Source organism: Pseudomonas alcaligenes, assembly GCF_041729615.1.
Classification (GTDB): Bacteria; Pseudomonadota; Gammaproteobacteria; order Pseudomonadales; family Pseudomonadaceae; genus Aquipseudomonas; species Aquipseudomonas alcaligenes_B.
Genome location: NZ_CP154874.1, coordinates 1893570 through 2118921, shown reverse-complemented (window position 1 = coordinate 2118921; position 225352 = coordinate 1893570). Strand labels below are relative to the sequence as shown.

At 66.4% G+C, this 225352-nt stretch carries 202 protein-coding genes, 2 tRNA genes and 4 pseudogenes (2 of these 208 only partly in view); 113 read left to right on the top strand and 95 right to left on the bottom strand.

Annotated features, from left to right (window positions below):
• A protein-coding gene (gene aspA, locus AAG092_RS10310; RefSeq protein WP_110680445.1) for an aspartate ammonia-lyase crosses the window boundary here: on the bottom strand, positions 1 to 961 show its 5' portion. It extends 464 nt beyond the left edge of the window; the window shows 961 of its 1425 coding nt (coding positions 1-961); its start codon is at positions 959 to 961; its stop codon lies beyond the left edge, outside the window.
• Positions 962 to 1143: 182 nt separating this feature from the next.
• Here aspA and AAG092_RS10305 point away from each other — a divergent pair, with 182 nt between their 5' ends.
• On the top strand, positions 1144 to 2052 hold the full coding sequence (locus tag AAG092_RS10305) for a LysR substrate-binding domain-containing protein (protein ID WP_110680444.1): 909 nt from the start codon (positions 1144 to 1146) through the stop codon (positions 2050 to 2052).
• On the opposite strand, the gene AAG092_RS10300 is transcribed toward AAG092_RS10305, so the two are convergent.
• From AAG092_RS10300 to AAG092_RS10290, 3 genes are all read right to left on the bottom strand, one after another.
• Positions 2046 to 2843, bottom strand: a complete 798-nt coding sequence (locus tag AAG092_RS10300; RefSeq protein ID WP_373386554.1) for a substrate-binding periplasmic protein — start codon at positions 2841 to 2843, stop codon at positions 2046 to 2048. The genes AAG092_RS10305 and AAG092_RS10300 overlap by 7 nt on opposite strands.
• A 63-nt stretch (positions 2844 to 2906) precedes the next feature.
• A complete protein-coding gene (locus tag AAG092_RS10295; protein ID WP_373386553.1) occupies positions 2907 to 3965 on the bottom strand; it encodes a polyamine ABC transporter substrate-binding protein in 1059 nt (352 codons plus the stop codon).
• A 123-nt stretch (positions 3966 to 4088) separates the two neighbouring features.
• Complete coding sequence (locus AAG092_RS10290) at positions 4089 to 5468, bottom strand: glutamine synthetase family protein (RefSeq protein WP_110680441.1); 1380 nt, start codon at positions 5466 to 5468, stop codon at positions 4089 to 4091.
• A 276-nt stretch (positions 5469 to 5744) separates the two neighbouring features.
• On the opposite strand from AAG092_RS10290, the gene AAG092_RS10285 reads away from it, so the two are divergent.
• The 8 genes from AAG092_RS10285 (at position 5745) to AAG092_RS10250 (ending at position 15002) form a co-directional block, all read left to right on the top strand.
• Complete coding sequence (locus AAG092_RS10285; protein ID WP_110680440.1) at positions 5745 to 6497, top strand: gamma-glutamyl-gamma-aminobutyrate hydrolase family protein; 753 nt, start codon at positions 5745 to 5747, stop codon at positions 6495 to 6497.
• Between the two features lie 87 nt (positions 6498 to 6584).
• The gene (locus AAG092_RS10280; protein ID WP_110680439.1) at positions 6585 to 7943 is read left to right on the top strand and encodes a glutamine synthetase family protein; all 1359 of its coding nucleotides are present in this window, start codon (positions 6585 to 6587) and stop codon (positions 7941 to 7943) included.
• 85 nt (positions 7944 to 8028) lie between these two features.
• The gene (locus tag AAG092_RS10275; RefSeq protein WP_373386552.1) at positions 8029 to 9399 is read left to right on the top strand and encodes an aspartate aminotransferase family protein; all 1371 of its coding nucleotides are present in this window, start codon (positions 8029 to 8031) and stop codon (positions 9397 to 9399) included.
• 119 nt (positions 9400 to 9518) lie between these two features.
• Positions 9519 to 10619 (top strand): polyamine ABC transporter substrate-binding protein, encoded by a 1101-nt coding sequence (locus AAG092_RS10270; RefSeq protein WP_373386551.1) that lies wholly within the window; start codon positions 9519 to 9521, stop codon positions 10617 to 10619.
• 266 nt (positions 10620 to 10885) lie between these two features.
• The gene (locus AAG092_RS10265; RefSeq protein WP_373389581.1) at positions 10886 to 11929 is read left to right on the top strand and encodes a polyamine ABC transporter substrate-binding protein; all 1044 of its coding nucleotides are present in this window, start codon (positions 10886 to 10888) and stop codon (positions 11927 to 11929) included.
• 52 nt (positions 11930 to 11981) lie between these two features.
• Complete coding sequence (gene potA, locus AAG092_RS10260) at positions 11982 to 13136, top strand: polyamine ABC transporter ATP-binding protein (RefSeq protein WP_110680436.1); 1155 nt, start codon at positions 11982 to 11984, stop codon at positions 13134 to 13136.
• A gap of 23 nt (positions 13137 to 13159) precedes the next feature.
• Positions 13160 to 14041, top strand: a complete 882-nt coding sequence (locus AAG092_RS10255; protein ID WP_181418719.1) for an ABC transporter permease subunit — start codon at positions 13160 to 13162, stop codon at positions 14039 to 14041.
• Positions 14042 to 14123: 82 nt separating this feature from the next.
• Positions 14124 to 15002: an ABC transporter permease subunit gene (locus AAG092_RS10250; RefSeq protein WP_110680434.1), complete on the top strand. Its 879-nt coding sequence runs from the start codon at positions 14124 to 14126 to the stop codon at positions 15000 to 15002.
• A 79-nt stretch (positions 15003 to 15081) separates the two neighbouring features.
• On the opposite strand, the gene AAG092_RS10245 is transcribed toward AAG092_RS10250, so the two are convergent.
• From AAG092_RS10245 to AAG092_RS10230, 4 genes are all read right to left on the bottom strand, one after another.
• Complete coding sequence (locus tag AAG092_RS10245) at positions 15082 to 16413, bottom strand: spinster family MFS transporter (RefSeq protein WP_373386550.1); 1332 nt, start codon at positions 16411 to 16413, stop codon at positions 15082 to 15084.
• A 145-nt stretch (positions 16414 to 16558) separates the two neighbouring features.
• The gene (locus tag AAG092_RS10240; protein WP_373386549.1) at positions 16559 to 17617 is read right to left on the bottom strand and encodes a 3-deoxy-7-phosphoheptulonate synthase; all 1059 of its coding nucleotides are present in this window, start codon (positions 17615 to 17617) and stop codon (positions 16559 to 16561) included.
• A 434-nt stretch (positions 17618 to 18051) separates the two neighbouring features.
• Positions 18052 to 19275 (bottom strand): CaiB/BaiF CoA transferase family protein, encoded by a 1224-nt coding sequence (locus AAG092_RS10235; RefSeq protein ID WP_373386548.1) that lies wholly within the window; start codon positions 19273 to 19275, stop codon positions 18052 to 18054.
• Positions 19276 to 19337: 62 nt separating this feature from the next.
• Positions 19338 to 20519 (bottom strand): acyl-CoA dehydrogenase, encoded by a 1182-nt coding sequence (locus AAG092_RS10230; RefSeq protein WP_373386547.1) that lies wholly within the window; start codon positions 20517 to 20519, stop codon positions 19338 to 19340.
• A gap of 177 nt (positions 20520 to 20696) precedes the next feature.
• On the opposite strand from AAG092_RS10230, the gene AAG092_RS10225 reads away from it, so the two are divergent.
• Complete coding sequence (locus AAG092_RS10225) at positions 20697 to 21602, top strand: LysR family transcriptional regulator (protein WP_373386546.1); 906 nt, start codon at positions 20697 to 20699, stop codon at positions 21600 to 21602.
• Between the two features lie 55 nt (positions 21603 to 21657).
• Here AAG092_RS10225 and AAG092_RS10220 read toward each other — a convergent pair whose 3' ends face one another.
• The 6 genes from AAG092_RS10220 to oscA all read right to left on the bottom strand — a co-directional run bounded on the left by AAG092_RS10220 (position 21658) and on the right by oscA (position 26657).
• A complete protein-coding gene (locus AAG092_RS10220) occupies positions 21658 to 22422 on the bottom strand; it encodes a hypothetical protein (protein ID WP_373386545.1) in 765 nt (254 codons plus the stop codon).
• A gap of 163 nt (positions 22423 to 22585) precedes the next feature.
• Positions 22586 to 23575 carry a sulfate/molybdate ABC transporter ATP-binding protein gene (locus tag AAG092_RS10215; RefSeq protein WP_373386544.1) on the bottom strand — a complete coding sequence of 330 codons (990 nt, stop codon included), beginning with the start codon at positions 23573 to 23575 and terminating at the stop codon, positions 22586 to 22588.
• A gap of 3 nt (positions 23576 to 23578) precedes the next feature.
• Positions 23579 to 24451, bottom strand: coding sequence for a sulfate ABC transporter permease subunit CysW (gene cysW, locus AAG092_RS10210; protein ID WP_110680420.1), 873 nt, complete (start codon positions 24449 to 24451; stop codon positions 23579 to 23581).
• A gap of 10 nt (positions 24452 to 24461) precedes the next feature.
• A complete protein-coding gene (gene cysT, locus AAG092_RS10205; protein WP_373386543.1) occupies positions 24462 to 25280 on the bottom strand; it encodes a sulfate ABC transporter permease subunit CysT in 819 nt (272 codons plus the stop codon).
• 72 nt (positions 25281 to 25352) lie between these two features.
• Complete coding sequence (locus AAG092_RS10200; RefSeq protein WP_373386542.1) at positions 25353 to 26351, bottom strand: sulfate ABC transporter substrate-binding protein; 999 nt, start codon at positions 26349 to 26351, stop codon at positions 25353 to 25355.
• 123 nt (positions 26352 to 26474) lie between these two features.
• Positions 26475 to 26657 (bottom strand): sulfur starvation response protein OscA, encoded by a 183-nt coding sequence (gene oscA / locus AAG092_RS10195; RefSeq protein WP_373386541.1) that lies wholly within the window; start codon positions 26655 to 26657, stop codon positions 26475 to 26477.
• Positions 26658 to 26955: 298 nt separating this feature from the next.
• On the opposite strand from oscA, the gene AAG092_RS10190 reads away from it, so the two are divergent.
• The 3 genes from AAG092_RS10190 to AAG092_RS10180 all read left to right on the top strand — a co-directional run bounded on the left by AAG092_RS10190 (position 26956) and on the right by AAG092_RS10180 (position 29591).
• Positions 26956 to 27921: a GGDEF domain-containing protein gene (locus tag AAG092_RS10190; protein ID WP_373386540.1), complete on the top strand. Its 966-nt coding sequence runs from the start codon at positions 26956 to 26958 to the stop codon at positions 27919 to 27921.
• 91 nt (positions 27922 to 28012) lie between these two features.
• Complete coding sequence (locus tag AAG092_RS10185) at positions 28013 to 28594, top strand: RBBP9/YdeN family alpha/beta hydrolase (RefSeq protein ID WP_373386539.1); 582 nt, start codon at positions 28013 to 28015, stop codon at positions 28592 to 28594.
• Positions 28595 to 28685: 91 nt separating this feature from the next.
• A complete protein-coding gene (locus tag AAG092_RS10180) occupies positions 28686 to 29591 on the top strand; it encodes a sigma-54 dependent transcriptional regulator (RefSeq protein ID WP_110680414.1) in 906 nt (301 codons plus the stop codon).
• A gap of 67 nt (positions 29592 to 29658) precedes the next feature.
• Here the strand turns inward: AAG092_RS10180 and AAG092_RS10175 are convergent, their stop codons facing one another.
• Together AAG092_RS10175 and AAG092_RS10170 are read right to left on the bottom strand one after the other, a co-directional pair.
• A complete protein-coding gene (locus tag AAG092_RS10175; RefSeq protein ID WP_373386538.1) occupies positions 29659 to 30885 on the bottom strand; it encodes an acyl-CoA dehydrogenase family protein in 1227 nt (408 codons plus the stop codon).
• The gene (locus tag AAG092_RS10170) at positions 30875 to 31849 is read right to left on the bottom strand and encodes an aliphatic sulfonate ABC transporter substrate-binding protein (protein ID WP_373386537.1); all 975 of its coding nucleotides are present in this window, start codon (positions 31847 to 31849) and stop codon (positions 30875 to 30877) included. Before AAG092_RS10170 ends, AAG092_RS10175 begins: the two co-directional genes overlap by 11 nt.
• 343 nt (positions 31850 to 32192) lie before the next feature.
• Here AAG092_RS10170 and AAG092_RS10165 point away from each other — a divergent pair, with 343 nt between their 5' ends.
• The 4 genes from AAG092_RS10165 (at position 32193) to AAG092_RS10150 (ending at position 36144) form a co-directional block, all read left to right on the top strand.
• On the top strand, positions 32193 to 33518 hold the full coding sequence (locus AAG092_RS10165; RefSeq protein WP_373386535.1) for an OprD family porin: 1326 nt from the start codon (positions 32193 to 32195) through the stop codon (positions 33516 to 33518).
• A 78-nt stretch (positions 33519 to 33596) separates the two neighbouring features.
• Positions 33597 to 34586: an aliphatic sulfonate ABC transporter substrate-binding protein gene (locus AAG092_RS10160; RefSeq protein WP_373386534.1), complete on the top strand. Its 990-nt coding sequence runs from the start codon at positions 33597 to 33599 to the stop codon at positions 34584 to 34586.
• Positions 34587 to 34592: 6 nt separating this feature from the next.
• A complete protein-coding gene (locus tag AAG092_RS10155; RefSeq protein WP_373386533.1) occupies positions 34593 to 35423 on the top strand; it encodes an ABC transporter permease in 831 nt (276 codons plus the stop codon).
• Position 35424: 1 nt separating this feature from the next.
• Positions 35425 to 36144 (top strand): ABC transporter ATP-binding protein, encoded by a 720-nt coding sequence (locus tag AAG092_RS10150; RefSeq protein WP_373386532.1) that lies wholly within the window; start codon positions 35425 to 35427, stop codon positions 36142 to 36144.
• 47 nt (positions 36145 to 36191) lie between these two features.
• On the opposite strand, the gene AAG092_RS10145 is transcribed toward AAG092_RS10150, so the two are convergent.
• Together AAG092_RS10145 and AAG092_RS10140 are read right to left on the bottom strand one after the other, a co-directional pair.
• A complete protein-coding gene (locus tag AAG092_RS10145) occupies positions 36192 to 36812 on the bottom strand; it encodes a LysE family transporter (protein ID WP_373386531.1) in 621 nt (206 codons plus the stop codon).
• A 67-nt stretch (positions 36813 to 36879) separates the two neighbouring features.
• Positions 36880 to 37674: a helix-turn-helix domain-containing protein gene (locus tag AAG092_RS10140; protein WP_373386530.1), complete on the bottom strand. Its 795-nt coding sequence runs from the start codon at positions 37672 to 37674 to the stop codon at positions 36880 to 36882.
• 125 nt (positions 37675 to 37799) lie between these two features.
• Between AAG092_RS10140 and AAG092_RS10135 the strand changes: the two genes are divergently transcribed.
• Positions 37800 to 38201 carry a hypothetical protein gene (locus AAG092_RS10135; RefSeq protein ID WP_373386529.1) on the top strand — a complete coding sequence of 134 codons (402 nt, stop codon included), beginning with the start codon at positions 37800 to 37802 and terminating at the stop codon, positions 38199 to 38201.
• A gap of 43 nt (positions 38202 to 38244) precedes the next feature.
• Here the strand turns inward: AAG092_RS10135 and AAG092_RS10130 are convergent, their stop codons facing one another.
• On the bottom strand, positions 38245 to 39240 hold the full coding sequence (locus AAG092_RS10130; RefSeq protein WP_373386528.1) for a sulfate ABC transporter substrate-binding protein: 996 nt from the start codon (positions 39238 to 39240) through the stop codon (positions 38245 to 38247).
• A 206-nt stretch (positions 39241 to 39446) separates the two neighbouring features.
• Between AAG092_RS10130 and AAG092_RS10125 the strand changes: the two genes are divergently transcribed.
• The 7 genes from AAG092_RS10125 (at position 39447) to AAG092_RS10095 (ending at position 45235) form a co-directional block, all read left to right on the top strand.
• Positions 39447 to 40085, top strand: coding sequence for a peroxiredoxin (locus AAG092_RS10125; RefSeq protein ID WP_110680403.1), 639 nt, complete (start codon positions 39447 to 39449; stop codon positions 40083 to 40085).
• A gap of 9 nt (positions 40086 to 40094) precedes the next feature.
• The gene (gene ssuE / locus AAG092_RS10120) at positions 40095 to 40688 is read left to right on the top strand and encodes an NADPH-dependent FMN reductase (RefSeq protein ID WP_373386527.1); all 594 of its coding nucleotides are present in this window, start codon (positions 40095 to 40097) and stop codon (positions 40686 to 40688) included.
• A 102-nt stretch (positions 40689 to 40790) separates the two neighbouring features.
• Positions 40791 to 41759 (top strand): sulfonate ABC transporter substrate-binding protein, encoded by a 969-nt coding sequence (locus tag AAG092_RS10115; protein ID WP_373386526.1) that lies wholly within the window; start codon positions 40791 to 40793, stop codon positions 41757 to 41759.
• Between the two features lie 161 nt (positions 41760 to 41920).
• Entirely contained in the window at positions 41921 to 43069 is a 1149-nt protein-coding gene (ssuD, locus tag AAG092_RS10110) for an FMNH2-dependent alkanesulfonate monooxygenase (RefSeq protein WP_373386525.1), read from the top strand.
• A 253-nt stretch (positions 43070 to 43322) separates the two neighbouring features.
• A complete protein-coding gene (gene ssuC / locus AAG092_RS10105; protein ID WP_373386524.1) occupies positions 43323 to 44117 on the top strand; it encodes an aliphatic sulfonate ABC transporter permease SsuC in 795 nt (264 codons plus the stop codon).
• On the top strand, positions 44114 to 44914 hold the full coding sequence (gene ssuB / locus AAG092_RS10100; RefSeq protein WP_373386523.1) for an aliphatic sulfonates ABC transporter ATP-binding protein: 801 nt from the start codon (positions 44114 to 44116) through the stop codon (positions 44912 to 44914). Before ssuC ends, ssuB begins: the two co-directional genes overlap by 4 nt.
• 105 nt (positions 44915 to 45019) lie before the next feature.
• Entirely contained in the window at positions 45020 to 45235 is a 216-nt protein-coding gene (locus AAG092_RS10095; RefSeq protein WP_021699106.1) for a molybdopterin-binding protein, read from the top strand.
• Between the two features lie 12 nt (positions 45236 to 45247).
• On the opposite strand, the gene dibA is transcribed toward AAG092_RS10095, so the two are convergent.
• Positions 45248 to 47518, bottom strand: a complete 2271-nt coding sequence (dibA, locus tag AAG092_RS10090; RefSeq protein ID WP_373386522.1) for a phosphodiesterase DibA — start codon at positions 47516 to 47518, stop codon at positions 45248 to 45250.
• A gap of 170 nt (positions 47519 to 47688) precedes the next feature.
• Between dibA and desA the strand changes: the two genes are divergently transcribed.
• From desA to AAG092_RS10050, 8 genes are all read left to right on the top strand, one after another.
• On the top strand, positions 47689 to 48873 hold the full coding sequence (desA, locus tag AAG092_RS10085; RefSeq protein WP_373386521.1) for a delta-9 fatty acid desaturase DesA: 1185 nt from the start codon (positions 47689 to 47691) through the stop codon (positions 48871 to 48873).
• Between the two features lie 146 nt (positions 48874 to 49019).
• Positions 49020 to 50591 (top strand): CARDB domain-containing protein, encoded by a 1572-nt coding sequence (locus tag AAG092_RS10080; protein WP_373386520.1) that lies wholly within the window; start codon positions 49020 to 49022, stop codon positions 50589 to 50591.
• A gap of 59 nt (positions 50592 to 50650) precedes the next feature.
• Positions 50651 to 52804 (top strand): hypothetical protein, encoded by a 2154-nt coding sequence (locus AAG092_RS10075; RefSeq protein WP_373386519.1) that lies wholly within the window; start codon positions 50651 to 50653, stop codon positions 52802 to 52804.
• 37 nt (positions 52805 to 52841) lie between these two features.
• Complete coding sequence (locus AAG092_RS10070) at positions 52842 to 54383, top strand: hypothetical protein (protein WP_373386518.1); 1542 nt, start codon at positions 52842 to 52844, stop codon at positions 54381 to 54383.
• A complete protein-coding gene (locus tag AAG092_RS10065; protein ID WP_373386517.1) occupies positions 54380 to 54937 on the top strand; it encodes a sigma-70 family RNA polymerase sigma factor in 558 nt (185 codons plus the stop codon). The genes AAG092_RS10070 and AAG092_RS10065 overlap by 4 nt, the downstream gene beginning before the upstream one ends.
• A gap of 66 nt (positions 54938 to 55003) precedes the next feature.
• On the top strand, positions 55004 to 55627 hold the full coding sequence (locus tag AAG092_RS10060; RefSeq protein WP_286947945.1) for an anti-sigma factor: 624 nt from the start codon (positions 55004 to 55006) through the stop codon (positions 55625 to 55627).
• Positions 55624 to 57009, top strand: a complete 1386-nt coding sequence (locus AAG092_RS10055) for a S8 family serine peptidase (protein WP_373386515.1) — start codon at positions 55624 to 55626, stop codon at positions 57007 to 57009. Before AAG092_RS10060 ends, AAG092_RS10055 begins: the two co-directional genes overlap by 4 nt.
• A gap of 126 nt (positions 57010 to 57135) precedes the next feature.
• Positions 57136 to 58455 carry a hypothetical protein gene (locus tag AAG092_RS10050; RefSeq protein WP_373386514.1) on the top strand — a complete coding sequence of 440 codons (1320 nt, stop codon included), beginning with the start codon at positions 57136 to 57138 and terminating at the stop codon, positions 58453 to 58455.
• 50 nt (positions 58456 to 58505) lie between these two features.
• Here the strand turns inward: AAG092_RS10050 and AAG092_RS10045 are convergent.
• From AAG092_RS10045 to AAG092_RS10030, 4 genes are all read right to left on the bottom strand, one after another.
• Positions 58506 to 58582: transfer RNA gene (locus AAG092_RS10045), tRNA-Arg, on the bottom strand.
• Between the two features lie 55 nt (positions 58583 to 58637).
• Positions 58638 to 58802: a rubredoxin gene (locus AAG092_RS10040; protein ID WP_110680395.1), complete on the bottom strand. Its 165-nt coding sequence runs from the start codon at positions 58800 to 58802 to the stop codon at positions 58638 to 58640.
• On the bottom strand, positions 58799 to 59518 hold the full coding sequence (locus AAG092_RS10035) for an NAD(P)H-dependent oxidoreductase (protein WP_373386513.1): 720 nt from the start codon (positions 59516 to 59518) through the stop codon (positions 58799 to 58801). Before AAG092_RS10035 ends, AAG092_RS10040 begins: the two co-directional genes overlap by 4 nt.
• 83 nt (positions 59519 to 59601) lie before the next feature.
• Positions 59602 to 60657: a fatty acid desaturase gene (locus AAG092_RS10030; RefSeq protein ID WP_373386512.1), complete on the bottom strand. Its 1056-nt coding sequence runs from the start codon at positions 60655 to 60657 to the stop codon at positions 59602 to 59604.
• Between the two features lie 134 nt (positions 60658 to 60791).
• Between AAG092_RS10030 and AAG092_RS10025 the strand changes: the two genes are divergently transcribed.
• From AAG092_RS10025 to gabT, 3 genes are all read left to right on the top strand, one after another.
• The gene (locus AAG092_RS10025) at positions 60792 to 61799 is read left to right on the top strand and encodes an AraC family transcriptional regulator (RefSeq protein ID WP_373386511.1); all 1008 of its coding nucleotides are present in this window, start codon (positions 60792 to 60794) and stop codon (positions 61797 to 61799) included.
• 330 nt (positions 61800 to 62129) lie between these two features.
• On the top strand, positions 62130 to 63581 hold the full coding sequence (gene gabD, locus AAG092_RS10020) for an NADP-dependent succinate-semialdehyde dehydrogenase (protein WP_373386510.1): 1452 nt from the start codon (positions 62130 to 62132) through the stop codon (positions 63579 to 63581).
• Between the two features lie 202 nt (positions 63582 to 63783).
• On the top strand, positions 63784 to 65061 hold the full coding sequence (gene gabT / locus AAG092_RS10015; RefSeq protein ID WP_021700965.1) for a 4-aminobutyrate--2-oxoglutarate transaminase: 1278 nt from the start codon (positions 63784 to 63786) through the stop codon (positions 65059 to 65061).
• A 258-nt stretch (positions 65062 to 65319) separates the two neighbouring features.
• On the opposite strand, the gene AAG092_RS10010 is transcribed toward gabT, so the two are convergent.
• Both AAG092_RS10010 and AAG092_RS10005 read right to left on the bottom strand, forming a co-directional pair.
• Positions 65320 to 65916, bottom strand: a complete 597-nt coding sequence (locus AAG092_RS10010) for a 2-hydroxychromene-2-carboxylate isomerase (RefSeq protein ID WP_373386508.1) — start codon at positions 65914 to 65916, stop codon at positions 65320 to 65322.
• Positions 65917 to 65976: 60 nt separating this feature from the next.
• Positions 65977 to 66705, bottom strand: coding sequence for an SDR family oxidoreductase (locus AAG092_RS10005; RefSeq protein WP_373386506.1), 729 nt, complete (start codon positions 66703 to 66705; stop codon positions 65977 to 65979).
• Between the two features lie 84 nt (positions 66706 to 66789).
• Between AAG092_RS10005 and AAG092_RS10000 the strand changes: the two genes are divergently transcribed.
• Positions 66790 to 67350: a TetR/AcrR family transcriptional regulator gene (locus tag AAG092_RS10000; protein WP_373386505.1), complete on the top strand. Its 561-nt coding sequence runs from the start codon at positions 66790 to 66792 to the stop codon at positions 67348 to 67350.
• Positions 67351 to 67495: 145 nt separating this feature from the next.
• On the top strand, positions 67496 to 68713 hold the full coding sequence (locus tag AAG092_RS09995; protein WP_373386504.1) for an HDOD domain-containing protein: 1218 nt from the start codon (positions 67496 to 67498) through the stop codon (positions 68711 to 68713).
• 7 nt (positions 68714 to 68720) lie between these two features.
• Here AAG092_RS09995 and AAG092_RS09990 read toward each other — a convergent pair whose 3' ends face one another.
• Positions 68721 to 69413, bottom strand: coding sequence for a Crp/Fnr family transcriptional regulator (locus tag AAG092_RS09990; protein ID WP_373386503.1), 693 nt, complete (start codon positions 69411 to 69413; stop codon positions 68721 to 68723).
• A gap of 84 nt (positions 69414 to 69497) precedes the next feature.
• Here AAG092_RS09990 and AAG092_RS09985 point away from each other — a divergent pair, with 84 nt between their 5' ends.
• From AAG092_RS09985 to AAG092_RS09970, 4 genes are all read left to right on the top strand, one after another.
• Complete coding sequence (locus tag AAG092_RS09985) at positions 69498 to 70025, top strand: DUF962 domain-containing protein (protein WP_373386502.1); 528 nt, start codon at positions 69498 to 69500, stop codon at positions 70023 to 70025.
• A 421-nt stretch (positions 70026 to 70446) separates the two neighbouring features.
• Positions 70447 to 71568 carry a Re/Si-specific NAD(P)(+) transhydrogenase subunit alpha gene (locus AAG092_RS09980; RefSeq protein WP_110680383.1) on the top strand — a complete coding sequence of 374 codons (1122 nt, stop codon included), beginning with the start codon at positions 70447 to 70449 and terminating at the stop codon, positions 71566 to 71568.
• An 11-nt stretch (positions 71569 to 71579) separates the two neighbouring features.
• Positions 71580 to 71894, top strand: coding sequence for an NAD(P) transhydrogenase subunit alpha (locus AAG092_RS09975; RefSeq protein WP_021700956.1), 315 nt, complete (start codon positions 71580 to 71582; stop codon positions 71892 to 71894).
• Position 71895: 1 nt separating this feature from the next.
• Positions 71896 to 73344 (top strand): NAD(P)(+) transhydrogenase (Re/Si-specific) subunit beta, encoded by a 1449-nt coding sequence (locus AAG092_RS09970; protein WP_373389538.1) that lies wholly within the window; start codon positions 71896 to 71898, stop codon positions 73342 to 73344.
• Between the two features lie 50 nt (positions 73345 to 73394).
• On the opposite strand, the gene ggt is transcribed toward AAG092_RS09970, so the two are convergent.
• From ggt to AAG092_RS09935, 7 genes are all read right to left on the bottom strand, one after another.
• A complete protein-coding gene (ggt, locus tag AAG092_RS09965; protein ID WP_373389537.1) occupies positions 73395 to 75065 on the bottom strand; it encodes a gamma-glutamyltransferase in 1671 nt (556 codons plus the stop codon).
• Positions 75066 to 75393: 328 nt separating this feature from the next.
• A complete protein-coding gene (locus AAG092_RS09960; protein ID WP_110680380.1) occupies positions 75394 to 75645 on the bottom strand; it encodes a YfhL family 4Fe-4S dicluster ferredoxin in 252 nt (83 codons plus the stop codon).
• A 103-nt stretch (positions 75646 to 75748) separates the two neighbouring features.
• Positions 75749 to 76228, bottom strand: coding sequence for a pantetheine-phosphate adenylyltransferase (gene coaD, locus AAG092_RS09955; protein ID WP_110680379.1), 480 nt, complete (start codon positions 76226 to 76228; stop codon positions 75749 to 75751).
• A 68-nt stretch (positions 76229 to 76296) separates the two neighbouring features.
• Positions 76297 to 76668, bottom strand: a complete 372-nt coding sequence (locus AAG092_RS09950; RefSeq protein WP_373389536.1) for a phosphopantetheine adenylyltransferase — start codon at positions 76666 to 76668, stop codon at positions 76297 to 76299.
• 3 nt (positions 76669 to 76671) lie between these two features.
• On the bottom strand, positions 76672 to 78264 hold the full coding sequence (locus AAG092_RS09945; protein WP_373389535.1) for a GMC family oxidoreductase N-terminal domain-containing protein: 1593 nt from the start codon (positions 78262 to 78264) through the stop codon (positions 76672 to 76674).
• A 45-nt stretch (positions 78265 to 78309) separates the two neighbouring features.
• Complete coding sequence (locus AAG092_RS09940) at positions 78310 to 78855, bottom strand: twin-arginine translocation pathway signal protein (protein WP_373389534.1); 546 nt, start codon at positions 78853 to 78855, stop codon at positions 78310 to 78312.
• Between the two features lie 9 nt (positions 78856 to 78864).
• Positions 78865 to 80295, bottom strand: a complete 1431-nt coding sequence (locus AAG092_RS09935; protein ID WP_373389533.1) for a coniferyl aldehyde dehydrogenase — start codon at positions 80293 to 80295, stop codon at positions 78865 to 78867.
• 141 nt (positions 80296 to 80436) lie between these two features.
• Between AAG092_RS09935 and AAG092_RS09930 the strand changes: the two genes are divergently transcribed.
• The 5 genes from AAG092_RS09930 (at position 80437) to AAG092_RS09910 (ending at position 87071) form a co-directional block, all read left to right on the top strand.
• Complete coding sequence (locus AAG092_RS09930) at positions 80437 to 81102, top strand: TetR/AcrR family transcriptional regulator (RefSeq protein WP_110680374.1); 666 nt, start codon at positions 80437 to 80439, stop codon at positions 81100 to 81102.
• A gap of 135 nt (positions 81103 to 81237) precedes the next feature.
• The gene (locus tag AAG092_RS09925; protein ID WP_373389532.1) at positions 81238 to 82632 is read left to right on the top strand and encodes a diguanylate cyclase domain-containing protein; all 1395 of its coding nucleotides are present in this window, start codon (positions 81238 to 81240) and stop codon (positions 82630 to 82632) included.
• A 3-nt stretch (positions 82633 to 82635) separates the two neighbouring features.
• Entirely contained in the window at positions 82636 to 83964 is a 1329-nt protein-coding gene (locus tag AAG092_RS09920) for a glycosyltransferase (RefSeq protein ID WP_110680372.1), read from the top strand.
• 1 nt (position 83965) lies between these two features.
• A complete protein-coding gene (locus tag AAG092_RS09915) occupies positions 83966 to 86023 on the top strand; it encodes a TolC family protein (RefSeq protein ID WP_373389531.1) in 2058 nt (685 codons plus the stop codon).
• Positions 86024 to 86030: 7 nt separating this feature from the next.
• Positions 86031 to 87071: an efflux RND transporter periplasmic adaptor subunit gene (locus tag AAG092_RS09910; protein WP_373389530.1), complete on the top strand. Its 1041-nt coding sequence runs from the start codon at positions 86031 to 86033 to the stop codon at positions 87069 to 87071.
• On the opposite strand, the gene AAG092_RS09905 is transcribed toward AAG092_RS09910, so the two are convergent.
• The 6 genes from AAG092_RS09905 to AAG092_RS09880 form a co-directional block, all read right to left on the bottom strand.
• Positions 87068 to 88051 (bottom strand): hydrolase, encoded by a 984-nt coding sequence (locus tag AAG092_RS09905; RefSeq protein WP_373389529.1) that lies wholly within the window; start codon positions 88049 to 88051, stop codon positions 87068 to 87070. The genes AAG092_RS09910 and AAG092_RS09905 overlap by 4 nt on opposite strands.
• An 82-nt stretch (positions 88052 to 88133) precedes the next feature.
• Positions 88134 to 88370, bottom strand: a complete 237-nt coding sequence (locus AAG092_RS09900; RefSeq protein WP_258371028.1) for a hypothetical protein — start codon at positions 88368 to 88370, stop codon at positions 88134 to 88136.
• Position 88371: 1 nt separating this feature from the next.
• Positions 88372 to 88959 (bottom strand): 16S rRNA (guanine(966)-N(2))-methyltransferase RsmD, encoded by a 588-nt coding sequence (gene rsmD / locus AAG092_RS09895; RefSeq protein ID WP_373389528.1) that lies wholly within the window; start codon positions 88957 to 88959, stop codon positions 88372 to 88374.
• Positions 88959 to 90437 carry a M16 family metallopeptidase gene (locus tag AAG092_RS09890; protein ID WP_373389527.1) on the bottom strand — a complete coding sequence of 493 codons (1479 nt, stop codon included), beginning with the start codon at positions 90435 to 90437 and terminating at the stop codon, positions 88959 to 88961. Before AAG092_RS09890 ends, rsmD begins: the two co-directional genes overlap by 1 nt.
• A complete protein-coding gene (locus tag AAG092_RS09885; RefSeq protein ID WP_110680366.1) occupies positions 90434 to 91798 on the bottom strand; it encodes a pitrilysin family protein in 1365 nt (454 codons plus the stop codon). Before AAG092_RS09885 ends, AAG092_RS09890 begins: the two co-directional genes overlap by 4 nt.
• Before the next feature lie 118 nt (positions 91799 to 91916).
• Positions 91917 to 92351, bottom strand: a complete 435-nt coding sequence (locus AAG092_RS09880) for a BLUF domain-containing protein (protein WP_110680365.1) — start codon at positions 92349 to 92351, stop codon at positions 91917 to 91919.
• 372 nt (positions 92352 to 92723) lie between these two features.
• On the opposite strand from AAG092_RS09880, the gene ftsY reads away from it, so the two are divergent.
• From ftsY to AAG092_RS09850, 6 genes are all read left to right on the top strand, one after another.
• Entirely contained in the window at positions 92724 to 94130 is a 1407-nt protein-coding gene (gene ftsY, locus AAG092_RS09875) for a signal recognition particle-docking protein FtsY (protein ID WP_373389526.1), read from the top strand.
• Positions 94127 to 94795: a cell division ATP-binding protein FtsE gene (ftsE, locus tag AAG092_RS09870; RefSeq protein WP_110680363.1), complete on the top strand. Its 669-nt coding sequence runs from the start codon at positions 94127 to 94129 to the stop codon at positions 94793 to 94795. Before ftsY ends, ftsE begins: the two co-directional genes overlap by 4 nt.
• Positions 94795 to 95805, top strand: a complete 1011-nt coding sequence (gene ftsX / locus AAG092_RS09865; RefSeq protein ID WP_110680362.1) for a permease-like cell division protein FtsX — start codon at positions 94795 to 94797, stop codon at positions 95803 to 95805. The genes ftsE and ftsX overlap by 1 nt, the downstream gene beginning before the upstream one ends.
• A gap of 115 nt (positions 95806 to 95920) precedes the next feature.
• Positions 95921 to 96775: an RNA polymerase sigma factor RpoH gene (gene rpoH, locus AAG092_RS09860; RefSeq protein ID WP_110680361.1), complete on the top strand. Its 855-nt coding sequence runs from the start codon at positions 95921 to 95923 to the stop codon at positions 96773 to 96775.
• A gap of 59 nt (positions 96776 to 96834) precedes the next feature.
• Positions 96835 to 97416 carry a hypothetical protein gene (locus AAG092_RS09855; protein WP_373389525.1) on the top strand — a complete coding sequence of 194 codons (582 nt, stop codon included), beginning with the start codon at positions 96835 to 96837 and terminating at the stop codon, positions 97414 to 97416.
• Positions 97417 to 97504: 88 nt separating this feature from the next.
• Positions 97505 to 98191 (top strand): lysoplasmalogenase, encoded by a 687-nt coding sequence (locus AAG092_RS09850; protein WP_373389524.1) that lies wholly within the window; start codon positions 97505 to 97507, stop codon positions 98189 to 98191.
• On the opposite strand, the gene mtgA is transcribed toward AAG092_RS09850, so the two are convergent.
• Positions 98127 to 98870: a monofunctional biosynthetic peptidoglycan transglycosylase gene (gene mtgA / locus AAG092_RS09845; protein ID WP_373389523.1), complete on the bottom strand. Its 744-nt coding sequence runs from the start codon at positions 98868 to 98870 to the stop codon at positions 98127 to 98129. The two genes, AAG092_RS09850 and mtgA, sit on opposite strands and share 65 nt — an antisense overlap.
• A gap of 65 nt (positions 98871 to 98935) precedes the next feature.
• Here mtgA and AAG092_RS09840 point away from each other — a divergent pair, with 65 nt between their 5' ends.
• The 5 genes from AAG092_RS09840 (at position 98936) to AAG092_RS09820 (ending at position 102636) form a co-directional block, all read left to right on the top strand.
• Positions 98936 to 99313 (top strand): DUF423 domain-containing protein, encoded by a 378-nt coding sequence (locus AAG092_RS09840; RefSeq protein ID WP_373389522.1) that lies wholly within the window; start codon positions 98936 to 98938, stop codon positions 99311 to 99313.
• Positions 99314 to 99392: 79 nt separating this feature from the next.
• Entirely contained in the window at positions 99393 to 99593 is a 201-nt protein-coding gene (gene thiS / locus AAG092_RS09835) for a sulfur carrier protein ThiS (RefSeq protein ID WP_076582406.1), read from the top strand.
• Between the two features lie 17 nt (positions 99594 to 99610).
• On the top strand, positions 99611 to 100402 hold the full coding sequence (locus AAG092_RS09830; protein ID WP_110680356.1) for a thiazole synthase: 792 nt from the start codon (positions 99611 to 99613) through the stop codon (positions 100400 to 100402).
• Positions 100403 to 100463: 61 nt separating this feature from the next.
• Positions 100464 to 101135 (top strand): tRNA (guanosine(46)-N7)-methyltransferase TrmB, encoded by a 672-nt coding sequence (gene trmB, locus AAG092_RS09825; protein ID WP_373389580.1) that lies wholly within the window; start codon positions 100464 to 100466, stop codon positions 101133 to 101135.
• 154 nt (positions 101136 to 101289) lie between these two features.
• Positions 101290 to 102636 carry a DUF1329 domain-containing protein gene (locus AAG092_RS09820; RefSeq protein ID WP_258371022.1) on the top strand — a complete coding sequence of 449 codons (1347 nt, stop codon included), beginning with the start codon at positions 101290 to 101292 and terminating at the stop codon, positions 102634 to 102636.
• Between the two features lie 58 nt (positions 102637 to 102694).
• On the opposite strand, the gene AAG092_RS09815 is transcribed toward AAG092_RS09820, so the two are convergent.
• Positions 102695 to 103168, bottom strand: a complete 474-nt coding sequence (locus AAG092_RS09815) for a hypothetical protein (protein ID WP_110680353.1) — start codon at positions 103166 to 103168, stop codon at positions 102695 to 102697.
• A 150-nt stretch (positions 103169 to 103318) separates the two neighbouring features.
• Positions 103319 to 103993: a GMP/IMP nucleotidase gene (gene yrfG / locus AAG092_RS09810; protein WP_110680352.1), complete on the bottom strand. Its 675-nt coding sequence runs from the start codon at positions 103991 to 103993 to the stop codon at positions 103319 to 103321.
• 82 nt (positions 103994 to 104075) lie between these two features.
• On the opposite strand from yrfG, the gene nudE reads away from it, so the two are divergent.
• From nudE to AAG092_RS09795, 3 genes are read left to right on the top strand one after another with little or no spacing between them, the layout of a single operon-like run.
• Positions 104076 to 104639 (top strand): ADP compounds hydrolase NudE, encoded by a 564-nt coding sequence (gene nudE / locus AAG092_RS09805; RefSeq protein WP_110680351.1) that lies wholly within the window; start codon positions 104076 to 104078, stop codon positions 104637 to 104639.
• The gene (gene cysQ, locus AAG092_RS09800; protein WP_373389521.1) at positions 104636 to 105457 is read left to right on the top strand and encodes a 3'(2'),5'-bisphosphate nucleotidase CysQ; all 822 of its coding nucleotides are present in this window, start codon (positions 104636 to 104638) and stop codon (positions 105455 to 105457) included. The genes nudE and cysQ overlap by 4 nt, the downstream gene beginning before the upstream one ends.
• Positions 105458 to 105472: 15 nt before the next feature.
• Positions 105473 to 105922, top strand: a complete 450-nt coding sequence (locus AAG092_RS09795) for a YiiD C-terminal domain-containing protein (protein ID WP_373389520.1) — start codon at positions 105473 to 105475, stop codon at positions 105920 to 105922.
• 46 nt (positions 105923 to 105968) lie between these two features.
• Here the strand turns inward: AAG092_RS09795 and AAG092_RS09790 are convergent, their stop codons facing one another.
• From AAG092_RS09790 to AAG092_RS09755, 8 genes are all read right to left on the bottom strand, one after another.
• The gene (locus tag AAG092_RS09790) at positions 105969 to 107852 is read right to left on the bottom strand and encodes a beta-ketoacyl synthase (RefSeq protein ID WP_373389519.1); all 1884 of its coding nucleotides are present in this window, start codon (positions 107850 to 107852) and stop codon (positions 105969 to 105971) included.
• A 206-nt stretch (positions 107853 to 108058) separates the two neighbouring features.
• On the bottom strand, positions 108059 to 108985 hold the full coding sequence (arcC, locus tag AAG092_RS09785; RefSeq protein WP_373389518.1) for a carbamate kinase: 927 nt from the start codon (positions 108983 to 108985) through the stop codon (positions 108059 to 108061).
• 52 nt (positions 108986 to 109037) lie between these two features.
• Entirely contained in the window at positions 109038 to 110048 is a 1011-nt protein-coding gene (locus AAG092_RS09780; RefSeq protein ID WP_110680346.1) for an ornithine carbamoyltransferase, read from the bottom strand.
• A gap of 67 nt (positions 110049 to 110115) precedes the next feature.
• Complete coding sequence (arcA, locus tag AAG092_RS09775; RefSeq protein ID WP_110680345.1) at positions 110116 to 111366, bottom strand: arginine deiminase; 1251 nt, start codon at positions 111364 to 111366, stop codon at positions 110116 to 110118.
• 16 nt (positions 111367 to 111382) lie between these two features.
• Positions 111383 to 112810 (bottom strand): arginine-ornithine antiporter, encoded by a 1428-nt coding sequence (gene arcD / locus AAG092_RS09770; RefSeq protein ID WP_373389517.1) that lies wholly within the window; start codon positions 112808 to 112810, stop codon positions 111383 to 111385.
• 432 nt (positions 112811 to 113242) lie between these two features.
• Entirely contained in the window at positions 113243 to 114601 is a 1359-nt protein-coding gene (locus tag AAG092_RS09765) for a sigma-54-dependent transcriptional regulator (RefSeq protein ID WP_373389516.1), read from the bottom strand.
• Complete coding sequence (locus tag AAG092_RS09760) at positions 114598 to 116403, bottom strand: ATP-binding protein (protein WP_373389515.1); 1806 nt, start codon at positions 116401 to 116403, stop codon at positions 114598 to 114600. The genes AAG092_RS09765 and AAG092_RS09760 overlap by 4 nt, the downstream gene beginning before the upstream one ends.
• Before the next feature lie 55 nt (positions 116404 to 116458).
• Positions 116459 to 116827 carry a DUF5064 family protein gene (locus AAG092_RS09755; RefSeq protein ID WP_373389514.1) on the bottom strand — a complete coding sequence of 123 codons (369 nt, stop codon included), beginning with the start codon at positions 116825 to 116827 and terminating at the stop codon, positions 116459 to 116461.
• 163 nt (positions 116828 to 116990) lie between these two features.
• On the opposite strand from AAG092_RS09755, the gene AAG092_RS09750 reads away from it, so the two are divergent.
• Both AAG092_RS09750 and AAG092_RS09745 read left to right on the top strand, forming a co-directional pair.
• Positions 116991 to 117377 (top strand): DUF3302 domain-containing protein, encoded by a 387-nt coding sequence (locus AAG092_RS09750; RefSeq protein ID WP_373389513.1) that lies wholly within the window; start codon positions 116991 to 116993, stop codon positions 117375 to 117377.
• Position 117378: 1 nt separating this feature from the next.
• On the top strand, positions 117379 to 118338 hold the full coding sequence (locus AAG092_RS09745) for an HlyD family secretion protein (protein WP_373389512.1): 960 nt from the start codon (positions 117379 to 117381) through the stop codon (positions 118336 to 118338).
• A 282-nt stretch (positions 118339 to 118620) separates the two neighbouring features.
• Here AAG092_RS09745 and glnA read toward each other — a convergent pair whose 3' ends face one another.
• A complete protein-coding gene (gene glnA, locus AAG092_RS09740; protein ID WP_110680338.1) occupies positions 118621 to 120027 on the bottom strand; it encodes a glutamate--ammonia ligase in 1407 nt (468 codons plus the stop codon).
• 330 nt (positions 120028 to 120357) lie between these two features.
• On the opposite strand from glnA, the gene thiI reads away from it, so the two are divergent.
• Positions 120358 to 121815 (top strand): tRNA uracil 4-sulfurtransferase ThiI, encoded by a 1458-nt coding sequence (gene thiI, locus AAG092_RS09735; RefSeq protein ID WP_373389511.1) that lies wholly within the window; start codon positions 120358 to 120360, stop codon positions 121813 to 121815.
• A 133-nt stretch (positions 121816 to 121948) separates the two neighbouring features.
• On the top strand, positions 121949 to 123766 hold the full coding sequence (typA, locus tag AAG092_RS09730) for a translational GTPase TypA (RefSeq protein ID WP_110680336.1): 1818 nt from the start codon (positions 121949 to 121951) through the stop codon (positions 123764 to 123766).
• 143 nt (positions 123767 to 123909) lie between these two features.
• Here the strand turns inward: typA and AAG092_RS09725 are convergent, their stop codons facing one another.
• Together AAG092_RS09725 and AAG092_RS09720 are read right to left on the bottom strand one after the other, a co-directional pair.
• Entirely contained in the window at positions 123910 to 124722 is an 813-nt protein-coding gene (locus AAG092_RS09725; RefSeq protein WP_373389510.1) for a hypothetical protein, read from the bottom strand.
• 110 nt (positions 124723 to 124832) lie between these two features.
• Positions 124833 to 125192, bottom strand: coding sequence for a hypothetical protein (locus AAG092_RS09720; RefSeq protein WP_373389509.1), 360 nt, complete (start codon positions 125190 to 125192; stop codon positions 124833 to 124835).
• A gap of 193 nt (positions 125193 to 125385) precedes the next feature.
• Here AAG092_RS09720 and AAG092_RS09715 point away from each other — a divergent pair, with 193 nt between their 5' ends.
• The 5 genes and pseudogenes from AAG092_RS09715 (at position 125386) to cptA (ending at position 131289) form a co-directional block, all read left to right on the top strand.
• On the top strand, positions 125386 to 126450 hold the full coding sequence (locus tag AAG092_RS09715; RefSeq protein WP_373389508.1) for a sensor histidine kinase: 1065 nt from the start codon (positions 125386 to 125388) through the stop codon (positions 126448 to 126450).
• Entirely contained in the window at positions 126447 to 127223 is a 777-nt protein-coding gene (locus AAG092_RS09710) for a LytR/AlgR family response regulator transcription factor (RefSeq protein ID WP_373389507.1), read from the top strand. Before AAG092_RS09715 ends, AAG092_RS09710 begins: the two co-directional genes overlap by 4 nt.
• A gap of 133 nt (positions 127224 to 127356) precedes the next feature.
• Positions 127357 to 128616, top strand: a pseudogene (locus AAG092_RS09705) (HAMP domain-containing protein); the annotation flags it as partial.
• A 153-nt stretch (positions 128617 to 128769) separates the two neighbouring features.
• Positions 128770 to 129477 (top strand): methyl-accepting chemotaxis protein, encoded by a 708-nt coding sequence (locus tag AAG092_RS09700; RefSeq protein ID WP_373389579.1) that lies wholly within the window; start codon positions 128770 to 128772, stop codon positions 129475 to 129477.
• A gap of 90 nt (positions 129478 to 129567) precedes the next feature.
• Positions 129568 to 131289: a phosphoethanolamine transferase CptA gene (gene cptA / locus AAG092_RS09695; RefSeq protein WP_373389506.1), complete on the top strand. Its 1722-nt coding sequence runs from the start codon at positions 129568 to 129570 to the stop codon at positions 131287 to 131289.
• Between the two features lie 55 nt (positions 131290 to 131344).
• Here cptA and dctM read toward each other — a convergent pair whose 3' ends face one another.
• The 4 genes from dctM to AAG092_RS09675 all read right to left on the bottom strand — a co-directional run bounded on the left by dctM (position 131345) and on the right by AAG092_RS09675 (position 134941).
• The gene (gene dctM, locus AAG092_RS09690; RefSeq protein WP_373389505.1) at positions 131345 to 132628 is read right to left on the bottom strand and encodes a C4-dicarboxylate TRAP transporter large permease protein DctM; all 1284 of its coding nucleotides are present in this window, start codon (positions 132626 to 132628) and stop codon (positions 131345 to 131347) included.
• On the bottom strand, positions 132625 to 133257 hold the full coding sequence (locus tag AAG092_RS09685) for a TRAP transporter small permease (RefSeq protein ID WP_373389504.1): 633 nt from the start codon (positions 133255 to 133257) through the stop codon (positions 132625 to 132627). The genes dctM and AAG092_RS09685 overlap by 4 nt, the downstream gene beginning before the upstream one ends.
• 67 nt (positions 133258 to 133324) lie before the next feature.
• Entirely contained in the window at positions 133325 to 134320 is a 996-nt protein-coding gene (gene dctP / locus AAG092_RS09680) for a C4-dicarboxylate TRAP substrate-binding protein DctP (protein ID WP_373389503.1), read from the bottom strand.
• Between the two features lie 225 nt (positions 134321 to 134545).
• Positions 134546 to 134941, bottom strand: a complete 396-nt coding sequence (locus AAG092_RS09675; protein WP_373389502.1) for a YkgJ family cysteine cluster protein — start codon at positions 134939 to 134941, stop codon at positions 134546 to 134548.
• A 411-nt stretch (positions 134942 to 135352) separates the two neighbouring features.
• Here AAG092_RS09675 and AAG092_RS09670 point away from each other — a divergent pair, with 411 nt between their 5' ends.
• Positions 135353 to 135730, top strand: a complete 378-nt coding sequence (locus AAG092_RS09670) for a hypothetical protein (RefSeq protein WP_373389501.1) — start codon at positions 135353 to 135355, stop codon at positions 135728 to 135730.
• 8 nt (positions 135731 to 135738) lie between these two features.
• Here AAG092_RS09670 and AAG092_RS09665 read toward each other — a convergent pair whose 3' ends face one another.
• From AAG092_RS09665 to AAG092_RS09650, 4 genes are all read right to left on the bottom strand, one after another.
• Positions 135739 to 135897, bottom strand: a complete 159-nt coding sequence (locus AAG092_RS09665; RefSeq protein WP_373389500.1) for a hypothetical protein — start codon at positions 135895 to 135897, stop codon at positions 135739 to 135741.
• Positions 135894 to 137021: a PepSY-associated TM helix domain-containing protein gene (locus tag AAG092_RS09660; protein ID WP_373389499.1), complete on the bottom strand. Its 1128-nt coding sequence runs from the start codon at positions 137019 to 137021 to the stop codon at positions 135894 to 135896. The genes AAG092_RS09665 and AAG092_RS09660 overlap by 4 nt, the downstream gene beginning before the upstream one ends.
• Before the next feature lie 97 nt (positions 137022 to 137118).
• Positions 137119 to 137811 (bottom strand): PolC-type DNA polymerase III, encoded by a 693-nt coding sequence (locus AAG092_RS09655; RefSeq protein WP_373389498.1) that lies wholly within the window; start codon positions 137809 to 137811, stop codon positions 137119 to 137121.
• A complete protein-coding gene (locus tag AAG092_RS09650; protein WP_373389497.1) occupies positions 137808 to 139727 on the bottom strand; it encodes a putative nucleotidyltransferase substrate binding domain-containing protein in 1920 nt (639 codons plus the stop codon). The genes AAG092_RS09655 and AAG092_RS09650 overlap by 4 nt, the downstream gene beginning before the upstream one ends.
• A gap of 115 nt (positions 139728 to 139842) precedes the next feature.
• Here AAG092_RS09650 and AAG092_RS09645 point away from each other — a divergent pair, with 115 nt between their 5' ends.
• The 4 genes from AAG092_RS09645 to AAG092_RS09630 all read left to right on the top strand — a co-directional run bounded on the left by AAG092_RS09645 (position 139843) and on the right by AAG092_RS09630 (position 143867).
• Positions 139843 to 140901, top strand: coding sequence for an NAD(P)H-dependent flavin oxidoreductase (locus tag AAG092_RS09645; RefSeq protein WP_373389496.1), 1059 nt, complete (start codon positions 139843 to 139845; stop codon positions 140899 to 140901).
• Positions 140902 to 140953: 52 nt separating this feature from the next.
• Positions 140954 to 142633, top strand: a complete 1680-nt coding sequence (locus tag AAG092_RS09640) for an ABC transporter substrate-binding protein (protein WP_373389495.1) — start codon at positions 140954 to 140956, stop codon at positions 142631 to 142633.
• Positions 142620 to 143330: a substrate-binding periplasmic protein gene (locus AAG092_RS09635; RefSeq protein ID WP_373389494.1), complete on the top strand. Its 711-nt coding sequence runs from the start codon at positions 142620 to 142622 to the stop codon at positions 143328 to 143330. Before AAG092_RS09640 ends, AAG092_RS09635 begins: the two co-directional genes overlap by 14 nt.
• A gap of 69 nt (positions 143331 to 143399) precedes the next feature.
• Entirely contained in the window at positions 143400 to 143867 is a 468-nt protein-coding gene (locus AAG092_RS09630; RefSeq protein ID WP_373389493.1) for an OsmC family protein, read from the top strand.
• Between the two features lie 50 nt (positions 143868 to 143917).
• On the opposite strand, the gene AAG092_RS09625 is transcribed toward AAG092_RS09630, so the two are convergent.
• Positions 143918 to 144832, bottom strand: coding sequence for a LysR family transcriptional regulator (locus AAG092_RS09625; RefSeq protein ID WP_373389492.1), 915 nt, complete (start codon positions 144830 to 144832; stop codon positions 143918 to 143920).
• Positions 144833 to 144931: 99 nt separating this feature from the next.
• Here AAG092_RS09625 and AAG092_RS09620 point away from each other — a divergent pair, with 99 nt between their 5' ends.
• Together AAG092_RS09620 and AAG092_RS09615 are read left to right on the top strand one after the other, a co-directional pair.
• Positions 144932 to 146722 carry an alkyl/aryl-sulfatase gene (locus AAG092_RS09620; protein WP_373389491.1) on the top strand — a complete coding sequence of 597 codons (1791 nt, stop codon included), beginning with the start codon at positions 144932 to 144934 and terminating at the stop codon, positions 146720 to 146722.
• Positions 146723 to 146799: 77 nt separating this feature from the next.
• Positions 146800 to 148104, top strand: a complete 1305-nt coding sequence (locus AAG092_RS09615) for a diguanylate cyclase domain-containing protein (protein ID WP_373389490.1) — start codon at positions 146800 to 146802, stop codon at positions 148102 to 148104.
• 276 nt (positions 148105 to 148380) lie between these two features.
• On the opposite strand, the gene AAG092_RS09610 is transcribed toward AAG092_RS09615, so the two are convergent.
• The gene (locus AAG092_RS09610; RefSeq protein ID WP_373389489.1) at positions 148381 to 149388 is read right to left on the bottom strand and encodes a hypothetical protein; all 1008 of its coding nucleotides are present in this window, start codon (positions 149386 to 149388) and stop codon (positions 148381 to 148383) included.
• Positions 149389 to 149472: 84 nt separating this feature from the next.
• A complete protein-coding gene (locus tag AAG092_RS09605; RefSeq protein ID WP_373389488.1) occupies positions 149473 to 152670 on the bottom strand; it encodes a M10 family metallopeptidase C-terminal domain-containing protein in 3198 nt (1065 codons plus the stop codon).
• 349 nt (positions 152671 to 153019) lie between these two features.
• Between AAG092_RS09605 and AAG092_RS09600 the strand changes: the two genes are divergently transcribed.
• The 3 genes from AAG092_RS09600 to AAG092_RS09590 all read left to right on the top strand — a co-directional run bounded on the left by AAG092_RS09600 (position 153020) and on the right by AAG092_RS09590 (position 155788).
• Positions 153020 to 154483 (top strand): site-specific integrase, encoded by a 1464-nt coding sequence (locus tag AAG092_RS09600; protein ID WP_373389487.1) that lies wholly within the window; start codon positions 153020 to 153022, stop codon positions 154481 to 154483.
• A 206-nt stretch (positions 154484 to 154689) separates the two neighbouring features.
• Positions 154690 to 154908, top strand: coding sequence for a helix-turn-helix transcriptional regulator (locus AAG092_RS09595; protein ID WP_373389486.1), 219 nt, complete (start codon positions 154690 to 154692; stop codon positions 154906 to 154908).
• A 388-nt stretch (positions 154909 to 155296) separates the two neighbouring features.
• Positions 155297 to 155788, top strand: a complete 492-nt coding sequence (locus tag AAG092_RS09590) for a hypothetical protein (RefSeq protein WP_373389485.1) — start codon at positions 155297 to 155299, stop codon at positions 155786 to 155788.
• 177 nt (positions 155789 to 155965) lie between these two features.
• Here the strand turns inward: AAG092_RS09590 and AAG092_RS09585 are convergent, their stop codons facing one another.
• The 3 genes from AAG092_RS09585 to AAG092_RS09575 are packed head-to-tail and all read right to left on the bottom strand — an operon-like array spanning position 155966 to position 158242.
• The gene (locus tag AAG092_RS09585; protein ID WP_373389484.1) at positions 155966 to 156154 is read right to left on the bottom strand and encodes an acyl-CoA dehydrogenase C-terminal domain-containing protein; all 189 of its coding nucleotides are present in this window, start codon (positions 156152 to 156154) and stop codon (positions 155966 to 155968) included.
• A gap of 25 nt (positions 156155 to 156179) precedes the next feature.
• Entirely contained in the window at positions 156180 to 157562 is a 1383-nt protein-coding gene (locus AAG092_RS09580; RefSeq protein ID WP_233685791.1) for a heavy metal sensor histidine kinase, read from the bottom strand.
• A 2-nt stretch (positions 157563 to 157564) separates the two neighbouring features.
• On the bottom strand, positions 157565 to 158242 hold the full coding sequence (locus AAG092_RS09575; RefSeq protein WP_233685287.1) for a heavy metal response regulator transcription factor: 678 nt from the start codon (positions 158240 to 158242) through the stop codon (positions 157565 to 157567).
• A 419-nt stretch (positions 158243 to 158661) separates the two neighbouring features.
• Between AAG092_RS09575 and AAG092_RS09570 the strand changes: the two genes are divergently transcribed.
• The 3 genes from AAG092_RS09570 (at position 158662) to AAG092_RS09560 (ending at position 161644) form a co-directional block, all read left to right on the top strand.
• On the top strand, positions 158662 to 158910 hold the full coding sequence (locus AAG092_RS09570) for a DUF2933 domain-containing protein (RefSeq protein ID WP_233685286.1): 249 nt from the start codon (positions 158662 to 158664) through the stop codon (positions 158908 to 158910).
• Positions 158911 to 158915: 5 nt separating this feature from the next.
• Positions 158916 to 161285 (top strand): heavy metal translocating P-type ATPase, encoded by a 2370-nt coding sequence (locus AAG092_RS09565; RefSeq protein ID WP_373389483.1) that lies wholly within the window; start codon positions 158916 to 158918, stop codon positions 161283 to 161285.
• A gap of 158 nt (positions 161286 to 161443) precedes the next feature.
• Positions 161444 to 161644 (top strand): heavy-metal-associated domain-containing protein, encoded by a 201-nt coding sequence (locus tag AAG092_RS09560; RefSeq protein WP_233685284.1) that lies wholly within the window; start codon positions 161444 to 161446, stop codon positions 161642 to 161644.
• Between the two features lie 58 nt (positions 161645 to 161702).
• Here the strand turns inward: AAG092_RS09560 and AAG092_RS09555 are convergent, their stop codons facing one another.
• Genes AAG092_RS09555 through AAG092_RS09545 form a run of 3 tightly spaced genes read right to left on the bottom strand, consistent with a single transcriptional unit; the run spans position 161703 to position 163633 of the window.
• Positions 161703 to 162494 carry a putative DNA-binding domain-containing protein gene (locus AAG092_RS09555; protein ID WP_373389482.1) on the bottom strand — a complete coding sequence of 264 codons (792 nt, stop codon included), beginning with the start codon at positions 162492 to 162494 and terminating at the stop codon, positions 161703 to 161705.
• Positions 162485 to 163327 carry a DUF692 domain-containing protein gene (locus AAG092_RS09550; RefSeq protein ID WP_233685282.1) on the bottom strand — a complete coding sequence of 281 codons (843 nt, stop codon included), beginning with the start codon at positions 163325 to 163327 and terminating at the stop codon, positions 162485 to 162487. The genes AAG092_RS09555 and AAG092_RS09550 overlap by 10 nt, the downstream gene beginning before the upstream one ends.
• Before the next feature lie 45 nt (positions 163328 to 163372).
• A complete protein-coding gene (locus AAG092_RS09545; RefSeq protein WP_233685281.1) occupies positions 163373 to 163633 on the bottom strand; it encodes a hypothetical protein in 261 nt (86 codons plus the stop codon).
• Between the two features lie 250 nt (positions 163634 to 163883).
• Here AAG092_RS09545 and AAG092_RS09540 point away from each other — a divergent pair, with 250 nt between their 5' ends.
• The 6 genes from AAG092_RS09540 (at position 163884) to AAG092_RS09515 (ending at position 168774) form a co-directional block, all read left to right on the top strand.
• On the top strand, positions 163884 to 164090 hold the full coding sequence (locus AAG092_RS09540) for a co-regulatory protein PtrA N-terminal domain-containing protein (protein WP_233685280.1): 207 nt from the start codon (positions 163884 to 163886) through the stop codon (positions 164088 to 164090).
• A gap of 176 nt (positions 164091 to 164266) precedes the next feature.
• On the top strand, positions 164267 to 166081 hold the full coding sequence (locus AAG092_RS09535; RefSeq protein ID WP_373389481.1) for a copper resistance system multicopper oxidase: 1815 nt from the start codon (positions 164267 to 164269) through the stop codon (positions 166079 to 166081).
• Between the two features lie 12 nt (positions 166082 to 166093).
• Complete coding sequence (locus tag AAG092_RS09530; RefSeq protein WP_009686150.1) at positions 166094 to 166408, top strand: hypothetical protein; 315 nt, start codon at positions 166094 to 166096, stop codon at positions 166406 to 166408.
• Positions 166398 to 167489 carry a copper resistance protein B gene (locus AAG092_RS09525; protein ID WP_373389480.1) on the top strand — a complete coding sequence of 364 codons (1092 nt, stop codon included), beginning with the start codon at positions 166398 to 166400 and terminating at the stop codon, positions 167487 to 167489. The genes AAG092_RS09530 and AAG092_RS09525 overlap by 11 nt, the downstream gene beginning before the upstream one ends.
• A 9-nt stretch (positions 167490 to 167498) precedes the next feature.
• Positions 167499 to 168341, top strand: coding sequence for a c-type cytochrome (locus tag AAG092_RS09520; protein ID WP_373389479.1), 843 nt, complete (start codon positions 167499 to 167501; stop codon positions 168339 to 168341).
• On the top strand, positions 168331 to 168774 hold the full coding sequence (locus AAG092_RS09515) for a DUF411 domain-containing protein (RefSeq protein ID WP_074231512.1): 444 nt from the start codon (positions 168331 to 168333) through the stop codon (positions 168772 to 168774). The genes AAG092_RS09520 and AAG092_RS09515 overlap by 11 nt, the downstream gene beginning before the upstream one ends.
• Positions 168775 to 168950: 176 nt before the next feature.
• On the opposite strand, the pseudogene AAG092_RS09510 reads toward AAG092_RS09515, so the two are convergent.
• From AAG092_RS09510 to AAG092_RS09490, 5 genes and pseudogenes are all read right to left on the bottom strand, one after another.
• Positions 168951 to 170277: pseudogene (locus AAG092_RS09510) on the bottom strand (OprD family porin).
• Between the two features lie 156 nt (positions 170278 to 170433).
• On the bottom strand, positions 170434 to 170766 hold the full coding sequence (locus AAG092_RS09505; protein WP_373389478.1) for a DUF2790 domain-containing protein: 333 nt from the start codon (positions 170764 to 170766) through the stop codon (positions 170434 to 170436).
• 145 nt (positions 170767 to 170911) lie between these two features.
• Positions 170912 to 174061: an efflux RND transporter permease subunit gene (locus tag AAG092_RS09500; RefSeq protein WP_373389477.1), complete on the bottom strand. Its 3150-nt coding sequence runs from the start codon at positions 174059 to 174061 to the stop codon at positions 170912 to 170914.
• A complete protein-coding gene (locus tag AAG092_RS09495) occupies positions 174058 to 175518 on the bottom strand; it encodes an efflux RND transporter periplasmic adaptor subunit (protein ID WP_373389476.1) in 1461 nt (486 codons plus the stop codon). The genes AAG092_RS09500 and AAG092_RS09495 overlap by 4 nt, the downstream gene beginning before the upstream one ends.
• The gene (locus AAG092_RS09490) at positions 175515 to 176777 is read right to left on the bottom strand and encodes a TolC family protein (protein WP_373389475.1); all 1263 of its coding nucleotides are present in this window, start codon (positions 176775 to 176777) and stop codon (positions 175515 to 175517) included. Before AAG092_RS09490 ends, AAG092_RS09495 begins: the two co-directional genes overlap by 4 nt.
• A 662-nt stretch (positions 176778 to 177439) precedes the next feature.
• Here AAG092_RS09490 and AAG092_RS09485 point away from each other — a divergent pair.
• The 5 genes and pseudogenes from AAG092_RS09485 to AAG092_RS09465 all read left to right on the top strand — a co-directional run bounded on the left by AAG092_RS09485 (position 177440) and on the right by AAG092_RS09465 (position 181615).
• The gene (locus AAG092_RS09485) at positions 177440 to 178168 is read left to right on the top strand and encodes a helix-turn-helix transcriptional regulator (protein WP_075751201.1); all 729 of its coding nucleotides are present in this window, start codon (positions 177440 to 177442) and stop codon (positions 178166 to 178168) included.
• Positions 178169 to 178444: 276 nt separating this feature from the next.
• Positions 178445 to 178660 (top strand): annotated as a pseudogene (locus AAG092_RS09480) (topoisomerase DNA-binding C4 zinc finger domain-containing protein); the annotation flags it as partial.
• Between the two features lie 22 nt (positions 178661 to 178682).
• Positions 178683 to 179309 carry a hypothetical protein gene (locus AAG092_RS09475; protein ID WP_075750119.1) on the top strand — a complete coding sequence of 209 codons (627 nt, stop codon included), beginning with the start codon at positions 178683 to 178685 and terminating at the stop codon, positions 179307 to 179309.
• 2 nt (positions 179310 to 179311) lie between these two features.
• Entirely contained in the window at positions 179312 to 179920 is a 609-nt protein-coding gene (locus AAG092_RS09470; RefSeq protein WP_075750117.1) for an HNH endonuclease, read from the top strand.
• 544 nt (positions 179921 to 180464) lie between these two features.
• Positions 180465 to 181615, top strand: a protein-coding gene (locus tag AAG092_RS09465; protein ID WP_125841855.1) for an IS3 family transposase whose coding sequence is annotated in 2 segments (ribosomal slippage) — positions 180465 to 180708 and positions 180708 to 181615 — 1152 coding nt in all. Because the reading frame shifts where the segments join, the coding sequence is not laid out codon by codon here.
• Between the two features lie 327 nt (positions 181616 to 181942).
• Here the strand turns inward: AAG092_RS09465 and AAG092_RS09460 are convergent.
• The 5 genes from AAG092_RS09460 to rpsU all read right to left on the bottom strand — a co-directional run bounded on the left by AAG092_RS09460 (position 181943) and on the right by rpsU (position 190109).
• Positions 181943 to 182019 (bottom strand) — tRNA-Ile (locus AAG092_RS09460).
• A gap of 17 nt (positions 182020 to 182036) precedes the next feature.
• A complete protein-coding gene (locus tag AAG092_RS09455) occupies positions 182037 to 185768 on the bottom strand; it encodes a bifunctional diguanylate cyclase/phosphodiesterase (RefSeq protein ID WP_373389474.1) in 3732 nt (1243 codons plus the stop codon).
• Positions 185769 to 185853: 85 nt separating this feature from the next.
• Positions 185854 to 187698 (bottom strand): RNA polymerase sigma factor RpoD, encoded by a 1845-nt coding sequence (gene rpoD, locus AAG092_RS09450; protein ID WP_110680314.1) that lies wholly within the window; start codon positions 187696 to 187698, stop codon positions 185854 to 185856.
• 68 nt (positions 187699 to 187766) lie between these two features.
• A complete protein-coding gene (gene dnaG / locus AAG092_RS09445) occupies positions 187767 to 189752 on the bottom strand; it encodes a DNA primase (RefSeq protein ID WP_373389473.1) in 1986 nt (661 codons plus the stop codon).
• A gap of 141 nt (positions 189753 to 189893) precedes the next feature.
• Positions 189894 to 190109, bottom strand: coding sequence for a 30S ribosomal protein S21 (rpsU, locus tag AAG092_RS09440; protein WP_021702507.1), 216 nt, complete (start codon positions 190107 to 190109; stop codon positions 189894 to 189896).
• 201 nt (positions 190110 to 190310) lie between these two features.
• Here rpsU and tsaD point away from each other — a divergent pair, with 201 nt between their 5' ends.
• Positions 190311 to 191336 (top strand): tRNA (adenosine(37)-N6)-threonylcarbamoyltransferase complex transferase subunit TsaD, encoded by a 1026-nt coding sequence (gene tsaD, locus AAG092_RS09435; RefSeq protein WP_373389472.1) that lies wholly within the window; start codon positions 190311 to 190313, stop codon positions 191334 to 191336.
• 20 nt (positions 191337 to 191356) lie between these two features.
• On the opposite strand, the gene plsY is transcribed toward tsaD, so the two are convergent.
• Positions 191357 to 191926: a glycerol-3-phosphate 1-O-acyltransferase PlsY gene (gene plsY, locus AAG092_RS09430; protein WP_373389471.1), complete on the bottom strand. Its 570-nt coding sequence runs from the start codon at positions 191924 to 191926 to the stop codon at positions 191357 to 191359.
• A 75-nt stretch (positions 191927 to 192001) separates the two neighbouring features.
• Here plsY and folB point away from each other — a divergent pair, with 75 nt between their 5' ends.
• Together folB and folK are read left to right on the top strand one after the other, a co-directional pair.
• Complete coding sequence (gene folB, locus AAG092_RS09425; RefSeq protein WP_373389470.1) at positions 192002 to 192355, top strand: dihydroneopterin aldolase; 354 nt, start codon at positions 192002 to 192004, stop codon at positions 192353 to 192355.
• Positions 192352 to 192885 (top strand): 2-amino-4-hydroxy-6-hydroxymethyldihydropteridine diphosphokinase, encoded by a 534-nt coding sequence (gene folK, locus AAG092_RS09420; protein WP_373389469.1) that lies wholly within the window; start codon positions 192352 to 192354, stop codon positions 192883 to 192885. The genes folB and folK overlap by 4 nt, the downstream gene beginning before the upstream one ends.
• 17 nt (positions 192886 to 192902) lie before the next feature.
• Here the strand turns inward: folK and AAG092_RS09415 are convergent, their stop codons facing one another.
• The 11 genes from AAG092_RS09415 to AAG092_RS09365 all read right to left on the bottom strand — a co-directional run bounded on the left by AAG092_RS09415 (position 192903) and on the right by AAG092_RS09365 (position 206953).
• The gene (locus tag AAG092_RS09415; protein ID WP_373389468.1) at positions 192903 to 194135 is read right to left on the bottom strand and encodes a multifunctional CCA addition/repair protein; all 1233 of its coding nucleotides are present in this window, start codon (positions 194133 to 194135) and stop codon (positions 192903 to 192905) included.
• A gap of 49 nt (positions 194136 to 194184) precedes the next feature.
• A complete protein-coding gene (locus AAG092_RS09410; RefSeq protein ID WP_110680308.1) occupies positions 194185 to 195750 on the bottom strand; it encodes a SpoVR family protein in 1566 nt (521 codons plus the stop codon).
• A 10-nt stretch (positions 195751 to 195760) separates the two neighbouring features.
• On the bottom strand, positions 195761 to 197032 hold the full coding sequence (locus AAG092_RS09405) for a YeaH/YhbH family protein (RefSeq protein WP_373389467.1): 1272 nt from the start codon (positions 197030 to 197032) through the stop codon (positions 195761 to 195763).
• 101 nt (positions 197033 to 197133) lie between these two features.
• Positions 197134 to 199056, bottom strand: a complete 1923-nt coding sequence (locus AAG092_RS09400; protein WP_110680306.1) for a PrkA family serine protein kinase — start codon at positions 199054 to 199056, stop codon at positions 197134 to 197136.
• A gap of 266 nt (positions 199057 to 199322) precedes the next feature.
• Positions 199323 to 199652, bottom strand: a complete 330-nt coding sequence (glpE, locus tag AAG092_RS09395; RefSeq protein WP_373389466.1) for a thiosulfate sulfurtransferase GlpE — start codon at positions 199650 to 199652, stop codon at positions 199323 to 199325.
• Complete coding sequence (locus AAG092_RS09390) at positions 199649 to 200473, bottom strand: symmetrical bis(5'-nucleosyl)-tetraphosphatase (protein WP_373389465.1); 825 nt, start codon at positions 200471 to 200473, stop codon at positions 199649 to 199651. The genes glpE and AAG092_RS09390 overlap by 4 nt, the downstream gene beginning before the upstream one ends.
• Positions 200473 to 200853 carry a Co2+/Mg2+ efflux protein ApaG gene (gene apaG / locus AAG092_RS09385; RefSeq protein WP_373389464.1) on the bottom strand — a complete coding sequence of 127 codons (381 nt, stop codon included), beginning with the start codon at positions 200851 to 200853 and terminating at the stop codon, positions 200473 to 200475. The genes AAG092_RS09390 and apaG overlap by 1 nt, the downstream gene beginning before the upstream one ends.
• Before the next feature lie 31 nt (positions 200854 to 200884).
• A complete protein-coding gene (gene rsmA, locus AAG092_RS09380) occupies positions 200885 to 201697 on the bottom strand; it encodes a 16S rRNA (adenine(1518)-N(6)/adenine(1519)-N(6))-dimethyltransferase RsmA (RefSeq protein WP_373389463.1) in 813 nt (270 codons plus the stop codon).
• Between the two features lie 130 nt (positions 201698 to 201827).
• Entirely contained in the window at positions 201828 to 202820 is a 993-nt protein-coding gene (pdxA, locus tag AAG092_RS09375) for a 4-hydroxythreonine-4-phosphate dehydrogenase PdxA (RefSeq protein WP_373389462.1), read from the bottom strand.
• Between the two features lie 94 nt (positions 202821 to 202914).
• A complete protein-coding gene (locus tag AAG092_RS09370) occupies positions 202915 to 204213 on the bottom strand; it encodes a peptidylprolyl isomerase (protein WP_110680300.1) in 1299 nt (432 codons plus the stop codon).
• The gene (locus AAG092_RS09365; protein WP_373389461.1) at positions 204188 to 206953 is read right to left on the bottom strand and encodes an LPS-assembly protein LptD; all 2766 of its coding nucleotides are present in this window, start codon (positions 206951 to 206953) and stop codon (positions 204188 to 204190) included. Before AAG092_RS09365 ends, AAG092_RS09370 begins: the two co-directional genes overlap by 26 nt.
• A 127-nt stretch (positions 206954 to 207080) precedes the next feature.
• Here AAG092_RS09365 and AAG092_RS09360 point away from each other — a divergent pair, with 127 nt between their 5' ends.
• Genes AAG092_RS09360 through AAG092_RS09350 form a run of 3 tightly spaced genes read left to right on the top strand, consistent with a single transcriptional unit; the run spans position 207081 to position 209549 of the window.
• Complete coding sequence (locus AAG092_RS09360; protein WP_373389460.1) at positions 207081 to 208106, top strand: aminoglycoside phosphotransferase family protein; 1026 nt, start codon at positions 207081 to 207083, stop codon at positions 208104 to 208106.
• A complete protein-coding gene (gene murU, locus AAG092_RS09355) occupies positions 208103 to 208774 on the top strand; it encodes an N-acetylmuramate alpha-1-phosphate uridylyltransferase MurU (RefSeq protein ID WP_373389459.1) in 672 nt (223 codons plus the stop codon). The genes AAG092_RS09360 and murU overlap by 4 nt, the downstream gene beginning before the upstream one ends.
• 1 nt (position 208775) lies before the next feature.
• A complete protein-coding gene (locus AAG092_RS09350) occupies positions 208776 to 209549 on the top strand; it encodes a TerB family tellurite resistance protein (RefSeq protein ID WP_373389458.1) in 774 nt (257 codons plus the stop codon).
• A 15-nt stretch (positions 209550 to 209564) separates the two neighbouring features.
• On the opposite strand, the gene AAG092_RS09345 is transcribed toward AAG092_RS09350, so the two are convergent.
• Entirely contained in the window at positions 209565 to 210557 is a 993-nt protein-coding gene (locus AAG092_RS09345; protein ID WP_373389457.1) for an alpha/beta hydrolase family protein, read from the bottom strand.
• A gap of 105 nt (positions 210558 to 210662) precedes the next feature.
• On the opposite strand from AAG092_RS09345, the gene AAG092_RS09340 reads away from it, so the two are divergent.
• The 13 genes and pseudogenes from AAG092_RS09340 to trpC all read left to right on the top strand — a co-directional run bounded on the left by AAG092_RS09340 (position 210663) and on the right by trpC (position 225071).
• Positions 210663 to 213035, top strand: coding sequence for a PAS domain S-box protein (locus tag AAG092_RS09340; protein ID WP_373389578.1), 2373 nt, complete (start codon positions 210663 to 210665; stop codon positions 213033 to 213035).
• Positions 213032 to 213661, top strand: coding sequence for a response regulator (locus AAG092_RS09335; protein ID WP_373389456.1), 630 nt, complete (start codon positions 213032 to 213034; stop codon positions 213659 to 213661). Before AAG092_RS09340 ends, AAG092_RS09335 begins: the two co-directional genes overlap by 4 nt.
• A 125-nt stretch (positions 213662 to 213786) precedes the next feature.
• The gene (locus tag AAG092_RS09330) at positions 213787 to 214812 is read left to right on the top strand and encodes an ABC transporter substrate-binding protein (RefSeq protein ID WP_373389455.1); all 1026 of its coding nucleotides are present in this window, start codon (positions 213787 to 213789) and stop codon (positions 214810 to 214812) included.
• 138 nt (positions 214813 to 214950) lie between these two features.
• Positions 214951 to 216060, top strand: a complete 1110-nt coding sequence (locus AAG092_RS09325; protein ID WP_110680754.1) for an ABC transporter ATP-binding protein — start codon at positions 214951 to 214953, stop codon at positions 216058 to 216060.
• Positions 216061 to 216103: 43 nt separating this feature from the next.
• Entirely contained in the window at positions 216104 to 217144 is a 1041-nt protein-coding gene (locus tag AAG092_RS09320) for an ABC transporter substrate-binding protein (protein ID WP_373389454.1), read from the top strand.
• Positions 217145 to 217267: 123 nt separating this feature from the next.
• Entirely contained in the window at positions 217268 to 218515 is a 1248-nt protein-coding gene (locus AAG092_RS09315; RefSeq protein ID WP_110680290.1) for an ABC transporter permease, read from the top strand.
• Between the two features lie 107 nt (positions 218516 to 218622).
• Complete coding sequence (locus AAG092_RS09310; protein ID WP_110680753.1) at positions 218623 to 219450, top strand: ABC transporter permease; 828 nt, start codon at positions 218623 to 218625, stop codon at positions 219448 to 219450.
• A gap of 101 nt (positions 219451 to 219551) precedes the next feature.
• Positions 219552 to 220226, top strand: a complete 675-nt coding sequence (rpe, locus tag AAG092_RS09305; protein ID WP_373389453.1) for a ribulose-phosphate 3-epimerase — start codon at positions 219552 to 219554, stop codon at positions 220224 to 220226.
• A gap of 38 nt (positions 220227 to 220264) precedes the next feature.
• Positions 220265 to 221037 (top strand): annotated as a pseudogene (locus AAG092_RS09300) (phosphoglycolate phosphatase).
• 71 nt (positions 221038 to 221108) lie between these two features.
• On the top strand, positions 221109 to 222587 hold the full coding sequence (gene trpE / locus AAG092_RS09295; RefSeq protein ID WP_373389452.1) for an anthranilate synthase component I: 1479 nt from the start codon (positions 221109 to 221111) through the stop codon (positions 222585 to 222587).
• Positions 222588 to 222598: 11 nt separating this feature from the next.
• The gene (locus AAG092_RS09290; RefSeq protein ID WP_373389451.1) at positions 222599 to 223192 is read left to right on the top strand and encodes an aminodeoxychorismate/anthranilate synthase component II; all 594 of its coding nucleotides are present in this window, start codon (positions 222599 to 222601) and stop codon (positions 223190 to 223192) included.
• Positions 223192 to 224238: an anthranilate phosphoribosyltransferase gene (gene trpD, locus AAG092_RS09285; RefSeq protein WP_373389450.1), complete on the top strand. Its 1047-nt coding sequence runs from the start codon at positions 223192 to 223194 to the stop codon at positions 224236 to 224238. Before AAG092_RS09290 ends, trpD begins: the two co-directional genes overlap by 1 nt.
• Complete coding sequence (trpC, locus tag AAG092_RS09280) at positions 224235 to 225071, top strand: indole-3-glycerol phosphate synthase TrpC (RefSeq protein ID WP_373389449.1); 837 nt, start codon at positions 224235 to 224237, stop codon at positions 225069 to 225071. The genes trpD and trpC overlap by 4 nt, the downstream gene beginning before the upstream one ends.
• 58 nt (positions 225072 to 225129) lie before the next feature.
• Here trpC and crp read toward each other — a convergent pair whose 3' ends face one another.
• Positions 225130 to 225352: the end of a cAMP-activated global transcriptional regulator CRP gene (crp, locus tag AAG092_RS09275; protein WP_021702474.1), read on the bottom strand. Its footprint extends 422 nt past the window's final position; only the last 223 of its 645 coding nucleotides appear in the window; its start codon lies beyond the right edge, outside the window; it ends in the stop codon at positions 225130 to 225132.

Here is a 225352-nt window from a genome sequence, read left to right as displayed (position 1 = left end):
GTTGGCGCGGCGGCAGGTTGATCTCGTTGATGCCGGTGCGCGGGCCGCTGGAGAGCAGGCGCAGGTCGTTGCAGATCTTCGACAGCTTGACCGCGGTGCGCTTGAGCATGCCGGAGAACAGGACGAAGGCGCCCATGTCGCTGGTGGCCTCGATCAGGTCGGCCGCCGGCACCACCGGGTGGCCGCTGACGATGGCCAGGCGCTCGACGGCGAGCTTCTGGTACTTCGGATCGGCGTTGATGCCGGTGCCGATGGCGGTGCCGCCCAGGTTCACTTCGGTGAGCAGGGCCGGGGCCAGGCGCTTGAGGTGTTGCAGGTCCTCGCCCAGGGTGGTGGCGAAGGCGCGGAATTCCTGGCCCAGGGTCATGGGCACGGCGTCCTGCAGCTGGGTGCGGCCCATCTTCAGCACGTGGCCGAACTCCAGGCCCTTGGCGGCCAGGGACTGGATCAGCTTGTCCAGCGCGTTGAGCAGGCTGTCGTGGCCGAGCAGCAGGCCGACGCGGATGGCGGTCGGGTAGGCGTCGTTGGTCGACTGCGCCATGTTCACGTCGTTGTTCGGGTGCAGGTGCTTGTACTCGCCTTTCTCAAAGCCCATGGCCTCCAGCGCAATATTCGCGATGACCTCATTCGCGTTCATATTGGTCGAGGTGCCGGCGCCGCCCTGGATCATGTCGACCACGAACTGGTCGTGGAACTCGCCCTGGATGATGCGCGCGCAGGCGGTGCTGATCGCCGTGTGCTTGGCGGCGGACAGGTGGCCCAGCTCGCGGTTGGCGTCGGCGGCGGCCTGCTTGACCATGGCCAGGGCGATCACCAGTTTCGGGTAGTGCGACAGCGGAACACCGGACAGTCGAAAATTCTGCACGGCGCGCAGGGTCTGGATGCCGTAGTAGGCGTCGGCGGGGACTTCCAGGGTGCCGAGCAGGTCTTTTTCGATGCGGGTGGATGCAGCAGCGGACATGATGGGTTTTTTCTCTGGGAATACGGCCTGACGCCGCGATGCCCAATAGGCTAGGCTTCAACCCGTCTGTCGGCCAATGCTGTTAAACGCTATGGTATGCAGAATCGGCATAATGTCGCGGTGACTCGGGGTCGATGTCGCGCGTGCATAATTTCAAACGTGATTTGCTCAAGAAATAGGCGATGAATCTGGAAACCAAATGGCTGGAGGACTTCGTCGCCCTGGCCGCCACCCGCAGCTTTTCCCAGGCCGCGGAGAAGCGTTTCGTCACCCAGCCGGCCTTCAGCCGGCGCATCCGCAGCCTGGAAGCGGCGCTGGGGCTGACCCTGGTCAACCGCACCCGCACGCCGGTGGAGCTGACCGAGTCCGGCCAGCTGTTCCTGGTCACCGCGCGCAGCATGGTCGAGCAGCTCGGCGAAGTGGTGCGCCACCTGCACCACCTGGAGGGCCAGCAGGGCGAGGTGCTGCAGATCGCCGCCGCGCACTCGCTGACCCTGGGCTTCTTCCCGGAGTGGATCGCCCGCCTGCGCCGCGAGGGCCTGCCGCTGTCCACCCGCCTGGTGGCGACCAACGTCGGCGAGGCGGTGCACTCGCTGCGCGAGGGCAGCTGCGACCTGATCCTCGCCTACTACGACCCGGACGCGGCCATGCAGCTGGCCCCGGACATCTTCCCCTCGCTGCACCTGGGCACCACGGCCATGCTGCCGGTGTGCGCGGTGGGCGAAGACGGCTCGCCGCTGTTCGACCTCGACGGCGGCCACAGCGTGCCGCTGCTGGCCTACAGCGCCGGCGCCTTCCTCGGTCGCTCGGTGAACCAGCTGCTGCGCCAGCGCGCGCTGCGCTCGACCACGGTATACGAGACGGCCATGGCCGACAGTCTCAAGACCATGGCCCTGCAGGGCCTGGGGGTGGCCTGGGTGCCGCGCCTGTCGGTGACCATGGAGCTGGCCCGCGGCGAGCTGGCGGTGTGCGGCGGCGAGCACTGGCAGGTGCCGCTGGAGATCCGCCTGTATCGCTGCGTGCTGTCGCGCAAGGCGGCGGTGCGCCTGCTCTGGCGCAAGCTGGAAGGCGGCGTGGGGCGCGCTCAGTAGCTCAGGGCGTTGTCCAGCGTGGGGCCCGAGACGTAGCGTGCGACGATGCGGCGCAGGCTGCCGTCGGCGCGCATCTCCGCCACGATGCCGGCCATCCGGCGGTAGTCCTGCTCGGAAAAATGCGCCTTGCTCAGCACCAGGCAGAGCGGTTGCGGCGCTTCGTCCAGCGCCCAGTCCCGGACCGTGACGCGCGATTGCAGGGCCAGCTCGGCCAGTTCCTTCTCGTAGAAGAGCTGCTGGGAAAAGATCACGTCGACGCGGTTGCCCGCCTGCAGCATGAGGAAGAGATTGTGGGCGGTTGCCACTTCGGTCACCCGGCCGCTGCGCATCAGCTGCGCGACGATCGGATCGTAGGTCGGGCCGTGGCGGAAGCCGCGCACCACCGCCAGCTGGGCGTCCTGCATCTGCAGCAGCTGCTGCGCATCGCGGATGCGCGGGTTGATCACCAGCGCCATGTTCTTTTGCGCGATGTAGGGGATGAAGTAGGCGAATTGCCGGCGCTCGGCGGTTTCCATCCCGGACACGGTCATCGCCAGGCTGCCCCGGGCAAGGTCCTTCCAGATGCGCGCCCGTGGCCGTTCCACGTAGGTGAAGCGGTAGCCGCCGCGGCGTGCGAGCTCATCGACCACGTCGCGGTCGATGCCGGCGCCCTGCGAATAGAGGAAGCCGGCCTCGTAGAAGGCCACGTCCAGGGGCAGGTCGACTGCTGCTGCCGCGCTGCTCTGCGGCAGTGCCGGGCACAGCACGATGAGCAGCAGGCAGGCAACGCGACGGATGCGCCTCGTTTCCATGGCGGGTCTCGAACGGGGATGCACCCTGCAGTGTGGCACGCCGGCGCAAGCTTGCCAGGGGGATCAGCCGCCGTCGCGGAAGCGGCTCCACACCTCGTCGCGGGTGGCCTTGAGCTTGTCCGGCAGCGGCACCGTGGCGAACAGGCGGCGCTTGGTGTCACGGTCCGGATAGAGGCCGGGCTGGTCGCGCAGGGCCGGGTCGAGGAACTCGCGGGCATCGGCGTTGGCGCTGGGATAAAGCACCTCGCTGGTGATCCTGGCCGCCACCTCGGGCTGCAGCAGGTAGTCGATGAAGCGGTGCGCTAGGTCGGCGCGGCGGGCGCTGGCCGGAATCACCAGGTTGTCGATGAACAGGGTCGAGCCCTCTTCCGGCACGACGAACTGCACCGGCTGGCCGGCGTCGATGGCGCCCAGGGCGTCGCCGACCCAGGCCATGGCCAGGCACAGCTGGCCCTGGTTGAGGTCGTCTATGTAGCGCTCGCTGTCCACATAGCGCAGGTTCGGGCGCAGGCCCTGGAGCAGCTCGCCAGCCTTGCGAATGCGCCCGGGCGAGCTGTTGGCGAAGCTGCGGCCCTGGTAGTTGAGCAGGCCGTAGAGCATCTCGTCCGGGGCATCCAGCACGCTGATGCCGCAGGCAGCCAGCTTGGCGCTCTGTGCGGGGTCGAACAGCAGGCTCCAGCTGTGCGGCAGCGGCCCGCCGAAGGCGGCCTCGGCCTGCGGGGTGTTGATCGCCAGGCCGACCGCACCCCACAGGTAGGGCACGGCGTAGCGGTTCTGCGGATCGACCGCGGCCAGCTTGCTCAGCAGTTGCTTGTCCAGGTGCTTGCGTCCGGGCAGGCGGGCCAGGTCCAGCGGCTGCAGCTTGCCGGCGGCGATCAGTGCCGGCAGCTCGTCATGCGAGGGCACCGCGACGTCGATGCTCTCGCCGCTGGCCAGGGCCTGGTCGAGTTCCTCGTCGGTGCTGAAGGTGTGGTATTCGACGGCGATGCCGGTGGCCTTGGTGAAGTCCTCCAGCACCTGCGGGGCGATGTAGTCGTTCCAGTTGTAGACCCGGATGCTGTCGGCGGCGACCGCCAGTCCCGGGCCGAGGGCCAGTAGCAGCGGAGCAAGAACGCGAAACATGACGACCTCCTTGGCGAATCATGGGCATGGCTACGCCATCGCGCGCACCGGCGGTGGCGGCCTGGCAGAGCGTGGGCGGCAGATAAAACAACGCCGGCACTGCGGCCGGCGTCGGGTCTTGCGTCAAACGGTATGCAGGTACCAGTTGTACTCGAGGTCGGAGATGGTGGTCTCGAACTCCTCCAGCTCGGCTTCCTTGCAGGCGACGAAGATGTCGATGTAGTCCGGGCTGATGTACTTGTTCAGCACCTCGCTGTCGTCCAGCTCGCGCAGGGCGTCGCGCAGGTTGTTCGGCAGGCTCTGCTCCAGCTGCTCGTAGGAGTTGCCCTCGATCGGCTCGCCCGGCTCGACCTGGTTGGTCAGGCCGTGATGGATGCCGGCGAGGATGGCCGACATCATCAGGTAGGGGTTGGCGTCGGCGCCGGCCACGCGGTGCTCGATGCGCACGGCATCGGGGCTGCCGGTCGGCACGCGGACGGCGACGGTGCGGTTGTCCAGGCCCCAGCTCGGCGCGTTGGGCACGTAGAACTGGGCGCCGAAGCGGCGGTAGGAGTTGACGTTGGGGCAGAGGAAGGCCATCGACGCCGGCATGGTCTCCAGGACACCGCCGATCGCGTGGCGCAGAGCGGCGTTCTCCAGGGGATCATCGGAGGTGAAGATGTTCTTGCCGGTGGTCTTGTCGAGCAGCGAGATGTGCACGTGCAGGCCGTTACCCGCCTGGCCCGGGTAGGGCTTGGCCATGAAGGTGGTGTCCATCTCATGGTCGTAGGCGATGTTCTTGATCAGGCGCTTGAGCAGCAGCGCGTGGTCACAGGCCTTGATGGCGTCCTCGACGTGGTGCAGGTTCACCTCGAACTGCGCCGGGGCGCTTTCCTTGACGATGGCATCGGCGGGGATGCCCTGCTCCTTGGCGGCTTCCAGCATGTCCTGCAGGCAGTCGACGTACTCGTCGAGGTCGTCGATCAGGTACACCTGGGTCGACTGCGGGCGCTTGCCCGACATCGGCGAGCGCGGCGGCTGCGGACGGCCGTTCACGTTCTCCTGGTCGATCAGGTAGAACTCCAGTTCGAAGGCGGCGCAGATGCGCAGGTTCATCTCGTCGAACTTGGCCACGATCTGCCGCAGCACCTCGCGCGGGTCGGCGAAGAACGGCGTGCCGTCGAGCTCGTGCATGGTCATCAGCAGCTGCGCGGTCGGGCGCTTCTGCCACGGCTCGTTGCACAGGGTATTGGGAATCGGGAAGCAGATGCGGTCGGCGTCGCCGATGTCCAGGCCGAGGCCGGTGCTTTCGACGGTGGAGCCGTTGATATCGAGGGCGAACAGCGAAGCGGGCAGGTTGATGCCCTTTTCATACACCTTGTGCAGGCTGTTTCTTTCGATGCGCTTGCCGCGCACCACCCCATTCATATCTGCAATAAGAAGGTCAACGAACTGGACCTCAGGATGTTCCTTAAGGAACGCGTTCGCTTCGTTGAGCTGAACGGCACGCGGGGGTACCGACATGATGCAACACCTTTATTGTTAAAAATTTCAATCATGCAATTGCACAGCTGTGAGTCAATCTCAAACACCCAGGGCTGTCAATAGCGGCCCATTCTGCCCTGAAACGGGGCCTGATGGCCAGTTTTGGGGCATTCCAGGGTTTTTCGACCCGCTGGTCAGCCCTGTGCGGCCTGGCGCTCAGCGGGCTGTGTTCAATTTTTTACAGCCCTATTGTGTAAAAAATTGAACAAGGCTAATCTCGGCCTCACCTAACAACAGCAATAAAACAGGTGTCCCATGTCGCGCCTGCCGTTGATCGGCGTCACCGCCTGCACCAAGCAGGTGGGCCTGCATCCCAACCATATCGTCGGCGACAAGTATGTCCGCGCCGTCGCGGTAGGGGCACAAGGCCTGCCTCTGGTGATTCCCGCCCTGGGCGAGCTGATCGATCAACCCACCCTGCTGGCCAGTCTCGACGGCCTGCTGTTCACCGGCTCGCCGTCCAACGTCGAGCCTCATCATTATAGTGGCCCGGCCAGCGCGCCCGGCACTCAGCACGATGCCGCCCGCGATGCCACCACGCTGCCGCTGATCCGCCAGGCGATAGACGCCGGCGTGCCGGTGCTGGGCATCTGCCGCGGCTTCCAGGAAATCAACGTGGCCTTCGGCGGCAGCCTGCACCAGCGCGTGCAGGAAGTGGCCGGGATGATGGACCACCGCGAGCCGGCCGATCAGCCGGTCGAAGTGCAATATGCCCCCCGTCACACCGTGCGTGTGCAAGCGGGCGGGGTGCTCGCCGGTCTCGGCTTGCCGGACGAGTTTTCAGTCAATTCCATTCATGGCCAGGGCGTTCAGCGTCTGGCGCCGGGCCTTCGCGTAGAAGCACTGGCGCCTGACGGGTTGATCGAAGCCTTCTCCGTCGAAGGTGCGCCAAGCTTTGCCCTCGGGGTGCAGTGGCACCCGGAGTGGCAGGTGCGATCCAACCCGAATTATCTCGCCATCTTCCAGGCCTTTGGTGAGGCATGCAGGAAGAGGGCGGGGCAACGCTGAGTAGGTGAGCAACCGGTCGGCGCAACTAGGAAGTTTCGCTAGGCTTTTACCGGTCCGCAGTAGCCGCTCTACAACCCTGAGGTCTTTATGACTAGCAAGCTCGACCAGCTCACCAGCTGGCTGAAAGAACGCAAAATCACCGAAGTTGAATGCCTGATCAGCGATCTTACCGGCATTGCCCGTGGCAAGATTTCGCCGACCAACAAGTTCCTCGACGAGAAGGGCATGCGCCTCCCCGAGAGTGTGCTGCTGCAGACCGTGACCGGCGACTACGTCGAGGACGACATCTATTACGAGCTGCTCGACGAGGCGGACATCGACATGTTCTGCCGCCCCGACGAGAACGCCGTGTTCCTCGTGCCCTGGGCCATCGAGCCGACCGCGATGGTGATCCACGACACCTTCGACAAGCAGGGCAACCCGATCGAGCTGTCGCCGCGCAACGTGCTCAAGAAGGTGCTCAAGCTCTACGCCGACAAGGGCTGGAAGCCGATCGTCGCGCCGGAGATGGAGTTCTACCTGACCAAGCGCAACAGCGACCCGGACTTCCCGCTGGTGGCGCCGATGGGCCGCTCCGGCCGCCCGGAAGTCGGCCGCCAGTCCTTCTCCATCGACGCGGCCAACGAATTCGACCCGCTGTTCGAGGACGTCTACGACTGGTGCGAGCTGCAGGACCTGGACCTCGACACGCTGATCCACGAGGACGGCCCGGCGCAGATGGAGATCAACTTCCGTCATGGCGACGCGCTGCACCTGGCCGACCAGATCACCGTGTTCAAGCGCACCATGCGCGAGGCCGCGCTCAAACATGACGTGGCGGCCACCTTCATGGCCAAGCCGATCACCGACCAGCCGGGCAGCGCCATGCACATTCACCAGAGCGTGGTGGACATCAAGACCGGCAAGAACCTGTTCTCCAATGCCGACGGCACCATGAGCGAACTGTTCATGCACCACATCGGCGGCCTGCAGAAGTACATCCCCGAGGTGCTGCCGCTGTTCGCGCCGAACGTCAACTCGTTCCGCCGCTTCCTGCCGGACACCTCGGCGCCGGTGAACGTCGAGTGGGGCGAGGAGAACCGCACCGTCGGCCTGCGCGTGCCGGAAGCCAGCCCGCAGAACCGCCGCGTGGAAAACCGCCTGGCCGGTGCCGATGCCAACCCCTACCTGGTGCTGGCCGCCTCGCTGCTGTGCGGCTACATCGGTATGGTCGAGGGCCTCAAGCCCAGCGCGCCGGTCAAGGGCCGCGGCTACGAGCGGCGCAACCTGCGCCTGCCGGTGACCATCGAGAGCGCGCTGGAGCGCATGGAAGCCTGCAAGGACGCGGAGAAATACCTGGGCGAGAAGTTCGTGCGTGGCTATGTCGCGGTCAAGCGCGCCGAGCACGAGAACTTCAAGCGGGTGATCAGCTCCTGGGAGCGCGAGTTCCTGCTGCTGTCGGTGTGACTGGGGGCGGGCGCGGCCAGCCGCGCCCGCTGCCACGGATTTCATCGGGGCGCCGCCGGCGACCCGCGTAATAAAAGGTGTTGTTATGACCAATGTGACCAACCCGAAAACCCGCGAATGGCAGGCCATGAGCCGTGAGCACCATCTCGCGCCGTTCAGCGACTACCAGCAGCTGCACGAGAAGGGCCCGCGCATCATCACCAAGGCGGACGGCGTCTACCTGTGGGACAGTGAAGGCCACAAGATCCTCGACGGCATGGCCGGCCTGTGGTGCGTGGCCGTCGGCTACGGCCGCGAGGAGCTGGTCGAGGCGGCCGCCGCGCAGATGCGCGAGCTGCCGTTCTACAACACCTTCTTCCAGACCGCCCACCCGCCGGCCCTGGAGCTGGCCAAGGCGATCGCCGAGGTGGCCCCGCAGGGCATGAACCACGTGTTCTTCACCGGCTCCGGCTCGGAAGGCAACGACACCATGCTGCGCATGGTCCGCCACTACTGGGCGTGCAAGGGCCAGCCGAACAAGAAGGTGATCATCAGCCGCCACAACGGCTACCACGGCTCCACCGTGGCCGGCGCCAGCCTGGGTGGCATGAAGTACATGCACGAGCAGGGCGACCTGCCGATCCCGGGCATCGTGCACATCCCGCAGCCGTACTGGTTCGGCGAGGGCGGCGACATGAGCCCCGAGGAATTCGGCGTGTGGGCCGCCGACCAGCTGGAGAAGAAGATTCTCGAAGTGGGCGAGGACAAGGTCGCCGCCTTCATCGCCGAGCCGATCCAGGGCGCCGGTGGCGTGATCATTCCGCCGGAAACCTACTGGCCGCGCATCCGCGAGATCCTCGCCAAGTACGACATTCTGTTCGTGGCCGACGAAGTCATCTGTGGCTTCGGCCGTACCGGCGAGTGGTTCGGTAGCGACTTCTACGGTAACAAGCCGGACCTGATGACCATCGCCAAGGGCCTGACCTCGGGCTACGTGCCCATGGGCGGCCTGATCGTCAGTGACAAGGTGTTTCAGGTGATCAACGCCGGTGGCGACTTCAACCACGGCTTCACCTACTCCGGGCACCCGGTGGCGGCCGCCGTCGGCCTGGCCAACCTGCGCATCCTCAAGGACGAGAAGATTCTCGAGAAGGTCCGCGAGGAAACGGCACCGTATTTGCAGAAGCGTCTGCGAGAGCTGGCGGATCATCCGCTGGTGGGCGAAGTCCGCGGCGTGGGCATGCTCGGCGCCATCGAACTGGCGAAGAACAAGCAGACCCGCGAACGTTTCCCGAGCGAGCTGGGCGTGGGCATGATCTGCCGCGGCCACTGCTTCGCGAACGGACTGATCATGCGCGCCGTGGGCGACACCATGATCATCGCGCCGCCGCTGGTGATCAGCAAAACCGAGATCGACGAACTGGTGGACAAGGCGCGCAAGTGCCTCGATCTGACCGCCCGCGCGGTGCTGGTGTAAGGCTTGAGCCTTGGGCTCGACCTTGCCAGACTGCACGAGCGTTGGCCAGGCTCACCGGAGGGTGCGTCGCTAAGGCGACGCAGCCCCGGATACTTCAAATGACAATGGAGCTAACCCGCATGATCAAGACCTTCGGTAAAACCCTGCTTGCCGTGACCCTGGCAGGCGCCGTGGCCGGCGTAGCGCAGGCCGACGAAAAGGTACTGCACGTTTACAACTGGTCGGACTACATCGCCCCGGAAACCCTGGACAAGTTCACCAAGGAAACCGGCATCAAGGTCATCTACGACGTCTTCGACAGCAACGAAGTGCTGGAAGCCAAACTGCTCGCGGGCAGCTCCGGTTACGACATCGTCGTGCCGTCCAACCCCTTCCTGGCCAAGCAGATCAAGGCCGGCGTATTCCAGAAGCTGGACCGCGCCAAGCTGCCGAACTGGAAGAACCTCGACACCAACCTGCTCAAGGCCCTGGAGCCGAGCGATCCGGGCAACCAGTATTCCATCCCCTACATGTGGGGCACCATCGGCATCGGCTACAACGTCGACAAGGTCAAGGCCGTGCTGGGCGAGAACGCCCCGGTCGACTCCTGGGATCTGGTGTTCAAGCCGGAGAACATGGCCAAGCTGAAGGAGTGCGGCGTGTCCTTCCTCGACTCGCCGACCGAGATCCTGCCGGCCGCCCTCAACTACCTGGGCTTCAGCCCCACCAGCGAGAAGCCGGATGAGCTGAAGAAGGCCGAGGAACTGTTCCTCTCCATCCGCAAGGACACCGCCTACTTCCACAGCTCGAAGTACATCGGCGACCTGGCCAACGGCAACATCTGCGTGGCCATCGGCTACTCGGGTGACCTGTACCAGTCCAAGTCGCGCGCCGAAGAAGCCAAGAATGGCGTGAACATCCTCTACAGCATCCCGAAAGAAGGTGCCGGCAGCTTCTTCGACATGCTCGCCGTACCGGCCGATGCGAAGAACGTCGAGGGCGCCCATGCCTTCCTGAACTTCCTGATGAAGCCGGAAATCATGGCCGAGATCACCAACTTCGTGCAGTTCCCCAACGGCAACGCGGCGGCCACCCCGCTGGTTGACGAGGCCATCCGCAACGACCCGGGCATCTACCCGGACGCCGCCACCATGGCCAAGATCTACACCTTCCCGGATCTGCCGGCCAAGGTGCAGCGCACCATGACTCGCAGCTGGACCACCATCAAGTCCGGCAAGTAACCGACAACAGCGACACCCTCCGGCGGGTGCTCCCGCCGGAGCCCCGCCAGGAGGCCCCATGACTCTCTTCGTCTACCGTTACACACGAGCCCCACACAGCTCCGTGCGCGGGCGGCTGGGCGATCGGCATGGGTGTCAGGGATAGGCAGACGATTCACCAGCAACCCCAGGTCGCGTAGATGGCCTGCAAGATCAACAAGAAAGAGGACTGACGTGTGCGAACTTCCTTCCGCAAGACCCTGACCGCCGTGGCGGTGACCCTGGGCATGGCCGGCGCCGTTCAGGCAGCTCCCACCGTGCACATCTACAACTGGAGCGACTACATCGGCGAGACCACCCTCGACGACTTCGAGCAGGCCAGCGGCATCAAGCCGGTCTACGACGTGTTCGACTCCAACGAGACCCTGGAAGGCAAACTGCTGGCGGGCCGCTCCGGCTACGACCTGGTGGTGCCGTCCAACCACTTCCTCGGCAAGCAGATCAAGGCCGGTGCCTTCCAGAAGCTTGACCGTGCCCTGCTGCCCAACTGGCAGAACCTCGACCCGGTGCTGCTCAAGCAGCTGGAAACCAACGACCCGGGCAACCAGTATTCCGTCCCCTACCTGTGGGGCACCAACGGCATCGGCTACAACGTCGAGAAGATCAAGGCTGTGCTGGGCGTCGACACGATCGACTCCTGGGCCACCGTCTTCGAGCCGGACAACATGAAGAAGCTCAGCGCCTGCGGCGTGGCCTTCCTCGACTCGGCCGACGAGATGATCCCGGCCGTGCTCAAGTACCTGGGCAAGGACCCCAACAGCACCAGCCCGGACGACTACAAGCTGGCGGAAGACAAGCTGATGGCCGTGCGTCCGTACGTGACCTACTTCCACTCCTCCAAGTACATCGGCGACCTGGCCAACGGCGACATCTGCGTCGCGGTCGGCTTCTCCGGCGACATCATCCAGGCTGCCGACCGCGCCGACGAGGCCGGCAAGGGCGTGCAGATCGCCTACGCGATTCCCAAGGAAGGCGCCAACCTGTGGTTCGACATGATGGCCATCCCGGCCGACGCGAAGAACGTCAAGGAAGCCCACGCCTTCATCAACTACCTGCTCGAGCCGGCGGTGATCGCCAAGGTCAGTGACTACGTCGGCTACGCCAACCCCAACCCCAAGGCCGGCGAGCTGATGGACCCGGAAGTGCGCAACGACGAGTCCGTTTACCCCCCGCAGGCGGTGCTGGATAATCTGTTCATCTCCGCCGAATTGCCGCCGAAAGTGCAGCGCCAGATGACCCGCAGTTGGACCAAGATCAAGTCGGGTAAGTGAGTCTATTGCCCGGCCCCTGCGGCCGGGCGCCTTATGTTCCGGGAGTTTTGAAATGGCTGTTGCCTCCAGCGCCTACAAGAAAGCCCTAGAGGGCAACCAGCAACCCAAAGAGGTGCTGGTCAAGATCGACCGCGTGACCAAGAAGTTCGACGAAACCATCGCCGTCGATGACGTCTCGCTGACCATCAACAAGGGCGAGATCTTCGCCCTGCTCGGCGGCTCCGGCTCCGGCAAGTCGACCCTGCTGCGCATGCTCGCCGGCTTCGAGCGCCCCACCTCCGGGCGCATTCTGCTCGACGGCGTGGACATCACCGACATGCCGCCCTACGAGCGGCCGATCAACATGATGTTCCAGTCCTACGCGCTGTTCCCGCACATGACCGTGGCGCAGAACATCGCCTTCGGCCTCAAGCAGGACAAGCTGCCGCAGGCCGAGATCGACGAGCGCGTGGCCGAGATGCTCAAGCTGGTGCACATGACCCAGTACGCCAAGCGCAAGCCGCACCAGCTGTCCGGTGGCCAGCGCCAGCGCGTGGCCCTGGCTCGCTCCCTGGCCAAGCGCCCCAAGCTGCTGCTGCTCGACGAACCCATGGGTGCTCTGGACAAGAAGCTGCGTTCGCAGATGCAGCTTGAGCTTGTCGAGATCATCGAGCGGGTCGGCGTGACCTGCGTGATGGTGACCCACGACCAGGAAGAGGCCATGACCATGGCCCAGCGCATCGCCATCATGCACCTCGGCTGGATCGCCCAGACCGGCAGCCCGATCGACATCTACGAGACCCCGGCCAGCCGCCTGGTCTGCGAGTTCATCGGCAGCGTCAACCTGTTCGATGGCCAGATCACCACCGACGAGGCCGACCACGCCATCATCAGCTGCCCGCAGCTGGACAAGCCGATCTACATCGGCCACGGCGTCACCACCCGCGCCGAGAACAAGTCGGTCAGCTACGCCCTGCGCCCGGAGAAGCTGCTGATGGCCACCGCCCTGCCGGCGGACCACGAGCACCCCAACTACAACTGGTGCAACGGCACCGTGCACGACATCGCCTACCTCGGCGGCCACTCGGTGTACTACGTCAAGCTGAGCTCCGGGCAGATCGTGCAGTGCTTCATCGCCAACGCCGAGCGCCGCGGCAAGCGCCCGACCTGGGACGACGCCGTGGTGGTGTACTGGGAAGACGACAGCGGCGTGGTACTGCAATCATGAGAATCGGCAAACTGAAGCGCTACCTGCCCACCGGGCGGCATGCCGTGATCGGTGTGCCCTTCTTCTGGCTGTTCCTGTTCTTCCTGCTGCCGTTCTTCATCGTCCTGAAGATCAGCTTCGCCGAAGCCGACGTGGCCATTCCGCCCTACACGGACATCTACAGCTGGGCCGACAACCAGCTGCAGATCGTGCTCAACCTGGGCAACTACCTCTTCCTCCTGGAAGACGAGCTGTACCTGGCCGCCTACCTCGGCTCGCTGAAGATGGCCTTCGTCAGCACCGTCCTCTGCCTGCTGATCGGCTATCCGATGGCCTATGCCATCGCCCGTGCCAGCAAGGAAGCGCAGACCGCGCTGCTGCTGCTGATCATGATGCCGACCTGGACCGCGATCCTGATCCGCGTCTATGCCTGGATGGGCATCCTCAGCAACAACGGCCTGCTCAACGGCTTCCTGCAAATGATCGGGGTGATCGACGAGCCGCTGCAGATCCTCAACACCAACCTGGCGGTCTACATCGGCATCGTCTACTCGTACCTGCCGTTCATGATCCTGCCGCTCTACGCCAACCTGGTGAAGCACGATCCCAGCCTGCTGGAAGCCGCTTCCGACCTGGGTTCGAGCAACTTCAACAACTTCTGGAAGATCACCGTGCCGCTGTCGAAGAACGGCATCATCGCCGGCTCCATGCTGGTATTCATCCCGGTGGTCGGCGAGTTCGTGATTCCCGAGCTGCTCGGCGGTCCGGAAACCCTGATGATCGGCAAGGTGCTGTGGCAGGAGTTCTTCAACAACCGCGACTGGCCGGTGGCGTCCGCCCTGGCGGTGGTGATGCTGGCGATCCTGATCGTACCGATCATCCTGTTCAACCGTAACCAGGCTAAGGAAATGGAGGGCAGAGCATGAGTGTTATGAAATTGTCGTGCCGCACCCTCGGTTCAACCGGCTCTCAATCCCCAAGCCGGGCTAAGAAAATGGAGGGCCGCGCATGAAACGCTGGAGCTTCTCCACAGTGATGCTGTGGGTCGGACTGCTGTTCATCTACCTGCCCATGCTGATCATGGTCATCTACTCCTTCAACGCCTCCAAGCTGGTCACGGTGTGGGGCGGCTGGTCGCTCAAGTGGTACGCCGGCCTGCTCGACAACAGCCAGCTGATGGGTTCGGTGATGCGCTCCCTGGAGATCGCCCTGTACACGGCGGTCGCCGCAGTGGCGCTGGGCACCCTGGCCGCCTTCGTGCTGACCCGGGTGACCCGCTTCAAGGGCCGCACCCTGTTCGGTGGCCTGGTCACCGCACCGCTGGTGATGCCGGAAGTGATCACTGGTCTGTCGCTGCTGCTGCTGTTCGTGGCCATGGCCCAGCTGATCGGCTGGCCGGCCGAGCGCGGCATCCTGACCATCTGGATCGCCCACACCACGTTCTGCTCGGCCTACGTGGCGGTGGTGGTGTCGGCGCGCCTGCGCGAGCTGGACCTGTCGATCGAGGAAGCGGCCATGGACCTCGGCGCCAGGCCGTGGAAGGTGTTCTTCCTGATCACCATCCCGATGATCGCGCCGTCCCTGGCGGCCGGCGGCATGATGTCCTTCGCCCTGTCGCTGGACGACCTGGTGCTGGCCAGCTTCGTCTCCGGCCCGGGCTCGACCACCCTGCCGATGGAAGTGTTCTCCGCCGTGCGCCTGGGCGTGAAGCCGGAGATCAACGCGGTGGCCAGCCTGATCCTGCTGACCGTGTCGATCTTCACCTTCTTCGCCTGGTACTTCGCCCGCCGTGCCGAGGAGCGCCGCAAGCGCGCCATCCAGCAGGCCATGGAGTCGATGGCCGAGGAAGTCACCAGCAACAACTGGAAGCCGGCCCAGGCGGCCTGATTCCGGAGCGGTAAAGAACAAAGGCCACCTGCGGGTGGCCTTTGTCGTTTGCGCGGATGGGAAAGCGCCGGGATGCGCCTCAGGCCGGGTTCATGGCCCACTGCTGCAGGCGCTGCAGGCTCTCGCGGTAGGGGTGCAGGCCCTTCCACAGCAGGACGATGGAGCTGCACACCGCCAGGGCGGTGACGATCAGCAGGGAATAGCGCAGGGCGTTGTCGTCGGCGAACACGAAGTCGGTCACCAGGGCCACGGCGGTCGGGCCCAGGCCCAGGCCGATCAGGGTGATGACGAACAGGTAGATGGCCGAGGCCTGGCCGCGCATCGAGTTGGGCATGATCTCCTGGATCGCCGCGGGCGCCACGCCGAACGGCATGCTCAGGAAGAACACCGCCGGCGCCAGCAGCACGCAGGCCCAGAGGGCATCGCCCATCAGCGGGAAGGCCACGACGAGGGGCAGGGCGCCCACGGCGGCGTAGAGGCCGACGCGCATGTTGGCGTCGTCGCGCCCGCGCTTGGCCAGCCAGTCCGCCAGGCGTCCGCCGAAGACGATGCCGAGGCAGCCGAACACGGCGACGATGCCGCCGTAGACGATGCCGACCTGGCCGGCATCCCAGCCGTAGGTGCGGATGAAGAAGGTGGGGATCCAGGCGGCGCTGCCGTAGCCGGCCAGCGACAGCCCGGCGAAGCCCAGGTTGTGGCACAGCACGGTGCGGCGGTTGCTGCGGATGTAGCGGCCGACGTCCGCCAGCGGCACCGCCACCCCGGCGCCCACGCCGCGCCGGACCGGCTCGCGCACCGCCAGCATGACCAGGCTGAACAGCACCCCGGCGCCGCCGAGGATGAGGAAGATCAGCTGCCACGGCCGCACCTCGCCCAGCAGCGGCAGCTGCAGGTCGCCCTGGGCCGAGGCGAACTGGATGACCAGGCCGCCGAGCAGGAAGGCGATGCCCGAGCCCAGATACACGCCCATGCCGTACACCGCCATGGCGGTGGCGCGGCGCTGCGGCGGGAAACTGTCGGCGATCAGCGAATAGGCCGCCGGCGACAGCGCCGCCTCGCCGACGCCGACGCCGACCCGGCAGATGAGGAACTGCCAGTACAGCTTGGCCATGCCGCAGGCGGCGGTGGCCGCGCTCCAGAACAGCACGCCAAGGGCGATCAGGCCGCGCCGGCTGCGGGTGTCGGCCAGGCGCCCGAGGGGGATGCCGCATACCGTGTAGAACAGGGCGAAGGACAGCCCCATCAGCAGGCTCATCTGCGTGTCGCTGATGACCAGGTCGCGGCGGATCGGCCCCACCAGCAGGTTGAGAATCTGCCGATCGATGAACGACAGCACGTAGGCGACCATCAGGATGGTCACGGTGGTCCAGGCGGAAAGACTGGAGGGATAGCCATTATTGTTGTTGGACATCGGCAAGGCTCCTCGACCTCAGGGGTGCGCAGGTCAGAGTAGTCCCGGGGGGCGGCCGCTTAATATCGCCTGGAAGTGTTATCAGCCGGGTGAATCAGGGTGATGCCCGCTGGCTGATGGCCGGGGCGGGCGCCCCGGCACCCCCTCAGCGGCCCTGGCGCAGGCGTTCGGCGGCGTGGCGCAGCAGCGCCGCGCTGGCTTCCCAGCCCAGGCAGGCGTCGGTGATCGACTGGCCGTAGCGCAGCGGTTGCTGCAGCGGCTGGCAGCCGTCCTGCAGGTGGCTTTCCAGCATCACGGCGCGCAGGCTGAGGTCGCCGGCCAGGCGCTGGTCGAGCACCGCCTCCAGCACCTGGGGCTGGCGGGCCGGGTCCTTGCCGCTGTTGGCGTGGCTGCAGTCGACCATGATCCGCGCGTCCAGGCCGCGCCGCTGCAGGGTGGCGCGGGCCGCGGCCACGGCATCGCTCTGGTAGTTCGGCCCGCCGTTGCCGCCGCGCAGCACCAGGTGGCTGTGCGGGTTGCCGCGGGTCTGCAGCAGCGCGGTGCGGCCCTGCTCGTCCATGCCGAAGTGGCGATGGGCGCGCGCCGCCGCCTGCATGGCGTCGCAGGCGATGGCCAGGCTGCCGTCGGTGCCGTTCTTGAAGCCCACCGGCAGGTCCAGGCCGCTGACCAGTTCGCGGTGGACCTGCGACTCGCTGGTGCGCGCGCCGATCGCCGCCCAGCCCAGCAGGTCGTCGAGGTAGCCGGCGGCCAGCGGCTGCAGCAGTTCGCTGGCCAGCGGCAGGCCGAGTTCGAGCAGTTGCAGCAGCAGGCCGCGCGCCAGCGCCAGGCCCGCCGCCAGGTCGCCGCTGCCGTCCAGGTGCGGGTCGTACAGCAGGCCCTTCCAGCCCACCGTGGTGCGCGGCTTCTCGACGTAGGCGCGCATCACCAGCAGCAGCTGGTCGTCGACTTCGGCCTGCAGCGCGGCCAGGCGCCGGCCGTAGTCGAGGGCGGACTCGGGGTCGTGCAGCGAGCAGGGGCCGATCACCACCAGCAGGCGCGGATCGCTGCCGTCGAGGCAGGCGCGAATGTGCTGGCGCTGCTGCTGCACGCGCCGGGCGAGGTGGGCGCTGAGTGGCCATTGCTGGCGCAGTTGCGCCGGGTTGGGCAGGGGCTCGGCGTGGCGAGCGGAAGCGGGGAGCGAAGCGAGGGGGAGCGGTGCGTTCATGGCTGGTCTTTCCTCGGCCGGGCGGCGTTGCCGCCACGGCCCTAGCGATGTGTTCGGGAGCGTTCTGGGTGCTGTTGCAGGAAGCGGGTAAATCGCCAGTGGGAAGTGCGGTAATACGGGTTCATGCTGTGCTCCTCGTGAAAAAACAAAACCCCCGGTCGGGTGGCCGACCGGGGGTTCTGCGAACTGTCTGGTGGCGACCCGGAAGTTGGGGCGCCTGTGGGGGTAATCAGGCGCGCCCGTGGCTAAACCAGTACCCAAAGCAATAGTCGCCGGCAGCCGCGCGCACCACGAGGCGCGGAGCGCTGCGGGAGACGGTGGGCTGCTGGGACGGGGAACGGGACATGCTGACTCCTGAAGGATGGCCTCAAGCTACCCGGCCGGCGCGCCGCGCGCAAGCCTGGCCGGTATCGCGGGCAGCGGCGGCGCTCGCCTCAGACCACGCCAGCGGCGCGCAGGCTGGCGATCTGCGCGGCGTCGAGGCCGAGCAGGCGCTGCAGGATGGCGTCCGAATGCTCGCCCAGCAGCGGCGGCGCCAGGCGGTAGTCCACCGGGGTGGCGGACAGGCGCAGCGGGCTGGCCACCTGGGGTGTGCTGCTGCCCAGGCCGTTGGCCAGGTCCAGGCGCAGGCCGCGGGCCTGCACCTGCGGGTCGGCGAATACCTGGGCCAGGTCGTTGATCGGCCCGCAGGGCACGCCGGCCTCCTCGAGCAGCGTGACCCATTCGACGGTGGTCTTGAACACTGTGGCCTGGCGCAGCAGCGGAATCAGCTCGGCGCGGTGGGCGACCCGTGCCTTGTTGGTGGAAAAGCGCGGGTCGTCGGCCAAAGCCGGAAGGCCGGCGACCTCGCAAAACTTGCGAAACTGCCCGTCGTTGCCCACGGCGAGGATGAAGTCGCCGTCGGCGCTGGGGAAGTCCTGGTAGGGCACGATGTTCGGGTGGGCGTTGCCCAGGCGCTTGGGTGCGGCGCCGGTGGCCAGGTAGTTCATCGCCTGGTTGGCCAGGCAGGCCACTTGCACGTCGAGCAGGGCAACGTCGATGTACTGGCCCTGCCCGGTCTGTTCGCGGGCGTTCAGCGCGGCCAGCACGCCGACCGTGGCGTACAGCCCGGTGAGGATGTCGGTGAGGGCGACGCCGACCTTCATGGGGCCGGCGCCGTCCTCGCCATCGGGCTTGCCGGTCAGGCTCATCAGCCCGCCGAGCCCCTGGATCATGAAGTCATAGCCTGCCCGCTTGGCATAGGGCCCGTTCTGCCCGAAGCCGGTGATGGAGCAGTAGATCAGTCGCGGGTTGACCGCTTTCAGCGTTTCGTAGTCGAGGCCGTAGGCCGCCAGGCCGCCGACCTTGAAGTTCTCCAGCAGCACGTCGCACTGCGCCGCCAGCTCGCGCACCAGGTGCTGGCCCTCGGCCTGGGTGAAGTCCAGGGTCAGCGACTGCTTGTTGCGGTTGGCGCACTGGAAGTAGGCCGCCTCGCGGCTGTCGTTGCCTGCGGCATCCTTGATGTAGGGCGGGCCCCAGTGGCGGGTGTCGTCGCCCGTGCCCGGCCGCTCGACCTTGATCACCTCGGCGCCGAGGTCGGCGAGGATCTGCCCGGCCCAGGGGCCGGCGAGCACGCGCGACAGGTCGAGAACACGGATATGGGAAAGTGCACCGGACATGGGAACCTCATGGACAAGTTCCCTCTCCCGGTGGGAGAGGGAAAAGAGCGCCTGCGCAGCGTTTAGAAGAACGCCTGCAGGCCGGTCTGGGCGCGACCGAGAATCAGCGCGTGGACGTCGTGAGTGCCCTCGTAGGTGTTGACCACCTCCAGGTTGACCAGGTGGCGGGCCACGCCGAACTCGTCGCTGATGCCGTTGCCGCCCATCATGTCGCGGGCCATGCGCGCGATATCCAGCGCCTTGCCGCAGCTGTTGCGCTTCATGATCGAAGTGATCTCCACCGCCGCGGTGCCTTCGTCCTTCATCCGGCCCAGGCGCAGGCAGCCCTGCAGGGCCAGGGTGATCTCGGTCTGCATGTCGGCCAGCTTCTTCTGGATCAGCTGGGTCTGCGCCAGCGGGCGGCCGAACTGGGTGCGGTCGAGGCAGTACTGGCGCGCGGTGTGCCAGCAGAACTCGGCGGCGCCCAGGGCGCCCCAGCTGATGCCGTAGCGGGCAGAGTTGAGGCAGGTGAACGGGCCTTTCAGGCCGCGCACGTCGGGGAAGGCGTTCTCCTCGGGGCAGAACACGTTGTCCATGACGATTTCGCCGGTGATCGAGGCGCGCAGGCCGACCTTGCCGTGGATCGCCGGGGCGGACAGGCCTTGCCAGCCTTTTTCCAGGACGAAGCCGCGGATCTCGCCGGCGTCGTCCTTGGCCCAGACCACGAACACGTCGGCGATCGGGCTGTTGGTGATCCACATCTTGCTGCCGGTCAGGCGGTAGCCGCCGTCGACCTTCTTGGCGCGGGTGACCATGCTGCCCGGGTCGGAGCCGTGGTTCGGCTCGGTCAGGCCGAAGCAGCCGATGTATTCGCCGCTGGCCAGCTTGGGCAGGTACTTCTGCTTGGTGGCTTCGTTGCCGAACTCGAAGATCGGCACCATCACCAGCGAGGACTGCACGCTCATCATCGAGCGGTAGCCGGAGTCCACGCGCTCCACTTCGCGGGCGATCAGGCCGTAGCACACGTAGTTCAGGCCGCTGCCGCCGTAGGCCTCGGGGATGGTGGCGCCGAGCAGGCCGGTGTCGCCCATCTCGCGGAAGATCGCCGGGTCGGTCTTTTCATGGCGGAAGGCTTCCAGCACGCGCGGGGCCAGCTTGTCGGCGGCGAACTGCTGGGCGCTGTCGCGCACCATGCGCTCTTCCTCGGTCAGCTGCTGGTCCAGCAGCAGCGGGTCGATCCAGTTGAAGCTTGCCTTGGCGGCCATGGCGAAATCCTCGATACGGTGACAGGACAGACCGGCACGCAGCCGGGCGATGGACAGAGACTAGGCCTGCATGTGGTCCTGAGCAAACGAGGATTTCGCACGCTGTTGTGCGAATAACTCACTCCGAGATAGCCTGAGTGGGCATTTTTCTCCCTGCCGAGTGAGGTCATGGCATAGATGCGTCGCAAGATCCCCAGCACCGCGGCCCTGGTGGCCTTCGAGTCGGCCGCGCGCCACCAGAGTTTCACCCGTGCCGCCGACGAGCTGGCGCTGACCCAGAGCGCGGTGTGCCGGCAGATCGCCGGGCTGGAGGAGTTCCTCGGCATCGAGCTGTTCCGCCGCTCGCGCCGCGGCGTCAAGCTGACCGAGGCCGGTCTGGCCTACAGCCGCAAGGTGGCGGCGCAGCTGGATGCGGTGGAGCGCGACACCCTGGCCGCCATGGGCCGCCAGGGCGCGGTGGCAATCGAGCTGGCGGTGGTGCCGACTTTCGCCACCCAGTGGCTGGTGCCCCGGCTCAAGGCGTTCCAGCAGCTGCACCCGGAAGTGACGGTGCACCTGACCAATCGCACCCGACCCTTCCTGTTCGCCGACACCAGCTTCGACGCCGCCATCTACTTCGGCGATGGCGAGTGGTCCGGCACCGAGGCGCACTACCTGATGCCCGAGGAGCCGCTGCCGGTGTGCAGCCCCGAGCTGCTGGGCGAGCGCGCCCAGTTCGCCGCCGCCGAGCTGGCCGGCCTGCCATTGTTGCAGCAGAGCACCCGGCCCTATGCCTGGCGCCAGTGGTTCGCCGCCCAGGGCCTGAGCGTGCCGCACGACCTTGGCGGGCCGCGCTACGAACTGTTTTCCATGCTGGCCCAGGCCGCCGCCCACGGCATGGGCGTGGCGCTGATCCCGCCCTTCCTGATCCAGCGCGAGCTGGCCGACGGCCGCCTGGTACCGGCGCACCCGGCGGCGCTGCACAGCAGCGACAGGGCCTATTACCTGATGATTCCCGAGCGCAAGGCCGAGTCCGCTGCCCTGCGCGCCTTTCGCGACTGGCTGCTGCAGGTGGCGCGCGAGTACCGCGGCGCGCCGGCCTGAGGGCGGGCAGAAAAAAGCCGGGCAGGGCCCGGCTTCTGGGTAGCACTGGCGTGGCTTATGGCGAGCCGGCCATCTGGCCGAGGGCCATCCACTGGTCGGTCAGGTTGCGGGTATGGCGATCCACGGTAGTCGGTGCGAAGGCACGACCGGAGGCGCTGGCCAGGGCATTGCTGCCGCTGTTCATGTCCTGCAGCGCGGCGCGCAGGAACTTCCAGCGGGTCTTCAGCTTGGCCACGGCGCTGTTGGCCTTGCCGTCCAGCTTGGCCAGCTCCTCGTCGATCTGCGGCACCAGCTGGCGTTCGTCCTGGCCGATGTAGTTGTCGGTCTGCTCGCGGGCGATCTCGAAGGTGCCGACGTAGGAGCGGCTGAGGTACTGCACGCCGAGGTATTCGACCTTGGCCGGCAGTTCGCCAGCCGGGTCGGCATCAGGCACGGCCCGCGCCACGGTCAGCAGTTCGCGCAGGGCCTTGGCCAGGTCCTGGGGATATTCCCAGGGCATGTTGTCTTCGTTGGGGCCAAAGGAAACACCCAGGCGTAACTGGGTAACAAGCTTGGTGGTCAATCCGGGAATTTCCGAGCTGGCGCTCATGGCATTCTGGGCGGCGCTCTCCAGATCGGCGATATCCTTGTCCAGGCGCTGCTGGTGCTCTTCCTGGAAGCCTTCGCCGCGCAGCAGCAGCAGGCTGCTGGTGGCTCGGCTGGCATAGACCTGGACCTGTTCGGCGGCCGTCATGGCGGCCGCCTGGGCGACGGCGGAGAAACTCGCCAGAACCCCAAACACGATGGAAAAGTACAGTCGAATCAAAGGACTACGATTCATCCCCGGTCGCTCCTTATTATTCTTGTCAGCGTGAGCCTGCTGGCTGTCAGCGCAGTGGCAACAGCCTACTGCGCTTGTCATAGCAAAGGATGAGCCAAAAGAGTGATTTGCATCGCAATTCTGGCGTCGCGGAGCCGTCGCGGCTCCGCCTGTGCTACCGGCCTCAGAAGGCAGGCTGGCGCTGCCAGACCTTGGGCCGGAAATAGAGCGTCTCGCCACGGGTCAGCCCGCTCAGGCTGTCGTGATCCTTGACCACCTCGGCCTCGATCAGCTCGTCCTGGCCCTCGACCTTGAGCGTCACCCGGGTGATGGCGCCGAGCGGGCGGATGTCGCGCACCTGCGCCGCGCGGTGCTCGTCGATGGCCAGGCGCGACAGCGACACCTCGTGCGGGCGGAACAGCAGGTGCTGGTCGTCGCCCAGGTGCAGACGGTTGGCGTCGCCGAGGAAGTGGTAGACGAAATCGCTGGCCGGCTGCTCATAGACCTCGGCCGGCGAGCCGATCTGCTCGATGCTGCCCTTGTTCATCACCACGATGCGGTCGGCCACTTCCATGGCTTCTTCCTGGTCGTGGGTGACGAACACGCTGGTCAGGTGCACTTCCTCGTGCAGGCGCGCCAGCCAGCGGCGCAGTTCCTTGCGCACCTTGGCGTCGAGGGCGCCGAAGGGTTCGTCGAGCAGCAGCACCTTGGGCTTCACCGCCAGGGCGCGGGCCAGGGCGATGCGCTGGCGCTGGCCGCCGGACAGCTGCTCCGGGTAGCGGTCGGCCAGCCAGTCGAGCTGCACCATGCCGAGCAGCTCGTGCACCCGTTCGGCGATATCCGCCTCGCTCGGGCGCTCGCCCTTGGGCTTCATGCGCAGGCCGAAGGCGACGTTGTCGAACACCGTCATGTGGCGGAACAGCGCGTAGTGCTGGAACACGAAGCCGACGTTGCGATCACGCACGTCGTGGTTGGACACGTCCTCGCCGTGGAACTGGATGCTGCCGGCATCCGGCGTCTCCAGGCCGGCGATGATGCGCAGCAGGCTGGTCTTGCCGCAGCCGGAGGGACCGAGCAGGGCCACCAGCTCGCCGCTGTGGATATCCAGGTTGATGTCGTTGAGCGCGCGGAAGGCGCCGAAGGTCTTGCTGACGTTACGGATTTCGATGGACATGGCTTATTCCTCCGCGTCGCTGTGACGTAGGCGGGACAGACGGGATTCGCTCCACTGCTTGAGCAGCAGGATGATCAGCGCCAGGGCCAGCAGCAGGCTGGCGACGCTGAAGGCGGCGACATGGTTGTATTCGTTGTAGAGAATCTCGACGTGCAGCGGCAGGGTGTTGGTGTAGCCGCGGATATGCCCGGACACCACCGATACCGCGCCGAACTCGCCCATGGCCCGCGCGGCGCACAGCACCACGCCGTAGATCAGGCCCCATTTGATGTTGGGCAGGGTCACGTGCCAGAACATCTGCCAGCCGCTGGCGCCGAGCAGGCGCGCGGCTTCTTCCTCCTGGGTGCCCTGTTCCTGCATCAGCGGGATCAGCTCGCGGGCGACGAAGGGCACGGTGACGAAGATGGTGGCCAGGACGATGCCGGGCAGGGCGAAGATGATCTGGATGTCGCGCTCCTGCAGCCACTCCCCGAAAAAGCCCTGGGCGCCGAACAGCAGCACGTAGATCAGGCCGGCGATCACCGGCGAGACGGAGAACGGCAGGTCGATCAGGGTCACCAGCAGGCTCTTGCCGCGGAACTCGTACTTGCTCACGCACCAGGCGGCGGCCACGCCGAACACCAGGTTGAGCGGCACGGCGATGCCCACGGCGAGCAGGGTCAGCTGCAGCGCGGCAATCGCGTCCGGCTCCAGCAGGGCGCTAAAGAAGGTGCCGAAGCCGAGCTTGAGCGCCTCGCTGAGCACCACGAACAGCGGCAGCAGGAGGAACAGGGCGAAGACCAGCCAGGCGCCGGCGATCAGCGCGCGGCGCCCGAGCGGGCTGCCGCGGCGCCGGTCGTTGGCCAGGGTGGAGGACGACAGAACGGTGCTACTCATGGCGGCCTCCTTACGGGCGTTCGATACGGCGCTGCAGCAGGTTGATCAGCAGCAGCAGGATGAAGGACACCACCAGCATCAGCACGCCGATCGCGGTGGCGCCGGTGTAGTCGTACTGGTCGAGCTTGACCATGATCAGCAGCGGCAGGATCTCGGTCTTCATCGGCATGTTGCCGGCGATGAAGATCACCGAGCCGTACTCGCCGACGCCACGGGCGAAGGCCAGGGCGAAGCCGGTCAGCCAGGCCGGCAGCAGGGCCGGCAGCAGCACATGGCGGAACACCTGGAAGGGCCGGGCGCCCAGGCAGGCGGCGGCCTCCTCGACCTCGCGCGGAATGTCCGCGAGCACCGGTTGCAGGGTGCGCACCACGAAGGGCAGGGTGACGAAGGTCAGCGCCAGGGTGATGCCCAGCGGGGTGTAGGCGATCTTGAAGCCCAGGTCGGTGGCGAACTGGCCGACCAGGCCGGCCGGGGCGTACAGCGCGGTGAGGGCGATGCCGGCGACGGCGGTGGGCAGGGCGAAGGGCAGGTCGATCATCGCGTCGATGATCTTGCGCCCGGGGAAGCTGTAGCGCACCAGCACCCAGGCCAGCAGGGTACCGATCACGCCATTGAGCAGGGCGGCGGCGCAGGCGGTGGCGAAGCTCAGCTTGAGGGCGGCCAGCACCCGCGGTGCGCTGATGATGGCCCAGAATTCGGCCCAACTGAGTTGGGCGGCGTGCACGAACATGGCACCCAGGGGAATCAGCACCAACAGGCTGAGGTACACCAGGGTGTAGCCCAGCGTCAGCCCGAAGCCGGGTATGACGGGGGAAATGCGGCGTGACATTGCGATGTCCCTTGTACTTGGGGTGGGCGGGGCGGGCTGCCGCGCGGGTGAGCCCGCCCTGCGGGGTGGTCCTTACTGGGCCTGGTAGATCTGGTCGAAGATGCCGCCATCGTTGAAGAACTTCGGCTGGGCGGATTTCCAGCCGCCGAAGTCCTGGTCGATGGTCACCAGCTTCAGCTGCGGGAACTGCTGGGCGAACTCCGCGGCCACCTTGGCGTCACGCGGGCGGTAGAAGTTCTTCGCGGCGATGCGCTGGCCTTCCTCGCTGTACAGGTACTGCAGGTAGGCGGTGGCGACTTCGCGGGTGCCCTTCCGGTCGACGTTCTTGTCGACCACGGCCACCGGCGGCTCGGCGAGGATGGACAGGCTCGGCGCGACGATTTCGAACTGGTCGCCGCCCTGTTCCTTCAGGGCCAGGAAGGCCTCGTTCTCCCAGGCCAGCAGCACGTCGCCGATCTGGTTGTTGACGAAGGTGATGGTCGAGCCACGGGCGCCGGTGTCCAGCACCGGGACGTTCTTGTACAGCTTCTCGACGAACTCCTGGGCCTTGGCCTCGCTGCCGTACTTCTGCTGGGCGTAGGCCCAGGCGGCGAGGAAGTTCCAGCGCGCGCCGCCGGAGGTCTTCGGGTTGGGGGTGATCACTTCCACGCCCGGCTTGACCAGGTCGTCCCAGTCCTTGATGCCTTCCGGGTTGCCCTTGCGCACCAGGAACACGATGGTCGAGGTGTAGGGGGTGCTGGATTGCGGCAGACGCTCCTGCCAGTTTTCCGGGATCAGCTTGCCCAGCTTGTGCAGCTCGTCGATGTCGCCGGCCAGGGCCAGGGTCACCACGTCGGCGCGCAGGCCGTCGATCACCGCGCGGGCCTGCTTGCCCGAGCCACCGTGGGACTGCTGGATCTTCACCGCTTCCTTGCCCTGGGCGGTCCAGTGCTTGTTGAAGGCGGCGTTGAACTCCTGATAGAGCTCGCGGGTCGGGTCGTAGGAGACGTTGAGGATCTCGCTGGCCGCGAGGGCCTGGCTGGAGAACAGGGCGGCGGCCAGGCTGGCCAGGGCGAAACGGCGGATGGACATGGAACTGCTCCTGAGAAGGCGTATGGGCTTGGCTTTATTGGGCTTGGGCGCTGCAGGGGTGTGCTCGCGGCCGGAAGAAAGTGGCGATACGCCCTCCGGTGGTCCGGTCGGGTGGTCCTGGAATCAGGCGGGCTTGTTGGCCTGGGGTTGCAGGCGGAATTTTTCCTTGCGCTCGATCTGCACCACCTGGCCGTTGTGCACGGTGATTTCCACCGCGCCAAAACGCAGGTTGTGCAGGGCGGCCTGGATTTCACGCAGGATGCTGGCTTCGTCCTGACCTTCGAGGCTTCTCAGCGTGACGCTCATGATCTGCTCCTTGGGATGGGGCCCGGCGTGGGCGTGGAGCGGATACTAGGGGGATATCGTTTAGACTTAAAAAGAATGTTTAACGATTTATATATTCTTTAATCGAATATATGGTCGATTCGGGCGCGTTCACCTCTACGCAGGCTCCCCGGCGATACCACCAGCACGCGCCGAGGTTCCCGCTTCCTGACTGCATGGATGGATTTTCTGCCGCCCGTCACAAGCCCCGCATCCGCCCATCGCCAGCCTTGCCGCGGGCGCATAGGCTGTAGCCATGGCAGTCGAGAGGTGGTCCGGGATGACCGACGATCAAGCTCCCAGCGAAGTGGAAACCCTGACTCTGGCCCTGCTGCACAGCCGTGGCGAGGTCGAGCGCCTGCGCGAGCGCGAGCAGCTGGTGAGCAGCCTGCTGGCCAGCGTCAACGCGGTGCTCTGGGCCTTCGACTGGGAGCAGCGCCGGGTGATCTACGTCAGCCCGGCCTACGAGCAGATCTTCGGCCGCAGCGCCGCGCTGCTGCTGGCCGACTACGGCGAGTGGCTCAACAGCATCTACCCCGACGACATGGAATACGCCGCGCAGAGCCTGCAGTCGGTGCACCAGCTGGGCGCGGTGGAGCAGCGCGAGTACCGCATCATCCGTGGTGACGGCGAGGTGCGCTGGCTCAGCGACAAGTGCTTCATCAGCCCGCCCAACCTGTTCGGCGGCCAGTCGCTGATCGTCGGCATCGCCGAGGACATCACCGAGAAGAAGGCCCTGCAGAGCGAGTTGCAGCGCCTGGCCACCAGCGACGTGCTGACCGGCGCGAGCAACCGCCGGCACTTCTTCGAGCGCGCCGCCGAGCTGTTCGGCGAAGCCCGCGCCAACGGCCGCCCGCTGGCCTTCCTGCTGCTCGACATCGACAACTTCAAGCAGATCAACGACAGCCACGGCCACCAGATGGGCGACCGCGTGCTGCAGCGCGTGGCCCATTGCGGCGCCTATGTGCTGCGCCGCGACGACCTGTTCGGGCGCATCGGCGGCGAGGAGTTCGCCGCCCTGTTCCCCGGCTGCGACAGCCAGCAGGCACGCCTGGTGGCCGAGCGCCTGCAGCGTGAAGTGCAGCGCCTGCAGTTCCCGGCGGGCGAGAGCAGTTTCGGGGTGACCGTCAGCCAGGGGCTCACCGAGCTGCGCGTGGGCGACCAGCTGGACGACCTCTATGCCCGCGCGGACCTGGCCATGTACCAGGCCAAGCGCCAGGGCAAGGACTGCATCGTGCTCGGATGAGTTAAATGGAATAAGCAAATAAATTCTTATTCCTTAACATGTGGTTTATCCCTGCCTAGACTGGCCCGAAATGCACCCGAGGAGGCAGTCCATGGCCAGCCAGAGCATCCACTACCTGATCCTGCCGGGCTGGCAGGGTTCGCCCGCCGAGCATTGGCAGAGCCACTGGCAGCGCAGCCTGCCGAGCGCCAGCCGGGTCGAGCAGGCGGACTGGGACCACCCCGACCCGCAGCGCTGGGTTGCCGCCCTGGGGCGCGAAGTGGCGGCCGCCCGCGGCCCGCTGATTCTGGTGGCGCACAGCCTCGGCTGCGTCACCCTGGCGCGCTGGGCCGCGCAGGCGCCAGTGGCCTCGCTGCGCAAGGTGCGCGGCGCCCTGCTGGTGGCGCCGGCCGATGTCGAGCGCGCCAACTGCCCCGAAGCCCTGCGCGGCTTCGCGCCGATCTCCCGCGACCTGTTGCCCTTCCCCAGCCTGCTGGTGGGCTCGGACAACGACCACGCCGCCAGTGCCCAGCGTGCCCTGCAGATGGCCCGCGACTGGGGCAGCCAGGCCGCCATCCTGCCGGGTGCCGGGCATATCAACGTGAAGTCCGGCCACCAGCGCTGGGAGCAGGGCTTCGCCTACCTGTACCGCCTGCAGCGGCAGATCGAACAGCTGGAGCGCCTGCGCGCATGAGCCGGCGAATGCGCACGCCGCGCTGCCACGTCCACCCCATTCCCACCTGAGCCGGCGCTGCGCGCGGCTCACCGCGAGCAGAGACTGCCCCATGAGTCGCCCCGAATACCCGCAGCACGCCCTGCTGACCTTCACCGAAAGCGAAAAAAGCCCGCTGAGCATCCGCGCCAAGGCGCTGGTGTTCGTCGACCCGCGCTCGCGCCAGCTGCGCGACCAGGCCAACCGCCTGGCCAGCAGCGGTCTGGCCGTGCTCATACGAGGCGAAACCGGCACCGGCAAGGAGCTATTGGCCCGGCATATCCACCGCGAGAGCGAACGCGGCGGGCTGTTCGTCGCCGTCAACTGCGCGGCCATCAGCCCGCGCTGGGGTCAGGCCGAGCTGTTCGGCCATGTCGCCGGGGCCTATGCCGGTGGCCCCGGCAGCCGCGCCGGCTGGTTCGGCTCGGCCAGTGGCGGAACCCTCTACCTGGACGAGATCGGCGACCTGCCCCTGGCGCTGCAGGCCCAGTTGCTGCAAGCCCTGGAGACGCGCGAGGTGCAGCGGCTCGGCAGCCAGCAGGCCACCCCGGTGGACGTGCGCCTGGTCGCCGCCAGCAGCATCGACCTGGCCCGGGCGGTGGCCGCCGGCACCTTCGACGAGCGCCTGTTCCACTATCTCGACGAGGGCCGCCTCGATCTGCCGGCGCTGCGCGAGCGCCCCGGCGACATCCTGCCGCTGGCCGAGTACTTCCTCGGCATCCATGCCCAGCGCCTGGGCCTGGCCATCCCGCAGATCGGCCCGGCCGCCCAGGCGGCACTGGAGGCCCATGCCTGGTACGGCAACACCCGCGAACTGGAGAACAGCATCCACTTCGCCCTGCTGGTGTGCGGTGGTGCGGAGATACTGCCGCAGCACCTCGATCTGCCTGGCGCTGCATCGCTGCCGCTGATCGAGCGGCAACTGGGGCTGCTGACGCCGCAGGAGCGGGCGGAACTGTCGCGCCGCCTGGGGGCCTAGGCCACGCCCGTGGGCGCAAAAAAACGGGAGCCGCCCTGCCCGGACGGCCCCCGTGCAAAACGCGGATTCAGGAATACAGCGAAGGTGTCGGGACCACGCCGCGGGTCAGCCACTGGCCGATGTCGCGCACCTTGTAGTCCAGCGGGTCATGCAGGCTGTGCACCCGCACGTTGCGCCAGAAACGGTCGAAGCCGTAGCGCGAGGCGCTGGCGCGCGCGCCCATGGCCTCGAACACCTGGCTGCTGATCTCCAGCGCCGCGCGGGCCGAGGCGACCCGCGCCTCGGCGATCAGCAGCGCCAGCTCGCCGCGTTCGGCCGCGCCCAGTGCCGGCTTATCCCAGGCCCGCTGCAGGCGCTCGGCGGCGTTCTCGGCGAGCAGCAGGGCACCACGGTAGAGCAGCCAGAGTTCGCCGAAGCGTTTCTGGATGAACGGATCTTCCGTCGCCGTCTCGACTCCCGCGCCGAGCCAGGGCCGCGCCTGCTCGCGCACGTAGCGCAGGGCACCGTCCAGGGCGGCCTGGGCGTTGCCCAGGTAGAGCTGGGTGAGGATCAGCTGCGACACGCACACCCGCAGGCTGCTGCGCGGGCTCTGGCCGCCGGAGAGCAGCAGCTCGTCGTGGTCGACGAAGACATTCTCGAACTGCACCGTGCCGCTGTCGGTCTGGCGCTGGCCGAAGGCATCCCAGTCGTCGTTGATCGCCAGGCCCTCGCGCTGCGCCGGCAGCACCAGGAACACCCGCTCCGTGGCGCTGCCAGCGCGCGGCGCGCTGACCACCAGTGCGTCGGCACCGAGGGCGCCGGAGCAGAACGACTTGCGCCCGTTCAGCTCGAAGTGTTCCTCGCGCGCCTGCAGCTGCAGGCCGAGGTCGCGGCCATTGCTGGCGTTGCCCCAGAACCAGCGCTCGCGCGCCGCGCGGGTCAGCCAGTGGCGCTGCTGCTCGGCGCTGCCGTGCAGCAGGACGGTGGCCACCTGCAGGTGGTTGAAGGCGAACAGGTGGGCCAGCGAACTGTCGGCGGCGGCCAGGTGGCGGACGATGCGGTAGATCTCCGGCCAGGGCCGCTCCGCGCCATCGAAACGCTGCGGGATGGCCAGGTTCAGCAGGCCGCTGTCGCGGATCAGCTCGCGCTCGGCACGCGCATGGCCGCCACGGCGGTCGCGTTCCACCGCGCTCTCGGCCAGCTTGCGCGCCAGGCGCTCGACCTTGACGGTGAGGTTGCCGAAGTCGGCGGGGAACAGCCGCGCATCCAGCAGCGGCTCGGCCTGCGGGTGCAGATGGCGGGCTTCACTGGACATCTTCGGCCTCCGGCTGCCAGGTGGCCACGGCGCGGGTGTCGACGGCCCTGGGCAGCAGGCCCTCGGCGAAGAAGGCATCGGCGATCTTCTGTTGCTCGCCCAGACCGTCCGGCTCCACCGGGCGCACCTGGTAGCTGCGCCGGCCGTTGGCCTGCTCGACGATGGCCGGGTCGAGGTTGCCCCACAGCGGACCGAGAATCCGCGCCGCCTCGGCCGGGTTGGCGCGCAGCCAGTCGCCGGCCTTGGCCAGCTCGTGGTAGACGGTCTGCAGCACCTCGGGGTGTTCGGCGGCGAAGCGGCTGCTGGTCAGGTAGTAGCGCTGGTAGCTGGCCAGGCCCTGGCTGCCCTCCAGGGTGCGGGTCGGCAGCTGGCGCTGGGCGGCGCTGAGGAAGGGTTCCCAGATCACCCAGGCGTCGACCTTGCCGTTCTCGAAGGCGGCGCGGCCGTCGGCCGGGGTCAGGTAGGCCGGCTGGATGTCGCTGAACTTCAGGTTGGCCTTGGCCAGGGCGGCGATCAGCAGGTAATGGGCACCGGCGGCCTTGGTCACCGCCACTTTCTTGCCCTTGAGGTCGGCCAGGTTGCGCAGCGGCGAGCCGTCGCGCACCAGGATCGCCTGGGCAGCCGGCGACGGCGTTTCGCGGGCGAAGTAGGCCAGTTGCGCGCCGGCGGCCTGGGCGAACACCGGCACGGTGTCGGCGACATCGGCGGACAGGTCGATATTGCCGACGTTGAGCGCCTCGAGCAGCGGCTGGCCGCTGGCGAACTCGTGCCAGCTGACGCGGATGTCCTGGTCGGCCAGGGCTTGTTCCAGGGTGCCCTGGCTCTTCAGCAGGCTGATCAGGGTGGAGGATTTCTGGTAGCCGATGCGCAGCTGGGTTTCGGCCTGGGCGGGCAGGGCGGCGAGCAGGCCGAGGCTCAGGCCAAGGCCGAGCAGGCTGCGGCGGGAGAAGGGAAAGCGGGGCATGACGGACCTCGTGGTGGGGTGTCCCGGCCAGGCGAGGCGGCGGAACACGGGAAACTTCGGGTGAAGGCAGGAAGTCCGGTGGTCCGGTATCAATAAAGCTAAGCGATCTAAAAAGCAGCTCTCAAATACTTTTTGGGCATTAGCTTATGCGCAACGCTTGATGTGTCAGTTATTCTTTTTGGTTTTATAAAAGTGAAAAACAATTCTTTTTAGGGATTAAGAAAATCCCCTAGATTGGCCGCCAAGCCGCCAGCGGACCACCGCACCGAGCCCGATCAATCAGGGGCTCCCCGCCAACTCGAGCCCCAGCACTAGACCAAGAACAGCATCTGGAGCATCGAGCATGAACAAGTCCACCCTGGCCCTGGCCGTCGCCCTCGGCGTGATCGCCCAGCAGGCGTCCGCCGCCGGTTTCATCGAAGACAGCAAGGCCACCCTCGGCCTGCGCAATTTCTACATCAACCAGGACACCCGCAACGCGGACGCCAACACCCAGGAAGAATGGGGCCAGGGCTTCCAGTTCAACTACAGCTCCGGCTACACCGAAGGCACCGTCGGCTTCGGCGTCGACGCCCTCGGCCTGCTCGGCGTGAAGCTGGATTCCGGCAAGGGCCGCCACGGCAACCCGGATTCCAGCAAGTACGGCGGTACGGTGTTCCCCACCGACGAGAACGGCCGCGCGGTGGACGATTTCAGCAGCCTGGGCCTGACCGGCAAGGTGCGCATCTCCAAGACCGAGGCACGTATCGGCACCCTGCAGCCCAAGCTGCCGGTGGTCACCTTCAACGACGGTCGCCTGCTGCCGCAGACCTTCGAGGGCGGCCAGATCACCTCCGCCGAGATCGACAACCTGACCCTGATCGGTGGCCAGCTGGAACACGCCAAGGGGCGCAATTCGAGCAACACCGAGGGGCTCTCCATCGGCGGCGCCAACAATGCCCAGAGCGGCCAGTTCAGCAACAAGTTCTACTACGCCGGCGCCGACTACAAGATCAGCAAGGACCTGCTGGCGCAGTACTACTACGGCAACCTGGAAGACTTCTACCAGCAGCACTTCCTCGGCCTGACCCACACCTGGGCCATCGGCCCCGGCGCGCTGAAGTCCGACCTGCGCTACTTCCACAGCGACTCCGATGGCGCCAACGGCAGTGCCAGCGGCCGTGCCGATGGCTACGTCAGCACCGGCTACTACGGCAACGGCGTGACCAAGGGCGAGGTCGACAACGACACCTGGAGCGCCCTGTTCACCTACAGCCTCGGCGGCCATGCGTTGAGCGCCGGCTACCAGCAGGTCGAAGGCGACAGCAACTTCCCCTTCCTCAACCAGGGTGACGGCGCCACCGCCTATCTGATTACCGACCGCCAGATCGGCAAGTTCCTCTCCGCCGGCGAGCGCACCTGGCTGGCCGAGTACGCCTACGACTTCAGCAAGGTCGGCGTGCCGGGCCTGAAGGCCACCATCACCTACCTGTCCGGTGACAACATCGATTCGGCCACCGGCGAACAGAAGGAATGGGAGCGCGACTTCCGCCTCGACTACGTGCTGCAGGAGGGCGCGCTCAAGGGCCTCGGCGTCTCCTGGCGCAACGCCACCCTGCGCGGCAATACCAGCGCGGCGGACCAGGACGAGAACCGCCTGATCCTCAGCTACAGCCTGCCGATCCTCTGACCGGCCAGGCCTCACCTTTCTCCTGACCCGGCCGCCATCGGCCGGGAAGGTCTCACCCAGAGTCCAGGGAGATTCCCCATGAAAAGCTTCAAACCCCGTCATCTGCTCGCCGCGCTGCTGGCCGCCACCCTGCCGCTGGGCACGCAGGCCGCCGCGCCCAAGGAAGTCCGTCTCGACTACGCCTACTACGCGCCGACCAGCCTGGTACTGAAGGACCAGGGCATTTTGGAAAAACGCCTGGCCGCCGATGGCATCGCCGTGAAGTGGGTGTTCAGCCAGGGCAGCAACCGTTCCCTCGAATACCTCAATGGCGGCAGCATCGACTTCGCCTCCACCGCCGGCCTGGCCGCCGTGCTCAGCCGTGCCAACGGCAGCCCGGTGAAGACCGTGTACATCGCCAGCCGTCCGGAATGGACCGCCCTGGCCGTGCCCAAGGACTCGTCGATCAAGAGCCTGGCCGACCTCAAGGGCAAGAAGATCGCCGCCACCAAGGGCACCGATCCCTACCTGTTCCTCCTGCGCAGCCTGAACACGGCCGGCCTGGGCAAGGGCGACGTGGAGATCGTCCACCTGCAGCACCCGGACGGCCGCGTGGCCCTGGAGCGCGGCGACGTGGACGCCTGGTCCGGCCTCGATCCGCACCTGGCCGCCAGCCAGCTGCAGGCCGGCTCGCGCCTGCTCTATCGCAATGTCGAGTTCAACAGCTACGGCGTGCTCAACGTCAGCGACAGCTTCCTCAAGGAGCAGCCGCAGCTGATCGGCAAGGTCATCGCCGCCTACGAAGAGGCGCGCCAGTGGACCCTCGCCCATCCGCAACAGACCGCCGAACTGCTGGCCAGGGAAGCCAAGCTGCCGCTGGAAGTGGCCAAGCTGCAACTGTCGCGTACCGACTTCAGCAACCCGCAGCCGGGTGCCGAGCACGTCGCCGCGCTGAAGGCCGCCGCACCGATCCTGCTCGACGAGCAGTTGGTGCGCCCGGGTACCGACGTGGCCGCGGTGGTCGACCAGCTGATCAGCCCGCAACTGGCCGCCGGCGTGATCGGCCAGCCGCTGGCCAAGACGGAGTAGTGAGCCATGCCCGCGAGTAGCCTGCTCGGCGTGCGCGTCGGCAGCGAGGCCGCGCCGATCGTCCGGCGCCCATGGCTGGACCACTGGCGCGGACTGGCGCTGCCGCTGGCGTTGCTGGTGCTGCTGGAGGCACTGGTGCGCCTGGACTGGATACCGGAACACCAGCTGCCGGCGCCCAGCCAGGTCGGCCAGACCCTCTGGTGGCTGGCCGCCGGCGGTGAGCTGTGGGGGCATATCGGCGTCAGCCTGGCGCGGGTTGCCGCCGGCTTCGCCATCGGCGCGGCGCTGGCCGTGCTGATCGGTGCCTGGGTCGGCCTCAGCCGGCGCGCCGAGAGCTACCTGGAGCCGACCTTCCAGGCCCTGCGCGCCATCCCCAGCCTGGCCTGGGTGCCCTTGCTGCTGCTGTGGCTGGGCATCGACGAGACGCCCAAGGTGGTGCTGATCGCCCTCGGCGCCTTCTTCCCGGTCTACCTGGCCTTGCTCGCCGGCATCCGCAATGTCGACCGCAAGCTGGTCGAGGTGGGCCGCCTGCATCGCCTGTCCGGCGTCGAGCTGACCCGGCGCATCCTCCTGCCGGCGGCGCTGCCGAGCCTGTTCACCGGCCTGCGCGGGGCGCTCAGCCTGAGCTGGATGTTCCTCGTTGCCGCCGAACTGATCGCCGCCACCCAGGGCCTTGGCTACCTGCTCAGCGATGGCCGCGAGACTTCGCGACCGGACCTGGTGATCGCCGCCATCCTCCTGCTGGCCGTGCTCGGCAAGCTCAGCGACGGCCTGCTCAAACGGCTGGAGACCCGCGCGCTGCACTGGCGCGACAGCTTCGTCGGCGGGGAGGGCTGAGATGAGCGCATTGCTGGAGCTACGTGGCATCCGCAAGGCCTTCGCCGGCCAGCGCGTGCTGGACGATATCGACCTGAGCCTGGCACCGGGCGAAATCGTCAGCCTGCTTGGCCCCAGTGGCTGCGGCAAGAGCACCCTGCTGCGCATCGCCGCCGGTCTCGACCAGGATTTCACCGGCGGCCTGGCGCATAACCCGTTGCTGGATTTCGGTGGTGGCACGGGTATCGGCGTGGTGTTTCAGGAGCCACGCCTGATGCCCTGGCTGAACGTGGCGCAGAACGTCGGCTTCGCCGCCGGTCGTGGCGCAGACGCCGAGTGGATCGAGCAACTGCTGGAGGATGTCGGCCTGGCCGGCCAGGGCGGCAAGCTGCCCAAGCAGCTCTCCGGCGGCATGGCCCAGCGCGTGGCCATCGCCCGCGGCCTGTACCAGCGCCCGCAGGTGCTGTTGCTGGACGAGCCGTTCAGCGCGGTGGACGCCTTCACCCGCATGAAGCTGCAGGACCTGGTGGTGGGCCTGGCCGATCGCTACGGCATCGCCCTGCTGCTGGTCACCCACGATCTCGACGAGGCCTTCTATCTCAGCGACCGCGTGCTGATCCTCGGCGGCAGCCCCAGCCGTATCCAGCGCGAGCTGGCGGTGCCGCTGCCCCACCCGCGCGACCGTCGCTCGGCCGAGCTGGCCTACCTGCGTGGCGAGGCGCTGACCGAGCTGACGCTGTAAGCGAACCTCAAGGTGGAAGCATTTCCGGGCACCATGGCCCGGTTTTTTTAGCTGCGCTGCAGCGACGAGGCGGCCAGACCCAACCCCAGGGCCACGAGCACGCCGCCGATGGCGCGCTCGATCAGGTGCCGGCTGCGGGCAACGAAGCCGCGCGCCGCCTCCGAGGACAGGCCGTAGGCCACCAGGGCGAACCAGAACAGGTGCGCGACGGCCATGAACAGGCCGTAGCCGAGCTGGGTCAGGGTGGCGGTGTCCGGGCTGATCACCTGGGTGAACAGGGCGACCACGAACAGCGTGGTCTTGGGGTTCAGCGCGTTGGTCAGGAAGCCCACGCGCAGCGCCTGCCAGTCGCTCAGCTGCGGCGCGGCGACCACCTGCTGCGGATCAAGCTTGCGGCTGCGCAGCATGCCGATGCCGAGCCAGATCAGGTAGGCGGCGCCGGCGAACTTGACCAGGTTGAACAGCAGGATCGACTGCGAGATCAGCAGGCCGATGCCGAGCATCGAGTAGGTCACGTGCACCAGCACGCCGAGGCTGATGCCCAGCGCCGTGAGCAGGCCGGCGCGGCGCGAGAGGAACATGCTGTTGCGGCTGACCATGGCGAAGTCGGCGCCGGGGCTGATCACGGCGAGCAGGGTGATGGTGATGACCGAGACGAGTTCGAGCATGGCGCAATCCGCGTTCCTGAAAGGGCGGTCAGGATGGCGGCTCCGCTGGTGCCCTGCAAGCGCCGCCTCAGCCGGGCGACGAAGCGGCCAGCTGGCGCAGATACGCGGCACTGCTCTCGTCGGCCGGGAAGAAGGTTTCCAGCGCCAGCTCGGCCAGGGTCACGTCGTTGGGCGTGCCGAACACCGTGGTGGTGCTGATCAGGCTGAGCACGCCGTGCTCGGTGCGGAACTGCAACGGCATCAGCACGCTCGCAGGCGTTGGCTCGGCCTTCTCGGCCGGCGCGGGATAGCTCAGCAGCTCCTCCTGCAGCGCCACCAGCTGCGGGTCGCCGCTGATGTCGATGTCGTGCTGCAGGCGCATCAGCAGGTAGGCGCGCCACTGCGCCAGGTTGAGGATGCGTGGCGCCAGGCCGTCCGGGTGCAGGGAAATGCGCAGCACGTTGAGCGGCGGGCCGAGCAGCTCGGCCGGCACGCCGGCGAGGAAGGGCGCCACCGCGGCGTTGGCCGCCAGCAGGTTCCACTGGCGGTCGATGGTCAGCGCCGGGTAGGGCTCGTGGGCCTTGAGCAGCTGCTCGATGGCGGCGCGGGCGGCGGCCAGGGCCGGGTCGTCCAGCGTGTGCTGGCTGTACAGCGGCGCGTAGCCGGCGGCGCTGAGCAGGCGGTTGCGCTCGCGCAGCGGAATTTCCAGCTGCTCGGCCAGGTGCAGCAGCATCTCGCGGCTGGGCAAGGCGCGGCCGGTCTCGACGAAGCTCAGGTGGCGGGTGGAGATGTCCGCCTCGCAGGCCAGGTCGAGCTGGCTCAGGCGGCGACGCTGGCGCCACTGGCGCAACAGGGCGCCGACGGGGTGATTGGCTGTGTTCATGGGTTCGGACGATAGCCCAGGGGCGTTATCGCGGCCATTACCTGGCAGGTAATCGACGTGTCGCCCGCCTCGGGAGAACCATATGCCCAGGCGCCAGTCCGGCGCCGCCATCTGGAGGATTCGCCATGCATACCCTGAACGCTTCCCCCCTGCTGCGCCGCGCCCTGTTCGCCGATGGCCTGCTCGGCCTGGCCACCGGCTCCCTGCTGGTGCTGGCCAGCGCCTGGCTGGCCGAGCTGCTGGCGCTGCCGCGTGAGCTACTGCTCGGCAGCGGCCTGGCCCTGTTGCCGCTCGGGCTGTTCCTGCTGTGGCTGAGCAGCGGCGAGACGGTCAACCGCCTGCTGGTGTGGGCCGTGCTGGCCGTCAACGCGCTGTGGGTGGTGGACAGCCTGCTGTTGCTGATCGCCGGCTGGATCGCGCCCAACCTGCTCGGCCACATCTTCGTCATCGGCCAGGCGCTGCTGGTGCTGCTGTTCATCGAGCTGGAGCTGATGGGCCTGAAACGCTCCGAGCTGCTGGCGGCATGATGGGCGCAAACAGGAAGCCCGGCATTTGCCGGGCTTCCTGGTGTCACTGCGCGGTGTAGATCTGGTCGAACACGCCGCCATCGTTGAAGTGGGTCTTCTGGATGCTCGGCCAGTCACCGAAGGTCTGGTTCACGTTGAAGAAGGTGACCTTGGGGAAGCGGTCGGCGAACTCGGCGAGGATCTTCTCGTTGCGCGGGCGCAGGTAGTTGTTGGCGGCGATGCGCTGGCCCTGCTCCGACCATAGGTACTTCAGGTAGGCCTCGGCCTCGGCGCGGGTGCCCTTCTTGTCCACCACCTTGTCGACCACCGCCACCGGCGGCTCGGCTTCGGCGGAAACTGTCGGATAGACCACTTCGAAGCTGCCGCGGCCGAACTCGCGGGCGATCATCTCGGCCTCGTTCTCGAAGGTCACCAGCACGTCGCCGATCTGGTTCTGGATGAAGGTGGTGGTGGCGGCGCGGCCGCCGGTATCCAGCACCGGCGCCTGCTTGAACAGCTTGCCGACGAAGTCGCGGGCCTTGCCCTCGTCACCGCCGTTCTGCAGCACGTAGCCCCAGGCGGAGAGGTAGGTGTAGCGACCGTTGCCCGAGGTCTTGGGGTTGGGAACCACCACCTGCACGCCGTCCTTGAGCAGGTCCGGCCAATCCTGCAGGGCCTTGGGGTTGCCCTTGCGCACGATGAACACGGTGGCGGAGGTGAAGGGCGCGCTGTTGTCCGGCAGACGCGCGGCCCAGTCCCGCGGTACCAGGCCGCCGTGGTCGGCGAGGGCGTTGATGTCGGTGGCCATGTTCATGGTGATCACATCGGCGGCCAGGCCGTCGATCACCGCCCGCGCCTGCTTGCTCGAACCGCCGTGGGACATCTGGATCTGCAGCGGCTGGCCGCCTTCGGCCTGCCAGTGCTTCTGGAAGGCGGCGTTGTAGTCCTTGTAGAAGTCGCGCATCACGTCGTAGGAGACGTTGAGCAGGGTCGCCGCCTGGGCGGAAGTGGCCAGGGCGAAGCCGGCGGCCAGCAGGGAAAGGGGCAGTAGGCGTTTCATCGGACGTCCTTGGATTCGGATAACGCCGCCGACTATAGAAGCGGATTTTTATTCTTTGAAAGAATAATTGATTAGATGCTTATGCCTTTTTATCGTGGATCGCATATCTCTTTATGGAATAAATAAATCGTTATTTATTCTTTTTATTCCATTTCGTTCCTGAGCAATAGTGAGCCTCACGCAACGAACCGCCAAGGAGCAACACCATGAGCATCCGTCTGGGCGATATCGCCCCCGATTTCGAGCAGGACTCCAGCGAAGGCCGCATCCGTTTCCACGACTGGCTGGGCGACAGCTGGGGCGTGCTGTTCTCCCACCCGGCCGATTTCACTCCGGTGTGCACCACCGAGCTGGGTTTCACCGCCAAGCTGAAGGACGACTTCGCCCAGCGCGGGGTCAAGGTCATCGCCCTCTCCGTGGACCCGGTGGACTCGCACCTGAAGTGGATCGACGACATCAACGAGACGCAGAACACCCGCGTCAACTTCCCCATCATCGCCGACGCCGACCGCAAGGTCTCCGGCCTGTACGACCTGATCCACCCCAATGCCAACGACACCCTGACCGTACGTTCGCTGTTCATCATCGATCCGCACAAGAAGGTGCGCCTGATCATCACCTACCCGGCCAGCACCGGGCGCAACTTCCACGAGATCCTGCGCGTCATCGATTCGCTGCAGCTGACCGACCAGCACAAGGTCGCCACCCCGGCCAACTGGCAGGACGGCGACGAGGTGGTGATCGTGCCGTCGCTGAAGGACGAGGCGGAAATCGCCCAGCGCTTCCCCAGGGGCTATCGCGCGGTGAAGCCTTACCTGCGCCTGACCCCGCAGCCGAACCGCTGAGGAACTGACATGCACGTGGTTCTGTTATCCGGCAGCCCCTCGGCGCGCTCGCGCACCGAGCTGCTGCTGGAGTACGCCCGCCAGCACCTGCAAGGTCACGGCCTGGAAGTCAGCCTGCTGCGCGTGCGTGATTTCCCGGCCGAGGCCCTGCTGCACGCCGACTTCACCAGCCCCGCCGTGCAGCAGCTGCAGGCGGCGGTGGCCAGCGCCGACGGCCTGATGGTGGCGACGCCGGTATACAAGGCGTCGTTCACCGGTGCGCTGAAGGTGCTGCTCGACCTGCTGCCGGAACGCGCCCTGGCGCACAAGGCGGTGCTGCCGCTGGCCAGTGGCGGCAGCCCGGCCCACCTGCTGGCCGTGGACTATGCGCTGAAGCCGGTGCTGGCCGCACTCAAGGCCCAGGAAATGCTCCCCGGTGTGTTCGCCGTGGACAAGCAGATCGCCTACGCGGAAGGGGACCTCCCCGCGCGCATCGACGACGAGCTGCGCGAGCGTCTCGACGAGTCGCTGGACCAGCTGCTCGCCGCCCTGGCGCGCCGGCCCCGGCCGATCGACCCGCAGCTGTTGAGCGACCGGCTGGTGAACGCCCGCTGGAGTATCTGAACCGACGCGGCAATGGCCGCGCCATGCAACGCCCCGCCTTACTCGCCCGCCAACGGGCCAGCAGGTGCCAACCAAGACAACCTACTGCAAAGGAGCCGCGCCATGCGCACCCTCACTTTGCGTCGGAGCCTGGTCGCCCTGTTTGCCGCGGCCATTTCCTTCGGCGCCATCACTCAAGCTCAGGCCGAGACCCTGCGAATCGGCTATCAGAAGTACGGCACCCTGGTGCTGCTCAAGGCCAAGGGCTCGCTGGAGAAGCGCCTGGCCGAGCAGGGCATCGAGGTGCAGTGGACCGAATTCCCCGGTGGCCCGCAGCTGCTCGAGGGGCTGAACGTCGGCTCGATCGACTTCGGCACCACCGGCGAGGCGCCGCCGATCTTCGCCCAGGCCGCCGGTGCCGACCTGCTGTACGTCGCCCATGAGCCGCCGGCGCCGACCAGCGAGGCGATTCTGGTGCCCAAGGACTCGTCGCTGAAGTCGGTGAGCGAGCTGAAGGGCAAGAAGATCGCCCTGAACAAGGGCTCCAACGTGCATTACCTGCTGGTGCGCGCTCTGGAAGACGCCGGCCTGAAGTACAGCGACATCCAGCCCGTTTACCTGCCGCCGGCCGATGCGCGCGCCGCCTTCGAGCGCGGCAGCGTCGATGCCTGGGTGATCTGGGACCCCTTCCAGGCCGCCGCCGAGCATCAGCTGCAGGCGCGCACCCTGCGCAACGGCGAAGGCCTGGTGGCCAACCACCAGTTCTACCTGGCCGCCAGGCCCTACGCCGAGAAGCACCCGGAAGTGGTCAGCGTGCTGGTCGAGGAAATCCGTGGCATTGGCGAGTGGACCCGCGCCAACAGCGCCGAGGCGACTGCCCAGGTGGCGCCGCTGCTGGGCCTGGCCCCGGAAATCACCCGCACAGCGGTGGAGCGCCAGGCCTACGGTGCTCAGCCCATCACCCCGGCTGTGGTCGAGGCGCAGCAGCAGATCGCCGACACCTTCAGCGACCTCAAGCTGATTCCCAAGCGCCTGAGCATCAAGGACGTGATCTGGACTCCTCCGGCCTCGGCCAAGGTGGCGCAGCAGTAACGGCCAACCCTATTCCCCAGCCCCTGACTGTGGCACCGGCTCTTCCCTCTCCCGCTGGCGGGAGAGGGTGGCCGGCAGGGCCGGGAGAGGGGGCAGACAGCACAACGAATTCGACTAGCCCGGATTCCATCCGGGCCCTGCATGAGCAAGGAGACCACTCCATGAGCCTGAATATTTTCTGGTTCCTCCCTACCCACGGCGACGGCAAGTACCTCGGCACCGCCGAAGGCGCGCGTGCCGTCGACCACGGCTACCTCACCCAGATCGCCCAGGCCGCCGACCGCCTCGGCTTCGGCGGCGTACTGATCCCCACCGGGCGCTCCTGCGAGGACTCCTGGCTGGTGGCCGCCTCGCTGATCTCGGTGACGCAGAACCTGAAGTTCCTGGTCGCCCTGCGCCCGGGGATCATTTCGCCCACCGTGGCCGCGCGCCAGGCGGCGACGCTGGACCGCCTGTCGGGCGGCCGCGCGCTGTTCAACCTGGTCACCGGCGGCGACCCGGACGAGTTGGCCGGCGACGGCCTGCACCTGTCCCACGAGGAGCGCTACGAGGCCTCCGTCGAATTCACCCGCATCTGGCGCCGGGTCCTGGAGGGCGAGACGGTCGACTACGCCGGCAAGCACCTGCAGGTGAAGGGCGCCAAGCTGCTCTACCCGCCGATCCAGCAGCCGCGTCCGCCGCTGTATTTCGGCGGCTCCTCCGAAGCCGCGCAAGACCTGGCCGCCGAGCAGGTCGAGCTGTACCTGACCTGGGGCGAGCCGCCGGCCGCGGTGGCCGAGAAGATCGCCGCCGTGCGCGAGAAAGCCGCTGCCCAGGGCCGCGAGGTGCGCTTCGGCATCCGCCTGCACGTTATCGTGCGCGAGACCAACGAGGAAGCCTGGGCCGCCGCCGATCGCCTGATCAGCCATCTGGACCAGGACACCATCGACCGTGCCCAGGCGTCCCTGGCGCGCTTCGACTCGGTTGGCCAGCAGCGCATGGCTGCCTTGCACGGCGGCAAGAAGGACAAGCTGGAAGTCAGCCCCAACCTCTGGGCCGGCGTCGGCCTGGTGCGTGGCGGCGCCGGCACCGCCCTGGTCGGCGACGGTCCGACCGTGGCCGCGCGGGTCAAGGAATACGCCGCGCTGGGCATCGACACCTTCATCTTCTCCGGCTATCCGCACCTGGAAGAGTCGTACCGGGTCGCCGAGCTACTGTTCCCGCACCTGGATATCGCCCAGCCGGAACGCCCGGCGTCGCGCGGCTACGTCAGCCCGTTCGGCGAAATGATCTCCAGCGACATTCTGCCCAAGGCGGCTGCGGCCAGTTGAAACGAACGCCCTCTCCCCCGTCCCCTCTCCCGTAAACGGGCGAGGGGAGAGTACCGCTGAATCTGCCGGCCACTGTGTAGACCGGCGGCGCAGCTCTGCTCCCTCTCCCATTCATGGGAGAGGGCTGGGGAGAGGGGAGTGGGCAAACCACAGAAGCCGTAGCCCGGATGCAATCCGGGGCTCTGTGCGCCGGGCTTCCCGGATTGCATCCGGGCTACGGCGAGGTGTGGACAAGGATTCTTCGAGGTAAACGATGAGCAACACAATCCTCAACAAACTGGCCCTGCGCCTGGCGCCCTGGGCCCTGCCCGTGGCCCTGCTGGCGATCTGGCAGGGCGCGGTGGTGGCCGGCTGGCTGTCCACCCGCATCCTGCCGGCGCCGAGCGCGGTCATCGGGGCCGGCTGGGCGCTGCTGGAAAGCGGCGAGATCTGGACCCACCTGGCCATCAGCGGCCAGCGCGCCGCCATCGGCTTCGCCATCGGCGGCGGCCTGGGGCTGCTGCTCGGCTTTATCACCGGCCTGTCCAACTGGGGCGAGCGCTTCCTCGACAGCTCGGTGCAGATGATCCGCAACGTGCCGCACCTGGCGCTGATCCCGCTGGTGATCCTGTGGTTCGGCATCGACGAGGCGGCGAAGATCTTCCTGGTCGCCCTCGGCACCCTGTTCCCCATCTACCTCAATACCTACCACGGCATCCGCAACGTCGACCCGGCGCTGGTGGAAATGGCGCGCAGCTATGGCCTGAAAGGCTTCGCCCTGTTCTGGCAGGTGATCCTGCCCGGCGCCCTGCCGTCGATCCTGGTCGGCGTGCGCTTCGCCCTCGGCTTCATGTGGCTCACGTTGATCGTCGCCGAGACCATTTCCGCCAGCGCCGGCATCGGCTACCTGGCGATGAACGCCCGCGAATTCCTGCAGACCGACGTGGTGGTACTGGCCATCCTGCTCTACGCGGTGCTGGGCAAGCTGGCCGATCTGGCCGCCCGTCTGCTTGAGCGTACCTGGCTGCGCTGGCACCCGGCCTACCAGGCCAAGGCAGGTGCGCGATGACCGCCCTGCACAGCATCCGCCAGGGCATTCCCCTCGCGGTGGAAGGTATCCGCAAGGCGTTCGGCGAGCGCGAGGTGCTGCAGGGCATCGACCTGCACATCCCGGCCGGGCAGTTCGTCGCCGTGGTCGGTCGCAGCGGTTGCGGCAAGAGCACCCTGCTGCGCCTGCTGGCCGGCCTCGATCAGCCCGGCGCCGGCCAGTTGCTGGCGGGCAACGGCCCGCTGGCCGCCGCCCGCGAGGATACCCGGCTGATGTTCCAGGACGCGCGCCTGCTGCCGTGGAAACGGGTGATCGACAACGTCGGCCTGGGCCTGTCCGGTGACTGGCAGCCCAGGGCCCGTGAGGCGCTGGCCGCCGTCGGCCTGGCCGACCGAGCGCAGGAATGGCCGGCGGCCCTGTCCGGTGGGCAGAAGCAACGCGTGGCGCTGGCCCGCGCGCTGATCCACCAGCCGCGCCTGCTGCTGCTCGACGAGCCGCTGGGCGCACTGGACGCCCTGACCCGCATCGAGATGCAGCAGCTGATCGAGCGCCTGTGGCAGCAGCATGGTTTCACCGTGCTGCTGGTGACCCATGACGTGGCCGAGGCGGTGGCGGTGGCCGACCGGGTGATCCTGATCGAGGAGGGTCGCATCGGCCTGGACCTGGCCGTCGACCTGCCGCGCCCGCGCCCGCGCGGCTCGGCGCGCCTGGCCGCGCTGGAAGCCGAGGTACTGGAACGCGTGCTGGCGCTGCCGGCCACGCCAGCGCCGCCCGAACCCGTTTCGCCACTGCCGACGCAACTGCGCTGGGCGCTGTAGTCGGCCAACGAGCAGCAAGCCCGCAGCCCGGAGGTTATCCGGGAGCGGTGCCAACCATCACCCGGAGTGCATCCGGGCTACCTGAGACCCGAAAGGAGCAACAGCATGACCATCAAAGCCATCAACGTACGCAACCAGTTCAAGGGCACCATCAAGGAAATCGTGATCGGCGACGTGCTGTCGGAGATCGACGTGCAGACCGCCGCCGGTATCGTCACCTCGGTGATCACCACCCGCTCCGTGCGTGAGCTGGAGCTGCGGGTGGGCAGCGAGGTGATCGCCTTCGTCAAATCCACCGAGGTGTCGATCGCCAAGCTCTGAGGCTGGCGCCCGTCAGGCGTGCGCCGACACCGCCAGCAGCTGCTCGGCCGGCTGCGGGCGGCCGAACCAGTAGCCCTGGCCCAGGTTGCAGCCGATCTCGCGCAGGTAGGCGGCCTGCTCGGCGGTCTCGATGCCCTCGGCCAGCACGCGCAGGCCCAGGCTCTGGCCGAGGGTGACCACGGCGCGGGCGATGGCGGCGTCCTCGCCATCCTGTGGCAGGCCGCTGACGAAGCTCTGGTCGAGCTTGAGCTTGTGCACCGGCAGGCGCTTGAGGCGGGCCAGCGAGGAGTAGCCGGTGCCGAAGTCGTCGATGGCCAAGCGCACGCCCAGACCTTGCAGATGGCTGAGCAGCTCCTGGGCGCGCTCGGGGTTGTCCATCACCGCGCTCTCGGTCACCTCCAGTTCCAGGCGCGCCGGCGCCAGGCCCGTCTCGCGCAGCACACGCTCGACCCGGCGATCCAGTTCGCCGCGACTGAACAGGCGGCTGGAGACGTTGACCGCGACGAACTGCAGTGCGCTGCCCTCGGCCAGCCAGCGCACCATCTGCGCGCAGGCCTGCTCCAGCACCCAGGCGTCGATGGCACCGATCAGGCCGCTGTCCTCGGCGATCGGGATGAACTCGCCCGGCGGCACCAGGCCGCGCTCGGGGTGCTGCCAGCGCACCAGGGCCTCGACGCCGAGCATCGCGCCGTCGTCCAGGCGGTGGATCGGCTGGTAATACACGCGCAGCTGCTCCTGCTCCAGGGCCTGGCGCAGTTCGGCCTCCAGCTTGATGCGCTGGCGTGCCTGGGCGGTCATCTCCTGGCTGTAGAAGCTGAAGGTCTGGCGCCCGCTGCTCTTGGCGCGGAACAGGGCGGAGTCGGCATTGCGCAACAGCTGTTCGACGCTGTCGCCATCGCCGGGGAACAGGCTGATGCCGATGCTGGCGCCGACGAACAGGGTCTCACCGCCGATGCTGAACGGCTGGCCCAGGCAGTCGAGCAGGCGCTGCGCCAGCAGCGAGGCCTGTTCGGCCTGGGCGCAGTCGCCACTGAGCAGGCCGAACTCGTCGCCGCCCAGACGAGCCAGGGTGACGCCAGGGCCAAAGGCATTGTTCAGTCGTTCGCCGATCAGCTTGAGCAGCTGGTCGCCGGTGTTGTGGCCGAGGCTCTCGTTGACGATCTTGAAGTTGTCCAGGTCGACCAGCAGCAGCGCGCCCCGGTGACCATCCTGGCGCGCGCGCTGCAAGGCCTGATCGATGCGCTCGCTGAACAGCAGACGGTTGGGCAGGGTGGTCAACGGGTCATGGTGGGCCAGGTAGTCCAGCTCCTGCTGCGAGTGCTTGATCGCGCTGATGTCGGAAAACACCGCGACGTAGTGGCTGAGGTTGCCGTTCTCGTCGTGGATGCTGCGGATGCACTGCCAGATGGGGAACACGTCGCCGCCCTTGCGCCGGTTCCAGATTTCCCCGCTCCAGGCGCCGCGCTGCTCCAGGGCGTGCCACAGGCTGCGGTAGAAGTCCGGGTCATGGTGGCCGGACTTGAACATGTTCGGCGACTTGCCCAGCACTTCGTCGCTGGAATAGCCGGTGATACGGCTGAAGGCCGGGTTGACGTGGACGATCTTCAGCTCGCGGTCGGTGACCAGCACGCCTTCCAGGGTGCTGTCGAACACCACGGCGGCCTGGCGCAGGCTCTCCTCGTCGGCGCGGCGCTGGGTGATGTCGCTGGAGGTGCCGATGAAGCGGCTCGGCTCGCCGTCCTCGCCCAGCAGCAGCTGGCCGCGGGCATACAGCCAGCGGTAGTCGCCGCTGCGGTGGCGCAGGCGGAAGATGCCCTCGTAGTAGGGCGGGCGCTCTTCGACCAGGGCGCGCAGGCGCTCCTCGGCCAGGTGGCGGTCTTCCGGGTGCAGGCGCGACAGCCAGGCCTCGCGGTCGGCGCCGAACTCCTCGGGGCTGTAGCCGAGCATCTCGCAGTAGCGTCGCGAGTAGAACACCCGGTCGCTCTGCATGTCCCAGTCCCACATGCCCTCCTGGGCCGAGTCGAGGGCCAGGGCCAGGCGTTCCTCGCTGCCTTTCAGCGCCGCGCGTGCGAGGTGTTGCTCGCGCCAGTGCTGGGCCAGCGCGCAGTACAGGGCCAGGCCGCTGACCAGCACGAAGAGGAAGCCCTTGAGCGACTGATAATGGGCCAGCGCGTCGCGATCCAGCCCCAGCCACAGCAGCAGGGCGTCGCTGAACAGAATCCACAGGGATGCAATGGACAAATAGAGCAGGGTCAGCTGCAGCGGGTTGCGCCGAAAGATCATCAGGTAGGGCCAGCCATGGCATCGGGAGTGTGCACTGCCGCACATTATAGATAAGACGGCATCCAGTGCATTCTCGTCTAACGACGCACTGGCATTCTCCATCATCTTGGGGATAATGCCGGAGAGACTGAGTTTACAGTCGTTCTCTTCCCCGCGAGGCTACACCCTACATGTGGTACAACGGTTTACTCGACCTGTCGCCCTGGCAACTGGTGGCGGTCACCCTGGTGCTGACCCATATCACCATCGTCAGCGTCACCGTCTACCTGCACCGCTACTCCGCGCATCGCGCGCTGGAGCTGCACCCGGCACTCAAGCACTTCTTCCGCTTCTGGCTGTGGCTGACCACCGGCCAGAACACCCGCGAGTGGACCGCCATCCACCGCAAGCACCACGCCAAGTGCGAAACCGTCGATGACCCGCACAGCCCGGTGATCAAGGGCCTGAGCACCGTGCTGCGCAAGGGCGCCGAGCTGTACCAGGAAGAGGCGCGCAACGAAGAAACCCTGCGCATCTACGGCAAGAACTGCCCGGATGACTGGATCGAGCGCAATGTCTACAGCCGCTACCCGATCGGCGGCGTGACCCTGATGGCGATCATCGACCTGGCCCTGTTCGGCGTGCTCGGCATGACCGTATGGGCGATCCAGATGATGTGGATCCCGGTGTGGGCGGCGGGCGTGATCAACGGTCTCGGCCATGCCATCGGCTACCGCAACTTCGAGTGCCGCGACGCCGCCACCAACCTGGTGCCCTGGGGCATCCTGATCGGCGGCGAGGAGCTGCACAACAACCACCACACCTACCCGAACAGCGCCAAGCTGTCGGTGAAGAAGTGGGAGTTCGACCTGGGCTGGGCCTGGATTCAGCTGTTCAGCTTCCTTGGCATGGCCAAGGTGCAGCGCGTGGCACCGATTGCCCACCGCGTCGAGGGCAAGCGCAGCCTGGACATGGACACCGCCATGGCCATCCTCAACAACCGCTTCCAGATCATGGCGCAGTACCGCAAGCTGGTGATCAAGCCGCTGGTGCAGCAGGAGCTGGCCAAGGCCGATGCCTCGGCCCGCCACCTGTTCCGCCGCGCCAAGCGCCTGCTGTCGCGCGAGACCAGCCTGCTCGACGAGCGCCACCAGGCGCGCATCGCCGCCATGCTGGAGCAGAGCCAGGCGCTCAAGGTGATCTACGAGAAGCGCATCGCCTTGCAGCAGATCTGGGTCAAGACCAGCAGCAACGGCCACGACATGCTCGAAGCGATCAAGCAGTGGGTGCACGAGGCCGAGGCCAGCGGCATCCAGTCGCTGCGTGACTTCGCCGAGCAGCTCAAGACCTACTCGCTGCGTCCGGCCACGGCCTGAGTCGCCGTGCTGTGAAAAAGCCCGCCACCTGGCGGGCTTTTTCATGATCGCCGTTCGCGCTATGCGCTAGACGCAAAAAATATTGAACCGCCGGCCTGCCGGGCTACGACTGAGGGTTGTCATCCACCCGGCAGGAGAGCCCGGTCATGCAACGTACCCTCACCCCCCTGTTCCTCGGCCTGCTCCTGGCAGGTGCCGCCCAGGCCGACGATACCTACGCCCCCGACAACGTCACCCCCAGCACCCTGCTGTCCGGCATCAAGAAGATCGAGGTCAAGCAGACCGGCGCCGTACCGGCCATCCGCGTGCAGTCCGACGGCACCAGCTACACCACGGTGGTGCCCGGTCAGCAGGTGGTCTGGCAGGCCAGCAGCCATGTCGAGTGCCGTGGCGTGCGCAAGATCGACCGGCTGATCTGGTGGCTCAACGACAACACCCAGGTCGGCCCGCGCAGCTATTTCGCGGCGCACAAGCGGGTGGTCGAGAAGGAGCTGATCGGCAGCAAGTCCAAGCACAACTCGCACAGCGACAGTGGCAGCCTGAGCGTGCCGGTGGGCGCCAAACTGGCCAACGCGGCCAAGCAGGCCTGCAACGCCTACCTCAAGGCCGAGCAGGGCAAGGGCCGCGACCTCAAGCAGATCCTGGCCCAGGACAAGCGCCTGCCGGCGACCGACAAGCCGCTGCTGGCCGGGGTGGTGTTCCTCCAGTGCAACGGCCTGGAGGACAAGGCCGCGCATGCCTGGCAGCACGTCAAGGTCGAGACGATCTGCGAGGGTTACGACTTCCCGGCGGTCGCACCCAAGCCGCAGGGCATGGACCTGGCCGCTGCCTTCGCCCTGGAGGCGCCCAAGGTCAAGGTCGAGCCGACGCCCTATAGCGGCAGCTGCCCGGTCACCCTCAAGGCCGAGGGCACGCTCAAGGGCAATCAGGGGCAGAAGCAGGTGCAGTACCGCTGGGCGCACAACGGCGGTTTAGGCCCGGTCTACACCACCACCCTCAATACCAGCGGCTGGCGCAGTGTTAGCACCCAGCTCAAGGACATCGGCAAGGCCGGCGGGGGCAACCTCAAGCTGGCCCAGCCCAAGCCGCAGGCGCAGCAAGGCGGCCTGCCGCTCAAGGCGCACGCCGACAACGTGCACAGTGGCCAGGTCGAGCTGCGCGTGCTGCCGGTCGGCGAGCAGGACTGGAGCAAGGCCAAGCGCGCCAGCGCCGCCTACAAGGTGACCTGCAAGGAAGCGCCGAAGCCGGCCCCGGATCAGCTGAGCGCCCCGCAACCCAGGCCGGCGCAGATCGACCTGTCCTACGCGCCCGGGCTCACCATCGGCAGCACCACCGGCCAGTGGGGTGGCAGCCTTCAGGTCGACGCCAGCCAGGCGGGTCGGCAACGCGAGGGGCGCTGCGAGCTGCGCCTGGTCTACGATGTGATGAACCTGGGCAAGGCCGCGGCCGGCGCCTTCGTCAGCCGTGTGCGCGAGGACCAGCAGCTGCTGCACCACGCGGCCATTGCCGGGTTGGGCGGTAGCGCGCAACACCGGGTGTCCGGCCTGATCTACCTGGACAACGGCACGCACCTGCTGAATCTGTCGGTCGATGACCAGCAGCAGGTTGGGGAAAGCAACGAGAGCAATAACAAAGCACGGGTCACGGTAGAAGTGCGCAACTGTGGCCAAACCCAACCCGGCCGGGCGCCGCTGCGCGCTCCGGTCCTGCCCCAGTGAGCCACGCCGGCCGCCCGCCAGGCGTGGGCGGCCGCTGGTGCGAACGTCAGGAACAGGCCATGAAACTCCTGCACCTTAGCCGTCACTGCTGTGCGCTGCTGCTGGCCGGGCTGGTCGGCCCGGCGGTGGCCGCGGAGACGCTGACTCTCGAACCCGGGCAGACCCAGCTGAGCTTCAGCGTGCCGGGGCTGGAAAGCGTCGGCGCGGGCGACCAGCTGGCCGTCGAGCTGGACGGCTATGACGTCACCGCCCTGGTCAGCCGCAGCGACGCGGCGTTTCTCCTCGACCTCAGCGGCCCGCTGGGCGAGGGCAGCCACCCGTTGCTGGTGATGGTGTTCCACGCCGATGGCAACGTCGCCACTCTGCTGGAGGCCGAGGTGCAGGTTGGCGCCGCACCGCTGCCGGAGGACGGTGCTGAACCGCAAGGCGAGGTGGCCGCCGCGGACGAGCTGGTCGGGCCGCTGCCCGCCGACGAAGGCGAGGCTGCCCAGGTCGCGCCGCCGCCAGCGCATCGCTACACCCTCTACGGCCTGCTCAGCAACAGCTACCGGGTCGACGAGAAGGAGGCGGCCAGCTACCCGGACACCCCGCGCTACGCCAGCAACGGCGGCCTCAGCTATCGCGGCGAAGGCGGTGGAGGTGACTGGCAGTGGCAGGCCGAGGTCGATGCGCTGTACGACAGCCTCAGCGAGAACAACCCCACCGGCAACGAGTGGGAGCTGCCCAACTACCGCTTGGCCGCCATGCGCGGCAGTGGCCTGCAGCGCCAGGGCGTGGCCCTGGGCAACTACGGCGTGCTGCGCGAGGACCTGCTGTTCAGCGCCTACCAGCGTCGCGGCGCCGTGGTCACCTTGGGCGATGCGCTGGAGGGGCCGTTGCAGCTGGATGTGTTCGGCCTGCAGAGCGAGCCGCTGACCGACTACAACCGCCGCCTCGGTTTCCCGCAGAGTGGCCGCGAGCGCAGCAGCGGCGGCCTGCTGACCTTCACCCCGCTGCAGGACGACCCGCAGCTGCTGCAGCTGAGCGCCGCCTATATCAACGGCGAGACCACCGACAGCGGCACCGCCTGGCTGTCGCCCGACCAGCAGACCCGCTACGGTGGTGACAGCTGGAACCTGGCGGTGGATTCGCGCCTGGGCGAGAACAGCCTGTGGCTGCACGCCGACTACGCCTGGTCGAGCTTCGACAGCGACGGCCTGGGCCGTGGCGAGAGTGCCGAGGACGACACCTCGCACGACCTGCAGGCACAGTTCAGCTCCGGCCAGTGGTTCCCCGCCGGGCCCTTCGACCAGTGGAACCTGACCCTGCAGCGGCGCGAGGTGGGCCTGGATTTCTTCACCCTGGGCAACCTGTCGCTGCCCGGCGACCTGCGCCTGGACCGCCTCAACTGGCAGGGCTACCTGGGCAACCTGCAGGTCGATGCCGAGCTGGCGCGCGAGACCAACAACCTCGACGACCAGGACCAGGTGGCCGACCAGATCGCCGACCGTCGCGTGCTCAACCTCTACTACTACCCGACGGTGGATGGCGAGGCACTGCCCTGGCGCCTGCTCGGCCTGCCCTCGCTGAACGCCGGCTACAGCGACACCCGCCGCCGCCAGGACGAGGAGGATGCGCAGCGGGTCGGCTTCGACCTGGACGACCGCACCCGCGAGTCGCTGTTCGGCGCCAGCTTCTACCACGCGCGCTGGAACTGGTCGGTGCAGCACACCGTGCAGGGCACCGATGACCGTTCGCAGGCGGTCGAGCAGAACGGCTACCTGATCTACGAGCCGCCGTCGGACCAGCGCAACCGCTTCACCACCCTGCAGGTCGGCTACATGCCGCTGGACTCGCTGAGCCTGTCCACCAGCTGGCAGTGGAACAAGCTGCAGGAAACCGACGACGACAACGTCTATCGCGGCATCAGCCGTGGCCTGGACCTGGCCTGGCAGATCGTCCCCGAGCGCTGGCGCCTGAATGCCTCCTACTACCGCGGCCGCGACACCAGCCACCTGGGCGACACCGACTTCCTCGGCGACAGCGTGCTGCAGCAGAGCGCCCATCTGCAGCTGACCTGGACCGTGGCCCAGCCCGACGGGCTGAGCCCGGGGCTGGACTGGTTCCTCAAGGGCAGTTACGCGCAGCAGGACAGTCGCCTCTACGACCAGGCGCAGGAGGACTGGCAGCTGCTGCTGGGCTTCGACCTGCGCTGGGATACCCACAACTATTGATGGCAGTCCCGCGCCTGGCGCGGGCGGAAGGTGAACCATGAAAGCTCTCCCTCGACTCCTCCTGGCCCTGCTGCTGCCCTGGCTGCCACTGGCCGCCGAGGCCGTGTTGCTGGGCGCCAGCGCGCAACCGGCGCAGCGCCAGCTGCTGGCCAACCAGGACAACAACTGGGCGATGAACTGGACCGTCACCAGCGATTCGGCGCACTTCGGTGGCGCCGCCTCGCCCGTCGCGCGCATCGTCAACCCCTCCGGTGGCGCCACCCTGGCCACGGTCGGCGGTACGCTCAGCCAGGGCGGCACGGGGCCCTTCCTGTTCGGCGAGTTCATCGCCGTGCCCCAGGCCACGGTGCAGGCCTGGCAGGCCAATGGCCTGCGCCGGGTGCTGCTGGTGCGCGACTTCTCGCCCGTGTCTGGTGGTGGCACCGTTCGCGCCCAGCAGGTGCTGATCCTGCCGGCGGTATCCGGTGCGTTGCGCGCGGTGCAGATCCAGCCGGCGCAGCGCCAGCTGCTGGCCAGCCAGAACAACCCGCTGGCGCTGGCCTGGCAGGTGGTGGCCAGCCAGGGCTACAGCGCCGGGGTCAGCTCTACCCAGGCGCGGGTGATCGACCCGGCCAGTGGCAGTGTGCTGACGACGCTCGGCGGGCGTCTTGCCGCCGAGGGCGGCGGCCCCTTCCTGCTGCGCGAGGAGCTGGAGCTGCCGGCGGCCACCGTGCAGGGCTGGTATGAACGCGGCCTGCGCCGGCTGCTCCTGCAGCGCGAGTTCATCGGTGGCAGCTCGCGCCTGCGCGGCCAGGTCACCCTCAACCTGGCCGCCAGCGGCCTGCGCGCGCCGCGCGAGAACCAGAGCGGCGAGCTGCTGGTACAGCGCCTGAGCCTGAGCTTCAGCGACAACCAGCGGGTCAAGGTGGTGCCGGCCGATACCGACCTGCTGGCCAAGGTGTTGCTGGCCTACAGCGGCAACGGCCTGCTGGAAGGCCGCTGGCAGGTGGCCGAGCCGGGCAGCACCGAGGGCAAGCCGGTGTACCGCACCCTGACCCTGGTGCGCAGCTACCTGCGCAACGCCCAGCAGAGCAGCCTCAACAGCCCGCCGCTGCCCACCGACAAGGCCGGCAAGTACCGCGTGCGCTTCTGCGTGACCAACCGCGAGCTGATCCCGGCCGATGCCCTGGTGGTGGATGCAGGCTGCCCGCTGGACGGCCTGACAGTGGAAACGGTGTACGAGGTGCTCGGCACCGGCGAGCTGCGCCGCGGCCCGCTGATCGAGGCCGGCCCGCGCGAGGGCGCGGTCGACGCCGCCAGCCAGTTCCACTGGCAGCCGGTGGCCGGTGCGGTGGTCTACCAGCTGCAGCTGTTCGCCGCCGACGGCCCGCGCGGTGACGACGGCGCGGTACTCGGCGAGTCGCCCAGCTTCGTCGCCGGCATGCTGCTGCCGGCCAGCGTGAACCGCAGCGCACTCTCGCCGCTGCTGCGCAGCAAGCTGCAGCCGGGGCATTACTATCTGTGGCGGGTCACCGCCCACGACCAGGGCGGCGCGATGATCGGCCGCAGCCAGGAATGGAGGGTGCGCTACCAGCCATGAGCACCGATACCGACGAGCAACTGCTGCAACGCATCGCCGGCGGCGACCAGCGCGCGCTGCGGCAGTTCTATGAGCGCTTCCACGGTGTGGTCTACCAGTTCTCCCTGCGCACGCTGCACAACGGCGCGGACGCCGCCGAGGTGCTCAACGAGGTGATGCTGGAGGTGTGGCGGCGTGCCGCGACCTTCGCCGGGCAGTCGCAGGTGCGCACCTGGCTGCTGTCGATCACCCGCTACAAGTCGATCGACCTGCTGCGGCGCAAGCGCCCGAGCGAGCTGCTCGACGAGGCATCTTTGGAGGACGAGGCAAGCGGCGAGGCCTGTCCGGCCAGCCTGGCCATCGAGCTGGGCCAGCAGGGCGCGCAGGTGCGCCAGTGCCTCGACCGCCTCAAGGACGGCCATCGCCAGGTGGTCTACCTGACCTTCTTCGAGGAGCTGTCCTACCCGCAGATCGCCGAGATCATGGCCATCCCCCACGGCACGGTGAAGACCCGCATGCTGCATGCCAAGCAGCAGTTGCTGCAGTGCCTGCGCCGCCTGCTGGGAGGCGCCTAGCCATGAACAGAATGAACCCTCGGGCCGCCGCGCACGACTCAGTGGCACAGACCGCGGAGGTGAAGCATGAACACTGAACTCGATGATCGGGCGCTGCTGGAGCTGCTGCCCTGGTACCTCAACGGCACTTTGGAAGGCGCCGAACTGGCCGCCGTCGAGGCCCTGCTGCTGCGCTCGGCCGAGGCTCGCGAGGAGCTGGAGGTACTGCGTCGTCTGGCCGCCGCCGTGCGCGAGCAGGAGCAGGCGCACGAGGCGCCGCCCTTCGAACTGGGCTGGGCACGGCTGCAGCGCAGCTTGCAGCAGGAGGTGCGGCCGGCGCCGCGGCGCGACTGGTGGAAGCCGGGGCTGGCCGCCGCGGCCGCGCTGGTGGTCGCCCTGCAGCTGGGCATCCTGATGCGTCCGGCGCAGGTCGACAGCGACTGGCAGCTGCAGAGTGGCGGCAGCGAGCAGGTGCTCAGCGGCGGCTACCGGGTACAGTTGCGCTTCGTCGAGCATGCCCAGTGGCAGCAGATCCGTGCCCTGCTGCTGGAGCTGGACGCGGTGCTGGTCGACGGCCCCTCGGCGCTGGGCGTGGTGCAGGTGCATGTGCCGGCGGACAAGCGCTTCCGCGATGGTCAGGCCCTGCTGCAGTGGCTGCAGCAGCAGGCCGTGGTGCAGCACGCCGCGCTGCTGGCACGGGAGCAGCCGTGAGGCGCTGGGCGCTGCTGCTGGTGTTGCTCCTGAGCCTGCCGTTGCAGGCCGCCAGCGACCCCACTGGCGCCGCGCCCCCTTCCAGTAGCGTGCCGGTGCCGGGTGGCCCTGCGCCCAGTCCGGCGCCGAGCGCGCCTGCACCGGCTCCGGCTGCCGTGCCGGCACCTGCTCCTGCCGCGCCCTTACCCGGCGTGACGCCGGCACCCGGTCCGCCGCCGCCCCTACAGCCACCGCGGCGCAGCGGCAGCCTGCTCGACCAGCCACCGCTGCAGGCCGCGCCGGTGCAGTGGCGCGGCGTGGCACCGCCGCCTGCGGACGATCTGCCGCCGCTGCGCGAGTGGCTGGTGTTCGCCGCCGACCAGGCCGAGGCCGAGCGACAGCGCCTGGCGCTGCAGCCCTTCGGCCTGCGCATCCTGCGACGTCAGCAGCTGCCCAGCCTGGACCTGGTGCTCAGCGTGTTCCGCCTGCCGGCGGAGGCCGATGTGCTGCAGCTGGAGCGCGAGCTGCGGGCGCGCTTCCCGGACTGGCAGCAGGAGCTCAATCAGCGCTACCGGCCGCTGGCACAACCGGATGCGGCCGAGCTGCAGCTACGCAACTGGGGCCAGCGCGCCATGGGCCGTGGTCAGCCGGCGTCGGTCGAGTGCGGACGCGGTCTGCAGTTGGCGATGCTCGACGGTCCGGTGAACACCACGCTGGCCGAGTTCGCCGGCGCCGATCTGCACTACCAGAGCCTGCCACCGGCGCAGTACGCCGCCCGCAGCGCCGAGGCGCAGCGCCATGGCACGGCGGTGGCGGCCCTGCTGGTCGGTCGCGGGCAGGTCGCCGGGCTGTTGCCTGGCGCGCGCCTGCAGGCCCTGGGCGTGTTCGGCGAGGACCGCGAGGCCGGTCTGCACACCCGCAGCGACTGGGTGATTCTCGCCCTGGAGCGGGTCGCCGCCCTGCAGCCGCCACCACGGGCGGTCAACCTGAGTTTCGGTGGTTCGCGCAGCCAGCTGCTGGAGGGGCTGTTCGAACGCCTGGGCGAGCGTCTGCACTTCGTCGCCGCCGCCGGCAACGATGGCCAGGCCGGGGTGCGCTATCCGGCCGCCTATCCAGAGGTATTGGCGGTGGGCGCGGTGGATGCACGCCTGCGCCGCCTGCGCCAGTCCAACTTCGGCCGCCACCTGGCGCTGGTGGCGCCCGGCGAGGACATCTGGACCCTGGATGGCACGGGGCAGGGCTTCTTTGCCAGCGGTACTTCCTTCGCCGCGCCCTTCGTCAGCGCTGCTCTGGCCTTGGCCGCCTCGCCCGAGGCGCTGCTGGCCCAGGCCCGTGACCTTGGCATCGCCGGTCGCGACGAACAGTACGGCGCCGGTCTGGCGCGCCTGCCCGGCTGTCGCTGAGCCACGCAGGACGCGGGCTGCAGGCTTTACTCAAGGCACCTGGAAAATATTTTGAACCGCCGACAGGGGAGTCGACGACAGAGGGGCGTAAGGCAATTTCTCACGCCCCCCACGAGGAGCAACTCCATGAAAGCGCTCAACTCCGGCTTCACCCTCAGCAACCTCGGCCTGGCCCTGCTGCTGGCCAGCGGCGCCGCCCTGGCCGTCGACGACAACCCGGCTGCCACCGCCACCGTCAAGGCCGCGCCCAATGCCGGCCAGCCGCACACCCTGCAGGTCAAGCTGAACAACAAGGGTGAGTGGGCGGTGGTGCCCAGCAGCACGGTGAAGCTGCGCATCCAGTACACCCATCAGTGGAAGATGCAGCCGAACAAGCCCTGGGCACGCATCTATATCGGTGAGGCGAAGATTGCCAAGGGCAGCGAGAACTACTTCGACAAGTCGCAGATGTTCGACCTCGGTGCCGCCCAGGTGCTGGCCGCCAGCGGCTATCTGAATGCCAACCTGCCGTTTGCCCTGCTGGTCGACGACGGCATTCCCGGCGCCGACATCGCCACCTACTGCAGCTTCGAGAAACACAACCGTCTGAAGCAGGGCAAGACCCTCAACCAGGTGCTGCGCCAGGGCTTCAACGTCAAGCTCGACGTGCCCTTGCGGATGGCTGGCTACTATCAGCTGGGCGGCGGGCCCAATACCTCGCGGCCGCCGAGCAACCACCAGTACAGCCTGTGGGACAAGACTGCGCCGGTGACCATCCAGTGCCTGGGCAACCCGGCCATTGCCGACCAGGTCGACCCGCCCAAGGGCCCGCAGGGCCTGGCCGCCGGCTTCCAGGTCACCGAGGTGCAGCTGGAAGCGCAGCCGGCCAAGCTCAAGGGCGTATGCCCGGCCGAGATCAGCCTCAAGGCCACGGTCAAGGGCGTCGGTGGCGGGCCGATCAAGTACTGGCTGGAGGAAGTCGGCGGCAAGGGCGCGGCCATGCAGATGAGCAGTAATCTGCCCGGCAAGGTCGGCGAGGCGAGCCTGCGGGTGATCAACCAGAAGGTGGTGCTCAAGCCCGAGGCCGGTCCCGTGCAGCAGGGCATCGGTGGCTTCCAGGCCAACACCCAGGGCCAGGGTACCCTGGTCAAGCGCAGCTACCGCTTCAACGTGCTGGCGCCGAACAAGCAGCAGTCCGGCGTGGTGAATGTGGAAGTGCTGTGCACCAGCACCCTCAATGTGGATGTCGGCGGTCAGGGCAACAAGCTGCAGGTGCAGCCGAACATGCCGGACCCGCATCCGCAACCGACCCCGGGCAACCTGCGCGCCCCGCAACCCCAGCCGCCCAAGCCGGAACTGCAACTGCGCGCCCCACAGCCGCAGCCCGAGCCGCCCAAGCCGAGTCTGCAGATCAAGGCCGCCGAGCCGCAGCCACCCAAGCCGCAGCTGCAATTGCAAAGTCAGTGAGCCGAAAACAAAAAAGCCCCGGGGCGAATGCCTCGGGGCTTTTTTCTGTCTGGCGCATCCGGCGGGATTCGAACCCACGACCCCTGCCTTCGGAGGGCAGTACTCTATCCAGCTGAGCTACGGATGCGTTGCGGGGCGCAATCATACGCATCCGCTTCGCGGGCGTCCATGCGGGCTGTCGGTCAGAGCTCCTGCATGGCGAAGTCGGCCTTGCTCACGCCGCAGTCGGGGCACAGCCAGTCGTCGGGTACCTCGGCCCAGGGCGTGCCGGCGGGAATGCCATCGTCTGGCCAGCCCGTGGCTTCGTCGTAGATCAGGCCGCAGATGATGCAGATCCAGGTCTTCATGCTGGCACCTGCTGCCCGAGCGGGCGCAGGCCGCTGTCGAAGTTGGCCAGCGAGGGAAAGCGCAGCGGTTCGATACTTTCCAGTCGCAGCAGGTAGTCGCGGTACTGATCGAGGATCACGCCACGCGCCTCGGGGCTAATATAGGGCACGTGGTAGGCGGCGAACGGCGGCAACACGCGCATGCCGACATAGGCCAGGGTGCCACGCTGCAGCGGACGCAGCATGGGCTCCCAGTCGCCGTGCACGGCATCTTCGTCCTCGAACATGTGCTGCTGGCCGCCGAGGCTGAAGCTGAGCAGCGCACGCTTGCCGGCCAGGCCGCCACGGTCGTAGAAGCGCAGGCCACCGTAGCAGGTGCCGGAGACCAGCACGCGGTCGATCCAGCCCTTGAGCATGGCCGGCAGCGAACACCAGAACAGCGGGAAGTTGAGGATCAGCAGGTCCGCCCACAGCAGCTTGTCCAGCTCGGCGGCGATATCGGGCGCGAGGGCGCCGGTCTTGACCGTCTCGCGCTGCTCCAGGGCGTAGACCAGGTAATCGGGATTGCTGCGCACGGTGAAGTCGGCGGCCGAGGCCACCGGGTTCCAGCCCATGGCGTAGAGGTCGGAGACCTGCACCTGGTGGCCGGCGCCCTGCAGGGTGGCTACGGCCAGGTCCTTCATGGCGCTGCAGAAGGACTGCGGCTCGGGGTGGGCGTGGATGATCAGGGTGTTCATGGGCAATTCCGGGAGCGGCAATAGGAGAGCAACCCTCTCCCTGGCCCTCTCCCATGAATGGGAGAGGGGACTAAAAGCAGGGCTCAGGCGACCTGTTGGGTCGTGGCGCTGGTCGGCTTCTCTTGCGCCTGCCAGCGGTTGGCGCGGGCGAAGGTGCCGAAGTCGTTGAAGCGCACGCCCATCTCGCGCATCACACGGTGCGCCACCGGCGCGGTCAGCTGGCGGATGTAGAAGGGCTCCTTGACCACGAAATGGTGGATGCCGTGGGTGCTGCCGAAATTGAAGCAGAACGCCTGCAGCGGCCACAGCCACCAGGGGTTGAGCACCTGGGTCTGCTGGATCACGTTGCCCGCCTCGACGTCGCCGTAGTAGTGCATGTTGGAGCTGACGAAGTGCAGGCAGAAGGTGCGCAGCACGTTGGGGCCGATTAGCACCACCACGGCGAAGGTCACGCCATCCATCACCGCCAGGCTGGTGGCCGACCAGGCGATCGGCGCGCCAGCGACGGAGGCCACGAAGTCGATCAGGTGGAAGCCGAGGAACACATACCAGGTGCCCCAGTTGAGCAGGCCCAGTGGCGCGTAGCCGACCAGGGTGCGCGTAGCGATCATCTTGCGATGGGCCCAAGTCCTGGCGCGCAGGAAGCGGATCAGCGAAGACATGACGTTGTCGCCGACCATCAGCAGGCGGGCGACGCCCCAGGGCTCGCCGTTGGTGATGGCGCGCTCCTCGATGTCGGTCTCGGTGCCGGACACCTTGTGGTGATTCAGGTGCAGGTGGCGGCGGATCCACGGGTTGATGGTGCTCGGCCGCGCCAACCAGACCAGCGCCATCATCAGGTTGTGCGGCAGGCGCTGCTTGCGGAAGTACATGGAGTGGATCAGGTCGTGCTCCAGCTCGTGGGTCAGCGAGGCGAAGAAGGCGTTGGCCAGCAGGCAGGCCCACCAGGCGATGGCGCTCTCGGCATACAGCCAGGCGCTGCCGAGCATGCCGGCTAGGGCGAAGGCCAGGATGCCGGCGCCGAGGGCGTCCTGGTGCTGCAGGATCGGGTAGCGTCGGCGCAGCTCGTCGCCATGGGCCATCACCACGGCGCGGATATGCGCCGAGCGTTGTTGATGGGTTGCAGGAGTCGGGGTCATGCACGCATCCTCTTGTTCGATGCCCTGCCAGGCACCGCGGACTGTTGTTGGATTCGACCAGGCTAGAGTGCCCCCGTCGGCACCACCCCGCCTGACCGACAACGCCAACCTGTTGACCGAGAATGCCAAGCTGCATGACTGAAGCCTCCACCCTGGCCAGCTGGACCCGCGCCCTGCGCCGCCAGCTCGATGCCCTCGGCCTGGACAGCACCGCCCTGTGCCAGGCCGCCGGCCTCGACCCGGCGCTGATGGACGACCCCAACGCGCGCTATCCGCTGCACGCCACCACCCGCCTGTGGCAGCTGGCGGTCGACGCCAGCGGCGACCCGACTCTGGGCCTGCACACCTCCCGTCACGTCGCGCCGACCACCTTCCACGCCCTGGGGCTGGCGGTGATGGCCAGCGGCAGCCTGCGCGAAGTGTTCGAGCGCATCGTGCGCTACCACCAGGTGGTCAGCGACGCCCTGGTGCTGGAGCTGCGCGAGGCGGGCGAGGTCTGCGAACTGCATTTCCGCCTGCCGCCGGGGGCGCCGGCGCCGGCATCCGAGGCCATCGACGCCTTCGCCGCGATCTATGTGCGCACCTGCCGCAACCGCCTGGGTCGCGACTATGCACCGCTGGCCGTGTACCTGCGCCGGCCGCCGCCGGCCGACGCGCGGCCCTGGCAGGCCGTGTTTCGCGCGCCGGTGCACTTCGCCGCCGCCGAGGACATGCTGTGCTTCGCCCGTGCCGACCTCGACCAACCGCTCGCCGACGGCAACCCGGAGCTGGCCGCCCACAACGAGGCGGTGCTGCGTAAACGCCTGGAGGCGCTGCAGCCGGACACCGTGGCGCGCCGCCTGCGCCGTGCCCTGGAGCAGTGCCTGCCGAATGGCGAGCCTGCAGCGGAAACCCTGGCCCACGGCCTGCACCTGAGCCTGCGCAGCCTGCAGCGCCACCTCAGCGAGGAGGGCAGCAGCTACGAGCAGGTACTGGCCGACACCCGCCGCGACCTGGCCCTGCAGCACCTGGCCGAGGCCGACTGCGCCATCGGCGAAGTGGCCTACCTGCTCGGCTTCGCCGACAGCAGCAGCTTCAGCCGCGCCTTCAAGCGCTGGACCGGGCAGAGCCCCAGCCAGTACCGCGACTCGCTGCGCGGCTGAGCTGTAGCGTGTGGCGAACGGCACTACAGGCCGTTGTGACATGGGCGTTCTTTATATCGAACACGTGGGGCGGCCGGCAGCGCTGCCCGCGGCGACCCTGCAATCCAACTCCGGCCATGGCTGCCGCAAGGTTGACGGGGAAATATCGGGGAGCGGCGTGGCCCTCATACTTTTTGGTTATTTTGTTGGTTTTATCGAACAAGGCTCTTGCCCTTTGTCGACGCTGGCCCTAGGATTCGTTTGACATTTCAAACGCCCGCCCGCCTCTTGGCGGGCTACCTTTATGCCCTTACTGCCTTGCCTCCGTGGTGGCGCGTACAGGAGAACGCCATGCAACTGAAAGACGCCCAGCTGTTCCGCCAACAGGCCTTCATCGACGGCCAGTGGCTGGACGCCGACAGCGGCCAGACCATCGCCGTGAACAACCCGGCCACGGGCGAGATCCTCGGCAGCGTGCCGAAGATGGGTCGCGCCGAGACCCGTCGCGCCATCGAAGCCGCCGAGCGCGCCCTGCCGGCCTGGCGTGCGCTGACCGCCAAGGAGCGTGCAGGCAAGCTGCGCAAGTGGTTCGAGCTGATCATGGCCAGCCAGGACGACCTGGGCCGCCTGATGACCCTGGAGCAGGGCAAGCCGCTGGCCGAGGCCAAGGGCGAGATCGCCTATGCCGCCTCCTTCATCGAGTGGTTCGCCGAGGAAGCCAAGCGCATCTATGGCGACACCATCCCCGGCCATCAGCCGGACAAGCGCATCATCGTGATCAAGCAGCCGATCGGCGTGACCGCGGCCATCACCCCGTGGAACTTCCCGGCGGCGATGATCACCCGTAAGGCCGGCCCGGCCCTGGCCGCCGGCTGCACCATGGTGCTCAAGCCGGCCTCGCAGACCCCGTATTCCGCCCTGGCCCTGGCCGAACTGGCGCAGCGTGCCGGCATCCCGGCCGGTGTGTTCAGCGTGGTCACCGGCAGCGCCGGCGAAGTCGGCGGCGAGCTGACCAGCAACCCGATCGTGCGCAAGCTGACCTTCACCGGCTCCACCGAAATCGGTCGCCAGCTGATGGCCGAATGCGCCCACGACATCAAGAAGGTGTCCCTGGAGCTGGGCGGCAACGCGCCGTTCATCGTCTTCGACGACGCCGACCTGGATGCCGCCGTGGAAGGCGCGCTGATCTCCAAGTACCGCAACAACGGCCAGACCTGCGTCTGTGCCAACCGCCTGTATGTGCAGGACGGCGTGTACGACGCCTTCGTCGACAAGCTGAAGGCCGCCGTGGCCAAGCTGAAGATCGGCAACGGCCTGGAAGAGGGCACCACCACCGGCCCGCTGATCGACAGCAAGGCCGTGGCCAAGGTCGAGGAGCACATCGCCGACGCCCTGGGCAAAGGCGCCAAGCTGGCCTTCGGCGGCAAGCCGCACGCCCTGGGCGGCAGCTTCTTCGAGCCGACCATCCTGGTCGACGTGCCGAACAACGCCGCCGTGGCCAAGGAAGAGACCTTCGGCCCGCTGGCCCCGGTGTTCCGCTTCAAGGACGAGGCCGAGGTGATCCGCCTGGCCAACGATACCGAGTTCGGCCTGGCCTCCTACTTCTACGCCCGCGACCTGGGCCGCGTGTTCCGCGTGGCCGAGGCCCTGGAGTACGGCATGGTCGGCATCAATACCGGCCTGATCTCCACCGAGGTGGCGCCGTTCGGCGGCGTGAAAGCCTCCGGCCTGGGTCGCGAAGGCTCCAAGTACGGCATCGAGGACTACCTCGAAATCAAATACATGTGCCTCGGCGGCGTATAAGCCGCCCGGGTAACGAATCCGTGGGTGTCGGGTGACAGGCAGGAGTCGTGGTCACCCGGCGTCGGCGTTTCCGGTGGTGGCACCGGCTAACCCAGCCGACGGCCAGCGAGTAGACCGCAGTTCGATCATCGTTAGCTGCAGCGTCGCCCGCCCCGTCATCATCCTTGGAACGAGCCGCCAGAAGCGGCTTATGAGGACCACAATGAGCAAGAACGAATCCCTCCTGCAACGTCGCCAGGCCGCCGTGGCCCGTGGCGTCAGCCAGATCCACCCGATCGTCGCCGAGCGCGCCGAGAACGCCACCGTGTGGGACGTCGACGGCCGCGAGTACATCGACTTCGCCGGCGGTATCGCCGTGCTGAACACCGGCCACCTGCACCCAAAAGTGATCGCCGCCGTGCAGGAACAGCTGACCAAGCTGACCCATACCTGCTTCCAGGTGCTGGCCTACGAGCCCTACATCGCCCTGTGTGAAGAGATCGCCAAGCGCGTACCGGGCGACTTCGCCAAGAAGACCCTGCTGGTCACCTCCGGCTCCGAAGCCGTCGAGAACGCCGTGAAGATCGCCCGTGCCGCCACCGGCCGCGCCGGCGTGATCGCCTTCACCGGCGCCTACCACGGCCGCACCATGATGACCCTGAGCCTGACCGGCAAAGTGGTTCCCTATTCCGCCGGCATGGGCCTGATGCCGGGCGGCGTGTTCCGCGCCCTGGCACCCTGCCCGCTGCACGGCATCAGCGAAGACGAGTCGATCGCCAGCATCGAGCGCATCTTCAAGAACGACGCACAGCCGCAGGACATCGCCGCCATCATCATCGAGCCGGTGCAGGGCGAGGGTGGCTTCTACGTCAACTCCAAGCCGTTCATGCAGCGCCTGCGCGCCCTGTGCGACCAGCACGGCATTCTGCTGATCGCCGACGAAGTGCAGACCGGCGCCGGCCGTACCGGCACCTTCTTCGCCACCGAGCAGCTGGGCATCGTGCCGGACCTGACCACCTTCGCCAAATCGGTCGGCGGCGGCTTCCCGATCTCCGGCGTGTGCGGCAAGGCCGAGATCATGGACAGCATCGCCCCGGGCGGCCTGGGCGGCACCTATGCCGGCAGCCCGATCGCCTGCGCCGCGGCCCTGGCCGTGATGAAGGTGTTCGACGAAGAGAAGCTGCTGGAGCGTTCGCAGGCCGTTGGCGAGAAGCTCAAGGCTGGCCTGAATGCCATCGCCGCCAAGCACAAGGTGATCGGCGACGTGCGCGGCCTGGGTTCGATGGTCGCCATCGAGCTGTTCGAGGGTGGCGATCACAACAAGCCGGCCGCCGAGCTGGTTGGCAAGATCGTTGCCCGTGCGCGCGAGAAGGGCCTGATCCTGCTGTCTTGCGGCACCTACTACAACGTCATCCGCTTCCTGATGCCGGTCACCATCCCGGATGCCCAGCTGGAAAAAGGCATCGCCATCGTCGCCGAGTGCTTCGACGAACTGGCCTAAGCGTCATGGCTCCCGCGCAGCGGGAGCCTCGATCCTGCGTGTCGCCCCTGCCGGGGCGATGCCCGATTCGCCTGTGGCTCACCAGGCCAGGCGTCTCCCTCATGACCCGCCCTTCGGCGGGTCTTTTTTTGTCTGCCGCTTGCTGTAGCCCGGATGCCATCCGGGAAGCAGGCAACACCGCCCCCGGATTGCATCCGGGCTACACCGGCGCTCAGGCATGCAGCGCCTCGCGGGCTGGGACGGGGGTGAGGAAAGATCTCACCCCGCCTGCAGCGCTTCGCGCACGAAGTCCAGGCGGTCCTGGCCGAAGAACAGCTCGTTGCCGACGAACATGCTCGGCGCACCGAACACGCCGCGCTTGATCGCCTCGTCGGTGTTGGCCTTGAGCGCGTCCTTGATCGCCTGCTCGGCGATCAGCCCCAGCAGCTGCTGAGGATCGAAGCCGCCGGCGGCCAGCACCTCGGCCAGCACGGCCGGGTCACCGAGGTTGCGCGCCTGCACCCACATGGCCTCGAAGATCAGCTGGAGGAAGGCCTCGAAACGCTCCGGCAGGCGCTGCTGCACGGCCACCGCGGCACGCATCAGCGGCAGGGTGTTGATCGGGAAGTGCGGGTTGAACTGCAGCGGCACCTGGTAGCGCCGGGCATAGCGCGCCAGGTCCTGCAGCATGAAGCGGCCCTTGGCCGGGATGGTCACCGGCGAGGCATTGCCGGTGGCCTGGAACACCCCGCCGAGCAGCATCGGCTTGTAAACCAGGGTCGCGCCTTCCTCGGCGCAAAGCCTGGGCAGCTGGGTCCAGGCCAGGTAGGTGGTGGGGCTGCCGAAATCGAAGTAGAACTCGACGGTCTTGCTCATGGAGTGTCTCTCTATTGTGCTTGTTGTTATCGGCCTGGAGTCGGGCTGAGCGAGTGGCCGTTACCAGCGCTCCATCCAGGGCCGCAGATCCAGCTCGAAGGTCCAGGCATCGCGCGGCTGGGTATGCAGGAACCAGTAGTTGTCGGCGATATGCTCCGGGTCGAGGATGCCGTCCTGCTCCTTGCGCGCGTAGATATCGGGGAAAGTGTCGCGGATGAAGGCGGTGTCGATGGCGCCGTCCACCACCACATGGGCGACGTGGATGTTCCGCGGCCCCAGCTCGCGCGCCATGCTCTGCGCCAGGGCGCGCACGCCGTGCTTGGCGCCGGCGAAGGCGGCGAAGTTGGCCGCGCCGCGCAGGCCTGCGGTGGCGCCGGTGAAGAGGATGGTGCCGCGCCCGCGGGTGACCATGCGCCGCGCCACCGCCTGAGCGGTGAGGAAGGCCGAGAAGCAGGCCATCTCCCAGATCTTGAAGTACTTGCGCGCGGTTTCCTCGAGGATGCTGCACGGCACGTTGGCGCCGATGTTGAAGACGAAGGCCTCGATCGGGCCGATGTCGCGCTCGATGCCCTCGACCAGCGCGGCGACCTCCTCTTCCTTGCGTGCGTCGGAGGCGAAGCCATGGGCCTCGCCGCCGCCGGCGCGGATCTCGTCGACCAGCGGCTGCAGCTTGTCGGCGCTGCGCCGGGTCACGCAGGCGACATAGCCCTCGCGGGCGAAGCGCTTGGCGATGGCGCCGCCGGTGGCGTCGCCCGCGCCGATCACCAGGACCACTTTCTTGTCGCTCATGCCGCTCACCTCTTTTGATAAACGATCGTTTAGTTAACGGACGTTATGCTAAGCTTTCGACATCCGTCAAGCAGGAGTTCCATCATGCGCTATTCCGCCGAGCACAAGGCCCAGACCCGCGACAAGCTGCTGGCCAGCAGCGGCGCACTGGCCAAGCGCGGCGGTTTTTCCGCGACCGGGGTGGACGGCCTGATGAAGGCCATCGGCCTGACCGGGGGTGCCTTCTACGGGCATTTCTCCTCCAAGGACGAGCTGTTCGCCGCGATCGTCGAACGCGAGCTGAGCCACAGCCTGAAGCGGCTTGGTGATGGCGAGGCCGGCCGCGAGCGGCTGCAGCGCTGCCTTTCCAGCTACCTGAGCATGGCGCATGTCGAGCAGCCGGACAGCGGTTGCGCCATCCCCACCCTGGGTGCGGAGATCGCCCGGGCCGACCTCGCCGTGCGTGCGCGTGCCGAGCACTGGCTGGTGCGCCTGCAACAGACCTGGGGCGAGGTCCTGGAGGACCCGCAGCTGGCCTGGGCCATCCTCGCCCAGTGCGTCGGAGCCCTGGTGGTGGCGCGCATGCTGGCCACGTCGCAGTGCCAGGAAGAGGTGCTGACCGCGAGCCGGGCATTGATCGGCGCCAGCCTGGCTGCGGCGAAATGACACCGTGCGCGGGCCGCGACGACGCGTTTAGATAGTCTGACCCAACGGCCAGCATTTCGTCGGCCGGCACTGGTCTGGACACTTGCGGCAGGTAGAATGCGCGCCGCAAGCATGACGCCATTATTTCGCCATCATTGAGGTCCCCATGTCCGCCCCGGCTGCAGTACCGGAAGTTCTCATAGCCGAAGCCGACCCCTGGACTGCCGATCTGCTCACCCAGCTGGTGCTGGATATTCGCAGCGATGCCCGGGTGCAGCATTGCAGCGATGGCGAGGCGGCGCTGGCGCGCTGCCGCCGGCGCCTGCCCGACCTGATCATCGCCGATGGCGAGCTGCCGGGGCTGGATGGCATCGAGCTGCTGCGCCAGGTGCGCCGCCACCCGCGCACGCCGGCCATGCCCTACATCCTGATCAGCAACCGCGTCGACGCCGGCAGCGTGCGCGCCGTGCTGCCGCTGGCGCCGGCGGCCTACCTGGCCAAGCCGTTCAATGCCGAACACCTGCGCCAGCGCCTGGCCGGCCTGCTTCCGGCCGCCAGCAACGACGGTGCCGCTGTCGCCGCACCGCTGCTGGTGGATGACCTCGAGCAGTACCTCGACGGCGTGCGCGAGGAAGGCCAGGGCGCTCCGCTGCTGGCCGACGTGCGCGGCGCGGTGGCCAACAGCCTGCAAGCCAGCGAGACCGACCTGGGCCAGCTGGCCCGCGAGTTCTCCCGCGACCCGCAGATCACCGCGCGCCTGATCGCCGCCGCCAACAGCGCCGCCGAGCAGCGCGGCGGCATCTGCCAGACCCTGGCCCAGGCCCTGCAGCGCCTGGGCGTGGCGCGTGCCCTCAATCTGGTGCTGGGACTGGCGCTGCAGCGCAGCGCGCGCCTACAGGACCCGCGCCTGGCCGAACTGGCCGGCGTGGTCGGCGAGCGCGCCCAGCGCAGCGCCGAGCTGGCCCACTGGCTGGCGGCGCAGCTGCGCCTGGACCATGAGCTGTGCTACACCGCCGGCCTGCTGCACAACATCGGCGAGCTGGCCCTGCTGCGCTGCCTGCAGGACTGGCAGGACGCCGGTGGCGCCCTGGGCAACGAGCAGATCGAGCAGGCGCTGCGCCAGCGCGCCGCCGGCTTCGGCTCGGCGCTGCGCATCCGCTGGCGCCTGCCGTTCGGCCTGCGCGAGCTGATCGCCGCCTTCTACGGCCTGGGGGCCGGGGTCTTCTCGCGCGAGGCGCTGGTGCTCAACCTGTGCGGCCAGCTGCTCGGCCTGCCGGCCAGCCGCAGTGTCGGCGAACTGGCCGAGAGCCGCCCGGCGCGCATGCTCGGCCTGCGCCCGGAATTCCTCCTGCGCATACCGCAGCCGCTGCTGGCCGCCGGCTGAGGCGCGCTCAGGCGACCCCGGCGGCCTGGCGCAGGAGCTCCACGTCGACTATCTCGATCTCGCCGTAGGTCAGGCGCAGGGCGCCGCGCGCCTGCAGCTCCTTGAGGATCTGGTTGGTGGTCTGCCGCGACAGGCCGAGCATCAGCGCCAGCTGCTCCTGGGCCAGGTGTAGCACCCGGCGCGGGCCGGTCTCGCCGTAGCCCTCGGCCATCATCAGCAGGCGCCTGGCCAGGCGTGGCGCGGCTGGCAGCAGGCTCATCTCCTCCAGGGCGATGAACGCCAGGCGCAGCTTCTGGCTCATCAGCAGGGCGAAGTCGCGCCAGTGGCCCGGTTCGCGGGCCAGCAGGGCGAGCAGCGCCGCCTGCGGCACCTGCAGCAGCAGGGTTGGGCCCTCGGCATAGGCGTCGTGGGTGCGCGGCTGGCCGTCGAACAGGGAGATCTCGCCGAACCAGTAGGGCGGCTCGACCAGGGTCAGCAGCGCCTCCTTGCCGTCGCGGCCGACCGCGCCGACCCGCATCATGCCCTCCAGCACCGCGTACAGGCCGCAGGGCGGGTCGCCGCGGCGGAACAGGCGCTGCCCCGGCTCCAGGCGCAGCAGGCGCGCCTCGCCCAGCAGGGTGCCGCGCAGCGCCGGCGACAGGTGGCTGAACCACTGGCCGTGTTCCAGCAGGGGTCGATAGTGGGATGGGCTCTCGCTCATGGGCTTTGTCGCCTAGCTGACAGTCGTGCACCGGGGGCTGGCGTGATGATGCCACCAAGCCTGCCTTGCTGAGGAACTCCGATAATGAAAACCCTCGTCGACCATCTCGGCCAGTACGCCGAATACCACCGCGACCGGCGCAACATCTTCAGCCACTTCATCGGCATTCCGATGATAGTGGTGGCCGTGGCCGTGCTGCTGTCGCGCCCGGGCTGGGAGGTTGCTGGCCTGTGGGCCTCGCCGGCGCTGCTCACGGCGCTGGCCGCCGGGATCTTCTACCTGCGCCTGGACCTGCGCTTCGGCCTGGTCATGGCGCTGCTGCTGGCCCTCAGCCTGTGGGCCGGCGTCAGCCTGGCGCAGCAGGGCACCCTGGTCTGGCTGGGCGCGGGCCTCGGCCTGTTCGTGGTCGGCTGGATCATCCAGTTCATCGGCCACTACTACGAGGGGCGCAAGCCGGCCTTCGTCGACGACCTGATGGGCCTGGTGGTCGGCCCGCTGTTCGTGGTCGCCGAGCTGGGCTTCCTGCTCGGCCTGCGCGCGGAAGTGGAAGCGGCTGTCGAAAAGCGTGCCGGCCCCACCTGCATCCGCCCGCACAAGTCTCTCGCCTCCTGACCCCCGCGGCCGCGCCCCAGGCGGCCGCTGCGCCGGCGCGCAGCGTAGTCCTCGCGCGCCGGCTACTACAAAGCGTCGCCTCCGCGACATTTTCTGCCGCGCGCCTAGGCCGCTCCCGCCCATTCGGATAAATCGACGAACGGCCATTCACGCCCCGAATGCCGCTCTGCGCCGCGATCCCCGTGAAATGGCCCGGCATCCCAGCAACAACGGGACTTTCCGGGATGGATAAGGAACTACAGGTCACGGTGTGACTTGTAGTTACCAATCAGTACCGCTTCAGAATTTCTTGAAGGCCCAGGCAATCGCCTGCAAAATGCCGCGCCCGCCCCCTTCCGGTGCGGCTTTGTGCTGATCCCCTTTTGCCCGCGTGCCAGCGTAGCGCGCAGGTTCACCTAAAAGATCACGCAGGAGATTTGAAGTGCACATCGGTGTTCCTCTCGAGACCCACGCCGGGGAGACGCGGGTTGCCGCGACGCCCGAAACCGTCAAGAAGCTGGTTGGCCAGGGCCACCAGGTGACCGTTCAGGCCGGTGCCGGCGTCAGCGCCAGCATCCCGGACAGCGCCTATGAAGCCGCCGGCGCGACCATCGGCAACGATGCCGCCGCCTTCGGTGCCGACCTGGTGCTGAAAGTGGTCGCCCCGACCGAAGCCGAACTGGCCCACATGAAGTCCGGCGCCGTGCTGGTCGGCATGCTCAACCCGTTCTGCAACGACACCATCGCGCGCATGAATGCCCGCGGCATCACCGCCTTCGCTCTGGAGGCCGCGCCGCGTACCTCCCGCGCGCAGAGCCTGGACGTGCTGAGTTCGCAGGCCAACATCGCCGGCTACAAGGCCGTGATGCTCGCCGCCAACCACTACCCGCGCTTCATGCCCATGCTGATGACCGCCGCCGGCACCGTGAAGGCCGCCCGCGTGCTGATCCTCGGCGCCGGCGTGGCCGGCCTGCAGGCCATCGCCACGGCCAAGCGCCTGGGTGCGGTGATCGAGGCCTCGGACGTGCGTCCGGCGGTGAAGGAGCAGATCGAGTCGCTCGGCGCCAAGTTCGTCGACGTGCCGTTCGAGACCGATGAAGAGCGCGAGTGCGCCCAGGGTGTCGGCGGTTACGCCCGCCCGATGCCGCAGTCGTGGATGGAGCGCCAGGCCAAGGCGGTGCACGAGCGCGCCAAGCAGGCCGATATCGTCATCACCACTGCGCTGATTCCGGGTCGCAAGGCACCGACCTTGCTGCACGAAGCCACCGTCGCCGAGATGAAGCCGGGCTCCGTGGTCATCGACCTGGCCGCTGCCCAGGGTGGCAACTGCCCGCTGACCGAGGCCGATCAGGTCGTGGTCAAGCATGGCGTGACCATCGTCGGCCACACCAACCTGGCCGCCATGGTGCCGGCGGATGCCTCCGCCCTGTACGCCCGCAACCTGCTGGACTTCCTCAAGCTCGTGATCGACAAGGAAGCCCAGTTCCAGCTCAACCTCGAAGACGACATCGTCGCTGCCTGCCTGATGTGCAAGGGCGGTGAAGTCGTGCGCAAGAACGGTTAAGGAGTCGCGAGATGGAACTGATCTCCCCCAGCATCTACAACCTGATCATCTTCGTGCTGGCCATCTACGTGGGCTACCACGTGGTGTGGAACGTCACACCGGCCCTGCACACCCCGCTGATGGCGGTGACCAACGCCATTTCCGCGATCGTCATCGTCGGCGCCATGCTGGCCGCCGCCCTGACCGTGACCCCGCTGGGCAAGGCCATGGGCACCCTGGCCGTGGCCCTGGCCGCGGTCAACGTGTTCGGTGGCTTCCTGGTCACCCGCCGCATGCTGGAAATGTTCAAGAAGAAGGCGCCCAAGGCCAAGGCGGAGGGCAAATAAGATGAGCATGAACCTGATCACCCTGCTGTACCTGGTCGCTTCCGTCTGTTTCATTCAGGCGCTGAAGGGCCTCTCCCACCCGACCACCTCGCGCCAGGGCAACGCCTTCGGCATGGTCGGCATGGCCATCGCCGTGGTCACCACCATCTTCCTGGTGTTCAAGCTCGGCGCCGAGATGGCCGAGGGTGGCGCTGCCAAGGGCCTCGCCTACGTGCTGGTCGGCCTGCTGGTCGGCGGCACCGCCGGCTCGATCATGGCCAAGCGCGTCGAGATGACCAAGATGCCGGAACTGGTCGCCTTCATGCACAGTATGATCGGCCTGGCCGCCGTGTTTATCGCCATCGCCGCCGTGGTCGAACCGCAGTCGCTGGGCATCGTCCATGCACTGGGCGACGCCATCCCGGCCGGCAACCGCCTGGAGCTGTTCCTCGGCGCGGCCATCGGTGCCATCACCTTCTCCGGTTCGGTGATCGCCTTCGGCAAGCTGTCGGGCAAGTACAAGTTCCGCCTGTTCCAGGGCGCCCCGGTGGTGTTCAAGGGCCAGCACATGGTCAACCTGGTCATCGGCCTGGCGATCCTGGCCCTGGGCCTGTACTTCACCTTCACCGGCAACATCACCGCCTTCGCCATCCTGGTGGCGCTGGCCTTCGTCATCGGCGTGCTGATCATCATCCCGATCGGCGGTGCCGACATGCCGGTGGTGGTGTCCATGCTGAACTCCTACTCGGGCTGGGCGGCCGCCGGTATCGGCTTCTCGCTGAACAACTCGATGCTGATCGTGGCCGGTTCGCTGGTGGGCTCCTCGGGTGCCATCCTCTCGTACATCATGTGCAAGGCGATGAACCGCTCGTTCTTCAACGTCATCCTCGGCGGCTTCGGCGCCGATGCCGATGCCGGCGGCCCGGCCGGTGCCCAGCAGGAGCGCAACGTGAAGTCGGGTTCCTCCGACGACGCCGCCTTCCTGCTGACCAACGCCGACACCGTGGTCATCGTCCCCGGCTACGGCCTGGCCGTGGCCCGTGCCCAGCACGCGCTGATGGAGCTGGCCGAGAAGCTGACCCACCGCGGCGTGACCGTGAAGTACGCGATCCACCCGGTGGCCGGTCGTATGCCGGGCCACATGAACGTCCTGCTGGCCGAGGCCGAGGTGCCCTACGAGCAGGTGTTCGAGATGGAAGACATCAACTCCGAGTTCGGTCAGACCGACGTGGTGCTGGTGCTCGGCGCCAACGACGTGGTCAACCCGGCGGCGAAGAACGATCCGAAGTCGCCGATCGCCGGCATGCCGATCCTCGAGGCCTACAAGGCCAAGACCATCATCGTCAACAAGCGCTCCATGGCCAGCGGCTACGCCGGCCTGGACAACGAACTGTTCTACATGGACAAGACCATGATGGTGTTCGGCGATGCCAAGAAGGTCATCGAGGATATGGTGAAGGCGGTCGAGTAAGGCGCTTTCTCCAAGCCAATAAAAAACCCGGCCTTGTGCCGGGTTTTTTATTACCAGAGCGCGGCGCGGCCGACACCGCGCGGGTCGCTGGCCGCTTCCACCTGGCCGCTGCCCTTGCGCCACAGCAGCACCTGCTGGTTGCCGTAGCGGCGCTCCACCGGCTTGAGGCGGTGGCCGCGCATTTCCAGGCTGTGCAGCTGGCTGGCGCTGAAGGCGCCGGGCTCGTACTCGACCACGTCCGGCAGGTACTGCTGGTGGTAGCGCGGCGTGGCCGGCCACTGGGCCACCGGCTTGCCGTCCAGGTAGTCGAGCACGGCCAGCAGCACCATGCTGGGGATGCGGCTGCCGCCCGGGGTGCCGAAGCTGGCCAGCTCCGCTTCGCTCTCGATGAAGGTCGGGCTCATCGACGACAGCGGCCGCTTGCCCCCGGCGATGGCGTTGGCGTGGCTGCCGGCCAGGCCGTAGACATTGCTGCCCTGTGGGTCGGCGGCGAAGTCGTCCATCTCGTTGTTGAGCAGCACGCCGGTGCCGGGCACGGTGAAGGCGGCGCCGAACGGCAGGTTGATCGACAGGGTGGCGCTCACCGCGTTGCCCTCGCGGTCGAGCACGGTGAAGTGGGTGGTGTGGTCGCCCTCGCGCCAGGCCAATGCCGGCGGCAGGCTGCTGCTGGCGCTGGCCTGGTCCACCTGTACGCTCTGCACCAAGTGGCTCAGGTAGCTGGGCGCGAGCAGCTGCGACAGCGGGTTGTCCACCTGGTCCGGGTCGCCGAGCAGGCCGCGGTCGCGGTAGGCGCGGCGCAATACCTCGATCACGTAGTGGCTGCGCTGCAGGGGGCCGGCCTCGCGCCAGGGCAGCAGCTGCAGCATGCCCAGGCTCTGCGCCAGGGCCACGCCGCCGGCGGAGGGCGGCGGTGCGCTGATCAGCTCGCGGCCATCCTGCAGCGGGTAGCGCAGCGGCAGGCGCTCGACCACCCGGTAGTCGCGCAGGTCGCTTGCCGTCCAGATCCCGCCGGCGGCCTGCACGCCCTGCAGCAGGCGCCTGGCCGTCTCGCCCTGGTAAAAGCCGGCATGGCCCGCCTCGGCCAGGCGCTCGAGGGTGCGCGCCAGTTCCGGCTGGCGCAGCAGGCCGTGCAGGGGCGGGATGCGGCCCTGGTCGAGAAACAGGCGCGCGGTTTCCGCATCGGCCTGCATGGCGGTGTGGCGCCACTCGGCGCGCTCGCGATAGACCCGGTCGATGCCCACGCCGTCGCGGGCCAGGCGGATGGCCGGGGTCAGCGAGTCGTGCAGCGGCAGCTTGCCGTAGCGCTCGCCCAGGTGCGCCAGGGCGGCGGGCAGGCCGGGGATGGCGGCGGCCAGCGCGCCGTTCAGCGACAGCTCGCGCTGCACCGTGCCGCCGCGCCGGTAGAGGTCGGGGCCGGCGGCCAGCGGCGCGCGTTCGCGGGCATCGATGAAGCGGTAGGTCGGCTGCTCGCCGGCCTGGCGCAGCAGGAAGAAGCCGCCGCCACCGAGGCCGGAACCATAGGGCTCGGCCACCGCCAGGGCGGCGCTGATGGCCACGGCGGCATCGAAGGCGTTGCCGCCGTGGGCCAGGGTTTCCAGGCCGGCGACGGTGGCGGCCGGGTGGGCGGTGGCGACGGCGGCCTGTTCGGGCCGACTTGGCGCGGCCTGGGCGGCTAGCGCGCAGGCCAGCAGCAGGGCGCTGAGGAAAAGCTTGGCGGGCATGGGGATGATCCGTGCGGGACAGGCTAGGGGCTGTTCTCGTTTCGCTCACGGCCGCGACGGAGCCAGTTTTTGCGCGGAGCTAGGCACGAGACGCGAAGTTTGGTCGTCCAAATGAGCCGTCGAGTAACGACGTTCCGCGCAAAAACTGGCCCGTCCCTGCGGGTTGCGCGCAAAATCGTGCCATGCGGCGTTGCGGGACTTGGCAAGGGATCACCATTACCAGCGTCCCGCGCCTAGCCTGGCGCGATTTTGCGCAGCAACGCGGTTCGCGAACGAAACGAGAACAGCCCCTATAGCCTAGCGAAGATCGCCCGTCAGCGGATGCCGATCAGGCCTTGCCGGTGATGATCAGGTACTTCTGCATCAGCTCGTCCTTGCTCTCGACATGGTTCTCGTCGAGCGGAATGCAGTCCACCGGGCAGACCTGCTGGCACTGCGGCTCGTCGTAGTGGCCGACGCATTCGGTGCACAGGTTGGGGTCGATCACGTAGATCTCTTCCCCCTGGGAGATGGCGCCGTTCGGGCACTCGGGCTCGCAGACGTCGCAGTTGATGCAGTCGTCGGTGATCTTCAGGGACATCGGGTAACTCCTGCCAGGCCGCGGGGCATGGCACTTTCAGGCATTCGATGGGCGAATTGTGCCGGATCGAGTGCCTGCGCGCCATGCACAGGCGACTGCCGCCTCAGCCTTTGAAGCGTTCGGCCAGGGCTTCGGCCACCGCCGGGTGGACGAACTTGGTGATATCGCCGCCCAGCGCGGCGATCTCGCGCACCAGGGTGGAGGAGATGAAGGAGTACTTCTCCGACGGGGTGAGGAACATGCTTTCCACGTCCGGTGCCAGCTGGCGGTTCATGTTGGCCAGCTGGAACTCGTACTCGAAGTCCGATACCGCGCGCAGGCCGCGCAGCAGGATGTTGGCGTTCTGCTCCTTGACGAAGTGCGCCAGCAGGGTGGAGAAGCCCACCACCTCGACGTTCGGCAGGTGCGCGGTGACTTCGCGGGCCAGGGCTACGCGCTGCTCCAGGGGGAACAGCGGGTTCTTCTTGGGGCTGGCGGCCACGGCGATGATGACGTGATCGAACAGCCGCGAGGCGCGCTCCACCAGGTCGCCATGGCCCTTGGTGATGGGGTCGAAGGTACCCGGGTACAACACTCGATTCATCGCGAAGTCCTGCTCGGAGCGGTTGGAGTGCGCGGATGGTAGCGCAGCGTTTCCCCCCGGGAAAACCCTTAGGGGTTGCGCAGGTGCAGGGGCAGGGCCAGCAGCAGGCAGGCCAGGGCCACCCAGTCGGCCACCACCACGCGCTGCAGGGCCTCGTTGTAGAGCGGCGCGCTCCAGGCCAGGAGAAGGAAGCTGAGCACGCTGACCAGCCCGCCGAACAGCGCCAGGCCGCGCAGCCCGGGGCGCAGGGCGGCGGCCACCAGCAGGGTGCCGAGCAGGCCGAACAGCACGGCGCGGTGGCGCATCAGGATCTGCAGGTTGGGTTCGTCCAGGGCCAGCCCGTACAGCGCGTTGAGCCGCTCGCCGCCGAGCACGCCGGCCAGCGGCAGCAGGTGGATGAGGCCGGCGACCAGCAGCAGGGCGGCGATCAGCTTGCTCATGGTCTAGGCCCGCAGGCGCTCGGCCAGCAGGGTCGAGAGCTTGGCGGTGAGGCCGTAGATCGACAGCTGCGGGTTGGCGCCGATGCTGGTGGGGAACAGCGAGCCGTCGTGGATCGACAGGTTCTCCAGCTGGTGGTGGCGGCCCAGGCTGTCGGTGACCGCGTTCTTGGCGTCCTCGCCCATGGCGCAGCCGCCCATCACGTGGGCGCTGCCCAGGCGGGTCTGGAACAGGCGCAGGTCGAGGCGATCGATCAAGGCCTTGGCCTCGCCCAGGCTCTTCGCGTAGTCGGCCGCGGCGTGCAGCGGCAGCACGGCTCTGGCGCCGGCGGCGAACTGGATCTCGGCCATGCTGTGGAAGGCGCGGCGGATGCCGTCCCAGGTGTAGTCGGTCATGCGGTAGTCGAGCACCGGCGTACCGTCGCCGCGCAGCTCCACCCTGCCCTCGGCGCTGTCCGGGTGGAAGCCGTCACGCATCAGCGCCAGCATCACGTTGGTGTGCGGCAGCTGCTCCATGCGCAGGGCGTTGTCGACGCCGAAGCGGCCCAGCAGGGTGGCCGCCAGGGCCGGCTGCAGCGGCGGTACTTCGAGCTTGTAGGACATGCGCCCGGTGGCGCCGTCGTCCCACTGAAAGTGGTCGGAGTAGACCGACTGCGGTGCGCCGTAGAAGGGGTTGATGACCTGCTCGAACTGCGCCGCGGAGAAGTTCACTAGGTGCAGGAAGGTGCGCTTGCCGACCCGCTGGTGCGGGTCCGGCGCCTGCGAGCGCAGCAGCAGCGCCGGGCTGTTGATGCCGCCGCCGGCCAGTACGTAGTGGCGCGCCTTGACCATGATGCGGCGGCCGTTGGGCGCCACCGCGCGCGCGTCCATGCCCAGGCATTCCAGGCCGCTGACGCGGCTGCCGTCGTGGATCAGGCGTTCGGCGCGCGCCAGGTAGAGCAGGGCGCCGCCCTGGTCGAGGGCTGCCGGGATGGTGGTGACCAGCATCGACTGCTTGGCATTGGTCGGGCAGCCCATGCCGCAGTAACCCAGGTTCCAGCAGCCGCGCACGTTGCGCGGGATGATCTTCCAGGCGTAGCCGAGCTTGTCGCAGCCGGCGCTGATCACCGCGTTGTTGGGGTTCGGCGGGATGGCCCAGGGCGCCACGCCCAGGCGCTGCTCCATCTTCTCGAACCAGGGCGCCAGCTCCGCGGCGCTGTGGCCCTTTACGCCATGCGCCTCGGCCCAGTGCTGCAGGGTCGGCTCCGGGGTACGGAAGCTGGACGTCCAGTTGACCAGGGTGGTGCCGCCCACGGCACGGCCTTGCATGATGGTGATGGCGCCGTCCTTGCTCAGGCGGCCGATGCCTTCCTGGTACAGCTGCGGGTAGGCCTCGGCCTCCTGCATCTTGAAGTCCGTGCTGGTCTTCAGCGGGCCTTCCTCGATCAGCAGCACCCTGAGCCCGGCGGCGCTGAGGATCTCCGCGGTGGTGCCACCGCCGGCACCGCTGCCGATGATGGCGACGTCGGCCTCCAGCAGCAGGTCCTTGTCCAGGCGCGAGCCGTCGTAGGTGGTCCAGCCGCGGGCCAGGCCGTCGCGGAAGATATCGGGTACAGGCATGTTCAGGCTCTTTTCTTGTAGTTCTGTAAGGGGCGTAGCGGGCTGTCAGAACTGCGGCGGGCCGGGATAGCCGCAATGGGCCCAGGCCTGCGGCCGGGCGTACCAGGCCATCAGCACCAGCTGCAGCAGCGAGGCATGGCCCATGCGCAGCAGGTCCAGCGAGCTGTGTTCCCAGCGTGCCAGGAAGCGCCGCACCTCTTCCGCGTCGGCGTGCTCCCAACCGCCCCAGACGCCGGTCAGCGGGCCGCGGGTGATGGCCATGGCCTGCACGTCGAACAGCTGGCGGGTCAGCTTGAGCAGCTCCGGCGACAGGTACTGCAGGTTGTGGTCGATGCCCAGCAGGGTGGCGTCCACCGCCTCCGCTATGCTGCCCTCGGCCACCGCGCCGTCGAGCAGCACCGGGATCAGCGCGCGCAGGAACGGCAGGTCGCTCTCGCGCAGCAGCGCGAAGCCGCGCGCCAGGGTCTCGCTGGAGCAGCCGCTGAGGCTGGCGGTGACGCCGGCGGTGGCGAGGAAGGCGCCGCCGAGCAGGCCGACCTTGAGCAGGCCGCGGCGCGACAGCTGCGGCGCGGCGTTGGCGATATCGTTCATCGGCAGCCCTCAGCGAATGAACAGCTTCTGGATCAGCTTCTGGATCGCCGTGCCGTAGGGCGGGTAGATCAGCCGCGCGGCGTTGAAGCGCTGCTTGATCAGCACGCCCTTGGCCTTGCTGAAAGTGAGGAAGCCCTCGTGGCCGTGGTAGTGGCCCATGCCGGAGGGGCCGACGCCGCCGAACGGCATGTCGTCCTGGGCCACGTGCAGCAGGGTGTCGTTGAGGCACACGCCGCCGGAGTGGGTCTCGTGCAGCACGCGCTGCTGCTCGCCCCTGTCGTAGCCGAAGTAGTACAGGGCCAGCGGCCGCGGACGGTCGTTGATGTAGGCGAAGGCCTCGTCCAGGCGCTGGTAGGGCACGATCGGCAGCAGCGGGCCGAAGATTTCTTCCTGCATCAGCTTCATCTCGTCCGACACGTTCAGCACCAGGCTGTGCGCCAGGCGGCGGCCCTGGTCGCCGGGGAACAGCGGCACCAGCTGCGCGCCCTTGGCCTCGGCGTCGGCGATGTAGCCCTTGAGACGGCCGAGCTGGCGCTCGTTGATGATGGCCGTGTAGTCCGGGTTGTTCTCCAGCTTGGGGTAGAAGCGCTGCACGGCGGCGCGATAGGCGGCGACGAAGCCCTCCACGCGGTCCTGCGGCACCAGCACATAGTCGGGGGCCACGCAGGTCTGCCCGGCGTTCATGGTCTTGCCGAAGGCGATGCGCTCGGCGGCGTCTGCCAGCGGCACGTCGGCGGAGACGATGGCCGGCGACTTGCCGCCCAGCTCCAGGGTCACCGGCACCAGGTTCTCGGCGGCGGCGCGCATCACATGCTTGCCGATGCTGGTGGCGCCGGTGAACAGCAGGTGATCGAACGGCAGTTTGGAGAAGGCCATGCCGACCTCGGCCTCGCCCAACACCACGGCGACCATGTTCTCGGGGAAGATGCGCGCCAGCAGCTCCTTGACCAGCTGCGAGGTGGCCGGGGTAGATTCGCTCATCTTGATCATCACCCGGTTGCCGGCGGCCAGGGCGCCGATCAGCGGGCCGAAGGCCAGGTACAGCGGGTAGTTCCACGGCACGATCACGCCGACCACGCCGAGCGGCTGGTACACCACCTTGGCCGCGGCCGGCTGGAAGGCCAGGCCGACGCTGCGCCGCGATGGCTTCATCCACTTGCCCAGGCGTTTGCTGGCGTAGTCGATGCCGTGCAGGCTGGGCATGATCTCGGCGAGCAGGGTTTCCTCGGCGGCGCGGTTGCTGAAATCGCGGGAGACTGCGTCGATCAGCGCCTGCTGCTCGCCGAGGATCAGCTCGCGCAGGGCCTTGAGCCAGGCGCGGCGCTGCTCGGCCGAGGGCATCGGGTTGGTCCGGTAGGCGGCGCGCTGGGCGGCCAGCAGCGGCTCCAGGGCGTCTATCTGCTGTTGGTTTTGTTGGAGATAGGCAACGTCGGCGACCATGGTGGCGTCCTCACGGGGAGCGGCGGAATGGAGTGGAATGATTTTTAGAGTAATTACTCTAAACTGTCAATCGAGGCCTGTGCCGGTCGTCAGATCGGGCGTGTGCCTGTATTTTTGTCCCTTTACCGCGTGAGCCGAACCATGGCCCCGAAGAACAAGACCCGCGAGCGCATCATCGAAGCCAGCCTGGAGCTGTTCAACGCCCAGGGTGAGCGCAGCGTCACCACCAACCATATCGCCGCGCACCTGGGCATGTCGCCGGGCAACCTGTACTACCACTTCCGCAACAAGCAGGCGATCATCGCCGAGCTGTTCGCCCAGTACGAAGACCGCGTCGACGCCTTCCTGCGCCTGCCCGAGGGACGGGCGCTGACGGTGGCGGACAAGACCTTCTACCTGCAGGCCCTGCTCGCGGCCATGTGGCACTACCGCTTCCTGCACCGCGACCTGGAGCACCTGCTGGAGACCGACGAGCAGCTGGCCGAGCGCTACCGCGCCTTCGCCCACCGCTGCCTGCAGGCCGCCGGCGAGATCTACCGCGGCTTCGTCGCCGCCGGCATCCTGGCCATGGACGAGCAGCAGATCGAGGCGCTGGTGCTCAACAGCTGGATCATCCTCACTTCCTGGGTGCGCTTCCTCTGCACCGTGCGCAGCAACCCCGGCGACCTCAGCGAGGAGCTGATGCGCCGTGGCGTGTACCAGATCCTCGCCCTGGAAAGCGGCTACGTCACCGACTCGGCACGCGCGGCGGTACAGGCCCTGCTGCAGGAACTGCACGTACCCATGCCGGCGGTGCTGCTCGGCTGAGTACGCACATGCGTGACGTCTCCGGAATAGTTGAGTAGGGCGTCAGAAAAAGCCTCGCGCCAGCGCCGCTGTGCTAGATTTCCGACACAGTCGCGGCGGTTTTCCGCCGCCCTTGTCGATCTACGAGTTGCTGCCATGCCGACCCCTACGCCCCGAGTTGCCGTCCTGGGCGCCGCCCACTCGCGTTTCCACGGCCTGGAGCCGGACCGTTTCGCCGACCTGGCCGCTCTCCTTGCGGTGCCCGCCTACGATGTGCTGCTGCTCGACCTGCCGGGCGCCAGCGCCGGCCAGCTGCTGCGCAACCTGCGCATGGAACAGGCCTACCGCTTCGCCCTGATCTACTGCTGCCAGGACCAGGATGCCTGGTGCGAGGCCCTCGGCGACGGCCGCCCGCCGGCCGATCTGGGCGCCATCACGCCACTGTGGCGGCTGTGGCGCGAGCGCTTCGGCCTGTTCAACCGCGGCGTCGCCCCGGAGCGCTTCGACGCCCGCGTGCTGGCCTGGCTGTGGCTGCGCTCGCGCGGCGACGTGCATGCGCTGCGCGACGCCAGCGTGGCCCAGCACTACCGCTACCCGCTGCTGGAGGCCCTCGGCGACGGCGAGACGGTCAACGACTTCGCCTGGCTGCAGCTGATGCTGCAGCAGGGCTGGCTGGAGGAGGGCGCGCTGATCGACCGCGTGCGCCTGTGCACCGACTGCGGCTCCGGGCGCCTCAACTACGTCGACGTGTGCCCCGAGTGCCAGGCCCTGGACATCTCCCGCCAGCCCTCGCTGCACTGCTTCACCTGCGGCCATGTCGGCCCCCAGGAACACTTCCTCAAGGATGGCCTGCTGCTCTGTCCGAACTGCCTGAGCCGCCTGCGCCACATCGGCAGCGACTACGACCGGCCGCTGGAGAACTACCGCTGCCGCAGCTGCCAGGCGTTCTTCGTCGATGCCAGCGTCGAGGCGCGCTGCCTGGACTGTGGCCAGGCCCATGCGCCGGACAAGTTGCGCGTGCGCGAGGTGCGCCACTTCCGCCTGGCCGAGGCCGGCCGCCTGCGCTGCCGCCAGGGCTTCAACAGCAGCCCGGTGGAGAACGACCAGTTCGGCCGCCTTGATCTGCTCTCGCACCGCAGCTTCTACGAGCTGCTCAACTGGCAGCTGCAACTGGTGCGGCGGCACAAGAAGCCGCCCTTCGCCCTGCTCGGCGTGCGCTTCGTCAACCTGCTGGAGACCCTCGACCGCCTCGGCGAGATGCGCGGCCATGCCCTGATCGACGGCCTGGTCGAGCGCCTGCAGGAGGCCGTGCGCGAAACCGACCGCTGCTGCCGACTGAACGAGGAGGTGCTCTGGCTGCTGATGCCGCACACCGACGCGGCCGGCCTGGAGGTGGTCAAGAAGCGTCTGGCCAAGGGCGCCGAGCGCCTGGGCGAGAGTGGCGAGACGCGCATCGAGGTGCGCCAGCTCGGTTTCGTCGCCCCGGATGAACTGCTCGACCAGGAGGACGCCGCGCTGCTGCTGGCCCGCCTGGGCGGCCAGCTGGGCTGACCCATGGACGCCGTGCTCCTGCAGTGGCAGCTGCTGCTCACCGAGCTGGGCAAGGCCGACGGCGGCATCCGCCTGCTGGTGAGCCTGCTGCCGGCCTTCCTGCTGCTGGAGGTGCCGCTCAACCTGCTGGTGCTGCTCGGCGTGCTGCGCTGGTTCCTGCGCAAGCCCTTCGAGCTGCCACCGGACAACGGCTACCGGCCGCGGGTGTCCTGCGTGATCACCTGCTACAGCGAAGGGCGCGACGTGCAGAGCACCCTGAGCAGCCTGTGCGAGCAGACCTACCAGGGCGAGATCGAGATGATCCCGGTGGTCGATGGCGCCGCGGTGAACCAGACCACCATGCAGGCGGTGCGCGATTTCCGCGTCGACCGCCAGCTCTACCCGCGCCGCCTGCTGCGGCCGATCGCCAAGTGGCAGCGCGGCGGCCGGGTGTCCTCGCTGAATGCCGGCCTGGCCCACTGCACCGGCGAGATCGTCATGGCCCTGGACGGCGACACCTCGTTCGACAACGACATGGTGGTCAATATCGTCCGCCATTTCGCCGACCCCGACGTGCCGGCCGTGGCCGGCAGCCTGCGCGTGCGCAACTGGAAGGCCTCGCTGACCACCGCCATGCAGGCCCTGGAGTACCTGCTGTCGATCCACATGGCGAAGATCGGCCTGAGCGAGTGGAACCTGGTGAACAACGTCTCCGGCGCCTTCGGTGCCTTCCGCCGCAGCTTCCTGGACAAGGTCGGCGGCTGGGACACCCACACCGCCGAGGACCTCGACATCACCCTGCGCATCAAGAACTACTTCGGCCGCCAGCCCCTGCGCATCCCTTTCGAGCCCACCGCCATCGGCCACACCGACGCGCCGACCACCTTCCGCCAGTTCCTCATGCAGCGCCTGCGCTGGGACGGCGACCTGTACTTCCTGTACATCCGCAAGCACCGCCACAGCTTCAACCCGCGCCTGCTCGGCTGGCCCAACTTCCTCATGACCCTGGTCAGCGGCTTCTTCTTCCAGCTGGTGCTGCCCTTCATCATCTTCGGCTACCTGGTGGTCGGCCTGTTCGTCCTGCCGCTGCCGCACTACCTGGCCCTGGCCGGGCTGATCTACCTGGTCTACCTGGGCGTGACCCTGCTGATGTACCTGGCCATGCTGGCGATGGTCTCCGAGCGGCCGCGCCAGGACCTGCGCCTGCTGCCCATCGTGTTCCTGTTCCCCCTGTTCATGCTGGTGATGCGCTGCTGGAGCGCCGTGGCCATGCTCAACGAGGCCCTGCGCCGCGGCCACGAGGAATCCAGCATGGCGCCCTGGTGGGTGCTGAAGAAGGCCAAGAGGTTCTGAGATGCTGCGTACCCTTTCCCTGATCGGCCTGCTGCTGGCTGCCAGCCTGGCGCGCGGCGAGACGCTGGCGCTGGGCGAACTGCTGGCCGGCCTCGATGACAGCGCCCTGGCGCGGGCCGGGCGCGCCGAGCTGGACGCCCTCGACGCACTCAAGCGCCAGCGCGAGGCCGAGGCCGGCTGGCAGTGGTTCGCCTCCGCCGGCACCGGGCACTACCGCGAGCTGGTCACCGAGGACCTGCGCGACGACTACTACGGCCGCGACCTGGCCCTGGGCCTGCGCCATCCGCTGCTCGGCAGCCTGCACCGGCAGCTGCGCGCGGTCGAGGCGGTCGAACTGGAGCAGCAGCGCCAACGCGCCCGCAACCTGCTGGCGCGCGCCGAGCAGCGCCTGGCGCTGCGTAGCGCCTATGCCGACTGGTGGCGCGCCGAACAGGAGCAGCGCTGGTGCGCCACCCTGCTGCCGGTCGCGCGGGCGGCCCGCGAACGCCTGCAGCGGCGCAGTCAGGAAGGCTGGCTGCTGGCCTCCGAGGCGCGCCAGCAGCAGGGCCAGTGGCAGGGCCTGGAGCGGCGCTGCCAGCAGGCCGCGGCGCTGCTCGAGGAAACCCGCGCCGCCGTGGCCGGCCTGGCCGGGCGCGCGCTCGACGAGCGCCAGCGCCCCACGGCCGAGGCCCTGGCGAGCCGGGTGCTGCCGCTGAGCAGCTGGCAGCGCGCCCTGGACGGCCACCCGCGCCTGCGCGAGCGTCAGGACGAGCTGCGCCAGGCCGAGCGCGAGCGCCAGTCGCCCTGGTACGCCGGGGTCGACTCCAGCCTCAGCCTGGCGCAGAGCTACGAGGACCGCAGCGGCGCGGCCAAGCCGGGCGACGGCCTGGTGGCCAGCCTCAGCCTGTCCGCACCGCTCGATCCGCTCGGCTACGGCCGCGATCGCGCCCGCGAGCGCGAGGCCCGGCATCAAGCCGCGCAGGCGCGCCTGGAGGCCGAGCGCGAACAGCTGCTGCTCGGCCTCGGCCAGGCCCTGCGCGAGCAACGCAGCGCCATCCAGGCGCTGGCCAGCGCCCGCGAGGAGCTGGCGGTGGCCGAGCAGGCCATGCGCGAGCAGCGCCTGCGCCGCGACGCCGAACTGGAGCGCGGCGTGCAGGGCGAACTGGCCGCCGAGCTGGAGCAGCAGGCCGCCGGCCTGCGCCTGATCGCCGCCTGGCATGCGGCCTGGCTGCGCGAGGCGGCGCTGCGCCTGTTCGTCGAGGACGACGGTGGCTTGGCCGAACTGCTGGGCGTGACCCGCGAATACTGGAGCCTGGCCAGCACCGCCGGCGACTGGCGCCAGGGCACCTATGTCTGGGACAGCCGCCGCCTGTTGCAGGCCGGCAGCCGCCGCGCCGAGTTGCGCGACCTGCGCCGGGCCGGCATGCAGCGTATCTACCTGGGCCTTTCCGCCGCCCAGGTGGCGGACATCCCGCTGCTGCGCCAGCGCCTCCAGGGCAGCCTCGACGAGGCCCATGCCCAGGGCCTGGAAGTGGCCCTGCTGCTGGGCGATCCGGCCTGGCTGGAACCGGCCGGGCGCCAGGGTCTGCTCGACCTGCTCGGCCAGCTGCAGGGCCTGCCGTTCGATGCCCTGCACCTCGACCTCGAGGTCGAGCAGCTGGGCTGGCCGGTGCCGGACAGCCGCCTGCAGGATTGGCTCGACACCCTGGCCGCGGTGGCCAGCCTCAATCCCTGGCCACTGGAGCTGTCCAGCCACCACCGCTGGTTCGCCGCGCCACAGGCGGGGCAGACCTGCGTGCCCTGCGCCCTGCCACAGCGCGGCGTGCAGCAGGTCAGCCTGATGATCTATACGCGCAACGCCGAACGCAGCGCCGAGCTGGCCGAGCAGATCGCCCAGCGCTGGCCGGCCCTGCGCTTCCGCCTGGCGCAGAGCGTCGAGCCGCAGCTGTCGGCCGAAGAGAGCTGGGCCGGCGTGCCGGCGCGCCAGCTGCAGCAACAGGTCGAGCGCTGGCGCGTGCGCTTGCAGCCGGTGGGAGTCACCGGCATCGACTGGCAGGATTGGACCCACTACCCGCATTGAGCCCTTCATGAAGATCCGTTTCAGCAGCCCGAAAGAACAGCAGCCGACCCGCGAGCAGGGCCTCAAGGTGCTCTACGCACCGGGCAAGCGCCTGGCCTTCAAGCTGCGCTGGTACCTGATCCTGCTGGCCGTCACCAGTCCGCTGCTGTGGCTGGTCGGGCGCGCCCTGCTGAGCGTCTGGCTGATCGAGGCGCCGGCCCAGCTGCTGTTGCCCGCCAGCGAGCTGCGTGCCCGCGAGCCCGGCCAGGTGCGGCAGATCCTGGTGCGCCCCGGCGAACGGGTGGCGGCCGGGCAGCCGCTGCTGGAACTGGACAACCCCGAGTGGCGCGCGCGCCTGGCCCTGCTGGCCGAGCCGGCACAGCCCGTGGCCGCCGCCACGGCGCAGCAGAGCGCCCTGCTGCAGCGCGAGCGCGACACCCTGCTGCGCCTGCAGGACAGCGCGGCGCAGCGCCTGGCGCAGTTGCAGGCCCTGCGTGCCGCCGGTGCGGCGACCCGCGGCGAGGAACAGGCCGCGCGCGACGAACTCGACCGCCGACGCCTCGACCTGCTGCAGTTCGACCAGCGCCTGGCCGTGCAGGCCCCGCAGGATGGCGCCCTGCAGCAGCGCGAGCTGGAACGCGCCTGGCTGCTGGCACGGCTGCAGGGCCTGAGCCTGCGCGCGGTGGAGGCGGGCGTGGTCAGCGAGGTGCTGGTGGCCGAGGGCGAGAACGTCGGCCCCGGTACCCTGCTGCTGCGCCAGCAGCGCCCGGACGCCGTCCAGCTGTGGGTCTACCTCGATCCGCGCCACGCCGAGTATGCGCTGCCCGGCCAGCGCCTGAGCCTGCTGCTGCCCGACGGCAACCGGCTGCCGGCCGAGGTGGTACGCCAGGTGGAGGACAGCATCGCGGTGCCGGCCGAGCTGCAGCCGGCGTTCAGCGCGCCGAGCCGCCACCTGCGCCTGCAGGCGCGCATCCTCGGCGAGCTGCCGCCGCGCTGGCGTGTCGATCGCCTCGGCCTGGTCGCGCGTTTCCCGCACCGCTGGGGCTGGCTCGACGCCTGGGCCGATTAGCGCCCGTCGGCGAGCCAGGCGGGGATGCGCCGCTCCAGGTAGAACTCCGGCTGGCGCAGCGAGCCGCCGATAAAGCCGACGTGCCCGCCCTGCTGGTGCAGCTCCAGGCGGGTGCTGGTCGACAGCTCGTGGGCCGGTGGCACGCTGTGGGCGAAGACGAAGGGGTCGTCGCTGGACTGGATGATCAGGGTGCGGGTGCGGATGCGCTCCAGGTAGAAGCGGCTGGAGGCGCGCCGGTAGTAGTCGTCGGCGTCGGCATAGCCGTGCAGCGGCGCGGTGAAGCGGCCGTCGAAGTCCCAGAAAGTGCGCATGCCCTGCAGCGGGCCGAGCTGCTGCAGCGCCGCCAGGCGCTCGTGGTGGCCCTCGGCGCTGAAGCGCTGCTGCTTGTCGCGCACGTAGGCGACCAGCTGGCGCATGAAATGCGCCTGGTAGACCTTGGAGAAGCCGCGGTCGATGCGCTCGGCGCAGTGGTCCAGGCGAAACGGCACCGACACCGCCACCGCCGCCTGCAGGCCGGAATCCTCGCCCGACTCGCCGAGGTACTTGAGCAGCACGTTGCCGCCCAGCGAGTAGCCCACCGCGTACAGCGGCGCCAGTGGCCGCTGCGCCTGCAGGTGGCGCACCACGCTGACCACGTCCTCGCTGACCCCGGAGTGGTAGCCGCGCGGCAGCAGGTTGGGCTCGCCGGAGCAGCCACGCCAGTTCAGCGCCACGCTGGCCCAGCCGCGCGCGGCCAGCTGCTGTTGCAGGCCGAGCACGTAGTGCGAGGCGGACGAGCCGGTCAGCCCGTGCAGCACCAGGACCAGCGGCGCCTCGGCTTCGTGCGGGCCGTGCCAGTCGAGGTCGAGGAAGTCGCCGTCGTCCAGCCACAGGCGCTCGCGCTGGCGCTGCAGGCGCGGCGGGGTGCGGCACAGGGCGCCGAACAGGGTCTGCAGGTGCGGGCCGGGTAGCCACCAGGCGGGTTGGAAGTCGTCGTGCATGGAGGTTGCAGTCGTGCCGAAAGTCTCAGGCTAGGGCCTGCGCCGGCAAAGCGGAAGCACCATTGGCCGGACGAATGCCCGCTCAGCGGCGCTGGCCGAGCCAAAGACGACGCAGGCTGTAGATCAGCACTAGCAGGGCAATCGCCCGCTGCGTCGCCAGGCCCAGGGTCAGGCCCGCCGAGGGTTCCTGGATGCGCCGGGACAGGCTCAGGCCGATTTCCTGCTCGGCCAGCAGCAGGGCCAGCGCCAGCGGGGCCAAGAGCAGGTAGAGCAGGTTGTCGTAGATGAAGTCGCGCAGCGGCGAGGGGCGGCGGGCCATCTCAGCCGCGCTGCCACAGCGAGTAGTAGACCTGCCCGGCCTGCTTCTCGCGGTGCAGGCGCCAGTTGCCCGGCAGGCCCAGGGCCGAGGGCGCGGCCTCGCTCTCGCAGTAGATCCAGGCCCGCGGGGCTAGCCAGCCGCGCTCCTCCAGCAGGGTGCAGGCCGGGGCCAGCAGGTTCTGGTGGAAGGGCGGGTCGAGGAACACCAGGTCGAAGGGGGTCGCCACCTGGCTTTCCAGGTAGCGCAGGGCGTCGACCTGCTGCACCTGGCCGGCCGTGCACCCCAGGCTGCTCAGGTGGCCGCGCAGGGCCGCCACCGACTGCGGGTTGAGGTCCAGGCCGAGGGCGCTGGCGGCGCCGCGCGACAGCGACTCCAGCAGCATGGCGCCGCTGCCGGCGAAGCAGTCGAGCACGCGGGCGCCCTCGACATAGGGCATCAGCCAGTTGAATACCGTCTCGCGCACCCGGTCCGGGGTCGGGCGCAGGCCCGGGCCCTCGGGGAAGGCGAAGCGCCGCGAGCGCCATTGCCCGGCGATGATGCGCAGCTGGCCGCTGCCGCCGTGCTTGGGGGTGGGGCTGGGCTTGCGCATCAGTGCTCCGGCGGGCCGGCGGGGCGCTCGGCCGGTTTGGCGGTGGGCGGCGGCAGCGGCTGCTGCGCGACCGTGGGGCCGGCGGTGACGATCACCAGCTTGTTCACGTCCAGGTGTCTGGCCATGGCCGCCCTGACCTGCTCGACGCCGAGGGCCTGGGTCTCGGCCATGAAATCGTCCAGGTAGGTCAGCGGCAGGTCGTAGAAGCCCATGGCGCCGAGCTGGCCGACGATGTCGGCGTTGCTCGCGGTGGTCAGCGGGAAGCTGCCGAGCATCTCGCGCTTGGCGTCGTCCAGTTCCTTTTGGCTCGGGCCCTGGGCGATGAACTCGCGCAGGATGTCCTGCACCAGCTGCAGGGTGCCCTGGCTCAGCTCGGCGCGGGTCTGCAGGTTGATCATGAACGGGCCGCGCGCTTGCATGGCGCTGAAGCCGGAGTACACGCCGTAGGTCAGTCCGCGTTTCTCGCGCACCTCCTCCATCAGGCGGGTGCCGAAGCCGCCGCCGCCGAGGATCTGGTTGCCCAGCATCAGCGCGGCATAGTCCGGTGCGCGGCGGTCGATGCCGAGCTGGGCCAGCAGCAGGTGGGTCTGTTTGGACGGGAACTCGATATGGCTGGGGCCGGCCGCGGGCTCCTCGGGCTGGGCGATGCGCGGCAGCGCCGGGCCCTTGGGCAGGGCGGCGGAGACCTGCGCGGCGATGGCTTCGGCCTCGGCGCGCGAGAGGTCGCCGACCAGGGCGATCACCGCATTGCCGGCGGCGTAGGCCCTGGCATGGAAGGCGCGCAGCTGGGTGCTGCCGATTGCCGGGATGGAGCGCTCGGTGCCTTCGCTGGGGTGGGCGTAGGGATGGTCGTCGTAGAGCCGCTCGAACAGCTGCAGCGAGGCCAGCTTGCCGGGGTTCTGCTTCTGGTACTCGAAGCCGGCCAGCAGCTGGTTCTTGATCCGCGCCAGCGAGTCCTCGGGGAAGGTCGGCTGGCCGACCACCTGTGCGAACAGCTGCAGCGCCGGCTCGCGCTGGGCCGGCGCGCTGAGGCTGCGCAGGCTGGCGATGGCCATGTCGCGGTAGGCGCCGTTGCCGAACTGGGCGCCCAGGTTCTCGAAGCCCTCGGCGATGGCGCTGACGTCCTTGCCGGCCACGCCCTCGTTGAGCATGGCGTTGGTCAGGGTGGCCAGGCCGGGCGCGCCGCCATCCTGGCTGCTGCCGGCGGCGAAGGTCAGGCGCAGGTCGAACATCGGCAGCTGGCGCGCCTCGACGAACAGCACCTTGGCGCCCTCGGCGGTCTGCCACTGCTGGATCTCCAGGGTGCGCCTGCTCGGCGCCTGGCCGTTGAGGGCGGCCAGGGATTGCAGCTGGGCCGCGGGCTCGGTGGCGGGCGCCGGCGCCTGGGCGCTGCGGCTGGCGATCAGAGCGAGCAGGCCGATCAGCAGGACCAGGCCGAGGCCGAGCAGGCCGTAACGCAGGCCGTTGCGCTCGTTCATGGCTGTACTCCTTGTTGGGCTTGCTCGGGCAGGATATGCGCGACCGCCAGGCGCGAGCGGGTGAAGTAGGTGCGCGCGGCCTGCTGGATATCGGCCGGGGTCACGGCCTCCAGGGCGGCGAGATCCTGGTCCATCAGGGTCCAGGACAGGCCGACGGTCTCCAGCGAGCCGATGGTGGTGGCCTGGCTGGTGATCGAGTCGCGCTCGTAGACCAGCGCGGCGATCACCTGGGCGCGCACCCGCGCCAGCTCCTCGGCGCTGGGCGGGTTCTGTTTGAGGTCCTCCAGCTGGCGCCACAGGCCGGCCTCGGCCTGCTCCAGGGTCACGCCCTTCTGCACGTTGGGGGTGGCGGAGAGCAGGAACAGGCTGTCGCCACGCTGGAAGGCGTCGTAGCCGGCCGAGGCGCCGGACACCAGTTCCTCGCCGCGCTCCAGGCGCGCCGGCAGGCGCGCGCTGTAGCCGCCGTCGAGCAGCGCGGCGATCAGGCGCAGGGCATGCACCTGGCGGGCCTCCTTGGCGGTGGCCAGGCCGGGCACGTTGAAGCCCATCAGCAGGCTCGGCAGCTGGGTCTTGAGGTGCAGGGTGAGGCGTCGCTCGCCGGGCTCGGCCAGCTCGCGCGGCGCCTTGGCCGGCGGCACGTCGCGGCGCGGGATGGCGCCGAAGTACTGCTGGGCCAGGCCCTGCACCTCGTCGCGGGTGACGTCGCCGACCACCACCAGGGTGGCGTTGTTCGGCGCGTACCAGGCCTGGTACCAGTGGCGCAGTTCCTCGACGGTCATGCGTTCGAGGTCGGCCATCCAGCCGATGGTCGGGGTGTGGTAGCCGCTGGCCGGGTAGGCCAGGGCCTTGAAGCGTTCGTAGGCCAGCGAGGTCGGCTTGTCGTCGGTGCGCAGGCGGCGCTCCTCCTTGATCACCTCGATCTCGCGGGCGAACTCGTCGGCCGGCAGGCGCAGGCTGGCCAGGCGGTCGGCCTCCAGCTCGAAGGCCACGGCCAGGCGGTCGCGCGACAGCACCTGGTAGTAGGCGGTGTAGTCGTCGCTGGTGAAGGCGTTTTCCTCGGCGCCGAGTTCGCGCAGGATGCGCGAGGCCTCGCCGGGACCGAGCTTGCGGCTGCCCTTGAACATCATGTGCTCGAGGGCATGGGACAGGCCGGTCTGGCCGGGCGTCTCGTAGCTGGAGCCGACCTTGTACCAGAGCTGGGAGACCACCACGGGGGCGCGGTGGTCCTCGCGGACGATGACCTTGAGGCCGTTGTCCAGCTGGAATTCATGGGTGGCCTGGGGTTCGGCGGCGATGGCCGCCAGGGGCAGGCAAAGCAGATTCAGAGCCGCGCCGAGGACACGGCGGACAGTGACATTCATGGATGATCAGTCCTGTTTGGTAGCCCGGGCGACGAGTCCACCCGTTGGCGATGGGGCGTCAGGATACCCCATCCGGGCCACGAGGCCGCGATGCGCATCGCAGCCTCCGGTGCGGGCGCTACTCGATGGCGGGCGGGTTGATGGCGCTGATGCCGGCCTCCAGCTCCTGCAGCAGGCCGGCGATCTGCAGGGCGCTCATGCTGAACGGGTCGAAGCGGTCGCTGCAGGAATACTTGAGGAACAGCTCGCGATTGGCCTGCTTGGCGCCGGCCCAGCCCATGCTCCAGCCGGCATAGCGGCGGGCGCTGATCTCGGCGTAGTCGAGCACGGTGAGGTCCTTGTGGCGCTGATCGTGAGCCAGGCTGTTGTACAGCTCGTTCACCGCGGCCCGTGGTCCCTCGAGTACCTGCAGGAAGGTGTCCGCATTGCAGCAGAGGATGCCTGTCAGGCCGCGACGGGGGTTGTTGCGTTGCGAAACTTCGAGAATTTCGCGGATCAGCTGTGAAGAGACGCCATTCAGTGCGCGGCTGGCATAGGTAAGGCGAACGAGCATATCTACAACCTCGCAGTGTTCGGGGGCGGTACGGTGGTCCATGATGCTTGAGTTGTACAATTTTCTTGTACAAAAATCACGACTGCATTTTTCCTGTACTGGTTTTCTCGCCTCAGTCATCCCGCCCACCGCCTTGCGCCGGCATTCTCGGCGTCGCCGCCCGGGCGACTCAGCTAACGCTGCGCGGGGCGCGCCTAAAGTGATAAAGTCGCCTGCCCAGATTCGTGTCGTGCCAGCTCCGCTTCGTTCCGGTACAGCTGTCGGCCTGCAGCGAAAGGTTGCGCCAGGCACGGTGACCCAGAGTGAGCCCGGCAAGGCTCATGGCTAGCTATTTCGGGGCGGGCCTCAGGCCGGCCTCCTTTGAGATGACTCATGTTCGGTTCCCAAGACGACAAGCCCTCGCCCGAACAACCCGGCGAGAAGAAATCCCTGTTCGGCTGGCTGCGCAAGAAGCCGCAGGACAGCGCGGCAGCGCCCGAGCAGGCCCCGCCTGCGCCCGTGGCAGAGGCGGCCGCTGCCCCTGCGGAGCCGGTTGCCGCGCCTGTGCCTGCGGCGCTCGAAGTCGCCCCCGCTGAGGTGCCTGCGGCGCCGGCCGTGGCCGAACCCGCAGCGGTGGTGCCGCCCGTCGCACCCGCGCCAGCCGCCATCGAGCCTGCCGCCAGTGCCCAGGCGCCCGCCGCGGCGGATGAGGCGGCGCGCCCGGCCTTCTCGCGCTTTCGCCTCAACGTCGGCAGCGAAGTCACCCACCCGGTTCATGAGCAGCCCGCGCAGCCCGAGCCGCAGCCCGAGCCGCAGCCCGAGCCGGTGGCCGCGCCGCAGGTCGAGCAGAGCAAGCCCGGCGACAACCAGGGCGGCTGGTTCGCCCGCCTCAAGCAGGGCCTGTCGAAGACCAGCGCCAGCCTGGGCGAGGGCATGGCCAGCCTGTTCCTCGGCAAGAAGGCGATCGACGACGACCTGCTCGAGGAACTGGAGACCCGCCTGCTCACCGCCGACGTCGGCGTCGAGGCCACCGGCGCCATCATCGGCAGCCTGACCAAGCGCGTGGCGCGCAAGGAGCTGGCCGACAGCGGCGCGCTGTACAAGGCCCTGCAGGAAGAGCTGGGCGCCCTGCTCAAGCCGGTTGAGCAGCCGCTGCTGATCAATGCCGAGAAGCAGCCCTACGTGATCCTGGTGGTCGGCGTGAACGGCGTCGGCAAGACCACCACCATCGGCAAGCTGGCCAAGAAGCTGCAGGGCGAGGGCAAGAAGGTCATGCTCGCCGCCGGCGACACCTTCCGCGCCGCTGCCGTCGAGCAGTTGCAGGTGTGGGGCGAGCGCAACCAGATCGCGGTGATCGCCCAGCACACTGGCGCCGACTCCGCCTCGGTGATCTTCGACGCGGTGCAGGCCGCCAAGGCGCGCGGCATCGACGTGCTGATCGCCGACACGGCCGGGCGCCTGCACACCAAGGACAACCTGATGGAGGAGCTGAAGAAGGTCCGTCGGGTCATCGGCAAGCTGGACGAGAGCGCGCCGCACGAGGTGCTGCTGGTGCTGGACGCCGGCACCGGGCAGAACGCGATCAACCAGACCAAGCAGTTCAACCAGGCCGTGGCCCTCAGCGGCCTGGCCCTGACCAAGCTGGACGGCACCGCCAAGGGCGGGGTGATCTTCGCCCTGGCCAAGCAGTTCGGCCTGCCGATCCGCTACATCGGCGTCGGCGAAGGCATCGACGATCTGCGCACCTTCGTCGCCGAGGATTTCGTCCAGGCACTCTTTGCAGAGAAGGAACAGGGATGATTCGATTCGAGCAGGTCGGCAAGCGGTATCCCAATGGCCATGTCGGGTTGCACGAACTGAGTTTCCGCGTGCGCCGCGGCGAGTTCCTCTTCGTCACCGGCCACTCCGGCGCCGGCAAGTCGACCCTGCTGCGCCTGTTGCTGGCGATGGAGCGGCCGAGCAGCGGCAAGCTGCTGCTGGCCGGCCAGGACCTGGCGCAGATCACCAATGCGCAGATTCCCTTCCTGCGCCGGCAGATCGGCGTGGTGTTCCAGAACCACCAGCTGCTGTTCGACCGCTCGGTGTTCGACAACGTCGCCCTGCCGCTGCAGATCCTCGGCCTGTCCAAGCCGGACATCGCCAAGCGGGTCGGCGCGGCACTGGAGCGCGTGTCGCTGTCCGACAAGGCCGAGCAGTTCCCGGCCGACCTGTCTACCGGCCAGCAGCAGCGCGTCGGCATCGCCCGCGCGGTGGTGCACCGCCCGGCCCTGCTGCTGGCGGACGAACCCACCGGCAACCTCGACCCGCGCCTGGCCGCGGAGATCATGGGGGTGTTCGAGGACATCAACCGCCTCGGCACCACGGTCCTGATCGCCAGCCACGACCTGGCCCTGATCGCCCGCATGCGCCACCGCATGCTGACCTTGCAACGCGGCCGACTGATCGGCGACGGGGAGGCCGGCTGATGAGCGACAACCAGCGCAATATCAAGGCCGCCGAACGGGTCGGCGCCGTACAGAGCAAGGCCGACAAGCCGATCAAGGAAGGCCCGGGCTTCTCCGCCCTGTTCGCCGCCTGGGTCGAGAGCCACCGCGCCAGCCTGGTCGACAGCCTTGGCCGCCTGGTGCGCCAGCCGATCGGCAGCTTCTTCACCTGCCTGGTGATGGCCGTGGCGCTGTCGCTGCCGATGGGCCTGGCCCTGCTGCTGGACAACGTCGAGCGCCTCGGCGGCTCCTGGCAGAAGGCCGCACAGATTTCCCTCTACCTGCAGGTGGAGGCCGGTGACGACGCCGGTCTGCAGCTGCGTGACGAGATCGCCGCCATGGCCGACGTGGCCGAGGCCGAGTTCATCGGCCGCGAGGCCGGCCTGGCGGCGTTCGAGCAGCAGTCCGGGCTCGGCCAGGCGCTGCGCGAGCTGCCGGAGAACCCGCTGCCCGCGGTGGTGGTGGTGACACCCAAGGAGATCGACAAGGCCGCCCTCGAGGCCCTGCGCCAGCGCCTGGCCGAGCTGCCCGGGGTCGACCAGGCGCAGCTCGACCTGCAGTGGGTGGAGCGCCTGACCGCCATCCTCGGCCTGGGCGACCGCTTCGTCTTCGGCCTGACCCTGCTGCTGGTGCTGGCCCTGTTGCTGGTGATCGGCAACACCATCCGCCTGCACATCGAGAACCGCCGCAGCGAGATCGAGGTGATCAAGCTGGTCGGCGGCACCGACGGCTACGTGCGTCGCCCCTTCCTCTATATGGGCGCGCTCTACGGTTTCGGCGCCGGCCTGCTGGCCTGGGGCCTGCTGGCCTTCGGCCTGGACTGGCTGAACGATGCGGTGGTGCGCCTGGCCGGCCTGTACGGCAGCGATTTCGCCCTGGGCGGGGTTCCGGTCGCCGATGGTCTGTCGCTGCTGTTGGGCGCGCTGTTCCTCGGCTATATTGGCGCCTGGCTGGCGGTGGCGCGGCACCTGAGCGAGCTCGCGCCACGCTAGCAATTCGTTGATTCTGATCAATTTCTGAACAACTGTAAGGGAACTTTTCCACAGGTTCCCCGCTCAGAATCGGCAGTGCTAGACTGCACCCGCCTTGTAATACCGGAGGTTTCTGATGACCACTGCCCTGCAACCTGTCCATGCCCTAGTCCCAGGCGCCAACCTGGAGGCCTACGTGCATGCGGTGAACAGCATCCCGCTGCTGACCGCCGAGCAGGAGCGCGAGCTGGCCGAGAGTCTCTACTACGAGCAGGACCTGGAAGCCGCGCGCCAGATGGTGCTGGCCCACCTGCGCTTCGTCGTGCACATCGCCCGCAGCTATGCCGGCTATGGCCTGTCCCAGGCCGACCTGATCCAGGAAGGCAACGTCGGCCTGATGAAGGCGGTCAAGCGCTTCAACCCGGAAATGGGTGTGCGCCTGGTGTCCTTCGCCGTGCACTGGATCAAGGCCGAGATCCACGAGTTCATCCTGCGCAACTGGCGTATCGTCAAGGTCGCCACCACCAAGGCGCAGCGCAAGCTGTTCTTCAACCTGCGCAGCCAGAAGAAGCGTCTGGCCTGGCTGAGCAACGACGAAGTGCATGCCGTGGCCGAGAGCCTGGGCGTGGAGCCGCGCGAAGTGCGCGAGATGGAGAGCCGTCTGTCCGGCCAGGACATGGCCTTCGATCCGGCCGCCGAGGATGACGACGAGAGTGCTTTCAAGTCGCCGGCCCACTACCTGGAAGACCACCGCTACGACCCGGCGCGCCAGCTCGAGGACGCCGACTGGAGCGACAGCTCCAGCGCCAGCCTGCACGAGGCCCTGGAGAGCCTGGACGAGCGCAGCCGCGACATCCTCTACCAGCGCTGGCTGGCCGAGGAGAAGGCCACCCTGCACGACCTGGCCGCCAAGTACAACGTCTCCGCCGAGCGCATCCGCCAGCTGGAGAAGAACGCCATGAATAAGCTCAAGGGCTCGATCCAGGCGTAAGCACCACCACCCCGAGAAGCCGCACCCTGGTGCGGCTTTTTTCTGCCCGGAGTATTGCCTTGAGCCGCCGTCCCCCCGCCCTGCTGTTCACCATAGTGGCCCTGGCCAGCTGTCTGCTCGGCTACTGGCTGCTGACCCCGCGCGCGGACAGGAGCGAGCCCCTGGCGTGGATGCAGCAGTGGGATGCCGAAGTGTTCCAGCCCCTGCTGGCGGAGCGCCTGAGCGTCGCCCAGCTCGGCCGGCAGCTGTCCGCTACCGAACTGTGGTTGCAGCCGGGGCCGCGCCTGCTGCTGCGTGGCGAGCTGGACGGCTGGCAGGTGGAGGGCGAGCTGGCGCTGAGCGAGGCGCAGCGTGCCAGCCTGGTCGAGGCCAGTGGCATCGGTGCGGATGAGGCGGAGCAGCCGCAGTCCGCGCAGTTGCTGGAACGGCTGGCCGATCGGCCCATCGCGGCTGTCGACCTGCGGCCCCGCCAGGCCGTGCCGGCCGCGCGCCTGAGCGCCAGCCTGGGCGCGCCGCGCCTGCGCCTGCAGTTGCAGGATGGCGAGGCCTGGGTCTACCCGCAGCAGGGGCTGACCGCCCACCTGCAGGACGACCTGGTGCTGGCGTTGCGCGCGGTGCCCAAGCGCCTGTTGCAGCACTGACGCCTGCGGCCCCCGTGGCTGGCGCGTGGCGACTGGCGGACAGGTCGGCGCCGCGGCAGGATCGGGCTTCCACCCGCGGGAGTCCGACATGACCAGCCACCCCTGCCGCCTCTATGCCCTGGCCATTGCCCTCGGCCTGCTCTACCTGCTGTTGCTGCCGCTCAAGCCCTATCCGCTGGGCTGGCTGCTCAAGCCGCTGCCCATGCTGATCTTTGCCGTGCTGGCCTGGCGCGCCTTTCCGGGGGCGGCCGGGCGCTGGCTGGCGCTGGGCTACCTGGGCGCGGCGGCAGGGGATTTCTTCCTCGACTTCGGCGAGCGCGACGGCCTGTTCCTCCAGGCCCTGCTGGCCTTCCTGCTCAACCAGCTGGCCTTCAGCGTGGCCTTCGTCCTGCTGGGCCGCGGCCGACCGCTGTGGCGCTGGCGCGGCCTGCCGGTGCTGCTCTACGCGCTGGCGATGGCGGCCTGGATGCTGCCGGTGGCCGGTGCCCTGCAGGTGCCGGTGGCGATCTACCTGGGTTGCCTGCTGGCCATGGCCCTGCTGGCCGGCCGCCTGGAGCCGCGCCCCGGGCCGCTGTGGCTGGGCGCCATGCTGTTCGTGGTGGCGGATTCGCTGATCGGGCTGAACAAGTTCGTCCAGCCCTTCCCGCATGCGGTCGAGGTGATAGTGAGCTGCTACTTCAGCGGCCAGGCGCTGATCGCCTGGGGCCTGCTCAGGGCTTCGGCAGCCAGTCCGGCCACCACTGCGCCAGCGGCAGTGGCGCGGACAGCTGGTTGAGGTAGTGGCTGCCACCGAGCTGCTGGCTCTGCCGGCGGATCCAGTTGGCCCGGCGCTGCACGCGCGGGCCCGGGCGGCTGGCGCTCCAGGCGCGTGGGTTGGGCAGCACGGCGGCCAGCAGGCTGGCCTGCTGGCGCGACAGGTAGGGCGCGCCGACCCCGAAGTGATGGCGCGCGGCGGTCTCTGCGCCGAACACGCCGTCGCCCCATTCCACGCTGTTGAGGTATACCTCGAGGATGCGCTGCTTCGGCCAGAGCAGCTCGATCAACCCGGTGAACCAGGCCTCCAGCGCCTTGCGCGGCCAGCTGCGGCCGGACCAGAGGAACAGGTTCTTGGCCACCTGCTGGCTGATGGTGCTGGCGCCGCGCAGGTTGCCGCCACCCGCATTGTGCGCCAGGGCCTGGCGAATGGCGGCGACGTCGAAGCCCCAGTGCTCGGCGAACTTCTGGTCCTCGGCGGCGATCACCGCGATCTTCAGGTCATCCGGCAGCTCGCGCCAGGGGCGCCAGCTGCGTTGCAGGTCGATCGGCTCGCCATCGATCCAGGACTGCACCTTGCGCTCGACCATCAGCGCCGTGCCAGGCGGGTCGATCCAGCGCAGCGCCAGTACCAGCAGGGCGCTGGCGGCGGCGAACCACAGCAGCAGTTTGGTCAGGCGACGGAGCAGGGTGCGCAGCATGGCTTGGCCCGGTAGGAAGAGCGGGCCATTATAGCGGCCGCATCGACGCAGTTCGGAAATCCATCATGTTGCGAGTCTTTCTCCTGCTGGCGGCCCTGGCCGGCTTCACCGGCGTGGCGCTGGGCGCCTTCGCCGCCCATGGCTTGAAAGGGCAGCTCAGTGCCGAGTATCTGGCGGTGTTTCAGACCGGCGTGCACTACCAGCTGATCCACGCCCTGGCCCTGTTCGGCGTGGCGCTGCTGGCCGAGCGCCTGCCCGGAGGCCTGGTCAAGGCCGCCGGCACGCTGTTCGCCGTCGGCATCCTGTTGTTCTCCGGCAGCCTCTATGCCCTGACCCTGAGCGGCCTGGGCAAGCTCGGCATGATCACCCCGCTGGGCGGGGTGTGCTTCCTCGCTGGCTGGCTGTGCCTGGGCCTGGTAGCGCTGCGGGGCGGGCGGGCCTGACCGATGGTACGCGCGTACCTTGGTCGATCCGGTCGATCGGGCTAGAATGCCGACCCTTTCATGATCTGACCGCCCAGCCATGCACATCCAGTTGAACGGCCAACCCTTCGAGCTGCCCGACGGCGCCACCGTCGCCGACCTGCTCGTGCGCCTGGACGCTGCGGGCAAGCGGGTGGCGGTCGAGCTCAACCTGGACATAGTGCCGCGCAGCCAGCACGGCGCCACCGTCCTGCACGACGGCGACCAGCTGGAAGTCGTCCACGCCATCGGCGGCGGCTAGTCGCCCGAGGAACTGCCATGAGCGCCATCATCGACAAGCCCTTCACCCTCGCCGGCCGCACCTACGAGTCGCGCCTGCTGGTGGGCACCGGCAAGTACAAGGACCTCGAAGAGACCCGCCTGGCCATCGAGGCCTCGGGTGCCGAGATCGTCACCGTGGCGGTGCGCCGGACCAACATCGGGCAGAACCCGGGCGAGCCGAACCTGCTCGACGTGATCTCGCCGGACAAGTACACCATCCTGCCCAACACCGCCGGCTGCTACACCGCCGAGGAAGCGGTGCGCACCTGCCGCCTGGCGCGCGAGCTGCTCGATGGCCACAAGCTGGTCAAGCTGGAAGTGCTGGCCGACCAGAAGACCCTGTTCCCCAACGTGATCGAGACCCTCAAGGCCGCCGAAGTGCTGGTCAAGGAAGGCTTCGACGTGATGGTGTACACCAGCGACGACCCCATCATCGCCCGCCAGCTGGCCGCCATGGGCTGCATCGCGGTGATGCCGCTGGCCGGCCTGATCGGCACCGGCCTAGGGATCTGCAATCCCTACAACCTGCGCATCATCCTCGAAGAGGCGAGCGTGCCGGTGCTGGTCGATGCCGGCGTGGGCACCGCTTCCGACGCCACCATCGCCATGGAGCTGGGCTGCGAGGCGGTGCTGATGAACAGTGCCATCGCCCACGCCCAGGACCCGATCCTGATGGGCGCGGCGATGAAGCACGCGATCATCGCCGGACGCATGGCCTACCTGGCCGGGCGCATGCCGAAGAAACTCTATGCGAGCGCCTCGTCGCCGCTGGATGGCCTGATCAAGTAAGCAAGAGAATTCCATGAGCGACGACATTCAGCAGGCCGGCGAAGGCGCGGTCCAGCGGCCCCTGCGCACCATCAAGAGCTTCGTCATGCGCGCCGGGCGCATGACCGAGGGCCAGCAGCGCGGCCTGGAGCAGGGCTGGCCGAAGTTCGGCCTGGAGCTGGCCGACGGCCTGCGCGACTTCGACCAGGTATTCGGCCGCAGCGCGCCGCGCACCTTCGAGATCGGCTTCGGCATGGGCCACGCCACCCTGGAGATGGCCGCTGCCGCGCCGGAACAGGACTTCATCGGCGTGGAAGTGCACAAGCCGGGCGTCGGTGCCCTGCTCAACGGTATGCTCACGCAGAACCTGTCGAACATTCGCGTGTACAGCTGCGACGCCCTGGAAGTGCTGCGCGACTGCGTCGCCGATGCCAGCCTGGATCGCGTCCTGCTGTTCTTCCCCGACCCCTGGCACAAGGCCCGCCACCACAAGCGCCGCATCGTCCAGCCGGCCTTCGCCGAGCTGGTGCGCAGCAAGCTGAAGATCGGCGGAGTGCTGCACATGGCCACCGATTGGCAGCCATACGCGGAACATATGTTGGAAGTCATGTCCGCGGCGCCCGGCTACCATAATCTGGCCGGCGCCGCCGGCTACGTGGAGCGCCCCAGCGAGCGCCCGGTGACCAAGTTCGAGAAGCGCGGCGAGCGCCTCGGCCACGGCGTCTGGGACCTCAAGTTCCAGCGCGATCAATAGCTCATGCAGGGCCTCGCAGGGAGCGGGGCCGACACGACCGGGACCACTCGGCGCCAGGATGGCAGACCTCACCCAACGGCAATCGACGAGCGCGGCCTACACTGGTCGTACGAATAAGAACAGCGGCGTCTGCGTACGCCGCGAGGAGAACGCTGTGCTGAGAACCATTGCAGTCCTGTCTTTGGCTGCCGCTGTCACCCTGCCGGCGCATGCCCGGGTCGACGCGGCCCAGGCCGCGCGCCTGGGACAAGATCTGACGCCGCTGGGCGGCGAGCGCGCCGGCAATGCCGCCGGCACCATTCCGCCCTGGGAAGGTGGCCTGGCCACCCCGCCGGCCAACTACCAGCCGGGTATGCACCACCCCGACCCCTACGTCGCCGACCAGGAGCTGTACCGCGTCAGCCAGGCCAACATGGCGCAGTACAAGGCCCTGCTGAGCCCGGGTTACCAGCGCATGCTGGAGCTGCACCCGGACTATTACCTGCGCGTGCTGCCGACCCGGCGCAGCGCCGCCTCGCCGCAGCGCATCTATGACGCCACCCGCTACAACGCCACCAACGCCAGCCTGATTGCCGGCGGCAACGGCATCGAGGGCACCGCGGCCGGCATCCCCTTCCCGATTCCGCAGAGCGGCCAGGAAGCGATCTGGAACCACATCACCCGCTACCGCGGCGAGCAGACCCGCATGGTGACCAACCATGCGGCGGTGCTGCAGGGCGGCGACTACGTACTGGTCAAGCGCGAGCGCGACATCCTGTTCATCTACGGTCGCGAGGGCATGACCCCGGCCGATCTGGACAACACCCTGTTCTTCTATAAGTACGTGGTCACCGCGCCGAGCAAGCTGGCCGGCTCCGCCCTGGTGGTGCAGGAAACCCTCGACCAGGTGCTGGCGATCCGCAAGGCCTGGCGCTTCAGCCGTGGCGAGCGCCGCGTGCGCCGCCTGCCGATGCTGGCCTACGAGGCCATGCAGCCGGACACCAACGGCATGGCCACCGCCGACGTGGTGGACGCCTACAACGGTGCGCCGGACCGTTACGAGTGGACCCTGGTGGGCAAGCAGGAAATGCTGATGCCATACAACAGCTATGCGGTGCACCAGAAGGGCATTCCCTACGAGCAGATCCTGCAGAAGAAGCACGTCAATCCCGAGCTGCTGCGCCACGAGCTGCATCGCGTCTGGGTGGTCGATGCCAACCTGCGCAAGGGCCACAGCCACCCCTATGGCAAGCGTCGCTTCTACATCGACGAGGACAGCTGGCAGATTCTCGCCGTCGACCTCTATGACCGCGACGGCCAGCTGATCGGCCTGCAGGAAGCGCATCCGATCAGCTACTACGAGGTGCCGATGTTCCTCAGCACCCTGGAGACCATCTACGACTTCAAGGGCAATCGCTACTTCGTCGACGGCCTGGACAACAACGAGCCGATGTACGACTTCAACGTGCAGCTGAAGAAGAGCGACTTCACCGCCGCCGCCCTGCGCCGCGAAGGTATCTGATTCGGCTGTTTCAGCGCCTCGCAAAACACAAGGCCCGCATCATGCGGGCCTTGTTGTTTCAGTGGTGCTTCTTGTGCCACTTGTGCTTCTTGTGGCCGAGGGCGCGGCCGGGGTGCCCGTCGTGGTCGTGGTAGTAATAACCGCCATCCCGGTAGCGACGCCCGTCATGGTCGTCGTCATCGCCGCCGTAGGCGTTGCCCAGGGCACCACCGGCGCCGCCGCCGACCGCCGCACCGATCACGCCGCCGGTGCTGCCGCCGATCTTGCTGCCGATCACCTGGCCACCGGCCGCGCCGATGCCGCCGCCGATGGCCGCCTCGGTGCGGCTGCCCTTGTCGGCGCCCACCGCGCTGCCGGCCGCGCCGCCGACACCGGCACCGATGGTGGCGCCGGTGCTGCCGCCGATCTGCTCGCCGACCACGGTGCCCAGGGCGCCGCCCAGGGCGCCGCCGACGCCGGCCGAGGTGTTGCCGGCCAGAGCGCTGCCGCTGGCCAGGCCGAGGGTGAGCAGGAGCAGGGAGGAATACTTCATTTAACGATGGCTCTCCGTTGGTGGATGGCGCACATGCTGCCAGTGCCGCTTCGCCGGGCAAGCATGAGATCGTCAGGCTGCGAGAGGGTTCACGACTTGCGCAAAAACTGGCGCAGCCGACGAACCGCGCGGGGTGGCGATGGTCGGCGATCAGGCCGGGGCGGCCAGTTGTGCGCTGAGTTGGCGGTAGTCCTCGACGGCGGCGAATTCCTCGGTGTCCTTGTCCGGCGCGCGGCTGTCCGGCTGGCGCACCGCCAGCAGATGGGCGACGCCGTAGCGCCCGGCGCTGCGCAGGATCGGCAGGCTGTCGTCGATGAACAGGCTGCGGGCCGGTTCGAAGGGGCAGTCCTGCTGCAGGGCGAACCAGAACTGCTGGTCCTCCTTGGGGAAGCCATAGTCGTGGGAGCTGATCAGGCGGTCGAAGTAGGGCGCCAGCTCGACCCGTTCCAGCTTCAGCGACAGCGAGTCGCGGTGCGCATTGGTGATCAGCACCACGCGCTTGCCGGCGGCGCGCAGGGTCTGGAGGAAGACATCGGCATCCGGGCGCAGGGCGATCAGGTGCGCCACCTCGCGCTTGAGCTCGCGTACCGAGAGGTTCAGCTCGCGGCTCCAGAAATCCGTGCAGTACCAGGTCAGCTTGCCGGCGTGTTCGCGGAACAGCGGCAGCAGCTCGGCCTCGGCGGCCGCGCGGCTGATCCCGTGCAGCTCGGCGTAGCGCTGCGGCAGGTGCTGCAGCCAGAAATGGTTGTCGAAATGCAGGTCGAGCAGGGTGCCGTCCATGTCGAGCAGGACGGTATCGATTTCGCTCCAGGGCAGCTGAGGCATGGCAAAGTCCGGAAACAGACGCAGTGGAAGAATCCCGCGCGGGGAGCGGGGTATGATAGCGGTTCGAATCAAGGAGCGAATGATGCGCGAGAAACCCCAGGTGCTGGCCCGCGAGATTGTCGCCAGCAGCCGCCTGTTCCGCGTCGAAGAGCTGCAGCTGCGCTTCTCCAACGGCGTGGAGCGCACCTACGAGCGCCTGGTGGGCAAGGGCTCCGGCTACGGCGCGGTGATGGTGGTGGCGCTGCTCGACGCCGAGCACGCGGTGCTGGTCGAGGAATACTGCGGCGGCACCGACGACTATCAGCTGTCGCTGCCCAAGGGCCTGGTCGAGCCTGGCGAGGACGTGCTGGTGGCGGCCAATCGCGAACTCAAGGAAGAGGCCGGCTTCGGCGCCGAGCGCCTGGAGCTGATCACCGAGCTGAGCCTGTCGCCCGGCTACATGAGCCAGAAGATCCAGGTGGTGCTGGCCCGCGACCTGTACGAGGAGCGCCTGCCCGGCGACGAGCCCGAGCCGCTGCGGGTCGACAAGGTCAACCTGCACGACCTCAGCACCCTGATCCAGCACCCGCAGTTTTCCGAGGGGCGCGCCCTGGCCGCCCTCTATCTGGTCCGTGACCTGCTGACCCAACGTGGAGAATTCCAGTGAGCCATCCCTATCTGCCGGCGGTCATCGCCCTGGTACAACGTGCCGGCCAGGCTACCTTGCCGTTCTGGCGCAACGACGTGGCCGTCAGCGAGAAGTCCGACGCCTCGCCGGTCACCGCCGCCGACCTGGCCGCCCACGACATCCTCGCCGCCGGCCTGCGCGAGCTGGCTCCCGAGGTGCCGGTGCTGTCCGAGGAGGACGCCGGCATCGCCCTGGCCGAGCGCGCCGAGTGGCAGCGCTGGTGGCTGGTCGACCCACTCGACGGCACCAAGGAGTTCATCTCCGGCAGCGAGGAGTTCACCGTCAACGTCGCCCTGATCGAGCGCGGCCGCGTGGTGTTCGGCGTGGTCGGCATCCCGGCCAGTGGCCGCTGCTACTTCGGCGGCGCCGGCCTGGGTGCCTGGCGCCAGGACGCGGGCGGCGAGCCAGAGGCCATTGCCGTGCGCCTGGCACCGGCCGAAGCCTTCACCCTGGTGGCCAGCCGGCGCCACTCCAGCCCGGCTCAGGAGCGCCTGCTGGAGGGCCTGTCCGAGCGTTTCGGCGACCTGCAGCTGGCCAGCGTTGGCAGCTCGCTGAAGTTCTGCCTGCTGGCCGAGGGCAACGCCGACTGTTATCCGCGCCTGGCGCCCACCTCGCAGTGGGATACCGCGGCGGCCCAGGGTGTGCTGGAAGGCGCCGGTGGCGAAGTGCTGGATCTCAAGGGCGAGGCGCTGACCTACGAGGCGCGCGAGAGCTACCTCAACCCGTCCTTCCTCGGCCTGCCGCAGGCGGCCGCGTGGCGCGCCGAGCTGATCCAGCTGGCGCGCGCCCTGGACTGACGGCCGGGGCGGCAGATGAGCGACGCGCGCGCCCACCTGGAGCGGCTGCTGCACCAGGACATCCCGCTGACTCGGGCCATGGGCCTCGGCGTGCTGGGCTGGCAGGATGGCGAGTTGCGCCTGAGCCTGCCGCTGGCGGCCAACCTCAATCACAAGAGCAGCATGTTCGGCGGCAGCCTGTACTGCGCCGCGGTGCTGGCCGGCTGGGGCTGGCTGCATTTGAGCCTGCGCGAGGCGGGCATAGTCGACGGCCACATCGTCATCCAGCAGGGCCAGATCGACTACAGTGAGCCGGTGCTCGGCGATGCCGTGGCGCTATGCGCCGCGCCGCCGGCAGCCGAGTGGGAGCGGTTCCTCGCCCTGTACCGGCGCCGCGGCCTGGCGCGCATCGGGTTGCACTGTCGCATCCTTGGCGGCGCCACCGAGGCGGTGCGCTTCAGCGGGCAATACGTGCTGCACCGCTGAGTCCGTTCACGAGCAGCCCGGATGGCAGCCGGGCTGCCTCGACCTCCTACAGCATGTCGGCGTAGCGCTCGTCTTTGCGGTAGACCAGCGGCTGGCTGAAGCCGGGGATGCGTACCTGTTGCGCATCGATCTGCAGCTCGCGATCGTCGATCAGGCCCTGGCCGAAGTGATAGAGGATGTCGAACTGGCCGCGCAGGGCCTGCTGGTCGTAGCGTGCGGCGGCGGCACGGGTTGCCTCGCGCCTGGCCTGCCAGGCGGCGAAGGCGGCCTCGCCGTGGCGCTTGCGCAGCATGCGCTCGGCCACCTGCGGCGCCAGCAGTACGCCGGTGGCGTTGTTGCCGCCGAAGCCCTTGGAGTTGAGGAAGCACACTTCCATGTTTTCCACCCGGCGGTCGCGGGTGTCCAGGCTCAGGTGCTGGCGGTGCACGTCGTCGGCCACCTTGTCGATAGTCTTCAGGCCCGGCAGCAGGCCGTGGTGGAAGGTGCCGAGGGCGGCGATCAACTGGTCGCCGCTGGCCGGTGCCAGGGAGTGGCCGACGAAGGCCTTGACCGCGGTCACCGGCCAGGCCTCGATGCCGAAGGCCTCGGCTATGCGGTCCAGCAGCTCGGATTCGGTGACCCGGTTGGCCGGGGTGCTGGAGCCGTGGGCGTGCACGAAGCTGCGCGTGCGCACGGCGTCGATTCCGACCAGCTGCGCGGCGCTGGCCACGGCCTTGGCCAGGGTCAGGTAGTTGCCCGGGCCGGGGGCGGAAATGGATTTCTTGAAGCCGTCGGCGTTGATGAACACATCCGGCACCGCACCGTGGATATCGGCACCCAGTTCCAGGGCCAGGGCGTCATCCATCAGTACGATGAACTGCGCCGACTCGGACAGGGTGAAGCCGCAGTTGTCGCCGAACGGCCGGCTGGCGCGGCGGAAGTCCACCTCGTCGCGGCCCTCGATCTTGCGCAGGCCCTCCTCGGTGGCCAGGGCGCCCATGGCGCCGTAGCCGTCGATGAACTCCTGGGTGACCGGCGCCTCGCTGTTGCCCACCAGCACCACGCGGGCCTGGCCACTGGCGATCTGCTCGATGCCTTTCTGCAGGTTGTAGAGGAAGGTGGCGCAGGCACCGGTGACGCTACCGGTGGTGCCGACGCTGCCCAGTACGTAGGCGTTGATGAAGTCTGCCGGCATGGTGTTTAGGCCCAGCGGGCACTGCTTGGCGGTGACCCGGCCGCCCCTGAGGCGCGACTGCAGCATGCCGCCGAAGCCGTTTTCGTCCATCTGGCTCATGCCGCTACCGGCGAACACGGCGATCTGGTCCGGCGCCACATGGTCCTGGATGGTGCGCCAGTCCAGGCCGGTGGAGCGCAGCGCGTCGGTGGCGCCGACCACGGTCATCTGCAGGCCGCGCGGATGGAAGTGCGAGTGGTACAGCTCGCCCGGGTCGAAGCCTGTGGGCAACTGGCCGGCGGCCTTCACCGGCAGGGCGCGGTAACTGTCGACCTTGAACTCGCAGCTCTCCAGCAGGGTGACGCGCACCTGCTGCTCGTCCAGCTCCTCGACCTGCCAGCTGGCCGGCAGCGGCTCGGGCAGGTGCTTGCGCTGGGTGGTGAACTGCGCGCCGCTGACGGCGAGGTTCTTCTGCCAGTGGGCGGCGTCCACGTCTAGGTGGCGCTTCTCGATGCGCCGCACCAGCGTGCCGGCGAGAATCTCGGCGCCATGCCGCGCCTCGATCTCGGCGGGGGTCAGGGGCTGGCCGTCGGCGCTCTGGAACTGGCCTTCGACCACCTGCACCAGTTTCATCATCACGGCCAGGCCGGCCAGGGTCTCCTGACGCGTGGCGGCGTCCAGCGACTCCTGGACGATACGGCGGAAACCGTGGTGGAACGAGCTCCTGCCCGCGGCGTTGTAACCGCCGAAGCCGACAATGACGGGTAATCGAGACATCACGCAGAACTCCTGGGGTCGTTCCGGGCCGGACAGGCGGGGCGCGCGGCTGCCTTGGCAGCGGCAATGGCGATCCAGCCAGCGGGAATTTCCGGATGGCGACTCAAAATGAATCGGAATGTCTGGGTGACGCAGGGCGTGACCGAAAGGTCACGTGCGTGACCCTTCGGTTGCGTGTCGGGCGCGGGCGCCGGGGCCCGCGCCGATCAGCGGTAGCTCAGGCCCGGCTCGGCCGTGCTGATGCGGGTTCCGGAAGTGCCCTGGACGATGGCCTCGATGTTGGCTAGCGAGCCGATCACCGCGACCTTGCCGGTATTGCGGGCAAACTCGCAGGCGGCCTGGACCTTGGGGCCCATGGAGCCGGCGGCGAAGCCGAGGCGCTCCAGTTCGTCCGGGTGGGCCTGGGCGATGGCCTTCTGGCTCGGCTTGCCCCAGTCGATGTAGGCCGCGTCGACGTCGGTGGCGATCACCAGCAGGTCGCTGTTGAGCTGCTCGGCCAGCAGCGCCGAGCACAGGTCCTTGTCGATCACCGCCTCGACGCCGCGCAGCTTCTTGCCATCGTACATGGTCGGGATACCGCCGCCGCCGGCGCAGATCACCACGCTGCCCTTCTCCAGCAGCCACTTGATCGGGCGGATCTCGAAGATGCGCTGCGGCCTTGGGCTGGCCACTACGCGGCGGAACTTGTCGCCGTCCGGGGCGATGCTCCAGCCCTTCTCCTTGGCCAGACGCTCGGCTTCCTCCTTGCTGTAGACCGGGCCGATCGGCTTGGTCGGCTTGCGGAAGGCCGGGTCGCCACTGTCCACCTCGACCTGGGTGAGGATGGTGGCGAAGGGCACCTCGAACGGCAGCAGGTTGCCCAGCTCCTGTTCGATCATGTAGCCGATCATGCCTTCGGTTTCGGCGCCGAGCACGTCCAGCGGGTAGGGGTTGGCCGCGTCGTAGGCCGCGCCCTGCAGGGCCAGCAGGCCGACCTGCGGACCGTTGCCGTGGGCGATCACCAGTTCGTTGCCCGGCGCCACCTTGGCGATCTGCTCGCAGGCGATCCGCACGTTCTCGCGCTGATTCTCCGCGGTCATGGCTTCGCCGCGGCGTAGCAGGGCGTTGCCGCCCAGGGCGATGACGAGTCGCATGGTGCTTCTCCTTGCTCAGTCGTGCGGGCCGCAAGCCGGCCCGCCTCGGCGGTTAGATGTCGGCCAGGGTCGAGACCAGGATCGCCTTGATGGTGTGCATGCGGTTTTCCGCCTGCTCGAAGGCGATGTTGTAGGGCGACTCGAACACGTCTTCGGTAACTTCGATGCCGTTCTTCAGGTTCGGGTACTGCTCGGCGATCTGCTTGCCGACCTTGGTCTCGCTGTTGTGGAAGGCCGGCAGGCAGTGCATGAACTTGGCCCGCGGGTTGCCGGTGGCCTTCATGATGTCCATGTTGACCTGGTAGGGCAGCAGCTCCTTGATGCGCTCGCCCCAGGCCTCGACCGGCTCGCCCATGGACACCCAGACGTCGGTGTGGACGAAGTCGACGCCCTTGACCGCGGCCTTGGCGTCCTCGGTGAGGGTGATGCGCGCGCCACTTTCTTCGGCGAACTTCTTGCACGCGGCTACGTGCTCGTCGCTCGGCCACAGGGCCTTGGGCGCGGCAATGCGCACGTCCATGCCGAGTTTGGCGCCGATCAGCAGCAGCGAGTTGCCCATGTTGTTGCGCGCGTCGCCCAGGTAGGCGTAGCTGATCTCGTGCAGCGGCTTGTCGCTGTGCTCGCGCATGGTCAGCACGTCGGCGAGCATCTGGGTCGGGTGGTATTCGTCGGTCAGGCCGTTGAACACCGGCACTCCGGCATAGCTGGCCAGCTCCTCGACAATTTCCTGCTTGAAGCCGCGGTACTCGATGGCGTCGTACATGCGCCCGAGCACGCGGGCGGTGTCCTTCATCGATTCCTTGTGGCCGATCTGCGAGGAGCCCGGATCGATGTAGGTGACGTTGGCGCCCTGGTCGTAGGCGGCCACCTCGAAGGCGCAGCGGGTACGGGTGGAAGTCTTCTCGAAGATCAGCGCGATGTTCTTGCGCTTGAGGTGCTGCTGCTCGGTGCCGGTGTACTTGGCGCGCTTGAGGTCGCGGGAGAGGTCGAGCAGGTAGCGCAGCTCGCGCGTGCTGTGGTGCATCAGGCTGAGCAGGTTACGGTTGTGCATGTTGAAAGCCATGATTCTTTCTCCTCGTGGGCAGCTGGAAACGGCGCCCGGCGGCGGATGGCCGCCGGGGCTGGCTTGATCAGTAGTCGATCGGGTCGCGGATGATCGGGCAGGTCATGCAGTGGCCGCCGCCGCGACCGCGGCCCAGCTCGCTGGCGCTGATGGTGATGACCTCGACGCCGGCCTTGCGCAGCAGGGTGTTGGTGTAGGTGTTGCGGTCGTAGCCGACTACCACGCCGGGCTCCAGGCAGACCACGTTGTTGCCGTCGTCCCATTGCTCGCGCTCGGCCTCGAAGCTGTCGCCGCCGGTTTCCACCACGCGCAGCTTCTTCAGGTTGAGTGAGGCGGCGACCACGTCGATGAACGACTTGTTCTCGCGGCGCACATCGATGCCGCCGGGGCGGCTCTCGTCCGGGCGGATCACGAAGGGCACGATGGAGTAGGCCACTTCCGGGAAGACGGTGACCAGGTCGCGGTCGCAGAAGCTGAACACGGTGTCCAGGTGCATGGCGGCACGCGACTTGCCGAGGCCGGCGACCACCACCTGCTGCGCCGCGCCCTTGGCGAACAGGGCCTGGGCCACCTGGCCGATGGCCTGGTGCGAGGTGCGCTCGCCCATGCCGATCAGTACGGTGCCGTTGCCGATCGGCATCACGTCGCCGCCCTCCAGGGTGGCGGCGCCATGGTCCTTGTCCGGGTCGCCGTACCAGATCTCGAACTGTTCGTTGGCAAAGTCCGGATGGAACTTGTATATGGCGCTGGTGAGCAGGGTTTCCTGGCGCCGCGCCGGCCAGTACATGGGGTTGAGGGTGACGCCGCCGTAGATCCAGCAGGTGGTGTCACGGGTGAACTGGGTGTTGGGTAGCGGCGGGAAGACGAAGCTGGACTCGCCGAGGTAGGCGTTGAACATCTTTGCCGCCTCGGAATCCTTGTGCTTGGCCAGGTCGGCACCGGACACGCCCCCGATCAGGTATTCGGCGATCCGGCGTGGCTCCAGGCCTTCGATGAAGGAGCGCACCTCGTGCTGCAGGCCGAGGCCGACGCTGTTCGGCGTGATCTTGCGGTCGAGGATCCACTTCAGGGCCTCGGGATTCCGCACGGTTTCCTCCAGCAGGTTGTGCATCTCCACCACCTCGACGCCGCGTTCGCGCATCTTGGTCATGAAGTCGAAGTGGTCGCGCTTGGCCTGCGACACCCAGATCACGTCGTCGAACAGCAGTTCGTCGCAGTTGTTCGGGGTCAGGCGCAGGTGCGCCAGGCCCGGCGAGCAGACCATCACCTTGTGCAGCTTGCCGGCTTCGGAATGAACGCCGAGGGCTTTCTTGGACATGTCGAACTCCTTCTCGCTAGAGACTCAGGAAACCGTCGTACAGCCCGTAGGCGGCGATGGCGGCACCGATCAGCACGACGCCGAAGATGATCTTCTCGACGCCGGTGAAGATGGGCTGGCCCAGCTCACGCTTGGCCTTGGCGAACAGGATGGCGCCGGGCGCATAGAGCAGGGCGGAGAGCAGCAGGTACTGGACGCCGGCGGCATACACCAGCCAAACCGCGTAGAGGGTCGAGACCAGGGCGATGAACAGGTCCTTGCTGCGCTCGCCCGCGGCGCTCTCGTAGGTCTCGCCGCGGTAGGCCAGCAGCAGCGCGTAGGCGCTGGACCAGAAGTAGGGCACCAGGATCATCGAGGTGGCCAGGTACAGCAGGCTGAGGTAGGTGGAGGCGTTGAACAGGGTGATGACCAGGAACAGCTGGATCAGCCCGTTGGACAGCCACAGCGCGTTGGCCGGAACGTGGTTGACGTTCTCCTTGCGCAGGAACTCCGGCATGGTGTGGTCGCGGGCGCTGGCGAAGAGGATCTCGGCGCACAGCAGGGTCCAGGACAGCAGGGCCCCGGCCAGCGAGACGATCAGGCCGATGGAAATCAGCTGGGCGCCCCAGGGGCCGACCACCTGTTCCAGCACCCCGGCCATCGAGGGGTTCTTCAGCCCCGACAGCTCGGCCTGGGCCATGATGCCCTGGCTCAGCACGTTGACCAGCACCAGCAGCAGGAGCACGCCGACGAAGCCGATCACCGTGGCCTTGCCCACGTCGCTGCGCTTCTCGGCGCGGGCGGAGAAGATGCTGGCGCCTTCGATGCCGATGAACACCCAGACGGTGACCAGCATCATGTTGCGCACCTGGTCCATCACGCTGCCCAGCTCGGTGTTGCCCGCGCCCCAGAAGTCGCTGGTGAACACGTCCAGCTTGAAGGCGATGGCGGCGATCACGATGAACAGCACCAGCGGTACCATCTTGGCGATGGTGGTGACGGTGTTGATGAAGGCGGCCTCCTTGATTCCGCGCAGCACCAAAAAGTGCAGCAGCCAGAGCAGTACCGAGGCGCAGATCACCGCCGGCAGGGTGTTGCCCTCGCCGAACACCGGGAAGAAGTAACCGAGGGTGGAGAACAGCAGCACCATGTAGCTGACGTTGCCGATCCAGGCGCTGATCCAGTAGCCCCAGGCCGAGGAGAAGCCCATGTAGTCGCCGAAACCGGCCTTGGCGTAGGCGTAGACCCCGCCGTCGAGCTCGGGCTTGCGGTTGGCCAGGGTCTGGAACACGAAGGCCAGGGTCAGCATGCCGACCCCGGTGATCAGCCAGCCGATCAGGGTCGCGCCGGCACCGGCACTGGCGGCAATGTTCTGTGGCAGCGAGAAGATGCCGCCGCCGACCATCGAACCCACCACCAGCGCGATCAGCGCCCCCAACTTGAGTTTCTGTGCAGAAGCGGACATCGGATACCTCCGTCAATGGAGAGAAATCATGTCGTCATTGGGCGCGCCGGCGCCGGTGCGGGTATTGATCCCGATCAAGGGCGATAGCTACCGGTCTGAATGGTGATGCTGAAAAGGCAATCAGGCGCGGTAGTTGCTGTGAGAACCTCCAGAACGGCGCCGTCGTCCTGCGCGTCGAAGGTTCCGGCGCGTGAACTTCAAGCTAGTGGAAGTTCTAGCGGCTGCAAGTTGCAGAAATAAGGCGGGGAAATTGGTGGCGGATTGCCTTTTATCAATTGGCAATTAACAGCCGATTTTCTTATTTCGAAAGCGGCTATAAGCGGACTTCATCCGGCCTGCTGCAGCGGCAACGCGTCGTCGAGCCGAGACATGTCGACCGCAGAGGCGCCGCGTGCGAATTGGTAACGAGCCTGCAGCGGCCGCGTGCAGGGCCTAGTCCTCGCCGCCGAACTCCAGGCCATGCTTGCGCAGCCTGTCGTGCAGGGTCTTGCGCGGCAGGCCGAGGGCCTCGGCCAGGCTGCGCAACGAGCCGTGCCCCTTGGCCATTTCGGCGGCGATCAGGGCCTTCTCGTAGGCCTCCACGCGCTCGCCCAGGCTCTCGCCGACCAGGTTGGCGGGCGTCTCGCTGCCCGGCAGGTCGAGGCCCAGCTCCAGGCCCATGGCGAAGCGTTCGGCGGCGTTCTGCAGCTCGCGCACATTGCCCGGCCAGGCGTGGCTCAGCAGCTGGGCGCGCTGCCCCGGTTGCAGCTGGCGCGCTGGCAGGCCGTGGCGCTGGGCGGCGGCCTCGGCGTGGTGCTGGAACAGCAGCAGGATGTCCTCGCCGCGCTCGCGCAGTGGCGGGATGCGCAGCGGCGCCACGTTCAGCCGGTAGTACAGGTCGGCGCGGAAGCGGCCCTGGTCGGCGGCCACCCGCAGGTCTTCCTTGGTCGCGGCGATCACGCGGATGTCCAGCGGGATCAGCTGGTTGCCGCCGAGGCGCTCGACCACCCGCTCCTGCAGCAGGCGCAGCAGCTTGACCTGCACGTCCGGGCTCATGCTCTCGATCTCGTCGAGGAACAGGGTGCCGCCGTTGGCGAACTCGAACTTGCCGATGCGCCGCTTGGCCGCGCCGGTGAAGGCGCCGGCCTCGTGGCCGAACAGCTCGCTCTCCACCACCGATTCGGCCAGGGCGCCGGCGTTGATCGCCACGAAGGGCCCTTTCTTGCGCGCCGACAGCTCGTGCAGGGCGCGCGCCACCACCTCCTTGCCGGCGCCGGTCTCGCCGAGGATCAGCACGTCGGTGTGGATCGCCGCCAGCGCGCCGACCTGCTCGCGCAGGCGCTGCATCGGCGCCGACTGGCCGAGCAGGCGGGCGCCCAGCTCGTTGCGGTCGGCCAGGGCCAGGCGCAGGCTGCGGTTGTCCAGCACCAGGCGGCGCAGCTCCAGGGCGCGGCGCACGCTGTCGAGTAGCGCCTCGCTGGCGAAGGGTTTCTCCAGGAAATCGTAGGCACCGGCGCGCATCGCCTGCACCGCCAGCGGCACGTCGCCGTGACCGGTGATCAGCAGCACCGGCAGCTCGGCGTCGCGCTCGTGCAGCTGCTGCAGCAGCTGCAGGCCGTCGATGCCGGGCATGCGGATGTCGCTGACCACCACACCCGGCCAGTCGGGCGCCAGGCGCTCGGCCAGGCCGCGGGCGTCGGCCAGGGCCTGCACGCGCAGGCCGGCGAGGTCGAGGGTCTGCGCCAGTGCCTGGCGCAGGTGCTCGTCGTCGTCGATCAGCAGGACCTGGGTGCGGGCGTCGATGGCCGTCATGAAAACTCCTCGGGCGGTTGCAGGTTGGCACCAGGGGTGCTGTTGCGCAGTCGCAGGGTGATCAGCGCGCCGCCGTCCGGGTGGTTGGCCAGCAGCAGCTCGCCGCCCAGGGCGCGCATCAGGGTCTCGCAGATGGCCAGGCCGAGGCCGAGGCCCTGGGTACGTGTCTTGGTGGTGAAGAACGGCTCGCGGGCATGTTGCAGCGCCTGTGCGGTGAAGCCCGGACCATTGTCGCGCAACTGTAGATCGACGCCCTCGGCGGTGACTTCGGCACTGATCCAGATACGTCTTGGCGGCGCCTTCTCGCTCAGGGCATCGAGGGCGTTGGCCAGCAGGTTGCCGAGCACCTGGCGCAGGCGCGTCTCGCCAGCCTGCACCCACAGGGTGGCGTCCGGCAGGTCGCGGACCAGTTCCACTTCCAGGGCGCGGCGGCGTTTGGCCAGCAGGGCCAGGGCGTCGTCGATGGCGGGCTGCAGGGCCACGCTTTCCGGGGCGTGGCGGTCGCGTCGGGCGAAGGCGCGCAGGTGGGCGATGATCGAGGCCATGCGTCCGGTCAGCTCGCTGATCTGCTTGAGATTGCCGCGGGCGTCGTCGAGACGCTGGTGGTCGAGCAGCACGTCGGCGTTGTCGGCATAGCTGCGGATCGCCGCCAGCGGCTGGTTGAGCTCGTGGCTGATGCTCGCGCTCATGGTGCCGAGGGCCGAGAGCTTGCCGGCCTGGACCAGCTCGTCCTGGGTGCGCACCAGTTCCTGCTGGGCCTGCTCGCGCTCCAGTACCTCGTCCTTCAGGCGGTTGTTCAGCGCCTCCAGCTCGCGGGTGCGTTCCAGCACGCGGATTTCCAGCTCGCGCTTGGCCCTGGCGTCCAGGGCGATGCGCTCGATGTAGTGGCGGCGGCGCTGCAGCAGCAGGCCGAGCAGGGCCAGCAGGGCCAGCAGGCTGGCGCCGCCGATTGCCAGCACGGTCTGCACCGGGCGTTCCACCTGGCTGCGCGGGGCGAGGATGCTCACCGTCCAGCCGGTCTCGGCCAGCTCGCGGCTCTGTGTCAGCCAGGCGTTGTCGTCCAGCTGCAGGGGCTGCGGCTGGCGGGTCGGGTAGGGCTGGTCGGCGGCGATCCGCGCCAGCTCCTCCATGCTCAGCGGGCGGCTGGCGCGGAAGCGCCACGCGGGGTTGGAGGTGAGGATCACCACGCCCTTGTCGTCGGTCACCAGCAGCTGTTCCGGGGTGCGTCCCCAGAGGCGCTCGGTGTAGTCGAGGTCGACCTTGAGCACCAGTACGCCGAGCTTGCGCGCGCCGTCGCGGATGCCGGCGGCGAAGTAGTAGCCGCGCTTGCCGGAGGTGGTGCCGAGGCCGAAGAAGCGCCCCAGGCGGCCCTCGCTCGCCGCCTGGTAATAGGGGCGGAAGGTGAAGTTGCGGCCGATGAAGCTGTCCGCCTGGTCGTGGTTGGAGGCGGCGCGGGTCAGGCCCTGGGCGTCCATCAGGTAGATCACGTCGGCGCCGGTCTGCTCGCGCACCCGCTTGAGCAGGGCGTTGGCCTTCGCCAGGGCCTGCGGATTATGCGGTTCGAGCAGCATGCCGCGCAGGTCTGGCAGGTCGCCGAGGATCGGCGGCAGCACCTCGTAGCGGCGCAGGGTGCCGAGCAGGTTGGCGACGTAGAGATCGAGGGTCTGGCGATTCTGCTCGATCAGCTCGTCGCGGTAGTAACGCTCGGCCAGCTGTTGCAGCGGCCATAGCAGGGGTGCCAGCAGCAGGGCCAGCAGGGCCAGGCTGCGCCAGCGGGGACGGTGAAGGTGGGCTTGGGTCATGCTGCAGGGCACCGGGAACTCGGGAGCATTATGCACTGCAGCAGCTGGCGCGGGGTCAGAGACCGTCCTTCTCCAGGTGGTCGAGATTGATCGGGTCGCCTGGCTTGATGCCCAGCTTGTCGCGGATGTCGGCGAACATCGCATCGTATTCCTGGTGCGCGCGCATGATCGGGCTGGCGTTGGCCGGCAGCCCATGCTTCACCACCTTCTTGGCGATCAGGGTGGCGAAGTTGAAGGCGGTGTCGCGGTGCATGTCGAACTCCTCGCTGAACTCGCGCCCGGCGATCTGCCCGCTGACCCGGAAGTGCATCATGGCGCCTTCGGCGGGGTCATGCCGGGCCTCGTAGAACACGTCGATGCTGAATTCCGGCGCGCCCGGGGCGCCATGGGTGTTGCTGCGGTGCAGATGGCCCGGCTCGAACATGCCTGTCTCCTCAAGGATTGGATTCATCTCATGTGCAACCCTAGTGACCTATGCTCAAAGCGCAAGCGTGCAAGAGCAGGGTTTGACCCCGGTCAATTGCCGGGCCCCATGCTGGGAAAAGCTGCCTTTCAGTTTCAGGGACATCAGGAGTGGGGGACGGGACGTGCTGGACTACATTGCGCTGGTAATACTGATTTTCGTCGGTGTCGTGCTGTTCTACGGGGTGATCGCCATTCACGACATCCCCTACGAGATCGCCGTGCATCGCAAGCATCCGCAGCAGGATGCCATCCATGTGGCGGGCTGGGTCAGCCTGTTCACCCTGCATGCGATCTGGCCCTTCCTATGGATCTGGGCGACCCTCTACCGCGAGGACCGCGGCTGGGGCTTCGGCGCCGGGGCGGCGCCGGCCGACCCTCGCCTCGACCAGCTGGCCCAGCAGCTGAGCGAACTGCAGGCGCGCCTGGATGCGCTGCAGGCTCCGCCGCCAGCGCCAGCGGAGCCCGTGGCCACCGTACCCGCCGAACCGACGCCGAAGCCGGAGGCCTGACATGGACCTGTTGCTGATCCTCACCTACACCGCCATCTGCGTCGCCATCTTCAAGATCTTCAAGATTCCGCTGAACAAGTGGACGGTGCCCACCGCCGTGCTCGGCGGGGTGGTCATCATCGGCACGCTGATCTTCCTGATGAACTACAACCACCCCTACTCCGAGGTGGCGCGCAGCTACTTCGTCAGCACGCCGATAGTGCCGGCGGTCAGCGGCCAGGTGATCGAGGTGCCGGTCAAGGGTCACCAGATGCTGGAGAAGGGTGATGTGCTGTTCCGCATCGACCCGACCCCCTTCGACAACCGGGTCAAGTCGCTCAAGGCCCAGCTGGTGTCGGCCAGGGCCGACCTGGCGCGGGCCAGCGAGCTGGCCCGGCGCAACGTCGGCAACCGGCGCGATGTGGATATCACCTCGGCCCGCGTGGCGGACCTGCAGGCGCAACTCAACATCGCCCAGTTCGAGCTGGACAACACGGTGGTGCGGGCGCCGTCGCGCGGCTATGTCTCCCAGGTATCGCTGCGCCCCGGCATCTATGCGGTGAAGATGCCGCTGCGCCCGGCGATGATCTTCATTCCCCAGGAGAGTTATACCTACGTAGCCTGGATGCGGCAGAACAGCCAGCTGCGCCTGAGCCTGGGCGACGAGGCGGAGATCGCCTTCGACGGCATCCCCGGCGAGGTGTTCCAGGCCAAGGTGACGATGGTCACGCCGGTGATCGCCGAGGGCCAGGTGCAACCCAGCGGCAACCTGGTCGGCTTCACCGGCTCGCCGCCACCCGGCCGGGTACCGGTGGTGCTGGAGGTGACCGACCCGGACTTCGCCGCCTACCGCGACCTGATGCCGGGCGGCGCCTACGGCCAGGCCGCGCTCTACTCGGAGCATTTCCACCATGTCGCCATCATGCGCAAGATCCTCCTGCGCATGGCCGCCTGGATGAACTACATCTTCCCCTTCCACTAGTTCTCGCGGGCAACTCAAGAGGCCTCCTGCGGGAGGCCTTTCTTATGGGGCCGCGGCGGCTGGTACCGGGGTGGCCCGGCTCCGGGCGTTGTCCATGGCCAGGTCTGGCGCGGGTTAGTCGTAGGCATAGCGCCCCCTGCTGGACACCCGTGCTCGGTTCCGCACCGCCGTACGCCCCGGTGCGGCTAACCCTCCCTGCGATTCTGGTTTTTCGCAGACAAAAAAAGAGGCCTCCCGCAGGAGGCCTCTTTCAAGCAAACCGCCGGGGCGGTTCGAACCGGATCAGACGCTGTAGTACAGGTCGTATTCCAGCGGGTGCACGAAGGTGCGCACCTTGATCTCTTCCTCGGACTTCAGCTCGATGTAGGCATCGATGAAGTCGTCGGAGAACACGCCGCCCTTGGTCAGGAAGGCGCGGCCCTTGTCCAGCTCTTCCAGGGCTTCTTTCAGGCTGCCGCAAACCTGCGGGATTTCCTTGGCCTCTTCCGGCGGCAGGTCATACAGGTTCTTGTCGGCGGCATCGCCCGGGTGGATCTTGTTCTGGATGCCGTCGAGGCCGGCCATCAGCAGCGCGGCGAAGCACAGGTACGGGTTGGCAGCCGGGTCCGGGAAGCGCGCCTCGATGCGGCGGGCTTTCGGGCTGGAAACGTACGGGATACGGATCGAGGCGGAACGGTTGCGGGCCGAGTAGGCCAGCATCACCGGGGCTTCGAAGCCCGGGACCAGACGCTTGTAGGAGTTGGTCGACGGGTTGGTGAAGCCGTTCAGGGCCTTGCCGTGCTTGATGATGCCGCCGATGAAGTACAGGGCGGTGTCGGACAGGCCAGCATAGCCTTCGCCAGCGAAGGTGTTCTTGCCATCTTTGGAGATGGACATGTGCACGTGCATGCCCGAGCCGTTGTCGCCGTACAGCGGCTTCGGCATGAAGGTCACGGTCTTGCCGTAGGCATCGGCGACGTTGTGCACGCAGTACTTCAGGGTCTGAACTTCGTCAGCCTTGGCGACCAGGGTGTTGAACTTCACGCCGATCTCGTTCTGGCCGGCGGTCGCCACTTCGTGGTGGTGGACTTCCACGACCAGGCCCATTTCTTCCAGGGCGTTGCACATGGCAGTACGGATTTCGTGGTCGTGGTCGACCGGCGGAACCGGGAAGTAGCCGCCCTTGACGCCCGGACGGTGGCCCTTGTTGCCGGACTCGATGTCGGCGTCGGTGTTCCAGGAAGCCTGCTCGGAGAAGATCTTGAACATCGAGCCGGAGATGTCGGACTTGAACTTCACTTCGTCGAAGATGAAGAACTCCGGCTCCGGGCCGACGAATACGGTGTCACCGATACCGGTGGACTTCAGGTATTCCTCGGCGCGCTTGGCGATGGCGCGCGGGTCGCGGTCGTAGCCCTGCATGGTGGACGGCTCGATCACGTCGCAGACCAGGATCAGGGTCGGCTCTTCGGTGAACGGGTCCAGCACGGCGGTGCTGTCGTCCGGCAGCAGGATCATGTCGGAGGCTTCGATGCCTTTCCAGCCGGCGATGGAGGAGCCGTCGAACATCTTGCCCGCTTCGAAGAACTCTTCGTCCAGAGCGTCGCGAGCCGGCATGGTCACGTGCTGTTGCTTGCCTTTGGTATCGGTGAAGCGCAGGTCAACCCACTTCACGTCGTGTTCTTTAATCAGTTGAAGCGACTTCGACATGGTGTCCTCCAGGTGGAAGGAAGCTGGCTGGGCCGGCCTCCGGAATAGGTGCAAAGCCGGGCGGGATAGTCCGCCAGACCAGGCTGCCTCACAAGGGAGCAAATTGCATGCCAGTGCCCCGGAATGGGCTGGAGCCCTGAAACCCAGGGGGTGCGCGGTCTGTGGCGATTTTTTGAGCAGTTTTATGCACCAAGATGGATCGCAATAAATACAAAGAGCACTATTTTGGTGCCTAATCGCCCGTGAAGTTGTTTTTGGTCAAAGCTTGAACAATTTCCGCTATAATCCGCGCCCCTGTTTTTCGGCATCCCGCCCGGCACCCGCTATTCCATGAAACTGATCGTCAAACCCTTCGCGGAAATCACCATCAAGAGCCGGCCGGTGCGCAAGCAGTTCATCCGCCAGCTGGCGAAGAACATCCGCACGGTGCTGCGTGACCTGGACCCCGAGCTGGAGGTGCAGGGCGAATGGGACAACCTCGACCTGATCAGCCGGGTGAGCGAGCGCAAGGTGCAGCTGGAGATGTTCGAGCGCCTGCGCTGCACGCCGGGCATTGCGCACTTCCTCGAAGTGCACGAATACCCCTATGTCGACTTCGACGACACCTTCGAGAAGTGCCGCGCGCATTTTGGTGCACAGATCGCCGGCAAGGTCTTCGCCGTGCGCTGCAAGCGTGCCGGCAATACCCATGATTTTTCCTCGGTGGACCTGGCGACCCACGTCGGCAGCCGTCTGCGCCGCGAGTGCGGAGCCGCCGGCATCGACCTGAAGAAGCCCGAGGTCGAGGCGCGCTTCGAGGTGCGTTACGACCGCCTGCTGATCATCCATGCCCAGCACCAGGGGCTCGGCGGCTACCCGCTGGGCTCGATCGAGCAGACCCTGGTGCTGATGAGCGGCGGCTTCGACTCCACGGTCGCCGCCTACCAGATGATGCGCCGCGGCCTGCTCACCCACTTCTGCTTCTTCAACCTCGGCGGTCGCGCCCACGAGCTGGGCGTGATGGAAGTGGCGCATCACCTGTGGCAGAAGTTCGGCAGCTCGCACCGCGTGCTGTTCATCAGCGTGCCGTTCGAGGAAGTGGTCGGCGAGATCCTGTCCAAGGTCGACAACAGCCAGATGGGCGTGGTGCTCAAGCGCATGATGCTGCGCGCCGCCAGCCGCATCGCCGAGGACCTGTACATCGATGCGCTGGTGACCGGCGAGGCGATCAGCCAGGTGTCCAGCCAGACCCTACCGAACCTCTCGGTGATCGATGCGGTCACCGATACCCTGGTGCTGCGCCCGCTGATCGCCGCGCACAAGCAGGACATCATCGATACCGCCGTGCGCATCGGCACCGCCGAGTTCGCCAAGAACATGCCCGAGTACTGCGGGGTGATCTCGGTCAACCCGACGACCAAGGCCAAGCCCTACCGCATCGAGCACGAGGAGGCGCAGTTCGACATGGCCATCCTCGAGCGTGCCCTGGAGCGCGCGCGCCGGGTCACGGTGGACCGGGTGATCGACGAGCTGGGCGAGGATCTGCAGGTCGAGGAAGTGGCCGAGGCGCTGGCCGGGCAGATCGTCCTCGACATCCGCCACCCGGATGCCGCCGAGGACGAGCCGCTGCAGCTCGAGGGTGTGGAGGTGCAGACCATGCCGTTCTACGCGCTGAACAACAAGTTCAAGGAACTGGATGAGAACCGCCAGTACCTGCTGTATTGCGACAAAGGCGTCATGAGCCGCCTGCATGCCCATCATCTGCTCAGCGAGGGGCATGCCAATGTTCGCGTCTATCGCCCGCATTAAAAGGGCCGGCCTGCTCGGTGGCAGCATCCGCCACCGCCCTCCCGACCAGCGTCGCGGTGCGTAATCCCGAGTTCACAACGGCCAGGCACACTGCCGGGCCACAGCTTTCAGAATCTTCAATCGAGACGACATCGTGATCGAAAAACTGCGCAACATCGCCATCATCGCCCACGTCGACCATGGCAAGACCACCCTGGTGGACAAGCTCCTCAAGCTCTCCGGCACCCTCGACCGCAAAGAAGCGGAGAACGAGCGCGTGATGGACTCCAACGACCAGGAAAAGGAACGCGGCATCACCATCCTGGCGAAGAACACCGCCATCAAGTGGAACGGCTACAACATCAACATCGTCGATACCCCCGGCCACGCCGACTTCGGCGGTGAGGTCGAGCGCGTGATGTCGATGGTCGACTCCGTGCTGCTGGTGGTCGACGCCCAGGACGGCCCCATGCCGCAGACCCGTTTCGTGACCCAGAAGGCTTTCAAGGCCGGCCTGCGTCCGATCGTCGTGGTCAACAAGATCGACCGTCCGGGCGCGCGTCCGGACTGGGTCATCGACCAGATCTTCGACCTGTTCGACAACCTCGGCGCCACCGACGAGCAGCTGGACTTCCCGATCGTCTACGCCAGCGCCCTGAACGGCATCGCCGGCCTCGACCACGAGAAGATGGACGACAACATGGATGCCCTGTTCCAGGCCATCGTCGACCACGTGCCGGCCCCGCAGGTCGACACCGAAGGCCCGTTCCAGATGCAGATCTCGCAGCTGGACTACAACAGCTTCCTCGGCGTGATCGGCATCGGCCGCATCGTGCGTGGCCGCATCAAGTCCAACACCCCGGTGGTGGCCATCAGCGACGACGGCACCAAGCGCAACGGCCGCGTGCTGAAGATCATGGGCCACCACGGCCTGCAGCGCGTGGAAGTGGCGGAAGCCGAGGCCGGCGACATCGTCTGCGTGTCCGGCATGGAAGAGCTGTTCATCTCCGACACCCTGTGCGACCCGGCCTGCGTCGAGGCCCGCCCGCCGCTGACCGTCGACCAGCCGACCGTGAGCATGACCTTCCAGGTCAACGACTCGCCGTTCGCCGGCAAGGAAGGCAAGTTCGTCACCAGCCGCAACATCAAGGACCGTCTGGAAAAGGAACTGCTGCACAACGTCGCGCTGCGCGTCGAGCCGGGCGATTCCGCCGAGAAGTTCAAGGTCTCCGGCCGTGGCGAGCTGCACCTGTCGGTACTGATCGAAACCATGCGCCGTGAAGGCTTCGAGCTGGCCGTGGGTCGCCCGGAAGTGGTGATCATCGAGAAGGACGGCGTCAAGCAGGAGCCCTACGAGAACGTCACCATCGACATCGAGGAGCAGCACCAGGGCCCGGTGATGGAGCAGATGGGCATGCGCAAGGGCGACATGACCAACATGATCCCCGACGGCAAGGGCCGTATCCGCCTGGAATACATCATCCCGGCGCGCGGCCTGATCGGCTTCCGTAACGCCTTCCTGACCATGACCTCGGGCACCGGCATCCTCACCTCGACCTTCGACCACTACGGTCCGGTCAAGGCCGGCGACGTCGCCCACCGCCAGAACGGCGTGCTGGTCTCCATGGCCACCGGCACCGCGCTGACCTACTCCCTGGAAACCCTGCAGGACCGCGGCAAGCTGTTCCTGTCCCCGGGCGACGAAGTCTACGAAGGCCAGCTGGCCGGCATCCACAGCCGCGACAACGACCTGGTGATCAACCCGACCAAGGCCAAGAAGCTCGACAACATGCGCGCTTCCGGCAAGGACGAGACCATCCAGCTGACCCCGGCGCTGAAGTTCACCCTGGAGCAGGCGCTGGAGTTCATCGACGAGGACGAACTGGTCGAGGTGACCCCGAAGTCCATCCGTCTGCGCAAGAAACTGCTCAACGAGAACGACCGCAAGCGCTACGAGCGCAGCAAGGTCTAACCCGGCGCAACTTCTGCGTTACGAGCAGAACCCCGCCAGAGTGATCTGGCGGGGTTTTTTATTGGCCGGATGTATGAGAAGACGGTGCCTCTTTTCCAGGCAGTCAAGCTTGGCCGGAGGTGACTGTCTGGTGGCAGGGGCTGCTAGCGGTTACTGACGCATTGATTCAGCTTGGCGCGAGCTGCCAAGCCATCGGTCCAGTCGATATCTGCAACGGCACGCCCGCCCATCTCGACGATGAAATGCTCGACATCCAGCATCGTGTTCAGCGCAGCTTCAATGTTCGGCACTGTCAGGCCGATCGCGCCGAACGGAATACCCGGTACCGAAAAATTCAACGCGTTCACCGACTGCGCCTGATACTTCGACTGCTTAAGAGTCACCGCCACGGTTTGTGTGTTCGATGGCCTGGGAATGTCCGCGCTCCAGAAGATCAGCATGCCACCCCGGTAGGCTTTTCCGGGCCCGACAATGCTGACCGCGCCACCCTCTTTGCTCCACATGGCAGTGCAATTGTCCCCGGGGGCCGAATCCTTCTTACCCTGAAAGATTTTCCATTCACCCTGCTTGTAGCGCTGGTAGTCCGGATCCGCTTCCAGCCTCTGTAGTTTTGCTTCGGCTTCCAGCATTTTCTTCTGAATTTCCTCGTTTCTGGCCGTCTGCTTGTCGATGGCGATGCCAATGGCGTCGTAGCTGGGCGGGCCGGGGTCGGCAAAAATATTGCAGCCGTCACATCTGTAGCCCGCGTACCCACCGCCAGTGCCTCCACCGCCAGCGCTGTCAGCCCCGCCACCGGTTTGCACGCACAGAGGAACAGCGGCAATTCCATGCGAGCCACCGCCAACGCCGATCTGCTGTTCGCCAGGCCCGGGACCACCCGGGCACGGGTAGTTCGCCCATGCGGGTTGCGCGATCAAAGCAACCGCTACCAATACAAAGAACACAGGAAATTTCATCGGGATTCCATTCATGTTGAGGGCTGTTGCAGGGGCTGAGTCAAAGGGTAGAACCTAACCCCGGGTACACAAAATTCTGCATACCCTCGCCAGTGCGTGCCCCTGAGTCGTCACTGCCCCGGTCCGCTCCTGAGGATTTCGCCCTTCTTCGCGCAGCTGGGTGGGTTGATGGCGCCGAAAGTGGCCAGGTTGCCGCCATTGATGATGCAGTTGAACTCGCTGCCATTGTCGGCCCGCAGCTCGGCGTAGGTATTGGTCCCGCTGGTGCGCCGTGCCAGCAGTTCGAGTTGGCTCGGAGAGTAGCCGAGCACCCCCGCCGTTTCCGCGACGACTCTCTCATCGCTCAGCGAGTTGGTCTTTTCGGCGATTGCCGCGCAGCCGGCGATCCATTGTGCGGCGGCCAGCAGGGCGAGCAGGCGGGTGGCGCGGAAAAGCTTGTTCATGACAGTCCCTCGTTTGTCGTTGCGCATGTGAAGATAATGATTCCGACTTCCCGGCCGGGCCGGGTGGAGGGACTCTAAGTAGGCGGCGAGAGGCTGGCCAAGCGGTTTTCGGCCAAGCGCTATCGGCATTGCCGCCAGTGACGGAGATTTCTGCCAATGGCGGTTTTTCATCGACCGGCGGCTCGGCCACACAGGCTCTGCGGATGGGCACGGAGGCAGCATGAGGGAAACGAAAGGCTTCGACGGGCTGGTGCGGGCGACCCTGCAGCTCAGTCTCATCTACTGGACGTGCATGTTCGTCGCCGACAGCATTCTGGGTTACTTCATCAATATCGATCCGTTGCAGTCGGCGCCGCTGAAGTTCGTGCTGTTCGGCGCCGGTGCGCTGATGACCTTCGGCATGTCGCTGCTGCTGTTTCGCCTGAGGGGGCTCGAATTCCCCAGCAAGGCCATTCTCAGCTTCCTGATGACGGCGGCGCTGGCGCCCCTGTTCGTCGCCATCGACTTCCTCAACTACCTGATCTGCGAGTACCCCGAGCCGGTCAGCTTCGATCCGGTGTACTCCGGCTACATGCTGATCGAGGGCGCCTCGATGCTGTTCGGCTGGTCCTGCCTGTTCATCGCCCTGCTCTACTGCTTCGAGGTTCGCGATCGCGAGCGGCGCCTGGCAGCCGTGCGCGAGGAGGCCCTGGCGGCGCAGATGCAGGCGCTGCGCTACCAGGTCAATCCGCACTTCCTGTTCAACACGCTCAACTCGATTGCCGGTCTGATCGAGGAGGGCGCCGCCACCCGCGCCGAGCGCATGCTGATGTCGCTTTCCAATTTCATGCGGACCACCCTGTCGCTCGATCCCATGCACGATGTCCCGCTGGGCGACGAGCTGGGCTTGCAGGAGGAGTACCTGGCGATCGAGCGCGAGCGCTTCTCCGACCGCATGAGCTTTCGCGTCGAGCTGGCCGAGGAGGCGCGCGATGCCCTGGTGCCCAGCCTGATCCTGCAGCCGCTGATCGAGAACGCGATCAAGCACGGCGTGGGCGTGGCGACCGGTCCGGTGGATATCACGCTGCGGGCCGCGCGCGAGGGTGAAAGGCTGCACATCAGCGTGGAGAACAGCATGGCCGCAGAGGCGGCGCCGGCGGGGCGCCGGCCGGGCATGGGGGTCGGTTTGCGCAACGTGGCGGAGCGCCTGCGCCTGCGCTTCCAGGACAATGGCCGGTTCTCTTCCGGCCCGGTGGGCGCGGATCGCTACCTCGCGGTCATCGATCTGCCGTGGCGCTGCGCATGAGCGCCCTGAGCATTCTCGTCGCCGACGACGAGCCGCTGGCCCGGCGCCGGCTGATCCGCCTGCTGCGCAAGCTCGACTGGGTCGGTCGCATCGACGAGGCCGCGGATGTCGGCGAGACCCTGCGCCTGGCCAGGGACGGCGCCCCGGACATCCTGCTGCTCGATATCCAGATGCCGGGTGGCAGCGGTTTCGATGTGCTGCAGCAGCTCGCCGGCGAATTGCCGGCGCTCGTCTTCGTCACGGCCTTCGACCACCATGCCCTGCGCGCCTTCGAGGTCAACGCCGTCGACTACCTGACCAAGCCCCTCGATGCCGAGCGTTTCGCCCTGGCCATGGCGCGCGCCCGTACGGCCGCGCTTTCGCGTGGCCAGGCGGATCGTCTCGCCGAGCTGCAGGAGGTGATCGCCTCGCTCAAGCAGGCCCTGGGTGCCCAGGCCCGACCGCCAGGGGAGTTCTGGGTCAAGGTGCGTGGCGAACACCGGCGTATCCTGCAGGACGACATCATCCGCCTGCAGGCCGAGCGCGACTATGTGCGCATCCACCTGGCCGACGCCAACTACCTGTTCCACGAGACCCTGACCGCGCTGGAGCAGCGTCTGGCCCCGGATGCGTTCATCCGCATCCACCGCAGCACCATAGTGCGCCGCGGTGCCGTCGTGCGCCTCCGCCCCGCGCCCTTCGCCGCCTGGGTCGCCGTGCTGGCCGACGGCACCGAGTGCCGCGTGGGGCGGACCTACAGCGCCGCCCTGCGGGCCCTGCTCGGCCGGCAGTGAGCGCCGCAGAGGGGGCGGCCCGGTGCCGGTGACGCCTTTTCGCATCCCGATGGCGCATTGCCTTCTATCGTTTAGCTCATGAAGTCGGTGAGTCTTCCGATATGTAACGAACAGTCTCGAAGTGGCGAAGTGCATGGCTCGGCAATTGCTAGTCCAGGTGCTCCGCAGTTTCGTCCGATTCAGGAGTTCGACGATGAATGCGTTGTTGCTGCCCGGTGTGAATGCACTCGAGAGGTTCAGTTTCGCCCGCAAGTTCCAGCTGCTGGCGCTGTTGTTCATCCTGCCGCTGGCTTACGCCGCCTGGTCGATCGGGGATAACTACCTGAGCAAGCTGCGGGTGGTCGACGACGAGCATTCCGGGGTGCTGCAGCTGCAGGCGCTGGACCGGGTCGAGCTGGTGCTGGTGCGTCAGCGCAACCTGACCGCGCGCTGGAAGGCCACCGAACGCAATCGCGAGGCCACGGCCGAGACCCAGGCGGCTATCGCCCGCCTGCAGCAGAGCGAGGCGGAGCTGGACCAGGCCCTGGACCAGTTGCGCCAGACGCTCGCCGAGGAGGGCGCCGGCGAGCAGGTGCTGGCCAGCCTGCAGGCCCTGCAGGCGCAGCGCGACGGCCTGCGCGCCCAGGCCCTGGGCAGCATCGGCTGGTGGCCGGACGCCTACGAGCGCTTCACCCGCGCCCTGCAGCAGCTCAATACCCTGCGCGAGCAGGTGGCGACCGAGAGCGGGCTGATCCTCGATCCCTGGCTGGAGACCTACCTGCTGATGCAGGTCGGCACCCAGGGCGCGCCGCGCCTGCAGCAGCAGCTCGGGGTGCTGGCCAGCGTCGGCCAGGGCGCCGTGGCGGCCGGCCAGTTCAGCCTGCAGAGCCGCCTGCAGCTGCGCGAGATCCGCGCCGCCACCGGCGAGTCGCGGCAGCAGCTGGGCAAGCTCGGCGAACGCCTGCAGGGCGAGCTGCCGAAGTCGCTGGCGGCCTGGAACCAGGTCTATGCCCAGAGCCTGGCCGGGCTGGACGACTGGCTCGCCGAGCTGGACCAGAACATGTACGGCGACGGCGGCATCCAGCTCGACGTGGCCGGCTTCGAGCAGGGCATGGACAGCGCCCAGGGGCATGTCGAGGCGCTGCAGCGCGCCACCCTGGAGGCGCTCGACGCGCGCCTCGGCCAGTACCGCGACAAGGCCTTGCGCGCGCTGATCATCACCCTCGGCGCCTTCGGCGTGCTGGTGCTGCTGGCGCTCTACGCCCTGGTCTGCCTGCAGGCGTCGATCCGCGGCAGCAGCTGGCGCATCACCTCGCTGGCGCAGTCGCTGCGCGATGGCGACCTGCGCCGCCATGTCACCGTGCACGGCCGGGACGAGCTGGCGCTGATCGGCGCTGCGCTGAACGATGCGGTGGCCCAGCTGCGCGGCTCGTTGCAGGGGGTCAACCGCGAGAGCGCCGAGCTGGACGACACCGTGCAGGTGCTCGGCGCCGAGGCGCGCCGTGCCCTCGGCGCGGTGGAGCAGCAACAGCTGCAGGTCAGCCAGATCGCCGCCGCCGCCACGCAGATGGCGGCCACCGCGCAGAGCGTGGCGGAGAACTGCGAGATGGCGGCGCAGGACGCCAGCCAGACCCGCCACATCGCCGAGCAGAGCAACCAGCGCAGCCAGCAGACCACCGCCAGCATGCGCCAGCTCACCGCACGCCTGGGCGACACCGCCGCCGCGCTGGCCGAACTGCGCGAGCAGGCCCAGCAGATCGACCGGGTGGTGGACGTGATCAAGGGCATCGCCGAGCAGACCAACCTGCTGGCGCTGAATGCCGCCATCGAGGCCGCGCGGGCCGGCGAGCAGGGCCGCGGCTTCGCCGTGGTGGCCGACGAGGTGCGCTCGCTGTCGCAGCGCACCCAGGACTCCACCCGCGAGATCAGCGCCACGGTCGAGGCCCTGCAGCGCGTGGTGCTGCAGTCGGTGGAACTGATGCAGAGCGCCTGCAGCCAGGCCGAGGTGGACGCCGGCGCGGTCACCGAGCTGGGCGACCACCTGGGCGAGATCGCCGGCGCCGTGCAGCGGGTCAGCGACATGCTGACCCAGATCGCCGCCGCCGTGGAGCAGCAGGCCGCCACCGCCGAGGAGGTCAGCGGCAATATCCAGCAGGTCGACCAGGCCGCCGCCGCCCTGCTGGAGGGCGCGCAGACCGTGCATGGCGTGGCCGACCGCCTCAGCGCCGGCAGCCGCAGCCTGGCGCAGAACACCGCGCATTTCCAGCTGGAGTAGCGCGCCTTAAGGAAGCCTTCAGCTTCGCCTGGGCACCATCGGCGGATGGGCCGGAATTCCTCCGGCCACCGATTCGACGGGGTATGGTGCATGGCGACGACGGCGCAGGGCAGGCGCGGTGGCGGTTTCGACTGGGCCGGGCTGGGCTGGATGTTCCTGTTCTTCTGGTACTTCTCCGGGGTGACCCAGCTGCTGATCCAGCTGACCGGCACTGCCGGCTTCGCCGGGTTCCGCCAGGCCTTCCTGCTCAGCGCTTTGTGGCTGGTGCCGCTGCTGCTGTTCCCGGCGCGGGCGCGGCTGCTGGCGGCGCTGCTCGGCGTGCCGCTGTGGCTGTGCTCGCTGGCCGGCTTCGGCTACTTCCTGATCTACGGCCAGGAGTTCTCGCAGAGCGTCATCTTCATCCTCTTCGAGTCCAACGTCAGCGAGGGCAGCGAGTACCTGGCACAGTACTTCTCCTGGTGGATGCTGCCGGCCTTCCTCGCCTACGGCCTGGGGGCCTGGCTGCTGTGGCGCAGGGTCCGTCCCGTGTACCTGCCGCGCCCGCTGGCGGCGCTGGCCGCGGCCTTCTTCCTGTTCGTCTCGCTCGGCTACCCGGCGCTGCGCCAGTTCGGCAAGCACGCGGACGCGGCGGTGGCGCTGGAGAACTTCGAGGAGCGCATCGAGCCGGCCACACCCTGGCAGCTGCTGGTCGGCTACCGCCAGTACCGCGCCCAGCTGGCCAACATGCAGGCGCTGCTGGAAGGGCGCGAGCGCATCGCGCCGCTGACCGACCTGCGCGATGCCCATGCCGGCCACCCGGCGACCCTGGTGCTGGTGATCGGCGAGTCGACCAACCGCCAGCGCATGAGCCTGTACGGCTATGGCCGCCAGACCACCCCGGAGCTGGACAAGCTGCGCGACCAGCTGCAGGTGTTCAGCGGCGCGGTTACCCCGCGGCCCTACACCATCGAGGCGCTGCAGCAGGTGCTGACCTTCGCCGACCAGCAGCACCCGGATGCCTACCTGAACACCCCGTCGCTGGTCAGCGTGATGAAGCAGGCCGGCTACAGGACCTACTGGATCACCAACCAGCAGACCATCACCAAGCGCAACACCATGCTCACCACCTTCTCCAGGCAGGCGGACGAGCAGTTCTACCTGAACAACAACCGCGAGCAGAACGCCCGCCAGTACGATGGCGACGTGCTCGAACCCTTCGCCAGGGTGCTGGCCGACCCGGCACCGCGCAAGTTCATCGTGGTCCACCTGCTCGGCACCCACATGAGCTACCAGTACCGCTACCCGCCGGAGTTCGCGCGCTTCACCGACCGCACGGGCGTGCCGGCGCACGTCACCGCGCACCAGCTGCCGACCTACAACGCCTACGACAACGCGGTGCTGTACAACGACTTCGTGGTCTCCAGCCTGATCAAGCGCTTCGCCGCCAGCGACCCCAATGGCTTCCTGCTGTACCTGGCCGACCACGGCGAGGCGGTGTTCGATGCGCCCAGGCCGCAGGTGCTGGGGCGCAACGAGGCGGCGCCGACCGGGCCGATGTACACCATCCCCTTCCTCCTGTGGACGGCGCCGAAGTGGCCGGCGCGCGACTTCGGCCAGGCCCTGGCGCGGCCGTTCAGCAGCTCCGGCCTGGTGCACACCTGGGCGGACCTGGCCGGCCTCGACTTCGCCGAGCATGACCGCAGTCGCAGCCTGGTCAGCGCCGAGTTCAAGGCGCGCCCGCTGCTGGTCGGCGACCCGCGCCAGCCGCAGAACCTGATCGACTTCAGCCTGATCCGGCCGCAGCCGGCGCCACGCGACATGGCGCAGAACTGAGGGCAGAAAAAGCCCGGCACGGGGCCGGGCTCGGGGTTGCGGGAGGCGCTTCGACCTAGCTCATGCCGATCCAGTTGGGCAGGGCCAGGGAGATCCAGGGCACGTAGGTGACCAGCAGCAGGAAGGCCAGCAGGATCATCAGCCAGGGCAGGGCCGCGCGGATGGTGGCGGTCAGCGGCATGCCGGTCACCGCCGAGGTGACGAACAGGTTGAGCCCCACCGGTGGCGTGACCAGGCCGATCTCCAGGTTGACCACCATGATGATGCCCAGGTGGATCGGGTCGATGCCCAGCTCCATGGCGATGGGGAAGAGGATCGGCGCCAGGATCAGGATGATCGCCGAGGGCTCCATGAAGGCGCCGGCGATCAGCAGCACGATGTTCACCACCAGCAGGAAGGTGATCGGCGTCAGGCCGGCCTCCAGCACCCAGGCGGTGATCTGCTGCGGCAGCTGCTCGGTGGTCAGCACGTGGGCGAACAGCATGGCGTTGGCGATGATGAACATCAGCATGATCGACAGCTTGGCCGACTCCAGCAGGACCTTGGGCACCTCGCGCACGCGCATGTCCCTGTACACGAACAGGGCGATGAAGGCCGAGTAGATCGCCGCCACGGCGGCCGCCTCGGTGGGGGTGAACATGCCGGAGTAGATGCCGCCGAGGATGATCACCATCAGCAGCAGGCCCCAGATCGCCTTGCGTGCGGCGCCCAGCCACTCGCGGAAGGTCGCCCGCGGCAGCGCCGGCAGGTTCTTCTTCACCGCGACAATGTAGATCGCCACCATCAGCGTCAGGCCGAGCAGCACGCCCGGCACCACGCCGGCCATGAACAGCTTGCCCACCGAGGTCTCGGTGGCGGCGGCGTACACCACCATGACGATCGACGGCGGGATCAGGATGCCGAGGGTGCCGGCATTGCACACGATGCCGGCGCCGAACGCCTGTGGATAGCCGGAGCGCACCATGCCGGCGATGGCGATGGAGCCGACCGCCGCCACCGTGGCCGGCGAGGAGCCGGACAGCGCGGCGAACAGCATGCAGGCCAGCACCGCGGCGATCGCCAGGCCGCCACGGATATGGCCGACGCAGGCGTTGGCGAAGTCGATCAGGCGGCGCGCCACGCCGCCGGTGGTCATGAAGGCCCCGGCCAGGAGGAAGAACGGAATGGCCAGCAGGGTGTAGTGCTCGCTGGTCTCGAACAGCTTGATCGCCAGCGAGCGCACCGAGTCGGGGCTGAACAGGATGATGGTCAGCGAGCCGGCCAGGCCGAGGGAGATGGCGATCGGCACGCCGATAAACATCAGCAGGAACAGCAGCAGGAAGAGGAACAGGACGGTCATGGCTTGTGTTCCTCGTGCTCGGTCAGCTTGATCGCCTCGGCCGCCTCGTCGGCCAGGCCCAGGCCGGTCTGCCGGCCGCGCAGGATGCGCACCAGGATCTCGGCGAAGCGGATGAATACCAGGGCGAAGCCGAGCGGCACGATCAGGCCGATGTGCCACTGCATGATGCCGTAGTGGCCCAGGTCCTCGGCGCCGATGGCGGCCTTGAACAGGGTCTGGATCCACTCGAAGCTGGCCACGCTGAGCAGCCCGGCATAGCCCAGGCAGCACAGACAGGCGATCACCCCGATGACCCGCTGGACATGCCTGGGCGCCAGCTTGACCAGGGCGTCCACGCCGATATGGCCGGCGGTGCGCACGCCATAGGACAGGCCGAAGAAGATCAGCCAGGCGAACAGTGCCTTGGTCAGCGAGTTGCTCCAGGTCATGGCCTGGGCCGCGGCGAGAATGCCGTCGCCGATGGCGAACAGCGTGTCGCTGGCCGCCGGCCAGCGGTCGGCCAGGTTGTAGAACAGGGTGTAGAGGTTGTTGAGGATGACGTAGACGAAGGTCACCAGCGTCATGGCCCCCAGCAGGAAGGCGATGAAGCCTTCCTCGAAGTGGTCCCAGACGCGCCGCAGGGCGTTCATGGATGGCATCTCCCGATGGCGGAGTCGACGGAGCGCCGCCGCCGTGCGGGCGGCGGCGCGGTGCGGATCAAGGAGCCTGGTTGGCGGCCTGCGCGGCCTTGATCAGGTCGGCGCCGATCTCGCCCTCGAACTTCTGCCACACCGGCTGCATGGCCTCGCGCCAGGCGTTGCGCTGCTCCGGGGTGAGCTCGATGATCTCGGTGGTCTTGGCCTCGAGGATGCGCTGCTTGTCGCCCTGGTTGAGGGCGTCGGCCTGCTTGTTCACCTCGACGGTGACCTCGGCCATGATCTTGCTCAGCTCGCCGCGCACGTCTTCCGGCAGGCCGTCCCAGAACTGGGTGTTGGTGATCACCATGTAGTCCAGCAGGCCATGGTTGGACTCGGTGATGTACTTCTGCACCTCATGCATCTTCTGGCTGTAGATGTTCGAGTAGGGGTTCTCGGCGCCGTTCACCACGCCGGTCTGCAGGCCCTGGTAGACCTCGGCGAAGCTCATCTTGCGCGGGTTGGCGCGCACCGCCTTGAACTGTTCCTCGAGCACGGCGGAGGCCTGCACGCGGAACTTCTGGCCGCGGGCGTCCTTCGGCTCGCGCAGCGGCTTGTTGGCCGACAGCTGCTTGAGGCCGTTGTGCCAGTAGGCCAGGCCGGTGATGCCCTTGGACTCCATGGAGGTCAGCAGCTGCTGGCCTTCGGCGCTCTGCTGGAAGCGGTCCACCGCGGCCATGTCGTCGAACAGGAAGGGCAGGTCGAACACCTGCAGCTGCTTGGTGTACTGCTCGAACTTGGCCAGCGACGGGGCGATCATCTGCACGTCGCCGAGCAGCAGCGCCTCCATTTCCTTGCCGTCGCCGAACAGCGAGGAGTTCGGGTAGACCTCGACCTTGACCTTGCCGGCCAGGCGCTCCTCGGCGAGCTGCTTGAACAGCAGGGCGCCCTGGCCTTTCGGCGTGCTGTCGGCGACCACGTGGGAGAACTTGATGATGATCGGCTCGGCGGCCTGGGCCAGGCCGGCGATGCCGAAGGACAGGGCGCAGGCGAGCGCCATGGCAGTCTGCTTGAACATGCGGAGTGATCCTTTGTTGTGATTGTTAGGACGAAAGGCGCGCGGTCCAGATCCTCTATCACTCTAGTCGGAGCTGGACATTGCGCTGTCGGGGTAGGGCATTAGCAACCCGGATGCCAGCCGTCGCCTCGGCTGCAGGGCCCGATTTTCGGGCCTCCGGGAGAAATGCGTGGCGAGATTTCGCCAGATGCGGGGGTTTGCCTGGCGGAATTCCGCCAGCGGGCCTTACTGCTTGGGGCGCCAGGCGCAGTAGCCCGGGCGCGGGCCGATGCGCGGATGGTTGCGGCAGGTGTCCGGGCGCTTGTCGTAGATGGTGCACAGGCGCGTCTTGCGGTCCAGGTACATGCAGTCGCCGTTGCTCATGCGGGTCAGGGTGAAGATGCCGGACTTCTGGTTGAAGCGCTCGATCAGCCCTTCCTTCTGCAGGCGCTTGGCAATGTTCTTCGGCGGTTCGCCGCGCTCGAACTCGTCGACCACGCCGATGCGGATCAGGTCGAGGATGCGCACCTCCACCGGCAGGGTGCAGCAGGTGGAATGGCAGCTGGTGCACATGTCCTTGTTGTACTTGCTCCAGGTTTCCAGGCGGTCGATTTCGGCGGCGGCGATCAGTTGCGGTTTCATCTTCGGGCTCGGTTGCGCGGGGCGCAGGAATCAGGCGCGCGATGATAGCCGCCAAGCCGTCTTTGTGAACCCTTTCCCGCTCGGTGGCCGTGTAAGCATTGGCTTACAGGGTGTGCTGACGATCGCTGCTATCAACCTGCCATCGGCCAGATTAAATTGCCGCTCAAGGACTTAGCGCAGGAAGCGCACCGCCAACAACAGGGACATGAGGGATTGTTCGCCAGGACGGCGCACCGATCACGGATGTCAGGACCAGTCTGCAGAACCTCGCGCAAGCGGGGTTTTCTTTTTCCGGCCCCGCCCTTTTTCGCCTAGCGCATGGCCAGCCGAGCGATGGTTGACCCAGATCAGCGCCCGGGCTGGAGGCTGGCCTAGAGTGAAAGCTCTTCCAGCCTTGCAGAGGGCAATGCGATGAACACCAAGACTCTTCTCCCTGGCCTGCTGGCGCTGAGCCTGGCAGGCGTTGCCTGGGCCGCCACGGATGTCGGCAGCGAACAGCAGTGGCAGCAGCACATGAGCCAGATGCGCGAGCTGCATCAGAGCTGGATGGCCGGCAAGTCGCCGGAGGAGCGGCACAAGCTGATGCTGGAGCACCGCCAGGCCATGGGCGGCGGCATGCAGATGATGGGCGGCTGTCCGATGCATGGCGGCATGCAGATGGGCATGGGCAAGGGCGCCGGCATGATGATGCCGCTGGACACGCCGGAGCAGGTGGACCAGCACATCCAGCACATGGAGCAGATGCTCGAACAGCTGAAGGCTCACCGCGAGATGCTGAGCAAGCCCTGAGCGGTGCGCTAGCGCCGCAGCAGCGGCCAGCTGCCGAGCACGGCCGGCAGGCCCAGGCCGAGCCAGGCCAGGGCGTCCCAGCCGCCGTCGCCGAGCAGGGCGGCGAACAGGCCGGCGGCGCCGAGCACGGCCAGCAGCACGGGGGTGGCGAAGGTCGACTGCCTCATGCCGCCACCTCGTCGCGCAGCGCCTGGCGTGGTGCACGGCGGCGCACCCACCAGAGGTACAGGCCGCTGCCGAGGACGATGATGGTCAGCACATCCAGCAGCGCCCAGAGGATCTGCATCGGCCGGCCACCGTAGTCGCCGAAGTGCAGCGGCTGCGACATGGCCAGGGCGTCCATGTACCAGGGGCGGTCGCCGACGGCGGTGACGGCGAGGCTGCGCGCGTCGATCAGCACCGGGGTCCACAGGTGCGAGGTCAGGTGCGTGTTGCCGACCATGAACACCGCGTAGTGGTGCGCGCTGGAGAAGCGCGTGCCGGGGAAGGCGATGAAGTCTGGACGCATGCCCGGCGCGGCCTCTCCGGCAATCCGTAGCAGCTCGTCGGCCGGCGCTCGCTCGGTGAGCGGCGGGGCGTCGCGGTAGGGCTCGACCATGGCCGCCAGGGTGTCGTTGCGCCAGGCTTCGATCAGCAGGTCGGCGCAGGCGCTGATCACCCCGGTGACGCCCACGGTCAGTGCCCAGGTCAGGGTGACGATGCCGATCAGGTTGTGCAGGTCGAGCCAGCGCAGGCGGGTGGACTTGTCCCGGCGCACCTCGGCGAACTTCAGCTTGCGCATGAAGGGCGCGTAGAGCACCACGCCGGAGACCATCGCCACCACGAAGAGGATGCCCATGAAGGCCAGCAGCAGCTTACCCGGCAGGCCGGCGAACAGATCCACGTGCAGGCGCAGCATCAGCATCATGAAGCCACCGTTGGCCGCCGGCATCTCGACTGCTTCACCCGTGCGGGCGTCGAGCATGAAGGTGTGCGAGGAATTCGGCTCGGTGCCGGCCGTGGCGGCCATGATGGTCACCACGCCGTTGGGCTCGTCCTCTTCCCAGCCCAGGTACTGCACCACTTCGCCGGGGCGGTGGCGCTCGGCGGCCTCGACCAGCTGCTGCAGCGACAGGCGCGGGCTGTCCGCCGGCAGCTCGCGCAGCTGCGGCGCCTCGCCCAGCAGGTGCTCGATCTCGTGGTGGAAGATCAGCGGCAGGCCGGTCAGTGCCAGCAGCAGGAGGAACAGGGTGCAGATCAGGCTGGTCCAGGTGTGCACGAAGGACCAGCGACGCAGGGTGGTGGAGCGCATGGGCGGATGGGTTTCGGCTGCAGGAAGCCGACATTCTAGTGACGATGAGGTCAGGATGGAATCAAGAATGATTTACCAATGATATCGATGCGCTCTATCAAAGCGAGGGCGCCAGCTGCCGGCGCCGGCGTGCCAGGCACTGGCACTGCAGCTCGGCCAGGCTGTCCAGGTCCTGGCGGCGGGCCTTGCTGAACAGGATCAGGGCCAGTTCGGCGGTGGCCAGGGCATCGGCACTGGCGTGGTGGCGCTCGCTGGCCTGGAGCTGGAACAGGGCCAGCCAGTCGTCCAGCCCGGCGCGCTGGCGCGGGCCTTGCGGGCAGAGCAGCGGGGCCAGCTCGGCGACATCGACGAAGGGGTGCTGCAGGCGATAGCCCAGGCTCTCGCGCAGGGAGCGCTGCAGCATGTGCTGGTCGAAGGCGGCATGGAAAGCCAGCAGCGGGCTGTCGCCGACGAAGGCCATGAATTCCAGCAGTGCTTCGGCCGGATCGCGCCCGGCGGCGATGGCGCTGGGCGCGATGCCGTGGATCAGGGTGCTGGCGCTGGCCTGGTGGCCGGGACGGTGCAGGGTGCATTCGAATTGCTGGCGCAGGTCGATGGCGCCGTCTTCGATCACCACCGCGCCGATGGCCAGCAGCTGGTCGCGCTGCAGGTTGAGGCCGCTGGTTTCCAGGTCCACCACCACCAGGCGCTGCTGCGCCAGCGGGCGGTCGTCCAGCGGGCGCGGCGCCGGCAGCTGGTCGCAGCGCGGGTCGCAGGCGGGACGCAGCCAGTCGAGCAGCTTCTTCTTCATAGCTGGTACCTCAGCGCCAGGCTGGCCTGCAGGCGCTGGGCCTGGCGGAAGGATTCGCGCAGGATGCGTCGGTCCAGCTGGTTGAGGCTGTCCGGATCGAGGCGGTTGGAGAAGGGCAGGCCCTGGCTGGCCTGCTGCTGGTGCAGCTGCAGGCGGGTCTGCTGGATGAAGTGGTAGGCCTCTTCGAAGGCGGCGCCGTCCTGCGCGTCGATCACGCCCAGGCGCACCAGCTCGGCGAAGCGGCGCAGGGTGTTGCTGTCGCCGATGCCATGGGCCAGGGCCAGCAGGCGGGCGCCGTCGACGAAGGGGGTGAGGCCCTCCACCTTGAGGTCGAGGGTGTCCTTCTCGGCGCCCTTGCGTGCCACCACGAAGTCGCGGAAGCGTCCCAGCGGCGGGCGGTGCTGCAGGGCGTTGGCCGCCAGCAGGTGCTGGAAGATGCTGTTGCCTTCGATGTCTGCGAACAGCTGCTCGCGCAGCTGCGCGCAGCCCTCCTCGGCGCCCCAGACCACGCGCAGGTCGAAGTAGATGCTCGAGCCCAGCAGGTTCTCCGGGGTGGCCTCGCGGACGAAGCCGGCGAAGCGCCGCGCCCATTCGCGCTGCGACAGGCACAGCGCCGGGTTGCCGGCCATGATCTGGCCGGGGCAGAGGCTGAAGCCGCACTCTGCCAGCAGCTGGTTGATCCGCCGCGCGCGCGGCAGCAGCAGCTGGCGGATGCGCTCGGCCTCCGCGGGGCTGTCGGCGTCGAACAGGATGCCGTTGTCCTGGTCGGTGTGCAGGGTCTGCTCGCGGCGCCCCTCGCTGCCGAAGCACAGCCAGCTGAAGGGCACGCCGGGGTCGCCCAGCTCCTCCAGCACCAGCTCGATCACCCGGCACACGGTATGGTCGTTGAGCAGGGTGATCAGCTGGGTGATCTGCGTGGAGCTGGCGCCGTGGGCCAGCATGCGCTCGACCAGCAGGCGGATGTCGCTGCGCAGCGCCACCAGGGTCTCGATGCGCCCGGCGTGACGGATGGTGCGCGCCAGGTGCACCAGGTCGACGCGCTGCAGGGAGAACAGATCGCGCTCGGAAACCACGCCGACCAGGCGCTCGTGCTCCACCAGGCAGACGTGGGCGATGTGCCGCTCGGTCATCGCCAGGGCGGCGTCGAAGGCGCTGGCGCTGGGCGGCAGGTGGAAGGGGCGCTGGGTCATCAGCGCGGCGATCGGCTGCTCCAGCGACTCGCCGGCGGCCACCACGCGGCGCAGGTCGCGCAGGGTGAAGATGCCCAGCGGGCGCTGCGCCGCATCGACTATGACGATGCTGCCGACATGCTGCTCGTGCATGCGCCTGACCGCCTCGCGCAGCGCCAGGTCGGCGGCGCAGGCCACCGGCTGCTGCATGGCCAGCTCGTGCAGCGGGGTGTCCAGCGAGTACTGCGCGCCGAGGTTCTCCGCCGCGCGCAGCTGCACCTGCTGGTTGACCTGGTCGAGCAGGCTGGACACGCCACGCAGGGCGAAGTCGCGAAATGGCGCGGACTGGGCGAACAGGCGGACGAAGGCGTCCTTGGGCAGCAGCAGGCAGAAGGTGTCCTCGCCGGCCAGGTGCTCGGTACGGGTGGCGCGTTCGCCGAGCAGGGCGGCCAGGGGGAAGCACTCGCCGCTGGCGATCTCGAAGGTGGTCTCGCTGCCGCGCTTGGCCGAGTGCGGGCGCTCACCCACCACCAGGCCCTGCTTGACGATGAAGAAGTGCTGCACCGGGCCGTCGCCGGGCTTGAGGATGCTCTCGCCGGCGGCGTAGAAACGCAGCTGGCAATGCTCCACCAGGAACGCCAGGTGAGCGCTCTCCATCTGGTTGAACGGCGGGTGCTTGCGCAGGAACTCCATGGTGCCATGGATGTTCTGCAGCACGGCCGTCTTGCCCGCGGCGGTGGTCGACATGGGTGGGGTTCCGCTGCTCGAGTTCTTCCATCTTAGCCACGTACCTGCCACGGGCCATTGGACCTAGGTCGCAGGCCGTCGATAATGGCGCCCACCCTTGGCCCAGGAGTCCCGCATGTCCGCCGCCCTCTGCTCCCTGCTAGGCATCCGCCATCCCATCATCCAGGCACCCATGGTCGGGGTCTCCACCCCGGCGCTGGCCGCCGCGGTGTCCGCGGCCGGCGGCCTCGGCTCGCTGGGCCTGGGCGCCAGCAGCCCGGCGCAGGCCCGCGAGCTGATCGCGCAGACCCGCGCGCTGACCAGCCTGCCGGTCAACTACAACCTGTTCTGCCATGCCCCGGCGCGGGCCGACGCGGCGCGCGAGGCGGCCTGGTGCGAGCGCCTGCGCCCGCTGTTCGCCGAGTTCGGCGCAGCGCCGCCGGCGGCGCTGCGCGAGATCTACCCGAGCTTCCTGGCCGACCCGGCCATGCTCGAGCTGTTGCTGGAACAGCGCCCGGCGGTGCTCAGCTTCCACTTCGGCCTGCCGCCGCAGGCCTGGATCGAGCGCCTCAAGGGCGCCGGCATGCGCCTGCTGGCCTGTGTCACCAGCCCGGCCGAGGCGAAACTGGCCGAGGCGGCCGGGGTCGACGCGCTGGTGGCCCAGGGCATCGAGGCCGGCGGCCATCGCGGCGTGTTCGATCCGCAGCAGGGCGATGCCGGCCTCGGCACCCTGGCGCTGGTCCGTCTGCTGGTGCGGCAGAGCCGCCTGCCGGTGATCGCCGCCGGCGGCATCATGGACGGCGCCGGCATCCGCGCTGCCCTGGCCCTGGGCGCGGCCGGCGTGCAGCTGGGCACCGCCTTCGTGCTGTGCCCGGAATCCGCCGCCAACGCCGCCTACCGCGCGGCATTGAAGGGGGAGAGGGCGTCCCGTACCGAGATCACCGCCAATATCTCCGGGCGCCCGGCGCGCGGCCTGCCCAACCGCCTGTACGGCGAGTTTGGCGCGGCCCTGCCGGACTACCCGATTGCCTACGACGCGGCCAAGGCCCTGCATGCCGCGGCCAGTGCCCAGGGCTGCCACGACTTCGCCGCGCACTGGGCCGGCCAGGGCGCGCCGCTGGCCCGCGAGCTGCCGGCGGCCGAGCTGTTGGCGGCGCTGGTGGCGGAAGCCGGCGATTTTTCCGCGCCGCGCTAGGCCGATCTGCCGGCGCCGCCTAGACTCTGCAGACAACAATAAGGAGTCCTTGATGCGCGCTGCGATTTTGCTCGGCCTGTTGCTGAGCGCGGCCACGCACGCTGCCGATCCGCTGCAGGAGGCCATGGCCGAGCTGCAGCCCAGTTCCCTGAGCCTCACCGAGCAACGCGCCGAGCTGGCCTGGTTCGCCGCGGCCGGGCAGCCGTTCGCCGGCGTGCAGGTGCGGGTGATCGCCGAGCGCATCCCCACCCACTGGTACGAGGCCACGGTGCTGGCGCCGCTGTTCAGCCGCCTCACCGGCATCCGCGTGATCCATGAGATCAGCGGCGAGGACGACGTGGTCAACAAGCTGCGCACCCAGCAGCAGACCGGCCTGCCGCTGTACGACGCCTACGTCAGCGACAGCGACCTGCTCGGCCAGCATTTCCGCGACGACCAGGTGCTGGTGCTGTCCGACTTCATGGCCGGCGAGGGCGCCGGTGTGACCTCGCCGACCCTGCAGCTGGACGACTTCATCGGCCTGCCCTTCGTCACCGCTCCCGACGGCAAGCTGTACCAGCTGCCCGACCAGCAGTTCGCCAACCTCTACTGGTACCGCCAGGACTGGTTCGCCCGCCCCGAGCTGCGCCAGGCCTTTCGCCAGCGCTACGGCTACGAGCTGGACGTGCCGCAGAACTGGACGGCCTACGAGGACATCGCCGCCTTCTTCACCGAGCAGGTCGGCGCGATCGACGGCCAGCGCGTCTACGGCCACATGGACTACGGCGGCTTCGACCCCTCGCTGGGCTGGCGCCTGTCCGACGCCTGGCTGGGCATGGCCGGGGTGGCCGACCCGGGGTTGCCCAACGGCCTGCCGGTGGACGACTGGGGCATCCGCGTCGAAGGCTGTCGCCCGGCCGGCGCCAGCGTCGCCCGTGGTGGTGCGCTGGACAGCCCGGCGGCGGTCTACGCCGTGCAGCAATACGTCGACTGGCTGCAGCGCTACGCCCCGCCGGAGGCGCAGCGGATGAGCTTCAACCAGGCCGGCAACGTCGCCGCCCAGGGCCAGGTGGCCCAGCAGATCTTCTGGTACACCGCCTTCACCGCCGACTACACCAAACCGGGCAGCCCGGTGGTGGACGCCGAGGGCCGACCGAAGTGGCGGGTCGCCCCGTCGCCACGCGGCGCCTACTGGCAGGACGGCATGAAGTCCGGCTACCAGGATGTCGGCGCCTGGACCCTGCTCAAGGCCACGCCGCTGCGCCAGCGCCAGGCCGCCTGGCTGTACGCGCAGTTCGTCACCTCGCGCAGCGTGTCGCTGCGCAAGACCCTGGTCGGGCTGACGCCGATCCGCCGCTCCGACCTCGATTCGCCCGCCCTGCTGGCCGCGGCGCCGCGCCTGGGCGGGCTGGTGGAGTTCTACCGCAGCCCGGCGGCGCGCCGCTGGACCCCCACCGGCGCCAACGTGCCGGACTACAGCGGCATGGCCAGCCTGTGGTGGCGCCAGCTGCACCCGGCGGTGGCCGGGCGCCTCAGCGCCAGCCAGGCCCTGGGCAACCTGGCGGCGGAATTCGACCGCCACCTGGAGCAGGTCGGCCGGCGCCAGCGCCACCCCTGCGCGCCGCAGCTCAATCCGCCGCGCGGCGCCCAGCACTGGCTGGCACAGCCGGGCGCGCCCTGGCCGCAGCTGGACAACGAGCGGCCGCCGGGGCGCACCCTGCCGTACCGGGAGGCGCTGCATGCGTGGGATTAGCCTGCTGTGGCTGGCCCTGCTCGGCATGCCGGTGGCGGCCGCCGAGCTGCAGCTGTTCGCCTGGGAGCGCGCGCCGCTGATGCAGCAGCGCCAGGATGGCGGCGCCAGCGGGTTGGTGGCCGAGCTGACCGACGAGCTGTTCCGCCGCGCCGGCATCGCCTACCGCCTCGATTTCCTGCCGTTGCAGCGGGCCCTGCTGCGGGTCCAGCAGCAGGAACGCAGCTGCGTGCTATTGGTGGAGCGCCAGCAGGAGCGTGAACCGCGCTATGCCTGGGTCGGCCCGCTGCTGGTGTCGCGCCTGGGGCTGTATGCCAAGGCCGACGATGACCTGCGCCTGAGCAGCCTGGAACAGGCCCGCGGCCTGCGCATCCTCAGCCACCAGGGCTCGGGTGCCGGCGAGTACCTGGAAGGGGTGGGCCTGCAGGTGATCTATTCGAACAAGGAGTCGCTCAACCTGAGCATGCTGCAGCGCAGCCGCGCGCGCCTGTGGGCGACCAGCGCGGCGGTGGTCGCCGCCGTCGAGGGCGGTCCGGCGCCGCGCGAGGTGCTGCCCTTCCTCACCCTGATGGAGGACATCGCCTGCCATCCCGAGGTGGACGCCGCGCAGCTGCAGCGCCTGCGCGAGGTGCTGTTGCAGATGTACCGCGACGGTTGGGTGCAGGGGCTGTACCAGCGGCATGGCCTGACCCTGGAGTGACTGGCAGGGCAGCCATTCGACTGCGCCCTTGGGTATGCTGGTCGGCCATGCTTATTGAGGAGGTTCGTGATGGCGCGCTACACCGCCGAAATTCTCTGGTCGCGCGACGGCCAGGACTTTCTCGACAACCAGTACAGTCGGGGTCACCTGTGGCGTTTCGATGGCGGTGTGACGGTACCTGGCTCATCCTCGCCGCACGTGGTGCCCCTGCCGCAGTCACGCGAGGACGCGGTGGACCCGGAAGAGGCTTTCGTCGCCGCGCTGTCCAGCTGCCACATGCTGTGGTTCCTGTCCCTGGCGGCGCGTGATGGCTGGCGGGTGGACAGCTACCACGACCTGGCCGAGGGGCGCATGGGCAGAAACGCCGAAGGGCGGATGGCGATGACCCGCGTCACCCTGCGCCCGGCGGTGAGCTTCGCCGGTGCCGCGCCGGGCCGCGAGCAGCTGGATGCCCTGCACCACGAGGCGCACGAGGAGTGCTTCATCGCCAACTCGGTCCGGACCGAGGTGCTCTGCGAGCCGGTTTACCCGGACTGAGCCCGCGCGCGCCCGACCGGGTCGGGCAGCCGGCCGATGCAGTCGTGTCTTCAGCCAGAGGGCGTCATGGCTGCATCGAGCTGCGGATCGAGCAGCAGCTGGCGGAAGCGCTCCGCGCCCGGCGACAGGCTGTGGCCGGCGCGGCTGACGATGCCGTAGGCCGAATGCGCGGTCAGCCGCTCGCCGGGCAGCTGCAGCACGGCCAGGCGGCCGGCGGCCAAGTCGGCGGCCACCACGTCCCAGGGCGCCATGCTCAGCACGCTGCTGTGCGCGACCAGCTCCTTGAGCACCATGAAGTTGTCGCACTCGATGCTCAGCGGCTGTTCGCGGCCGCTCATCCGGCGCAGCTCCGCGGCCACCTGGGCCGGTAGTTGGGTGCCGGCCAGCGGGTAGTCGAGCAGGTCTTCCACGCGCAGCGGCTGGCGCCGCAGCAGCGGGTGGTCAGGGTTGCAGAACAGCACGCCGGGGTGACTGGGTAGTGGCTCGATGCGCAGGCGCGCATCGCCTTCGAGCTCGCGGCTGTCGGCGACGAAGATCTCGATCTGGTCATCCAGCAGGCGCTGGTGCAGTTGCTGCCAGTTGTCGATCAGCAGTTGCAGGCGCACCCCCGGATGGCGCTCGGCGAACACGCCCAGGGCCCTGGGCACCAGGCGCGCGGCGGGGTAGGGGCCGGCCCCCAGGCGCAGCTCGCCGCTGGCCAGGTTGCCCAGCTGGCCCACCGCATTGCTCAGCGCCTGGCTGCCGGCCAGCAGGCGACGGGCATGCTCCAGCACCAGCCGGCCGTGGGCGGTGAGGCTGATGCCGCGACTGTGACGGTCGACCAGCACGCAGCCGAGGCTGGCTTCCAGTGCCTGGATGCTGCGGCTCAGCGCCGGCTGGCTGAGGTGCACGGCTTCGGCGGCGCGGGCGAAGTGACCGTGCTCGGCGAGGGCGACGAAGTGGCGGAGCTGGCGTAGATCGTTCATGCGTGCAATGCATTTAAGTGTAGATTGGAATGCATTGGAATTATTAGCAGGGCTCGGCCAGTCTGCACAGCACGACAATAACTGCAATGAGCCGTGCCCATGACCCTGTTCCCCTGCCGACTCGGCGGCCTGCTGCTGGCCGCCGTCCTGCCGTTTTCCGCCCTGGCGCAACTGCCCGACGAGCGCATCGAGCCGAGCATCCACCCGGAGCTGAAGCAGCACACCGCGCACTTCACCCAGAAACTGTACAAGGTGGCCGACAACGTCTGGTCGGCGGTCGGCTGGCAGCTCGGCAACGTGGTGGCGATCGACGCACCCGAGGGGCTGATCATCGTCGACACCGGCGAGTCGGTCAGCGAGTCGCGCAAGATCATGGACGAGCTGCGCAAGGTCAGCAGCAAGCCGGTCAAGGCGGTGGTCTACACCCACTTCCACCCGGATCACATCAACGGTGTGCAGGCCTTCGTCAGCCCCGAGCAGGTGGCCAGCGGCGAGGTGCAGATCTACGCCCACGAGAGCCTGCTGGCCAACGTGGTGGCGCAGGGCGCGCTGGTCGGGCCGATTCTCGGCGTGCGCTCGGCCTACAGTTTCGGCACCTTCCTCGAGCCCGCCGACAATCGTGACATGAACGCCGGCATAGGGCCGCTGGCCAAGGCCGAGCCGTCCACCTTCATCGCCCCCACCATCACCTTCAAGGAGCGTCTGGACACCCACATCGCCGGGCTGCCGGTGCAATTGCTCCACGCGCCCAGCGAGGCGCCGGACGAGATCGTCCTGTACCTGCCGGACAACCGCGTGCTGATCAGTGCCGAGGTCGACCAGGGGCCGACTCTGCCGAACATCCACACCCTGCGCGGTACCAAGTTCCGCGACCCGGTGCTCTGGGTGGCCAGCCTCGACCTGCTGCGCTCGCTGCAGGCCGAGCACATGGTGCCGCTGCACGGCCGCCCGGTGAGCGGCGCGGCGCAGGTGGAGGAAGTGCTGCGCATGACCCGCGATGGCATCGCCTACATCCACGACCAGACGGTGCGCTGGATGAACAAGGGCCTGACCCCGGACGAGCTGGTGGAGAAGGTCAAGCTGCCGCCGCACCTGGCCGGCTACACGCCCTACCTGCGCGAGTACTACGGCACCGTCAAGCACAGCGTGCGGCAGATCTACAACGGCTACCTGGGCTGGTTCCAGGGCGACCCGGTGGACCTCGACCCGCTCCCGCCGCGCGAAAAAGCGCAGCGCCTGATCACCCTGATGGGGGGCCGCGAGAAGGTGCTGCTGGCGGCCGGCGAGGCCTACCTCAAGGGCGACTACCAGTGGGCTGCCGAACTGGCCGGCTATGCCATCCGCATCGATCGCGAGGATGAGCTGGCGCGCGACATCAAGGCGCGCAGCCTGCGCAAGCTGGGCTATGCCAGCATGAACATCAACTGGCGCAACTGGTACCTGAGCAGCGCCATGGAGCTGGAGGGGCGCTTCGATGGCGACGACGTGCGCGAGCAGGCCCTGGTGTTGCGCGGGGTGCTGCTGTCGCCGGAGATGGCGAGGAACTTCACCCCGCAGATATTCCTCAACAACTGGATCACCCGCGTCGATCCGGACAAGGCCGGCGAGGTGCAGCTGACCCTCGGCTTCGACTTTCCCGACATCGGCGAGCAGTGGGCGCTGGAGGTACGCCGCGGCGTGGCCCAGCTGCACCGCGGCATTCCCGCGGGAACCACGCTCAGGCTGAGCATGGACAAGGTGTTCATGGAGCGCCTGCTGACCGGTGACAGCGGCCTGCTCAAGGGCGTGCTGCTGGGGGATGTCGAGGTCGAGGGTAGTCTGCTGGATCTGAAGACCTTTCTTGCCTGCTTCGACTTTGCCGATGAACCCTTCGGGCTGACCCTGCGCTGACCGGGCTACGATCAGGCATGGGCGCGTGCTAAGTTGTCCGTCAGTGACAGCGTGCTCCCATGCCACCGTAGTAGGCCATGAACAATCACAGCCCGACCTTTCCCGCCGATGCACTCGATCTGCTCCTGGACGCGGTCTGCATGGTCGATGGCAGGGGCCGCTTCGTTTTCGTCAGCGCAGCCTGCGAGCGCATCTTCGGCTATCGGCCGGAAGAAATGATCGGCAGGCGCATGCTCGACTTCGTCGCACCCGCCGATGTCGAGCGCACCCTGGCCACGGCAAAGGCGGTGATGGCGGGGCAGGCGCAGGCGCATTTCGAGAATCGCTACGTGCACAAGGATGGTCGCCTGGTCGACATCATGTGGTCGGCGCGCTGGTCGGAAGCCGATCAGCTGCGCATCGGCGTGGCCCGCGACATCAGTGCACGCAAGCAGGCGGAAGCCTTGCAGGCCGCCATCTACCGTGTTTCCGAGGCGGCGCACACGGCCCGGGACCTGCCGGCACTGTTCTGCCAGATTCACCAGATCGTCGACCAGCTGCTGCCTGCGACAGAGTTTTGTGTGGCCCTGTACGACCCCCATGGCGACCGGCTGGAGTTCCCTTACCATGTCGACAGTCGAGCCAGCCCAGCTGCTGCTCTGAGCCCGCCGGTGGAGCTTTGCCGCGAGCTGCTCAGCACCGGCCAGCCCGTATTGCTGGCAACCGAGGCCGGGCAGAGCTGGTTGGGCGCGCCCTTGCTCGCTGAAGCCGGGGTGATCGGTGCCCTGGTGTTGCGCAGCCCCTGTGGCCAGGCTCGCTACAGTGAGAGCAGTCGAGAACTGTTGCGTTTCGTCTCGACCCAGGTGGCGACGGCGATCGAGCGCAAACGTCTGTATGAGCGTCTGCAGCGCATGGCACGCCACGACGAGCTGACCGGGCTGCTCAATCGCGCATTCCTGCATGACCGCATCGAGAGCGCGCTGGCCCGCGCCCGCCGCAGTGGCGGCAGGTTCAGCCTGGTGTTCCTCGATCTGGACAAGTTCAAGCAGGTCAATGACAACTACGGTCATACCGTCGGCGACCGCCTGCTGCAGGAGGTTGCGCGCCGCCTGCTGCAGTGCGTGCGCGAGGCCGACTCGGTGGCCCGCATCGGCGGCGATGAGTTCGTGCTACTGCTGGAGGATGTCGAACATCTGGCAAGTGTCGAGCGGGTCACCGCCAAGCTGCGCCAGGAGCTGGGGCGCGGACTGTGCATCGACGGCCACCCGCTGCGCATCATCCCCAGCATCGGCCTGGCGCACTACCCCGAAGATGGTGATCGGCTGGAGACCCTGCTCAAGCATGCCGATGCCGCGATGTATCGCGAGAAACGTGCTGGACAGGCGTTCGAGCTTGGCGAGTGAGCGGGTCTGGCGGTCGGGGAATACGGGGGCTGCTGCTCGGAACTCCATCTGTCAGGGGGATCGGAGGCTGGCTGCCTGCCGGTTTTACCGCGCAGCTGGAAGAGTCAGCGCCCGCCCCTCAGCCCACGCCCCCGTCATGCCCTGCCTCTGGCCAGGGCGAGTGGCGGGGCAGAAGCCATCACCAGGCACTTGTCGTGCTGCAGCGCGGGTTACCTGGCTGAAATCGCTTCTTGCGCAGCATCCGGTAGGCACCGTCGCAGGGTGTTTCGCCTATCGTCAGGGTTTGTAGACGAAGCCTTCACCTCTTTCCAGGCGATAGCCATAGACGCCATCGGGGAAGTGCTCGATGAGGTAGAGGTGGTGCTTGTTGCCTGGGTTCCAGTAGCGATATAGCGGAGTGGAGTTGGGCACCTTGGCCGTGTAGACGTTGGCTGCGGTGCCGGCATAGTCATAGCCGGCCTTTTTCTGCCCTGCATCATCGCGACTGATGGTGTAGAGACTGTCCGCCGTGGCCTTGTTGTAGTAACGGTGCAGTGGTGCAGTACCGAACACGGCCCTGTCGGGCACCTTGGCCGCAATGAGCTCGTAACTGTAGCCGTAGGCAGCCATGCCCTTGTCATTGCGACTGGTGACGTACAGCCGGTCGCCGGTCTTGGCATTGGCGTAGCGATGCAGGGCTATGGCATTCGGTGCTGCCGTATTGAGTATCTTCCATAGATTGCCGGAGCCGCTGCCGCAGCTCGAACTGCTTGAGGTGGCACCCACCTGCCAGCCGGTGGGCAGTACCGAGCCGCTGCAGACATTCATCTGGCTCTGTCCAGCCGTGCTCTGGACCTCATATATGATGCGTTTGTTGCCGCTGGCCTGACCGCAGTCGCCCGACCCCGAGTAACTGGTCTGGCGGGTGATTACCCAGCCTGAGGGCAGGCCGCTCTGCAGGCAGGAGTTGAGTTTGATCTGGCCATGGCTGTTGCTGATCTGCCAGATGTTCTTGGGTGTGCCGCTGGTGCTACCGCAGATGCCGGAGCCGGTGTAGCTGCGCAACCTTGAGTTGACCCAGCCGCCGGGGATGTTGTTGACGCAGGTTTCCAGCACGGTTTCGCCAGCCAGCCTGGTGAAAGTGTAGAGATTGCCTCTGTTGCAGGAGCTGGAGCGTTCCTGGATCCTGGTGATCACATAGCCGGCCTGGCTTGCCGCGCTGCAGGAGGTATGGCTGCTGGCGGCCTGTAGCTGAGGCGAGACAAGGGTCGCCAGCATAGCCAGGGTGCCGATGAGTCCTTTCATACAGGTTCCTTGTTCAGTCTATTTGGCAAGGCATGTCGTCGATGGCATGCCCGGCGCTTGATGCACCGGGAGCGTCCATCGCGATCAGACGATCAGGCTGGTGCTGTCCAGGCTGGCCACGCCCAGTAGCTGTATCTCGAATTCGGCATCGGCGTCGGCATCCAGGCTGCCGTAGAGAATCCCTTCGCTGAAGCGTAGCTGTGCCGCGGCACTGCCGTCGATGAAGGCAGCGTCGTTGATAAAGGTAAAGGCTTCATTTGTCCCGGTCGTGCCTGCGTCGGCGTCCAGCCCTGAGAGGTCGATCAGGTCGCCTTCGGCGAACTTGAAGTCCTTGATCACGTCGCGTAGCGAGCCCAGTCCCAGTTCGTTGAGCGCATTGAAGACAAAACGGTCGAGGCCGCTGCCCCCGGTCAACTGGTCGGTGCCGCTGCCGCCAACCAGTACATCATTGCCGCTAGCACCATTGAGTTGGTCATTGCCGCCACTGCCGCGCAGGGTGTTGGCCAGGCTGTTGCCGGTGAGGCGGTCGTTGTAGTTGCTGCCCGTGAGGTGCTCGAAATTGAGCACGGTGTCGCTGCCGGAGCCGCCTGTTGCCTGAGCCGTGGTCAGTCCGAGACTGATGGTAATGCCGGCGCTGGCGCTGGCATAGGACAGCGTATCCTCGCCAGCGCCACCGTCGAGACGGTTGTTGCCGCTGCCTGCATATATCGTGTTGTTCAGCGCGTTGCCGGTGCCGTTCGCGCTACCGGTGGCCTGGATGCGCAGGTTTTCCAGATTGGCACCCAGGGTATACGCGGACAGAGAGCTGTTGACGGTGTCATTGCCTCCCTGGGAGAGGTTGGCGTTGGTTTCGCTGACCACGTCACCGGCATTGTCGACATAGTAGGTATCGTTACCATCACCGCCGATCATGTTGTCGGCGCCACCCCGACCATTGAGGATGTCGTTGCCGGAGTCACCGCTGAGCCTGTTATTGCCGCTATTACCGGTCAGCTTGTCGTCGTAGAGACTGCCGTTGAGGTTCTCGAAGTTGCGCAGAGTGTCGCTGCCAGAGCCGCCGGTGACCTGAGCGCCGGTCAGGTTCAGGTCGATAGCCACCCCCTGTCCCGCATGCCGATAGGACACCGTATCGATACCGCTGCCACCATCCAGAACATTGTTCCCGATGCCGGCATAGACGATGTTGTTCAGAGTATTGCCAGTGCCGTTAGCGTTACCGCTGGCCAGTATTCGCAGATTCTCTAGGTTGGCGCCGAGGGTGTAGGCGGTCAGCTGGCTGAGGACAGTGTCATTGCCGCCCACTGTGCGGTCTGCGTTCGTTTCGCTGACGACATCGCCGCTGTTGTCGACATGATAGGTATCGTTGCCATCGCCGCCGACCAGTTGATCCGCACCGGCGCCGCCGTCGAGGGTGTCGTTGCCTGCGTCGCCAGTAAGCTTGTTGTTGCCAGAATTGCCAGTCAGCACGTCATCGTAGAGGCTGCCGCTCAGGTTCTCGAAGTTGAGCGCAGTGTCGTTACCCGAGCCCCCGGTGGACTGCGCAACGGTCAGCCCCAGATTGAAAGAGACGCCTTGTTCGGCATAACGGTAGGAAAGGGTGTCTGCGCCCGCACCGCCATCCAGAACATTGTTTCCAATGCCGGCATAGATGATGTTGCTAAGCGCATTCCCCGCGCCGTTAGCGTTACCGCTGGCGAGGATGCGCAAATTTTCCAGGTTGGCGCCCAGATTGTAGTCGGAGAGGAAACTGAAGACGGTGTCACTGCCGCCGGTGGACAGGTTGGCGTTGGTTTCGCTGACGACATCGCCGAGGTTGTCGACATAATAGGTGTCGCCACCGTCGCCACCGATCATGTTGTCCGCACCGCCGCGGCCATTGAGTATGTCGTTGCCGGCATCGCCGCTCAGTCTGTTGTCGGCGTTATCGCCGGTCAGCTTGTCGGCGTACTTGCTGCCATTGATATTCTCGAAATTGCGCAGAGTATCGCTGCCAGAACCGCCGGTAGCCTGTGCGCTAGTAAGCCCGAGGTCAACGGTTATGCCCTGGGTTGCATAGTAGTAAGAAAGCGTGTCTGTGCCCGTACTTCCATCCAGTACGTTATTTCCGGTACCCGCATAAATGAAATTGTTCAGGCCATTACCGGTACCGTTGGCGTTGCCGCTGGCAAGGATGCGCAAATTTTCCAGGTTGGCGCCGAGGGTGTAGGCGGACAGGGCACTGTATACGACATCATTGCCCCCCGAGGCGCGGTCGGCATTGGTTTCGCTGATGACGTCGTTGGCATTGTCGACATGATAGGTGTCGTTGCCATTGCCGCCGCTCATCTGGTCTGCGCCACCACCACCGTTGAGCACATTGTTGAGCTCGTTGCCGGTGAGCCTGTCGTTGTACTTGGAGCCAGTGGCGTTTTCGATCTGGGCACCGTAAGCAATGGCCAGGCAGTTGTTGTTGTAGCTGCTGCCGTTCCAGAACACCTTGCCGATATTGCTGAAGCTGCCCGCGTTGAGGTTGATGTTCACCGCGCTGGCCTGGTTGCTGCCATCGATGGTGTCCGTGCCGCCGGCGTCCCAGATGGTCTCGAATACGCTGCTGTTGGCATCCCACTTGTAGGTGTTGTTGCCGGTCTGCCAGCTCATGTTGGCGCCATACAGATACTGGATGGCCGCAATGTCCAGCAACATTGGCCCGGTCGGTTCGAAATAGTAGGGATCGTTGTAGCTCATCACGGTATAGCGCACGTCGTCATACTGGGTGCCTGCCAGTGAGACATTGCTTACGGCGCTGGTTTCGAAGGGGTGCTTGAGCCCCAGGGCATGGCCGATTTCGTGAACCAGGACGTGATAGTCGAAGTCGCCCGGCTTGGGATTGGCCCCCGAGCTGGGGCCTAGCCAGACATCACCTGCCTCTGGCGTCGAGCCTGGCAGGTAGGCCCAGGCGGCGTAGTTCGGATCCATCCCGGCATAGCCGCCGAAACGCATGGTGCCGACCAAGGTGCTGGTTTCATTCACTTTGTTGAAGGTGATGTTGGCAACAGCACTCCACTCTGCCAGAGCCGCAATGGTTGCGCTCTGCTGGCCCGAGGTCAGAACGAAGGCGTTCAGATACTCGTAGTCACCGTAGTTGTAGGCGAATTGAGCAGTGGGGCCCAGGAAGCTGTAGCTGAGCGTGGTGCCACTACCGGTCATGCCTCCCCATTTGGTGCCGTGGATCAGGCTGTCGATTTGGGTGTTGCCTGATAGACCGACAGCGGAGAAAGGGGTCGAACCGGTAGGGCTGGGCATGAATCACCATCCTGGCAATTGAGTGGGTGCTGGGGGATTGCGATAATTTATGCAGTTGGCCTCGGCTCCTCAAGAGCCGTAGGGCGGGGCATGGAACATGCCTGCTCCGCTGCACCTACGCAAAAGCCGCGCATTGCGCGGCTTTGAAGGTGGTGGGCCCACACGGACTCGAACCGTGGACCAAAGGATTATGAGGCGGTAAAAAGCACGTTTCTGGTCGTTTCCCAGCGTCTCCCGAAAAAAGCCGATTTAGCGCGTTATCCTAAATTCAAGGGGTTAGGTGTTTCCCCTTGGTTCTGGGTATGGCCGGTCATGCCCTAAGAAACGGTACGCAAAACGGTACGCAGAAATGGCAGAGGCATCGGGCAAGGCGAGTAGTAGGAAATTTCTGACAGATGTGGAGCTGAAGGCGCTTAAGCCTGGTCAGACTGCCACCGATTCACTGCCAGGCCGAGGTAGTGGATCAATCCTGTTCGAGTGCCGTGCTTCAGGAGCTGTTGAAGGGTACTACCGCCGCCGCGATGGCGGGGGCCAGAAGATCAAGCTAGGAGTCTTCAAGAAAACACCCAAGAGCCCCGGTCTCTCACTTACTGAACTTCGCGAGCAAGCGGTACGTTACGCAAAGATCGCGGCAGAGCATGGTGATATCAAGGCTTACCTAGCCAGATGTGCTGCCGAGGAAGAGGTCGAGCAAGTCGAACGCCAGCGCCAGCTGCATGAGCAGCAGCGACTTGCTGCAATAGAGGCTTCAAAAGGCACTTTGTCTGAATTGTTTCGGGATTACATCGAAGACCGTCGCCGTGATGGTGTTTCAGCTGCGCAGATCAAGGAGTTTGAGCGTGTGCTGTCTAAGGATCTGGAAGGCGAGAAAGTTGTAGCCGTGAGCAAGGAAGGCCAAGAGGAACGGCTCGACATCATGAATATGAAGGCCAAGGATGTCAGGCCGGAGCATGTGAATCTTCTGCTGAAACCAATCTGGGACAGAGGAGCTAGGCGTCAGGCGGGCAAGGTTCGTTCGTTTCTCGTGGCTGCTTTCAATTTTGGTCTAAAAGCTGAGCATCATATCGACCGAAGCAGTACTAAAAGCTACGGACTTCAGATGAATCCGGCGGATCCAGTGACTGTCCCGAACACGTCAAAACCTGGTGAGCGCGCTCTCACTGATAAGGAACTTAAACAATTCTGGTACACCATCACCAAGGTCGATTCGGTTGGTGCGATTATGGCGCGCGTCTTTCACTTTGCTTTTGCTACTGCAGGGCAGCGTCCCCTCCAGTTTATCCGTGAGCCTTGGACCAGCTACAACCTTCAAAAGAAGTACTTGAAGATCATCGATAGCAAAGGGCGTGGTAGTAAAAAGCGTGCTCACTTCGTTCCCTTAAGCAGCAGGGCCTTGCAGGTACTTGAACAGGTTCGTGCCCTGCAGTCACCAGGGGCCGTATACCCTTGGAGTGTTGGTGGACAAAAGCCGATTCACGCGTCCAGTTTGTCTCATGCTGTGAGCGAGTGGCTCGCTACTGACCACGCCAAAATGAACGGCCAGCCCATCCCAAAATTTAGCCCACGTGATATTCGGCGCACATGCACGCAGTTCATGCAGCGTAACGGCATCAAGGATTTCGATAGTGACGCGTTGCAGTCACACGGGCAAACAGGTGTTGTCGTTACGCACTATCGCAATAACCCTGAAGCGAAATTGCCCCAGATGCGTCCGACCATGGAGACTTTCGATGCTGCGCTGAGTCGTCTGCTCGATAGCTCTGATGAGGATGAGCATCAAGCAGAACAGCTAGATTTGTTCGAAATTGGATAAGTTTCAGAAAAGTCAAGTATTTTGTTGCGCGACCTGGGTTGCTGTGGAAATATACAGGTGTGAGGTTATCCGGAGCCTCTAGGTTTGCTGCTGTGATGTTGTCTACTTGATGCGCAGCGGAATTGGAAAAGTAGAACTAATGCCTTGAAGGCACGATCCGGCAGAGCAGTCAGCTATGAGGAACGCATTACCACCGCAGTGCCCACATGAATCCATCAGCCTCTCTTTCTGGGAGGTGGGATATGTCTGAGATGATCCTTTTGGACTTCAATGCGGTTAGCCGCAAAGTCGGATTGAGTCGTAAAACTATCTACTGCCGTATCCGAGAGGGTGCCTTCCCGAGACAGGTGAAGATAGGTCGAGCAAGCCGCTGGCTTCAGCACGAAGTCGACGACTGGATAACCAGCGCCGCTGCAGCGAGATAGCAAAGAGGCCGGTCAAGTGACCGGCATTTTTTTGCCTGAAATGACCATAGGACTTTTGATCCTATGGTCGCTTCTGCAGTGCTGGCGGGAGGAAAATTGTGTCTACCGTTTGAGCCAGAATCAGTATCAAAGACTGGTCACTACCTGCATCGTTCTGCATAGATCTAGCTCATGCCTATTCGGGCGTTGCCTGATTTGAGCGCTGGGTATCAAGGAGTATCAAGTGTTTCGTAGACCCATTCACGATGAGGTTATGGGCTTGGCCTCGCGCCTTGCGGATAAATGCCATCCGCAAGTGGTGCAGAAGCATGCAGATGAGTTGGCTCGGTACGCGCGGCTGACGTCGGCATGCGACGCCCTAGAGTCCTTTCTCGGGTGCCGCCCCAGAATGGATGACGATGCTTTTGATGTGCTTTCCGCGCGCCGCTCACAGGTGGCGGACCTTATCGCCCATGCGAACTTGCATGCCTATGAGCAGGAAGCGCCTGAAGGGCTTTACTTGGCAATACCGTTCTTTTCACGTTGCTCGGATAAGCAGCCGGTCTGGTTGCTGAATCGCACCGATCAGTCTGTCACCTACCTCCGTAGGCAGTTGTATGCATACGCCAGCACGGACGATGGTATTGATGAATACCAAACCGCTGGCAATGCCTTTGCCGATGGTATTGCAGCCTCCTCAATGATCGAGCCAGGTGGCAGGCTTCAGATTGACGATTACTCCATGAGTTTTGATGGCGACTTCGTTAGCAATCGTCGAGTTATTCTGCTGATTGATGGCGTACGCAGTGAGTGGTTTACCAGTATCTCGAAGCTGGGTGGTTACCTTTGGGATGAAGCGCTGCATGGGTTGCATGCGTTGAAGAAGGTGAAGGAGCTCTGAGTGTATGTCTGGGGCTGTGGACTATAGGATTTTCAGTCCTATGATCGTCTCTGCAGTGCCACGGTTGAAAAAGCGCGGTCTCCAGTATCTAGACCGCGCTCACGCTTAATCGTCAGAACTGTTCAGCGGAAAGTCCATAGAGGGATGAGCTACCCGCTCGAATGCAGGCTTCCAGTCCTAAGTTTGTGGCAATAGGCGGCTGAAAAAGAAATCGGCGACTGCCAGCTTGGCCCCATAGAGACAGTCGTCTTCGGTGCGGCGAGTGCTTACGGAAAACGCCATTCGTGCGCAGACATAGGCGTAAGCCACATACCCGAATATATGCAGGTGCTCCACCGGTGCAGAGCCAACTTCATTAGGGGTCATGTGCGCTTGGCTGCACAGCCATCCGCTAGGAGGGAGAGAGCCGAGGAAGCTCGATGTGAAAGCCTGTGAGGCCCTCTACCGAAGTGCACCAGATGCGGCCTTTGTGGGCCTCGATGATGGAGCGGGTGATGGCAAGGCCGAGGCCTGCATTGCTCGGGCCTCCCTCGCGCCGGGCGGGATCGACCCGGTAAAAGCGGTCGAAGAGCTTCTCCAAGTGCTCTGGAGCGATTGTGCCGCCTGGGTTTTCGATGCTTAGACTGGTTGTGTCCGCTGTCTGGCGGATCCGCAGCGAAATCGTCTTCCCCTCAGGCGTATAGCGCAGGGCATTGGACAGCAGGTTGGAGATCGCACGATCAAGCATCAGCCGATCACCACGCACTCGGCCTGTACCCGTTACAGAAAGTCGGATGTCACGCTCTTCGGCCAGCAGGCGGTAGTACTCGGTCAGCTTGGCGGCAACGTCCGCCAGCTCGATGTCGCTCTGTTCCGGGACGATCAGGCCGTTATCGGCCTTGGCCAGAAACAGCATGTCGTCGATCATTCGGGACATGCGCTTCAAGTCATCCAGATTGGCGTACAGGTTTTCCTCGTAGGCCTCATTATTTCGCTTCTGACTCAGCACGACCTCGGTGTGAGTCATCAGGTTACTGAGAGGGGTTCGTAGCTCGTGGGCAATGTCAGCCGAGAAATTGGAGAGCCGGACGAAGGAGTCTTCCAGCCGGTCCAGCATCGCGTTGAAGGACAGAACCAGTTGCTGAAGCTCCTGTGGCACCTGTCCCAGGGGGATGCGCTCCTGTAGCGATCGGGCGGAGATCGAGGTGGCGACCTGCGTGACTTGGCGCAGCGGGCTGAGGCCGCTTCGCGCGACTGCCCAGCCCAGCGCGGCACTGACCAGGGCGCTGAGCGTCAGGCCAATCCAGAACCAGCGTTGCAGCGTGTCGAGAAAGTGTGCGTGACTGGTGACGTCGAGAGCGAGTATCGCGGTGAGTGGTTGGGGTTGCCCGTGAACCGGGATCTCGGCGGTCACACCTTGGTATTTGTGCTCGCCGTCTTGCCAGTTCCACATTCTGGCATTTGCGGCTCGTCTGAACCTGTCGGGAATCTCGACTGCCGCGGGAGCGGAAAAAAGCACGGCACCATCGCTGGCGAGAATGGTCGCCGTCAGATCCTGATGGGCTCCCAGTAAGGCCCGCAGTTGCGGCAACTCGGCGGCAAGGCTTGCTCCATTGCCGGCATTGCTGAGGATGTACCGGGTTGATTCGAGTTTCTCGCCCAGCGTCTGCTGATCGAGCATCTTGAAGTGGTGTTGGCTGAGCATGTTGAAACCCAGTCCCGCTGCGGCCAGGACTGCAATCACCACGGACATGAACATCAGGCTCATGCGCGCGGTCAGCGAAAGATGGGTGATCCTCACTCCGGCGCATCCATCATGTAGCCCATGCCGCGAGCGGTATGGATCAGCTTGAGCTCGAAGTCGTCGTCAATCTTGGCGCGCAGCCGGCGTACGGCAACCTCGATGACATTGGTGTCGCTGTCGAAGTTCATGTCCCATACCTGAGAGGCAATCATCGACTTGGGCAAGATCTCGCCACGCCGCCGCAGCAGCAGCTCCAACAATGAGAACTCCTTCGCGGTCAGATCGATGCGCTTCCCGCCACGGATAGCGCGGCGCCTCATCAGGTCGACTTCCAGGTCGGCGATTTTCATGGTGGTCGGGGTGGGCGAGCCATTGCCTCTGCGCAGCAGCGTTCTGACCCGGGCCAGTAGCTCCGAGAAAGCAAAGGGCTTGATCAGGTAGTCGTCCGCGCCAAGCTCCAGGCCTTTGACGCGATCCTCCACACCGTCACGTGCGGTCAGGAATAACACCGGAACATCCTTGCCTGCTGCTCGCACCATGCGCAGTACTTGCCAGCCGTCCAGGCCCGGCATCATCACGTCCAGGATCAGCAGGTCATAAGCCTCGCTCAATGCGTGCTGGAGTGCATCTGTGCCGGTCATGACCCGGTCGACGGTGAACCCAGCCTCGGTAAGCCCTTGCTGCAGGTAGGCCCCAGTTTTGGGCTCGTCTTCGGCTACCAGTAGTTTCATGCGCGCGGATCCTGATGTGACATGACCCGAGTGTGCAGGCAAACAGGGTGACCAACCAGAAGCTTACGAAAATGTAATCCTGGCTTCAGGTCGCCGACAGGCTCACTTGTCTAGGGTGCAGGCATGGATACTGGCTTGCGTGCTCCGCCCCGAACTGGCGCTGCCCGCCACTGCCTTCTGAAGGAGACTGCTCCCATGGAAACCGCTGAGGTATTAGCGTGTGCGGTATTTCGTGGCCAAGGCACTATCCCCACTTTCAGGCCTTTCGTGATTGCTCCTTTGGCCTGGCGGCGCCGTGTCGGTGTCGCGCTTTATCTCAGTCAATGTGACCGTGCGCCGGACTCTATTGATGAGCGTCAACTCTGCCTGGCTTGAGCCACCTATGCTGATCCCAATACCGTCGAATCGAGGCTATTGTCATGGACCACTCTCATCACCCTGGTACCACTGAACCACCCTTCTGGAGGAGCCGGTTCGGTATCGTGCTGATCATGTTGGCTGTCATCGGCGTCTTCTACGTGGCGCGAGAGCATTACGGCTATCTTTCGCAGGCCTTGCCATACCTGATCCTGCTGTTGTGCCCGCTGATGCATCTGTTTGGCCACAATCACGGTGGCCACTCCCATTCCGGCAGCTCTGCCGCTTCCAAGGACGACAATAGGACATAGCCCGTATGCACAGCCCCTCCAGCCAGCACGATCAGGATCATGCCAATCACTCGCACGGGCACTCGGACAGTCATCACGATCCGGTATGTGGGATGGAGGTCAAGCCCGACAGCCCTTATCGGTTGAGTTTTGAGGGGCAGAACTATCGTTTCTGCAGTGGCAAGTGCCTGGAGAAATTCCAGGCCAGTCCCCATCAATACATGAGCCACCAGGCGCATGCAGGGCATAACCAGCCTGCCGCTGCGCCGCAGCCAGCGGCTCCAGCGAGTCAGGGCGCCGAATACACCTGTCCGATGCACCCGCAGATCCGCCAGCCGACTCCAGGGAATTGTCCGATCTGCGGGATGACGTTGGAACCTGTCATCCCAGAGCTGGAAGAGGAAGAAAATCCGGAGCTGAAAGACTTCTCGCGGCGATTCTGGTGGACCCTGCCGTTGACCGTCATCGTCACGGTACTGGCGATGGCTGGCCACTCCTTGCAGTTGTTCCATGGTACGACCCAGAACTGGGTTGAGCTGGTTCTGGCGACGCCGGTGACGCTATGGGGCGGCTGGGTATTCTTTACCCGCGGCATCGACTCCATTCGTCACCGTAGCCCCAACATGTGGACCCTGATTGGTTTGGGAACGGCAGCTGCCTATCTCTACAGTGTGTTCGCTACCTTGGTACCGCAATGGTTTCCGGCAGCCTTCGTCCAGGATGGCCGCATCGGCGTCTATTTCGAGGCTGCTGCGGTGATTATCTCGCTCACGCTTTTGGGGCAGATGCTCGAACTCAAGGCTCGCTCGCAGACTTCTGCTGCTATCAAATCGCTGCTGGGGCTGGCCCCGAAGACAGCGCGGCGCATCCTGCCCGACGGCCAGGAGGAAGATATTCCTCTCACCCACGTCCATCAGGGCGACCACCTGCGTGTACGTCCGGGTGAGAAAGTCCCAGTGGATGGCACGGTGCTGGAGGGCGAGAGCGCGGTCGACGAGTCGATGCTCACCGGCGAGCCGCTACCCGTGACCAAGCGGGCAGGCGACTCCCTTATAGGCGCCACCCTGAATACCCATGGCAGCCTGGTGATGGAGGCGCAGAAGGTCGGCGCCGAAACCATGCTGTCGCAGATCGTGCAGATGGTGGCCAAAGCCCAGCGCTCCAAGGCGCCCATGCAGCGCATGGCCGATGCCGTGGCGGGATATTTCGTGATTGGGGTGATCCTGATCGCGATCCTGACCTTCTTCGGCTGGGGGCTATTCGGGCCGGAGTCAGGCTGGGTATTCGGCCTGATCAATGCCGTGGCGGTGTTGATCATCGCCTGCCCCTGCGCCCTGGGGCTGGCGACGCCGATGTCGGTCATGGTCGCGACGGGCAAGGCGGCCAGCAGCGGTGTGCTGTTCCGTGATGCCAGCGCTATCGAGAACCTCTGCAAGATCGACACGCTCATTGTCGACAAAACCGGAACGCTGACCGAAGGACGCCCGGTATTCCATAGTGCGGAAGGCACCGGTGCCTATGACCCCCGCGAGGTGCTGCGCCTGGCCGCTAGCCTCGACCAGGGCAGCGAGCACCCGCTGGCTCACGCCATCGTCGATCATGCCCGCAGCGTAGGGCTCGCCTTGGCGAAGCCGGAAACCTTCGAGTCTGGCTCTGGTATTGGTGTGAGAGGGCTGGTCGATGGTCATCAATTGCAGCTAGGCAACACGGCCTTGATGGCTGATGCTGGCGTCGACATTACCCCGTTGCACAATCGTGCCGAGCAGCTGCGCCTAGAGGGCATCAGCATTATCTATCTGGCAATTGATAGCAGCCTGGCAGGTCTTCTAGCCGTTTCCGATCCAATCAAGCCAACCTCCCAACAGGCGGTTTCCAGACTGCAAAGCGAGGATGTGAAAGTCATCATGGCCACCGGCGATGGCCTGACGACGGCAAAAGCCGTCGCCAGGCAGCTGGGGATCGAAGAAGTACATGGGGAGGTCAAACCGCAGGACAAGGAGAAGCTGGTCGCCGATCTGCAGGGCTATGGTCGACGTGTTGCCATGGCCGGTGACGGGATCAACGATGCGCCGGCCCTGGCCCGGTCAGACGTGGGTATTGCCATGGGGACGGGCACCGACGTGGCCATGAACAGCGCTCAGGTGACCCTCGTCAAGGGCGACCTGATGGGCATCCTGCGAGCACGCACCCTGTCGGTGGCCACGGTGAAGAACATGCGGCAGAACCTGGCGTTTGCGTTCCTCTACAACGCGATGGGAATCCCTTTGGCGGCTGGGCTGCTGTACCCGCTGACGGGGCACTTGCTGTCACCGTTGATTGCCGCCCTGGCGATGAGCGTTAGCTCTGCGTCGGTAGTCTTCAATGCGCTGCGCCTCCGGCAGACACGGATAGATTAGCCACACCTGTTATTGGCTGGAAACCTTATGGGGTTCGTTTCACTGACCTGTCCGGCGCTGATTTTCATGCTTCGTTCACAGGTGCTTGACCTTGCCAAGGTGGCAAGGTTGATGCTGAGGGTACGGCAACGGGTGCCGTTCCTGAGATGAGGTGATCTATGGTCGTTTTGAAGGTGACGGGAATGGGCTGTGGCAGCTGTGTGGGCAAGATCACGAGAGCTATCCAGTCCCTGGATCAGCATGCACGAGTCGAAATTGACCGAGCCAGTGGTATAGTTTCGGTCGACACCGGTGAAAGCGCGGCAGTCATTCGCGATCTGGTGCAGAAGCTCGGCTTTGGGGCTGCGATTGGCGCCTAGGGCGCTGTCGGTACCCATAATTGGCTTAATGGAGTGGGCCACTGCTTTGCAGTGGCCCTCATGCCTCGGCTTTAAATCGAACCAACAGCCCATCACTCACCCACTGTCGCAACCAGATTGCAGCCTGCATTGGTGCCTGTTCGGCATGGCGTGCGAGCAGCGACTCACAGAGTCCGGCAAAGGGCTCACCGCCTGCGAACAGCCTCAGCGCCATCGCTTCATCAGGTTCCAGACTGCGGTACCTAGATAGCAGATCATGACGCCAGATCAGGCAGCTGCAATCGATAGCCAGGCGGGTGATCTCCGGGAGCGGCTTCCCGTCCTTGGCTGCTTTCCACAGCGCCAGCGTGTTGTAGCGCAGCTCCAGCCAGTTGGCAGAGGGTACCAGCGTTGCCGTAAGGGCGACCCAGTCTTCGGCCGAGAAGCGGTTCATGCCTTCTGCCGAGAGCGCGTCGGCGTCCTCGGCATCGAATGCCAGGGTAAAGGCCCATTCCAGCGTGGCGAGCTCGCGCAGTGGCGATAGCTGCGGTTCCGCGACGTAGCCGGCGATGAACTCGGGAAGCTTCTCGCCCAGCCAGCGAAGGCTGTAGTGCTGCGGCGGCCAGGTGGCCAGATAGGCCAACGCAAGTTGCTCGAACGACTCCGCTCCCAGCCATTGCTGCAGCGCCGGGAAGTCCTCGCGCAATACCGCCAGCAGGCGCGCGCGGTAGGCGTTGTGGTAGATCCTCAGGCCGTCGGCTGCGCCTAGCGCGGTACTGCCTTGAAGCTGCGCCAACAGCTCGGCCGGAGGGCTATCGGATTCGCCTGCAAGGTAGGCTTGCAGGGCATCCTGCAGTGCGTTCAGCTGCATGATTCAGCCCTGTTCAGCGCGTCATCGGCAAGCGCGCGCGCCTGCTTCAGTTCGGCCAAAAGCTCGTCGAGGGACGGGAAGTGGTCGTCCCGCTCGATTAGGGTTGCGGTCGCGCCGAGCTGGCCCAGTGTCTTGCCGTAGAGTGCCCAGACCGTATCAGCGATGGGCGCGTCATGGGTGTCGATGAGGTACTGTCCGTAGTCGCTGTGTCCGGCCAGGTGAATCTGGCGGATCCGCTCATGCGGCAGCTCCATGATGAATTGCCAGGGATCGAATCCCTGATTGCGCGAGCTGACATAGACGTTGTTTACATCGAGCAGCAGCTCGCAGCCGGTCAGCTGGCACAGCTCTGCAAGGAACTGTGACTCGCTCATGCAGGAGGTTTTCCACTGCAGGTAGGCGGAGACGTTTTCCAGCACCAGGGGGCGCTCCAGGATGTCCTGCACCGTGCGCACCCTGGCGGCGACATGCTGCAGGCTTTCCTCGGTGAACGGCAGGGGCAGCAGGTCATGCAGCTGATGGGCATTGCCACGGCTCCAGCACAGGTGATCGGAAATCCAATGGGGCTGGATCCGATCCGCCAGCTTCCTGAGCTGCCGCAAGTAGTCGATGTCCAGGGTGTGAGAGCCGCCGATCGACAGGGAAACTCCATGCATCACCAGGGGGTAGTGCTCTTTGATCGCGTCGAGAAAGTAGAGGGCCTTGCCGCCCTCTACCATGTAGTTCTCGGAAATGATCTCGAACCAGTCGACCGCGGGTCGCTGCTCCAGGATCTGCTGGTAATACTCGCTGCGTAGGCCAAGACCAAACCCCAGCGTATTGCGCATGCTCATTCACGGCTCCAGTAAGGGGAGTGGCAGGCACTCCCCGGGGCGGTATCACTCGCTGGTCTTGCCACCGGCTTCATCACATTTGGCCTGGGTCATCAGCTTGAAGCCCTGGCCTTTGCACTCGCCTTGGCCTTTGCAGGAGTTCTTGGCGGTCATGCAGTCGTTCTGTCCCTTGCAGGCGTTGACGCCGAAGCACTGTACTTCTGCCGCCTTGGCATCTTGCGCCGCCTGTGCCGGCAGGGTGGTGAAGAGGCTGGCGGCAACCAGGGCCAGTGCGGCGCCGGTGGCGGCGTTGGATTTTGTCGACATGGTGGTTATCTCTCTTGGTGGTGTCGGATCAGGTCGGGTATGCCTTTCCACAAAGCTTGCAAGGCAGAGGAAGGACACTGGTTAGACACTACCGAGCAGGCGGGAGGCTCGACAAGAAAGAAATGCCTACCTGACAGAACTGTAATGTGCGGTTCAGGCTTCTGACAGGGCGCTCTGGCTAAGGTGACATCGAGCCTGATGCTCGGCCTCGGTTATCCAGAGGCTTACCCGAACCCACGAGGAATCCAAAATGAAATCGATCAAGGCGCTGTTCGTAGTAGCCGCTCTCAGTGTTTCCAGCCTTGCCATGGCCGAAGGCGGCGCCGAGCGTACATTTGCTCGCATGGAGCAGGCCCGGCAGACATCCATGGAAGCCAATCAGCTCGCTCAGCAACAAAAAGGCGAGGCCCCGGTCACCGGCGAGCAGAGCAAGCAGCTCAAGCACGCCAACTGCTGAGCCAAGCTGACAGAAATGTAATCACCCTGAGGGGGGAGATGTGGCAGTTTCATACTGCTCGCGGCAGCAGTGACTGGTGCGCTGTCCGCAGAGGGCAGCGCCCACTGAAACTGAAGTCGCCAATATCATCAACGCCGGTCCTGATAGTTCCGGCTTATTTGACTGGACACAACGGCATGCACAGCAAAACCACTAGGCGAACCTTCGTCAAAGGCCTGGCCGCCACCGGTATCCTGGGCGGGTTGGGGCTGTGGCGCACGCCGGTCTGGGCGGTGAACAGCCCCGGCCAGCCCAACGTACTGACTGGTAACGAATTCGACCTATTCATCGGTGAAACCCCGGTGAACATCACCGGCGCAGCGCGCACGGCCATGACCATCAACGGCTCGCTCCCTGGGCCGATTCTTCGTTGGCGCGAAGGCGATACCGTCACATTGCGCGTGCGCAACCGCCTCAAGGAGGACACCTCCATCCATTGGCACGGCATCATCCTGCCGGCGAACATGGATGGTGTTCCTGGCCTGAGCTTCCATGGCATCGCCCCTGACGGCATGTATGAGTACAAGTTCAAGGTCAACCAGAACGGTACCTACTGGTATCACAGTCACTCGGGGCTGCAGGAGCAGGTCGGCGTATACGGCGCGCTGGTCATCGATGCCAAGGAGCCCGAGCCCTTCAGTTACGACCGTGATTACGTCGTGTTGCTGAGCGACTGGACGGATGAAAATCCAACGCGGGTACTGGCCAAGCTCAAGAAACAGTCGGACTACTACAACCAGCACAAACGCACCGTTGGTGACTTCATCGATGACGTAAGCGAGATGGGTTGGTCCGCCGCCGTAGCCGATCGCAAGATGTGGGCCGAGATGAAGATGAGCCCGACGGATCTCGCTGACGTCAGTGGCTACACCTACACCTACCTGATGAATGGCCAGGCACCCAATGGCAACTGGACCGGCATATTCAAACCAGGCGAAAAGATCCGCCTGCGCTTCATCAACGCCTCGGCGATGACCTATTTCGATGTGCGCATCCCGGGCCTGAAGATGACTGTGGTTGCGGCCGATGGTCTGCACGTCAAACCGGTCAGCGTCGACGAGTTCCGTATCGCCGTGGCCGAGACCTACGACGTGATCGTCGAACCAGACAGCGAACAGGCGTATACCGTGTTTGCACAATCCATGGATCGCACTGGCTATGCGCGCGGCACCCTTGCTGTACAGGAGGGGTTGAGTGCACCAGTACCCAGCCCCGACCCGCGTCCGCTGATTGCCATGGGCGACATGGGTATGGATCACGGCAGCATGGGCGGTATGGATCACGGGAACATGGCCGGGATGGATCAGGGCAATATGGCGGGAATGGATCATGGCAGCATGCAGGGTGGCATGGCTGGTATGGATCACAGCCAGATGGCCGGAATGGATCATTCAAACATGGCTGGCATGGCTGGCATGGCTGGCAACATGCAGGCACACCCGGCCTCAGAGACCAACAATCCTTTGGTCGACATGCAGACCATGACGCCGACGCACAAGCTGGACGACCCAGGTATCGGCCTGCGTGATAACGGCCGGCGCGTGCTGACGTACTCTGACCTGCGCAGCACCTTCCCTGATCCGGACGGGCGTGAGCCAAGTCGCACCATCGAGCTGCACCTCACCGGGCATATGGAGAAATTCTCCTGGTCCTTCGATGGAATCAAGTTCTCTGACGCCGAGCCTCTGCGCCTCAAGTACGGCGAGCGTGTTCGCATCACGCTGGTCAACGACACCATGATGACTCATCCGATCCATCTTCATGGCATGTGGAGCGACCTGGAGGATGCGAACGGCAATTTCCTGGTGCGTAAACACACCATCGACATGCCGCCAGGTTCCAAGCGCAGCTATCGAGTGACTGCCGATGCGTTGGGTCGTTGGGCCTATCACTGCCACCTGTTGCTCCACATGGAAATGGGCATGTTCCGTGAAGTTCGTGTGGATGAGTAAAGGAGATTTCTGATGAGCACTTTTATGAAGCGAAATGCCCTGGCTGGCAGCGCAGTCATGTTCAGCCTATTGGCTGCCCTGCACGCACCGGTTTCGTTGGCAGGTGAGGGGCACAGTGAGCACGAACAACATGCTGCCGAGTCGGCTGTACCCAAGACCGCCAGTGGCAATCACGCAGATCAGTCGAAGGATAAGGCGGCTGGCCAGCATATGGATCATGGCGCCATGGATCACGGAGACATGAAGCATGACGGCATGAATCACGAAAACATGATGGATAAGCATGGCGGCACCGAAGCCGAAGCAGGTTCGAACCATGACCACTAGGTTTTCACGTCCATCTCTCTTGGCGCTGGCTGTGTCGCTGAGTGCGTTCAGCGGCGGCGTTACTTTGGCTGCGGAAGAAATGGATCATTCGGCAATGGGGCACGGCACCATGTCGATGGACCATAGCCAGATGAGCCACGGCGCTACCAAAGCGCCGATGGAGGGCATGGATCACAGCAAGATGGACCATGGTGCCATGCAGGGTGCTTCGGGCAGCATGGATCATAGCCAGATGGGCCACGGCCAGAGCCAAGAGAAGGCCCAGGCTATGGATCACAGCAAGATGGGGCATGGCGCCATGCAAGGACAGATGGAGGGCATGGATCATTCAAAGATGAACCATGGCTCCGCTGAAGCCCCGAGAACCACCAGCCGTACGCCGATTCCCGTTCTGACGGATGCTGATCGCCAAGCGGCTTTCCCGCCATTACCTGGCCACAAGGTTCACGACAGCGCCATCAACAGTTTTTTCCTGCTCGATCAGCTCGAATACCAGGACGCAGATGAGGGCAGCACCCTGGCCTGGGATGCGTCGGGCTGGGTAGGCGGTGATATCAACCGGGTCTGGTTCCGCTCCGAAGGCGAGCGTACCAACGGCGTTACCGAGGACGCTGAATTACAGCTGCTGTACGGCCGCTCGATCGGCCCTTGGTGGGATGTCGTCGCGGGCGTTCGCCAGGACTTTAAACCGGAGTCGCCGCAGACTTGGGCTGCCTTCGGTATCCAGGGCATGGCGCTTTACGCCTTTGAGGCCGAAGCCACGGCCTTCGTCGGCGAGAATGGCCAAACTGCTGCCCGACTGGAGGGCGAGTACGACATTCTGCTGACCAACCGGCTGATTCTCCAGCCAACTGCCGAAATGAACTTCTACGGCAAGAACGATCCTGAGCGAGGTGTGGGGTCTGGGTTGGCAAATACCGAGCTCGGCTTGCGTCTGCGTTACGAGATTGTCAGACAGTTTGCTCCCTATGTCGGGGTTTCCTGGAGCCGCTCCTATGGCAACACGGCAGACATGGTGCGCGACGAGGGCGGTGATGTAGACGAGGCGCGTTTTGTCGCCGGTATCCGGATGTGGTTTTGAGAACCTGACATGAAAAGAACAATTAAAACTTTGGTGGCGGCCGGCGTGGTCGGTAGCACAGCTGTCCTGGCCGGCGCCTACTTTGGCGTGGTCAACGTGGGGGCCGATGACCCCCATTTTCCTGCAGTGCATGCGTTTCTCACGATGGCCCGTGACCGCTCTATCGAAGTCCGTTCGCAGGACATCGAGGTTCCCAACCTGGATGATCAAGCTCTTATTCGCGCCGGTGCGGGCAACTACAACTCCATGTGTATCGGCTGTCATTTGGCGCCAGGTGTGGCGGAGACCGAGCTAAGCCAATCGCTTTATCCTGCGCCTCCCAACCTCGCCAAGATCGGTGTCGATGGCAATCCGTCAGCAGCGTTCTGGGTGATCAAGCATGGCATCAAGGCAACGGGTATGCCTGCGTGGGGCAAGAGCATGGGCGATGAGTACATCTGGGGCATGGTTGCCTTCCTTGACCAATTGCCGACGATGGATGCCAAGCAATACCAAGCACTCGTCGCATCCAGTGGCGGCCATCAGCATGGTGGTGGGGAAACGCAAATGCACAATCATGAAGGTCAGCACGGCGACAACAAGCCTGGCCATCATGGCAATAGCGGCGGTGGCGAAGACCATCATGGAACAGGTGATGCCGGAGAGCCTGGCCATCACGATGCCGCGGCTACAGATAGCGAGGGTGGCTCCGCACCTGAGGCAGGTCACCATTCGGACATGAGTAGCGATGATCACCATGCCGGGGATGAGGCCGCCCCAAGCGGCGGAGACCATCATTCCGAGCAAACTCCGAATGCCTCGCCTAAGACCCACACCCACGCCGATGGCAAAGAGCACGTGCATGAAAGCTAAATATCTGGCCTTGCTGGCCGCTCTCTCCGTCACATCTGCAGTTCAAGCCGCTGATGCCCTGACGATTGATGTCCATCGTGATGCCAATTGCGGATGTTGCAAGAAGTGGATCTCACACCTCGAAGCGAATGGCTTCAAAGTCGTCGACCATGTCGAAAGCAACATGACGGCAGTGAAGCAAAGTCTGGGCGTTGCGCCGCGGTTGGCGTCTTGCCACACCGCAGTGATTGACGGCAAGTTCGTCGAAGGTCATGTGCCGGCGGCTCAGGTCATCGAGCTCACCAAGCGCGATGATCTCGTGGGCATCGCTGTTCCTGGGATGCCGGCGGGCTCCCCCGGCATGGAAGTCGATGGCGTACAGCATGCCTACCAGGTCATTGGCTTGACCAAGACGGGGTCTGATCAGGTCGTTGCAGAATATCCCGCTCAGTAGTACTGCCTGCCAGCACGGCCGCTTGTGTGTAGTGGCCGACTCTTTTTCATACGCCCTTTAACCTAAGTAAAAAGGCGCCCGAGGGCGCCAAGGGCTGTCTCCAAACCAAAGGAGCACTACGAGGGGACAGCAGGACCAAGGCGCAAGCGGGCAATCAACCCGCCCGCTTGCCAGGGTTAGAGAACTTCCAGCGGGTACTCGACAATCAGGCGGAACTCATCCAGATCCGACTCGAAGTCGGTGGCGCGAGTCGTGGCTTGTCGAATGCGAAAGGACATGTCCTTCAACGACCCAGACTGCACAACGTACTTGGCCTCGATGTCCCGCTCCCAGCGCTTCTGGTTGGTCAACGGATCGCCGTTGTCATCACGGCGCATATAGACTTCGTTGGCGTTGCTGTAGTCGGCATCCCAGCCCTGGGCATATCGAGTCATGAAGCTCAACCCAGGCACACCGAAAGGCTCCATATCCAGGTCATAGCGCACTTGCCATGACTTCTCCTTGGGCGAGTTGAAGTCGCTGTACTGGATGGAGTTGTCGAGGTAGATGGAGTCCGATTGGCGCAAGTAGTCGAAGTCATCATTGCCGTTGTTGCGCTGGAGACCCACCAGCACGGTGTGAGCGCCGAACTGGATGCCGACCTTGCCGCTCCAGATCTTGTTATCGAAGCTCCCGAGGAGCTGCTTCCCTTCATCGACCGCCTTGTAGTAGTTCAGCCCGCCGATCAAGGCGACATCGTCCGCAAGCGGGTAGCTCAGCGTGGTGCCCGCGTAATATTGATTCCAGGCATCCTTGAGCCGGCTGGTGTAGAGACTGAAGCCCACATTGTCGTTAAGCGTGTAATCACCGCCGAAATAGGCGATCCATGGCGAGTCGACTTCGCCCGCGTAGAAGGTAGCGAAGCCGTCGCGCATACTGCTGGTATTGGGTTGGCTCATCGAGTGGAGGCGACCGCCTTGAAGCGACAATCCTTCCACGCTGCTGTTGACCACGGTGACACCTCGGAAGCTCTCCGGTAACAGCCGCGCATCACCGTATTGGACGACCGGGCTGACAGGAAAGACGTCGCCTGCCTTGATCTCGGTATCCATGAACCGAGCTTTCACCGCGCCCCCCAGTTTGGAGTAGTTGTCCTCCGCCTGCCCGAGGCTGTTGTAAGGCATCACATCGACTGAGCCGCCGGCCCCGGAACGGCCGTCGCCGGTGTCAAGTTTGAGTCCTAGCATGGCAAAGGCATCGACACCAAAACCTACGGTGCCCTCGGTAAAGCCAGACTCGAATCGGCCTATCACGCCATGCGCCCACTCCTCCGAATAGCCATTACCCGAGCTGCTGGACCTGGCCTTTACGGAAATCGCGGTTGAAGTAGAGGTTTCGATTGAGGATGGTCAGGCTGCTGCCTTCGATAAATCCCTCGCCTTTCTCGCCGGCGGCCATTGCAGCCTGCCCGGTACTGATGCTCAGAGTGAGCAGAGAAAGTCCTAACAGGGTTCTGTTATTCATAAATGCTCCTGATGTTATTGGCAGTTGTCATTGTGTGGTCGCATATATGTGCCAAGCGCACCGGGCATAACCAGGCGCGCCTTGGCCATATTTCCACATGCCAAATAACGTCAGGGTGACTTGAAAATTACTTTTCAGTCAGCGCGATGTCATTTATTAGTTTTGGTTCCGGCAACCTGTTCCGGCTGCACGGTATTCAAGAATATTCAGATCGCCGTTGGAGTCCTCGTAGGTCATCTGGGCCGGCATCACATTGCAGCTAGAGTCCGTCGGGGTAGTGGCCACGACCCTGGCGATATCGAGCTTCATGCCGTAGCGGTAATGAATGACTTCAGGCGGATTCTTTCCGTTAGCGGCAGCATATTCTTGCATGGCCTGCTCATTGGCCTGAATCATCCGACCATAAATACGATCAGCACCGCCTTCTGCCAGGGCGGTAGAGGAAACAACCATAACGGCAAGTGCTGCAATAACTTTGAGGCTTTTCATGTTTAATCACTCCTTCAAGGTGGTGATTAAAATATATCCGCTCGACCTGTCATAAAAATGAAGTCAAAGTTACATCGGCGTAATGCTTCCTGCCGCGTTACCCGGGCGAGTCAGCTTGGCGCGTGGCTTGCCCGGGTTTGTAAAGCTATAGCTCCTGCGGTGCGCGAACCTTCTGTGTACGCTGCCTTCGCATCAGCCAGTAGGCGGCCGGCAAAACCAGCATGGACATCAGCGGCGCGGTAATCATGCCGCCGACCATGGGCGCGGCGATGCGCTTCATCACCTCGGAACCGGCACCACCGCCCCAGAGGATCGGCAGCAGGCCGGCGATGATCACGGCCACCGTCATCACCTTAGGCCGCACGCGCAGCACTGCACCTTCACGAATTGCCTCCAGTAGGGCCGGATCACCGCTGCGCCCGGAATCTATACGTGCATGCCAGGCATTCTTCAGGTACAGCAGCATGATTACCCCGAACTCTGCCGAGACGCCGGCCAGGGCAATGAAGCCCACGCCGGTGGCGACCGAGAGGTTGAAGCCGAACCAGTAGAGCAGCCAGATGCCGCCCGATAGGGCGAAGGGCAGGGTTGCCATGATCAGTAGGGCCTCACCGAAGCGGCTGAAGGTCAGGTAAAGCAGCACGAAGATAATCAACAGAGTCGCCGGCACCACCCAGGCCAGCCGCGCATTGGCGCGCTCGAGGAATTCGAACTGACCGGAGTAGGAGACGGTCATGCCGGCGTCGAGTTGTACCCGCTCGGCGACGCGTTGCTGCAACTCGCGCACGGTCGATGCCAGGTCGCGCCCACGTACATCGACATACACCCAACCGGACAGACGCCCGTTCTCGCTGCGCAGCATTGGTGGCCCTTCGGTCAGACTAACCTGGGCGACGGTGCCCAAGGTGATCTGCTGGCCGGCTTGCGTGAGGATCGGCATACGCCGTAGTGCCTGCGGACTATCTCGCCACTCCTTGGGATAGCGCAGGTTGATCGGGAAGCGGGCCAGTCCTTCAACCGTCTCACCAATATTGCTGCCGCCGATGGCGCCCGATACCACCGCCTGCACATCGGCGATGCTCAGGCCATAGCGCGCCGCGGCCAGTCGATCGATCTGGATGTCCACGTAACGGCCGCCAGTAAGGCGTTCTGCCAAGGCCGAACTCACCCCAGGCACCTCTTTGGCCACGGCCTCGATATCGCGCGTTATGCGCTCGATGTCGACCAAGGAGGTTCCGGACACTTTCACCCCAATGGGGCTCTTGATCCCCGTCGCCAGCATGTCGATGCGGTTGCGGATGGGCGGCACCCAGATATTGGACAGCCCCGGAACTTTTACCGCGCGATCCAGTTCCTCGATCAGCTTTTCGGGTGTCATCCCCGCGCGCCATTGATCGCGTGGTTTGAACTGCACCGTGGTCTCGAACATTTCCAGCGGTGCTGGATCGGTGGCGGTCTCTGCTCGCCCGGCCTTGCCGAATACCCGTGCCACTTCGGGCACCGTGAGGATCATCCGGTTGGTTTGCTGCAGCAGCTGGGTGGCCTTGCTGGCCGGCAAGCCGGGCAGGGCTGATGGCATGTACAACAAGTCGCCCTCGTCCATCGGCGGCAGAAACTCTCCTCCGAGTCTGCTGAGGGGCCAGAGACTGGACAAAAACACTAGCAAGGCCAGCGCTAGGGTCACCTTAGGCCAAGCCAGCACCCACTCCAGCACCGGCCGGTATGCACCGATCAGCCAACGATTCAAGGGGTTCTGTTGTTCGCTGGGGATATGCCCACGAATCCAGTAGCCCATCAGCACCGGTACCAAGGTGATCGAGAGGCCAGCAGCGGCAGCCATGGCATAGGTCTTGGTGAATGCCAGCGGGCCAAACAGGCGACCCTCCTGGGCCTCCAGGGTGAAGACCGGGAGGAAAGACAGGGTGATGATCAAAAGGCTGAAGAACAGCGCCGGCCCGACCTCGGCCGCAGCTTCGCCGATCACCCGCCAGTGCGCCTCGCCCTGAAGCGGTTCACCGGGGTGTCGAGCCTTCCAGGCCTCGATGTGCTTGTGCGCGTTCTCGATCATCACCACGGCGGCATCGACCATGGCGCCGATGGCGATTGCGATCCCGCCCAGCGACATGATGTTGGCATTGACGCCCTGGTAGCGCATGACGATGAAGGCCATCAGGATGCCCAGGGGCAGGGTGATGATCGCGACCAGCGACGAGCGCAGGTGCCAGAGGAAGATCAGGCAAACCAGGGCCACCACCGCGAACTCTTCCAGCAGCTTGTAGCTGAGGTTATCGATGGCGCGGTCGATCAATTGCGAACGGTCATAGGTGGTGACCACCTCGACGCCGGCCGGCAAGCTGCCCTTCAGGCTGTCCAGCTTGGTCTTCACCGCGGCGATGGCATCGCGGGCATTCTTTCCGGAGCGCAAGATGACCACGCCGCCTACCACTTCACCCTGGCCATCCAGCTCGGCAATGCCACGACGCATCTCTGGCCCCAGCTGAATGGTGGCCACCTGACCCAGCAGCACCGGAACTCCGCTGGCCGAAGCCCGCAGCGGCACATTGCGGAAATCCGCCAGGCTCTCTAGATAGCCTGAAGCCCGCACCATGTACTCGCGCTCTGCCAGCTCCAGGATGGCGCCGCCGGTTTCCTGATTGGCGCTCTTCAGCGCCGCTTCGACCTCCTGCTGAGTTACCCCATAAGCCACCAGCTTCTGCGGATCGAGCAGCACTTGGTATTGCTTGACCATGCCGCCGAGGGTGGCCACTTCGGCTACGTTGGGCAGGCTCTTGAGTTCGTACTTGAGGAACCAGTCCTGCAGTGCCCGCAGCTGGGCAAGATCATGCTGGCCGCTGCGGTCGACCAAGGCGTACTGGTAGATCCAGCCCACGCCGGTGGCATCCGGCCCAAGGGTGGTGGTAACACCCTCGGGCAGGCGTTCCTGCGCCTGGTTGAGGTACTCCAGCACCCGCGAGCGCGCCCAGTAGAGGTCGGTGTCGTCCTCGAACAGCACGTAGACGAAGGAGTCGCCGAAGAACGAGTAGCCGCGCACCGTCTTCGCCCCCGGTACCGAGAGCATGGTTGTGGCCAGTGGGTAGGTCACCTGGTTCTCGACGATCTGCGGTGCCTGTCCGGGAAAGCTGGTTCTGATGATGACCTGGGTGTCAGATAGGTCCGGCAGTGCATCCAACGGCGTGTTGCGCAGCGACCAGAGGCCCAGGGCGGTGATGAACAGGGTGGCCAGCAGTACCAGGAAGCGGTTGCCGATCGACCAATGGATCAGGCGCGCGATCATGGCTGGTCTCCTTCCTTGCGGAGCTGCTCGATCAGCAGGCCGGAGTTTGTCTGACGTGCGGCGATGCGTACGTGATCTCCTGGCTTAAGTCCCACAGCTACTTCGGAGCTGACCAGAGGAAAAGCCATGGTCATACCGGGCATATTCAGGCTCTCGAAGGGGCCATGCTCCAGGGTGACTTGTTTCCCGTCCAGTGCGCGAATAACGCCGTGAGACACATGCAGCCCCTCCGTGCTGTCCTGTTCTGCATTGCCGGCCAGGATGCCCTGCAGGCTGGCTTCCGAATCGATGAGGAACTGGCCGGAGGTAACGACCGCCTGACCTTCCTCAAGACCGGAAAACACCTCCAGACGCCCATCGGCCTCGCGGCCCAAGGTGATTTCCTGGGGGCGGTAGCGTCCGTCGCCTTCGGCCAGCATCACCAATGCACGCTTGCCGGTGCGAATCACGGCTTCACTCGGCACAAGAAGCGTGGATTGTTCGACGGCACTGTTCAGGCGTACGGCGGCGAACATGCCGGGGCGCAACTTACCGGCAGGGTTGGGTAGCTCGCTGCGTACCGTGAGCGTGCGCGTTTGCGGATCGGCACTCGGCAGCAAGGCTATGACGCGGCCCAGCAGCGGTCGATCAGGAAAGGCCGTCAGGTTGGCGCGGATCTCGTCCCCGACCTGGATACTTCCGGCCATGGCCTCGGGTATCGCCGCATCGAGCCAGACACTGGATAGCCCGTTAATCAACGCCAGATCCTGCCCGGCTTCGACGGTCATCCCGGCGCGTACCTGCAAGGCTTGGAGCTCGCCGCTGATAGGTGTGGTGAGGGTTTGCACCGCCCGTGGTTTGCCGCTGTGGCGGACCTGCTCGATCAACGTTTGAGGCATGCCAAGCAGGCGCAGGCGCTCTTGGGCCGCACTTATCAAGCGAGTGTCAGCGGTACGCAGTACCGCCAGGAACTCCAACTGCGCGGCGGACCATTCGGGAATCAGCAGGTCGACCAGGGGGGCTCCGGCAGGCAGCACATCGCCCGGGGCGCGACCGTAAACCCGCTCGACGAATCCGCCGGCGCGGGCCTGGAGGTTCGCCACTTCTCGCTGGTTATAGGCCAGGGAACCCACCGCCTCGATATCCGAGGGCAGTACACCTCGGATCACCATCGAGGTTCGCATTCCGAGGTTCTGCACGGCTTGAGCGGGGATGCTCAGGACAGACGGATCCTGCTCGGATCCTGCGTATTTAGGGACAAGTTCCATATCCATGAAAGGTGACTTGCCCGGCTTATCGAAGCGCTGCTCAGGCTGCATCGGGTCGTACCAATAGAGCACCTTGCGCTCGTCCGTCGGTGCGGAGCTAGGCAGGATCTCGTGTTTGGCTTGCCGCTGGGCCAGCCAGTAGCCACCGCCCGCCGCGCCAATGCCCACGGCCAGCAAGGCGACCGCAAAACCAAATGCCGATATCTTCATTTCAGTCCCTCCACATAGGCGTAGTACAGGCTTGCGGAGAGCTGGCTCAGCTTGCGCTGCTGTTCAATCTGCCGTAGCTGAGCCTCGATCAGGTCGCGCTGGGCGGTGAGGACGGATGTCAGCTGGCTGTTGCCGGCCTGGTAAGCGGCAAGTTCGAGATCGGCACGTTTGCTTGCAAGCGGGATCAAGGTTTTTTCGGTGCGTGACAAGGTCCTGCGCAGTTGCTCAAGCTCGGCAATACCGCCTTCCAGCTCAGCCTGATGGGCGCGCAGTAATGCTTCCTGCTCGGCTTCCATCTGCGACACGCTTTGTTGTCTGGCGTTGATCTTGGGCCCCTGACGTGTGCCTACGAACAACGGCAGGTCGAACGTGAATTGCACCATCACCATATCGCCGAACTGGTTGTCGCGATTGTTGTAGGCAAACTCAACACCCCAGTCGGGGGTCTTCTCGGCGATGGCCTCGTTCAGCTCGGCGCTAGCCTCGCCGACTCGGGCGGAGGCAGCGCGCAACTCAGGGTGTGAGGCAATGCGTTGCTGCAGGTGCGGTGCCACCAGGTTCAGATTGGGAACATCTCCTTGCAAAGGCTGGTCAGCCTCGTTGCCTATCCAGCGGCGCAGCTTGGCACGAGCTACTGCCACATCGCGATTCAGTTCATCTCGCCGATCTTGTAACGCCAAAGCTTCCTGGTCGGCCTGCAACAGCTCGCCAGGCTGAGCACTACCGCCGGCAATCAGCGATTGCACGGTCGAGCGGAGCATCTCGATCTGACGGTCCAGTTGATCGAAGAGGCCAACACTGCGTTCGGCGTAGTACACGTCCAGCCAGCTCACTGCCGTCTGGCGCTTGATTTCCAACTGCATGGCACGCTGCTCGGCCTCGGCCCGCGTCATGGAGGCTTCGGCCAGTTGGCGACGGGCCAGACGCTTGTCGCCGTTTGGTACCTCCTGCATGAGTCCAATGCGGCGCATGGTCATGGAGTCACGATTAAGTGTGTAACGGTCAGGGCCTTCGATCGGCAGGTTGTCGAAGCCTATAATCAGCTTGGGATCGGGCAAGGCGTCTGCGGGCCCTACAGCCTGCTGTGCCGATGCCACCTGCGCCTGGCGCGCGAGGTTCTCAGGGGCACTCTGTTCGGCCAGAGCTTGGGCTCGTTCGAAGGTTAGGGGCTGTGCCTGCGCGGCAAGCCAGGGAGCTGCCCAGAATGCGGCAGCCAACACGCCGAGATAGCCACGGCGTGGAAAAAGGAAAGCGGACATGCTTTCGCCTCCAATGCGATTGATCGAGGTCGCAGCTACGAAACGTGGTCGCGACGATGCGCCTGACTGTAAGGCGCGGGATGATCACGGCATTAGACGAAACGAGGAGGGCGCCAGAGTCCTGCGGGCTCTCGCTTAATCACCGACTGGGTCAGCAATATCTCGGGGCGTGAGGGGAGAGGGGATATGCTCTTGATCACGGTGGTCTGGAGAAGTCCTCCGGTCTTGCATTCCTGGCCGGATTTGCAGGGGGACTTATTGGCCACCCCATCAGACGTGTCCATTTGCTCGCAGCACGGAGCATCGACCATTGCATGGCCCTGATGATCGGCGCTCTGCATCGGGCAAGGTTGTGCCGGCATGCTGAAAGCCACACCGCCGAAGGTCGGCAGCACGAGGCTAACAATCAGTACCAGAACCAATCCAATTCGACGCACGATGATTCACCGAACAAGGCGATAGTGCGACGATAGCAAATTGCTCCGAAGCAGGAGTGCTTCTTTCGACCACTGCAGCACTTCGTTGATCTCGATCAAATTAGAGGATCTGCAAGGCTTCCTCTGTGGACAGGCAGTCCTGTTCGCTACGAAGCATAGTCGTGGTTTCAATGACAGAGCGACAGGCAGAAGAGCATGGCGCGAAAAAAGCCGAGGGAGTGTCAGGTGATTGCAACGCAGGGTGTCCGCTGGCATGGCAAGGCCTGGGTCTCTCCAGGGTTTGGAGTATTTTCGGGGCAGGCCGGTCATCATGATTGGCACTGCCACATGGCTCACCAGATCACCATCGGAATAACCAATGACTTGACCGTGACCACCCCCGACAGCAGTGTCACGGCCCGAGCTATCTGTATCCAGGCAGGCGTAACTCACCGAATCGAAGCGGTGGAGGTTATTTCGATTTACCTTGACGCCTTGTCTGAGGAAACACAGGTGTTCAATGCCGCTACGAACATCTTGCCTATCGATGCACAAAACATTTCGACTCTGCAAAGACTGTTGGCAACTCCCGATATCTCAGCACAACAAATGCGAGGAGCGGTTCGCCAATTTCTTAATCTCACCGATCTGCCGATAATCGATCCACGGCTGCAGCTTGTCCTTAAAGCCTTGAGCAAACCCGCTAATGGCAGGCAAGAGTTGGCCGATCTGATCCACCTTTCGCCGACTCGCTTTTCTCATTGGTTTGTTGAACAGACCGGGTTGCCATTGCGCAGTTATCGTAAGTGGCTTCGTCTGGTCGCTGCGCTGCAACACATTACGGAAGGCCGAAGTTTGACCGTGGCTGCTCATACAGCAGGATTCTCGGATGCGGCGCACTTTTCTCGAACCTTCCGCAGCTTATTTGGCCTCGATCCGTCTTCGGCCTTGAGCCAGGTAAGTCTTAGCAGCTGAGATCAGCTTTTTCGTTCAAGCCAGCAGCGCAGAAGCAGCTTAACGTTATGGTCATCAAGGGGGGCGCACGATGACCAATTGCCTCAGGTTCATGATTCGCTGGTTCAGCTATCCAGTTATTTTTGGTGGTACGGCGGGTTGGATGATCTGGATGCTTTACAAAGGCTTGCCATATTGGCCCGGCACAGCCCTCATTGCCGTAGTCGGAATTATTCCGGTCGCCATCTTGGAGTGCCTGCAGCCATTCCGGAAGAGCTGGCTTGCCGGCCACCAAGACACACTGACCGACCTGCTTCACATGATCGTAAATCTGTCTGTCATCCAGTTCACCGCCGCGATCCTGGCTCGGCTGGGCGATTGGGTGAACGCCAGTGCCCCAAATGCGGTAGTGCGTTGCTAGTGCGCACAGTGAAAAGCGGCCCCAAGGCCGGCCAGCAGTTCTGGGGCTGCAGCGCCTTCCCCAAATGCCGAACCATACAGCCCCTTAACTGATTCATGCGATGGAGTCCGCACGATGCCTCTGCAAAACCGAATGAACCCGATGGGGCAGTTGCATGGCGTAAAGGCCAGAGGCCTGCTGATGGGGAATCGTGGTCAGTTGCACAATGCGGCACGCGAGATCGTGCGCCCCTGGAAACTGAACCGCTGGATCACCTGCGCTTTGGAGTATCAGGGCATCAAGCGTGAGTTGATGGCGTCCAACAGCTACACCGAACTATTCTTTCTTGATGAGCCTACCAGCTATGCCGCTGGGCACCGCCCCTGTGGTGACTGTCGCAAGGATCGCTACAAAGCCTTCAAGGCCGCCTGGGCCAAAACCTTTCCGGATCAGGATCGGTCTGCCGCCGGGATCGACAAGGTTCTGCAGGCCGCTCGCATGAACGCCGATAACAGCCAGCGTACCTGGCAAGCGAGTCTGGCAGGCCTTCCGGAGGGCACGATGGTTGAGCATGAAGGTCAGCCGGTATTGCTCTGGCGCGGACGTCAGTGGTGCTGGGGTTTCGACGGCTACAGCCCGCTTCCTCAGCCTATGACTAGCGATGTGGTGACCGTGCTGACTCCAGTGTCAATCGTGGCGCTATTCAAAAATGGCCTGGGTCCAGAGTTGCTGGTGCATCCCTCTGCTGAGGTGGAGTGCTAGGGATGAGAAACTGCTTTCGTGAGTCGATTCCGGAAATCCGAGATACCTCACGCTATCTGGATGCAGCCGTTTCTGCGCATCTCACGGGCCATCGGGAGCTGGCGTCGGCTCTGTTCAAACTGGCTGATTGCGACACGAACAGAGCCTGGCTGGAGTCCATCTGGGGTGCCAAGAGCGCTTATGTGAAGCTGACGCCTCTGCTTGATCAGCCGCTTGATCCTGCCCTGCGAGTGCAGTCGCGCATGCCGAGCAAAACGCAGATGGCTGAGCTGCATGCGCGCGATGGCTATCACTGCCGCTATTGCGGTATACCCGTGATCCGCCCCGAGGTTCGCAAGAAGGCGTGCCTGCTGTACCCCGAGCAGGTTACCTGGGGCTCCGCCAATGTTTCACAGCACGCGGGTTTCCAAACCCTCTGGGCGCAGTATGACCACGTGCTGCCCCATGCCTACGGCGGCACCAATGATCTGGATAACCTGGTGGTGAGTTGCGCGGCCTGCAATTTCGGCAAGATGTCTTACCGGCTGGAAGAGCTGGGTTTGGCTGATCCGCGTGAACGACCTCCTGTGCAGTCGCAATGGGATGGCCTTGAACGCCTGCTTAGCGCCTGAGCCAATCTAGCTTTGGGATATTGCCTATAGCTTTGGGTGTTGGCGATTAACTTTCCAGTTGATCCGTTCGGCAAGGATCTAGCTAGCGCCCAAGTCGCTAAAGCAGTGCGCGGTAGCGCACTGCTCAGGTCACTTATCCGTGTTCCAAAATAGGAGCAGACAAAGGCTGCTATGTCCCTCGTGGGTCGCTTTGGAAAGGCAGTGTGGTTATTCGCCTCGCGAGGTGCGATGGCACCTCGATTCGTCCCACCACCCGCCCACGGCCAAAAACTGCAGGCTGCTTCGGTTGGCGAACTTTTGACAAGTCAGCGTCCTGAGCAGGTCTGATATGCAATTTTTGACCAGCCCCAGATCGACGGTTCCCATAGACGCTGATGGATTCTATGGATTGGTGCCCCATCATGTAAGCGATGGCCTCATCGCTCTCGCCGGAGGCTTTTAGGGTTGAGCCCAGTTGGTGGCGGAAGCTTTTCAGGGTTGGGTGAATCGACCCTAGTTTCGTAGACACCTCCGTGCCTCATAATACGACCCATTAGGAGGTGTCATGAGCAACCCGCGTTATCCCGAAGAATTCAAAATCGAAGCAGTCAAGCAGGTGACCGAGCGAGGTCTTCCGGTTGCTGAGGTAGCTGCTCGTCTGGGCATGTCGACGCACAGCCTGTATGCCTGGGTAAAGCGCTACAGCAAGCCCCAAGAGCAGCGAGCGCAAGAGGACGACCAGCAAGCTGAGCTACGTCGTCTGCGTGCTGAACTCAAGCGCGTGACCGAAGAGCGAGACATCCTAAAAAAGGCCGCCGCGTACTTTGCCAAGGAGTGCGGCTGAAGTACGCCTTCATCAATCAGCTATCCGCAGACTATTCGGTTCGTCGTCTGTGCCTGACTCTGAAAGTACATGCCAGCGGTTACTACGCCTGGCTGGCTGAACCGAAGTCAGCACGAGCCAAGGATGATCAACGTCTGCTTGGTCTGATCAAGCACTCGTGGCTAGAGAGCGGTGGTGTGTACGGCTACCGCAAAATTCATGACGACCTGCGTGAGCTTGGAGAGGCGTGCGGCAAGCATCGCGTTGCTCGACTGATGCGCCTGGAAGGACTGCGCTCGCAGACAGGGTACCGGCGTCGACCGGGCCGTTATGGTGGCAAGCCTCCAGTGGCCTCACCGAATCATCTGGAGCGCCGATTCAATGTCACCGAACCCAACAGGGTCTGGGTCACGGACATCACCTACATCCGCACTTATGAGGGCTGGTTGTATTTGGCGGTGGTACTAGACCTGTTTTCGCGGCAGGTAATCGGTTGGTCAATGAAGCCGCAGATGACCAGCGACCTAGCTATTGATGCCTTGCTGATGGCGGTTTGGCGACGCAAGCCAAAGCAGGAGGTGATGATTCACTCAGATCAGGGGAGCCAGTTCAGTAGCGGCGACTGGCAGAGTTTCCTGAAAGCCAACAACTTGCTTGGCAGCATGAGTCGACGTGGCAACTGCTATGACAACGCGGTAGCGGAAAGCTTTTTCCAGCTGCTGAAGCGGGAGCGGATCAGGCGAAAGATCTACAGCACCAGGCAGGATGCTCGCGCTGATGTGTTCGATTACATCGAGATGTTCTACAACCCAAAACGCCGGCATGGTTTCAACAACCAGCTGTCACCGGTAGAGTTTGAGAAGCGACATTTACTGAGCCTGGAAAGTGTCTAGGGAATCCGGGGCGATTCAGTGTGTTGCTGCGGGAGAGTGCGACAGCTCAAGTGAGTCGCAAACGAGGTGCGGCAATACTCACTGCGTGTCGCGCTTCCGGCAATACGCAGCTCCTTTCTCCGGCCTGAACACCTAATCCCGTACCCGTTTGGGCGGTAGCACAAGCCCATTGGCGTGCTGCCTGGGTGTCGAGCTGCGAGCTAAAGCGCTCGTTTCGTTCCGTCGCAGCAAAAAAGAAACGGTACGCAAAACGGTACGCAAATTTTTTATCGAGCCCATAAACGAAAAAAGGCCAGCACGGTGGCTGACCTAAGTCGTTGTTTTATATGGTGGGCCCACACGGACTCGAACCGTGGACCAAAGGATTATGAGTCCTCTGCTCTAACCGACTGAGCTATAGGCCCTCAGAAGGAGCGGCGGATTATACCGACGCCTTTTCCGTGCTGCCAATCGCCAGCGGCCCGAGGAAATTATTGGCGAAGGCCTCGGCGTCGAGGGGGCGACTGACCACGTAGCCCTGGATCTGCTCGCAACCTTCGCTGGTGAGGAAGATTTCCTGGGCCTTGGTCTCCACGCCCTCGGCGATCACCGTCATCTGCAGGCTGCGCCCGAGGGCGATGATGGCGCGGGTGATGGCGGCATCGTCCGAGTCGCCGGGCAGGCCGCGGACGAAGGATTTATCGATCTTCAGGATGTCCAGCGGCAGGCGCTTGAGGTAGCTGAGCGAGGAGTAGCCGGTGCCGAAGTCGTCGATGGCCAGCTGCAGGCCCAGCTCCTTGAGCTCGTGGAGGATCACCAGCGCCTCTTCGGCCTGGGTCATGATGAAGCTTTCGGTGATCTCCAGTTGCAGCTTGTCGGCGTTCAGGCCGAAGTCGCTGAGGGTGCCGGCGATGCGCTCGGTTAGCTGGGCCTGGCGCAGCTGGCTGCCGGACAGGTTGACCGACAGCGGGCCGAAGGGGGCGTGGCTGTCCTGCCAGGCACGCATCTGCCGGCAGGCTTCCTGCAGGACCCAGTCGCCGAGCTGGAGGATCATGCCGTTGTCCTCGGCCAGGGGGATGAAGCGGTCCGGCGGGATATCGCCGAACACCGGGTGGCTCCAGCGGATCAGCGCCTCGGCGCCGACCAGCGTGCCAGTGCTCAGGCACAGCTTGGGCTGGTAGTGCAGGCTCAATTCATCGCGTTCGATGGCCCGGCGCAGTTCAAGTTCCAGGGTCATGCGCTCGGTGGCCTGGAAGGTCAGGCTGCGGGTGTAGAACTCGACGCGATTGCGGCCTTTGGCCTTGGAGCTGTACATGGCCGCGTCGGCGTTCTTGACCAGGGTGGCGACATCGTTGCCGTCCTCGGGGAACAGGCTGATGCCGATGCTGGCGCTGATGAAGAACTCGTGTCCGTCGGCCTGGAACGGTGGAGTGAAGCAGGCCAGCAGCTTGGTCGCGACGCGTTCGGCGTCGCGTGGCTGGTGCAGACCGGGCAACAGCACGATGAATTCGTCGCCACCCAGGCGGGCCACGGTGTCGATGTCACGCAATTGTTCACGCAGGCGCTGGGCGATGCACTTGAGCAGCTGGTCGCCGACCGGATGGCCGAGGCTGTCGTTGATGTGTTTGAAGCGGTCGAGGTCGAGGAACAGTACGGCGCCGCGCTGGTGGTCGGTGCGCACATCGTTGAGTGCCTGCTCCAGGCGGCTCTCGAACAGCATGCGGTTGGGCAGGCCGGTCAGCGGGTCATGGTGGGCCTGGTAGTCGAGGCGGTCCTGGGCGTGCTTGAGCGAGCTGATGTCGGCGAACACGCCAACGAAGTGGGTGGTCTGCCCGCTTTGGTCGCGGACGGCGCTGATGGTCAGCCATTCCGGATACAGCTCGCCGTTCTTGCGCCTGTTCCAGATCTCGCCCTGCCAGTGGCCTTCGGCTGCCAGCTGGTGCCACATGGCGGCGTAGAAGGCGCTGTCGTGCTTGCCCGACGCCAGCAGGCGCGGGTTCTGGCCGAGGGCCTCGGTCTCGCTGTAGCCGGTGATGTCGCTGAAGGCACGGTTGACTGCGGTGATGCGCTGCTCCAGGTCGGTGATCATCACGCCCTCGGCGGTGCTCTCGAACACCGTGGCCGCCTGGTGCAGGCGCTCCTGCATCTGTTCGCGCTCGGTAATGTCGCGGGCGATGGTCAGCATGCAGGGCTCGTCGTCGATCAGGATCGGTTGCACGGTCAGGTCGCCGAGACGGCGCTGGCCGTCGCGGGTGTTGATCCAGGCGCGGAAGTCGTGCAGCGCGCCGTGCTCGCTCACATGCTCGATCATCTGCTGGCGATCATGCGGATCGGCCCACAGGCCGATCTCCAGGGTGCTGCGGCCAGCTACCTGGTCGATGGCGTAGCCGGTGATGCGGGAGAAACCGAGGTTGGTCTCGAGGATCACGCCGTCGCGCAGTCGAGTGATCAGCAGGCCGTCTGGCGAGGCATGGAAGGCCTTGGCGAACTTCTCCTGGGAGACTTTCAGTTGCTGCTGCATTTGCTTCAGTTCGCTGATATCGCGTACCGCCACCACCAGTGCCGGCTGCTCGTCGAGGACGATGTGCCGGGCCGAGATCAGGCCGGTAAAGCGCTCGCCATTGCGTCGCCGGAAGGGCATCTCGAAATTGTTCAGCACCTCTCGCTGCAGGCGATCGAGCAGCTGCGGGCCGATGCCCTGTTCACCCCAGATATCCAGTTCGGTAGCGGTCTTGCCCACGGCCTCGGCGGCACTGATGCCGAGCTGCTGCTCGAAGGTTCGGTTGACGGTCAGCAGCACACCATCCTGGCGGCGGGCGATGACCAGGATGTCCGGGCAGTTGTGGAACACCGAGGCGAACTTTTCCTCGGAGAGGCGCTGCGCCTGTTCGGCCTGCTTGGCGGCGCTGATGTCGATCATCAGGCCGCGCAGCAGCAGCGGCCCGTCGCTGTGCACCAGGGTGACGATGTCGCGAATCCAGACGACTCGGCCATCGGCGGTCAGCATCCGGTAGTCCAGGCTATGGTCGCGACCGGCCTGGGTTTCCGTCAGGCAGTAGCTCTGTGCCCGCTCGGCATCTTCCGGGTGTAGGGTGCGTTGCCAGAAGCCTGGTTGCAGCCAGTCGGCCTGAGGGTAGCCAAGCAACCTCTCGGCATGCGGGGAGACATAGGTGAAGCAGTAGTCGGACAGGCGCATCTGCCAGGCGATCGCGTTGAGGCTCTCGACCAGGCCGCGATAATGCTGCTCGCTGTGGCGCAGCTGTTCTTCCAGGGCCTTGCGATTGAGCATTTCCTGGCGCAGGCGGCGATTGCCGCGCAGCACCACGGCCAGCACGATCAGCGCCAGCAGCAGGGCGGGGCCGCCATACAGCAGGATCTGCCGCCACAGCTGGCGGCGATCGAGCACGCCGCCGACCCAGGGCTCCTGCAGGGCGGTGACTTCCGCCGGGCTGAGGTCGGCGAACAGCTTGTCGAGGATACCGATCAGCATGGCCTGGTTCTTCGGCGCGGCCATGGCCAGCTGGTAGCGGTAGGGAGTCTCGCCGCTCACCGCCAGGCCCTCCAGCTTGAGCTGGCGCAGGCTCCAGACGCTGGAGGCGAGGTCGCCGACCATGGCGTCGGCCTGGCCAGTGGCCAGTGCCTGCAGGGCTGCGCCGACGCTGGGCAGGGGCAGCAGGTTGAGGTCGGGGTGGCGGCTGCGCAGCAGTTCGTGCGGCGCGTAATCCTGGACCACCGCGATCTTCAGGCCGTATAGGTCGGTCAGGCGGCGTGGTTGCGGACCGCGACTGTGGGCGAGGATGACGATGGGGAAATCCAGGTAGGGGCGGGTGAAGATCAGGTCGCGCTGGCGCTCGGGGGTCGACATCACCCCGGGCAGCAGGTCCAGCTGGCCGCTCCTGGCGCTGTGCAGCACCTCGCTCCAGCTCTTCGGTTCGACGGGCTGCATGCGCAAGCCCAGGCGTTCTTCGATCAGGCGCACGTAGCCGGCGCTGAGGCCGTCGTACTGGCCCTCGGCATTGCGGAACTCGAAGGGAGGCCAGGAGGTGTCGATGCCCAGGCGGATCTCCGGGCGAGTGGCCAGCCAGGCCTGCTCCTCCTGGCTGAGCTCAAGCGCAGCCACGGGCCATGCACAGCACGCCAGACACGACAGGAGAATGGCCAGCAGACGCGACATGCGGCAGTTCCGGAGAGCGCTAGAGGTTTTTCCAGTGTAGTCGGCGCGCATGCAAAAACCCCGGCCTGTGCCGGGGTTTTTGTCATCACTCGTCGAGGAAAGAGCGCAGATGCTCGCTGCGGGTCGGGTGACGCAGCTTGCGCAGCGCCTTGGCCTCGATCTGGCGGATACGCTCGCGGGTGACATCGAACTGCTTGCCGACTTCCTCGAGGGTATGGTCGGTGTTCATGTCGATGCCGAAGCGCATGCGCAGCACCTTGGCCTCGCGGGCGGTGAGTCCGGCCAGGACCTCGCGCGTGGCTTCCTTGAGGCTTTCCACGGTAGCCACCTCGATCGGCGACTGCATGGTGGAGTCCTCGATGAAGTCGCCCAGGTGCGAATCTTCGTCGTCGCCGATCGGCGTCTCCATGGAGATCGGCTCCTTGGCGATCTTCAGCACCTTGCGGATCTTGTCCTCGGGCATCTCCATGCGCTCGCCCAGCTCTTCCGGGGTCGGCTCGCGGCCCATTTCCTGGAGCATCTGGCGGGAGATGCGGTTGAGCTTGTTGATCGTCTCGATCATGTGCACCGGGATGCGGATGGTGCGCGCCTGGTCGGCGATCGAGCGGGTGATCGCCTGGCGGATCCACCAGGTGGCGTAGGTCGAGAACTTGTAGCCGCGGCGGTATTCGAACTTGTCCACCGCCTTCATCAGGCCGATGTTGCCTTCCTGGATCAGGTCGAGGAACTGCAGGCCGCGGTTGGTGTATTTCTTGGCGATGGAGATCACCAGGCGCAGGTTGGCCTCGACCATTTCCTTCTTGGCGCGGCGGGCCTTGGCCTCGCCGATGGACATGCGGCGGTTGATGTCCTTGATCTCGGCGATCACCAGGCCGGCGTCGGCCTCGATGGCGGCCATCTTCTCCTGGCAGCGCTGGATGTCGCCCAGCAGGTTGCCGATCGCCTCGGCGTACTTGGCCTTGCCCTTGGCCAGGCCGGCGGCCCAGTCCTGGGCCACTTCGTTGCCCGGGAACAGGCGCAGGAAGTCGGCGCGCGGCATGCGCGCGTCACGCACGCACAGCTGCATGATGGCGCGTTCCTGGGCGCGGACCTGCTCCAGCGAGCCGCGCACGCGCTCGACCAGGGCGTCGAACTGCTTGGGCACCAGCTTGATCGGCATGAACAGCTCGGCCAGGGCCAGCTGCTCCTTCTCCGCCTGCTTGCTGCCGCGGCCATGCTTCTTCAGGGCCTTGCGGGTCTTCTCCAGCTGCTCGGCGACGGCGCCGAAGCGACGGGCCGCCTCTTCCGGATCCGGGCCGCCATCGCCCTCGTCGTCGGAATCGCTGTCGCCTTCCTCGTCCTCTTCCTCGTCATCCTTGGCCTCGGCGGCGGCTTCCTTCAGCTCGGGCTCGACTTCCTCGGCCGGCAGGTTGCCGTCGTCCGGATCGATGTAGCCGCTGAGCACGTCGGACAGGCGACCGCCCTCACTGGTGACGCGCTGGTATTCGGCGAGGATGCTGTCGACGGTGCCGGGGAAGTGGGCGATGGCGCCCATGACTTCGCGGATGCCTTCCTCGATGCGCTTGGCGATCTCGATCTCGCCTTCGCGGGTCAGCAGCTCGACGGTGCCCATTTCGCGCATGTACATGCGCACCGGGTCGGTGGTGCGGCCGATGTCGGTCTCGACCGCGGCCAGGGCGGCGGCGGCTTCCTCGGCGGCGGCTTCGTCGGTATCGGCTTCGGCCAGTAACAGGGCATCCGCATCCGGAGCGCTCTCGAATACGTTGATCCCCATGTCGTTGATCATGCGGATGATGTCTTCCACCTGTTCCGGATCGGAAATATCCTCCGGCAGGTGGTCGTTGACCTCCGCGTAAGTCAGGTAACCCTGCTCACGACCACGGCTGATCAACTCTTTCAAACGAGACTGCTGTTGCGCTTTTCCGGACATAGCACCCTATCCATTGAAGGTCTTGGCGGGCTGAAAAATAAGCTGACTATTATAGCCGAGCATTGACCTCACGCGCCAGCTGAGGTCGGGGAGACGGGGGATGCGCCGCGGCTGAGCAGGTCGCGCAGCTGCTCTTTTTCCTCTGCGCTCAACTCGCTTTGACGGGCCTTGCGCAGCAGTTGTTCCAGACTGCGCTCGCGCTGACGGCCTACAAGGCTAGTTATAGTGTCGAAAAACTGTTGTTCAAGGTTGTCGGCGGAAATCAGCCACTCCTTCTCCGCCAGGGCGCGCAGCAGGCGGCCCTGTTCGGTGCCATGCCAGCGCGCGATCAGTTGCAGCGAGCGCAGCTTGGGGCTCTTCTGCAGGGTGCCGACCAGGGCCACCAGCAGCTGGGCATAGGTGTCGTCTTCGGCGGCGAAATGGCTGACATCCTCGACCTTCTGCGCCAATTGCGGGTGGTGCAGCAGGGTGCGCAAGGCGGTCAGGGTCGGCGACTCGACGTGCACCGGCTTGCGCGGTGGGGCGTTGTCGCGCCCGCCTTTCTTCCAGTCGCCGCCCTTTTTCCACTCGCCATCCTTCTTCCAGGATTTGCCCTCGCCTTTCTGCCAGGGCTTCTTGTTCTCGTAGGCCTCGGCCGGTGGCTCAATGTAGCTGGCGTAGTCGGCGATGTCGCCGTAGTCGGGCTGGGCGTCGTAGTAGTGGCCGTGATCTGCTGCCGGCTCATGGCTGGCGGCTGCACCCGGTGGAGTGCTCTGCGCGACCTGCTGCAGCATCTCGCCGGACAGGCCGGTGATTTCGGAGAGGCGCTGGCGCATCAGGGCGCGCAGGTGGTTGCCGGGGATCTTTTCGATCAGTGGCGCGGCCAGGGTGACCAGGTGCGCCTTGCCTTCCAGCGAGCGCGGATCGGCTTCTTCGGAGAGCTGCTGGAAAAAGTAGTCGGCCAGCGGCTGGGCGTGTTGGTTGATGCGCGCGCGGAAGGCATCGGTGCCCTCGCTGCGCACCAGGGTGTCCGGGTCCTCACCCTCGGGCAGGAACAGGAAGCGCGCACGGCGACCGTCCTGCAGGTTGGGCAGGGTCGCCTCCAGGGCGCGCCAGGCCGCCTTGCGTCCGGCGGCGTCGCCGTCGAAGCAGAACAGTACGCTGGGCACCAGGCGGAACAGGCGCTTGAGGTGCTCCTCGCTGGTTGCCGTGCCAAGCGTCGCCACCGCGTTGCGCAGGCCCTGCTGGGCCAGGGCAATGACGTCCATGTAGCCCTCGACCACCATGATCTCGTCGAGGTCGCGGTTGTTCTTGCGCGCCTCGTACAGGCCGTAGAGCTCCTGGCCCTTGTGGAACACCGGGGTCTCCGGGGAGTTCAGGTACTTCGGCTTGTCGTCGCCGAGCACGCGGCCGCCGAAGGCGATGACGCGGCCGCGGCTGTCGCGGATGGGGAACATCACGCGGTCACGGAAGCGGTCGTAAATGCGGCCGTTCTCGGCGTTCTCGATCAGCAGGCCGGCGTCGATCATGGCCTTCTGCTGCAGCTTGTCGCCGGCCAGGTGCTTGTGCAGGTTGTCCCAGCCCGGCGGGGCGAAGCCCAGGCCGAAGTCGCGGGCGATCTCGCCGGTCAGGCCGCGGCCCTTGAGGTAGTCCACGGCCGACTTGCGCGTCGGGTGGCTCTTCAGGGCCTGGCGATAGTAGTCGGCGGCGGCCGTCAGCAGCGGATAGAGCGGCGAGTCGGTGGGCTGGCGCGGGGTGCGGCCGCGGCCGCTGTCCTCGCGCGGGATGTCCATGCCGGCGCGCTTGGCCAGTTCCTCGACGGCCTGGGGGAAGTCCAGGCTGTCGTGGTCCATGACGAAGCCGAGGGCATTGCCGCCGGCGCCGCAGCCGAAGCAGTAGTAGAACTGCTTGTCCGGGCTGACGCTGAAGGAGGGGGTCTTCTCCTTGTGGAAGGGGCAGCAGGCCGTGTAGTTCTTGCCGGCCTTCTTCAGCTGGATGCGCGAACTCACCACCTCGACAATGTCGGTGCGGTTGAGCAGATCATCGATGAAGGACTGCGGGATCAGACCGGCCATGGCTCGTCAGCGTGGGTTGCCGAAGGCGGCAGCATAAACGAAAAAACTCCGTTCAACGCCGACTGGCGAAGCGGAGTCCAGAAATGCAAAGCCCGGCCGGAGCCGGGCGTTGCGGAAGCCTTTGGCGGCGCGACTGATAACTCAGTACAGGCGCTCGCGGCGGCGCTGCTCGCGCTGCACTTTCTTGGCGTGACGCTTGACCGCGGCGGCGGCCTTGCGCTTGCGCTCGGTGGTGGGCTTCTCGTAGAACTCGCGGCTGCGGACTTCGGCCAGGACGCCGGCTTTCTCGCAGGAGCGCTTGAAACGACGCAGAGCTACGTCGAAGGGTTCGTTCTCTTTAACTTTGACGGCTGGCATCCAGGTCGTACCTTCACTGTTTTACCGAATGGACGACGCGATCCGGCAAGGGCACGGGAATACGTCGGTTTTCAAGGGCTGCGGATATTAACGCCTCGCGCTGCGGAATGCAAAGCCTCTGATCGAAAAGCGCTGGCCCGGCCCAGGGGCGCCGATTATCATGCGCGCCTCCGAATTTCTCCTGATCAAAGGCGCAAACCCATGCTGGTGCTGGGCTTGGAAACTTCCTGCGATGAAACCGGCGTTGCCCTCTACGACAGCCAGCGCGGCCTGCTGGCCGACGCCCTGTTCAGCCAGATCGACCTGCATCGCGTCTACGGCGGCGTGGTGCCGGAGCTGGCCTCGCGTGACCACGTCAAGCGCATGCTGCCGCTGATCCGCCAGGTCATGGGCGAGGCCGGCGTGGACGCCGCACAGATCGAGGCCATTGCCTACACCTCGGGTCCGGGGCTGGTCGGTGCCCTGCTGGTCGGCGCGGCGTGCGCCCAGGCGCTGGCCTTCGCCTGGAACATTCCGGCGGTCGGCGTGCACCATATGGAGGGCCACCTGCTGGCGCCCATGCTGGAAGAGGCGCCGCCGGCCTTCCCGTTCGTCGCCCTGCTGGTTTCCGGCGGGCACACCCAGCTGGTGCGGGTCGATGGCATCGGGCGCTACCAGATGCTCGGCGAGTCGGTGGACGATGCCGCCGGCGAGGCCTTCGACAAGACCGCCAAGCTGATGGGGCTGAGCTATCCGGGCGGCCCGGAAATCGCCCGCCTGGCCGCTGCCGGCACGCCGGGGCGCTTCACCTTCCCGCGGCCGATGACCGACCGCCCCGGCCTGGACTTCAGCTTCAGCGGCCTCAAGACTTTCACCCTGAATACCTGGCAGCAGTGCCGCGAGGCCGGTGATGCCAGCGAGCAGACCCGTGCCGATATCGCCCTGGCCTTCCAGGAGGCGGTGGTCGATACCCTGACCATCAAGTGCAAGCGCGCGCTCAAGCAGACCGGCCTGAACAGCCTGGTGATCGCCGGCGGGGTGAGTGCCAACCAGGCCCTGCGCCAGTCCCTGGAGCAGATGCTGGGCGGCCTCAAGGGCAAGGTGTTCTACGCCCGTCCGCGTTTCTGCACCGACAACGGCGCGATGATCGCCTATGCCGGCTGCCAGCGCCTGCTGGCCGGGCAGCACGAGGGGCCCGCGATTGCGGTGCAGGCGCGCTGGCCGATGGAGCAGCTGCCGGCCATATGAGCCGGGCTCATGGGCGCGACTCAGAAGTGTCGTTCGCGTCCGGCCAGGAGGTCGCGTAGATTGCCGCGATGGCGCCAGACGATCAGCCCGGTCAGCACGCACATCGGCAGCAGGGCGCCCGGCTGCTGCCAGGCCAGCAGGGGCAGGGTCAGCGGTGTGGCGATCAACGAGGCCAGTGAGCTGGTGCGAGTGAGGAAGAAGGTCAGCGCCCAGGCGGCGAGGGCCAGCAGGGCGGCCGGTGGATAGAGACCGAGCAGCATGCCGGCGGCGGTGGCCACGCCCTTGCCGCCCCTGAAGCGGAAGTACAGCGGGTAGAGGTGGCCGATCACGGCGGCCAGGCCGATCCAGGCCTGCTGCTGCACGGTGAGGTCGAGCAGGCCGGCGATCAGTACCGGCAGCAGGCCCTTGGCCAGGTCGCCGAGCAGGGTCAGCACGGCCAGTTTCCTGCCGGCCACCCGCAGCATGTTGGTGGCGCCGGGGTTGCCCGAGCCGCTGGCGCGCGGATCCGGTGCGCCGCTCAGGCGGCTGAGCAGGATGGCGAAGGACAGCGAGCCGAGCAGGTAGGCGAGCAGTGCCAGCAGCCAGAACATGGTATCCATTCCGGGGCGAGTGAGCCCCGATTCTAGCGGCGGGACGCGGGTCTTGTCGTGCAGCGGAGACGAGGTTTGGACAAGGTTTTCATCGAAGGTCTGGAAGTCGACACCCTGATCGGCGCCTACGACTGGGAGCGTGGCATTCGCCAGTGCCTGCGCCTGGACCTGACGTTCGCCTGGGATATCCGCCCGGCCGCCGCTGCTGACGACCTGAGCAAGGCGCTCGACTACGCCGCGGTGAACCAGCAGGTGCAGGCCTTCGCCGCCGCCGCCCGTTTCGAGCTGGTGGAGACTTTCGCCGAGCGCCTGGCCGAACAGTTGCTGGCGCAGTTCGGCATGCCCTGGCTGCGCCTCAGGGTGACCAAGCCCGGCGCCAATGCCCAGGCCCGCGCGGTGGGCGTGGAAATCGAGCGTAGTCGAGCATGACCGTCATCTTCCTCGGCCTGGGCAGCAACACCGAGCGCGAGTCGCGCCTGGTCGCCGGCCTCGATGCCCTGGCCGGCTTCCTCCACGACCTGCGTTGCTCGCCGGTGTTCGAGAGCCGCCCGGTGGGGATCAGGAGCGGCAACTTCTACAACCTGGTGGTCAGCGCGCGCACCGATCTGTCGCTGGCCGAGCTGGATCGTCGACTCAAGTTCATCGAGGCCGACAACGGCCGCTACGCCCCCGAGCGCAAGGGGCTGCCGCTGGATATCGACGTGCTGCTGTATGGCGACCTGGCCGGCAGTTTCGATGGCCTGGAGCTGCCGCGCGCGGAAATCCTCAGGAACGCCTTTGTGCTCTGGCCGCTGGCGCTGCTGGCGCCCGATGCGCTGCATCCGCTGGCCGGCAAACCCTTCGCCGAGCTGTGGCGCGAGGCGCGGATCGACCAGCAGCTGTGGCCGGTACCCTTCACCTGGCGCGGCGCCGAGCTGACGCCGGCCGCGCTGATCCAGGCCAATCCAGCGCCTCTGTAGCCCGGATTGCCCCCGGGCTATGCGGGCTGAGCGTTTGCCTTGTAGGTCTTGAGTGCCTTCAGTCGCTCGCCCTTGAGCGCCTCGCCCAGCTCCGCGCCCTTCAGGCCGCGCGCCACCAGCGGCTGCACCGCCACCGCGCGGGCGGCCTGCATGGCGCCGCGCAGGTAGGCCGACTGCGGGTAGTCGCGCTCTTCCAGGCCGAGGCGTCCACGGGCGTCCATCTCGCAGGCGGCGAGAAAATCCTCGAAGCGCTGTGGCCGGCGGTACACGTCGAAGCTCTGCAGCAACTCCAGCAGGGTGCTGGCGCGCAGCTCGAGGGCGCGATGGCCGTGGGTGTGGTACTCGCCGACCAGCAGCGCCAGTTCGGCGCAGTCGCGCGGCGCCTTGCAGCGCCGGTTCACCGCTTCGATCAGCCTGAGCCCGCGGGTTTCGTGGGCGATATGCCGCGGCCATTCCTCCGTCGGCGTGCGGCCCTTGCCCAGGTCATGCAGCAGGCAGGCCCAGCGCACGCTCAGCGGCTGCTCGTGGAGGGCGCACTGCTGCAGCACCATCAGGCAGTGCAGGCCGGTGTCCACTTCCGGATGGTGCGCCTCGGGCTGCGGCACGCCGAACAGGGCATCGAGCTCCGGCAGCAGCTCGGCCAGGGCGCCGCAGTCGCGCAGCACCTGGATGAACACGTCCGGACGCGGCTCCATCAGGGCGCGCGAGATTTCCTTCCAGCTGCGCTCGGCGGTCAGCGCCTGCAGCTCGCCGGACTCGGCCAGCTGGCGCATCAGTTCCAGGGTCTCGTCGGCGACGCGGAAGCCCAGCGGCGCGTAACGGGCGGCGAAGCGCGCCACCCGCAGCACCCGCAGCGGATCCTCGGCGAAGGCCGGGGAGACATGGCGCAGCACGCGGTCCTGCAGGTCGCGCTGGCCACCATAGGGATCGGTGATGCGGCCCTGGTCATCCTCGGCCATGGCGTTGATGGTCAGGTCGCGGCGGATCAGGTCCTCTTCCAGGGTGACGTCCGGGCTGGCGTGGAAGGTGAAGCCGCCGTAACCCTTGCCCGACTTGCGCTCGGTGCGGGCCAGGGCGTACTCCTCGCCCGTCTGCGGATGGAGGAAGACCGGGAAGTCGCTGCCCACCGGGCGGAAGCCACGGGCCTGCATGGCCTCGGCGCTGGCGCCCACCACCACCCAGTCGGTGTCGACGACCGGGCGGCCGAGCAGGCGGTCGCGCACGGCGCCGCCAACCTTGTAGATCTGCATGTCGATTCCTCCGTTGCGGCGGAGGATAAGCGAAAAAGCGCCGCGGGGCTCAGATCGGCGGAATCACCAGGTCCAGGCGCGGGTATTCGTTGTCGCCGTCCTGCTCGCCTCGGGGCGGCACGTGCTGCACGCCGACGATCTGGTCGCCGCGCATGCTCTCCAGGTGGATGTCGAAGCCCCACAGGCGGTGCAGGTGCTTGAGCACCTCGGCGGTGGACTCGCCCAGCGGTTTGCGCTCGTGCTGGAAGTGGCGCAGGGTCAGCGAGCGGTCGCCGCGGCGATCGACGCTCCAGATCTGCACGTTGGGCTCGCGGTTGCCCAGGTTGTACTGCGCCGCCAGGGTCTCGCGGATCTGCCGGTAGCCGGGCTCGTCGTGGATGGCCGGGATCAGCAGGTCGTCCTGCTGGTCGTCGTCGAGCACGCTGAACAGCTTGAGGTCACGGATCACCTTGGGCGAGAGGAACTGCAGGATGAAGCTCTCGTCCTTGAAGTTGGCCATGGCGAACTTGAGGGTGCTCAGCCAGTCGCTGCCGGCGATGTCCGGGAACCAGCGCTTGTCCTCCTCGGTGGGGTGCTCGCACATGCGGCGCAGGTCGCTGTAGATGGCGAAGCCCAGGGTGTAGGGGTTGATGCCGCTGTAGTAGGGGCTGTCGAAGCCGGGCTGGTAGATCACGCTGGTGTGCGACTGCAGGAACTCCATCATGAAGCCTTCGGTGACCAGGCCCTCGTCGTACAGGTCGTTCATCAGGGTGTAGTGCCAGAAGGTCGCCCAGCCCTCGTTCATCACCTGGGTCTGGCGTTGCGGGTAGAAGTACTGGGCGATCTTGCGCACGATGCGGATCACCTCGCGCTGCCAGGGTTCCAGCAGCGGCGCGTGCTTCTCGAGGAAGTACAGGATGTTCTCCTGCGGTTCGGCCGGCCAGCGCTTGCTGTCCTGCTCGTGGCCCTTGCTGGCGCTCTTGGGGATGGTGCGCCAGAGGTCGTTGATCTGCTTCTGCAGGTGCTCCTCGCGCTCCTTCTGGCGGCGCCGTTCCTCCTCGGCGGAGATCGGGTAGGGGCGCTTGTAGCGGTCCACGCCGTAGTTCATCAGGGCATGGCAGGAGTCGAGCAGGTCCTCCACCGCGTCGATGCCGTGGCGCTCCTCGCACTGCATGATGTACTGCTTGGCGAACACCAGGTAGTCGATGATCGAGCTGGCGTCGGTCCAGGTGCGAAACAGGTAGTTGCCCTTGAAGAAACTGTTGTGGCCGTAGCAGGCGTGGGCGATCACCAGGGCCTGCATGCACATGGTGTTCTCTTCCATCAGGTAGGCGATGCAGGGGTCGGAGTTGATCACGATCTCGTAGGCCAGGCCCATCTGCCCGCGCGAGTAGCCCTTCTCGGTGGCCAGGAAGTGCTTGCCATAGGACCAGTGGTGGTAGCCCAGCGGCATGCCGACCGAGGCGTAGGCGTCCATCATCTGCTCGGCGGTGATCACCTCGATCTGGTTGGGGTAGGTGTCCAGCGCGTAGCGCTCGGCGATGCGGGCGATTTCACGGTCGTACTGGCGGATCAGCTCGAAGGTCCACTCCGAGCCGGTGGAGATCGGTTGGCGTCTTTTCTCGGCTGCGCTCATGGTGCTGCCCTCAGGTGACCAGGCGGCGCTGGAACAGCTCGCGGAACACCGGGTAGATGTCCGCGGCGGAGACCAGCTGCTGCTGGGCGAAGGATTTGGCGAAGGATTCGCCGACCTGCTCGTACTCGTACCACAGCGCCTGGTGCTCGCGCGGGGTGATCTCGACGTAGGTGAAGTACTGCACGAACGGCATGATCTGGTTGATCAGGATGTCGCGGCACACTGGCGAGTCGTCGTTCCAGTTGTCGCCGTCCGAGGCCTGGGCGCCGTAGATGTTCCACTCGTTGGTCGGGTAGCGCGCGGCCATGATCTCCTGCATCAGCTTGAGCGCGCTGGAGACTATGGTGCCGCCGGTCTCGCGGGAGTAGAAGAATTCCTCCTCGTCCACTTCCTTGGCACTGGTGTGGTGACGGATGAACACCACCTCGATGCGCTCGTAGTTCCGCTTCAGGAAGAGGTAGAGAAGGATAAAAAAGCGCTTGGCGATGTCCTTGGTGGCCTGGGTCATGGAGCCGGAGACGTCCATCAGGCAGAACATCACGGCCTTGGAGCTGGGATTGGGCTGCTTGACCAGCAGGTTGTACTTGAGGTCGAAGGTGTCGAGGAAGGGGATGCGGTTGATACGCACGCTGAGCCGTTCGATCTCCGCCTCCAGCGCCTGGATGTCGCCCAGGTTGTCCGGTTCCTCGCGCTTGAGCCGCTCCAGCTCAGCCTTGGCCTCGCGCAGCTTGCTGCGGCTGGAGCCGGACAGGGCGATGCGCCGGGCGTGCGCCGAGCGCAGGGTGCGGACGATGTTGATGCGCGAGGGGTTGCCCTCGTTGCTGATGCCGGCGCGCACCGTCTTGAAGGTGTCGGTGCCGGTCAGGTGGCGCTTGACCAGGTTGGGCAGCTCCAGGTCCTCGAACATGAAGTCGAGGAATTCCTCCTGGGTGATCTGGAAGACGAACTCGTCCATGCCCTCGCCGGAGTTGCTCGCCTTGCCCGGCCCGCGCCCGCCACCGCCGCCCTGGGGGCGCTGCACATGGTCGCCGGCGTTGAATTCCTTGTTGCCCGGGTGCACGGTGGTCTGCCGGCCGCCACGGCCGTGGTGCAGCACCGGCTCGTCGATGTCGCGGCCGGGAATGCTGATCTGCTCGCCGTGCTCCATGTCGGTGATGGAGCGCCGGCTGACGGCCTCCTCCACGGCCTTCTTGATGTGTTCACGGTAACGCCGCAGGAAGCGCTGGCGGTTCACCGTGCTCTTGTTCTTGCCGTTCAGACGCCGGTCGATGACGTAGCTCATGAATGCTCCTCAGGGCCTGGCCCGCACGGCAGAGCCGGCACGGGCAGGTCCGAACGCGACGGCGACCGGCACCGCGGCCATGCCGCGGCGCCGATGGCAGACTACTGCGACTTGCGAACCCGCAGATACCATTCCGACAGCAGGCGTACCTGCTTCTCGGTGTAGCCGCGCTCGACCATGCGTTTGACGAAGTCGTTGTGCTTCTGCTGGTCCTCCTTGCTGGCCTTGGCGTTGAAGCTGATGACCGGCAGCAGGTCCTCGGTGTTGGAGAACATCTTCTTCTCGATCACCACGCGCAGCTTCTCGTAGCTGAGCCAGGTGGGGTTCTTGCCGTTGTTGTTGGCGCGGGCGCGCAGCACGAAGTTGACGATCTCGTTGCGGAAGTCCTTCGGGTTGCTGATGCCGGCCGGCTTCTCGATCTTCTCCAGCTCCTCGTTGAGGGCCACGCGGTTGAGGATCTCGCCGGTCTCCGGGTCGCGGTACTCCTGATCCTGGATCCAGAAGTCGGCGTACAGCACGTAGCGGTCGAAGATGTTCTGCCCGTACTCGCTGTAGGACTCCAGGTAGGCGGTCTGGATCTCCTTGCCGATGAACTCGATGTAGCGCGGCGCCAGGTACTCCTTGATGTAGCGCAGGTAGCGCTCGCGGGTTTCGGCGGGGAACTGCTCCTGCTCGATCTGCTGCTCCAGCACATACAGCAAGTGCACCGGGTTGGCGGCGATCTCGTGCGGGTCGAAGTTGAACACCTTGGAGAGGATCTTGAAGGCGAAGCGCGTCGACAGCCCGGCCATGCCCTCGTCCACCCCGGCGGCGTCGCGGTACTCCTGGATCGACTTGGCCTTGGGATCGGTGTCCTTGAGGTTCTCGCCGTCGTAGACGCGCATCTTCGAGTAGATGTTGGAGTTCTCCGGCTCCTTCAGGCGGCTCAGCACGGAGAACTGGGCGAGCATCTTCAGGGTGTCCGGGGCGCAGTGGGCGCTGGCCAGCGAGCTGTGGGTGAGCAGCTTGTCGTAGATCTTGATCTCGTCGGTGACGCGCAGGCAGTAGGGCACCTTGACGATGTAGATGCGGTCGATGAAGGCCTCGTTGTTCTTGTTGTTGCGGAAGCTGTGCCACTCCGACTCGTTGGAGTGGGCCAGGATGATGCCGCTGTAGGGCAGCCCGCCGAGGCCCTCGGTGCTGTTGTAGTTACCCTCCTGGGTGGCGGTCAGCAGCGGGTGCAGCACCTTGATCGGTGCCTTGAACATCTCGACGAACTCCATCAGGCCCTGGTTGGCTCGGCACAGCGCGCCCGAGTAGCTGTAGGCGTCGGCGTCGTTCTGCGGGAATTCCTCGAGCTTGCGGATATCCACCTTGCCGACCAGGGCGGAGATGTCCTGGTTGTTCTCGTCGCCCGGCTCGGTCTTGGCGATGGCGATCTGGTTGAGGATCGAGGGGTGCAGCTTGACCACGCGGAACTTGCTGATGTCGCCGCCGAACTCGTTGAGGCGCTTGGTGGCCCAGGGCGACATGATCGAGCGCAGGTAGCGCTGCGGGATGCCGTATTCCTCCTCGAGGATCTTGCCGTCCTCGTCGGCGTTGAACAGGCCGAGCGGCGACTCGAACACCGGCGAACCCTTGATGGCGTAGAAGGGGATGTGCTCCATCAGCGACTTCAGCTTCTCCGCCAGCGACGACTTGCCGCCGCCCACCGGGCCGAGCAGGTAGAGGATCTGCTTCTTCTCCTCGAGGCCCTGGGCGGCGTGGCGGAAGTAGGAGACGATCTGGTCGATGCACTCTTCCATGCCGTGGAAGTCGGCGAAGGCCGGGTAGCGGCGGATCACCTTGTTGGAGAAGATCCGCGACAACCGCGGATCGACCGAGGTGTCCAGCAGCTCGGGCGCGCCGATGGCCATCAGCATGCGTTCTGCCGCGGTGGCATAGGCGCTGCGGTCCGTCTTGCACAGCTCCAGATATTCCTGCAGGGAATATTCTTCCTGCCGAGTCGCTTCGAATCTTTGCTGGAAGTGGCTGAATATACTCATGACTGCACCTCGCTCGCTTGCGTGGAGCCGGCGCGGGTCATTCGGGCGGGTGCACGGGGCTTCGGCTGGTCAGCCGCGGGAAATCCCCCAGAACACCTCAAAGACGCTACCGATGGCCCGGAACCGGTGTGCCGGCTCTCCCTTTCTGGATGGCCTCGTCCTAAGAGTAGTTCGGTTTCGCCGGCGTCAAGGATGGCGAAAGGGTGACAAAGCATTGCCGTTCGTCGGCAGGCTTCGGCTGGCGCGGCTTTGCGCCGCGCAAAAAATTATTCGTGCTCGCCTTGGGCGACTTCGCCGGGGAACAGATTGCGCCACAGCTCGAAACCGCCATCCAGGCTGTACACCTCGGCGAAGCCCTGGTGCGCCAGGTAGGCGGCGGCGCTCTGGCTGGAGTTGCCGTGGTAGCAGGTGACGATCAGCGGCTGGTCGAAGTCGGCGGCGGCAATAAAAGCGGCCAGGCTGTGGTTGTCCAGGTGCTGGGAGCCGCGGATATGGCCGCTGGCGAAGCTCTGCGGGTCGCGGATGTCGACCACCACGGCGCCCTGCTCGCGCAGGGCCTGGGCCTGTTCCGGGGGAATGCGTTTGAATTCGCTCATCGGGCGATCTCCTTGCAGTCGCAGCGCAAGCGCTCGCGGCTGTCGATGTTCATCAGGGTCATGGCGCCGCCCCACACGCAGCCGCTGTCGAGGGCGAACAGGCCGGGCTCGTCGCACTGGCCTTCCAGCGCCGCCCAGTGGCCGAAGATGATCTTCTGCCCGCGGGTGCGCCGGTGCGGCCAGGCGAACCAGGGGGCGTAGCCGGGGGGGGCGGTGTCCACGCCTTCCTTGCTCTTCAGGTCGAGGGTGCCGTCCTCGGTGCAGAAGCGCATGCGCGTGAAGTAGTTGGTGATCACCCGCAGGCGGGTGATGCCGTGCAGGTCGCCGTCCCACTTGGCCGGCTCGTTGCCGTACATGCCGTCGAGGAACAGCGGCAGGCGGGCGTCGTCGCGCAGCACTTCCTCGACCTCGGCGGCGCGCTTGAGCGCCTTCTTCAGCGTCCACTGCGGCGCGATACCGGCGTGCACCAGGGCGATGTCGCGCTGCTCGTCGTAGTGCATCAGCTTCTGCTGGCGCAGCCACTCGAGCAGGTCGTGGCGGTCCGGCGCGTCGAGGATCTCCTGCAGGGTATCGTTCTTCTTCAGGCGCTCGACGTTGTGCGCCGCGGCCAGCAGGTGCAGGTCATGGTTGCCGAGCACGCAGACCAGCGAATCGCGCATGGCGAACAGGAAGCGCAGGGTCTCCAGCGACTGCGGGCCGCGGTTGACCAGGTCGCCGACCAGCCACAGCTTGTCCCGGGCCGGGTCGAAGGCGACCTGCTCGAGCAGGCATCGCAGCGGCTGCAGGCAGCCCTGCAGGTCGCCTACCGCATAGGTCGCCATCAGTGCAGGGCCCCCGGTACGGCCAGGCGGAACGGTGCGATGGGGGCCTCGAAGCGCTTGCCGTCGTCGGCGACCATTTGGTAGCTGCCATGCATGTTGCCGACCTGGGTCGCCATCACCGTGCCGCTGCTGTAGGTGTGGCTCTCGCCGGGCTGCAGGTGCGGCTGCTGGCCGACCACGCCGGCGCCGCGCACTTCTTGCACGCGGCCGTCGCCGTCGGTGATGATCCAGTGGCGGGTCAGCAGCTTGGCCGCCTGGGTGCCGCTGTTGCGGATGGTCACGGTGTAGGCGAAGGCGTAGCGGTTCTGCTCCGGAGTGGACTGCTCCGGCAGGTAGCGGGTCTCGACGCTGACGTCGATCTGGTAGGGCGATGCGGCCATCTGGGTGAACTCGGCAGGCTGGATAGGCAGTTTAGTCCGCTTGCGCGGTGCTCTGGCGTGCGGCCAGCTGGTCGGCCAGGCACACGAAGGCGGCCAGGTCGAGCTGCTCCGGGCGCAAGCCGCCATCCACCCCGGCGGCTTCGATGGCTTCGGCCGGCAGCAGCTGCTTGAGCGTATTGCGCAGGGTCTTGCGGCGCATGTTGAAGGCCTCGCGTACCACGCGCTCGAGCAGGCGATGATCCTTGGCCGGGTGCGGCAGCACTTCGTGCGGTACCAGGCGAACGATGGCCGAGTCGACCTTGGGCGGCGGGTTGAAGGCGCCCGGGCCGACGTTGAACAGGTGCTCCACCCGGCAGTGGTACTGGACCATGATCGACAGGCGGCCCCAGTCGCCACCACCCGGCTCGGCGGCCAGGCGCTCCACCACCTCTTTCTGCAGCATGAAGTGCATGTCGCGGATCAGCGGCGCGTTGTCCAGCAGGTGGAAGATCAGCGGGGTGGAGATGTTGTACGGCAGGTTGCCGACCACCCGCAGGCTGTGTGGCGCGGCCTGCAGGCGGGCGAAGTCGAACTTCAGGGCGTCGCCCTGGTTGAGCCGGAAGTGTGGGTTGGCGCCGAACTTGGCCTGCAGGATGGGGATCAGGTCGAGGTCCAGCTCGATCACGTCGAGTTGCGCACCGCTGCCCAGCAGGCCCTCGGTCAGCGCGCCCTGGCCCGGGCCGATCTCCAGCAGGCGCTCGCCCTCCCTGGCGTGGATGGCGCGCAGGATGCGGTGGATGACGCCGGCATCGTGCAGGAAGTTCTGGCCGAAGCGCTTGCGCGCGCGGTGTTGGTATTCGGACATGGGTACGGCTCCAAGCTTCAAGCCACAAGCTCAAAGCGCAATGCAAAGAGCGCCAGTTTAGCAGCCCAGCGCGTGGGCTCTAAGCGTCTAAGCGCGAGCGAACTGGAGAAAAACCAGGCGCAGCCGATCGTCAGCTGCGTGCGGCGGCCATCTGGTAGGCGGTCTCCAGGGCCACTCGCAGGCTGCCGGTATCCACCCGTCCGCTGCCGGCCAGGTCCAGGGCGGTACCGTGGTCGACCGAGGTGCGGATGATCGGCAGGCCCAGGGTGACGTTGACCGCCGCGCCGAAGCCCTTGTACTTCAGCACCGGCAGGCCCTGGTCGTGGTACATGGCCAGCACCGCGTCGCACTGTTCGAGGTGCTTGGGGGTGAACAGGGTGTCGGCCGGCAGCGGGCCGATCAGCTCCAGGCCCTCGCCGCGCAGGCGCTCCAGGGTCGGTTCGATCACCTCGATTTCCTCGCGGCCCAGGTGGCCGCCTTCGCCGGCGTGCGGGTTGAGGCCGCAGACCAGGATGCGCGGCTGGTCGATGCCGAACTTCTCCACCAGGTCGGCGTGCAGGATGCGGGTGACCCGTGCCAGGCGCTCGGCAGTGATGGCGGCGGCGACGTCCTTGAGCGGCAGGTGGGTGGTCACCAGGGCCACGCGCAGGCCGCGGGTGGCCAGCATCATCACCACCTGCTCGGTTGCGGTCAGCTCGGCGAGGAATTCGGTATGGCCGGAGAAGGGGATGCCGGCCTCGTTGATCACGCCCTTGTGTACCGGCGCGGTGATCATCCCGGCGAAGGTGCCGTCGAGGCAGCCCTGGCCGGCGCGGGTCAGGGTCTGCAGCACATAGGCAGCGTTGTGGGCATCCAGCTGGCCCGCTACGACGGGTGCCTGCAGCGGCGTGTCCCAGACATACAGGCTGCCGGCCGGGGCCGGAACACCCGGCCAGTTACCGGGGCCGACCTCACGCAGTTCGATGTCCAGGTCCAGCCGGGCGGCGCGCTCGGCCAGCAGCTCGCGGCTGGCCACTGCCACCAGCGCCTCGGGCTGCGCCTCGCGGGCCAGCAGCAGGCACAGGTCGGGGCCGATGCCGGCGGGCTCGCCGGGGGTCAGGGCAAACAGGCGGGAAGTGGTCATGGTCGGCCTCGTTGGGAATGCTGGAGGTGGCAGGCATATCTTACGCCCAAGAAAAAGCCCGGCGCTGCCGGGCTCCTTCGCATCGATCGGGCTGTTACAGCTTGATCTCGACGTAGGCCTCGTCGCGGATCTGGCGCAGCCAGGCCTGCAGTTCCTCGTCGTACTTGCGGTTGCGCAGGACATTCATCGCCTGCTGCTCGCGGTACTGCTCGCTGCTGTCGGTGGCGCGGCGGCCCAGTACTTCCAGGACGTGCCAGCCGTAGGGGCTCTTGAACGGCTGCGACAGCTGGCCGCTCGGCGTCTTGGCCATCATCTCGCGGAATTCCGGTACCAGGCTGTTGGGGTCGATCCAGTTGAGGTCGCCGCCGTTGAGCGCGGAGCCCGGGTCTTCGGAGAAGCTCTTGGCCAGGGTGGCGAAGTCCTCGCCGGCGACGATGCGCTCGTACAGGCGCTCCACCAGGCGACGGGTCTCCTCTTCGCTGCGCACCTCGTTGGGCTTGATCAGGATGTGGCGCACGTGCACTTCGTCACGCACCAGGGTGTCGCCGCCGCGCTTCTCCAGCAGCTTGACGATCATGAAGCCGGACGGGGTGCGCACCGGCTCGGTGATGTCGCCGACCGACAGGGTGCGGATCAGCTCGGCAAACGCCGGCGGCAGCTGGGCGGCCTTGCGCCAGCCGATCTCGCCGCCCTCCAGGGCGTTCTCGCTGGCCGAACTGGACATGGCGGTCTGGGCGAAGTCGGCGCCACCACGCAGGCTGTCATAGACCTGCGAGGTTTTCTGCGCCGCGGCACGGATCTCGTCCGGCGAGGCCGCTTCCGGGACCGGGATCAGGATGTTGGCCAGGCGGAACTCTTCCGACAGCTGCATCTGGCCGAGATCCGAGGCGAGGAAGTTCTGCACCTCCTGGTCGGTGACCTGGATACGCTCGCCGACGCGGCGCTGGCGCACGCGGCTGATCACCATCTCGCGGCGGATCTGTTCGCGGGCGTCGTCGTAGGACAGGCCGTCGCGGGCCAGGGCCGCGCGGAACTGTTCCAGGGTCAGGCGATTGCGCTGGGCAATGCTGGCCATGGCCTGGTTCAGTTCCTCGTCGGTGATGCGGATGCCGGAGCGGTCGCCGATCTGCAGCTGCAGGTTCTCGACGATCAGGCGCTCGAGGACCTGCTGCTGCAGCACGTCCTGCGGCGGCAGCTGGCCGCCACGCTTGCCGATGGTCTGCTCGACCTCTCGCAGGCGCTGGTCGAGCTGGCTGTACATGATCACGTCGTTGTCGACGATGGCGACCACGCGATCGATGGACTGGAACTGCGCCTGGGCGGCGGAGGCGAGGAAAACTGCGCCCAGCAGGAGCGGGCGCAGGCAATCAGAAAGCTTGTTCTTCACGTTCACGGTAACCTTGAATGCCTTGCTCGAGGAAACCCTCGGTCTTGCCGCCCAGCACATTGCCGAGCCCCTTGAGGACGATCTGCAGGAAGATGCCGCGATCCGGCTCCTCGTTGACGTCCGGGTTGAGACTGGTTTCGTCGTAGTCGATCCAGTAGCGGTTGATCAGGCGCAGCTTCCAGCAGCAGCTGTCGTACTCGAAGCCGCCGAAGGCTTCCAGTGTGCGGTCGCGGGCATAGTCGCGCTGCCAGCGTGCGATCAGGTTCCACTGCGGCACCATCGGCCAGATCACCGAGAAGTCGTGCTGCTGGATCTTGTAGTAATCCTTGATGTAGTTCGGGTTGCCCGGGGTGCCGAAGTCAGGATTGAACGTCCAGTTGCCGCTGGCCTGGTCGTAGCGCACGGTATCGTTGCGGTAGCGATAGCCGGCGTTGATCACCTTGTTCGGATTGTCTTCCGGCTGGTAGTGGAACATCAGGCTGCCGGAACGGGTGCGGTGTGCTTCGCCGTCCCAGTTGAAGTCCGAGCTCAGGCGCCAGTCGCGGTTGAAGCGGTACAGGTACTCCAGCGCATAGGGCGAGAAGTCGGCGGTGGCATCGTCGCGGGTACGGTAGTCGATGCCCGGCAGCTGGACCTTGCGGTCCTCGAAGTAGATGGCCTGGCCGAGGCTGACGCGCTGGCGCTCGAAGCCGTTGTCCTCGATCCAGCGGCTGGTCACGCCGAGGGACAGCTTGTTCTCGTCGCCGATGCGGTCACGCCCGCTGAAGCGGTTGTCGCGGAACAGGGCCGCGTAGTTGAAGCGGTATTCGCCGGTGTCGAAAACCGGGATCTCGTCCTGATCCTCGTCCGGCACGTACAGGTAGTAGGCGCGCGGCTCCAGGGTCTGGCGGAAGTTGGTGCCGAACAGCTGGGTGTTGCGATCGAAGTACAGGCCGCTGTCGATGCTGGCGATCGGCACGCTGCGGTCCGGCGAGTCCTCGAAGTCACCGCCGACCTGGGCCTTGCCGATCGAGTCCAGCTCCAGGTCGTACTGGGTGTAGGCGTACTTCAGGCTCGGTTTGACGAAGCCCCAGGTGCTTTCCAGCGGCAGGCTGATGCCCGGCTCCAGGTGCACGCGCTCGCCCGTGGAGCGGGCCAGGCCGCGCACGTTGTTGTCGTACCAGGGCTGGGCGTTGCCGTCCTCGTCGATGAAGTTGCCGCTGCGCAGGTCGCGGTCGAAGCGCACGTACTCGGTGCCGTAGAAGAAGTTCAGGCCGCCCGGCTGGAACGGCAGCTTGCCATCCAGGGTCAGCTGCGGCAGACGCTCGTAGGGCGTGATATCGATCACGCTGGTCTGCGCGTAGGCGTGGGCATTGAGCCGGGCGACGAAGCTGTCGCCGCGATAGGTCAGGGTGCCGCGCTGGTTGAGGAAGTCCGGTGTTGCCAGGTTTTCCAGGTCACTGGAGAGGTCCTGGAAGTAGTAGGGGTCGCTGATGTCGGTGTAGTCCACCTCGGCCAGCAGGCGTTCGTCCAGACCGCCTCTGTGCTGCCAGTTGTACATCCAGCGCTGGTCTTCGTAGTCGGACTGCAGCTCGCGCTCGTCTTCCTTGTCGTCCAGGTAGGCGGCGCCGACCTGGCCCTCGCTGCCCTTGGTCAGGTAGCGGAACTCGCCCTCCATCAGCAGGCCGCGCTTGGCCATGTAGGTCGGGTAGAGGGTGGCGTCGTAGTTGGGCGCCAGGTTGAAATAGTAGGGCGTCGACAGCGAGAAGCCGGTGTCGCTCGAGGTGCTGATGCCCGGTGCGAGGAAGCCGGACTGGCGGCGATCATCGATCGGGAAGTAGATGTAGGGGGTGTAGAACACCGGAATGTCCTTCACCCGCAGGGTCACGTTGGTCGCGGTGCCAAAGCCGGTGGCCGGGTTCAGCTTGACGTTGTTGCCCTTCAGGTGCCAGGCATTGCTGCCCGGCTCGCAACGGGTGTAGGTGCCGTCCTTGAGGCGGACGATCGAACTTTCTTCGCGCTTGGCATACAGCGCGCTGCCACGGGCATGACCCTTGTGGATCACGTACTCGGCGTTCTCTACCTTGGCTTCGCCGTTGTCCAGTTGGATCTCGGCGCGGTCGCCGACCACCAGCATGCCGTTGTCGCGGATGCGCACGTTGCCCTTCAGCTCGCCGCGGTTCTCGGCCTGGTGCAGGGTGGCCTCGTCGGCCTCGACCTGCATGCTCGACTGGCGCAGGACCACGTCACCGGCCAGGGTGGCCGCTTCCTTTTCCTGTTCGTAGCGCGAGGCCTTGGCCGAGACGAACATCGGCGCCTCGTCCATCGGCGTGTCGTCGCTCATGCCCGGGCGCAGCGGCTCGACATAGGCGCCCTCGCAATAGGGGCCGACTTCCGCCAGCTGGGCGGCGGTCAGCTGCTCACGCGGGACCCAGTCCAGGTGGCTGTAGTCGGCGCTGCGGCTCTGCAGCGCGCGGCCGCCGCTCTCGGTGACCAGCACCGGCTGTTCGCCCTGAGGCTGGCCATTGCCCTGCGCGGCAGAGCCTGCCGGAGCGGCGCTGACCGCCGTAGCGCTGTGCTGCGGACGTGGCAGTTGCACTGCAGTATTGGTTTTCGGCGAGCAGGCCCAGCCTCCAGTGGCGGAGGCACTGCAGTCATACTGCTCGGCAGCGACGGCGAAGGGCGAGGCCAGGGGTTGCAGGGCCAGCAGGCCGCCGGTCACCAGCAACGGAAATTTTTTACGGAACAGGGGGAGATTTACTGCCATCTTGTTTTTCCGGGCTTCCTGCGCGCCTTCGACCCGCGGGGGCCGCACGCCTCTCGATGGGCTGAAAAAGATGCTGGATAATAAAGCATGACCCGCGCAACGGCTAGCGCCGTCGGAGACCCCTGTAATGCCTGATCAAGATGTACGTCTCCAGCTCCTGCAGAGCTGGCTGGAAGACTGTTTGCCTGCCCTTTTCCTGCAGCAGGGCTGGGGCGAAGTGCCTGCCGCCAGCCTTACCCCGGCCAGTAGCGACGCCAGTTTCCGCCGCTATTTCCGCTGGCAGGCCGAGGGCCGCAGCCTGATCCTGATGGATGCGCCGCCGCCGCAGGAGGACTGCCGCCCCTTCGTGCGCATCGCCGCCATGCTGGCGGAGACCGGTGTGCATGTGCCGCGCATCCTGGCTCAGGATCTAGAGCGTGGCTTCCTGCTGCTGGACGACCTGGGCCGGCAGACCTGGCTCGAAGTGCTGACGGCGGACAACGCCGACGCCCTGTTCGAGCAGGCGCTGCAGGCCCTGGTCGCCTTCCAGCGCATGCCGGGTGCCGAGGCGCTGCCGCCCTACGACGATGCCCTGCTGCGCCGCGAGCTGCAGCTGTTCCCCGACTGGTACCTGCAGCGTCACCTCGGCGTCGATTTGAACGATGTGCAGCAGGCGCAGTGGCAGCGGGTGTGCGACCTGCTGGTGGGCAGTGCCCTGGCCCAGCCGCGGGTGTTCGTGCATCGCGACTACATGCCGCGCAACCTGATGCTGAGCGAGCCCAATCCGGGCATCCTCGATTTTCAGGACGCCGTGCACGGTCCCATCAGCTACGACGTCACCAGCCTGTTCAAGGACGCCTTCCTCAGCTGGCCCGAGGAGCGTGTGCAGGTCTGGCTGCAGCGCTACTGGCAGCTGGCGCGTGAGGCCGGCCTGGCGGTGCCGGCCGAGTTCGCCGAGTTCCAGCGCATGAGCGACCTGATGGGCGTGCAGCGCCACCTCAAGGTGATCGGTATCTTCGCGCGCATCTGCCACCGCGACGGCAAGCCCAAGTACCTCGCCGACGTGCCGCGCTTCTTCGCTTATATAGAAGCGGTGCTGGCGCGCCGGCCCGAGCTGGCCGTACTCGGCGAGCTGCTGGCCAGCCTGCCGCAGCGCGAGGCGCAGCCGGCATGAAGGCGATGATTCTGGCGGCAGGCAAGGGCGAGCGCCTGCGCCCCCTGACCCTGCACACGCCCAAGCCGCTGGTGCGGGCCGCCGGCACGCCGCTGATCGAGTTCCACCTGCGCGCCCTGGCCGCTGCCGGCTTCGACGAGCTGGTGATCAACCACGCCTGGCTCGGCCAGCAGATCGAGGATTACCTGGGCGACGGCAGCCGCTTCGGCCTGCGTATCGCCTACTCGGCCGAGGGTGAGCCGCTGGAGACCGGCGGCGGAATCTTCAAGGCCCTGCCGCTGCTCGGTGACGAACCTTTCCTGGTGGTCAATGGCGATATCTGGACCGACTACGACTTCGCCGCCCTGCGCCGCCCGCTCGAGGGCCTGGCGCATCTGGTGCTGGTCAGCAACCCGGCCCACCACCAGACCGGCGATTTCCGCCTGCACGAGGGGCGGGTCAGCGATGCTGTCGCCGGTGAACCTGCGCTCACCTACAGCGGTATCGCCGTGCTGCATCCGCGCCTGTTCGCCGGCTGCCAGCCGGGCGCCTTCAAGCTGGCGCCACTGCTGCGCGCGGCCATGGTCGACGGCCAGGTGAGTGGCGAGCACTTCCGTGGGCGCTGGGTCGATGTCGGTACCCACGAGCGTCTGGCGGAAGTCGAGCACTTGCTGATGGCGGGCGCCTGAGATGCTCTGGCCGGCGACCCTGCTCGGTGCCGCCGCGGGACTGGCATTGGCCAGCATCCCCGGCGCGCTGCTCGGCGGCCTGCTCGGCCAGGTGCTGGATCGGCGCCTGCGCCTGCAATCGCTCGACCACCTGCGCGAATTGCTCGGGCGCAAGCCGGCGGCGCTGGATGACGAGGACCTGCTGTTCATGCTGGTCGGTCGCCTGGCCAAGAGTGACGGGCGGGTGCTCGACAGCCATATCCAGGCCGCACGCAACGAGATGCAGCGCCTCGGCCTGGACGAGCCCGCGCGGCGACGCGCCATGCAGGCCTTCAATCGCGGCAAGCAGATCGAGGACAGTGAACTGCGCGCGCCGCTACGTGCTCTGCATCATCGCCCCGAGCGCAGCGAGGCGCTGCTGCGTACCTGCTGGCGCATGGCCTGGGCCGACGGTCGGGTGAGTGAGGCCGAAGCCCGGCTGATCCGCCAGTGGGGGCTGTGGCTGGGCTGGCGGCGCGAGGCGCTGGCGGCCTTGGCCAGCGAGTACGAGCCGGCGCGTCAGGTGCCAGAGGTGAAAACCAGTGATTACCAGGCGGCGCTGCGCCTGCTCGGTGTGCAGGCGGACAGCGAGCCAGCGGTGATCAAGCGTGCCTACCGGCGCCTGCTCAGCCGTCATCACCCGGACAAGCTGGCCGGCTCCGGCGCGACCCCGGCGCAGCTGCGCGCCGCCACTGACAAGACCCGCGAGCTGCAGGTCGCCTACGAGCTGGTGCGCCAGCGCCGCGGTTTCCGCTAGCGGGCGTAGCCCTGTCTACTGCTTCTCCAGCCAGCCGCGCACGCGGCGGAACAGTTGTTCCTGCTCGGCTTCCAGGTTGCCCGGCAGGGCCTTCAGGGCGACCTGGGTGTAGCCCTCGTGGGCCAGGCGCTTGCTGGCCTGCAGGCGACGCACCGCGTTGCCGCGGTCGGCGGCCAGATCCTTGTAGAAGAAGTCGCCGGTGGCCAGCTTGAGGCCGGGAATCAGCTCCTCCAGCGGTGGCGTCTGCCCGGTCGGCAGTTGCGGCGCCACCACCACCAGCTGTTTGATCGCCGCGGGCTGGCGCTCCTTGAGGTAGAGCGCGGCCCAGTAGGCGCCGCTGCCGTGGCCGAGCAGCACGATGCGCTGGGCGTCCTGCTGCTCGGCGAAGGCGATGCCGGCCTGGATGCGGGCGAACACCCGCTCGGCCGGGTCGACCGCTGCCGCTGGTGGCACGGGTTCGGCGGGTGCCGCCGCAGCCTCAGCCTCCTCGGGCGGGGGCTGCTCGCTATCCTGCGTCGGGGCCTGGGCGCTGTCTGCGGCGGGTGCCGTAGCGGTGTCCACGGTCACCGCTTGCGCTGTGCGCGGCAGCACGGCCTCCGGCAATGGCGCGCCCTGGCTGTCCGGCAGGCTCAGGCTCAGGCTGCTCCAGCCGATGTCCGGCAGCTTGAGGCGCAGCGGCTTGATCGTGCGCGGCCAGTCGGCGCTCTCGTCGGCCCCCGGCAACAGGATCATGATGCCCTTGGCCTCGGGGGCGTTGGCCGGTTTCCACAGGGCAAGGAACTGCTCCGCGCCTGCCTCCAGCATCTGCTGTTCGTCCCTGGGCAGCTGGCGCTCGAGTGCCTCGGCGCTGTCCTGGCTGCGTTCCTCCAGGGGGACGCGCGGCGCGGGCTCAGCCGCGGCGGCTTCGCCCGCTGGCTCGGTGGCGGGCGGCGGCGTTTCCTCGGCGTGCGCAGGCAGGGCAAGGGTCAGGCACAGGGTCAGGAGTGTCGGCAGGACTGGACGGCGCATCTCAGCACTTCACATGGGGGATGGTTTCAGCAGCCTAAGCGCTTCGTCGCGCTTTGTCAGGTAAGGTAGGGAAGGGCTTGATAGATGTGGATGGATGCCGTGCGCCTGCTTCGAGTGCTTTGTTGGCTGTTGCTGCTGTGCCCGCTGGCGGGCCAGGCGGCTGAGCTGGACGCTGCCCAGCGCGCCTGGCTGGCCGAGCATCCGCGGCTGCGCGCCGGGGTGGTGCTGCAGGCACCCTATGCCGAATACCAGCGGCGCCAGCAGCAGCTGGGCGGGCTCAATGTGGAACTGACCGAGACCCTGGCCAGGTCGCTCGGCGTGGCGCTGAGCTGGCGCAGCTTCGACACCCAGGCCGCGCTGGAACAGGCCCTGCGCGAGGGACGCATCGACTTCGCCCCGGGCCAGACGCAGACTCCCGCCGGCCTGCGCCTGTGGCATTACAGCGACCCCTACCTGCGCATTCCCCATCTGCTGGTGGGCGAGCGCCTGGGCGAGGTGAGCGTGGAGCTGGAGCGCCTGGGCGAGCGTGAGCCGATCGCCGTGCGCGTGCCCAGCGCGGTGGCCGACTACCTGCGCGGCAACTACTTCAACCTCCACCTGCAGCCGCAGCCCTCGGCGCGCCAGGCTCTGCAGGCGGTTATCGAACAGCGTGCGCGCTACGCGGTGGTGGACCAGGCGCAGCTCAGCCGCCTGAGCCAGGAGAGCGACTACTCGCGCCTGGCGATCATCGCCGACGTCGGCCTGCCCCAGTTGTTGCGCTTCGGCATCCGCCGCGACTGGCCGGAGCTGGGCGCCATCCTCGACGCCGGCCTGCGCCAGCTGCCGGCCGAGCAGCTGGAGCAGTTGCAGCAGCGCTGGCTGACGGCGAAGAAGCCGGGGCTCGGCGAGTCGCCGCTGTTCTGGCGCAACCTGAGCATCCTGCTCGGCCTGCTGCTGGCGTTCTGCATCCTCCTCCTCAGCGTGCTGCGGCGGCAGCGCGGGCGCCTGGAGAAGCGCCTGCTGGAGGCGCGGCAGACCCTGGCCCAGCGCGAGGTGGCCGAGGAGGCGCTGCGCCTGGCGCAGTTCTCCCTCGACCACAGCACCGTGGGCATCCTCTGGGTCAACTGGGACAGCCGGGTGCGCTACGCCAACCAGGCGGTGGCCGAAATGCTCGGCTACCTGCCAGCGGCCATGGTCGACCGGCCGCTGCAGGAGTTCGAGCCGGGCCTGGGCATGGATCGCTGGCTCAACCTGTGGAAGCGCGTGCGCCAGCACGAGGAGGGTGCGCTGAGCTTCGAGAGCAACTGCCGGCGTGCCGACGGCAGCTGGATGCCGGCCGACGTGAGCCTGGGGTTCCTGCGCTTTCGCGAGGCCGAGTACCTGGTGGTCTACCTCACCGATGTCACCGAGCGGCGCCGTGCCCGCGCCGCCCTGGAAGAGAGCGAGGCGCGCCTCAAGGGCATTGCCGGCAACGTGCCCGGCCTGGTGTTCCGCCTGGAGCGCCCGCGCCCGGGGGCGCTGGTGGACTTCGCCTTCATCAGCGAGGGCAGCGAGCAGCTGGTCGGCTACCCGCCGGCGACCATCATGGCGGCCGACTTCGGCATCCGCAGCCTGGTCCACCCGGAGGATCGCGCCGCCTACCACGCCACCCAGGACGCGGCCATCGAGGCGGCCAGCGACTGGCAGTGGCAGGGCCGCATCCTCACCCGCGACGGCCGCGTGCGCTGGGCCGACATCAAGGCCAGTGCCCGCCAGCTGAGCGATGAGCATGTGGTGTGGGACGGCGTGGTGTGGGACATAAGCGACAACAAGGCCATCGAGCTGGAACTGGCCGAGTCGCGCGCCCAGCTGCGCGAGCTGTCGGCGCACCTGGAGAGCGTGCGCGAGGAGGAGAAGGCGCGCATCGCCCGCGAGGTGCACGACGAGCTGGGCCAGATGCTGACCGTGCTCAAGCTGGAGACCTCCATGTGCGAGCTGGCCTACGCCGGCCTCGACCCCGGCCTGCAGGCGCGCCTGGACAGCATGAAGAAGCTGATCGCCAACCTGTTCCAGCTGGTGCGCGACGTGGCCACCGCGCTGCGCCCGCCGATCCTCGACGCCGGCATCGCCTCGGCCATCGAATGGCAGGCGCGGCGCTTCGAGGCACGCAGCGGCATTCCCTGCCTGGTGCAGGTGCCCGAGCAGTTGCCCAGGTTGGCCGACGCCAAGGCCATCGGCCTGTTCCGCGTGCTGCAGGAGGCGCTGACCAACGTGTTGCGCCACGCCCAGGCGCACACGGTGGAAATCGCCCTGGAGGTGCAGGGCGGCGAGCTGTGCCTGCGCGTCAGTGACGATGGTCGGGGTTTCGATGCGCAGGCGCAGCGCGCACAATCCTTCGGCCTGGTCGGCATGCGCGAGCGCGTGCTGATGCTCGGCGGCAGCCTGGCGCTGGACAGCGTCCCGGGCGAGGGCACCACGCTGGTGGTGCGGGTGGCACTGGATGAAGAGGTGGCAGCGTGATTCGAGTACTGGTGGCCGAGGACCACACCATCGTCCGCGAGGGCATCAAGCAGCTGATCGGCCTGGCCAAGGACCTGACGGTGGCTGGCGAGGCCTGCAATGGCGAGCAGCTGCTGGAAACCCTGCGCCATACCCCCTGCGAGGTGGTGCTGCTGGATATCTCCATGCCCGGGGTCAACGGCCTGGAAGCCATCCCGCGGATTCGCGCACTGAGCAACCCGCCGGCGGTGCTGGTGCTGTCCATGCACGACGAGGCGCAGATGGCCGCCCGCGCCCTGAAGATCGGCGCGGCCGGCTACGCCACCAAGGACAGCGACCCGGCGCTGCTGCTCACCGCCATCCGCAAGGTCGCCAGCGGTGGCCGCTACATCGATCCGGAGCTGGCCGACCGCATGGTCTTCGAGGTCGGCCTGACCGACTCGCGACCGCCCCATGCGCTGCTCTCCGAGCGCGAGTTCTCGGTGTTCGAGCGCCTGGTGCGCGGCGAGGGTGTCAACGAGATCGCCCAGCATCTGTCGGTCAGCAGCAAGACTGTCAGCACCCACAAGGCGCGCCTGATGCAGAAGCTCAACCTGCACTCGGTGGCCGACCTGGTGAAGTACGCGGTCGAGCACAAGCTGCTCTGAGACAGGCTCCGCACAACCTTCCCTTTACATCCTGGTCGCTTCGTGGCTGATTGGTCACCTTTCGCGCGACCGCTCTGGCGTGCGCTTTTGCCCAGGTCATGGGTATCGATGCAATGGGGGAGAAGATGTACAAGAAGTACCTGGCCGGCGGTCTGCTGGCGGCCGCGCTGCCGGCCCACGCCGACTACGTGACGGTGATTTCCTTCGGCGGGGCCAACAAGGAGGCGCAGCGCGCCGCCTTCTACGAACCCTTCAAGCAGGCCAGCGGGACCAGCGTGGTGCACGGTTCCTACAATGGCGACCTGGCCAAGCTGCGCAAGATGGTGCAGCTCAGCCACGTGTCCTGGGACGTGGTCGAGGTGGAGGCGCCCGAGCTGGCGCGCGGTTGCGAGGAAGGCCTGTTCGAGCGCTTCGACGCCAGCCTGCTCGGCGATGCCGCCGATTTCCTGCCCGGTGCCGTGCAGCCCTGCGGCGTCGGTATCTTCGTCTGGTCCACGGTGCTGGCCTACAACGGCAGCAAGCTCAAGGCCGCGCCGCAGAGCTGGGCCGATTTCTGGGATACCCAGCGCTTCCCCGGCAAGCGCGCCCTGCGCTGGGGCGCCAAGTACAACCTGGAGTTCGCCCTGATGGCCGACGGCGTGCCGGCTAAGGACGTGTACCGGGTGCTGGCCAGTGCCGAGGGCCAGGATCGTGCCTTCCGCAAACTCGATCAGATCAAACCGCAGTTGCACTGGTGGAAGACCGGCGTGGAGCCGATCCGTCTGCTCGGTGATGGCCGCGTGGTGATGAGCTCGGCCTACAACGGCCGGGTCGCCGCCGCCCAGAGCGAGCAGCCGCAGCTGGCGCTGAGCTGGAACGGCGGCATCTACGACTTCGACTACTGGGCCCTGCCCAAGGGCATTGCCAAGGCCGAGCAGGCGCGCCGCTTCGTCGCCTTCGCCAGCCAGGTGGAGCCGCAGCGCCGCTTCGCCGAGAAGATCGCCTACGGCCCGGTCAACCGCCAGGCCATCGCCGCGCTGGACCCCAGCGTCAGCGCCAACCTGCCCACCGCCCCGGCCAACCTGGCAGGCGGCGTGGGCATGGATGCCGCCTTCTGGGCGGCCAACGGCGCCGCCCTGGAGGAGCGCTTCGCTCGCTGGGCTAAACGCTGATCCAGTCTCGGGCGTTGTAGGGCGATCCCTACAACGCCTCCTCCGCAAGCCTTATAGCAATCTCTCATACCGCCCGATTTGCGCCGGCCGCCTGGCTTTCTAGTCTTAGTGCACGGCAACAAGAACAAAGGTGTGGTGATGGCCGAGAATGTTTCCAGCGACGTGCTCGTCAGCTTCAAGGGCGTGCAGAAGAGCTACGACGGCGAAAGCCTGATCGTCAAAGACCTCAATCTGGACATCCGCAAGGGCGAGTTCCTCACCCTGCTCGGGCCGTCCGGCTCCGGCAAGACCACCAGCCTGATGATGCTGGCCGGCTTCGAGACGCCCACCGCCGGCGAGATCCTCCTGGCCGGGCGCGCCATCAACAACGTGCCGCCGCACAAGCGCGACATCGGCATGGTGTTCCAGAACTACGCGCTGTTCCCGCACATGACGGTGGCCGAGAACCTGGCCTTCCCGCTGACCGTGCGCGGCATGAACAAGACCGACGTCACCGAGCGGGTCAAGCGCGCGCTGTCCATGGTGCAGCTCGACAACTTCCGCCATCGCTACCCGGCGCAGCTCTCCGGTGGCCAGCAGCAGCGCGTGGCGCTGGCCCGGGCCCTGGTGTTCGAGCCGCAGCTGGTGCTGATGGACGAGCCGCTCGGCGCGCTGGACAAGCAGCTGCGCGAGCACATGCAGATGGAGATCAAGCACATCCACCAGCGCCTGGGCGTGACCGTGGTCTACGTGACCCACGACCAGGGCGAGGCGCTGACCATGTCCGACCGGGTGGCGGTGTTCCACCAGGGCGAGATCCAGCAGATCGCCCCGCCGCGCGACCTCTACGAGGCGCCGAGCAACACCTTCGTCGCCCAGTTCATCGGTGAGAACAACCGCCTGGCCGGCGAGCTGGTAAGCCGCGATGGCGAGCGCTGCACCGTGCGCACCGCGCGCGGCGAGCAGGTGCAGGCGCTGGCGGTGAAGGTCGGCGCGCCGGGCGAGCCGGTCAGCCTGTCGATCCGCCCCGAGCGGGTGCGCATCAACGGCGCCAGCGAGAGCTGCGCCAACCGTTTCAGCGGCCGGGTGGCCGAATTCATCTACCTGGGCGACCACGTGCGCATCCGCATGGAGGTCTGCGGCAACCCCAACTTCTTCGTCAAACAGCCGATCGCCGAACTCGATCCCGCCCTGGGCGTGGGCGACGTGGTGCCGCTCGGCTGGCATGTGGAGCACGTAAGGGCGCTAGACCCTCTGATCGTCGAGTGACGGCGCCAGGCATTACCAACCCTGCACAGTGGAGAAAACAACAATGAGCAACATCCGCAGCATCTTCCGCCACAGCGCCTTGGTCCTCGGCCTGCTCGGCGCAGCCCAGGCGATGGCCGCCGACCTGACGGTGATCTCCTTCGGTGGCGCCAACAAGGACGCCCAGACCAAGGCCTTCTACCAGCCGTGGGAAGCGGCCGGCAAAGGCAAGATCATCGCCGGCGAGTACAACGGCGAGATGGCCAAGGTCAAGGCCATGGTCGACACCAACAGCGTGTCCTGGCACCTGGTCGAGGTGGAGTCGCCGGAGCTGTCCCGCGGCTGCGACGAGGGCCTGTTCGAGGAGCTCGACCCGGCCCTGTTCGGCAATCCCGACGACTTCATCGAAGGTGCCATCCAGCCGTGCGGCGTGGGCTTCTTCGTCTGGTCCACGGTGCTCGCCTACAACGCCGACAAGCTCTCCGCCGCCCCGGCCAGCTGGGCCGATTTCTGGGACGTGGCCAAGTTCCCGGGCAAGCGCGGCCTGCGCAAGGGTGCCAAGTACACCCTGGAGTTCGCCCTGATGGCCGACGGCGTGGCGCCGAAGGACGTCTACAGCGTGCTCGCCACCCAGGAAGGCCAGGACCGCGCGTTCAAGAAGCTCGACGAGATCAAGCCGCACATCCAGTGGTGGGAAGCCGGCGCCCAGCCGCCGCAGTTCCTCGCCTCCGGCGACGTGGTCATGAGCTCCGCCTACAACGGCCGCATCGCCGCCGTGCAGAAGGAGAGCAACCTCAAGGTGGTGTGGAACGGCGGCATCTACGACTTCGACTCCTGGGCCATCCCGAAGGGCGCCAAGGATGCCGACGCCGCCAAGGCCTTCGCCGCCTTCAGCGTGCAGCCCGAGCAGCAGAAGGTCTACTCCTCGAACATCGCCTACGGCCCGGCCAACAAGAAGGCCGTCGAGCTGCTCGACCCGGCGCTGCTGAAGGACATGCCGACCACTCCGGAGAACATCGCCAATCAGGTGGCCATGAACGTGACCTTCTGGGCCGACTACGGCGAGCAGCTGGAGCAGCGCTTCAACGCCTGGGCGGCGAAGTAAGCATCCCGTGCAGTGCCCCTTCCTGGTGAAGGGGAGTTGGTTGGAGGGGCGCTCCCCCGTCCCTCCGAACCCTCGCCCGCGGTTGGGCGAGGGCGCTTTGTCCCGGTGTCTCTGGAGCCCGCGATGGCCACTACCGTTTCCCTCACCGAATTCGCCGGCCTGACGCTGAAGCAGAAGCTGGCCCGCGCCGAGCGCATCAACCGGCTCAAGGCCCAGGGCCTGATCCTGCCGCTGCTGGTGTTCCTCTTCGTGGTGTTCCTGCTGCCGATCGGCATCCTGCTCTACAAGAGCGTGGAGAACCCCGAGGTGGTCGAGGCCCTGCCGCGCACCGTCGAGTCCATCGCCAGCTGGGATGGCCGCGGCCTGCCGGAGGAACCGGTGTACCGGGCCCTGGCCCTGGACCTGGCCGAGGCGCGCAAGAACCAGACCATCGGCGACCTGTCCAAGCGCCTTAACATGGAACTGGCCGGCTACCGCAGCCTGATGGCCAAGACTGGTCGCGCGCTGCCGTTCAAGCAGGAACCCGCCTCCTACAAGGACGCCCTGGAGAACCTCGACGAGCGCTGGGGCGACCCGGCCTACTGGCAGGTGATCCGCCGCAACAGCAGTGCCTTCACGGCCTATTACCTGCTGGCCGCCCTCGACCACCGGATCGACGATCTCGGCGAGCTGGCGTCCGCCACCCCGGACCAGGCCATCTACCTGGATATCTTCGTGCGCACCTTCTGGATGGGCCTGGTGATCACCGCCCTGTGCCTGGTGCTGGCCTATCCGCTGGCCTACCTGCTGGCCAACCTGCCGACCCGCACCAGCAACCTGTTGATGATCCTGGTGCTGCTGCCGTTCTGGACCTCGATCCTGGTGCGCGTGGCGGCCTGGATCGTGCTGCTGCAGTCCGGTGGCCTGATCAACAGCGCGCTGATCGCCATGGGCATCATCGACCAGCCGCTGCAGCTGGTGTTCAACCGCACCGGCGTGTACGTGGCGATGGTGCACATCATGCTGCCGTTCATGATCCTGCCGATCTTCAGCGTGATGAAGGGCATCTCGCCCTCCTACATGCGTGCCGCCATCTCGCTCGGCTGCCACCCCTTCGCCAGCTTCTGGCGGGTGTACTTCCCGCAGACCCTGGCCGGCGTCGGCGCCGGCTGCCTGCTGGTGTTCATCCTGTCCATCGGCTACTACATCACCCCGGCGCTGCTGGGCAGCCCGAACGACCAGATGATCAGCTACTTCGTCGCCTTCTACACCAACACCACCATCAACTGGGGCATGGCCACCGCCCTCGGCGGCCTGCTGTTGCTGGCCACCATGCTGCTCTACGTGGTGTACAGCTGGCTGGTGGGCGCCAGTCGCCTGCGTCTTGGATAAAAGGCCTGCGCAGCAGGCCAACTGATGACCCTCGCCCCGTCGGGGAGAGGGTGCCCGCAGGGCGGGAGAGGGGCGATGCCCCGCTAGAGATTGATTGGAGAATGCAGATGCTGAGTCCCTACAAGTCCCCCGTCGAGCGCGCCTGGTTCTGGACCCATCGCAGCCTGTGCGCGCTGGTGCTGCTGTTCCTGATCCTGCCGGTGCTGGTGATCATCCCGCTGTCGTTCAACTCCGGCAGCTTCCTGGTCTATCCGCTGCAGGGCTTCTCCCTGCGCTGGTATGCCGACTTCTTCAGCTCCGCCGAGTGGATGCGCTCGCTGACCAACAGCATGATCGTGGCGCCGGCCGCCACCCTGCTGGCCATGGTCTTCGGCACCCTGGCGGCGATCGGCCTGACCCGCGGCGAGTTTCGCGGCAAGGCGCTGGTGATGAGCCTGCTGATCTCGCCGATGGTCGCCCCGGTGGTCATCGTCGGCGTCGCCAGCTACCTGTTCTTCGCCCCGCTGGGCCTGGGCAACAGCTACACCTCGCTGATCCTGGTGCACGCCGTGCTCGGCGTGCCCTTCGTGATCATCACGGTGTCCGCGACCTTGCAGGGCTTCAACTACAACCTGGTGCGCGCCGCCAACAGCCTGGGTGCCTCGCCGCTGCTGGCATTCCGCAAGGTGACCCTGCCGCTGATCGCCCCCGGGGTGATTTCCGGCGCGCTGTTCGCCTTCGCCACCTCGTTCGACGAGGTGGTGGTGACCCTGTTCCTCGCCGGCCCGGAGCAGGCCACCCTGCCGCGGCAGATGTTCAGCGGCATCCGCGAGAACCTGTCGCCGACCATCGCCGCCGCCGCCACCCTGCTGATCGGCTTCTCCATCGTCATGCTGCTGACCCTGGAGTGGCTGCGCGGGCGCAGCGAGAAGCTGCGCACCTCGATGCCGGAGTGACCCGCTCCGCCCGGCCGCTGCGGTGGACTGACGCATGACCACCGCCGCAGCCGGCGACTCAGGCTACAATCGCGCCACCGTGATCCAGCCCTGAGGCCGCCATGCAATCCTTCGCCATCGCCCCGTCGATCCTCTCCGCCGATTTCGCCCGCCTGGGCGAGGAAGTCGACAAGGTCCTCGCCGCCGGCGCCGACATCGTCCACTTCGACGTGATGGACAACCACTACGTGCCCAACCTGACCATCGGCCCGATGGTCTGCGCGGCGCTGCGCAAGTACGGCATCAGCGCGCCGATCGACGCGCACCTGATGGTCAAGCCGGTCGACCGCATCATCGGCGACTTCATCGAGGCCGGCGCCAGCTACATCACCTTCCACCCGGAAGCCTCCGAACACATCGACCGTTCCCTGCAGCTGATCCGCGACGGCGGCTGCAAGGCCGGCCTGGTGTTCAACCCGGCCACCCCGCTGGACTGCCTGAAGTACGTGATGGACAAGGTCGACATTATCCTGCTGATGAGCGTCAACCCCGGCTTCGGCGGGCAGAAGTTCATCCCCGGCACCCTCGACAAGCTGCGCGAGGCCCGCGCGCTGATCGACGCCTCCGGCTACGCCATCCGCCTGGAGATCGACGGCGGGGTCAACGTGAAGAACATCCGCGAGATCGCCGCGGCGGGCGCCGACACCTTCGTCGCCGGCTCGGCCATCTTCAACCAGCCGGACTACAAGGCGGTGATCGACGCCATGCGCGCCGAGCTGGCCCAGGTTCGCGCGTGATCCTCGAGCTGTTCCGCGGCGAGCTGCCGCGCCTGGTGATGTTCGACCTGGATGGCACCCTGGTGGACTCGGTGCCGGACCTGGCCGCCGCCGTCGACCGCATGCTGGCGCAGCTCGGCCGCGAACCTGCCGGCGTCGAGCGAGTGCGCCACTGGGTCGGCAATGGCGCGCGGGTGCTGGTGCGCCGGGCCCTGGCCGGCGGCCTCGAGCACGGCGCGGTCAGTGATGCCGACACCGAGCGCGCGCTGGAGCTGTTCAGCGAGGCCTATGCTGGCAGTCATGCGCTGAGCCGGGTCTACCCCGGCGTGGTCAGCACCCTGGACTGGCTGCGCGGCGCCGCCGTGGAACTGGCGCTGATCACCAACAAGCCCGAGCGTTTCGTCGCCCCGCTGCTGGACGAGATGGGCCTGGGTGGCTATTTCCGCTGGATCATCGGTGGTGACACCCTGCCGCAGCAGAAGCCCGATCCGGCCGCGCTGCTGCACGTGCTGCACCTGGCCGGCGTGGCACCGGAGCAGGCGCTGTTCGTCGGCGACTCGCGCAACGATGTGCTGGCCGCCCACGCGGCTGGCGTGCCTTGCGTGGCCTTGTCCTATGGCTACAACCACGGCCGGCCGATCGCCGAGGAGAACCCGGCGCGGGTGCTCGACGATCTGCGCCAGCTGCTGCCCGGTTGCGCGCAGGAGGGCGCTGGGGTAATGTCCCCGAACCCTTCCGAATACCCGCCGCACGAGACAGCATCGTGGTAGTTGCCCGCAAACACTGGATGAAAGTCATCAAGGCCCTGGCCCGCTGGCGCTGGCGCGCCTGACTTCTCCTGGCCGGCTGGTTCCGGCGCGTTTGCCCGACTCCCGTTCACCCTCATTGACGAGGCTGCTGTTTATGAACCGCGAAGAATTCCTGCGTTTGGCCGCCGACGGCTACAACCGCATTCCGTTGGCCTTCGAGACCCTGGCCGACTTCGACACCCCGCTGTCGATCTACCTCAAGCTGGCCGACACCCCCAACTCCTACCTGCTGGAGTCCGTGCAGGGCGGCGAGAAGTGGGGCCGCTACTCGATCATCGGCCTGCCGGCGCGCACCGTGCTGCGCGTGCATGGCCACCAGGTAACGGTGAGCGTTGATGGCCAGGTGGTCGAACAGCTCGACAGCGAAGACCCGCTGGCCTTCGTCGAGCAGTTCAAGGCTCGCTATAACGTCCCCACCATCCCCGGACTGCCGCGCTTCAACGGCGGCCTGGTCGGCTACTTCGGCTACGACAGCGTGCGCTACGTGGAGAAGAAGCTGGCCCGGTGCCCGAACCCCGATCCGCTGGGCACCCCGGATATCCTGCTGATGGTCTCCGACGCGGTCGTGGTGTTCGACAACCTCGCCGGCAAGATGCACGCCATCGTCCTCGCCGACCCCAGCCAGGCCGACGCCTACGAACGGGGCCAGGCGCAGCTGCGTGAACTGCTGAACAAGCTGCGCCAGCCGATCACCCCGCGCCTGGGGGTGGACCTGAGCAAGCCGGCGGGCAAGGAGCCGGACTTCGTCTCCAGCTTCAAGCGCGACGACTACGAGGCGGCGGTCGGCGCCATCAAGGAATACATCCTGGCCGGCGACTGCATGCAGGTGGTGATCTCCCAGCGCATGTCGATCCCGTTCCAGGCCGCGCCGATCGACCTGTATCGCGCGCTGCGCTGCATCAACCCGACGCCCTACATGTACTTCTTCAACTTCGGCGACTTCCACGTGGTCGGCTCGTCGCCGGAAGTGCTGGTGCGGGTCGAGGACAACCTGGTCACCGTGCGCCCGATCGCCGGCACCCGCCCGCGCGGCGCCACCGAGGAAGCGGACCTGGACCTGGAAAAGGACCTGCTGTCCGACGCCAAGGAGATCGCCGAGCACCTGATGCTGATCGACCTGGGCCGCAACGATGTCGGCCGCGTCTCCAGCACCGGCTCGGTGAAGGTCACCGAGCAGATGGTCATCGAGCGCTACTCCAACGTCATGCACATCGTCTCCAACGTCACCGGCCATTTGAAGGAAGGCCTGTCGGCCATGGACGCGCTGCGCGCCATTCTGCCGGCCGGCACCCTGTCCGGTGCGCCCAAGGTGCGCGCGATGGAGATCATCGACGAGCTGGAGCCGGTCAAGCGTGGTGTCTACGGCGGCGCCGTGGGTTACCTGGCGTGGAACGGCAACATGGATACCGCCATCGCCATTCGCACCGCGGTGATCAAGAACGGTGAGCTGCACGTGCAGGCCGGCGCCGGTATCGTCGCCGACTCGCAGCCGGCCCTGGAGTGGGAAGAAACCCTGAACAAGCGCCGCGCCATGTTCCGCGCGGTCAGCCTCGCCGAACAGTCCGTAGAGTAAGGGGCCCCGCCATGCTGCTGATGATCGACAACTACGACTCCTTTACCTACAACGTGGTGCAGTACCTGGGCGAGCTGGGTGCCGATGTCCACGTGATCCGCAACGACGAACTGAGCATCGCCGAGATCGAGGCTTTGCAGCCCGAGCGCATCGTAGTCTCGCCCGGCCCGTGCACGCCGACCGAGGCGGGGGTGTCCATCGAGGCCATCCTGCATTTCGCCGGCAAGCTGCCGATCCTCGGCGTGTGTCTGGGCCACCAGAGCATCGGCCAGGCCTTCGGCGGCGACGTGGTGCGCGCGCGCCAGGTGATGCACGGCAAGACCAGCCCGGTGTTCCACGAGGACAAGGGCGTGTTCGCCGGCCTCAACAAGCCGCTGACCGTGACCCGCTACCATTCCCTGGTGGTCAAGCGCGAAACGCTGCCGGAGTGCCTGGAGATCACCGCCTGGACCCAGCATGCCGATGGTTCGGTGGACGAGATCATGGGCCTGCGGCACAAGACCCTGAACATCGAGGGCGTGCAGTTCCACCCGGAATCCATCCTCACCGAGCAGGGCCACGAACTGTTCGCCAACTTCCTCAAACAGCAAGGCGGAGTGCGCTGATGGACATCAAGGAAGCCCTCAATCGGGTGGTCAACCAGCTGGACCTGTCCACCGCCGAGATGCAGGACGTGATGCGCCTGATCATGACCGGCCAGTGTACCGATGCGCAGATCGGCGCCTTCCTCATGGGCATGCGCATGAAGAGCGAGACCATCGATGAGATCGTCGGGGCCGCCACCGTGATGCGCGAGCTGGCCTCGCCGGTGAGCATCGACGCCGAGCGCCTGGTCGACACCTGCGGCACCGGTGGCGATGGCATGAACGTGTTCAACGTCTCCACCGCCGCCGCCTTCGTGGTCGCCGCGGCCGGTGGTCGCGTGGCCAAGCATGGCAACCGTGCGGTCTCCGGCAAGAGCGGCAGCGCCGACCTGCTGGAGGCCGCCGGGGTCTACCTGAATCTCAAACCCGAGCAGGTCGCGCGCTGCGTGGAAAGTGTTGGAGTGGGCTTTATGTTCGCCCCGGCCCATCACGGCGCCATGAAGCATGCCATCGGCCCGCGTCGCGAGCTGGGCCTGCGCACCCTGTTCAACATGCTCGGCCCGATGACCAACCCGGCCGGGGTCAAGCACCAGGTGATCGGCGTGTTCAGCCAGGCGCTGTGCCGGCCGATGGCCGAGGTGCTGCAGCGCCTGGGTAGCCAGCACGTGCTGGTGGTGCATGCCAGCGACGGCCTAGACGAGATCAGCCTGGCCGCACCGACCCATGTCGCCGAACTCAAGGGCGGCGTGGTCAGCGAGTACCGCATCCAGCCGGAAGACTTCGGCATTCGCAGCCAGACCCTGATCGGCCTGACCGTCGAGGGCGCGCAGGACTCGCTGGCGCTGATCCGCGACGCGCTGGGCAAGCGCAAGACCGACAACGGCCAGAAGGCCGCCGACATGATCGTGCTCAACGCCGGCGCGGCCCTGTATGCCGCCGACATCGCCACCAGCCTCAAGGAAGGCGTGCAGCTGGCGCAGGACGCCCTGCACACCGGCCTGGCCTGGGAGAAGCTGGACGAGCTGGTGTCCTTTACCGCCGTGTTCCGCGTGGAGAACGAAGGATGAGCATTCCAACCGTGCTGGAGAAGATCCTCGCCCGCAAGGCCGAGGAAGTCGCCGAGCGCCGCGCCCGTGCCAGCCTGGCCGAGGTCGAGGCGCTGGCCCGCGCCGCCGATGCCCCGCGCGGCTTCGCCCGTGCCCTGCAGGAGCGGGTGGCACGCAAGCAGGCGGCGGTGATCGCCGAGATCAAGAAGGCTTCGCCGAGCAAGGGCGTGCTGCGCGAGGATTTCGTGCCCGCCGAGATCGCCAGGAGCTACGAGGCCGGTGGCGCGGCCTGCCTGTCGGTGCTGACCGACATCGACTTCTTCCAGGGCGCCGACCAGTACCTGCGCGAGGCCCGCGCGGCCTGCAGCCTGCCGGTGATCCGCAAGGACTTCATGATCGACCCGTATCAGATCGTCGAAGCCCGTGCCCTGGGCGCCGACTGCGTGCTGCTGATCGTTGCGGCGCTGGACGACGTGCGCATGGCCGAACTGGCAGCCACCGCGAAGGATGTCGGCCTCGATGTGCTGGTAGAGGTGCACGACGGCGCCGAGCTGGAACGTGCTCTGAACACCCTGGACACGCCGCTGGTGGGCATCAACAACCGTAACCTGCACACCTTCGAGGTGAGCCTGGAAACCACCCTGGACCTGCTGCCACGCATTCCGCGCGAGCGCGTGGTGATCACCGAGAGCGGCATCCTCAGCCGTGCCGATGTCGAGCTGATGGAGATCAACGAGGTGCATGCTTTCCTGGTTGGCGAGGCCTTCATGCGTGCCGAGGAGCCGGGGATCGAGCTCAAGCGCCTGTTCTTCCCGGATGGCAAGCGCGTGGTGCTGGGCGCCGATCCGGACTGAACCGATCCGGACACGAAAAAGCCCGCCGATTGGCGGGCTTTTTTCTAGCCGGTATCCGTCAACGGGTGCCGAAGACCACCATGGTCTTGCCTTTGACGTGCACCAGGCCCTGTTCCTCCAGGGACTTGAGCACGCGGCCGACCATCTCGCGGGAGCAGCCGACGATGCGGCCGATTTCCTGGCGGGTGATCTTGATCTGCATGCCGTCCGGGTGGGTCATGGCGTCCGGCTGCTTGCACAGGTCGAGCAGGGTGCGGGCCACGCGGCCGGTGACATCGAGG

Coding starts and splice junctions, on each gene's coding strand:
- AAG092_RS09930 (WP_110680374.1), top strand. CDS start 80,437: ATGGCCCCGAAGAACAAGACCCGCGAGCGCATCATCGAAGCCAGCCTG.
- AAG092_RS09635 (WP_373389494.1), top strand. CDS start 142,620: ATGCGTGGGATTAGCCTGCTGTGGCTGGCCCTGCTCGGCATGCCGGTG.
- dctP (WP_373389503.1), bottom strand. CDS start 134,320: ATGTTCAAGCAGACTGCCATGGCGCTCGCCTGCGCCCTGTCCTTCGGC.
- dibA (WP_373386522.1), bottom strand. CDS start 47,518: ATGATCTTTCGGCGCAACCCGCTGCAGCTGACCCTGCTCTATTTGTCC.
- AAG092_RS10180 (WP_110680414.1), top strand. CDS start 28,686: ATGAGTCGCCCCGAATACCCGCAGCACGCCCTGCTGACCTTCACCGAA.
- AAG092_RS09555 (WP_373389482.1), bottom strand. CDS start 162,494: ATGCAGCTGAACGCACTGCAGGATGCCCTGCAAGCCTACCTTGCAGGC.
- AAG092_RS09320 (WP_373389454.1), top strand. CDS start 216,104: ATGAGCAACATCCGCAGCATCTTCCGCCACAGCGCCTTGGTCCTCGGC.
- AAG092_RS10040 (WP_110680395.1), bottom strand. CDS start 58,802: ATGAAGACCTGGATCTGCATCATCTGCGGCCTGATCTACGACGAAGCC.
- AAG092_RS10290 (WP_110680441.1), bottom strand. CDS start 5,468: ATGTCGGTACCCCCGCGTGCCGTTCAGCTCAACGAAGCGAACGCGTTC.
- thiI (WP_373389511.1), top strand. CDS start 120,358: ATGAAACTGATCGTCAAACCCTTCGCGGAAATCACCATCAAGAGCCGG.
- AAG092_RS09780 (WP_110680346.1), bottom strand. CDS start 110,048: ATGGCTTTCAACATGCACAACCGTAACCTGCTCAGCCTGATGCACCAC.
- trpD (WP_373389450.1), top strand. CDS start 223,192: ATGGACATCAAGGAAGCCCTCAATCGGGTGGTCAACCAGCTGGACCTG.
- rpoD (WP_110680314.1), bottom strand. CDS start 187,698: ATGTCCGGAAAAGCGCAACAGCAGTCTCGTTTGAAAGAGTTGATCAGC.
- AAG092_RS09975 (WP_021700956.1), top strand. CDS start 71,580: ATGGAACTGATCTCCCCCAGCATCTACAACCTGATCATCTTCGTGCTG.
- coaD (WP_110680379.1), bottom strand. CDS start 76,228: ATGAATCGAGTGTTGTACCCGGGTACCTTCGACCCCATCACCAAGGGC.
- AAG092_RS10235 (WP_373386548.1), bottom strand. CDS start 19,275: ATGTCCGGTGCACTTTCCCATATCCGTGTTCTCGACCTGTCGCGCGTG.
- AAG092_RS09830 (WP_110680356.1), top strand. CDS start 99,611: ATGAGCGCCATCATCGACAAGCCCTTCACCCTCGCCGGCCGCACCTAC.
- AAG092_RS09515 (WP_074231512.1), top strand. CDS start 168,331: ATGAAAGCTAAATATCTGGCCTTGCTGGCCGCTCTCTCCGTCACATCT.
- AAG092_RS09650 (WP_373389497.1), bottom strand. CDS start 139,727: ATGTCGACCACCGCCGCGGGCAAGACGGCCGTGCTGCAGAACATCCAT.
- nudE (WP_110680351.1), top strand. CDS start 104,076: ATGCGCGAGAAACCCCAGGTGCTGGCCCGCGAGATTGTCGCCAGCAGC.
- AAG092_RS10170 (WP_373386537.1), bottom strand. CDS start 31,849: ATGCCCCGCTTTCCCTTCTCCCGCCGCAGCCTGCTCGGCCTTGGCCTG.
- AAG092_RS10140 (WP_373386530.1), bottom strand. CDS start 37,674: ATGAACACAGCCAATCACCCCGTCGGCGCCCTGTTGCGCCAGTGGCGC.
- AAG092_RS10145 (WP_373386531.1), bottom strand. CDS start 36,812: ATGCTCGAACTCGTCTCGGTCATCACCATCACCCTGCTCGCCGTGATC.
- desA (WP_373386521.1), top strand. CDS start 47,689: ATGTGGTACAACGGTTTACTCGACCTGTCGCCCTGGCAACTGGTGGCG.
- AAG092_RS09500 (WP_373389477.1), bottom strand. CDS start 174,061: ATGATCGCGCGCCTGATCCATTGGTCGATCGGCAACCGCTTCCTGGTA.
- pdxA (WP_373389462.1), bottom strand. CDS start 202,820: ATGACCACTTCCCGCCTGTTTGCCCTGACCCCCGGCGAGCCCGCCGGC.
- AAG092_RS10000 (WP_373386505.1), top strand. CDS start 66,790: ATGCGCTATTCCGCCGAGCACAAGGCCCAGACCCGCGACAAGCTGCTG.
- AAG092_RS10295 (WP_373386553.1), bottom strand. CDS start 3,965: ATGTTTCGCGTTCTTGCTCCGCTGCTACTGGCCCTCGGCCCGGGACTG.
- AAG092_RS10005 (WP_373386506.1), bottom strand. CDS start 66,705: ATGAGCGACAAGAAAGTGGTCCTGGTGATCGGCGCGGGCGACGCCACC.
- tsaD (WP_373389472.1), top strand. CDS start 190,311: ATGCTGGTGCTGGGCTTGGAAACTTCCTGCGATGAAACCGGCGTTGCC.
- AAG092_RS09840 (WP_373389522.1), top strand. CDS start 98,936: ATGTTGCGAGTCTTTCTCCTGCTGGCGGCCCTGGCCGGCTTCACCGGC.
- AAG092_RS10300 (WP_373386554.1), bottom strand. CDS start 2,843: ATGGAAACGAGGCGCATCCGTCGCGTTGCCTGCCTGCTGCTCATCGTG.
- AAG092_RS09645 (WP_373389496.1), top strand. CDS start 139,843: ATGTCCGCCGCCCTCTGCTCCCTGCTAGGCATCCGCCATCCCATCATC.
- AAG092_RS09940 (WP_373389534.1), bottom strand. CDS start 78,855: ATGAACGATATCGCCAACGCCGCGCCGCAGCTGTCGCGCCGCGGCCTG.
- trpE (WP_373389452.1), top strand. CDS start 221,109: ATGAACCGCGAAGAATTCCTGCGTTTGGCCGCCGACGGCTACAACCGC.
- AAG092_RS10250 (WP_110680434.1), top strand. CDS start 14,124: ATGAAACGCTGGAGCTTCTCCACAGTGATGCTGTGGGTCGGACTGCTG.
- AAG092_RS09755 (WP_373389514.1), bottom strand. CDS start 116,827: ATGTTCGAGCCGGGCCATCTGCACCGCAGCAACACCCATGGCGCCCCG.
- AAG092_RS09400 (WP_110680306.1), bottom strand. CDS start 199,056: ATGAGTATATTCAGCCACTTCCAGCAAAGATTCGAAGCGACTCGGCAG.
- AAG092_RS09540 (WP_233685280.1), top strand. CDS start 163,884: ATGAAATCGATCAAGGCGCTGTTCGTAGTAGCCGCTCTCAGTGTTTCC.
- AAG092_RS09610 (WP_373389489.1), bottom strand. CDS start 149,388: ATGAAAGGACTCATCGGCACCCTGGCTATGCTGGCGACCCTTGTCTCG.
- rpe (WP_373389453.1), top strand. CDS start 219,552: ATGCAATCCTTCGCCATCGCCCCGTCGATCCTCTCCGCCGATTTCGCC.
- cysW (WP_110680420.1), bottom strand. CDS start 24,451: ATGAGTAGCACCGTTCTGTCGTCCTCCACCCTGGCCAACGACCGGCGC.
- AAG092_RS09545 (WP_233685281.1), bottom strand. CDS start 163,633: ATGTCGACAAAATCCAACGCCGCCACCGGCGCCGCACTGGCCCTGGTT.
- rsmA (WP_373389463.1), bottom strand. CDS start 201,697: ATGTCCGAATACCAACACCGCGCGCGCAAGCGCTTCGGCCAGAACTTC.
- AAG092_RS10270 (WP_373386551.1), top strand. CDS start 9,519: ATGATCAAGACCTTCGGTAAAACCCTGCTTGCCGTGACCCTGGCAGGC.
- AAG092_RS10075 (WP_373386519.1), top strand. CDS start 50,651: ATGAAACTCCTGCACCTTAGCCGTCACTGCTGTGCGCTGCTGCTGGCC.
- AAG092_RS09455 (WP_373389474.1), bottom strand. CDS start 185,768: ATGTCGCGTCTGCTGGCCATTCTCCTGTCGTGTCTGGCGTGCTGTGCA.
- AAG092_RS09310 (WP_110680753.1), top strand. CDS start 218,623: ATGCTGAGTCCCTACAAGTCCCCCGTCGAGCGCGCCTGGTTCTGGACC.
- AAG092_RS10245 (WP_373386550.1), bottom strand. CDS start 16,413: ATGTCCAACAACAATAATGGCTATCCCTCCAGTCTTTCCGCCTGGACC.
- AAG092_RS09615 (WP_373389490.1), top strand. CDS start 146,800: ATGAACAATCACAGCCCGACCTTTCCCGCCGATGCACTCGATCTGCTC.
- AAG092_RS10070 (WP_373386518.1), top strand. CDS start 52,842: ATGAAAGCTCTCCCTCGACTCCTCCTGGCCCTGCTGCTGCCCTGGCTG.
- trpC (WP_373389449.1), top strand. CDS start 224,235: ATGAGCATTCCAACCGTGCTGGAGAAGATCCTCGCCCGCAAGGCCGAG.
- AAG092_RS09670 (WP_373389501.1), top strand. CDS start 135,353: ATGAACACCAAGACTCTTCTCCCTGGCCTGCTGGCGCTGAGCCTGGCA.
- AAG092_RS10275 (WP_373386552.1), top strand. CDS start 8,029: ATGACCAATGTGACCAACCCGAAAACCCGCGAATGGCAGGCCATGAGC.
- AAG092_RS10305 (WP_110680444.1), top strand. CDS start 1,144: ATGAATCTGGAAACCAAATGGCTGGAGGACTTCGTCGCCCTGGCCGCC.
- AAG092_RS09985 (WP_373386502.1), top strand. CDS start 69,498: ATGAAAACCCTCGTCGACCATCTCGGCCAGTACGCCGAATACCACCGC.
- AAG092_RS10285 (WP_110680440.1), top strand. CDS start 5,745: ATGTCGCGCCTGCCGTTGATCGGCGTCACCGCCTGCACCAAGCAGGTG.
- AAG092_RS09795 (WP_373389520.1), top strand. CDS start 105,473: ATGAGCGACGCGCGCGCCCACCTGGAGCGGCTGCTGCACCAGGACATC.
- AAG092_RS09630 (WP_373389493.1), top strand. CDS start 143,400: ATGGCGCGCTACACCGCCGAAATTCTCTGGTCGCGCGACGGCCAGGAC.
- arcD (WP_373389517.1), bottom strand. CDS start 112,810: ATGTCCGCTTCTGCACAGAAACTCAAGTTGGGGGCGCTGATCGCGCTG.
- AAG092_RS09960 (WP_110680380.1), bottom strand. CDS start 75,645: ATGTCCCTGAAGATCACCGACGACTGCATCAACTGCGACGTCTGCGAG.
- AAG092_RS10095 (WP_021699106.1), top strand. CDS start 45,020: ATGACCATCAAAGCCATCAACGTACGCAACCAGTTCAAGGGCACCATC.
- AAG092_RS10125 (WP_110680403.1), top strand. CDS start 39,447: ATGAGCATCCGTCTGGGCGATATCGCCCCCGATTTCGAGCAGGACTCC.
- AAG092_RS09900 (WP_258371028.1), bottom strand. CDS start 88,370: ATGGCCCGCCGCCCCTCGCCGCTGCGCGACTTCATCTACGACAACCTG.
- AAG092_RS09560 (WP_233685284.1), top strand. CDS start 161,444: ATGGTCGTTTTGAAGGTGACGGGAATGGGCTGTGGCAGCTGTGTGGGC.
- AAG092_RS09595 (WP_373389486.1), top strand. CDS start 154,690: ATGAATCCATCAGCCTCTCTTTCTGGGAGGTGGGATATGTCTGAGATG.
- AAG092_RS09565 (WP_373389483.1), top strand. CDS start 158,916: ATGCACAGCCCCTCCAGCCAGCACGATCAGGATCATGCCAATCACTCG.
- AAG092_RS09885 (WP_110680366.1), bottom strand. CDS start 91,798: ATGAATGTCACTGTCCGCCGTGTCCTCGGCGCGGCTCTGAATCTGCTT.
- AAG092_RS09470 (WP_075750117.1), top strand. CDS start 179,312: ATGAGAAACTGCTTTCGTGAGTCGATTCCGGAAATCCGAGATACCTCA.
- AAG092_RS09945 (WP_373389535.1), bottom strand. CDS start 78,264: ATGCCTGTACCCGATATCTTCCGCGACGGCCTGGCCCGCGGCTGGACC.
- AAG092_RS10280 (WP_110680439.1), top strand. CDS start 6,585: ATGACTAGCAAGCTCGACCAGCTCACCAGCTGGCTGAAAGAACGCAAA.
- AAG092_RS09675 (WP_373389502.1), bottom strand. CDS start 134,941: ATGAAACCGCAACTGATCGCCGCCGCCGAAATCGACCGCCTGGAAACC.
- AAG092_RS09660 (WP_373389499.1), bottom strand. CDS start 137,021: ATGCGCTCCACCACCCTGCGTCGCTGGTCCTTCGTGCACACCTGGACC.
- ssuE (WP_373386527.1), top strand. CDS start 40,095: ATGCACGTGGTTCTGTTATCCGGCAGCCCCTCGGCGCGCTCGCGCACC.
- cysT (WP_373386543.1), bottom strand. CDS start 25,280: ATGTCACGCCGCATTTCCCCCGTCATACCCGGCTTCGGGCTGACGCTG.
- AAG092_RS09535 (WP_373389481.1), top strand. CDS start 164,267: ATGCACAGCAAAACCACTAGGCGAACCTTCGTCAAAGGCCTGGCCGCC.
- AAG092_RS09725 (WP_373389510.1), bottom strand. CDS start 124,722: ATGAAATTTCCTGTGTTCTTTGTATTGGTAGCGGTTGCTTTGATCGCG.
- AAG092_RS09575 (WP_233685287.1), bottom strand. CDS start 158,242: ATGAAACTACTGGTAGCCGAAGACGAGCCCAAAACTGGGGCCTACCTG.
- AAG092_RS09570 (WP_233685286.1), top strand. CDS start 158,662: ATGGACCACTCTCATCACCCTGGTACCACTGAACCACCCTTCTGGAGG.
- AAG092_RS10135 (WP_373386529.1), top strand. CDS start 37,800: ATGCATACCCTGAACGCTTCCCCCCTGCTGCGCCGCGCCCTGTTCGCC.
- AAG092_RS10155 (WP_373386533.1), top strand. CDS start 34,593: ATGCCCGCGAGTAGCCTGCTCGGCGTGCGCGTCGGCAGCGAGGCCGCG.
- AAG092_RS09475 (WP_075750119.1), top strand. CDS start 178,683: ATGCCTCTGCAAAACCGAATGAACCCGATGGGGCAGTTGCATGGCGTA.
- rpsU (WP_021702507.1), bottom strand. CDS start 190,109: ATGCCAGCCGTCAAAGTTAAAGAGAACGAACCCTTCGACGTAGCTCTG.
- AAG092_RS09350 (WP_373389458.1), top strand. CDS start 208,776: ATGCTCTGGCCGGCGACCCTGCTCGGTGCCGCCGCGGGACTGGCATTG.
- AAG092_RS09410 (WP_110680308.1), bottom strand. CDS start 195,750: ATGAGCGCAGCCGAGAAAAGACGCCAACCGATCTCCACCGGCTCGGAG.
- AAG092_RS10115 (WP_373386526.1), top strand. CDS start 40,791: ATGCGCACCCTCACTTTGCGTCGGAGCCTGGTCGCCCTGTTTGCCGCG.
- AAG092_RS09905 (WP_373389529.1), bottom strand. CDS start 88,051: ATGCACGACGACTTCCAACCCGCCTGGTGGCTACCCGGCCCGCACCTG.
- AAG092_RS09715 (WP_373389508.1), top strand. CDS start 125,386: ATGAGGGAAACGAAAGGCTTCGACGGGCTGGTGCGGGCGACCCTGCAG.
- AAG092_RS09815 (WP_110680353.1), bottom strand. CDS start 103,168: ATGAAGTATTCCTCCCTGCTCCTGCTCACCCTCGGCCTGGCCAGCGGC.
- AAG092_RS10010 (WP_373386508.1), bottom strand. CDS start 65,916: ATGAGCAAGACCGTCGAGTTCTACTTCGATTTCGGCAGCCCCACCACC.
- AAG092_RS09550 (WP_233685282.1), bottom strand. CDS start 163,327: ATGAGCATGCGCAATACGCTGGGGTTTGGTCTTGGCCTACGCAGCGAG.
- AAG092_RS09390 (WP_373389465.1), bottom strand. CDS start 200,473: ATGGCGACCTATGCGGTAGGCGACCTGCAGGGCTGCCTGCAGCCGCTG.
- glpE (WP_373389466.1), bottom strand. CDS start 199,652: ATGAGCGAATTCAAACGCATTCCCCCGGAACAGGCCCAGGCCCTGCGC.
- AAG092_RS09345 (WP_373389457.1), bottom strand. CDS start 210,557: ATGCGCCGTCCAGTCCTGCCGACACTCCTGACCCTGTGCCTGACCCTT.
- AAG092_RS10200 (WP_373386542.1), bottom strand. CDS start 26,351: ATGTCCATCCGCCGTTTCGCCCTGGCCAGCCTGGCCGCCGCCCTGTTC.
- AAG092_RS09910 (WP_373389530.1), top strand. CDS start 86,031: ATGAAGATCCGTTTCAGCAGCCCGAAAGAACAGCAGCCGACCCGCGAG.
- AAG092_RS10175 (WP_373386538.1), bottom strand. CDS start 30,885: ATGTCCAGTGAAGCCCGCCATCTGCACCCGCAGGCCGAGCCGCTGCTG.
- AAG092_RS10025 (WP_373386511.1), top strand. CDS start 60,792: ATGACTGAAGCCTCCACCCTGGCCAGCTGGACCCGCGCCCTGCGCCGC.
- AAG092_RS09995 (WP_373386504.1), top strand. CDS start 67,496: ATGTCCGCCCCGGCTGCAGTACCGGAAGTTCTCATAGCCGAAGCCGAC.
- AAG092_RS10240 (WP_373386549.1), bottom strand. CDS start 17,617: ATGAACGCACCGCTCCCCCTCGCTTCGCTCCCCGCTTCCGCTCGCCAC.
- AAG092_RS09600 (WP_373389487.1), top strand. CDS start 153,020: ATGGCAGAGGCATCGGGCAAGGCGAGTAGTAGGAAATTTCTGACAGAT.
- AAG092_RS09745 (WP_373389512.1), top strand. CDS start 117,379: ATGGACCTGTTGCTGATCCTCACCTACACCGCCATCTGCGTCGCCATC.
- AAG092_RS09590 (WP_373389485.1), top strand. CDS start 155,297: ATGGATGACGATGCTTTTGATGTGCTTTCCGCGCGCCGCTCACAGGTG.
- AAG092_RS10060 (WP_286947945.1), top strand. CDS start 55,004: ATGAACACTGAACTCGATGATCGGGCGCTGCTGGAGCTGCTGCCCTGG.
- thiS (WP_076582406.1), top strand. CDS start 99,393: ATGCACATCCAGTTGAACGGCCAACCCTTCGAGCTGCCCGACGGCGCC.
- AAG092_RS10230 (WP_373386547.1), bottom strand. CDS start 20,519: ATGGCCGCCAAGGCAAGCTTCAACTGGATCGACCCGCTGCTGCTGGAC.
- ggt (WP_373389537.1), bottom strand. CDS start 75,065: ATGCCCGCCAAGCTTTTCCTCAGCGCCCTGCTGCTGGCCTGCGCGCTA.
- AAG092_RS10050 (WP_373386514.1), top strand. CDS start 57,136: ATGAAAGCGCTCAACTCCGGCTTCACCCTCAGCAACCTCGGCCTGGCC.
- AAG092_RS09360 (WP_373389460.1), top strand. CDS start 207,081: ATGCCTGATCAAGATGTACGTCTCCAGCTCCTGCAGAGCTGGCTGGAA.
- rsmD (WP_373389528.1), bottom strand. CDS start 88,959: ATGCGCAAGCCCAGCCCCACCCCCAAGCACGGCGGCAGCGGCCAGCTG.
- AAG092_RS09290 (WP_373389451.1), top strand. CDS start 222,599: ATGCTGCTGATGATCGACAACTACGACTCCTTTACCTACAACGTGGTG.
- AAG092_RS10215 (WP_373386544.1), bottom strand. CDS start 23,575: ATGTCCATCGAAATCCGTAACGTCAGCAAGACCTTCGGCGCCTTCCGC.
- AAG092_RS09890 (WP_373389527.1), bottom strand. CDS start 90,437: ATGAACGAGCGCAACGGCCTGCGTTACGGCCTGCTCGGCCTCGGCCTG.
- AAG092_RS09620 (WP_373389491.1), top strand. CDS start 144,932: ATGACCCTGTTCCCCTGCCGACTCGGCGGCCTGCTGCTGGCCGCCGTC.
- AAG092_RS10035 (WP_373386513.1), bottom strand. CDS start 59,518: ATGAACACCCTGATCATCCACGCCCACCCCGAGCCGCAGTCCTTCTGC.
- AAG092_RS09585 (WP_373389484.1), bottom strand. CDS start 156,154: ATGACCCCTAATGAAGTTGGCTCTGCACCGGTGGAGCACCTGCATATA.
- AAG092_RS10065 (WP_373386517.1), top strand. CDS start 54,380: ATGAGCACCGATACCGACGAGCAACTGCTGCAACGCATCGCCGGCGGC.
- AAG092_RS10150 (WP_373386532.1), top strand. CDS start 35,425: ATGAGCGCATTGCTGGAGCTACGTGGCATCCGCAAGGCCTTCGCCGGC.
- AAG092_RS09530 (WP_009686150.1), top strand. CDS start 166,094: ATGAGCACTTTTATGAAGCGAAATGCCCTGGCTGGCAGCGCAGTCATG.
- AAG092_RS09325 (WP_110680754.1), top strand. CDS start 214,951: ATGGCCGAGAATGTTTCCAGCGACGTGCTCGTCAGCTTCAAGGGCGTG.
- AAG092_RS10265 (WP_373389581.1), top strand. CDS start 10,886: ATGGCCGGCGCCGTTCAGGCAGCTCCCACCGTGCACATCTACAACTGG.
- AAG092_RS09495 (WP_373389476.1), bottom strand. CDS start 175,518: ATGAAGATATCGGCATTTGGTTTTGCGGTCGCCTTGCTGGCCGTGGGC.
- AAG092_RS09760 (WP_373389515.1), bottom strand. CDS start 116,403: ATGACCCAAGCCCACCTTCACCGTCCCCGCTGGCGCAGCCTGGCCCTG.
- ssuB (WP_373386523.1), top strand. CDS start 44,114: ATGACCGCCCTGCACAGCATCCGCCAGGGCATTCCCCTCGCGGTGGAA.
- AAG092_RS10165 (WP_373386535.1), top strand. CDS start 32,193: ATGAACAAGTCCACCCTGGCCCTGGCCGTCGCCCTCGGCGTGATCGCC.
- AAG092_RS09315 (WP_110680290.1), top strand. CDS start 217,268: ATGGCCACTACCGTTTCCCTCACCGAATTCGCCGGCCTGACGCTGAAG.
- AAG092_RS10225 (WP_373386546.1), top strand. CDS start 20,697: ATGCGTCGCAAGATCCCCAGCACCGCGGCCCTGGTGGCCTTCGAGTCG.
- AAG092_RS09765 (WP_373389516.1), bottom strand. CDS start 114,601: ATGACGGCCATCGACGCCCGCACCCAGGTCCTGCTGATCGACGACGAC.
- gabT (WP_021700965.1), top strand. CDS start 63,784: ATGAGCAAGAACGAATCCCTCCTGCAACGTCGCCAGGCCGCCGTGGCC.
- AAG092_RS09720 (WP_373389509.1), bottom strand. CDS start 125,192: ATGCGCAACGACAAACGAGGGACTGTCATGAACAAGCTTTTCCGCGCC.
- ftsX (WP_110680362.1), top strand. CDS start 94,795: ATGAGCGACAACCAGCGCAATATCAAGGCCGCCGAACGGGTCGGCGCC.
- AAG092_RS10190 (WP_373386540.1), top strand. CDS start 26,956: ATGACCGACGATCAAGCTCCCAGCGAAGTGGAAACCCTGACTCTGGCC.
- plsY (WP_373389471.1), bottom strand. CDS start 191,926: ATGTTCTGGCTGCTGGCACTGCTCGCCTACCTGCTCGGCTCGCTGTCC.
- AAG092_RS09710 (WP_373389507.1), top strand. CDS start 126,447: ATGAGCGCCCTGAGCATTCTCGTCGCCGACGACGAGCCGCTGGCCCGG.
- AAG092_RS09950 (WP_373389536.1), bottom strand. CDS start 76,668: ATGAGCAAGCTGATCGCCGCCCTGCTGCTGGTCGCCGGCCTCATCCAC.
- AAG092_RS10220 (WP_373386545.1), bottom strand. CDS start 22,422: ATGAATCGTAGTCCTTTGATTCGACTGTACTTTTCCATCGTGTTTGGG.
- dctM (WP_373389505.1), bottom strand. CDS start 132,628: ATGACCGTCCTGTTCCTCTTCCTGCTGCTGTTCCTGCTGATGTTTATC.
- ftsE (WP_110680363.1), top strand. CDS start 94,127: ATGATTCGATTCGAGCAGGTCGGCAAGCGGTATCCCAATGGCCATGTC.
- AAG092_RS09665 (WP_373389500.1), bottom strand. CDS start 135,897: ATGAGGCAGTCGACCTTCGCCACCCCCGTGCTGCTGGCCGTGCTCGGC.
- dnaG (WP_373389473.1), bottom strand. CDS start 189,752: ATGGCCGGTCTGATCCCGCAGTCCTTCATCGATGATCTGCTCAACCGC.
- AAG092_RS10185 (WP_373386539.1), top strand. CDS start 28,013: ATGGCCAGCCAGAGCATCCACTACCTGATCCTGCCGGGCTGGCAGGGT.
- AAG092_RS09685 (WP_373389504.1), bottom strand. CDS start 133,257: ATGAACGCCCTGCGGCGCGTCTGGGACCACTTCGAGGAAGGCTTCATC.
- AAG092_RS09925 (WP_373389532.1), top strand. CDS start 81,238: ATGCCGACCCCTACGCCCCGAGTTGCCGTCCTGGGCGCCGCCCACTCG.
- AAG092_RS09520 (WP_373389479.1), top strand. CDS start 167,499: ATGAAAAGAACAATTAAAACTTTGGTGGCGGCCGGCGTGGTCGGTAGC.
- AAG092_RS09935 (WP_373389533.1), bottom strand. CDS start 80,295: ATGGTCGCCGACGTTGCCTATCTCCAACAAAACCAACAGCAGATAGAC.
- AAG092_RS09850 (WP_373389524.1), top strand. CDS start 97,505: ATGACCAGCCACCCCTGCCGCCTCTATGCCCTGGCCATTGCCCTCGGC.
- oscA (WP_373386541.1), bottom strand. CDS start 26,657: ATGAGCGTCACGCTGAGAAGCCTCGAAGGTCAGGACGAAGCCAGCATC.
- mtgA (WP_373389523.1), bottom strand. CDS start 98,870: ATGCTGCGCACCCTGCTCCGTCGCCTGACCAAACTGCTGCTGTGGTTC.
- yrfG (WP_110680352.1), bottom strand. CDS start 103,993: ATGCCTCAGCTGCCCTGGAGCGAAATCGATACCGTCCTGCTCGACATG.
- murU (WP_373389459.1), top strand. CDS start 208,103: ATGAAGGCGATGATTCTGGCGGCAGGCAAGGGCGAGCGCCTGCGCCCC.
- AAG092_RS09625 (WP_373389492.1), bottom strand. CDS start 144,832: ATGAACGATCTACGCCAGCTCCGCCACTTCGTCGCCCTCGCCGAGCAC.
- ssuD (WP_373386525.1), top strand. CDS start 41,921: ATGAGCCTGAATATTTTCTGGTTCCTCCCTACCCACGGCGACGGCAAG.
- glnA (WP_110680338.1), bottom strand. CDS start 120,027: ATGTCGAAGTCGCTTCAACTGATTAAAGAACACGACGTGAAGTGGGTT.
- gabD (WP_373386510.1), top strand. CDS start 62,130: ATGCAACTGAAAGACGCCCAGCTGTTCCGCCAACAGGCCTTCATCGAC.
- potA (WP_110680436.1), top strand. CDS start 11,982: ATGGCTGTTGCCTCCAGCGCCTACAAGAAAGCCCTAGAGGGCAACCAG.
- AAG092_RS09880 (WP_110680365.1), bottom strand. CDS start 92,351: ATGCTCGTTCGCCTTACCTATGCCAGCCGCGCACTGAATGGCGTCTCT.
- ftsY (WP_373389526.1), top strand. CDS start 92,724: ATGTTCGGTTCCCAAGACGACAAGCCCTCGCCCGAACAACCCGGCGAG.
- arcA (WP_110680345.1), bottom strand. CDS start 111,366: ATGTCCAAGAAAGCCCTCGGCGTTCATTCCGAAGCCGGCAAGCTGCAC.
- AAG092_RS09920 (WP_110680372.1), top strand. CDS start 82,636: ATGGACGCCGTGCTCCTGCAGTGGCAGCTGCTGCTCACCGAGCTGGGC.
- AAG092_RS09640 (WP_373389495.1), top strand. CDS start 140,954: ATGCGCGCTGCGATTTTGCTCGGCCTGTTGCTGAGCGCGGCCACGCAC.
- apaG (WP_373389464.1), bottom strand. CDS start 200,853: ATGGCCGCATCGCCCTACCAGATCGACGTCAGCGTCGAGACCCGCTAC.
- arcC (WP_373389518.1), bottom strand. CDS start 108,985: ATGCGACTCGTCATCGCCCTGGGCGGCAACGCCCTGCTACGCCGCGGC.
- AAG092_RS10030 (WP_373386512.1), bottom strand. CDS start 60,657: ATGACCCCGACTCCTGCAACCCATCAACAACGCTCGGCGCATATCCGC.
- AAG092_RS09605 (WP_373389488.1), bottom strand. CDS start 152,670: ATGCCCAGCCCTACCGGTTCGACCCCTTTCTCCGCTGTCGGTCTATCA.
- AAG092_RS09700 (WP_373389579.1), top strand. CDS start 128,770: ATGGCGGCCACCGCGCAGAGCGTGGCGGAGAACTGCGAGATGGCGGCG.
- AAG092_RS09405 (WP_373389467.1), bottom strand. CDS start 197,032: ATGAGCTACGTCATCGACCGGCGTCTGAACGGCAAGAACAAGAGCACG.
- AAG092_RS09790 (WP_373389519.1), bottom strand. CDS start 107,852: ATGTCTCGATTACCCGTCATTGTCGGCTTCGGCGGTTACAACGCCGCG.
- folK (WP_373389469.1), top strand. CDS start 192,352: ATGACCGTCATCTTCCTCGGCCTGGGCAGCAACACCGAGCGCGAGTCG.
- AAG092_RS10160 (WP_373386534.1), top strand. CDS start 33,597: ATGAAAAGCTTCAAACCCCGTCATCTGCTCGCCGCGCTGCTGGCCGCC.
- AAG092_RS09330 (WP_373389455.1), top strand. CDS start 213,787: ATGTACAAGAAGTACCTGGCCGGCGGTCTGCTGGCGGCCGCGCTGCCG.
- AAG092_RS10130 (WP_373386528.1), bottom strand. CDS start 39,240: ATGAAACGCCTACTGCCCCTTTCCCTGCTGGCCGCCGGCTTCGCCCTG.
- AAG092_RS10080 (WP_373386520.1), top strand. CDS start 49,020: ATGCAACGTACCCTCACCCCCCTGTTCCTCGGCCTGCTCCTGGCAGGT.
- AAG092_RS09415 (WP_373389468.1), bottom strand. CDS start 194,135: ATGCAGATCTACAAGGTTGGCGGCGCCGTGCGCGACCGCCTGCTCGGC.
- AAG092_RS09525 (WP_373389480.1), top strand. CDS start 166,398: ATGACCACTAGGTTTTCACGTCCATCTCTCTTGGCGCTGGCTGTGTCG.
- AAG092_RS09365 (WP_373389461.1), bottom strand. CDS start 206,953: ATGGCAGTAAATCTCCCCCTGTTCCGTAAAAAATTTCCGTTGCTGGTG.
- AAG092_RS09915 (WP_373389531.1), top strand. CDS start 83,966: ATGCTGCGTACCCTTTCCCTGATCGGCCTGCTGCTGGCTGCCAGCCTG.
- AAG092_RS09655 (WP_373389498.1), bottom strand. CDS start 137,811: ATGAAGAAGAAGCTGCTCGACTGGCTGCGTCCCGCCTGCGACCCGCGC.
- ssuC (WP_373386524.1), top strand. CDS start 43,323: ATGAGCAACACAATCCTCAACAAACTGGCCCTGCGCCTGGCGCCCTGG.
- AAG092_RS09970 (WP_373389538.1), top strand. CDS start 71,896: ATGAGCATGAACCTGATCACCCTGCTGTACCTGGTCGCTTCCGTCTGT.
- AAG092_RS09490 (WP_373389475.1), bottom strand. CDS start 176,777: ATGTCCGCTTTCCTTTTTCCACGCCGTGGCTATCTCGGCGTGTTGGCT.
- AAG092_RS09505 (WP_373389478.1), bottom strand. CDS start 170,766: ATGAAAAGCCTCAAAGTTATTGCAGCACTTGCCGTTATGGTTGTTTCC.
- rpoH (WP_110680361.1), top strand. CDS start 95,921: ATGACCACTGCCCTGCAACCTGTCCATGCCCTAGTCCCAGGCGCCAAC.
- AAG092_RS09990 (WP_373386503.1), bottom strand. CDS start 69,413: ATGAGCGAGAGCCCATCCCACTATCGACCCCTGCTGGAACACGGCCAG.
- cptA (WP_373389506.1), top strand. CDS start 129,568: ATGGCGACGACGGCGCAGGGCAGGCGCGGTGGCGGTTTCGACTGGGCC.